This is a genomic window from Ruegeria sp. YTSA064 (genome assembly GCF_059610325.1).
In genome coordinates, this window is sequence record NZ_JBXWNK010000005.1 from 1 (window position 1) to 225618 (window position 225618).

A 225618-nucleotide genomic window follows, 5' to 3' on the forward strand; every position below is an offset into this window, starting at 1 on the left:
ATCGCCTGCCTGCTGGCCAATACGCTGACCGCCGCGTGCCGGGCGAATGGCCTGCCAGAACCCGAAGGCCTGACAGCATAATACCCGACACAAAGACCTATTTGGGTATGATCTGATTAGCCGGAGAGCCTGCGCGCTCTCCGGTTTTTTGTTCTCCAGGAATTATTAATAGGTATGGGGATTTGTTAACTTGACCCAGCGTTAACCCGTGATAAGCCTTCTAATCCAAGTGGTTGTGAGGTTAGACTACCTTCCGTTTGATGTTTTTGGTGCAGGCTAAGAAGGTGTGTTGCTTGGTATGAAGTCCAAACTAAGTCCGATCATCTCGTTTTGCAGTCTTCAACGTGTAGTGGCCGGCCTAGTTTTTGTTCCATTGCTTGCCTATTCGTTCGCACCCTTTCGAGACATGACACTGTCATATTCACAGCGGTTGTTGTTCTGGACTGGTGTAATGCTACTGGCGCTGGTTGCAACATGGGCTGCGGGGCAACTTGTGCGCACAAAACTGAGTTTATCGGGATCGTTGTTCCGGGATTTTGCTTTTGCTGCGTTGATCCTGTTGTTGTTTGCCCCCTCTTTGTGGTTTCTGACGTGGATTCTGTTCTCATTGAATGGACGGATGGCTCCAGACTTGTTGAAGGTCGTCCCTTATGGGCTTCTGTTTGCAACGGGGCTATTACTTGTTCGTCAATGGGGCGATCCAGATGAAGCAGTGGAAGCACCTCGACCACGGCTCTACCATCGATTGCCAACTGGTTTCGAGGGGGAGATCTACCGACTGACCGTGCGTGATCACAGCGTCGATGTCGTGACTTCAGAAGGGACATTTACCATCCGCTCGCGATTTACCGATGCGATAGCTGAGATGGAGCCGGTTCCTGGGCATTGCACACATCGATCACATTGGGTGGTAGATTCCACAATTGTTGGGGTCAAGAAAGAGGCGGGGAAAACGTACCTGCGTTTAAGGAACGGCGACCACGTACCTGTCAGCCGAAAATACAAGCAGCATCTTGTGGATGACGGGCTGTTATAAGGATCATCGCGGCATTGGAATTTTCTGGGGCTGATTCCCCGTCAAGATTGCCCGGGCATCGGAGGCCATGATCCTTGTCAGTGTTTGGTCTGTGCTGCGCAACCCGCCGGTATAGGTCCCATAGGCGGGCAGGATTAGTCGGGCATGATCCAAAAGGAACGCAGGCCGAGAGATCGAGCGCCCCCGAATATTCAAACTTGCCTTGGGATGATAGTGGCCGGAAATCTCAGCCATTGCATCTGGTTGGGTTATATGGCGAAAAGTGAGGCCGCTGCAAATCCATTCGGATAGATGCGTACCACCAATTTCAACCGGACCGGGGTCATGATTGCCTTCGATCCAGATCCAGTTCCGACCTGCTTGCAACGTTGCAATCCGAAGCCTGTCCTCAGTTGTCAATGCAGTTAACGCGTCCAAGTCGTCAAAGCTGTCTCCCAGACAAATTACTGACGTGGCCTTTGTATGTGACAAGTCACATTCCAGCCGTGTCAAAGTCTCGCGTGTATCATAAGGGGGGAGCGAAGAACCGCCCCTTCGAGCGATGCGTTCCGACTTGCCCAGATGCAGATCAGATACGCAAAGCAGGCGTTGATCGGGCCACCAAAGCGCCCCGGAACCTAGTGCGCGCAGTTGGTGACCCGCAAAGGAAAACTCGACATTGTTCATGGTCCGTTCTTTGCCTGTTTCGACGGACGGCGCAAGAGGATTCACGGTGATTGTATGCCTGCAGCTTGCAGCAAGCGGGCACTCTCTTCGGCCAGAAGACGTTCTTCTGCCTCACCTTTGACTGGCACTTTTCCCATTTCCAGAAAGAGCGGCGCAGCCAATGGAGAAACGCGATCCAGCCGCAGAAGATCGATGCGGCCATTGATCCGCCCGACCATCGCTTCGATCCGACCGAAATCAACCAATCCGCGCATGGCTTCTTCGCGGGTGATCTGCATCAAAAGATGGTCGGGGTCGTATTTCAGCAGAGTGTCATACAAGATATCTGACGAAAACGTCGCCTGCCGCCCGCTTTTTCGCTGCCCTCCGGTATTGCGCTCGATTAGACCTGCGATTGTGGCCGAGGCGCGAAACGTCCGTTTCATCACGGCGTTGCCTGCCAACCACGTTTCCAGCCCTTCGCGCAGCGCATCAATTTGAAACAATGGGCGTGGATCGGTTACCGCATCCAGGCCCCAGATCAAGGTGGCATAGTCGGTAGCGACAAAGCCCAGTGGGGCAAGGCCGGTCTCTTCCATACGTTTGGTTAGTAACAAGCCCAGGGTCTGCTGCGCATTTCGGCCTGCAAAGCCATAGACACAGATATGTTCACGTCCATTGTCGGGGAAGCTTTCGATCAATAGTCGATCGCGCTGCGGTAGGCGCGAGACGTCGCGTTGCAACGCCAGCCAATCGGCGGTGTGGGCGGGCAAGTGTGCCCAGTCGCTTTGCGCGAACATACGCAGGATGCGGTCGCTAAGCTGCGTAGATGTGGCGAATTTTGTGCCAGAGAAGGTTGCGATTTTGGGTTTCTTGTCGGCACGGCGGCTGACCTCAACCACCATTTCACGCAGCCCTTCATAACGGACGATCTGACCGCCGATCAGAAATGTGTCACCGGGGGTGAGCGAGGCAGCAAACCCTTCTTCCACCTCGCCAAGTGGCTTGCCACCGCGATTTCGTTTCAACCGTACCTTCAGCGTGTCAGTGTCCTGAATTGTGCCCAGATTCATCCGGATACGCTGCGCTGCTCGTGGATCACGCAATTGCCAGCGCCCATCTGATCGCTGCTGCAACCGCTGCCAGCGGTCATAGGCGCGCAGGGCGTACCCGCCGGTGGCGCAGAAATCCAGGCAGGCATGAAATTCGGATCGGTGGAGGTCGGCATAGGGCCCCGCCGAAGTCAGCGCGGTGTAGAGCACATCGGCCTCGAACGGTCCCGCTGCAGCGGCGATCAGGATATGCTGGCAGAGCACATCCCGAGGGCCCGCACCACGAGGATCACCATCGAGGTCATGTTCCTGCACCGCCTGCAGAGCAGCCACACATTCGACCACTTCAAACCGGTTGGCAGGGACCAGCAACGCCTTCGATGGGGCATTATAACGATGGTTTGCCCGTCCGATCCGCTGCACCAGCCGTTTGACGTTCTTTGGCGCGCCAATTTGGATCACCAGATCCACATCCCCCCAATCGATTCCCAGATCGAGGCTGCCCGTGCAGACGATGGCCCGCAGATCACCGCATACCATTGCGGCCTCAACCCTTTCGCGTTGCTGCCGGTCCAGACTGCCGTGATGGATACCGATTGGCAGACTTTCATCATTTGCCAGCCAGAGATTATGAAAGAATATTTCGGCCTGAGCGCGCGTGTTGTGGAAGATCAGTGTTGTTCTATGCTGCCGAACCTGCTCCAGCACCGCCGGAATGGCATAGGCGGCGCCTCCACCAGACCAGGGGGGCATTTCTTTGGTTTCAAGCATCGCGATATCGGGATCTGGGCCGGGATCGGCCTGAATTATTCTGCAAGGATCAGGATGCCGGGCCAGAAACTGCGCAATGCCTTCTGGGTCTTCCACAGTCGCAGACAGGCCGACACGGCGCAAATCGGGGCAGAGCGCTTGCAACTGTGCCAGTGCAAGCATCAATTGATCGCCCCGTTTGCTTTCCGCCAAAGCGTGAATCTCATCAACGATGATGCGCTGGACTCCCGCAAACATACGCGGCGCGTCTTCGTAGGAGGTGAGTAACGCCAAGCTTTCTGGTGTGGTCAGTAGGATATGTGGAGGATCAACACGCTGGCGTTTCTTTTGCGTGGCCGACGTATCGCCAGTGCGGTCTTCGATCCGTATAGGCAAGCCGATCTCTTCCACCGGGGCACGCAGATTGCGGCGGATATCAGCGGCCAGCGCCTTGAGTGGTGAGACATAGATCGTATGCAGCCCATCATGCGCGCCGTCGGCCAGTTCGGACAGGGACGGCAAGAAACCGGCCATCGTCTTGCCCCCGCCTGTCGGGGCAATCAAAAGCGTCGCCGGCTCCTGTGCCTGGTCGAACATGTCTTGTTGATGCGGGTGGATCGACCAGCCTTTGGCTGCAAACCAATCGCTAATCCGGGCGGGAATCTGCGTCATGGCCGCAGATTAACCGCCCGGGTTCAGAAGGACAGGGGGTTAGTGAACGATCTTTTCTTCCTTGACGAACATGTTCGCCCAGGCACGGTCGATCAAATCGGGGCTCATCTGATAGGGGATGCCTTCGAATTCGCAGATCGAGATCATCTGATCGATCAGGAAGATCGGTTGATAATTCGCGTAGATGTTCTGGATCGTCGGGTATTTGACCTTCAGCAAATGTACCAGAGCGGCTTCGTCCAGAGGCATCCCGCGTTTGCGGGCGACCATCGCAAAGATCTTGAGGAAGTTCTCTTGGTTCGGACCATCAATCTTGATCTTGAAGAAGATCCGGCGCAGAGCGGCTTGGTCAAAGATTTCATTCGGATGGAAGTTGGTTGAAAAGATGACCAGAGTATCGAAGGGTACTTCGAACTTCTCACCAGATTGCAGGCCGAGGATATCCTTGCTTTCTTCCAGCGGAACGATCCAGCGGTTGATCAGGGCCTGAGGGGGTTCGGCCTGACGCCCAAGGTCGTCCACGATGAAAATGCCTCCGGTCGATTTCAATTGCAGCGGTGCCTGATAGGTCCGGGCAGTGGGGTTGTAAACGAGGTCCAACATGCTCAGCGACAGTTCACCGCCGGTAACCACGGTCGGGCGCTCGCATTGCACATAACGCGTATCGAACCGTTTCCGGCGGCGCAAACTGTTGGGATCGTCCTCTTCCTGTTCAATCGCGGTGTGAACAATCGGATCGTATACGGTGATCACCTGCCCCGAATATTCGATGGCGCGCGGGACATAGACATTGTCACCCAGCGCGTCCCGAATTCCGTTCGAGATTGAGGACTTACCATTGCCCGGAGGGCCATACATCAGGATCGAGCGACCGGCGCTGACAGCAGGGCCCAAGTGATCCAGCAGGCTGTCGGGTAGAACCAGATGACCCATAGCACCAGTCAATTGATCACGGGTGACCTGAATGTTGCGGATCGACTGACGCTTGACCTGTTCGCGATAGACGTCCAGTGGCACCGGCATCGCGCCAAAATACTCCGATTGGCTAAGCGCGTCTAAGGCACGGGCCTTTCCTGCATCGGTTAACTGATACCCCATCTCGTTGCCCGAGTTGGCGTTCAGTGTGCCTGTCGCCTCCATCAGTTTCTGTTCCCGTGCGATATCGATCAGTTCCTGCGTCACCGAGCCGGGCAGGCATACCGCCGCGGCAACCTCGCTTACCGTATCCACGTTCTTGCGAAAGATCGTTTTCAGCAGAATGTCACGCATCATCACCAGCGGAAGCTGCATTTCAGCCAACCCCTTAGGGGCAGGGGGGGCCATAACGGAGGACGTCTGCATGTTCATAAGCGGGACTCGTCTGTCAATTATCACACCAAAGGCCCCATGCAGGGCCGTTTAGGGAAAATTTGACGCGTCTTTGTGGCAGGACCAAGGCGCGGGCAAGGCGCGGTCATGATTGTTCACGAACCGTGGATTATGCCCAAAATCAGGTAAGCCACGAGGCTACCTGCAAGCGTCAGACCCATTGGAAACTGTTTACCGCGATCCCAACTGTCCCAATGCGGAGCGATCTGGCGCAGTCGGGTGTGTTTCGCTAACCGGTGGGAGCAAAAAGCCCCAAGCAGCGTGGCAGACAGAATTATGAAAACCCACATGAAATCACTGGCCCAGATAAAAGCAGCGGCGGCAGCGCAGAATTTGGCGTCGCCAGCTCCCATAATTCCAGCCGCATTCAATATGATGCCGACGATCAGTACAACGACTATGTGAAGCAGCTGCCAGGCGTATAGAGGCAGCTTAACAGTGACCGGACCAAACGTGCCGGGTAGCCATTCGCCCGACCACGGTGGCAAAACGAAAAGGCCGACAACGAGATAAACCACCAACAGTGCCATGACCGCATGGTTCTTGATCCGCATCTCACGCATATCGGTGAAGGCAACGTAGAAACAGATCGGCAGGACAAATGGTAAGAACCACGCCGCCGCTGCCGCTGGTATGTGCATGGATTAGGCGTCCTCGAGTGCCCGAAGCGAGCGAACGGCTTCGTCATAATGCTGGGGATGCGTGGCGATTGCCTCGCGATACAGGTTCTTGGCAAGGTTTACATCGCCTTGTTTAACTGCCGAAATAGCCATCGTATTCAGCAACATCGCCCGTTCGGTCTGTGACATCGGGACAACCGGAACGCTGTAATTGCCTTGTGCACTGCGCGCCAGAACCAGATTGTTCTTCGCGGTAAATAGCGCGTTGTCCTGTTGAATGGCTTCGGTGAACAGACGTTCAGCTTCGGCATATTGCCCGCGTGCCATTTTGGAGTAGCCCCAGTTATTCATGACACCCGCCGGTCGCGTAGTCAGGCCAACGGCGGTTTCATAATAATGGTCCGAGCGTTTCCAGTCTTTTCTGGAGTCTGCCACCAGCGCCTCAAGCCGATAGCGCTTGAAAGTCTCATAAGTGGGTGGGATTTTGTCGAGTGTTGCCTTTGCACCGTCCCAATTTCCGCTACGCACTTGCGCATCTGCATATTCAACCCGGTCGGCGTTGTTTGCACCTTTCATCCCGAGCACACGTTTCCATGCCGCTGATGCCTCGGTGTTGCGCTTGGCGCGGGTCAGGGTAATCGCAAGACCACGCTGAAGATCGATCCGGTCCGGGTTCTTGGCGGCCGCACCCTGAAAATAAGTGACGGCTTCATTTGGATCAGCTGCATTCAGCATCACGTCATTCAGGTTGGTCTCGTCAATAACGTTCACTTCCTGAAATGTACGTTCGACTTTTTCCTCTTCAGTTTCTTTTGCGCAAGCGGAAAAAACCAGCCCGCACGCAAGCATCGTCGGAATCAAAAAGGGATGGCGCATTTTTGCGTCCTTTACTGCTCTGCCTCTATTGCCGGGTTTTTGCGCAGAACGAATTGCCCGTCGCCGCGCTGCTCCAGCTCAAATTCTTGTTCTTGTGGGGTATTATTAGCAGGATTTTCCATTTTTGCGAGTGCTAACCGCAAATTGTCACGGATTGCGTCACTTTCGCCATTGTCTAACGCAAAAGCACGGCGGAAAACCTGTGCTGCTTCGGCGTATTCGCCCGTCTCCATCAGGAATACGCCAAGATTATTCCAGGCGACCGGCCAATCGGGATCATCCTCCACTGCTCGGCGTAGCAGGGGTTCGGCTTGTCCGATCCGGCGTAAGCCCAAATTGGCGGTGCCGAGCGAAGTCAGGATCTCGGGTGTCATTCCCTCGGTCAGCGCCGCCCGGGTGAAGGATTCCATCGCAAGCTCGTATTCGCCTGCCGCCATTAGGCGATTGCCGATAGCGATTTCATCCACAGCCGGGCCATCGGGGTCAATTCCAGGCGCAAATGGATCATCCGGAGAACGCGTTTCAGTGCAAGAGGCCACCATGGCAATAACCATGGCGGCCCTAAAGAGATGACGCAGGTGCAAACCGAAAGGCTTGAGAACCTTATCACGCAGAAGGTGAGCGTTATTGGCTTCCAAACTCCATGATACCTTTTGCCGAAGGGCCAACAAGAATGACCAGAAGGGGGGGGACGGTCAACATCATTGTGGCGAGTGTCATTTTGGTTGGCAACTTGTTCGCGGCTTCTTCGGCGCGCATAACGCGCTTGTCGCGCATTTCGTCGGCGTAAACCCGCAGAGCTTCCGCGATCGATGTACCAAAGGTGGCTGACTGGATCATAACAGTCACAAATGCGCTAACGTCCTGAACTCCGCAACGCCTGGCAAAATCGCGCAGGACCGTATCCTTTTCTTTACCAGCCTTCATTTCATAGGCGACGACTTCAAATTCAAGCGCAATGTCGGGATAGGAGGCTTTCATTTCCGCTGCGACCCGAACGATGGCTTGATCAAGCGATTGGCCGGCTTCGACGCAAACAAGCATCAGGTCAAGCGTGTCCGGGAAACCGTTGACGATGGCCTCCTTCCGTTCCTCTACGCGTCGTGTGATCCAGTACTTGGGTATGAAGTATCCGACCAGTCCAGGCCCCAAAACGCGAATTAGGAGTTGAGTAGAGTCAAACTCCTGATCTCCTGCAAAAACCGTGACCAGTGAGATACCGATCAGAATTCCGACAATCCCCAACGCAAACTGCGAAAAATGATAGAATCGGACGGCATCTTTTGACTGATAGCCCGCTTGGCGCAGCTTGAGCTGAACGGCCGAATATTCTTCCTCGTCCTTGGGTTCGAGGAAATTGGCAAATTTTTCAAGCTGCTCGTTGCGGCTGGCGTTTCTCAGGCGTTCTTTCTTTTCTTTCTTACTTTTCTTAGGCGCCGCGTTTGAACGTTGTAGCTTCTTAAGTGGATCCTCAGGCTGATTCAGCATCAAAGGGACGGTGATCAGGATCATAAACAAACCCAGAATACCAACGACAATCAGCGGGCCAAATTCGCCTAAATGAGTTTTCAGCAGCTCATTGATCTGGCTCAGAATTTCCATGGCGGCACCTCTAAACCTTAATATCAGTCAGGATTTTCATGACGATCAGGTTCAATGTCAGCATGATGCCAACAAAGAAACAGGCTGGAATGAAAAGCGGATGATCCATCACTGAATCGTAATAGTGCGGATCCTTGACCAGAATGAACATGAGGCATGCAAGAGGGAAGCCGGACAGGAACTTTCCTGACCATTTTGCCTCAGCGGTAATCGCATTCACCCGACGGAACAAGCGGAACCGGGCCCGGATCACTTTCGCAAGGCCGGCGAGAATGTCAGCGAGGTTACCCCCGGACTGCTGCTGAATGGAAACCGCCACGGCAAGGAAGCGCAAATCCTGCATATCCAGCCGTTCTGCCATGTCCTTAAGCGCTTCACCCACTTCCCGGCCATAAGCAGATTCATCCGAGATGATGCCAAATTCCGTCGCAAGTGGGTCCTCAACTTCGCTGGCAACGATCTGGATCGATGAAACAAACGGGTTGCCGACCCGAAGCGATCGCACCATCAGTTCAACCGCATCCGGTAATTGTTCTTCGATCAAAGCCATGCGTTTCTTGGCCTTATTGCTGACCCAAGTGTAGACAGCACCAATACCGATGGCACCCGAAAGCGCGATCCGCAATGTCATTTCGGTCGCCGTGGCCACGCTGAGGGCCATGAAGACCAAACCAGAAACCAGCGCCATGATCATAATCAGCTGTCTGGGCGAGAAGGCGATTGCGGCTTTTTGGGCTTTGTCTGCAAGAAGCGAATAGAGCGGGATGCTCTGCGACTTCATATGCTGCTGCATTTCCTTGCGCAGTTGTTCCAGCACCTGTTCGCGACCGACACCCTTGTCGATCATATCCAGCCTGCGATTGACACGGCTGTTCAGGCTGATCGATTTTCCAAAGGCGACAAGATAGATACCTTCGACCAGGGCAAAAACCCCGACGAAAATCACGACATAGATGAGCGCCTCGACAGGCAGTTGCATATCTTGGTTCTCCTACATCGTGGTCGGGTCGTAGATCGAAGCGGGTAGATCGAAACCCCACAGGCGGAACCGCTCTGAAAAGTTGCTCCGAACGCCTGTCGCAGTGAAATGGCCGATGATTTTGTTATCAGGGGTCAAGCCAACACGTTGAAATTTAAAGAGTTCCTGCAAAGAAATCACGTCACCTTCCATCCCGGTAATCTCAGTTATGGAAGTCATGCGACGTGAACCGTCCTGTAGACGGCTGGCTTGAACAATCAGGTTCACAGCCGATGAGATCTGGCTGCGGACGGCTTTGATCGGCATTTCGATTCCAGCCATCGCGATCATGTTCTCAAGACGTGAGATACCGTCGCGGGCAGAGTTGGCGTGGATCGTTGTCATTGATCCGTCGTGGCCTGTGTTCATGGCCTGCAACATGTCGATCACCTCGGCACCACGCGTCTCGCCCACGATGATGCGGTCGGGGCGCATACGTAGGGCGTTTTTCAGACAGTCCCGCGGGCTGACCTCACCCTTGCCTTCCACGTTGGGCGGGCGGCTTTCCATCCGGCCCACATGGGTCTGTTGTAGCTGAAGTTCCGCCGTATCCTCGATGGTTAGGATGCGTTCGGCGTCGTCGATAAAGCTGGAAAGCGCATTTAGCGTTGTCGTCTTACCGGAACCCGTACCACCCGAAACGATGATATTCAGGCGCGTTGAAACCGCGGCCTGCAAATAGGCGGCCATTTCTTCCGTGAAGGCGCCAAAATTGACAAGATCGTCAATGCCCAGCTTGTCCTTCTTGAACTTACGAATCGAAACCAGCGAGCCATCAACCGCAATCGGCGGCACCATTGCGTTGAAACGCGAGCCGTCTGCCAAACGGGCGTCAACGTAAGGGTTGGATTCATCGACACGACGGCCAACAGCAGACACGATCTTGTCGATGATCCGCATCAGGTGCTTTTCATCCTTGAAAGTGATGTCGCTGATTTCCAGTTTGCCTGCTCGCTCGACGAAAATCTGCTGAGGGCCGTTTACCAAAATATCGTTGACCGTATCGTCCTGCAGCAAGGTTTCCAGCGGCCCCAGGCCGGTGACTTCATCATAAAGTTCCTTGTTGAGCTGAGTGCGGTCCTCGCGGTTCAAGACAATATTGCGCGATTCCAGAACTTCGCTTGAAATTGCACTGATCTCAGCCCGTAACTCGGCCTCTGCTGCTTTCTCAAGCGCCGCAAGGTTTAGGTTTTCAAGCAGTTCACGGTGCAGTTCCAGCTTGATCTCACCCAAACGCTCTTTGCGCTTGCGCTCTTTGTCGTTGACGGTGACCTCCGCCGCCTTTTTTTGCACCGGCTTGCGTACGACATTGGTCGAGGCCGCCGCCGCGGCTGGCGTTGCGGCCTCAGCTTTTTCAGGCGCCGGGGTTTGAACCGGCTGCGCCGAAGGCTGTTTCTTATATCTTGAAAACACGGCAGCTCCCCTTTGAATTATGCGGCTTCAGCGTCGCTGCTGCCTAGGCTATGAAGCGATTGAGCAAGTTTGGCGATCTCGCGACGTAGCGGATTCTTGGCCGCCGAGTTTGCCAATGGCAGGCCGTGATCACCGCTTTGCATGACTGCCTTGCCACCATCAGGTAGAAGCAAGTCGATCGAAATGCCCAGGCTTTCGCCCATACGTTTGACCCGGCCTTTTCCGTTGAGGTCGGTGAATTTCGGTGCCCTGTTCATGGCAAACCGCAACTTGTTAAAAGGCAGTTCTTCGGCCTGCAAAGCCCGTTTCAAGCGCAACGCGTTCTGAGCCGATCGCATATCGAGTTCGATCAAAGCAAAATAGACATGCGCCGCCTGCAGCACCGTTTCGGACCAGTGAACCAGTGTTTTGGGCATGTCGATCACGACGTAGTCGAAGTGGCTGCGTGCTGTATCGATCACCCGCTGGATATCCTCAGGGTTGATAATATCCAGTGGAACCATATCGGACGGAGCGGTTAGGACCTGCAGCTTGTCTTCGAATGTTTGCAGGGCTTGCCCGAAGGATTCCTCGTCCATGGAATCAGTGTCCGAGAGCATTTCGAATACGACCTCGTGACGCGGAAGGTCCAAAAACGTAGAAACGCTGCCATATTGAAGATCCAGATCAATCAGGCACACTTTGGGTGTTTCTTTGGCTGAAACTGTAGCCAGTTCCCACGCAAGGTTTACGGCCATCGTCGTGGAGCCGACCCCGCCTGCGAGCCCCTGGACCACGAACAGCGCGCCCTCTTTCGACGCACCATTGGCCAGCGGCACTGCTGCGGCTTGTGGTGCTGTGACCGGGTCGGGCTTGTTCATCCGGTCAATTGCTTCCTGAAGTTCGTTTTCGGGAAGCGGGTAGGGGACAAACTCATCAGCGCCCTTACGCAATAGTTGATGCAGGGAAGCCGGAGTCACATCTTCTGCGATCAAAACAACCTTTATGCCCTTTTCCTTGGCACGCGTGATGATTTCACCCATCATGGTCAAGTTGTCTTCGTCATCACCATCCAGCGCCAGGGCAACAAACTGAAGCGATTCAGCTTCGGGCTGGCTAAAGAACGCGAGCGCCTCGGCAAACCCCAGATCCCCCCAGCGTTCTCCTAGCGCGGCTTCCATATCTTCGATCAACAGATCGAAATTCTGGACATCACGGCTAATCGTGCAGGCCAGAATGGCGTCGTTTTCATCTTGCGGCGTCGCGCTCGTCATAAACACAATCCTCGTCGAGAGGGCTGAGCAAACCTGATGAACGCGTGAAAGGTCAGTTCTAGCTTGCTGTCGCCCGATGCGGTCAATTTTGGCCGCAGGTCACCCTATTGTTCACAATGTTGCTTGGAAGTGGGGCGAGAATTGGGCGCAAAAGAACCAATTGTAGGGAAATGGGCGACAATGCCGCCCATTTCTTAGGTATTATTATTCACCGGATTCGCCTTCACCGATTTGGATGAAGCTGACCGGGGCCGCGCTTGAGATATACTCGCGGTAGATAACTTCAGCGTATTTCCCATCCAGGATATTCTTGTGACTATCAACAAATCCTGAAACCTCGGTAACCGTCCTACGGTTACGACGATCCCGATCCGGAGTCGCCACAAGAGGGCGGGATTTCCCAAACGAAACAACCGCTTCCAGTCTTGATCGCGAGATCCCTTGCCGCGTCAGGAATGCCACCGCCGCATTGGCACGGCGTTGCCCCAGACGGTTGTTATAAGCAGTTGAACCTACAGCGTCGGTGTGACCGTAAACACGGAACCGCGCTTCGGGGAACTGTTTGATCCATGCGGCTTGCTGCAGCAGAATCTTCTGCGCTGATGCATCCAGCTGTGCGCTATCAAACGCAAAGTTGATCTGCGTCGGAACCTCTGCGGCGAATCTCTGAGCCAGGATCTGGCCATACGTCAACTCGCCATTCATGACCTGAATGTTATTCAGCGTCGCGTTTCCGAAAGTGCCCTGATCGATTTCATACCCAGCTTCGCGAGTACAGCCAGCGACAGCAACCGAAAGGCCCAGTGTCAAGATCCACTTTTCCATTGGTCCTATCCTCCTATCAATCCAGAACATAGCCATAGGAGGCGCCAAAGTCCTGCTTGGCCACTTCCGATGCAGCACCGCTTCCGGCTCGTTCAGTCCGGGCGACTTTGCCATTCACGAACAGATCGAACTCGCTGGGTGGTTTGACCCGGTCAGTTGGCAGGGCAAGCGCCTCACCACGAGTAGGTGAAACCAGATGTGCGGTAACAATAATGATCAGCTCGCTTTGTTCGCGCTGATATTGAGCGCTGCGGAAAAGAGCGCCCAGAACCGGCACATCACCCAACCACGGAACCTGACTGTTCAGATCTGTGAAGTCATCCTGGATCAAACCAGCAATCGCAAAGCTTTCACCATCATTCAACTCGATCGTCGTGCGTGTGGTACGCGAGATGAAGCTCGGGACGTTGTCGCCGTTGATCGTGAAATCGGAACTCTGATCGATTGACGATACGGATGCGCCCATTTCCAGATTGATGCGGTCGCCGTCCACGACACGAGGAACGAACAAGAGCTGAACGCCGAAGGCCCGATACTCGATCGCAACCACGCCGTCACCTTGCGGAACAGGGATCGGCACTTCGCCACCGGCCAAAAATTCAGCCTCTTGTCCGGATAGTGCCGAAAGGTTCGGTTCGGCCAAACTGCGGACTAAGCCTTTGGTTTCAAGTGCTTCCAACAGAAGGCGAACCTGCGTTGAACCTGCGCCGAACCCAAACAAGATAGCACCCGTATTGGTTTGCACGAACGGGATGTTATTCGCCAACGCGTTGTTAAGTGATGCTTGGTTGTTCAAGCTGTTGAAGCCGCCGGTCGCGTCTCCACCGCCAAAGCCCAGAGATGCCGACAGGTTCTTCGCTACCGAACGGTTCATTTCGGCGAATCGCACTTTCAGCATGACTTGCTGTACGCCACCAACATTCATCAAGTTCGATACACGCTCAGGCGCGTAGCGCTCGGCGAGTTCAAGAGCACGTGCCAGTCTTGCACTGCTTGATACCGTACCGGATAGGACAATACCGTCATTTGCAGTCCGTACTTCGATCGGCTCATTTGGCAGAATCTGACGCAGCCGCTCTTTGAACTCAGAGACATCAGGCGAAACGCGCACACGCACGTTAGTGATCAGATTTCCACCGCCATCGAACATCGTCAGCGTGGTTATGCCGGGTGCGCGACCCAATACATATATTGTCCGGTCGGACAGAGTAGAAATGTCTGCAATGCCTGCGTTGGCAATGCTGATATCGGCAAAGGGTTGTTCACTCTCCACCACAATTGCGCGGTTAACAGGAACATCCAGCGATTCAGCTGTCCCCTTTTTCACCACGCGAAGATTTTGGGCCCACGCGGCATCGCCGATTGGGCTCACAACAAGCGACAACCCCAGCAGGGTTGCGCTGATCCAGGAACGTATTGTCATGTGACCTGCCTCTCCGATCACCACTCGATTTTTTATGGGTCTAATGCCCTATGATCTGAACCCTGCGCCAATTCCGGATTTATTGCAATAATCAATGGTTTCCGGAATTTTCCTTATGTGGGTTTCTCGCAACAACACCATGAAAAAGACCGCGCAAAATGCGCGGTCTGTGGGTCGTTAACGGTTTGAATTTTCGTTAGTTTGTACAGGGAATTGGTGTCTCGACAGTTTCGCCGCCACGACGGGTTCGGATTGTACAAACCTTCTTTTCAACCACTACCGGTGCGGGTGCTCGTTCTTGAATTCCCAATAATGATTGCTGGTCTACTTCAACCACTTCGGCGACTTCATCATCCTGCGCGCCCACTAGCGCCAGAGACATACGGCCGGTGTTTTGTGCCTGTGCCAAAGCCGCAATTTGTTGTGAGGTCGCCGCTACGGTTACAGTGCGGGCAATCGTGGTCCCTGTGACATCTGAACCCGCAATCTGGTCAACTGCGACCAGTTCAATATTTGTCAGAACCAGTCGGGTAATCTCGCCGCGTCCAGCATCAGTAGTACCGCGCAGCGATCCGGTCCAATAGACGTCCACTGTGTCACCAGGGCGCAAGAAGCCCGAAACGCCGGAAGCAACATCGACGCTGATTGCAAAGGCACGCATGCCCTTGGGCAACTGCGACCTCAAGCCCGCTGTTTCGCCCGGATTGGTAACTTTGACCTCCATGATGGCTTCGTCTTTTTCCATCGACCGAAGCACATATCGTTCGTTATTCTTGATATCGGGGAACAATACCGCAGCATCGATGAATGCACCCTCGGGGATTGCGGTTTCAGGCCACTGGACAACGCGAATATCTTCTTGGTTCAGTCGCTCACCATATTTGAGAGACCGGTTTGAAACCAGAACTCCGACTGTTGGCACAACGCCTGCTTTTGCATTTGCCAGTGCCTCTTCACGCAGCTTTCGTTCCTGCGCAAGTTTGGCCTGGTTTTCGGTAATATATTCGCGTGCCATATAGACAGCACCACCGGCCAAGGCGATCCCGATGATAAGAACAAGTCCAAAAACAGCTCGCATTTGTCCCTCGTCATGTTTCGTTCAAGTAGGTTTTACGGCTCTGATCGCCGCAATGGTTCAACGGCTACCCTAGAGGGCAATTGTGTCCAAAAATGGGACAATCGAAATTAATTCTTTGCTCAAGAAAGACGACTGATTTCGCATTAGCAAATTTTCAAGGTCGTCATGCGAGCGTTAGTCAAAACTAATGTTCTGGACTTCCGTGTTCGCGAGAGCTTGGCCAGTCTTCTCGTCGAGACCGCTGACGCCTTCGTTCAAGAGCGTGTACATCAGACCACCAAAGCCCACAACTGCAGCAGTCAATACAACCCAGTCTACCGTCACTGCGCCGTTTTCGTCGTTCGCAAATTTCTTGATTGTGCTGAACATCATACTATTCCGGGCAAAGTACCTTTGAAAAAGGGGCCAGGTCTTCGAAAAGACTTGGCCCCCACATTACACACCAGAGTGTGATGCTAATTAGTTGGTGTTTGGCGTAGTAACGGTAATACCGGACAGCGCGCTGTCGATGTTGCCCGCCAGTGTGCTGGCACCGCTACTAACCTGATTGTAAGCGATGGCTGCCAGAGCAACAACAGCTGCGGTCAGAACGACCCAGTCTACAGTTACGGCGCCGTCTTCGTCTTTGCGGAAGTTCTTGATGAACTTGATCATGTTACGTCCCTCCTAAAGGATCAAATAAGCAATTAACCTCGGCGTCTTCCAGAGCATTCTCTCTCGGTCCGCTCCCGATCGTCTCGGCATGGGTCTATGTTTGACCTTTGCGCGTGGCAGGAATTGGGCCAAACCAATATTTTTTGGCTAAATGCTTAAGATTTTATTCGTATTTCTTGTAACATATTGATTATGAAGGGAAATAAATTCACCGTTTTTCACGCATAGAGGATTGGGCGATGCAAAATAGCGGCAAATGAGGCGAAATTGCCCCATTTCGCTTTGTTTTACTGGCGTTGCAGGCCGTTATAGGGTTCAAAATGCTTCAAAAGATAAGAAATCGAGGCAGGCAAATGTATTTCCGGGACGCAATCTTTTGCGCAGGTGCAGTCGCATTCCTATTGACGGGTGCAATTTCGGTATCCGCGACTGAGATCGAGCCGCGCGGGGTTTATAAGCGTATCAAAGCTCCCAAACCAGGCACGCGTCCGCGTGTGACCATTCAAATTACCCCAGAACAACACGCGGCGTCGCCTTCGGCACCCAGCACTGGGGCAAAGCTGGATGTGCCCGAAGTTACGACCCCTGCACCCGTTCCGCCGTCGAATCCCCCGAAGATCGCAGGAACGACCGAGCCGGTAGGGACCTATGAGGCTTTCTGGAGCCGGATCTCACCCGAACTGCAACAGGCAAGCGCAGGAAGGCTCGCAGAAGCTGTTCAGGCATTGACTGCGACCGACGTAGCGGCCCCGCGCCTTCAAACGCTTCAGGATATCGCAGACGCGCGCGGCGTGGACATCCTGCGCTCGACTGTGGGCACAAATGTCTCGCCTGCGCTTGTGCTGGCAGTAATCTCGGTGGAATCGGCCGGGAAAACACAAGCCGTTAGTTCCGCCGGCGCTCAGGGGTTGATGCAACTCATGCCAGCCACAGCCGAACGCTTCGGTGTCGAAGACAGCCTCAAACCGGAACAGAACATAGAAGGTGGGGTCAAATACCTTCATTGGCTGATGGAGGAATTCGACAACGACCCAATCCTCGTTCTCGCGGGTTATAATGCAGGCGAGGGGGCCGTGCATAAACACAGCGGTGTGCCACCTTATGCTGAAACCAGAGATTACGTGCCCAAGGTCCTTGCCGCGTTTCAGGTCGCAAGCGCGCTGTGCACGTCAGCACCGCAGTTCGTATCGGACCCCTGCGTCTTTCAGGCAGCCAATTAAAAAAAAGCCCGCGTCATTGCGGGCCTTTTGCTTTTTGGAGGAGCGATGTCAGTCGACAATCGTTGCCTGGGTCGCCGCTCTCATATCCGCATCGCTGACACCATCGGCAAGTTCAACGATCTTCAAGCCACCTTCGACCACATCGAGGACGCCCAGATTGGTGATGATCCGATCCACAACGCCCTGTCCGGTTAGTGGCAAAGTACATTCCTTCAGCACTTTCGAATCACCATGCTTGTTGGTGTGGTCCATCACAACGATAACGCGGCCTACACCGGCCACCAGATCCATCGCTCCGCCCATGCCTTTGACCAGCTTGCCGGGAATCATCCAGTTGGCCAGATCGCCTTTCTCGTCGACTTCCATCGCACCCAGGATCGCAGCGGCAATCTTACCGCCTCGGATCATCGCGAACGAAGTCGCGCTATCGAAGTATGAGGTGCGGGACAGTTCGGTGATCGTCTGCTTGCCTGCGTTTATCAGGTCGGCGTCTTCCTCGCCCTCAAACGGGAAGGGGCCCATACCCAGCATACCGTTTTCGGACTGCAGGGTGATGTCCTTGTCGCCCACATAGTTCGCCACCAGCGTCGGAATACCGATGCCGAGGTTCACATACATGCCGTCTTCCAGCTCTTCTGCCGCGCGTGCGGCCATCTGATTGCGGTCCCAGGGCATTATGCGTCCTCCTTCTTGCGGGTGGTGCGCTGTTCGATGCGCTTTTCGTGGCTGCCTTGGATGATACGGTGCACATAGATGCCGGGCAGGTGGATGCTGTCAGGGTCTAGCGAGCCGCGCGGAACGATTTCTTCAACCTCAGCCACACAAATCTTACCGCATGTTGCGGCGGGCACGTTGAAGTTGCGGGCGGTCTTGCGGAACACCAGATTTCCGGTGTCATCTGCTTTCCACGCCTTTACGATCGCGAGGTCGGCGAAGATGCCTTCCTCCATGATATAGGTCTCACCGTTGAAGTCTTTGTGCTCTTTGCCATCCGCGATCACCGTTCCCACGCCTGTTTTGGTGTAGAACCCGGGGATGCCAGCACCACCGGCGCGCATGCGTTCGGCCAGTGTGCCTTGTGGATTGAATTCCAGCTCCAGCTCTCCACTCAGATACTGGCGCATGAACTCCGCGTTTTCACCGACATATGAGCTGATCATTTTCTTGACCTGCTTGGTTTGCAGCAGGATGCCGATGCCGAAATCATCAACGCCTGCGTTGTTCGAAGCAAAGGTCAGGTCCTTCGCGCCCGACGCTTTGATCGCCTCAAGCAGCATCTCTGGGATACCGCACAGACCAAAGCCGCCCGCCGCGATCAACATGCCATCCGAGATCACCCCATCGAGCGCCTCTTCGGCATTGGCATAGATTTTCTTCATGGAAAACTCCCCCAATGACATGGTGCTGGGCCGAGTTGTGCCGCCACGTCACCGGGAAGTCAACGAATCCAAGGGGCAGGTGGTATTTCTACCTAACCTGCCTTTTTGGTGGTTTTCTTGGCAACTGCTTTCTTCTTGGGCGCCGCCTTCTTCTTAGTACCCTTCTTGGCCGCACGCTCGTTGACCAGTTCAATGGCCATTTCCTGCGTTACATCTTCGGGCTTGATATCTTTGGGGATGGTCGCGTTGACCTTTTCCCATTTCACGTAAGGCCCGTAACGCCCGTCCAGAATCTGCATCATGCCACCATCCGGATGTTCGCCTACTTCTTTCAGCGGTTTCGCAGCCTGTCCTCGCCGTCCCGGATTGGCCCGTTTTTCGGCCAGCATTTCAACCGCCCGGTTCATGCCGATTTCAAACACGTCATTTGGATCTTTGACATTGACGTAGACGGGTTTGGCCTCCTCCGGAAGCTGGTGCATGATATATGGGCCAAACCGTCCAAAGTTCGAGTTGATCATGCCACCCTCGGGATGTTCGCCGATCTGGCGCGGCAAAGACAACAAAGTCAGCGCCTTTTCCAGATCCATGTCATCTTTGTTCCAGCCACGGGGCAGGGATGCACGCGGAGGTTTCTTGTTTTCGGGCGTGGGCTCTCCGCGCTGTACATAAGGGCCAAAGCGACCGGATTTCAGCCAGATTTCATCGCCCACATCTTCGCCCAGCAAACGTTCGTCACCTTCAGCACCTTCGCCAGCGATCGGACGGGTATAGGTACATTCCGGGTAGTTGCCGCAGCCCACGAATCCACCGGTACGCGACGTTTTGAGGTGCAACTGCCCCACGCCGCATTTCGGACAAACACGCGGATCGGATCCGTCTTCTCGCGGGGGATACAGCTGGGGTGCCAACGCCTCATCCAGCTTGTCCAGCACTTCTGATATGCGCAGTTCCGAAGTCTCACCAATTGCAGCCGAGAAATCTCGCCAGAACTTACCGAGCAGATCCTTGTAGTCACGGTCCCCAGCGCTGACGTCATCGAGCTCTTCTTCGAGGTTGGCCGTAAACTCATAGCCCACATACTGGCGGAAGAAGTTCAGCAGAAAGATCGTGACGATCCGCCCCTTTTCTTCGGGGATCAGGCGGTTCTTGTCTTTGCGTACATATTCCCGATCCTGAATCGTGGTGACGATCGAAGCATAAGTCGATGGTCGTCCGATCCCCAGTTCTTCCATCCGCTTGACAAGCGTCGCCTCGGTATAGCGTGGCGGCGGTTGAGTGTGGTGTTGCAGCGCGAGCACGGCTTCGTTGTCGGACAGAATCGCGGCTTTGTCCGAGTCGCTGGTGGCCTTGGTGAACTGATCCCGCAATGATGTCTTGGCAAAGCGCGCCGGATCACCTTGCATGATCTGAGGCAGGCGCTTGTCATCGTCATCAACAACGTCATCGCGGCCTTCTTCATAGACGCGCATGAAACCGTCAAACAAGACGACTTGGCCGGTGGCGCGCAAGCCGACTTGGCCGTCATCACTGCCGATTTCGACTGTCGTGCGCTCCAGTCGTGCCGCAGCCATCTGACAGGCAATGGTGCGCTTCCAGATCAGGTCGTACAGTTTACGCTGATCTTCATCCGTCACTTTCAGCGCTTTGGCATCACGCGACATATCCGTCGGGCGGATACATTCGTGCGCTTCCTGTGCGTTCTTGGCCTTGTTCTTATACATGCGCGGGCTGTCCGGCACATATTCGGGGCCATATCGATCCGAGATGGCATCACGCGTGGCGGCGACAGCTTCGGGCGCCATGTCGATACCGTCAGTCCGCATATAGGTAATGTAGCCCGCCTCATACAGCCGTTGCGCCACCTGCATCGCGTGGCGCGCGCCCAATCCGAATTTACGACTGGCTTCCTGCTGCAGGGTCGAGGTCATGAACGGGGCACTTGGGTTACGTGCGGCAGGCTTGGCCTCGACTGAGGTGACACTCAGCGCCCGGCTGGTAATCGCCTGTACAGCCAGCTCGGCCTGCGTGGCATTAGTCAGATCGTGTTTGTCGAGCTTTTTGCCGGCCAGAGTAACAAGACGGGCTTCATAGGTCTGGCCGCGTGGTGTTTCGAACAAGGCCCTTACGGACCAGTATTCAACAGGCTTGAACGCCTCGATCTCCATCTCGCGTTCCACGATCAGGCGCAGGCAGACCGATTGTACGCGTCCGGCAGACTTTGCCCCGGGCAATTTGCGCCACAGTACCGGCGATAGGTTGAAGCCCACCAGATAGTCCAGCGCGCGGCGGGCCAGATAGGCCTCGACCAGAGGCATATCGACCTCGCGCGGGTTCTGCATCGCTTCGGTCACGGCGTCCTTGGTGATCGCGTTGAACGTCACTCGGCTGACCGGCGTGTCCTTCTTGATCGAACGCCGCTTGGTGAGCGCTTCTTGCAAGTGCCAACTGATCGCTTCGCCCTCGCGGTCAGGGTCAGTTGCGAGGATCAAAGCGTTGTCTTCTTTGAGAGCGTCGGCAATCGCTTTGACGTGTTTGCGGCTGTCGTTGCCCACCTCCCATTTCATAGAGAATTCATGCTCGGGATCGACCGAACCATCCTTCGGCGGCAGGTCACGGACGTGGCCATATGAGGCCAAAACAGTGTAGTCGGGGCCAAGATACTTGTTGATCGTTTTTGCTTTGGCCGGAGATTCTACAACAACTACGGGCATTTAAGGGGAATCCTCGCTCGACGGATTTTGCGCTTTGTATGACCGTGCAAAATGTGTGGGGCAAGATCGAATTGTCAATGCGTTCGTTTTCCGCGCCCAATGCCCCTGATTTTCAAGCCGATTCTGGCAGTTTGCACCGTGTCATAGGTAGCTGGTCCTAAATCTCAGCTTATCGGATATTGGGCGCTAAGGGCCAAAAGCCCGCCCGGTTGCCGCTGAATCTTACCATCAAGTTCCAGATCGACCAGCACTGGGCCAATTTCGCCAGCGGATGCGTCGACATCCCGGATCAACTGGTCCTCGGCAATTGGAGATGGACCAAGGCAACTGAGAATCACGTCGTGTAGTGCGCGTGGGGCATTTTCGGATTGTGCCGTCTCCAGTCGGATAGGCGGGATTTGTTGGGGCAGTATCTGATGCTGCGGCGTCGGCAATGCGTCAATCACATCTTCAGCGGTGCGTACCAATGTCGCGCCGTCCCGGATCAGCAGGTTGCATCCCGCCGCCCTTGCGTCGAACGGGTGACCAGGGACGGCCAGAACTTCTCGTCCCTGGTCTAGCGCGTCTCGTGCGGTGATCAGGCTGCCCGATTTGGCGGCAGCTTCGACCACGACAACAGCCTGTGCCAGACCTGAAATAATGCGATTGCGGCGCGGGAAATGCCGGGCCTGTGGCGTAGTGCCCATCGGTTGCTCGGACAGGCGCAGGCCGGTTTTTGCGATGTCGCGCGCCAGATCAGAATTCTCGGCTGGATAAATCACATCGACCCCACCAGCCATCACCGCCACAGTTCCTGTCTCCAAAGTGGCAATATGGGCCGAAGTATCAATACCGCGGGCCAGTCCCGAGACGACGATGTAGTCTTCTTTACCCAACTCAGAGGCCAACGCCCGTGCCATGCGGGCACCCAGTGAAGAACAGTTCCGTGCCCCGACCATAGCGATCGCCTGTCGATTCAGAATAGTCGGATCACCAATCGCCCATAACATTGGAGGTGCGTCAGAAATGTCGATCAGCGCATCGGGATAGTCAGCGGCCCCAAGGCACAAAAGCCGCGCTTTGGCTGCTTTTGCGGCCTTGAGCTCCGCCTCGATCACGCCGGGGGGGCAGATTTCGTACCCTTCAATTCCGGCTGCGCGCGCCATTTCCGGCAGCGCGGCCAGCGCATTCTGCGCCGAGCCATGTTCGCGCAACAGGCGCCGAAACGTCGCCGGTCCAACTTTGCGCGAACGCAACAGACGGAGCCACGAAAACCGGTCCTCTTCCGTGGTGGGTGGGAGTGGGGGGTGATTGGAAGAAAGCTGCTCTTCGGTCATCCGATGCTCCGCCTGATTGCAAAACTGGTTTACGGTGCAGCGGGTTAACAGCCTGTAAATCTTGGATAATTAGAACTGAATTATTCGGATTTTGAATTTAGATGTCACGCTATACATATGAAAATAAAGCAAAAATTTGCATGAATTTTTTTGCGCAAGTTACCGTTGATCGGCAACTTCTTCAATCGATGAGGCGCAGCGTTAACCCTGCGCCTCATTCCTCGCACTGAATTCCGACTCAAGCAGCAGAGCCGCCAACCGTAAGTCCGTCCATCAGTACGGTTGGTTGCCCCACTCCCACCGGCACCCATTGCCCGTCCTTGCCGCAGGTGCCCATGCCCGGATCAAGCGCCATATCGTTCCCCAGGCCCCGAATACGCTTTAGCGCCGAGGGGCCGTCACCAATGAGTGTCGCGCCTTTGACCGGAGCACCAATCTTACCATTCTCGACGCGATAGGCCTCGGTGCAGGAAAAGACGAACTTGCCATTGGTGATATCAACCTGACCACCGCCAAAACCGACGGCCCAGATGCCGTCCTTGATGTCTGATACCAGCGAGGCTGGGTCTGAATCACCGCCCAACATGATCGTATTGGTCATACGAGGCATGGGTTTGTGGGCATAGCTCTGTCGCCGCCCGTTGCCGGTGGGTGAAACCCCCATCAGACGTGCGTTTTGGCGGTCCTGCATATATCCAGTCAGTATACCGTCTTCGATCAGGACCGTGCGCGAACTGGGGGTACCTTCGTCATCCACCGAAATCGAGCCGCGACGGTCCGCTATCGTGCCGTCATCAACGACGGTCACGCCTTTTGAGGCGATCTGCTGTCCCATCAGCCCGGCGAAGGCCGAGCTGCCCTTGCGGTTGAAATCGCCTTCCAGACCGTGCCCAATGGCCTCGTGCAACAGAATTCCGGGCCAGCCAGGTCCCAATGCAACCTCCATCACGCCGGCAGGGGCAGGGATGGCATCCAGATTAACCAGAGCGATCCGCAGCGCTTCGCGTGCTTTGTCCTGCCAGTCGGTGGGGTCAATCAAACCGTCCAGCCCCACGCGACCGCCCCCCCCGGCTGAGCCGCTTTCGCGCCGTCCGTTCTGTTCTACGATGACCGAGACGTTCAGGCGGGTCATCGGGCGCACATCGCGCACCTGGACGCCGTCGGGGCGCAGAATCTCGATCTCCTGCACTGCGGCGGCAATCGTGGCGCTGACTTGCACGACCCGAGGGTCCAGATCGCGGGCAAAGGCGTCAATCTCGCGCAGGGTCTCGATCTTGACCGGAAAACTGGCGGATTCGATCGGGTCCTCATCGGTATAAAGCCGTGTGTTGGTGGCCTGTGGCGGTCCGGCCAGCGTCCCTCCACCATCACCGACGGCCAGCCGTGCGGTTTCAGCGGCTCGTTTAAGTGAGGGAATCGAAACATCCGTCGAGTGTGCGTATCCCGCAACTTCGCACTGCACTGCACGCAGGCCGAATCCCTCGGATGCATCGTAGGAAGCCGTCCGCAGACGACCGTCATCGAACACCAGTGACTCAGACTTTCGCCGCTCGACAAACAGCTCTCCGTCCTCCGCGCCATTGGTTGCGGCCTGCAGCACAGCAAGCGCCTCGTCCTTCGGAAGAACGCTTTCAAAGGGGCGAAATGGGGCCTGAGACATAGGTTGCGACCTTTCGGGTTTGATCCAGATCAAAAATAGCGTCTGTTTGACGCAAGCATTTTGCTTTATCTACCCGACGGAATATGGTTTTTAACGCGGCCAAAGACAACGGGAGAGGTGCGACCGATTCACACCTTTTCGCCAGAGACGCAAAGATCAAACGATCAGGACAGAAAATGAAGAATGCTTTGATGCTTTCCGGGCTTGCAACAGCCCTCTCCAGCCTTCCCGCCATGGCTCAGGAGCTTGAGATTATTGGCAAGCCGGTGGCAGGCGGCGTTGGTTTCCAGCCTGCGACCACCAGTCTTGCCGAAGGAATTCAGAGTCTCGACAATATGATTCTGGTGATCATCACGGTCATCTGCCTGTTTGTCGCCGGTCTGCTGCTCTACTGCATCGTGCGATACAATCGGCGTGCGAATCCTGAGCCTGCGCGGTTTTCCCACTATACCCCGGTTGAGATTGCGTGGACCCTTGGGCCAATCCTAATTCTGGTTTTCATTGGCGCATTCTCGCTGCCGGTTCTGTTCAAGCAACAAGAGATCCCAGAGGGCGACATCACCATCAAGGTCGTGGGTAACCAGTGGTACTGGACTTACGAATATGTCGATCACGATTTCGCATTCGACAGCTACTTGCTGGGCCACCCGGCCACTTTGGATGAGGGCGCGCGCCCTGCGGATGCAGATGTAACGCCATTTGTGCTGGATGACGCGATGCGCGCCAAGCTGGCCGATGCGGGCTACAGCCAGGATGAATGGCTGCTCGCGACGGACACGGCGGTAGTTGTTCCAGTTGGTAAGATCATTGTCATGCAGGTTACTGCGTCTGACGTGATCCATTCGTGGACCATCCCGTCATTCGGCGTAAAGCAGGACGGCGTACCAGGTCGTTTGGCCGAACTGTGGTTCCAGGCTGATAAGGAAGGCGTCTATTTCGGCCAGTGCTCGGAACTGTGCGGCAAAGACCATGCCTATATGCCGATCACCGTCAAAGTGGTCAGCGAAGAGGCATATGAGCAGTGGCTGCAGGGCGCTCTGGAAGAGTATGCAGGTCAGCCTGTTTCCTATCAGGTGGCCTCGAACTAAGCCGACTGAGGCCTGGGTAAACATGTGCGGGCTGCGCGGGATTCGCGCAGCTTTTGCCCCGAAAAGGACCAAAGATGAGCGACGCAAGCTTCAATGCCAGCACCGTTTCCGCGCAGACCTGCGCGGACGAGGCCAGCTTTGGCGATTATTTTGCGCTGCTGAAGCCACGCGTGATGTCGCTGGTGGTGTTTACGGCTTTGGTTGGATTGCTTGCGGCCCCGGTTCCGGTACATCCGTTTGTAGGATTCTGCGCCATCCTGTTCATCGCGATCGGCGGTGGTGCGTCTGGCGCGCTGAACATGTGGTGGGACGCGGATATCGACCGCGTGATGAAGCGCACCAAAGGCCGCCCGATCCCGTCCGGCAAGGTCGAGGAAGGCGAGGCATTAGCATTGGGACTGGCTCTGTCTGGCCTGTCCGTCATCATGCTGGGTCTGGCAACCAACTGGTTCGCCGGCGCGTTTCTGGCCTTTACCATCTTCTTCTATGTCGTCGTCTACACGATCTGGCTAAAGCGTTCGACACCGCAGAATATCGTGATCGGTGGTGCCGCAGGGGCGTTCCCGCCGGTGATCGGATGGGTCGCGGCCACAGGTTCGATGACGCTTGAGCCGTGGTTGATGTTCGCCCTGACCTTTATGTGGACGCCGCCGCATTTCTGGGCCTTGGCGCTGTTTATGCGCTCGGACTATGACGACGCAGGTGTGCCGATGCTGACCGTTACGCACGGCCGCCGCGCCACACGCTGGCACATTCTGGTCTATACCGCGCTGCTTGCGGTGCTGGCGGTGGGCACCGCGTTCTCGGATATCGGAGGCCCGATCTATCTGGTGGTCGCACTGGTTCTGAACGGCTTGTTCCTGCGGGGCGCCTGGCAGATTTCCCGCCGAAACGAAGACGATTCCGAAGCCGACAATTTCAAGGTCGAGCGCAGCTTCTTCAAGCTGTCGTTGCTGTATCTCTTCCTGCATTTTAGCGCGATTCTGGCTGAGGCGCTGCTGAAACCTTATGGGCTGGGAGGCTGGTCATGAGCCTGCGCAAAAGCCATGAGCTGCATCAGCGTCGGTTCAGCCGCAATCTGGGCGTGGGCCTAACACTGGCCGCGTTCATCGTGATCATCTTTGGACTGACGATCGTGAAGGTCTCGGGCACTGATTTCAACATGGCACCACAAGAGGTGCAGAACTGATGGCGTTGACCGGTCCTCAGAAAACCGTTGCACAAACGGTTGGTGTGGTTGTCCTGATGGGCAGCCTCGCTTGGGCAGCTGTGCCGTTTTATGACTGGTTTTGCCGGGTCACCGGCTTTGGTGGGACCACCGGCGTGGCCGAAGTGGCACCAGACGAGATTCTGGACCGCACCGTCACCGTGCGTTTTGACGCGTCAAAAGCCAAAGACATGGCCTGGGAATTCAAGCCGGTCGAGCGCGAGTTGGAAGTCCGCATTGGTGAAACCGGGCTGGCCTTCTACGAAGCCTATAACCCAACTGATCGCCCGATTGCGGGACAGGCGTCATACAATGTCGCCCCGTATTCTGCCGGTGGGTATTTCCAGAAGATTGCCTGTTTCTGCTTTGAAGAGCAGGTTCTGCAACCCGGAGAGCGGGTTGAGATGCCGGTGACTTTCTTCGTCGATCCAGAGATGGTCGAAGATTTAGAAGCCAAGTATGTGCATACGATCACTCTGTCGTATACATTCTACGAAATTGACCTGCCCGAGGGCTTTGCCGCCCTTGACGTGCAGGCTGAGACAAACAAGAACTAACGCCTGTAGGTGAGGGACGCTGATGGCACACGCAAAAGACCATGATTATCACATTCTGAACCCGTCGATCTGGCCATTGATCGGCGCGGTATCTGGCTTTGTGATGCTATTCGGGGCTGTTCTGTGGATGCACGGGATTACCCCGTGGATCTTCTGGATGGGACTGATCGGTGTTCTTTACACCATGTTCGCATGGTGGTCCGAAGTGGTGGTCGAAAGCCGTCAGGGCGACCATACGCCAGTTGTGCGTATCGGTCTGCGCTATGGCTTCATCCTGTTCGTGATGTCCGAAGTGATGTTCTTCTTTGCCTGGTTCTGGTCGTTCTTCAAGCATCGCATGTACCCGATGTACGACTATGCTGGCACCGAGTACATCCAGCCCGACATTCACGCGGTTGACCCGTTCCACCTACCGCTGATCAACACTCTGGTGCTGCTGCTGTCGGGTTGTGCGATCACTTGGGCACACCATGCTCTGGTGCATGACAATGACCGCAAGGCACTGATCAATGGTCTGGCCATTGGCATCGTTCTGGGTATCGCGTTTACTGCATTGCAGGGCTTTGAGTACTACGAGCTGCTGGCCCACGAAGGCTGGAAGTTTGGCGATGACCAGTTCTACTCGAACTTCTTCATGGCAACTGGTTTCCACGGTTTCCACGTCATCATCGGAACCATCTTCCTGTCGGTCTGCTTGATCCGCGCCCTGAAAGGCGATTTTACGCCTGAGAAACACGTCGGGTTCGAAGCGGCAGCCTGGTACTGGCACTTCGTTGACGTCGTCTGGCTGTTCCTGTTCTTCGCCGTTTACATCTGGGGTCAAGCTCCGCTGATGTGACGCCGGTCAGGTGATCCAATTGCAAAAGCCGCCCCAAGGGGCGGCTTTTTCTCTATAAGGTGCGCAAGATTGCGCCCCATACAATTGCGTGGTTGCAATTAGACCAACACGCGCCGTAACAAGACGCCGATTTCTGCAACAAGGTTTGGCCCCGCCATGCGCCGCATTCTGTTTCTGCTGATTTTCGGCCTCGCGGGTTTGGGCGTGCTGACATCGCTCGGCGTGTGGCAAATGCAGCGCCTGGCTTGGAAACAGGGCATTTTGGCCGAGATCGAAGCGCGCATTGCGGCTGATGCGGTTGATCTCCCCGAGACCGTCATGGAAGCAGATGACAAGTATCTTCCTGTCACACTCTTCGGAGATATGAAGCCAGAGGAAATCCACGTTCTGGTCTCTGTCAAGCAGGTTGGGGCTGGGTACCGGATCATTCAGCCCTTCAGCACCGCTGGTCGCATAATTCTTGTGGATCGGGGCTTTGTACCGACGACCGCCAAGCAGGCCGATCGTGTGACTGGCCCGATGGAGGTCTCAGGCAATCTGCACTGGCCTGATGAAATCGACAGCTATACGCCCGTGCCAGATATCGATGGCAACATCTGGTTTGCGCGTGACGTGCCCACTCTGGCAGCGGCGCTAGCTACAGAGCCTGTGCTGTTGATCGCCCGGTCCAAAACGGACCCTGACATAACACCTCTTCCGGTGGACACGGCGGGTATCCCGAACGACCACCTTCAATATGCAATCACATGGTTTGGTTTGGCTCTGGTTTGGGCCGCAATGACCGGATACTTCCTTTGGCGCAACCGCGCCCCTTCTGAGAGAGAAGAGCAATGAGATATATCTCGACCCGTGGCCAAGCGCCGGAACTAAGCTTTGAAGAAGCGATGCTGACCGGGCTGGCACGTGATGGTGGCCTGTACCTTCCCGCCGAGATCCCTGTGATGTCGCAGGACGAAATTGCTGCGTTGGCTGGCTTGCCCTACGAAGAAATCGCATTCCGCGTCATGTGGCCCTATGTCAACGAGTCATTCGCCGAGGATGAGTTCAAGGCTATCATCGCCCGCGCTTACGATGGTTTTGGACACGACGGCCGCGCGCCGTTGAAGCAGCTGAACGAGAACCATTTTCTGCTGGAGCTGTTTCACGGACCCACGCTGGCCTTCAAAGATTTCGCCATGCAGCTAATTGGCCAGCTGTTTCAGGAAGCGCTGAAACGGCGCGGTGATCGCGTAACTATCGTCGGTGCGACAAGCGGCGATACTGGTTCAGCTGCCATTGAGGCGTTTCGAGGGCTGGACGCGGTGGACGTGTTCATCCTGTTCCCGCATGGCCGTGTTTCGGAAGTGCAGCGCCGTCAGATGACAACGCCCGCCGACAGTAACGTGCACGCTTTGGCCGTGGATGGCGACTTCGATGACTGTCAGGCTGCGCTGAAAGACATGTTCAACGATTTCGAATTCCGCGACGGCGTGAAGCTGGCCGGTGTGAACTCGATCAACTTTGCGCGCGTCCTGGCACAGATCGTGTATTATTTCTCGGCCGCCGTCAGCCTTGGCGCGCCGCATCGCAAGGTCAGCTTTACCGTCCCCACAGGTAATTTCGGCGATATCTTCGCAGGCTATCTGGCCAAGCGTATGGGTCTGCCCATCGATCGTCTGGTGGTGGCAACCAACCAGAACGACATTTTGCATCGCTGTCTTTCGGGCGAGGGGTATTTCAAGGGTGACACGGTCCCTTCGATCAGCCCGTCGATGGATATTCAGGTCAGTTCCAACTTTGAGCGCGCACTGTACTTTGCCTATGGTGAGGATGGTGGTGCCGTTGCGCAATTGATGGATGAACTGAAGAACGGTGGCTTCAACGTCAGCCAAGGCGCGATGGAAGCGCTACGGGAAAGCTTCGACTCGGGTCGTGTATCTGAGGATGAGACACTGGCCACAATCAAACACACTCTGACCCGCAGCGCCGAACTGGTTTGTCCGCACACTGCCGTTGGTATCAAGGTCGCTGAAGAACATCGCTCTGCCGACGTTCCGATGATTACTCTGGCGACCGCACACCCCGCGAAATTCCCGGCAACGGTTGAGAAGGCAAGCGGCGAACATCCGCCTCTTCCATCCCGCATGTCTGATCTGTATGAACGTCCGGAACGGGTGACACGGATTGCCAACGATCTGGGTGCCCTTGAGGATCATATCAGAAGGCATATCGCTGAGTGACTGTCAGACAAGACCAACTGAAGAACGGCTTTCGTATCGTCAGTGAACATATGCCGGGGCTGCAATCTGCAGCCATTGGCATCTGGGTATCCGCCGGTGGGCGGCATGAGCGGATCGAACAGAATGGCATCGCGCATTTCCTTGAGCATATGGCATTCAAGGGAACCGAGCGGCGATCCGCGCTGCAAATCGCCGAGGCGATCGAAGATGTGGGCGGATATATAAACGCCTACACATCGCGAGAAGTTACGGCCTATTACGCGCGCGTTTTGAAGGACGATGTGACACTGGCGATGGACGTGATCGGCGACATCGTTCTGAACCCAGTGTTTGATCCGCGCGAGATCGAGGTCGAGCGTGGTGTAATCCTGCAGGAAATCGGTCAGGCTTATGACACGCCCGATGATGTTATCTTCGATTGGCTGCAAGAGCAGAGCTATCACGATCAGCCGCTGGGCCGCACCATTCTTGGCCCGACCGAGCGGGTAAGTGCATTCTCGCGTGAAGACCTGTCGGGTTTCGTGGCTGAGCATTACGGGCCGGAACAGATGATCCTGTCGGCCGCTGGCGCTGTGGATCATGACGCCCTGATGAAGATGGCGGAAGAAATGTTCGGCCATCTGCAGCCGCGCAAAGGTCTGACCCCTGAAATTGCCCGCTTTACCGGTGGTGAGGCACGGCAGGAAAAAGATCTGGAACAGGCCCATTTCGCGCTGGCCCTGGAGAGCCCAGGCTATCGCGATGATGCGATCTATACCGCACAGATTTATTCGACGGCTTTGGGCGGCGGCATGTCTTCGCGCCTGTTTCAGGAAGTGCGCGAAACGCGTGGTCTCTGCTACACGATATTTGCACAGACGGGCGCCTATGCCGACACCGGTACGACCACGATCTATGCGGGCACCTCCGCCGATCAAGTTGCCGAACTGGCCACGATCACCATCGACGAGATGAAGCGCGCCGCCGGCGACATGAATGACGAAGAAGTGGCCCGTGCCCGCGCACAGATGAAGGCCGGAATGCTGATGGGGCTGGAAAGCCCCTCGAACCGGGCCGAACGTCTGGCGCGTCTGGTGCAGATTTGGGGGCGGGTGCCCTCGCTCGAGGATACGGTCGCCAAGATCGACGCCGTCAGTACCGAGGATGTACGCGCCTTTGCTGAACAGATGGCCATGCAGGCCCCGGCGGCGCTGGCGCTGTACGGGCCGGTTTCAGGTGCGCCATCGCTGGCTGAGCTGCAGGAGAGGCGTGCGGCGTGATGCTACTGGGCAGACGCAAGCTTAAACTTGAAACCGAGCGGCTGAGCCTGCGCCCGCCTGTCCATTCCGATTTCAATGATTGGGCGGCGCTGCGGCGCGCGTCAAAAGAATACCTGACCCCGTGGGAACCGGTTTGGGCGAAGGATCACCTGAGTCGCAAATCTTTTACCAACCGGGTTTACTGGGCTCAGCGCTCGGTTGCCGGCGGCACGGCGATTCCGCTATTTCTGTTTCGCCGTACGGATAATGTCCTGCTGGGGGCCATCACGCTGGATAATATCCGCCGTGGTCCAGCGCAGGCCGGAACACTGGGATACTGGACGGGGCAATCCTTTGCGCGTCAGGGCTTCATGCGCGAAGCGATTGGAGCGGTGGTTCATCACGCCTTTACCCGCCTTGATCTGAGTCGGATCGAGGCTGCCTGTTTGCCGGAAAACAAGGCCTCGCGCGGGTTGCTGGAAAGTTCGGGCTTCAAATATGAAGGCGTGGCGCAGTCCTATCTGCAGATCAACGGGCGGTGGCGGACCCATGTTCTGTATGCGTCTTTGCGGTCTGATCGGCGCGGGAAGACCGACGTAGGTTAGGGCGCGTTGCCCCGTGCGGCGGGACGCGACTCCCCCCGGAGTATTTTGGGCCAGATGAACAAGTGGCATGACTTGCGGGCGTTCTGCGCTACACTCGGGGTATGTGGCGGGTTGTTGCAGTATTGATGATGATCTCGGGCGGGGCTGTGGCGCAGGAGCGGCGGCCTAGTCACTGTATCGCCATTGCGGATGCAGCGCCGGGGATTGAATATCTTCACAAAGCGGCCTGGCAGGATCCTGTGCCAGAGTTTTCGGTTCGGATCAGCTATGTCGCGCATGCATCGTTTTTGATCCAGACACAGGGTGGATTGAACGCGGTGACCGATTTCACCGGCTTTATCGGCGGCGCAGCGCTGATTCCAGACGTAGTCACGATGAACCATGCGCACAGCACCCACTGGACCGCCCATCCCGATCCGGCCATCCCGTACGTCCTGCCTGGCTGGGGTGAGTTCGGGCAGGGCATTGAACATCATCTCGATCTGGGAGAGCTGCTTGTGCGTAATGTGTCGACCGATATTCGATCGGCTTATGGTGGCGTTGAAGAGCGCGGGAACTCGATCTTTGTGTTCGAATTAGAGGGGTTGTGCATCGGTCATCTGGGACATCTGCATCATATTCCCTCGGACAAACAATTCGCGGCATTGGGTCGGCTTGATGTGGTCATGGCCGCAGTGGATGGTGGGACGACCATGCCTCTGCCCGAAATGATCCAAGTTCTGAAGCGGCTGAAAAGCTCGATCATTATTCCAATGCACTGGTTCTCGGACTTCTCACTTGAACGATTTCTAGTCGATATACGCGAGGATTTTCCGGTTGAGCGAGATGGAGTTTCGGAACTCATCGTCTCATTGCGGACTTTGCCAGACCGACCGACGGTCGTCGTGTTGGAACCCCAGTATCTGATTGAGCAGGAATAGGGCTTGCCGCTGCCGTTGGCCTTTGGCAGGGAGTGGGTATGACTCTGTACCCCGCCGATGACCGCTTTGCCGAAGCAGTACGCGCCCAACTGGGCGATGATGTACTGAGGCCCGTTTCCGAACGCTATCTTGAAGAGCCACGTCAGCGGTTTGTGGGGCAGGGCGGGTTGCTGGCCTTGCCTAAGACCGTAGAAGAGGTATCGGCCCTGGTCCGGTTGGCTGCTGACGCGTGCGTGCCCGTTGTTCCATATGGCGGCGGCACCGGTCTGGTGGGTGGGCAGGTTGCGCCGGATGGCCCTACGCCGTTGATCATCTCGCTAGAGCGGATGTCAGCAATCCGTGCGATCTACCCGACCGAAAACATTCTCGTTGCTGAAGCGGGTGCCATTCTGGCTGATGTACAGGCGGCAGCCGAGGATGCCGAACGGTTGTTTCCTCTGTCGCTGGCGGCTCAGGGGTCTTGTCGGATCGGGGGCAATCTGGCCACCAATGCCGGCGGCGTGAATGTGCTGCGCTATGGTAATGCACGCGATCTATGTTTGGGGCTTGAGGTGGTATTGCCAAGCGGTGATATCTGGCATGGGCTTAGTCGTTTGCGCAAAGACAACACCGGTTATGATCTGCGCAACCTGATGATCGGGTCCGAAGGGACGCTGGGGATCATCACGGCGGCGGCACTGAAGCTGTTCCCGCAACCCAAAGGGGTCGGAACGGCGATGTTAGAGGTTGCCTCGCCTGAGGCAGCAATTGATCTGTTATCATTGGCGCGGGATCAGGTGGGCGAGGCGATCAGCACGTTTGAGCTAATCCACAGGCAAGGGCTGCAGTTTCTGACCGAGGTTCTGCCAGATATTCGGCAACCCTTTGCGAAGCCACCGGAATGGAGCGTCCTGATCGAGTTGGGCCTGTCCGCTGGGCAAGATCCTTCGGACATGCTCGAGGCAATCTATGTGGCGGCCGAAGAACGCGGTCTGGTGGGGGATGCCGTCATTGCTCAGAGCGAGGCTCAAAGAGCCGAGTTGTGGGCAGTGCGCGAGCAGATTCCCGAGGCCAACCGCTTGGTTGGGTCTGTCTCAAGTCATGATATCTCGGTTCCGATCTCCCGAATCCCCGAATTTATTCAGCGCGGCGCGCGTGTGGTTGCCAAACAGGGACCGTTCCGGGTGAATTGCTTTGGCCATTTGGGTGATGGGAACCTGCACTACAACGTGTTTCCACCTGCCGGTCACGACAAGGCCGAGTTTGATGCACAACGCAGTGCCGTCAAACGTGCCGTGCATGATCTGGTACATGAATTTGAAGGATCGGTAAGTGCGGAACATGGTGTTGGTAGGCTCAAGACTGACGATCTTGAAGACTATGGCGATCCGGTAAGATTGCAGGCCATGCGTGCCATCAAGATGGCGCTTGATCCAAAGGGGATCATGAACCCCGGTGCGGTTCTTAAAAACTAAGCGCGACCCGGTCGACTACCGGGCCGCGCCACAAGTTCATGACGCAGGCAGAATAACTTTGTCGATCACATGGATCACGCCGTTCTCGGCCTCAATATCGGCTTGCACCACGTTGGCATCATTCACCATGACGCCATTGTCCAGATCGATAGTAATATCCCCGCCTTGTACGGTTGCGGCGGTCATGTCATCGGACAAATCACCCGACATCACTTTGCCAGGCACAACATGATAGGTAAGGATCGCGACAAGTTGGTCTTTGTTTTCCGGCTTTAGCAGATTTTCTACCGTGCCTTCGGGCAGCGCTGCAAACGCCTCATCCGTGGGCGCGAACACAGTGAACGGCCCGTCACCCTTTAACGTTTCAACCAGTTCGGCGGCCTGTACCGCAGCGACGAGCGTTGCGAAGCTGCCCGCACCCACTGCAGTATCGACGATATCTTTAGAGTGCCCATCTGCCAGGACAGAAGTCGTCAACAGAAGACTTGCAACTCCAGCAACAGCGAATTTGCGAAACATGACGTGATTTCCCTTGTTGAAAATGCCTCAGGTGGCATCATTCGGGGTACGCAGTATGTTCACAAAGAGATCAGAGATATTGAGCGCCGCAGTTTCTTGAAATTCGCCTTACCCGGGCTAAGCTTGCGGGTTGCACGAATTCCAGTCACGAGTCCGTGAATTGTGTGATGGTCAGAGCCCTTCGAACTCGCACAGAACGTGCACATCCATACCCAGATCTTCCAGTGCTTTGCGACCGCCTAGTTCGGGCAAGTCGATGATGAATGCGCAAGAGATAATCTCGCCCCCCAGTCGTTCGATCAACTTGATGCCAGCGGCAGCGGTGCCGCCTGTAGCGAGCAGGTCGTCAACGACCAGAATTTTTTCACCCGGCTGGATGGCATCATCATGAATCTCAACGATGGCTTCGCCATATTCCAGCTTATAGTCTTGGCTGATCGTAGTGCCGGGCAGCTTGCCTTTCTTGCGAATTGGCACAAATCCAACGCTCAACTGATGTGCTATGGCACCGCCCAGAATGAAGCCGCGTGCCTCAAGACCCACGACCTTATCGATCCGCTCGCCCGCATAGGGGTGCAGCATCTGGTCGATTGCCATACGAAACCCGCGTGGATCAGCAAATAGGGTGGTAACATCCCGGAACATGATCCCCTCATGCGGGAAATCGACAATGGTCCGAATGTAATCCTTGACCGTTTTGTTTCTGGACATGGGCCACCCCTTTGGCATCAAACACGCGGGGGTGTTTGACCCATCAGGGTCGGTCATGCAAGAAAACTTTGGCGCCTGCGGCTACTTGCGGCGGCGGCCGATGGCGTTTGGCAGGTCATGGTAACAAAACTAAGCATTCGGGAGCCACGAGTTGCGCGGTTTACGTCAGCCACGCGCGCAATCCGCCGGTTCATCCGGGCGTTCATGAAGGAAAATGCCAAAGACTGACCTCAGGCAGGGCGGCGCAATACAACTGTAGCGACGCCCATTCCGATCAGAGTCAGCCCTCCGAACCGGGTCATGGCAGTGATGACGTTTGTACGTCCGATCATGCGGCGCAGCCGATCCGCCAGTAGCGCATAGGCGAGTGCGTTTAGCCCGGCGAGACCGACGAAGGTGGCGATCAGTATTGCAAATTGCGGCCCCAGCGGATCAGTAGGGCGCAGGAACTGCGGTACAAACGCAATGAAGAAAGCGATTGATTTCGGGTTCAACGCGGTGACGGCGGCGGCATGGCCAAAGACGCTGCGGGCGGTGACATTTCGTTCAGTCTCAATAGCCTGTAAACCACCAGAAGGCGCGCTGCGAAGAAGTTTGATGCCCAGCCAAATCAGATAAACAGCACCCACCCATTTCAGCACAGTGAACAGGGTAGCCGAGGCCAACACCAGCGCGCCCAGCCCCAACAGCGATGCAGTCATCGCCACCAGATCGCCCAAAGCCACACCAGTTGCCGAGGCAACCGCAACGCTGCGCCCTTTCGACAGCGCATAGCTGAGAACCAGCAGAACCGTCGGCCCGGGGATCAGCAGCAGAGCGGTCGATGCGGCCACAAAGGCGAGCCAGAGTTCAAGTGACATTGGAAATCCTGTCGATGCGTCGCTCACACCAAGCCTCGCCGCGACAGCGAGGTCAAGCCTTTGTGTGTTCTGTTAGGCGGCGCATCACCGTCTCTAATGGTCCGTGCTTGAATTTACTGAACCAAAGCACGGCAAATAGTGACGACAAGACACAGAAGTACAGTGCGTACATCGCGATTTGCGGCGCGCTCAGCGATCCGTTTAGCAGTCCGAGTTCTTCCAGCAGCCCCATTCCAATCAGGATATGGGCCAGATAAAGCGTCAGGCTTTGTCGTCCTGGCGCGGTCAGAAACGTCGCGATCCCACTCTGCTCGATCATTGGCCAGAGCTTCAATAACAACCCGATCACCATACAGGCGGTCCCAGTCCCTGCCATTATGTAGAACGGTCCGGGCGGGATCGACTCGGTCCCCAGGTAAGCCACCAATTTCGGGTCCGATGTTAACATTTGCGGAAACAGAGCCAGCACCGCAGCGCCAAAGCCCCACATGATCAACCGATGCTGAATGCAAAGGGGCTGAAGGTCAGACCGTCCGATCGCCATCCCGATCAATAGGAATGCTGCCCATGGCAAGATCGGGTGCCAGCCGTTGAAAAGTGCGTTGCGAATAAATCCGGGCAAGCTCCAGATATCGGTATACACCAGCGTTTCCCAATCCCAGCCCTGATCATAGTTGAAGATCAGGTTGGCGAATACTGCGAGGATCAGGATTCCCAACGCTCTCAGCCACAGCCCGCGTTTCGAAGCCGTCAGAAACGCGGCGCCGACTACAAAGTAAAGCGCATAGAAATGCAGGATATCGGCGTCGAATATGGTCATATTTATGAGACCGATCACAAACAGAAACGCAGCTCTGCGTAGCAATAATCCTGCTGAGATACGTGACAATCCGATACCAATTCCGGCGAGAACTACGAATAAAGCAGCTGCGCGCCCTTCCAGCGCATCAATCAAAACAGAGGCCCAATCAGTGCCCGGAGCGACTTCGGCTGCGATACGGAAGTTAACCAACACCATACCGCAAAAGGCTAAAAAGCGGGCAGCATCCAGCGCGTCCAATCGTTTCATAACGCCTCTCTATGCTCGGGCTGGGTTGGCTAAGTGTATGCCTTTTCATCGATAATTGGCTTCAACATGGCGTGGCATCAGGGCATTTCAACTGCTTCTATCTCAAACGCCAGGGGATCTTGCATTGCGGCAACAGATTTAAGATTGAATGAAGCTTGGCTCATGCATCTTGAAACGCGCTTAAGACTTCCCACACTCGCAGTGCGACCAAAGGAGGGGGCAATGGTTCAAACACAACATGCAGATACTAAGGCTGGTTCCAGCCACTTTGGCGTTGAGCGCGTAAAAAACATTCTGGTTGGGCTGCTGCTGACCGGTGCTATCATCTATGCAGGCATCGTCGGTTACATGTTTCTTAACCAGCAATCGCTGCTTTACAAACCGGATGGTGAATTGCCCGACCCATCCAGCGTTGGATTGGCAGATGTTGAGATGCAATCGGTCCCGATGACCGATGGCACAGTGCTGACAGTCTGGGCCGCGCCGGCTGCGGTTCCCGATGCACCGACAGTCCTGTTTTTCCACGGCCAAAGCGGCAATCTGGGTGATCGCGCTGATCGTTTGCGCGAAATTCTCAACTCTGGCTACGGCTTGCTGGCCCCCAGCTATCGTGGCTTTCCGGGCAGCGAGGGTGAACCTTCGGAATTGGCCTTGATCTCTGATGGCGTGCAACTGTTCGACCGGCTGACCGGAAAGGGTGAAGCCGTTGTTTTGCACGGACAAAGCCTCGGCACCGGCATCGCGGCCGCCGTTGCTGCTGAGCGTCCTGAGGCGGAATTGCTTGTGCTTGAAGCCCCATTCACTGCTACCGTCGATGTCGCTGCAGAACGCTATCCGTTTCTTCCTGTCTCTGTCCTGATGAAGGATCAGTTTGCCACCCGCGACCTGATCGAACAGATCAGGGTGCCGACGTTGATCTTTCACGGCACCGAGGATGAAACCATCCCGCTGCACCACGGACAGGCTCTGGCCGAGATGTCTGATATCGCGCAGCTTTACGTGATCCCGGACGGAAGCCACAACGATCTGTGGTCATATGGCCTTTGGGACGAGGTGCAAAAGAACCTGTCTCAGAACTGAGATCATAAGACCCGCCCAGCCACCGCATCCAGCTTGGCCAACAAGGCCGGGTCACGCTTTTCTGGCGCAGTCAGGATGGCATATTCCAGCGCCCGGTCGCAGCCATGCGGGCAGGGTGCGCGCTCTGCTCCCAGCACAGCGGGCAGACCTTTGACCAATGCTCGGCCTTTTTCCGCATTACCGGTCAGCGTAGCGATGATTGCGGTTACGTCGACCTCGCCGTGGTCCGGGTGCCAGCTGTCATAATCGGTGACCATGGCGATCGAGGCATAACAAAGCTCGGCCTCGCGGGCGAGTTTCGCTTCCGGCATGTTGGTCATGCCGATCACATCACAGCCCCAGTGCTCGCGGTACATCTTGGATTCCGCCAACGAGGAAAACTGCGGCCCTTCCATCGCCAGATAGGTCCCGCCCCGGTGGACAGTGATGCCTGCCGTCTTGCCGGCGGTCTCGCAAGCGTCCGACAGGCGCGGGCAGGTTGGATGGGCAACGCTCACATGAGCGACGCAGCCAGTTCCGAAAAAGCTCTTTTCGCGGGCAAATGTCCGGTCGATGAACTGATCCACGATCACGAAATCACCCGGCGCCATATGTTCGCGGAATGACCCGCAGGCAGAAACCGAAATCACATCCGTTACGCCCAGCCGCTTCAACGCGTCGATATTGGCGCGATAGGGCACTTCGGTCGGTGAATGCACATGACCACGACCGTGACGCGGTAGAAAGGCCATCTCAATACCGTCCAGTGACCCGGTTAGAATCTGATCCGACGGATTGCCCCATGGTGTCTCCACAGTGACCCATTCGGCATTTTCCAGACCATCGATCTCATAGATACCCGATCCTCCGATGACGGCGATTTTTGTTTGGGTCACGTTTGCTCTCCGTTGAAAATATCTTCTTGGTGAGTTCTGCGGGCCACGGTCACTTTTGACAAGTGGGTTCAACGGTTTGTGTGCATCTGCGTCAAGCTATGCGTGGGATGCATATCAGGGTCCCACCTGGCGCAGTATCTCAAGATCGGTTTGACCGCTAGAAGGCCCCTTTCGCGCGAACAAAACCGACCAACAGGACCGATCCATGCCCCGAGCCATGCTGGCAAGCTTTGCCAATCGTATCGCCAAACCCGATTTGCGTTGGGTCCCGGACGAAGGGCTAACCTTTTCCCGCCTGCGGATCGAGCTTTTGTCTGGCCTAACCGTCGCTTTGGCTCTGGTCCCCGAAGCTGTGGCCTTTGCCTTCGTTGCCGGGGTGCACCCTCTGGTCGGATTGTACGCGGCATTTCTGGTTGGTCTGATCACCGCGCTGATCGGTGGCCGTCCGGGCATGATTTCGGGCGCAACCGGGGCACTAGCGGTTGTCATGGTCGCTCTGGTCGCGGAACACGGGGTCGAATACCTGTTCGCGACCGTTGTCCTGATGGGGATCATGCAGATCATCGCGGGGGCCATGCATTGGGGCCGGTTTATCCGCCTAGTGCCGCATCCGGTGATGCTGGGCTTTGTGAACGGACTGGCGATTGTGATCTTTCTGGCGCAGCTGGGCCAGTTCAAAGTACCTGGCACCATGGAAAACACCGGCCACGGAATGAGTGGTGGTGAGTGGTTGTCAGGCCTGCAGCTTTATACAATGCTTGGCTTGGTCGGACTGACCATGGCGGTGATCTGGGTCATGCCCCGCATCACCCGCATCATCCCTGCACCGTTGGCCGGGATCGTAGTCGTCGCCGCTCTGGTCATCGGCATTGGGCTGGACGTCCCGCGTGTCGGCGATCTGGCATCGATCGAAGGCGGTTTGCCTAAATTCCATATCCCGATGGTTCCACTGAACTGGGAAACCTTTGAAATCATCCTGCCCTATGCGCTGATCCTTGCGGCGATCGGCCTGATCGAATCCCTGCTGACCCTGAACCTTGTGGGTGAGATCACCGGCAAACGCGGCGGCGCCTCGCAGGAGTGTATCGCGCAAGGCACAGCGAACGTGGTCACCGGCTTTTTTGGCGGTATGGGTGGCTGTGCCATGATCGGCCAGTCGATGATTAACGTGAAATCCGGCGGACGCACCCGGATCGCTGGCATCGCCGCGGCGTTGTTCCTGTTGTTGTTCATCCTCGTCGGCTCACCGCTGATCGAACAAATACCGCTGGCTGCTCTGGTGGGCGTGATGTTCATGGTGGTGATAGGCACCTTCGCTTGGAACTCGCTGAAGATCATGCGCAAGGTGCCTTTGATGGACGCGTTCGTGATCGTACTGGTGACAGTTGTGACCGTAATGGAGGACCTTGCGGTGGCTGTTGTGGTCGGGGTGATCGTCTCGGCATTGGCATACGCTTGGAACAACGCGAAACGCATTCACGCGGTCAGGCGCGACTCGGAAACGGAAGAAGGTGCCAAGGTTTACGAAATACAGGGACCACTATTCTTTGGCTCGTCCGAAGGATTCGTGGAACTGTTCGAGGTACAAAACGACCCCGAGACCGTCATTATCGACTTTGCAGCCAGCCGCGTGGTGGATCAATCCGCGCTGCAGGCCATCGAGAATATTGCTTCAAAATATGAGGCGGCGGGCAAGCGGGTTATGCTGCGGCACCTCAGCCGCGATTGTCACACGCTACTGAACAAGGCCGGCCACCTGATGGTCGATAGCGATGATGACCCGGATTACGAGCTGGCTGTCGATTATTCGGTCCGGACCGGAATTCTAGGTGGGCACTGAATACTGGAAAAGGCGGCCTGATTGGCCGCATTATTTCTGCAAAGCGATCTTCTCCAATACGTTGATATCACCCGAGAGCAGCGCTTCTTCGACCTGTGCGATGGTTTCTGCTGGCCAATCCCACCAGCGCAATGCTTGCAACCGCTCGATGACATGGCGATCAAAACGGAACCGTCGAACTTCCGCAGGATTACCGGTAACAATCGCATAGGGTGGAACCTCACCGCGCACGACCGAACCTGCGCCGATGATTGCGCCATTTCCGATCCGTGCACCGGGCAGGATCAGCGCCCCGAAACCGATCCAGACATCGTGCCCAATAACCGTTTCACGTGTGTCAGGTTGGTAGCCTGTCATGCGATCTGGATTGAAGATTGGAAACGGAAAGCAGGTCAACCCATCGACCGCGTGGTTTGCTGAAGCGGTGATAAACCTTACCCCATGAGCGATCTGGCAGAACTTGCCGAGCACCAGTTTTTCTTCCGAAAAGGTAAAAAGATACGGTGCAAGCCGCTGCGCCCAGTCCTGCGGAGCATCGAAGTCAGAGGCATAGGTGTATTCTCCGGCCTCGAACCGGGGATGGTCGATGGCCTGAGATAAGAATACCGTTCCCTTGTGGCTAGAGCCGTCGGGTAGAGAGATCGGATATCTGCGAAGAGGATCGGGCAGCGGCATTAGTCATCCGGTCGTGAAAGGCTGAACAGTTCTGTCACTACAGAATAGTCCCGATATCCCAGCCGCGCGAGGGGATTGAACGAGGTCACGTCAAACTTGCCATCGCGAATATGGTCGTCCTGCAGATGAATGCCGGTGACCTCTCCGAATACCACTCGATTTGCCTCACCCGGTAGGGTCACGATCCGCGTCAGTTTGCATTCCAGCGCTCCGGGCGCGCCTGCGACCCGCGAGCAGGCGATCGTTTCGCATTCAATCGGGGTCAGCCCGGCATGGGCGAATTCGTCAATGTGCTTTGCCAGGCCTTCCGAGCTGGCATTCATCGCGTCACGATGCGCATGGGCCACGACGTTCACGCAGAACACGCCGGTTGCCTCGATATTGGCGATGCTGTCCTTGCCGCCGTCCTGATCGTGCTTTGTGCCCGTTGTGGCAAACATCACCTGAGGCGGCGTGTAGGCGACGCCGTTAAAGAAGGAATAGGGCGCCAGATTGTTGATCCCTTCCGCATCGCGCGTTGAAATCCAACCGATTGGGCGCGGCGTGATGATGGCGTTGAAGGGATTGTGCGGCAGGCCGTGGCCGTCTTCGGGGCGATAGAACATAAGATCTCCAAGCGTTTGCCCAAGGCGTATCGAAGTGCTAGGGCGAATTCCAGCAAGGAAAAGAGGGCGCGCGTGCAGCAATTCAGGATCAGGCCGGAAGAGCCAGAGGACTGGTGGGAAGTCGAGGCACTATATGACCTGTGCTTTGCACCAGGGCGCGAGGCGCTGTCGTCCTATCGGCTGCGCGATGACGTGCCTCCGGTTGCCGGGCTATCGCAGGTTGCGCGCGATGGGCAGGGTATTCTGGCGGGTGCGATCCGGTTTTGGCCCGTACACATAGAAGATCACGACGCATTGCTGCTAGGTCCGGTGGCCGTGCATCCAACCCATCAGGGAGAGGGGCTGGGCGGCTATCTGATCCACCAGGGCGTTGAAGCCGGGCGCGCCAAAGGCTGGGATCGTGTCATGTTGGTGGGTGATGCGCCCTATTATGCGCGATTTGGTTTCAATCGGCTCACCGGTGTTGAGATGCCCCCACCCACCAACCCGGATCGCGTGCTTGGGTTAGAGCTAATCCCCGGAGTTTGGTCTGGAATCCAAGGAGTTGTCACCCGCTGGACGCGCTGACCCATTGAAAACCCGCCGCAAAGTGCCGATGTTTTCAGAACAGGAGGGCACAGATGCAGGACGTTGTTCTTGTCGAAAAACTCGATCCCGAGGCCGAACTTGACCGGCTGGCGCAACTTTATGGCTCGGCAGGTGGTGCGGGGGTAAACCTGTTGAACAAATTGGGCGGGTCTGCAGAATCCCTGCTGGATCAGCTGCCAAAACCGGTGCGGGAAGGCCTGACCGAAGCCACCGAACAGGCGCTTTGGCTGGCCATGCATGCCGCCGAAGGCACGCGCCGGGCGGTCCCGGATCAGAAACCTTGGGTCAATACGGCGCTGACTACCGCCATGGGCGCAGCCGGAGGCCTGGGCGGCGTGTCAACAGCTTTGGTTGAACTGCCCGCGACCACAGCAATGATGCTACGTGCCATCCAGGGCGCGGCAGCACGCGAAGGGTTCGATCCGAAGGCTGAAAACGTGAAATTCGACTCGATCCGGGTGCTGTCAGCCGCAGGACCGCTGGCCGAGGATGATGGGGCTGATCTGGGCTTTTTCTCGATGCGTTTGACCCTGACGGGGCCAACCATGCAGCGCCTGATTGCGCTGGTTGCTCCGCGATTGTCGGTCGTGCTGGGCCAGAAGCTCGCGGCGCAGTCCGTACCGCTGCTTGGTGCGCTTGCCGGGGGTGGCACGAACTTTATTTATACCCGCTACTATCAGCAGATCGCGCAGGTGCATTTCGGGCTCCGTCGATTGGCAATTGACGCCGACATTCCTCATGACGAGTTGGTGCGCCGATTGTCGGGACGGATGGCCCTTAGGCAAGGAACTTTCCCGTAATGCTTGGCAGATTCCACCAGATATGATAAATATCACTTTATAAACCGCAACATAAGCGGAGCGAGCAGTAGGTATGAACCGTGTTTGACGGGCGCAGCGGCGTGGCTGGCAGGCTTTCGGCAGAGGGGCTTTCTCTGTCCGGTGCGCTGCCTGTATTTACCCAATCTGCTGCACTTTGTTATCGCATCAAATGTGGTGCGCCTGAAATTTTGTTGATCACGACCCGTAGGGCGCAACGCTGGATCATTCCAAAAGGGTGGCTCATCAACGGGCTATCTGCGCCAGAAACTGCCGCGCGGGAGGCTTGGGAAGAGGCGGGCGTGCTTGGAAAATGTGGAACTGAAAGCCTGGGCCGATTTGCATACGTAAAGAAGCGATCTAACAATGCCTCTGCGTTGTGTCTGGTCGATGTTTTTCCGCTGTTTGTGCAGCAAATGGAGACTCGTTTCCCCGAAGCCGGGAAACGCAGAAGGAAGTGGCATTCGCCTGAAAAAGCATCGGCGAAGGTGTCATCCCCTGAGCTTGCTGCACTTTTGGACGGATTCGGTGGCCATACGCACTAGTGGGTCAAGATCAAGACTTGATATTGCCTTGTTGGTCGGTATCTATTCGCCAACCGTAAACTGGAAACACCATGATTCAATACGCATTGAAATGTAGCCAAGGCCACAGCTTTGATAGCTGGTTCCAATCAGCCGCTGCGTTTGACAAGTTGGCAAACACCGGGTTGGTCACCTGCGCCGTTTGTGGTTGCGATCAGGTGGAAAAGGCGATCATGACACCGCGGGTTCGGCCTGCACGAGATACCGTTGCCAATACAACTCCGGCGCCGACGCCAGCGCCAGCAGATGAGATCAATATGGCAAAACCTTCGCCCGAGATCCAAGAAGTGTTGAGCGAACTGCGTCGCAAGGTCGAAGAAAACTCTGACTATGTCGGCAAGGATTTCGCCAGCGAGGCGCGCAAAATACATTTAGGTGATGCGCCTGAGCGCGCCATCTATGGTGAGGCACAGCCCGAAGAGGCGCAGTCACTGATCGAAGATGGCGTGCCCGTCGCGCCACTGCCGTTTGTCCCCAGCCGTAAGACCAACTGACAAATGCATATCGTTATTACTGGCGCGAACCGGGGGATCGGAAAAACCCTTGCGGATCAATACCGTGCCGCAGGCCAAGAAGTGATAGGGACGTCACGAGACGGCAGTGCCGACATCGTTTTAGATGTCACAGATCCGGCCCATCACGCGGCGATGGCCGAGCAATTACAAGGTCGCCCGATCGATCTTCTGATCTGCAATGCGGGTGTGTATCTGGACAAAGGACACGACCTTAACGGTTATCCCGCCGAGATGTGGGCGCAGAGCTTCGCCACCAATGTGACCGGCGTGTTCCTGACTATTCAATCACTATTGCCGAACCTGCGTGCGGGGCGGGGCCGAATTGCGATTGTCTCTTCTCAGATGGCATCACATACGCGTGCACCCGGTGGCAGCTATATCTATCGCGCTTCAAAAGCAGCGGTTCTGAACCTTGGTCGCAACCTTGCGTCGGATCTACAGGCAGATGGAATCGCGGTCGGAATCTATCATCCGGGTTGGGTGCAGACCGATATGGGCGGAACCAGCGCAGAGATCAGCGTAGATCAAGCGGCGGTTGGCCTGATCGAGCGCTTTGCGGCGCTTTCGCTCGACACCACCGGTTGTTTTGAAACCTGGGACGGTCGCGCACACCCTTACTGAGTGTTCAAGGCCGCTTTGGGGAGTTCGTAGACTTCTCCGGGCTCGATGAAAATCACCATAATGTCGCCGCGTGTTTCATATGTCAGATTCGATGTCGAACTGCTGGAATCAGGCACGCCCTTGGTAAAATAGATCCGCCGCACCTCGCCGGTGTTCAACTGTACCGCCAGCGTCGCGGTTCCATCTTCACGCTTGCGCAATTCGGCAGGACAGCTGGCCAGTGTGTCACCCGCCAAAGCCGCGCAAGGTACCGTGCCCAGTGAATTCTCACCGTCCGTTCCCGACAGGGTGGCCACTTGGGCATTGGCAGCGGTTGAGATCAGAGTCAGGGCAAGGGCAAAGCGGAACATGGAAATCCTCTTGGAATAAGATGTTGATGGAACGCTTACATCACGTGCGATCAAAGTAAAGCTCTGCTGCGCAGACTTTGCCCACTTGCCCTTACGCCCCCCCTCGCATAAGACGCACGGGATCAGAAATTCAAGGCGCGGAGACTTTGGCCTCATGCCCGTACTCGTGATGAAATTCGGCGGCACGTCGGTCGCCAATCTGGACCGGATCCGCCGTGCTGCAAAACGGGTCGGTGTCGAGGTCGCCAAGGGCTATGACGTGATCGTAATCGTTTCGGCCATGTCGGGTAAAACCAACGAACTGGTAGGTTGGGTCGATGAAATCTCGCCCCTCTATGATGCGCGAGAATACGATGCCGTTGTCTCTTCGGGTGAAAATGTGACCGCAGGCCTGATGGCGTTGACGCTGCAAGAAATGGAAATCCCGGCGCGCAGTTGGCAGGGCTGGCAGGTGCCTCTGATCACGAACGGCGCCCATTCGGCTGCCCGGATCGAAGAGATCCCGCCGGAGAACATTACTCAGAAGTTTGACGAAGGCATGCGTGTTGCGGTGGTGGCAGGCTTTCAGGGCATCAGCCCCGAAGGACGGATCACCACATTGGGCCGCGGTGGGTCTGATACTACCGCCGTGGCATTCGCTGCAGCGTTCGACGCCGAGCGCTGTGATATCTACACAGATGTGGACGGCGTCTACACCACCGACCCGCGCATCTGCGAGAAAGCGCGCAAGCTGGATCGGATCTCGTTTGAGGAAATGCTCGAACTGGCCTCTCTGGGGGCCAAGGTGCTACAAACCCGCTCGGTCGAGCTGGCGATGCGCTACAAGGTGAAACTGCGCGTTCTCTCAAGCTTTGAGGAACAATCCGACGAGGCTGGTACGCTGGTCGTCGACGAGGAGGAAATCATGGAATCCAATGTAGTCTCGGGCGTGGCCTATTCACGGGATGAGGCAAAGATGACCGTTGTCTCGGTTGCCGACCGTCCCGGAATCGCCTCGATCATCTTCACCGCACTCAGCGATGAAGGCATCAACGTTGACATGATCGTCCAGAACATCTCGGACGAAGGGCGCACGGATATGACATTCTCGTGCCCAACCAATCAGGTTGCGCGTGCCGAAAAGGCACTGCTGGCGATCAAGGAACAGGGTGAGCTGAACTATGCCGAACTGGTTGCTGACGAAGATGTCTGCAAGGTGTCGGTTGTGGGGATCGGCATGCGCTCGCAATCTGGTGTTGCGGCCAAGATGTTCAAGATTCTCTCGGATGAGGGGATCAACATCAAGGTCATTACAACCTCCGAGATAAAAATTTCCGTCCTGATCGACAGGAAATACATGGAACTTGCGGTTCAGGCACTGCATGATGCCTTTGAACTGGACAAGGCGGCCTGAGTTTTCAGCCACGTGTCCCGTCTGAAACCGTAACGTGGGTGGGCCATGGCGGAAGGCACGGAAACTGAATCTCGCAAGCTGCTGGGGCGGCTGCGCGAAGAAATGGCCAGCGAGGCCGCTGGTCAGGAACGTCTTGACCGGATCACGCATCTGATCGCAGACAGTACCGAACGCGAAGTGTGCTCGATCTATCTGTTTCGCGATGAAGACACGCTGGAGCTTTGCGCCACAGAAGGTTTATCACCCGAAGCCGTGCACCAGACCCGGATGCGTATGGGTGAAGGGCTGGTTGGGCGCGTCGCCAAGTACGGCAAGGTGGTCAACACCGCCGATGCGCCGTCAGCCAAGGGGTTCCGGTACATGCCGGAAACCGGCGAGGAACGGTATTCGTCTTTTCTGGGTGTTCCAGTGCAACGCCTGGGCCAAAAGCTGGGCGTGTTGGTGGTGCAGTCACGGGACGCGCGTGAGTTTTCAGCGGATGAGGTCTATGCGCTGGAAGTGGTCGCGATGGTTCTGGCTGAAATGGCCGAACTGGGCGCGTTCGTGGGCGAAGGCGCAGCCTTGTCACCGCTTCATCAGCAGTCGGTGCAATTGAACGGGGGACCTGCGCAGGAAGGGTCTGCCGAAGGTCATGTTTGGCTGCACGAGCCACGCGTCGTCGTCACCAACCCAATCGCTGAAGATCCGCATCGTGAGCGCGAGCGGCTGACCGAGGCAGTTGAAGAGCTACGCGTTGGTGTCGACAAGATGCTTGAGATTTCTCAGGGCGGCGACAAGGAGCAGTTGCAGGTTCTGGAAGCTTACCGGATGTTCGCCAACTCCAAAGGCTGGATGCGCCGGATGGAGGAAGACATCGCCCTTGGCCTCAGCGCCGAGGCGGCGGTCGAGAAAGAGCAATCCCAGGCCCGCGCCCGCATGGGGCAGGTCACCGATCCGTACTTGCGTGAACGGCTGGCAGATCTGGACGACCTCAGCAACCGGTTACTACGGATTTTGACCGGCCAGGGCAATGGCAACGGGGCTGATCTGCCGCCCGATCCGATCCTGATCGCCCGTAACATCGGCCCTGGAGACTTGCTGGAATATGGCCGATCGCTCAAAGGCATCGTGTTGGAAGAAGGCTCGGTTGGCAGCCATGCAACCATCGTAGCGCGCGCACTGGCGATCCCGCTGGTGGTGCATGTGGGCCGTATCACAACCGAAGCACTGAATGGTGATCACATTCTGGTTGATGGGGATAGCGGCGTTGTGCATCTGCGACCCGAAGACACCGTGGTCAGTGCCTTCCGCGACAAGATCGCTATGGAGGCTAAGGCGCAGGAACGCTACGCGTCGATCCGCGAAACACCGACGGTGACGCAGGATGGTGCGCGTATCAACATGGTGATGAACGCGGGTTTGATGGCCGATTTGCCATCACTGAATAACTCGGGTGCCGAAGGCGTGGGTCTGTTCCGCACCGAGCTGCAATTCCTGATCCGCAATCAGATGCCCAAGCGATCCGAGCTTGTAACGCAATACAAACGGGTCCTGGATGCGGCGGGCGAAAAGCGAGTGGTGTTCCGAACATTGGATATCGGGTCGGACAAGGTTCTGCCCTACATGAAGCATGTGGAAGAACCGAATCCGGCGCTGGGCTGGCGCGCAATTCGCGTCGGACTGGACAAACGCGGCGTGATGCGGATGCAGCTGCAGGCGCTGATCCGTGCCGCCGATGGACGACCCCTGACGGTCATGTTCCCGTTTGTCGCGCAGGCAGATGAATTCAGGGAAGCGCGCTGGGAGGTCAAGAAAACCATCGAACGTGAACGTCGGCTGGGTCACGTCTTGCCCGAAACACTCGAGGTTGGGGCGATGCTGGAAACGCCCTCGCTCGCCTTTGCGCCACAGAAGTTCTTTGACGAGGTGGGCTTTATCTCGATCGGTGGCAACGACTTGAAACAATTCTTCTTCGCCGCCGACCGCGAGAATGAGCTGGTGCGTCGTCGTTATGATACGTTGAACGTCAGCTTTCTGAGTTTTATCGAACGTATTGTGGAACGATGCGCGATTTCCGAAACTCCGCTTAGCTTCTGTGGTGAAGATGCCGGTCGCCCGGTCGAGGCGCTGTGCCTCGCTGCGATGGGTATTCGGACGCTGTCGATGCGCCCCGCTTCAATCGGGCCGGTCAAAAGCCTGATGCTGCGATCGAACCTTCAGGAAGTGCGCAAGATTATCGCCGATGCCCGCCATCGCGGCGAACAATCCGTGCGACCTGCGGTGATGGATTGGCTGCGGACACAATCCTGACCGGCCTTCTGCGATGTTGATTGTAAATCCGAGCTTGATTTTTGCGTTCGGGTTTCTTATTCAGCCGATGAATGTTAGCGATAACATGAATTATGACGCACATGCGTTAAGTCCCGGACTGAATCCTTGCCTAATCTGGCGGGGAAGTCGAAAGGAGCCTTGCAATGGTCTCACGCGTAATTCCGGTTGATCCGTTCGACCTTGTTTTGTTCGGCGCGACGGGCGATCTGGCGCAACGCAAGATCCTGCCGGGCCTGTATCACCGGTTCGAGGTCGGCCAGATGCCGGAGGATGCGCGCATCATCGGAACCGCCAGATCCGATATGGACAGTGATGGGTTCCGCGAACAGCTGCGTACTTCGATGCAAGAGTTTGCGCCAGGATTCAAAAAAGACACGCTTGATCGCTTTCTCTCTCGCGTCGATTATGTTCCGGTTGATGCACTGGGTGATGCGGGTTGGCCCGATTTGGCTAAGGCACTGCGTCCGGATGTGGTGCGCGCATTTTATTTGTCCGTGGGCCCAAGTCTCTTCTCAGGTATCGCACAACGTCTGAACGATAACGGGTTGGCCACGCTAGACAGTCGTATCGTAGTCGAGAAACCTTTTGGTCACGATCTGGCATCAGCCAAAGCATTGAATGAGGGCCTGCGCGCCTGTTTCGAAGAGCATCAGATTTACCGGATCGACCACTATCTGGGCAAAGAAACCGTGCAGAACCTGATGGCACTGCGCTTTGCCAACTCGCTATTCGAACCGCTCTGGAATGCCACCCATGTGGACCATGTTCAGATCACCGTGGCCGAGACAGTGGGCGTCGAGGGTCGCGGCGCTTATTACGATCAGTCCGGCGCAATCCGGGACATGATTCAGAACCACCTTGTTCAATTGCTGTGCCTGACGGCGATGGAACCGCCTTCAAAATTCTCACCCAACGCTGTGCGCGATGAGAAGGTCAAAGTGATCGAAGCGCTGGAACCGGTGGAACCCAAGGATATCGCTCGTGGCCAGTACCGCACCGAAAAAGGGGGCGATGGCTATCTGGATCACGTCGGCAACCCCGCCAGCCGTACCGAGAGTTTTATTGCGCTCAAGGCCCATATTGGCAATTGGCGTTGGGCCGGAGTGCCATTCTATCTGCGCACGGGTAAACGACTGCGAGCGCGCGAATCCGAGATAGCGGTGTTCTTCCGCGACCCACCGCACACGATCTTCCCGAATGTTGGACCTTTGCACGGCAACGTGCTGGTAATCCGCCTGCAACCGGACGAGGGCATAACTCTGCGCACCACGATCAAAGAACCGGGGCAGGGTGGGTTCCGCCTGTCCGATGTGGCGCTGGACATGAGCTTTGCCGACGCGCTGGGCGATGATGGACAATCGCCCGACGCGTACGAACGCCTGATCATGGATGTGATCCGCGGCGACCAGACCCTGTTCATGCGTGGTGACGAGGCCGAGGCCGCCTGGGCTTGGGTTGATCCCATCATTCACGGCTGGGAAGAGCGTGGCGACAAGCCCGCGAAATACGATCAGGGCAGCTCGGGGCCAGAGGAAGCATTGATGCTGATGCATCGCGATGGGCGCCGCTGGCGTCAGATCGGAGGATAATCATGGTCAACACAGTTATATCCGACGTCACCAAACGCATCATCGACCGCAGCGCTGACCTGCGCGGCCCGCACCTAGAACGGATGGAGCAAGCCAAATCCAAAGGCCCAGCCCGCGCGCATCTGTCCTGCAGCGGTCAGGCTCATGCCTATGCTGGTGCCGGAGAGGATCAGAACTCCATGGCAACCGGCACCGCAGGAAACCTCGGCATCGTCACCGCCTATAACGACATGCTTTCTGCTCACCAGCCGTTCGAACGCTACCCCGGCCTGATCCGTGATGCGATCCGCGCAGCAGGCGGCACCGCGCAGGTCGCGGGCGGGGTTCCGGCAATGTGTGATGGCGTGACACAAGGTGAGGCGGGGATGGAACTGTCCCTGTTCTCGCGTGACGTGATCGCGCTGGCGACGGGCGTGGCTCTCGGCCACAACACCTATGATGCAGCTGTGTTCCTTGGCGTCTGTGACAAGATTGTCCCCGGTCTGGTGATCGGTGCGCAGGCGTTCGGCCATTTGCCAGCCGTCTTCCTACCCGCCGGTCCCATGACCAGCGGCCTGCCGAATGACGAAAAGGCCAAGATCCGCCAGAAATTCGCTGCAGGAGAAGTGGGCCGCGAGGAACTTATGAAGGCCGAAATGGCCGCCTATCACGGCCCTGGAACCTGTACGTTTTACGGAACCGCGAACACCAACCAGATGCTGATGGAGTTCATGGGCCTGCACCTGCCGGGCTCCAGCTTTATCAACCCCAACACACCCCTGCGCGATGCGCTGACCGAAGAAGGCGCGCGCCGCGCCCTTTCCCTCAGCGCGTTGGGCAATCACTACACGCCGGTTTGCCAGATCCTTGATGAGCGCGCTTTCGTCAATGGCATCGTTGGCCTGATGGCCACCGGCGGTTCCACCAACCTACTGATCCACCTGATCGCCATGGCGCGTGCCGGTGGTATCGTGCTGGACTGGGAGGATTTTTCTGACATCTCCGCCGTCGTGCCTCTGGTCGCGCGGGTCTATCCCAACGGTTTGGCTGATGTGAACCATTTCCACGCCGCTGGCGGGTTGGGCTTTGCCATCGGCACTCTGTTGGAAGACGGCCTTCTACACCCCGACACGCTCACCGTCGCCGGTCAGGGCCTGCACAACTACACTAAGGAACCGAAACTGAAAGACGGCGAATTGGTCTGGGAAGACGGCGCAGGCCACAGTCTGAACGAAAAGATCGTCCGCCCCGCCAAAGACCCGTTCCAGGCCACCGGTGGCCTCTCTCGCCTGACCGGCAACCTGGGCACAGGCGTCATGAAGGTCTCGGCCGTGGCGCCTGAACACCAAGTGGTCGAAGCGCCCGTTCGTGTGTTCAACGATCAGAACGCCGTGAAAGAGGCCTTCAAAGCCGGTGAGTTCACCGATGATGTCATCGTCGTCGTCCGCTTCCAAGGCCCCAAGGCCAATGGCATGCCCGAGCTCCACTCTCTGACACCCATCTTGTCAATCCTGCAGGGCAGGGGGCAGAAAGTGGCTCTGGTCACTGATGGCCGGATGTCCGGTGCCTCTGGCAAGGTTCCCGCTGCCATCCATGTTTGCCCCGAGGCGCTGGACGGCGGAGCCATCGCCTATCTGCAGGACGGTGATCTTTTGCGCGTCGATGCGATCAAGGGCGAGTTGGAAATCCTGACCCCCGGCGTTCTCGACCGTGTACCTGCTACTGCAGACCTCACTGCAAACCTACACGGCGTTGGCCGCGACCTCTTCGGCGCATTCCGCCAGAATGTCGGCTCAGCCGACACCGGCGCCAGCATTTTCGGAGTTTGACCCAATGTCGAAAACCCAACGCACCCGCGAGATTTGTGCACTGGCCCCGATTGTCCCAGTACTGGTCGTCGACGACGCGTCCCATGCCCGCCCTCTGGCCGAAGCTCTCGTCGCCGGTGGCCTCCCGGCGCTTGAAGTCACCCTGCGCACTCCCGCGGCGCTGGATGCCATCCGGGCGATGGCCGACGTCCCCGGCGGCGTAGTAGGTGCGGGTACACTGGTCACGCCCGAAGATGTACGCGCTGCCAAAGAGGCTGGTGCGCAGTTCGGTGTCTCGCCCGGCGCGACTGATGCCCTGATCGCGGCCTGCGAAGCCGAAGGTCTGCCCCTTCTCCCCGGCGCGGCCACCGCAAGCGAAGCTATGGCCCTGCTGGAAAAGGGTTATGACATGCTGAAATTCTTCCCCGCTGAGGCCTCAGGCGGAGCCCCCGCCCTGAAAGCCATCGGCGCGCCCTTGCCGCAGATCACCTTCTGCCCAACCGGTGGCGTATCGCCGTCAAATGCCCTCGATTACCTGTCTCTGTCGAATGTTGCCTGCGCAGGTGGCAGCTGGGTCGCGCCCAAACAAATGGTGCAAACTTGCGACTGGGCTGGAATCGAAACACTTGCGCGCGAGGCCGCCAGTCTGGTGGATTGACGTCGCAGGGCGAAACGCTAGGGTAACCCTCAATTCAGACAGGTTGCCCTCATGACAAACCAAATCCCCCTCGCGCATGGGCGCGAGTATTTGGCCATCCCTGGCCCCTCGGTCATGCCTGACGCGGTGCTACAGGCGATGCACCGTCCGTCGCCCAATATCTATGACGGCGAATTGATTGAGATGATGCCCGCGCTGACGCATGACCTTAAATGCGTTGCCGGAACCCAGCACAACGTCGCCATCTACATCGCCAACGGCCACGGCACGTGGGAGGCCGCGCTCTCAAACGTGATCGCCCCCGGCGAAACCGTGCTGGCCCCGGCCTCGGGCCGCTTCACCCACGGTTGGGCCGAGATGGCCGAGGGGATCGGCGCCAAGGTCGAATTGATTGATTTCGGCATGTCCTCACCCTGGGATCTCGAGCGCATCGCCGAAGCATTGCGCGCCGACTCCAGCCACAAAATCAAGGCCGTGCTTGCCGTTCACGTCGATACCTCCACATCGATCCGCAACGATATCCCGGCGCTGCGCGCCTTGCTCGACGACCTCGACCACCCCGCATTACTGATGGCTGACTGCATCGCATCCATGGGCTGCGACCGGTTCGAGATGGATGCCTGGGGTGTCGACGTCACGGTGACCGCCTGCCAGAAGGGGCTGATGACCCCGGCAGGTACCTGCTTTGTCTTCTTCAACGATAAAGCGCAAGCCAAACGCGCCACAATGCCCCGCGTTTCGCAATATTGGGACTGGCAGCCGCGCGCCAATCCCGAACTTTTCTATCAGTATTTCAATGGCACTGCGCCAACCCACCACCTCTATGGCCTTCGCGCCGCGCTCGACCTGATCCACGGCGAAGGCCTCGAACAGGTCTGGGCTCGCCACGAACACCTGGCAAAGGCCATCTGGGCCGCCTGTGACATCTGGGCGCAAGGCGGCGCGCTGCATTTCAACGTTACCGACCCGGCCGTTCGTAGCCACGCGGTCACCGCGCTGCGCTTGACCGAAGGGCGCGGAACCCCGCTGCGCAATTATACCGAAACCCAGCTTGGCCTGACCCTCGGCATTGGTCTGGGGATGGAGGACTGGGACGGCTGTTTCCGCCTTGGTCACATGGGCCATGTGAATGCTCAGATGGTCATGGCCATGCTGGGTGGCGTCGAAACGGCGATGGCCGCGCTCGACATTCCCCGCGGCAAAGGCGCGCTTGAAGCCGCCGCCGCCGCATTGGCAACCTAATACCCGATCCGAGTCTTCATCTGGCCAAAAATGTCCTCGGGGGGAATCGCGCGTCAGCGCGATGGGGGGCAGAGAGCCCCTCTACACGGCTCGGGTACTTGCTAAGGCCTTGGGCAAAGCAGCCTCGAAAGCGACAATCTCTGCCTCTCCCCCACAACTCACGCGAATACACCTGTTCTGAGGCGCAGCGAACGGCATGCGCACAAACACTCCCTGTTCGACCAGCGAGTCCAGAACGGCTTTGGCAAACACCCCATCGTGCCCGCAGTCAATCGCCACGAAATTTGTGGCTGAGGGCAAAGGTTCCAACCCATTGGACCGTGCAATCCGTGCGATCCGATCCCGAGCTTCGGCGATCTGATCCTGAACCTGCGCCAGCCAATCGCTGTCCTCAAGCGCGGCCAAAGCCCCGGCTTGGGCAGCCCGGTTCATACCGAAATGGTTGCGCACTTTGTTGAAGGCGGAAATCAACCCGGGCGCACCGATGGCATAGCCAACCCGAGCCCCGGCCATCCCATAGACCTTGGAAAACGTCCGCATTCGGATGACCCGCGGATCATCAGCCGCGACAGGCGCGGCGGTGCCCTCCGGGGCGCATTCTACATACGCCTCGTCCAGAACCAGCACGCAGCCTTCTGGTAACGCTTCCATCGCGGCCACGATATCCGCGCCGGAATGCCAAGTGCCCATCGGGTTGTCAGGGTTGGCCAGATAGACCAGCTTTGCGTTCACCTCTGCTGCTTTGGCAAACAACGCCTCCGGGTCCTCGTGATCGTCGCGATAGGGAATCTTGTGCAAATCCCCTCCGAACCCCGCCACATGGTAGTTAAAGGTGGGATACGCCCCGTCCGACGTCACAACCGCATCTCCATGCCCGACCAACAGCCGAACCAGATAGCCCAGCAAGCCATCAATGCCTTCGCCGACAACGATATTTTCGGGCGCTACCCCATGATACGCGGCCAGCGCGTGGCGCAATTCGTAATTCTCAGGATCGCCATACATCCATATCTCACCCGCCGCCCGCTGCATCGCCTCTATGGCGCGCGGCGAGGGGCCAAACACGCTCTCATTTGCACCGATCCGGGCGATAAAGGGCGCGCCACGCTGACGCTCCTGCGTTTCGGGGCCGACAAATGGCACGGTTGCGGGCAGGGATTGGGCAAGCGGGGTGTAACGAGGAACGGTCATGGCGGCAGATAAGCGCAACCTCTGCAGCGGGGCAAGCCTTGCACGCAGATGCAATCACAGTCAGTGTGCTCGCAACCGCAGTTCGGAGGCGTTATGCGTTATATACTGGCACTTGTCCTTATCGGTCTTGCCTATCTCGTGTTCTGGCCGGTCCCGGTTGACCCGGTGGCCTACGAGCCACCCGAACCGCCCGGATTCACGGGCGATTTCATCGAAAACAACTATCTCGATACAGCACAGCTGATCTCGCTACCGGCGGGGGAGATTGGCTCAGAAGACATCGCAGTGATGCTAGACGGCGCAGTTTATACCACCGGCCAATCCGGCACCCTCTATCGCATCGACGGTGACCAGCCGGCCGAGATCGATCAACTTGGCGGCCGCCCCCTCGGTCTGCGGGCGGGGCCAGATGGCGCGCTCTATATCGCCGACAGCTTTCGAGGGCTGATGCGCTGGGCCGGGCCCGGAACGCTGGCAACACTGGTCTCCGAGATCGATGGCGCGCCTATCATCTATGCCAACAACCTGGACGTGGCACAGGACGGCACGGTCTATTTCTCGAACTCCTCAGACCGGTTCGATCCTGAAACCATGGGCGGCACCAAACCCACCTCGGTCATGACGATCTGGGAGCAATCGCCAACCGGCTATGTGGCACGTTATTCGCCTGACGGCACCGCCGAAAAGATCGCAGAAGGGTTCGTCTACACCAACGGCATTGCCCTTTCACCGGACGAAGATTTCCTGCTGATTGCCGAAACGGGTCGGGCAAGGGTGCACAAGCTGTGGCTGGTCGGCCCCAAAGCCGGAAAACAAGAGGTTCTTTTGGATAACCTGCCAGGCTATCCGGATAACATCAAAGCGCAAGGTGACGGCACCTATTGGATGGCATTCGCCAGCCCGCGCGTGCCTGCAGAAAAGCTGATGCCCTATCCCTTCCTACGCAAGATAATATGGCGGTTGGGACCCAAGGTGCGCCCCGCGCCGATCCACCGCGGTATGCTGGTACAGTTTGATGGTGACGGAACCATCCTGCGTACGCTGCAAGACCCCCAAGGGCGGCTGGGCATCACCACTGCGGGCCAGGCGGCTGGCGACCAGTTCTATGTAATGACTCTGGACTCTCCCTGGTTTGGTCGGATGCCGATCGCCGATTTGCCCTGACGTCGTTGTAGCGCTGCTTGCCTCTTACTGGCATGCTTGACGCAACAAAGAACGCACCGGAGGTCCCATGTCCCGCGTATCCGTCGAATACAAAGATCACATCGCCCATGTCACGTTGACTCGCGGCGACAAGATGAACGCTTTGGACGATGCGATGATCAAGGCTATCCTCTCGGCGGGGCAAGAGGTCGCCGCCGCCGATATCCGGGCGGTGGTGCTGTCGGGAGAGGGCAAAAGCTTCTGCGCCGGGCTCGATATGGCCAGCTTTGCCAGCATGGCCCAAACAGACCCGACCGAATGGCTGATGACCCGCAGCCACGAAGATGCCAATGAGTTGCAGGAGATTGCCCTGATCTGGCGGCGTGTCCCGGCCCCGGTAATCTGCGCCATTCAGGGCGTGGCCTATGGCGGTGGCCTGCAGATCGCATTGGGTGCGGATATCCGCATCGCGCACCCCGAGGCCAAGCTGTCGGTGATGGAGATGAAATGGGGCCTCATTCCCGACATGGGCGGGATGGTGTTGCTGCCTGAGCTTGTTCGTTCGGACGTTCTGCGCCTTCTGACCTATACCGCCCGTCCGATCGGTGCGCCGCAGGCCGCAGATTGGGGGCTGGTGACGAAACTCTCGGATGACCCGCTGACCGAGGCACTTGCGCTGGCCGAGGATATCACGGGCAAAAGCCCCTCGGCCATCCGTGCCGCCAAGCGTCTGATCGATGTGGCCGAAACCCGAGACCGCGCACATGTGTTGATGGCCGAATCCTCAGAGCAGGTCGACCTGATTGGAAAGCCAGATCAGATGGAGGTTGTCATGGCGCAGATGCAGGGCCGCAAGCCCGAGTTCAAGTAGTCACCGCATAAAACTGCGTCGCGCATCGCGGGCCATATTGTATCGCATCTCCAGATCGGCGATGCGGGACATCGCCGACTTGCGCTCTTCGGGATCCGTCAGAGCATCATAATCCTTGCGTGCCGCGTCGAGTTTTTTCTTGATGTTGAACTCTTCCGGCAGAACCCCGGCCTGCGCCATGATGCGGTGACCAGCGGCAATGGCAGGATCACCCTGCGCCTCACTTGAACGGTCAGGCAGCGGCGCACCTTCGCCTTCAAGCCCCTGCAACTGGCCCTCGGCCTGTGCCTTCTTGATCTGGCGTTCCACCAGTTTTCCAAGCGATCCGAACATGTCTGTATTCTACTGCCTGTGACGGTCGGGCGAAAGGGATTACCGCACTCTGTTTGTCACGACATACGCAATTCCGCCGGCCAAAAGCCCCCAGACCGCCGCACCCAATCCAAAGACCGTGATACCAGAGGCGGTGATGACCAAGGTCAGAATTGCCGCCTCGCGCTCGGCAGGGATATCCAACGCTGCATGCATGGCGTTGGCCATGACCCCGATCAGAGCAACCCCTGCCAGCGTACCCATCAGCAATGGGTCGGCATGGGCAGCAAAGCTTGTGATTGCCACCGCAAAGATGCCAAACAAGCAGTAAAACACACCACCCATTACAGCAGACCAGTACCGCTGCGCCGGGTCAGGATGGCTGTCCTCATTGGAACACATCGCGGCGGTGATTGCTGCCAGACAGGTCGCCGGCGCTCCAAACGGGGCCGAGAGCATGCTTGCGCCACCGACGGATGAAAACAACCGGCCGGGAACTGGATCGAAGCCAAAGCTGCGCATCACAGCGACACCGGGAATGTTCTGTGTCGCCATCGTGACGATAAACAGCGGTACGCCGATTCCGATGGCAGATGCGACCGAGAACGTGGGCATGGTCCAGACCGGAGCAGCGATCAGACGATCTGGCATCAATTGAGCATCTCCGGCGTTCAGCGATACAATGATAGCCGCCGCGACCACAGCTGCCGGAACCGCGATCAACCGATTGAAACGGCCCGCAATAAACCATGTTAGGATCACCGGCAACGCCTGCCATGGGATCTCGACCGTCGCTTTGAATGGTACAAGGCAAAGCGGCAAGAGCACGCCTGCCAGCATCGCTTGCGCCAGAGTAATTGGGATTGCTGCAGCCAACCGACCAAGCGGTTTCCACAGCCCTGCCAGAACGGTCAGGGCTCCGGCGCAAAGGAATGCGCCGATTGCGCCTGAAAACCCTTCGGTCGGTGTAGCAGACACAGCCATCAGCGCGACACCTGGCGTGGACCAGGCAACGCTGATTGGTAACTTGTAAAACAGGCTCAACACAATGGCGGCGAGCCCCATAGCGATGGCTGCACTCATCAGGCCCGAGGCGGCTTCTTGCGAAGAGGCTCCCATCGCGTTCAGCCCCTGCAACACAATTGGGAATGAGCTGAAGAACCCGACGATGGCCACGACCAGCCCGGTCGAAACGGTCTGCATTGGGGGAAATGCGCGTGTCATCCTGTCCTCGGCTATAACCACCCGCACTTGCTAACAATCACAAGCTGCTGCGAACAAGGTGAAATACGTCATTGCACAGTAAAAACCCGCCGGGAGAACGGCGGGCTTTTGAACTTTGAGTGCTTATGAAAAGTAGAGGATCAGGCGATCTCGGCCAAACGTGCAAGCGCCTCGTTCAGCTTGGCTTCTTCTTCCTCACGAGCTGCAAGATTCGCTTTGGCTTCAGCAACAACCTCTTCCGGGGCCGAAGCCACGAATTTGGGGTTGTTCAGTCGCCCGCGCAGACCACCAAGCTCTTTTGCGAGCTTGCCCATGGCTTTCTCCAGCCGTTCCTTTTCCGCGCCGATATCGATGATGTCCGCCAGCGGCAGGCCAAAGCTCGCACCTGGGGCGGCAATCGAGATGGTCCCCTTGGGCAATTCATCGGCCTTGGTCAGGCTGTCGATCCGCGCAAGACGCTTGATCAGCGCTTCATTGCGGTCCCATGCAGCCTGCCCGTGGGCGTCGATCTCGGTCACCAGCATAGGGACATAAAGGCCGGCAGGAACACGCATCTGCGCGCGGGCTGAGCGGGTGTTTTCGATCACCGAGATCACCCAGTTCATCTCACGATCCGCATCGGCATCCACCAAGTCAGCGGCGGAATAGCTCGGCCAGTCGGCGTGAACGACCATCTTGGCGCGGCTGCCTGTCAGGCCCCACAGCTCTTCGGTGATGAAGGGCATGATCGGATGGAGCAGGACCATGCACTGATCCAGAACCCAACGCATGGTGGCGCGGGTTTCGGCCTGCGCTTCTGCATCGTCGCCTTGCAGCAGCGGCTTGGACAACTCCACATACCAGTCGCAGACCTTGCCCCAGACAAAGGCATAAAGCGCGTTCGCCGCGTCGTTGAAGCGATAGCTTTCCAGCGCCGCGTCGACCTCTTCCCGTACGCGTGCGGTTTCGCCAATGATCCAGCGGTTTACGGCGGCTTTGGGTTTCAGGTCGGCCACGTCCAGTTGCGGGACGCTGTCGGTGAAGACCTCGTTCATCTCGGCAAAGCGGACGGCATTCCAAAGCTTGGTGCCGAAGTTGCGATAGCCGGTGATGCGCTCTTTGGAGAGTTTCAGCACTCCGCCGATGGCCGCCATCGAGGCATTGGTAAAGCGCAGCGCGTCGGCGCCAAATTCGTCCACGATCTCCAGCGGGTCGATGACGTTGCCGGTGGTCTTGGACATCTTCTTGCCCTTCTCGTCGCGGACAAGCTGGTGCAGGTAAACGGTATGGAACGGGATCTGATCGACCACGGCCAGCTGCATCATCATCATCCGGGCGACCCAGAAGAACAGGATGTCGAAGCCGGTGATCAGAACGTCCGTAGGGAAGTAACGCTCCAGCTCTTCGGTCTGCTCGGGCCAGCCCAGCGTGCCGATGGGCCAGAGGCCGGAGGAGAACCAGGTGTCGAGGACATCGGGATCGCGCCAGACCGGATACACCAGCTTGGTCGGGTCCTGTTCGACTGCGTACTGAGCAAGGCTTTCAGCGAATTGATGGATGGCCGCATGCTTGTCGGCGACCTCAATAACGGTCGCATGGCTCAGCGGGCTGGGGATATCGGCATTGTCGTCCAGGAATTTATCGACAACAGCATCAAAGTTGGGCGCACATTCCATGACGTTGCCACGGTGGAGCATGCCGCCTTCGTTTAGCAGGCGGCCGAGTTCGACTAGGTCAAGATCGCCGTCGTTTTCGTCGTCCTTGAAGTTCTCAGCCGATAGATCAAGGCCATACCAAACCGGAATCTGGTGCCCCCACCAGAGCTGGCGAGAGATGCACCACGGTTCGATATTTTCCAACCAATGGTAATACGTCTTTTCACCGGACTCGGGGATGATCTTGACGGTGCCGTCCTTGACCGCATCCAGTGCAGGGCCAACGACCTTTTCAGCATCGACGAACCACTGATCGGTCAGCATCGGCTCGATCACGACTTTTGAGCGGTCGCCGAATGGCTGCATGATTGGTTTGGATTCGACCAGCGGAACGGTTTTGTCCGCGCCTTCGTGGTCCGGCTTTAGCGCGGTCGATCCCAGACGCGGGTCATCAGCACGGGTCATGACAGCCAGACCTTCGCTGGTGATCTCGTCGATCACTTTGGCGCGCGCCTCGAACCGGTCCAATCCGCGCAAGTGGTCGGGAACAAGGTTGATCGCGTCGATCTCACCTTCGGTAAAGGATTGACCGCGCGCGTATTGCCCGGCTTTGTAAGCCTCGTTCGCGTAGGGTACACCATCGGCCCGCATGTGCCCGCTTGTATCCATCAGGCGATACAGCGGAATGCCGCCACGTTTGGCGACCTGATAGTCGTTGAAATCATGCGCACCGGTGATCTTCACCGCGCCCGAGCCGAAATCGGGATCGGGGTAATCATCGTTAATAATCGGGATATGACGGCGGTGCTCTTTCGGACCAACCGGGATTTCGCAAAGCTTGCCGACGATGGGGGCGTACCGTTCGTCCGAGGGATGAACCGCAACCGCGCCATCACCCAGCATGGTTTCGGGGCGCGTCGTGGCGATCGAGATGTAATCGCGCTCTTCCTCAAGCACTACGTTCCCGTCTTCGTCCTTCTCGACGTAAGTGTATGTCTCGCCCCCGGCCAGCGGGTATTTGAAGTGCCACATGTGGCCGGCGACTTCGATATTCTCGACTTCCAAGTCCGAAATGGCAGTTTCGAAATGCGGATCCCAGTTGACCAGCCGCTTACCGCGATAGATCAGGCCTTTTTCGTACATCTCGACGAAGACCTTGATGACCGCGTCGTGAAAATTCGCAGAATTTTCGTGTCCGGTACGCGGATCGCGCGGCGCGCCAGCCATGGTGAAAGCATTGCGCGACCAATCACAGGACGACCCCAGTCGTTTCAACTGTTCGATGATCGTGCCGCCGTATTCGCCTTTCCATTCCCAGACCTTGTCCAGAAATGCCTCACGCCCTAGTTCGCGCCGACCAGGTTGCTGAGTGGCCGCCAGCATCTTTTCGACCTGCATCTGCGTGGCGATACCAGCGTGGTCCTGACCGGGCTGCCACAGAGTGTCGAAGCCGCGCATCCGGTGCCAACGGGTCAGAATATCCTGCAACGTGTTGTTGAACGCATGGCCCACATGCAAGGCCCCCGTCACGTTGGGCGGCGGGATCATGATGGTAAAGCTCTCGTCGCGCGATTTGTTCGCGCCTGCCTTGAAGGCTCCGGCCTGTTCCCAGGCCTGATAGATGCGGGCCTCGGCCTCGGCCGCGTTGAATGTCTTTTCCATCGCCATGGGATGCGTCCTGCGTCAACAAATTCGGGTCAGCGCCTGCAATAGCGAATGGACGCGGGAAGGGGAAGGCCCTGCGCGGCAGTCGGGCCCGTCTCAGCCCGGATTCGATGGGGCCTGATCGTAAAGCTGCAGTTTCTCGCCGGCCCCCTGGGCCATCGCTTTGGCCTGATCGGCGCGAATGCGCGCGTGAAGGTCCAGAGCGTCTTGTGCAAACAATTCCTTCGGCGCCGGGATGTGAATGAAATTCCCCACCCGGTCTTCGCCGCGCGCCAGAATGGCGTAGTCACGGTCGGCGACCTTTTGCTGCGCGTTGGGGTTGAGATAGCGGATGGCCAGACCGATCCGACGATCATCCGACGCGTTTGGACCTGATCCGTGGATCGTCAGCCCGTGATGCAGTGACATCTGACCGGGCTGTAGCTCGATATGCGTCTTGTCCTCATCTGCAACGTCCACTGCAACTTCCTGCCCACGCGACAGCAGGTTGTTGTCGGAAAACGTATCATTATGCGGCAGGATCGGATTCTTGTGGCTGGCTTTCACAAAATCCATGCAACCGCTTTCGACTGTTGCGGGGGACAGGGCGATCCATGCGGTCAACTGGTCCGAGGTTTCACCCATCCCCCAATAGGTCAGGTCCTGATGCATGCCCACCACCTGCGTTGTACGCGGTTCCTTGATGAACAGTTCAGCCGACCACAGCAGCAGATCGGGACCCAGCACGCCTTCGACTACGTCCAGAACGCGCGGGTCCAGAGAAATGCGCGTGGCCAGAGGCATCACCACATGCGCGTTGATGCGTTTGTACATGTTCAATGGCAGTGGCAGGTCCGCCTCGCGCCAATTGGCTTCGACATCTTCCAACTCGGCACGGAACCCAGCGGCTTCTGCGGCAGAGAACACGGGGATCGGAAAGATAAACCCCTCATCCCAATAGGCCTTGACAGCTTGGCTCTTCAATCGGCCATTCGTCAGCTTGATTTCTGTGGTCACGGGAACCTCCGCAAGACTGAATATGGGTTCAGCCTAGGCGTGCCCAAGTTGGGCGCGCAACGCGGTTTCCAGACATGAATGTCGCTTTCAGACCGCGCGCAGGGAAATTTTCAGCCTCTGGACAAGGAGCAGCTTCACGCTAGGGTCGCGCATTCAGGCAGCCAAAGGATCATCCCATGGAAAAATTCGGCAAAAGCCAGCCCGTCAAACGAACCGAAGATCAGCGGTTTCTGACCGGGCAGGGGCGGTACATGGATGATGCGGTGCCCGAGAATGCCCTGTTTGCTGCTTTCTTTCGAAGCTCTATGGCGCATGCCACGATAACTGCGCTGGACCTTGAAGAGGCGCGTGCGGCTGATGGGGTGCGTCTGGTCATGGCACTCGAGGATCTGACCGATGCCGGGATCGATACAGTGATGAATGCCACCACAGTTGCCAACCGCGACGGCACTCAAGGCGCAGCGTCCGAACGGAACATGTTGGCCAAGGATCGCGTGCGTTTCGTCGGGGAACCCGTTGCGGTCGTCATTGCCGACTCATTGTTGCAGGCGCGCGATGCAGTCGAATTGATCTGGATGGAAACCGAAGACCTGCCGGTCAAGACGGATGTCGCTGCGGGTGGGGAGCCTTTGCATCCACAAGCCCCCGACAACCGCGCCTTTGACTGGGGCTTGGGTGATGAGAAGGCGACCAATGCGGCCTTTCAGTCTGCGGCGCGCACCGTCGCGCTGAACGTGCATGACAACCGGGTCATCGTGAGCTCGATCGAACCGCGTGGCTGTCAGGCCGATTGGTCGGGTAGCCGTTTGCATTTCTCCTATGGCGGGCAGGGCGTCTGGGGGATGAAAGCGCAACTGGCACATAAGCTGAAACTGGATCCCGAGGCGATCCGCGTTACTACGCCCGATGTCGGCGGCGGATTCGGTATGAAGGCGATGCCCTATCCCGAATACTTCACCGTTGCTGTTGCTGCTATGAAATTGGGCCAGCCCGTGCACTGGATGTCGGACCGGTCCGAAGCGATGCTGTCCGATCACCACGGCCGTGACCTGACCTCGCTGGCGGAACTCGCATTTGATGCGGATCACAAGATCACCGCCTACCGGGTCCACAGCAAGATCAACCTTGGTGCCTATAACAGCCACTTCGCACAGGCCATCCAAACCCAATTGTTTAGCCGCGTTCTGATGGGCGTCTACGATGTGCAAACCACCTATTTGCGGGTCGAGGGATTCTTCACCAACACCACGCAGGTCGATGCCTATCGCGGGGCCGGTCGGCCTGAGGCGATCTATGTATTGGAGCGTGTCATGGACCGCGCTGCACGCGAGCTTGGCGTCGACCCGTGGGAACTGCGGCGCAAGAATTTCATCCGACCCGAAGCTTTCCCCTACAAGACCGCAACCGGTGAAACCTATGATGTGGGTGAGTTCGACATGGTCCTCAGCCGCGCCGCCGAGCAGACCACCGGCTTTGAGGCCCGCAAGGCGGCGGATGCCGAAAACGGTCTGATCCGGGGGCAGGGGCTTTGTTACTATATCGAAAGTATTTTGGGGGATCCTTCCGAGGGGGCAAAGGTCGAGTTTTGCGAGGATGGAACGGTGAACCTCTATGTCGGCACGCAGTCCAACGGGCAGGGGCATGAAACAGTCTATGCCCAGTTCCTGTCAGATCAGACGGGCATTCCGGCGCACCTGATCAATGTTGTGCAAGGCGACACGGACAGGCTGGCGCAAGGTGGCGGGACTGGCGGGTCACGCTCGGTCACGACCCAAAGCAACGCGACACTGGTGACGGTTGATACGATGATTGCCGCATTCACACCCTATCTTGCGGATAAGATGGGGGTAGAGGAAAGCGATGTGACCTTCGACCATGAAACCTTCCGCGCGCCGGGGTCCAACCTGACCCCCACGCTGACCGAGGCGGCTGAGATGGCGCGCGCAGACGGGCGCACCGATCTGTTGCAACACAAGGCGCGCGCCAAGTTAGAGGCGCGCAGCTATCCCAACGGCGCACATGTTGCTGAAGTTGTTATTGATTCTTTCACTGGTGAAACATGGGTCGATCGCTACACGGTCGTGGATGATTTCGGTAACCTTATCAATCCGATGCTCGCCGAAGGGCAAGTGCATGGAGGAGTTGTGCAGGGCATCGGTCAGGCGCTGAATGAACATGTTGTGCATGATGCCGAGGGGCAACTGCTCACGGCATCGTTCATGGACTACGCCTTGCCCCGTGCGGCGGGGATACCCATGATAGAGTTTACCTCGGTGCCAATTCCATCAACCGCCAACCCGATGGGGATGAAAGGCTGTGGCGAGGCCGGCACCGTGGGCGCATTGGCCGCTGTGGCAAACGCGGTTCAGGATGCGCTCTGGGATCACGGGGTGCGGCAGGCGGATATGCCTTTCACACCTCATAGAGTTTGGGAATTGTTGACGCATGGTTCTGTCGCGGCTGAGTAGAAAGGTACTGGGATGGCTCGGGCGGCCTCTGCGGTCCGAGCACTCGGCCGAAACACGCCATCGCGAACCGATCAGCCATGTCATCATCCTTGATGGCACCATGTCGACACTTGAACCGGGTTATGAGACTCACGCCGGCCAGACCCTGCGTCTGTGCTGCGAGATGGGCAGCAAGGTTTCGGTCTTCTACGAAGCCGGTGTGCAGTGGGAAAGCTGGAAGTCCACTATGGACGTGATGATGGGCCGGGGCATCAACCGCCAGATCAGACGCGCCTATGGCTACCTCGCATCTCGCTATAAGCCCGGCGACAAGATCTTTTTCATCGGCTATTCACGCGGCGCCTACGGGGTGCGCAGCCTTGCGGGTGTGATTGACGCGATCGGGCTGCTCAAGGCCGAACACGCTACTGTTCGCAATATCAAACAGGCCTATCGCCATTATGAATGCACCGCCAACGGCAAGGCTGCGGCGGAGTTTCGGCAGGCCTTCTGCCATGAGGGTGTTGCCATCGAGATGGTCGGCGTCTGGGACACGGTCAAAGCGCTGGGCCTGCGCCTGCCGCTGCTGTGGCGCTGGGCCGAGGAACGCCACGCCTTCCACAACCACCAGCTTGGCCCCGCCACCCGCCATGGTTATCACGCCATGGGTTTGGACGAGACCCGCGAGGTGTTCGAGCCGGTATTGTGGAAATGTACCCCCGATTTCAAAGGCCATATCGAGCAGGTCTGGTTCCGAGGCACCCATGGCGATGTCGGAGGTCAGCTGAACGGTTTCGAAGAAGCCCGCCCCCTCAGCAACATCTCCCTGATTTGGATGCTGGACAAAGCCGAGCTGCACGGGTTGCCCCTGCCCGAAGGCTGGCGCGACCGTTTCCCCACCGACCCCCATGCCCGCTCGGTAGGCACATGGCGCGGCTGGGGCAAGATTTTCCTGCTGCGCAAACATCGCAAAGTGGGAAAGGACCGGTCAGAGAAGCTGCATGTTTCGGTCGCGCCGGATGAGCTGCCCCGCTGGGTGCCGATGCCGGATTTGCCATCGCATCCAGCGCAGTGAAAGGTTGATCATGTGCCGGCGGTTGCAAGATCACCGACACCTCAATGTCAGGTTCGAGCCCAAAGTGACCGATGACAGTCGTCAATTTTGGAACTTGCGCCAAGGCATCAGTCAGATTTATCCGTTTTGTTTTTATCAATGCGGCGTTAGATCACACTTAGCATAAACACAACGTAGATCATGGGGAATGCAGCCAGATACCAAAGCAACGACTGTCGACCATAGTTGAAATGAACCAGCAGTAACACTGTAGAAACAAACAACAGTTTCACGCCCAGTCCTTTTCGGAACTGAGGAAGCTCGTTTCTCGTAGGAACTCTGATCAACTCAATCAATCGTGTCATGGCTTTATTGCACGTCTGTTGGTTGCGAATGTCAAGAAACCAACACAACGCCACGCTGCCTCTGAAAATGATTGGCATTTCAGCCCAAGTTACAAGCCAGACTCTCATGTTTGAATGGCAGTTTTGTCCGCACAGCTGACACTCCGGTCGAAAACACCCTCGCAGCTTTCAGCGAGGGTGTTTTCTTTGTAAGAGCTCGCTACGCCTTGTGTCGTTCCCGACTATGCAGCGCTTCCGGTAAGAGGCGTGGCGAAACGCCTGCGCCCTTTTCACGTTCTATAGTAAAGATTTAGGTTCTTGTGTTCGCTATTATCGCCGACGGTCGCGACGCGAGCTCATTGGCTGGAACGCCACGCCCACATGCGCCTCGCAATAAGGCTTGCCCGCCTCAACCGGAAGGCCGCAGAACCAGAAATCCTCGGTCGCGGGGTCGCCGACGGGCCATTTGCAGGTTTTCTCGGTCAGTTCCATCAAGGTCAGCTTCTTGGCTTTCTTCTCAATCTCGTTGACCTTGGCCAGCGCCTCGGGGCTGATTTCGTTGGCCGAAGGCTGCGGTGGCAAGGGCTGACCCGCCGGGATAATCTGGCGGCGGGCAGGGATAGCCGGTTTCGCTTCCGGAGCAGGCGCCGGTCGGGCCGGTTCTGTTTTGGGCGCCGGTTTTGGCTTGGCCTCCGCCTTGGGCGCGGGTGCCGGTTTTTCCTTGGGCTCGGCCTTTGCCGGGCTGGCGCCGGTTGCACGGTTCGACAGGCCCAGACGGTGAACCTTACCGATCACCGCGTTGCGGGTCACGCCGCCCAGTTCCTTGGCGATCTGGCTGGCCGACTGGCCCTCGCCCCACATTTTCTTCAGCAGCTCTACACGCTCGTCAGTCCAGGACATCATTTGCCTTTCAAAAGCGGAAAGCGGCCCCGGATTCGGGCCGCCTTGGGAAATCGTCTCAGCCCCCTATTTTAATCACTGCGGCCCGAGTTACAAGCGGTCTTCGAATCAGGTAAGGGGCAGACATGCAGAATCTCTTGGATCATGACGCGCGCCGCTTTGGCGCAGTGAACTGGATGGGCCTCTATACGCTGGCGCAGCGCGAAACCCTACGCTTTCTGGCGGTGTGGACTCAGACCTTGCTGGCCCCTCTGGTGACGGCGGGATTGTTCCTGCTGATCTTCACCATTGCCATCGGTCCCAGCCGTCCGGATGTGATGGGTGTTCCGTTCCTGACGTTTCTGGCCCCTGGCATCATGATGATGACGGTGATCCAGAATGCCTTTGCCAACACCTCGTCTTCGATGGTGATCGCCAAGGTGCAGGGCAATATCGTGGACACGCTGATGCCACCGCTGTCGCCGCTGGAAATCCTGCTGGGTTATCTGGCTGGCGGCATCGTTCGCGGTGTCCTGATCGCCCTTGTCGTTGCAACTGCGCTGGCGCTTGTTTTGGGTATCGTGCCGAAAAACCCGTTGATCGCACTGACCTTCGTGGTTCTGGGCGGGGCCTTCATGGGCGCGCTGGGCCTTTTTGCCGGCATATTTGCCAATAAGTTCGATCAGATGGCTGCGATTACTAACTTTATCGTCACGCCACTGGCCTTCCTGTCGGGCACTTTCTATTCGGTCGAGGCCCTGCCGCCGGTGCTGAACCGGCTCAGCCATGTGAACCCGGTCTTCTACCTGATCGACGGGTTGCGATATGGCATGATTGGTGTCTCTGACAGTTCGCCTTGGCTGGGGATGTTGATTTGCACGAGCGCGACCGTGCTGGTTGGCGCACTGACCTGGCAGATGTTGCGTACAGGCTATCGGCTCAAGGCCTGACGCTGTCGCGCCTCACGCCAGACCAGGATTAGGCCACCAGTGAGGATGATGGCCGATCCGATCATGCTGACGCTGTCCGGGACAACCTGAAACACGGCGAAATCATAGAGCGCGGCGAATATCAGCGTGGCATAGCTGATCGGCGCCACAAAGGACGCATCCGCCCGCGCCATTCCGTTGACGAAACAGGCCTGAGCGCAGGCCATCAACACGCCGATCGCCGCCAATGCCGCCCATTGCTGCGGGGTCGGCATCTGGAACACAAAGCTGACCGCAACCGTCGCAATTGTCAGCCCCATCGCGTTGTTGATCAGCAAGATCTGAATTGGAATTTCGCGGCCAGAGAGTTTCTTGATGAAAATCAGCTCCATCCCAATCACTGCTGCCGCGGTTAGGGCTAGCAAGGCGGCGGGTTGAAAACTCGCGGGTGTTGGGCGCAACAGTACCAGTGCTCCGATCAGCGCTACAATGGCTGCCATCCAGCGCCACGGACCGACGCCTTCTTTAAGCAGCGGGATCGCCAGCACCATTGCAAAGACCGGGTTCAGGAAGGATATTGCCGTCGCATCCGCAATCGGGATGAACGCAACCGAGGCGAACATCAACGTAATCCCAAGCCAGCCAAAACTTGTCCGCCCGACATGGAGGCCCCAATGGACACGCCCGAGGCGCGGGCGCAGGATTCCGACGGTCGTGACGATTACCAGAAAGGCAAACAGAAACCGCCCGTGGCTGATCTGCATTGGATTCAGCGCAGGCCCAAGAACATCTGTGCCCAGCGCCTTGGCTAGTAATGTGGTGCCTGCCAGAATGGCGCTGGCCACAAGAATCAACAGGGCCGCAAGGGCAGGGTTCTGGCTTATCGGAGTCATGGCCCACCCGTGCGTTAGCGCAGGACAAATGGCAAGCAGCAAATCCCGGTCTCAGAATGATTTTTGCCTTATTCGCAAAAACGGGGTTTTCAGACTAAACGTACACCGCTATACGACCCGCCATGATCAAAGCCGCACATATCCTGCGCCTCCGACGCCTGCGCTTTACCGCGTAACCGGCCCGTTTGATCTATTTGCGCTGTCTAAATCCGCGCAATCCCAACCAAATCAGTTGACGACCATGGCCCCAGTGTATCACTCACAGGGCTCAAGCTATTCGAAAAGGATGATCCGATGATCCCGTCCGTTCTGCCGACTTATAACCGTGCGCCCCTGACATTTGTGAAGGGCGAAGGCGCCTGGCTGACCGAGGCGGATGGCCGACGTTTTCTGGACCTTGGCGCGGGTATCGCGGTGAACGCGCTGGGCCATGCCCATCCAGCGCTGGTGGCCGCGCTGACCGAGCAGGCGCATGCGCTGTGGCATGTCTCGAACCTCTACAACATCCCGCAGCAGCAGGCGTTGGCAGACAAGCTTGTCGAACATACCTTTGCCGACACGGTATTCTTCACCAATTCGGGCACGGAATCCTGCGAACTGGCCGTGAAAATGGCGCGCAAGTATTTCTTTGACAAAGGTCAGCCCGAGAAGGTCGAGATCATCACTTTCGATGGCTCCTTCCATGGCCGTTCCTCGGCAGGTATCGCTGCCGCAGGGTCCGAGAAGATGACCAAAGGCTTTGGCCCGCTACTGCCCGGCTTCGTGCACCTGACATTCGGAGATCTCGATGGCGTCACCAATGCGATCAACGAGAATACTGCCGCGATCATGATCGAGCCGGTTCAGGGTGAAGGCGGCATTCGCCCAGTCCCCGACGCCGAGCTTAAGGCCCTGCGCCAGATTTGCGATGACAACGGCCTCTTGCTAATCCTCGACGAAGTTCAGTGTGGCGTGGGCCGCACCGGCAAGCTTTTCGCCCATGAATGGGCCGGTATCACACCGGATATCATGATGGTCGCCAAGGGTATCGGCGGTGGCTTCCCTCTGGGTGCTGTTCTCGCTACTGAAGAGGCTGCCAGCGGTATGACCGCAGGCACCCACGGCTCGACCTATGGCGGTAACCCGCTCGGCTGCGCCGTGGGCTGCGCGGTGATCGATCAGGTCGCGACACCCGCTTTCCTCGAAGGTGTCAACCGCAAGGCAGGCCTTCTGCGTCAGAAACTTGAAGGCCTGATCGCGGATCACCCCGAGGTGTTCGAAGAGGTGCGTGGATCAGGACTGATGCTTGGCCTCAAATGCAAGTCGACCAATATCGACGTGGTCAACGCAGGTTATGACAACGAAGTCATCACCGTTCCTGCTGCCGACAATGTGATCCGCCTGCTGCCTCCGCTAACCCTGACTGAGGATGATATCGCCCAGGCCATGATCCGCCTCGACAAGGCTGCGGCGCAAGTTGAAAACGCAATGGCTTCGGCCTGAATGTGCCTGATTGAAAAGTGAAATAAAATGAACCACTTCCTTGATATCCACAAAACCGACGCAACCGCCTTGCGGGGTATGATCAATCAGGCCGGTGCCATGAAACAGGCCCGCCTTGGCCGTCCCAAAGCCGCGCCGGATGATGAGCAGCCGCTGAAGGATCGCATGGTGGCTCTGATCTTCGAAAAGCCCTCAACCCGCACCCGCGTATCCTTTGATGTGGGCGTGCGCCAGATGGGCGGGCAGACCATGGTGCTGTCGGGCAAGGACATGCAACTGGGCCACGGGGAGACCATTGCCGATACCGCCCGCGTACTGTCACGCTATGTTGACATGATCATGATCCGGACCTTCGATGAAACCATCCTGACCGAGATGGCGGAATATTCGGACGTTCCGGTGATCAACGGCCTGACCGACCGCACCCATCCCTGCCAGATCATGGCTGACGTACTGACGTTCGAGGAACATCGCGGTCCGATCAAAGGCAAAAAGGTCGTCTGGACCGGTGATGGCAACAATGTCTGCGCCTCTTTCCTGCATGCTGCCGGTCAATTCGGGTTCGATTTCACCTTCACCGGCCCGGCCCAGCTAGACCCGGAAGAAGAGTTCATGGGGCTCGCCCGCCAGCAGGGCTCGAAGGTCGTGATCGAACGGGACCCGCAAAAAGCGGTTGAGGGCGCCGATCTGGTGGTCGCCGATACCTGGGTGTCGATGCACGACAGCCAGTCCGCCAAGGAGCGCCGCCACAACATGCTACGCCCTTATCAGGTCAACGCCGAGCTGATGGCGCATGCCAAACCCGACGCGCTGTTTATGCACTGTCTGCCCGCCCACCGCGAGGAAGAGGCCACGTCCGAGGTCATGGACGGCCCAAACTCAGTGATCTTCGATGAGGCCGAGAACCGTCTGCATGCGCAAAAGGCGGTCATGCGCTGGTGCCTGGGCGTCTGAGATTCACAGAAAGTACCGAGAGAGCCACATGGCTCTCTCAAATCTCGGAGCTTCTCATGCCGCACATCACCCTAGAATTCTCTGCTGGTCTTGAGCAGTCTCATGATTTTCAAGCCATCTGCGAACAGCTTCATACAGTTCTCGCCGGGCATGAAGAGTTTGACCCGCCAACGCTCAAAATCCGCGCCACCCCGGTTCCGTTTTCTCATATTGGGACCGAACCGCAGACCTTCATCCATGCCACGATTTTGCTGATGCAGGGCCGGGATGAGGCGACGCGAGCCGAGTTGAATGCCATCATCATGAATGTTCTGGCCGAGGCTGCGCCCACGGTCGGCAGCATCACCGTGCAGGATGTCGAATTGAACCGCGCCACATATGCCAAGCGCCTATCAGTCTGACGCATCCCCGGAACGCGCATGCGGCGTCTAGCCGCGCTGTTTCACATCCCAAACCCGCAATCTGACAAGCGTTGTGAGGCACGCCAGAACCACCAGAACGCACAATGCGAACTTGGTCATGATCTCCATCGTGCCCTCAATCAGCAGTGCGTGAATGACGCTACCCAGAATGGTCACTATGGCCAACCCTGCATGGCCCAGGCGCCAGACCCGAAGCCGCAAGCTTAGGCGTTGCCGAAAAATCCCCATTGCCGCGGCCGCAAAACCCGCCCACATGGCGGTAACTCCCCATGTCGAAAAAGGTGTTGCAGACACAAAAAGCAATGCGTCCACGACGTCAGGCGGGCTTGTGATCCACAAGCCGATCACATGGATCACAATGCTTACGACAAGGGCCAAGCCACACCGCCTGTGCCAATGGCGACTGTTAACCGGAGAAAGCCCGGGCAACCAACGCCCGGCCAACAAGGGTTGCAGCAGAAGAAGGCACATCCCGATGATGCCCGCAAAACCGGCGAGGATGTAAATCGGCTCACGCCACGCCAGATACGGGCTGAAAGCCGCTGCTATGACCGGTATAAGAAGTGTGGCAACCAATGCCGCCCAGACAGCAGCTTGCCTTAACATCCGTCAGACAGGCTGCAAGACAAAATGTGCGGCAAGGGTCTTGTCCTTCGCGCTCGACATCACTGGGCGCAGGAATACCGTCTCAAATTCACCGCTGTCATAGGCCAAATGCCCGTGTGGTTGACCAAAGGCGGGCACAATCTGAGGCATTTCCAACCGGAACTCTCCGTTCGCATCGGTGAGAGTCGCCCCATGGCTGCGCTGATCGCGTTCATGCCCTTCGGTTGTATGGGCCCAGATCTGGATGCGTTGACCGGGCAGGGGGGCTCCGTCACCCGCACGCCGCACGGTGCCGGTCATCCAAAACCCGCCACCGCCGATGCGCTCCACGATCGGCGCGCCGGGTCGATAGTTGTTCGACCCGCCCCGCATCGACGGTGTCGGCGCAAGACCAGAGGCGTGCGCAGGTGTGATGACGCCGGTCAAACCGGCTACAATTGTGCCAACCCCTGTCGCAATAAACTTGCGGCGATTGATTTCGAGTCGGGTCATTGCATCCACTCCTGTCGGCTGAACCTCATCTTGGACCGGCTTCCCTGATCCGGCGACACCCGATTTCTAAGGATAGCACGATTGTTCATGATTCCGAGAGTCGGCGAAGGTGAGTATCAGGTGCTCCGTTCCACGCCTTGGTGAGTATCCGCAAGTCGTTCCAAGGACTTCACGATCATTGTGCGAAAATGCACTTTTCTTGCGATATTTTCCCAATACATTCAGCATTGGCAAACATGAACGCGTCTTATGGAACCGAAAAAACGGAGATCTGGAATGAGTTGGAACCCCACCCATAATCCCGAATGCGCCTCCGAAAAAGATGCTCTCGAAACCTTGATCATCCCACGTGCGCGAGATCTGGGCGGGTTCGAGGTGCGTCGCGCGCTGCCCTCGGTCAAGCGTCAGCTCGTTGGCCCATTCATCTTCTTTGATCAGATGGGCCCTGCCGAATTCATTACCGACAGTGGCATTGATGTGCGGCCGCATCCTCATATCGGGCTGGGCACCGTAACCTATCTGTATCAGGGAGAGTTCGAACATCGTGACAGCCTCGGTACCCACCAGATGATTCACCCCGGTGAGGTCAACTGGATGGTCGCGGGCCGTGGTGTAACTCATTCCGAACGCACGAGGGCAGAAACGCGCGGCAAACGTCACAACCTGTTCGGCATCCAGACCTGGCTCGCGCTGCCAGAAGCCTATGAGGACATGGCCCCTGACTTCGAGCATCACAAGCAGGGCGCGCTGCCCCATATCGAAGACAAGGGTGTCAGCGCCCGCCTGATCCTTGGCGCCGCCTATAGTGAAACCAGCCCGGTGACCATGTTGTCCGAGACCTTCTATGTCGACGTGCAACTGGACCCCGGCGCATCTTTCCCGTTGCCTGACGATCACGAGGATCGGGGTGTTTATGTCACGCAAGGCTCGGTCGAGGTAGCCGGTGATACCTTTGACGAAGGGCGTATGATGGTGTTTCGGCCCGGTGACAAGCTCTCGGTCAGGGCGGGGCCTTTGGGTGCGCGATTGATGCTGCTGGGCGGAGCAACCCTGAGCGAGGATCGCTACATCTGGTGGAATTTCGTCTCGTCCTCAAAGGAAAAGATCGAAACCGCTACGCGCGAATGGAACACCGCCGACTGGGCCAACGGTGCGTTCCATCTTCCGCCCGGAGACGATCAGGAATTTATAACCATCCCAGACGAGCTTGAACGTACCCGGCCACGGTTGGCGCGTGTATGACTTGACGTCACTCTGGCGCCACTGAACCATCCCGGTGATCATTGGGCCACAGCGGAGGAGTTCAATGAGAATCGTCATCGCGGGCGCAGGCAGCATAGGCTGTTATTGCGGTGCATTGTTGGCAGATGCGGGCCACGTGGTCACGCTGCTGGGCCGCGCCCGCGTGCTGCAGCCGATCCGCGAGCAGGGACTGACCGTTACCGATTTCGCAGATCTGGACTGCCATGTGCCGATCGCGAAATTGACGCTCAGCGAAGATCCCGCCTGCTTAGAGGGCGCTGAATTGGTCATCGTCACGGTTAAATCCGGCGCAACAGCCGAGATGGCAGCGTTGATTGCGGCGCACGCGCCGGCGAATGCCCCGATTGTGTCCTGGCAAAACGGTCTGGAAAACACCCGCGCACTACGCGCGGTCCTTGACGGCCGCGACGTGCGGGCCGGAATGGTGCCCTTCAATGTGGTGCCAACCAATGCCGCGTTCTATCATCGCGCCACCTCCGGCGATATCATCATCGAACAAGGTCAGGGCGATCTCGCGCTGCATCTCAGTACCCCGGATTTGCCCGTCACCGAAAGCGACCGGATCGAGGCGGTGCAATGGGGCAAACTGGTGATCAATCTCAACAATGCACTGAACGCGTTATCAGGTCTGACCCTGCAAAACCAGCTGCTTGATCGAAGCTGGCGTTGCTTGATGGCCGATCAAATGGCCGAGGCTTTGCGCGTTTTGAAAGCCGCGGGAATCGAAGTCGCCTCAACGACGCCACTGCCAGCATGGACGACCCCGCATCTACTGCGGTTGCCAACACCAATCTTTTCGCGGATTGCAGCAAAGATGCTTACCATCGACCCTAACGCGCGTACCTCGATGGCCTACGATCTGATGGAGGGTCGCCCGACCGAAATCGACAGTCTGCAAGGCGAAATCATCAAGCTCGGGCAAATTCACGCGATCCCAACTCCGATCAACAGCCACATCTGCGGCCTTATTCATCAAGCACCGCGCGGGCCACTTGCGGTCGATCAGGTAATACCCCCGATCAACCAAATGCGGTCAGCAGCCAGAAGATAACTGCCGACAGGGCTGCAGCTGCGGGAACTGTGATTACCCACGCTGCTACGATCGTCATAAAATGGGATCGCCGTACCAACTTGCGCCGCCGACGCTCTTCCCGTGCAAGACGCAGTTCAGCGGGTCGTTGAAGGTTCGAATATTTCCAGCGCCGTTCTGCATGCCATTCTCGATAGAACCCCACGCCAAACACGGCCCCAACTGCGATATGGGTTGAGCTGACGGGTAAGCCCAGCCAACTGGCTACGATAACTGTAATCGCTGCTGAAAGCGCAACACAGAACGCGCGCATGGGGTTCAATTTGGTGATCTGGCTGCCTACCATGCGGATCAGCTTGGGCCCAAACAGGAACAAACCGAAAGAGATGCCAAAGGCTCCGATTACCATGACCCATGTCGGGATTGACACTTTTGATGCAAAATCTCCGAATTCGGCAGCATGGACGATCGCGGCCAGCGGACCCACCGCATTGGCCACATCGTTTGCGCCATGGGCGAAGCTCAAAAACCCTGCGGAAATCACCAGTGGCAAACCAAACAGCGTTTTCAACGACCGGGTTCTGTTCTCAAGGCCTTCGGATTTCCGTCGCACCCAAGGCACGGTCGCGGCCCAGATCAATCCGCCCGAAGCCAGCCCGATCAGCAGGGCGAACTCAATATCGATTTTGACGATGCGTTTCAGGCCCTTGACCGAAAGGTAGGTGGCAAAAGCCCCGGCCATCACGGCGACCAGAATGGGAACCCAGCGACGTGCGGCTGCGATTTTATCGTCCTGGTATTGAATCTTGTGTTTGATCAGCGCCAGAAATCCCGCAGCGATCACGCCACCCAACACGGGTGAGATAACCCAGCTCGCGGCAATTGCGCTCATCGTGCCCCAGCTTACGGCACCAAGCCCGGCAGCAGCGACGCCGGCGCCCATAACGCCCCCTACGACCGAATGCGTGGTTGAAACAGGCGCGCCCACCCAGGTGGCTAAGTTTACCCACAACGCGGAAGATATCAGTGCAGCCATCATCGCCCAAATGAAGACATCACTATTTTGCACCGACATTGGATCGATGATCCCTTTGGAGATCGTCGAAACCACGTCTCCACCCGCGAGCAGTGCGCCAGCACTTTCGGCAATTGCGGCGATCAGAATCGCGCCCCCCATTGTCAGTGCATTTGCACCAACCGCCGGTCCCATGTTGTTGGCGACGTCGTTGGCCCCGATGTTGATCGCCATATAGGCCCCGAAGGCTGCAGCGGCGACAACGATTAATCCGCCATCGGCGCGACCAAACATAACTGCGGCGGCCAAACCTGCCAAAGCGATAAAGACGAGTGCGATACCGGGTGCCAGCAGCGGGCGCGCCACATGGGCATTGGCATACTCAAGACGAGAAATGCGGTGGAGGTCGCTGTCGAGCGCGTGCCAGCGGGCTTTGGGTGGTAGATCAGACATCGATTTTCACAGGCCGTTCGATTTGACGCCCGCCGCTACCCTGTTCCGTCGAAAGCGGCAACCTTTGTCATGAGAAATATACGTAATTGTTACATTTGCAGCAGCAGATCGCGCAATTCAGGCTCCTGCACCCGTCCAGCCGCCACTTTGGGCGAAACCCAGCAGCGTTTGCGCTGATTGGCCTCAGGATAATCGTCGGCCAGATTCGTCACCTGAACACGATACACGCTGGTGACCACATGCTGCGCCGTGCCGTCGTTCAATGTCTTGTCATAAGAGTATTGGCCGATCGGTTCCTTTGGAACATCCGTCGCCTGAACGCCAGCTTCCTCCCATGCTTCCTGCAACGCAGTCTCGGGGCCGTTAAGGCCATCAATGGGCCAGCCTTTTGGAATAATCCAACGTCCGGTTCCGCGGCTGGTGATCAGTAATACATCATCGCCGGACTCTGTGCCCCGCGTGCAAAGCGCCGCCACCTGCACCCGGTTTGGGCGCTGGAATAACGGTCGCGCGACCTCTTCCCAGATGTTGCGTATCCATTTCGTCATGTTCAGCCTGCTCGGACGTCTTTGTTTTTATTCGAAAGAGTTAAATAATCATGTATTGCAGGCTTAACAATAGATTGGCGGAAGAATGGGCAAAAATGGCCTAATTTCAGCCAATAATGCGGATATCTGTAGCATTTTTGCTGAATTGTGGTGCTATCACCGCCAAAAACATTGGTTAGATTGCGTCCGGTTCAGTTTTTACGACGTTTCGCACGCAGAGTTGGGTCAGCTTGAGTTGGATCTTCAGGCCAGGGATGTTTGGGATATTGCGCCCGCATATCCTTGCGCACGTCCGCATAAGACCCAGCCCAGAACCCTGGTAGATCGCGGGTGATCTGTATCGGTCTCTGCGCCGGTGACAGCAGTGTGATCTTTAAGGGCTCACCACCGATTAACGGGTGTTGGGTCACGCCGAACACCTCTTGCAATCGCACCGAAATCTCGGGCGCCGCACCGCTATAGTCGATTGGCAGCTTGCGTCCAAGCGGAGTCACAAACGACCCCGGCGCGCGGCGGTCCAGCTCTTGCGTCTGGGCCCAATCCAGCCGGGCACGCAAAGCTGGTAGCAGGTCAAAACGCTTCCAGTCTTCGGCGCTGCGTACGCCCGAGAGCGTAGGCAGCAGCCAGTCCTCCAGCGCGTCCATAAGACCCCCTTCCGAACAATCGGGTAGGTCAACACCTTCAGCTCGAACCAACTCGACCCGCGCTGCCAACCTTGCCGAGGCCCCCTGCAGCCGTATTCCGAGATCACGCACCCCGACCAGCATTGCCTGGGCCACAGCGTCTTCGGGTACGTCTTTCCAGATGCGGTCATCCAGGGTGATCGCCCCGAAGCGTTCCTGCCGTCGGGCCACGACACGGCGTTCGCGCTTGGACCATTCGCAACTATCGACCCATTCAATCTGATCGTCGAATAGATCGCGGATTTCACCCTCGGAAATCTGTGCGGCCATGCGTACGCGGGCCTCGCGCGGGTTGCCGTCTGTGTCGGTGACGACCAGATAAGGAGCTGTTGCCAAGGTGTCGTCAGCCTCCAGCACCACGCCCTTACCGCCCGAGAGGACATAGCGGGGGGTATCACCCCTGCGCCGTTGCGCGATGCGGTCCGGATAGGCCAGGGCTGCCGTCGCCGCAGGGCTCAGATCGCCAGAGCCCTGCGCTTGCGCACGTAACCGTTTTCCCTCTGTTTTGATCCGATCCAGCGCGCCCTCGTTGACTTGCCAGACGCGATTGTGCCGAAACTTGCGGATATCCCGCAACGCCTCAAGCCGCAACGACAGATCAACCGGCGCTCCACGCAGCGGATCTCGATCTGCCATCAGCGCCGCCAAGGGGGCGGCCTCGCGGCCCGCACGCACCAACATATGCGCGAGACGTGGATGCAGCGGCAACGCAGCCAACGCGCGCCCGTGTTCCGTAATCCGGCCCTTGCTGTCCAAGGCGTCGAGCATGGTTAGCAAGGATCGTGCCTCGGTCAATGCGCCCTCAGGTGGCGAAGTCAGGAACGCAAGATCACCCGGCTCCGCGCCCCAGAGCGCGAGCTCCAGCGCCATTCCGGTCAAGTCGGCGGCTTCGATCTCAGCAGGTGGGTATGCGAGCAGTGCGCCTTCTTCGCCCTTGGACCACAGCCGGTAGCACACGCCTTCGGCTACACGGCCTGCACGGCCCGCACGTTGAGTGGCCTCGGCTCGTGTTACCCGCTCGGTCACCAGCCGCGACATGCCAGAACCTGGATCGAACCGTGCGCGCCGCGCTTGGCCCATATCCACCACCACGCGGATATCGGGTATGGTCAACGAGGTCTCAGCAATCGATGTCGCCAGCACGACTTTGCGGCCTGTCGTCACTGGCGCAATTGCTGCGCGTTGGGCTGCAAATGGCAGGGCACCAAAAAGAGGGTGTACCGTGCAGTCGTTGGGCAGGCGGCGTGTCAAAGCAACCTCGGCGCGCCTGATTTCCCCTTCGCCGGGCAGGAAAACCAGCATTCCACCTGTAGTTTCCCGCTCGGCCTGCACAACCAGATCAACAAGCGCATCCAAGCGTCGAGCCTGCGCACCCAGAGGTCGGTCAAGCCAACGGGATTCAACCGGATAGCTGCGCCCCTCGGAAGTGATGAGCGGCGCATCCATCAGCCGCCCCACCGGTTCGGCATCCAGTGTCGCAGACATTGCAAGCAGGATAAGATCGTCCCGAAGCGCTCCTGCCACCTCAAGGCATAAGGCCAGCCCCAGATCGGCGTTCAGCGAGCGCTCGTGGAATTCATCAAAAATTACTGCCCCCACGCCTGCTAAATCCGGTTCGAATTGCAGCATGCGGGTCAAAATGCCCTCGGTCACCACTTCGATCTGTGTGGAATTTGAAACCTTCGTATCACCGCGTACGCGGTAGCCGACGGTCTTACCCACAGGTTCACCCAAAGTCTCAGCCATGCGCTCTGCAGCGGCCCGCGCGGCCAGTCGACGTGGCTCAAGCATCACGATTCGACCATCGCCAAGGCCTGCATGCAGCATCTCAAGCGGCACGCGGGTCGTTTTACCCGCACCCGGAGGCGCCTGCAGTACCGCGCACCCATGCGTTCGCAAGGCGTTCAGAAGATCGGGAATGGCGTCATCAATGGGCAACCGGGTCATATCGCCTTATCGCCAAAGCCTCGGCCAAGGTCCAGCATCGCCGATCCGGACCCGAGTTGGGGCTGGACAAACCGGGTCATCCCCTCTCATCTATGGCAAATTCCAGCCGGGGACTGACCGATGAACATTGCCGAGCTTGGCGACAGAATCTTGAACGGAGAGCGCAGGGCACTGGCCAGAGCGATCACGCTGGTCGAAAGCGGGCGTGATGACCACCGAGCGCAGGCCACGGACTTGCTCGATCAGTTGGCTGGTGTCGGGCGGCAGGCGCTGCGAATTGGCCTGTCTGGCACGCCAGGTGTCGGCAAATCGACCTTTATCGAAAGCTTCGGAATGATGCTGACGGGGCAGGGGCTACGTGTTGCGGTTCTGGCAGTTGATCCCAGTTCGGCCCGTTCGGGCGGCTCGATTCTAGGCGACAAGACCCGCATGGAGCGGCTGAGCCGCGAGAAAAACGCCTTTATCCGCCCATCACCCAGTCAGAGCCATCTTGGTGGTGTGGCGCGCCGCACGCGCGAAGCGATCGCACTCTGCGAGGCGGCGGGATTTGACGTCGTGTTGATTGAAACTGTGGGTGTGGGCCAATCGGAAACCGTGGTGGCTGAGATGTCTGACCTTTTCCTGCTGCTGCTGGCCCCGGCGGGCGGTGATGAGTTGCAGGGCGTCAAGCGCGGCATCATGGAAATGGCCGACATGATTCTGATCAACAAGGCTGATGGCGACCTGAAAGCGACTGCCACCCGCACCTGCGCTGATTACGCGGGCGCGCTGCGTTTGCTGCGCAAACGCCCGCAAGACCCCGAAGGGTTCCCCAAGGCCATGACCGTTTCAGCGGTTGAAGAGCATGGGTTGGAACAGGCCTGGGACGAGATGCAGACCCTGACCACTTGGCGACGCGACGCCGGGCATTGGGCGTCGAACCGCGCTACACAGGCGCAATACTGGTTCAAACAAGAGGTGCGCCACGCCTTGCTGGCGCGACTCGAAACGCCACAGATGCGCGACCGGATGAGCGATCTGGGCACGCAGGTCAGTGCAGGCCGTCTCAGCCCGTCGGCGGCGGCCGATCAAATCCTCGCCGGACTGTCCGACACGTAACACTCTGGCGGTATGATGCGTGCGCGGCTGGTGGGCTGACCGCTAATCGTGTATTATCGTTGCATATATTGCTGTGTTTGAGTGTGAGTTGCTGCGTTTGAACCGGGTTGAGAAAGGGCTTGATCAGCTCGGATCGTGCCCGGATGCTCCGAGGAACGGGACACGTCAGAATGCCCAATATCAATGGCACCAACGGCGACGACGATATCGATGTCACAAATGACAACGGTACGTTGAATGGCGCGCCGCAGGGGTCCCCGATTGATAATATCCGGGGCCGTGGCGGCGATGATGATATCACCATCACCGATAGTACCATTGCCAACAATGTCCTGGGCAACGCAGGTATCGACACGATCACAGTCACCAACAGCACGGTTGGCGGGCGCATCGCCAGCGGGTCCGATGCGGACACGGTTGGTGTCAGCGGGTCAACCGTGGGCAATATCCGGCTCGGCGGCGGCAATGACACGCTGAATTTCATCAGCACCACGGTGACAGGCGACATTCGAGGCGGCAGCGGAACCGATACGCTGAACCTGCCTGAGGGCACTGTTATCACGGACGATACCTTCGGGGTGATTACGGTTGAAGATGGGGTCGGATACTCAATCTCAAGCGGCACATTCACCCTGCCATCCGGAATAACTGTCACCTATTCGGCGTTCGAGAACGGATCAGGCATGCCCTGTTTCACGCGCGATACATTGATAACGACGCAGCACGGCCAGACTACGATCCAGTCGCTGCGCACCGGTGACCTGATCCCCACGCTGGGGCAGGGCCTGCACCCGATCCGCTGGATCGGACGGCGCGAATTTGACCGCCCCCAGCTTGAGGCCAACCCCAGACTCTGGCCTGTGCGCATTCTTGCAGGTGCATTGGGAGAGGGGCTGCCTCATCGTGATCTGCTGGTCTCGCGCCAGCACCGGATGCTGGTGCACTCAAAGATCGCCCAACGTATGTTCGGCACGAACGAGGTTTTGATTCCGGCCATCAAGCTCACTGCGATGCCGGATATCTACGTTGATCAAAGCGTCGAAAGCGTTGAGTATTTTCACCTGCTGTTTGACCGCCATCAAGTGATTTTTGCTGAAAACACCCCGACCGAAAGCCTTTATACCGGCCGCGAAGCGTTAAAATCTCTTAGTGTTGCGGCGAGACGTGAAATATTCGAAATCTTCCCTGAGTTGGCCGAACTAGATTACCGCATCGATCCGGCCCGCCTGATCCCGCGTGGGCGATTGCAGACACAGTTGATCTCGCGCCATCTGAAGAACAACAAACCTCTATTGCAGCGGTCGGAAGCTGGCGCCACAATGGAAAACGACTTCGGTATAAAGATTTCGCCGCACCCGTCTTGACCCTTCGCGTGATTCCCACTACACGCATCCAACCAGTTTTCGGGCGCGACTTCGGGTTGCGCCCCTTGTGATTTGGCCGAGGGTCTTGTACCCGGCCTCCAGAAACAAAGGAAGAAACCATGTCGCGCCGTTGCGAACTGACCGGAAAAGGCCCGATGACTGGCAACAATGTCAGCCACGCCAAAAACAGAACTCGTCGTCGTTTTCTGCCCAACCTGAACGACGTTACCCTGCAGTCGGAAACCCTGGGCCGCGGCGTAAAGCTGCGCATCTCGGCGGCAGCCCTGCGCTCGGTAGACCACCGCGGTGGTCTGGATGCATTTCTGGCGAAAGCCAAGGATGACGAACTGTCGGCGAACGCCTTGAAAGTGAAGAAAGAAATCGCCAAAGCGCAAGCTTCGGCGTAAGTCTTGCCGACACAAAAGTATTCAGCCCTGCATCCTTGGATGCGGGGCTTTTTTGTCGGTGATGATTGCAATGATCCTGTCCATTGTTTTTAAAAAGCTAACAAAGCGAGCCTTTCCGTGACTTTGTTCACAGAAGTCTTGATGAAATCAATATATGTATATGCATATTGTTGATTTTGGGGGGTCATCATGCTGTTTCGAGTAACAAATTTATTGTCTTTCGTGCCAGCTTCACTTGCGGCGGCAGTGGTTCGATGCACGCGGATGCAACGCCGGGTGAATCGACTACATACGAGTATGAACGCCGACCCGGCAAAACCACCCAAATCCTGAACCGGGCCATTCTGTCTCAGCCTGGCCTTCTCGCTTGTAGCGGATAGAAACTCAGGCGTATATCTCGGGCTAGGATGAAAGACTTTTTCCGCCAGATACTGCCTTATGCGCTGTCCCTGCTCGTACTTGTCACGGGGCAGGGCCTTGCTGCATCGCGCGGCATTGATCGTGCGGTGGGGCAGATGGTTCTGTGCACCGGAACCGGGCCTGTGGTTGTGTATATGGATGACGAGGGTCAACCGACACGTGCGCCGCATTACTGTCCGGACTATGCGCTTAGCCTGCTGGGCGCTGTGCACGATGCGCGCGCTGCCCTGCCTTTGGCTCCGTCCAGGGCGTTGCCCGCTCCACCACTACGCTCGGCGGATTTGATTTCGGCCCCCTTGCCACGGCATCCTGCCCGCGCTCCTCCGATCTCTGTCTGAATTAGACATCTAACAAAATCAGAAATTTACGTAAGGAGAGTCGCAATGACCCTCAAATCCACTTTGCTCGCAACTTTGGCTGCGCTTTCATTCACCTCAGGCGCCATGGCTGCCGATGCTATCGTTGTTGACGATGCCTACGCGCGGTCCTCAGGTAAATCCGCCAAGGCCGGTGCCGCCTTCATGGTAATCGAAAACCACAGCGATACCGATGACCGCCTGATCGGCGTCAAATCAGATGTGGCAGGGCGTGTAGAGCTTCACACCCACAAGGTTGATGAAAACGGCGTTGCCCAGATGATCCATGTCGAGGAAGGATTTTCCATACCGGCAGGTGAAGCCCACCTGCTGAAACGTGGCGGTGACCATGTCATGTTCATGGGACTCAATGCGCCATTTGAACAGGGATCTTCTGTGCCGGTGACGCTGATTTTTGAACAGGCCGGAGAGGTTGTTGTAGAAATCCCGGTAGATTTGGAGCGGTAGGATCAGGGCGGGCACGGCTCACGCGACCACTCGCATTCGAACTAATCCGCCGTTTCATCAGCCATCATCAAGGCATTAGGCCGGACAATGCCCGGCCTATATTGCTAGCGGTTGACAGTTTTCATTCCCAACCGATCACCTGCATTTTTGAACCGTGCGGCCAGAAAGAACATCACGATGGCTGAGGTCAACGCAAAGAAAGCAATTGCCCAACCCAAAGCCACCATTCCGCTGCCGGGCCAGAATATAAGCACCAGCCCGATGATGAGGGCAAAGATACCTGAATTTCGCACCGTTGCACGCTCGGGATCCTGTGGGTGCATCTGAGGCAGGGCCATGAAGGAGCCTATGGCCACGAATAACGCCATCGCCCCCATCAGCGTAAATGCCAGCCACGCCACTCCCTGTGGCCAGATCAATAGTATCAATCCGATCAGAGCAGCACCGATGCCAAAGCCTCCAACCAGCCCACGTCGCCCAAACCCAAGCCAAGTGAGCGCACCATCCAGAATAAGCAGCGCCCCCACCAGCCGCAGCAATACTGAGATACTGCTGGTGGGCCAGAACAGCGCCGCAATCCCGATCAGACCGGCCAGAATTCCGCGCAGCAAGAAGGTCCACCACAGGTTGGCAAGATTCTCGCTTAAGGTGTCACGCGCGTTGATGCTGCTATCGTCAAGGATTTCTCCGTCTTTGGGTGGTAGATCTGTCATGAACTCACTCAGCATTATTGTTTTCAGCACCATAGACGCGAAAGCGCTGCTCTGTCTGCCCCTATCGCGTGCGGCCCCGTACCAACATTTCATTGACCCAACGCGGGATCACCTCGGTAGCAGGCCCGAGGTGTGTCTCATCAAAGACGGACGCCCCAGAGGAAGGTTCAAGGTTCAATTCTATCGTTCGCGCACCTCCGGCCCGTGCCTCTTGCGCAAAACCTGCCGCCGGATAAACCTGACCTGAAGTGCCGATTGAGGCGAACAGTGCGGCTTCAGCCAGGTGATCGTAAATTTCATCCATAAAATAGGGCATCTCACCAAACCACACCACATCGGGTCGGGCCGTCGGTTGAAAGCAGGCTGGGCAAGGCTCGTGTACCTCCATCTCGGGTGGCGAGGTCCAGCGGTGCCCGCAAACTCCACATAGGGCACCGGCCAGCGTGCCATGCATATGGAGCACCCGTGCAGCCCCGCCTGCCTCATGCAGGCTGTCAACATTCTGCGTGACGATGACCACTCCGCCGGGCCATCGCTTCTGCAGCCGGGCAAGCGCCCGATGTGCGGCATTGGGCTGTGCCTTGGCGGCCTGCACCCGGCGGGCATTGTAAAACCCATGCACCAGTGCCGGATTGCGGACGAATCCTTCGGGCGTTGCGACATCCTCGATCCGGTGCTGCGCCCACAGGCCGCCTTCGTCGCGGAACGTGCCCAGCCCGCTTTCGGCGGAAATTCCGGCTCCAGTCAGAATGACGATCTTTTCCATGGCCGCCTCACGCGCTACACCCATTCCCATGACACACCGTATCCTTTTCGTCTGCCTGGGCAATATCTGCCGCTCTCCGGCAGCCGAGGGCGTTTTTCGCGCCCGCGCGCGCCATCACCAAACCGACAGCGCCGGAACATCGGGTTGGCATATCGGTGATCCGCCCTATGGCCCAATGCAAAAAGCCGCCCGCGCCCGCGATATTAACCTCAGCGACCTGCGCGCCCGCCAGTTCGTGGCCGAGGATTTCCACCGCTTCGATCTGATCATCGGTATGGATGCGGACAATATCGCCAATATCGAAGACCTGCGCCCCGATGGCAGCGATACTCCTGTCCGCCTGCTAACCGATTTCGCGCCACATTCCGGTGCCGATCACGTGCCCGATCCGTATTATACCCGCGATTTCGATGGAGCGCTGGACCTGATCGAAATTGCTGTTGAGGGCTTGCAGGCGTACCTGAGCGCTGAGCTATAGAAGCTGGAGTACGCCCTGCATTCAGGGCACTGAACGCACCGATGCCTGCGCAGAGCTCATCTAGATCGATGCTGTACTGCGCACCAATGTCCGAACCGAGGTGAGCAACAAATATGGAGGGGCATGTACCCCTCCTTTTGAATCTTGGTTCTATTCGTCCGGGTGAAAGTGTACGTCCATTAGACCTTCCCCTTGAATCAACAGAATTGTTGGTTCGTCGGATATCAATCCCGGAGCAAAGAGGGGCCACACACCGGTATAGAATAGGACCACTATGTTTGAGTGATGCGGCGTTGTGGTGCGAGACCGCCAGTGTAAGGTTGAGCGCTCGCGCCTTCTAACTCTCTTCCAGCACCTTCTTGGCCACACGGAAGCACTCCAACGCCTGCGGCACGCCGCAATAAATTCCAATCACGTGAACGATTGCGCGGATTTCTTCTTTGGTGACGCCATTATTGATGGCCCCGCGGCAGTGGGTCTCCCATTCAGTCATTTTGCCTAGTGCGCCAATCATCGAGAGGTTCATCATCGACCGGGTCTTTGCGTCGATCACGTCATCCCCCCAGCCAAAGCCCCAACACCACGCGGTCATGGCCTCCTGAAACGGGCGAGTGAAATCATCTGCTGTAGCCAAGTTCTTTTCGACATATTCAGCCCCCAGCGTAGTTTTGCGCTGTTCGAGCCCTTTCAGAAACAGATCTTCGTCAAATACGCTCATGGTCTAGTCCTTCAGTTTGATGGCGACGTTTTTGGTTTGTACATAGTTCCACAAGGCTTCGCGCATCTTGGGGGGCGCCATTCGCGAACGCATTCAGGTCAGCATCATCATGCGCTATCGCAGCGGATTTCCGGCCAAGTTTCAGCACACTGGAGACGACGTTCTTGGCGGTGATGGTCGCAATGGCAATGCCCGTGGGGACGGGCCCTGTGAAGACGATCTGGTTCACATGCGTGTGGGTCGACAAGGCACTACCGGACTCGTGGCCCAGCCCGTAAAGGATGTTCACCGCGCGCTCAGGCAGGCCTGCGGTCTCTGCAGCGGAGGCAAACCACGAGTTGCTGAACGGTGTCAGCTCTGGCGTTTTGATCACGCCGGCGTTGCTCGAGGCAAGTGCTGCTGACAGCGAACGCGTCGTCATTTCGATCGGATTGCTCCAAGAGATTATCTGCGCCGAAACACCGTGGGGTTCGTAGGTCGTGAAATTGTAATGGTCTTTCCCCAACGGGATCGAGTGGCCCTCGAAGGATTCAGCCTGATCGCCATAGTATTCGAAATACGGCGCGGCTTCCTCGACCTCGATCCGGGCTTCCCACAGGGGGTCGCACTGTTCCAGCGTCAGAATCCTGGCGATCTCGTCAATATGGGTCAGCATATAGTGGCCCATGGCCTGCACTATGTGACCATGTTCGACTGGGCGCAGATCGGACAAGGTACCTGATAGATGCGCGCGTTTTGCAGCCATATCGGCGCTGACAACGTTGCCCGCATCCGTAAGCGCACACTCGGCCAGCTTTTTGTCGATGCTAGGGTTCAACGCGTCGATCCGGCTGGCTATGCCGTTGACCAACGCGCCATCAATGTAGCTTAGCCAATAGGCCTTCATTACAGATCGATCAATATGTTGGTGCATTGTGCGTCAATGTTCTTGACCATCTACAGCTTCACGCATCCAGCGCTGCAATGCAGCGATGGAATGCTCTGAACTGACCCCGCAGTTGGGGTCCAGCACAAGGGGACCGGGGCGATAACCACGAGATTTCAGCCCTCGCTGCACGCTTTCCACGAGGTGGATGTCCTCTTTTACTGTTGTCTCGCGATCTTGAGCGGCAAGACCCCGGATTACCTCACTTTCAGCACCTTCCGGCGTAAACCAGCCGCGCCAGACGGTACAGTTTTCATGGCCGTGGGCACGCCAGTGGTAGGTGTTTAGAACATTGCCCGGATAGCATTGGAATGAGAACATGGGCCACAGGAACCAGCTCTGATAATCCCCGGCATGGGGCACCGACATGTCCACGGGATAGGTCATCTTTTTCATTGGCTGACATTCGGTTGTATGGCGCAGAACATATCCGCCGTCCGCATCCGGTTGGATGTCATAGGTTTCCGGCTTGATTACACCCTCGGCGAAAGTCGCGTGGTTAATGGGACAGTGGTAGCACTCTGAGTAATTCTCGACCGAGACCTTCCAGTTGCAGTTCTCAGGCACCTCGACCCATTCCAGAGGGGCAAGCCTGACGACATTGGGAACGAATTCGGCGATCTCTTCACGGACACCGGGGAACCAATCGTCCATCGGCGCCGCATCGTCATCGAGGTTGACGAAAAGAAAGCCATGGAAATCTTCGGTCCGGACTTCGGTCAGGCAGATCTCAGAGCGGTCAAAGCCCGGAACGGATTTGATGTTCGGACCCGCGCGCAAATGTCCAGTCAGTTCGTAGGTCCAGGCGTGATAGGGGCAGACCACCACACGAGTGTTACCAGTCCCGGTGACCATTTCGTGGGCGCGGTGTTGGCAGACGTTATAGAAGGTGCGGATCACTTCGTCCCGGCCACGGATCGAGAATAGGCTTTGGCCCGCAATTTCAAAAGTGAAATAGTCACCGACATTGGGAAGCTGGCTGACATGGCCCGCGAATTGCCATGTCCGGGCAAGCAGGCCGGACATTTCTTGCGCATAAATATCGGGATCGGTGTAATAACGCGCGGCCAAAGACCTGATGGGTTCGGTCATGTCTTCTCCTCGTGATACAGTCCCAGCTGGTGGCGACGGTTGTGGAATTTCTCGACCCGTTCGACGATCTCGTCGCTGGCAACGGCGATGACGAATGACAAAAGCGTCTCAAGCAGCGCGATGATGCTGACCGAGGACGGGAAGAATTGCGGTGTATCGACCGATACCACGAAGTCATGATCGGCCAGACGCAGGATCGGGCTGGCGGGACTGTCGGACAGAGCGACGATGACCATGCCCTGTTCGCGCGCTATCTCGACGGCTTTGACCACCTCGGACCGGTAGGTTTTGCAGGTGATCGCGATCAGCACGTCACTTTCATCTGCCCACGCCAGATCATCGACAGGGGTCGAGCCCGGACGCGGGATGGCGTGAAACTCCTTCATACCGGTCGAGGCCAGATAGGTGAAATTGCGCGCGATCGAGTTGTTGACGCCCACGCCAAGGGTAAACACATTGCGCGAGGCCCAGATCGCCTCGGCCGCCGTCTTCAGGTCGTCGGTCAAGATACCCGCAAAGGTCTCTTCGACGTTGCGCAGCACGTCCTGCACTATGTCGGCATATAGCCCGCCCAGATCGTCCGATTTGCGAATGTCCTGAAGCCAGCGCGCGCGGTCCGGGAAGTCGGCGGCGCCGCGTCGGATGGCATCGCGGAAGGGCGCGCGGAAATCTTCGTAGCCTTCGAACCCGACCTGACGGGCCATGCGCACGACGGTGTTGGGTTTGACATTCGCAGCCTCTGCGATTTCGCGCACCGTCGACACCCCCACATCACGGGGGTTTTCCAAGACATAAGTTGCCGCCTTGCGTGCCTCGGGCGTCAGCTCGGAAAGCTCATCGGCCAGACGCTCGAGAATCGTATTTGATACATTTGTCCCATTCATGATTGACGATGGTATTTTTGTTTGCTTAGCGTGTCGAGAGGAAAACGACTCGAAAAGGATGTTGTCGTGGCAAGTGAGTTTCCATCCCACGCACGCGTGGTCATCGTCGGCGGAGGCATCATGGGCGTCGGGCTGGCCTATCATCTTGGGCATGAAGGCTGGGGTGCGGAAACGGTGTTGCTTGAAAAGGCCGAGCTGACCTCGGGCAGCACATGGCACGCCGCCGGACAGATCACACATTCGACCTCGTCCTTTGGGTTGGGGAAGTGCGTGGACTATAATATCGGCCTCTATTCCGGTGGATTGGAAGCGGAAACAGGCCAGCCGGTGACATGGCACGGCTGCGGGTCGTTTCGCCTAGCCTATACGGAAGACGAAATGGACTGGTTGCGCCATACGCTATCGGTGGGTCGCTCGCTGGGTTTCAACATCGAACTGGTTGGGCCGGAAAAGGTGGCCGAGTTGCACCCGTTCTATAACCTCAGTGGTGTTCTGGGCGCACTTCACACGCCGGATGACGGTCACGTGGACTCGACGAATGTCACGATGGCGATGGCCGCTGGGGCCCGTCAAAAGGGCGTGCGGATCATCCGCCAATGCCGCGCTTCCAACATCACGCAAGCTGACAATGGCGAATGGGTGGTTGAGACTGGGAAGGGCACAATCACCTGCGAGCATGTCGTCAATGCCGGCGGCACATATGCGCGGCAGATGGGCGAATGGTCGGGGCTGCAATTGCCCATGACCTCGATGACGCACCATTACTTCGTGACCGACGAGGTGCCCGAATTCCAGGGTCTCGACGTAGAACTGCCCGTCATTCGCGACGACAAGAAAGTTTCGGGCTATATCCGGATGGAGCAAAAGAAGGGCCTGATCGGGATTTACGAGAAAGAAAACCCGAACTCGGTCTGGCACGATGAATGTCCATGGCATTACGAGAATTGGCTGTTTGACGCGGATTATGACCGTGTCATGCCGTATTTGGAAGAAAGCCTGAACCGGATGCCGATCTTTGCCGATCTGGGCATTCAACGCGTCGTGCACGGCGCGATCAGCCATCCACCAGACGGCAACCCGCTGATCGGCCCGGCACCCGCTGTGCGCAATTACTGGTGCTGCTGCGGCACTCAGATCGGCATTGGATGGGGGCCCGGCCTGACCCGCGAGCTGGCGCGCTGGATGGTGCATGGGGCGGCTGACATCTCGATGCGCGAATTCGACCCGCGCCGGTTTGGCAGTTATGCCACGAAGAACTGGCAGGTAGTGAAGGCCGAAGAGGATTACTGTCTGCGCCACGAAATCCCCTTCCCACATTTCAACCGTCTGGTCGGACGCCCGATCAAGCCGTCCCCCTTGCATGATCTGCTGAAAAGCAAAGGTGCCGTGCATGAAGAGGTCTATGGCTTTGAACGCCCACGCTTTTTCGCCAAGGGGATCGAACAGTGCGACCACTATTCCTTCAACCGTTCCCCCGTCGACGATATGGTAGCGGCCGAGGTGAAAGCGGTGCGCACCGGCGTCGGCATCATGGATGTTACCGCCTTCGCAAAGGTGCTGGTCGAAGGGCCGGATGCATACGCATTGCTGGACCGGCTGACCGCCAACCGAATGCCGCAGAAGATCGGCTCGATCACCCTGACCCACATGCTGAACCGCGCTGGCCGGATCGAGCTGGAAACGACGATTGTGCGGATGGCTGAAGACCGCTTCTATCTGGTCTGCGCCGCTTTCTTCGAACAACGCCTGCTGGACCACTTGAACCATCGACGCGCGGAGGAAGATGTGACGATAACGGCCCTGTCGTCCGAGTGGAGTGTCCTGTCCCTGAACGGTCCCAAGTCGCGGGACGTGTTGGCCGCCTGCACTGACGCCGACTTGTCCAACGCCGGGTTCCGCTGGCTGTCTGCACGGGAAATCACGGTTGCAGGTCACAATGTCTGGGCATTCCGTATGTCCTACGCGGGCGAGCTCGGTTGGGAATTCCACATGCCCAATGACGCCAGCCTTGATGTCTACACTACGCTGTGGGCTGCGGGTGAGATACACTGCATTGCCGATTACGGCAGCTTCGCGATGAATGCGATGCGTATGGAGAAGGGCTTCAAGGGGGCTGGCGAATTAACCAACGAGGTCACACTGGCCGAGGCTGATGTTTTGCGTTTTGCTCGGACGGACAAGGAGTATCTGGGCCGCGACAAAACTCTAAATACTGACCTGCCGTGGGTCTGCGCCTATCTGGAAATCGAGCCCGACGGAAAAGCGGACGGCCACGGCGGTGAGGCGGTGGTTTTGAACGGGCAGGTGGTCGGATCCACAGCGTCCGTGGCCTTTGGCCCAACAGTCGGGAAGATTTTGGCCTTTGCCTATGTCAAACCTCACGCCGCCACTCCCGGCACGGCGCTTGAAGTGGTGATCCACGGCATCCGCCGTGCAGCCCGTGTGCTGGGCGATCCCGCCTACGACCCCAAATCCAAAAAGCCCAGAACCGACGCAAGGGAGATCGCGTGACACAAGCACAGGTCTGGACGCACGCAGCAGCCGAGCTTGCCCGCTGCTTTCGTACCTACCCCTCTCTTGCGGAGTTCAGTTCATTTCCGACTGATCTTGTGCCACAAAAGGTCACGACGCGGGCCTTGCCCCCGCTTGATTTGCTGGCAACTGACCAAGCCTTGCGGTCTGGGACAGTCTCGACTTTGCGTGACGCTGTGCTTGCGCTTGCCTGCGACGCGCACTGGCTCGAGCATTATCGAGATAGCGGGATAGGCGATGATTTCATGGATCGGTTTGGCTGCTTCTGTCTGGTCGGCGATCAGGGCGGCTTTGCATCAGACCAACTCCGTGTCTGGCTGGTTTATATGCCGCCACATCTGCACTATCCGTGGCATCATCACCCAGCGGAAGAGCTTTATTTAGTGCTTGCCGGGCAGGCAGAGTTCCTACGTGCCGGACAAGCTAAGCGCTGGCTGAGCTCTGGCGACACTGCGTTCCACTCCTCTAACCAGCCTCACGCGATGACGACGGGCGCAGACTCGGTTCTATGTCTGGTATTCTGGCGCAATCAGTTCGAGTCCGGGCCGCAACTGACTGATGGAAATGACATATCATGAAAATCTCTCGCATTTCGTTATGGTCTGTCGATCTTACCAGCCATGAGACCTACTACATGGCCGAGGGCAAGACCTGCGACACGGTCAAAAGCCATGTCCTGAGTCTGGAGGCCGATAACGGAAAGAAAGGCTGGGGCGAGGTCTGCCCCATCCCGCATTACCTGCCCGCCTTCGCCAATGGTGTCCCCGGTGCGATCGAGGAAATGGCACCCGAAATCCTTGGCGTCGAACCGTTCGGCATTGATGCCCCAATGCGTAAACTGGATTCGTTCCTGCAAGGACATCTCTATGCGAAATCTATCGTCGACATGGCGTTGTGGGATCTGTTCGGCAAAGCGAGTGGGCAGCCCCTTTACGCGCTGCTTGGTGGCCGCACTCAAGCTGACATGCCGCTCTATCACTCGATCACCTGCGTCATGCCCGACGACATGGCGCGGATCGCGCGTCAGGCTTATGCGACGGGTATCCGACAGTTTCAAGTCAAGCTTGGGGCCGACGCCGACTGGCAAGCAGATGCCGAACGGTTGGCCAAGGTACGCGAGGCCGTGGGCGACGGCCCACTGGTCTATGGCGACTGGAACTGCGGGGCGACAAAACTTCAGGCCACGCGGACGGGACGCGCTGTGGCACATCTGGATGTTATGCTGGAGCAGCCCTGCAAAACGCTGGAAGATTGTGCAGCTGTCAGACAGGCAACTGGCCTGCCTATGAAAATCGACGAAAATGCCTATGATCTGGCGTCGCTCATGCACGCGCATGAACTGGGCGTGCTGGACGCAGTCGCCTTGAAACTGTCGAAATTCGGCGGGCTGTCCGCGATGCGCCGCGCGCGTGATCTGACTGTTCATCTGGGGGCCGAGATCTGCGCGGAATGCACTTGGGGATCAGACATAGTCACCGCCGCATCGCTGCATTTCGCCGCCTCGACACCGCGAGATGCCCTACTGAACACCTGCGATCTGTCGTCCTATGTAGGGCCACGCATTGCGCCGGATTGTCCGTCCCGCAAGGATGGGCGTATTGCACCACCAGAAGGCCCCGGGCTTGGGGTGAGGCCCGATCTGGACATCCTTGGTACCCCAATTCTTGAACTGGACTGACCTATGCAGAAACTGACCTCTCAAGCCGATTGGATCGCCCGGGCCCGCACCGTGTTGCCTGCCGGAGGCTTCGGCAATTTCGATCCCGGCATAGTCATCGCGCGCGGTGAAGGCAGCCGTGTCTGGGACGAGGATGGGAACGAATATGTCGACTATCTGATCGGCTCTGGCCCGATGCTTCTGGGGCATGGCCATCCTGAAATCATAGAGGCCGTTCTTGAGCAGCTCCCCAAGGGCATGACCTTCTTTGCTAACAATGCCAAGGGCATCGAACTGGCCGAGGCGATTGTTGAGGCGGTGCCGTGCTGCGAACAGGTCCGGTTTGTGGCCTCAGGTGGCGAGGCCGACATGTACGCCATCCGTCTTGCCCGCGCCTATACCGGCCGCGACAAGGTCCTGAAGTTCGAAGGCGGATACCACGGGATGAGCGCCGAAGCACAGATGAGCCTTGCGCCCGAAGTCCGCATCAACTTCCCCCAAGCTATTCCCGACAGCGCGGGCATCCCGCAAGGGGTCGCTGATCAGATGTTGATCGCCCCGTTTAACGATCTGACCGCGGTCGAGGCGCTGCTGGACGAAAACAAGGACGTTGCCGCGATTATCGTAGAGCCCCTGCAGCGGATAATTCCCGCCTTGCCCGGCTATTTGCAAGGGCTGCGCGACCTGTGCGACAAATACAGTGTCCTCTTGATCTTTGACGAAATCGTTACGGGCTTCCGGCTGGCCTATGGCGGCGCGCAGGAACGCTATGGAGTAACTCCAGACATCTGCACCTTGGGCAAGATCATCGGCGGCGGTTTTCCTCTGGCCGCCATTGGGGCCAATACCGAGATCATGCAGCATTTCGACAAATCTACTGTCGGCGCGAACAAATGGCTAATGCAGCTTGGCACACTGTCAGGCAATCCGATCGCTGCCGCAGCCGGCCTTAAGACGATGGACATCCTACGCCGCGAGGGCAGCTATGAGCGCTTGCGCGCTATCGGAAAAAAGCTGCAAGACATGCAAAGTGAGGAGTTGAGCAAGGCTGATATTCCGCATCAAATCTGTGGTGATGAGACCTTGTTTGACATCTTTTTTACAGCCAGTGTTTGCAGAGACTATCGGACCGCCAAGCATGACGACCCAAAGCGTAACGAAGCCTATAATGCGACGCTGCGACACCACGGCATCTTCAAGTCGGCCGGCAAACTCTATCCTTCACTGGCGATCTCCGAGATGGACCTTGAACTGACAAAAAATGCAGTTCAGGCAGCGGTGCGATCCATTCATGCTTGACTAACTTATCACCTTCAGCTGCCCGTCCAGCCACGGCAACTGCGCCAAAGCAGGGTCAACGATCTGGCTCTGCATCAGTCGCTTAATCATATCCGCCACTTCCTGCGGTACCTGATCCGACCAGTCGGAGCGAGTAATCAGTGAGATTCTGCGCGCGAACTTGCCAAACGGGGCAGGTTGCGCTTCCAGCCCGTCATGAAACCGTGCGGCGCGCATATAGCCCAGCGGTGTGGTGATCGCCCAGCCCAAGCCTCGTGCCACCATCGCCATTAATGCCAGATGCGAACCGATTTCGAACCGTTCTTCGAACTCCATTTGCTGCCTGGCCAGATGACCTTCGATCTGACGGCTGATCAACTGTTCACGGGCGTAGCGCAGGAAGGGCAGGTCTTGCATCGGCTGCTCGGCGCCCTTGGGAGCGACCAAAATGAACGGGTCTTGGACCAGAGGGTATTCGATGACACCTTCCAATACTTCACCAGAATGGGCCGAGACAGCCATGTGTAACCGCTGCGCCTCCAGTGCTTCGAACAAATCGAGGCTCGACAGCGTGATCAGCTTGAATTTCGACCGGGTCAGACTGTCGGCTAGCAGAGTGGCCAACCTGGGCGTCAGATCATTGTCGAAATCGTCGATCAATCCGATGGACAGAGTGGTCAGATGCCCCAGATCCATGACCGCCAGCTCGCTCTGGGCCACTTGCAGCTCACCCAGCACCGCTTGAGTGCGCGCCAGAAAACTGCGCCCGGCCTGCGTCAGCCGCATCGGTCGCCGCCCGTGATCCACCAGATCAGTGCCTAAAGCCTTTTCCAGATTGCGCAATTGCTGAGACACCGACGGCTGGCTGAGCCCCGTGATCTCGGCCGCCTGCGCCACCGATCCCGTCCGCGCCAGCGCCTCGAACACCTCAAGGCCCCGCAGGGTCAGCCCCTTCATCACCATCGCACATACCTTTCGCTGCGCCTTTCTGGGGCGCAGCGGGCATCAGGTCAAGGATTTGCCGTCGGTCAGCTGCAGATCGCCTGCGCCATCAGGCCAAAGTTCTGATACCGATCCCACAGCGCATCATCGCGCGCGGTCTGCGACATCTTCAACTCCTGCGCCTGATGGGGGTCTTCGAACCACTTTGCCACGGTCTTCTGATCGCCCCGCGTCAACGCCTGATCCGCTACGCGCTGAATGCAAGTGCATCGCGCCCGCGTCGCCGCCTCGCGGTCCGACGCCAAACACGCCCGTTTGATTTGCGCCGCGTCCACTGTGTGGGCCACCGCCGTCACCGATGCCGCACAAAATGCGATTAAGAGGAACTGTTTCATACTCGAGCCTCGTTTTTTGCCTGCCCGGACGGGTCTTATGCCCCTCTCGGTCTGCGGCGGAGTATGAATCAAAGTGGATTCGGGATCAATTGGGTGGCGCGAAAAAGTGATTGCACGAGTCGGAAACACCCCACCCCGTAGGCCGGGCTTCAGCCCGGCACCGGTCATGACAAAAACGGAAGCCACCGCTCCAAGGCTTCAATCAATGCTTCAATCTTCTCTGGATGCTTGGCGATGTAAGCATCCACAACAACGGTCGAACCCTTGGTCGCGCCAACAACGATTGCGGTGCCAACAGCTAAATTAACCTTTCCAGCACACCACTTGAGGAGACTGGTTAGTCCTGCTTTGAACTTGGCTAAGATTGCCTCAATCCAATCGTGAGCGGGATTTTCCTGCTCTAACGCGGTTGAGAGTTCTTCTTCGGCTTCCCAAATCAATGTGGCTGCGCCGTACAAACGCTCGTCTTGAATGCTCTCAGGAGGGTTGTTACCTCCGATGCCGTGGCGTGCGGTGGTTCGGACACTCAGGCTATCGCTTAAGTCCGTTAGGGCTTTCTCGACCTCCCAGCGGGTACGAATTCGTTCGATTTCTTCGGCAATTTCTTCTGAACTTGATTTCCAGATGTCATCATCAATCAACGCAACTCTACGTTGGAGTTCCCAGTCGATAGGTTTGCCATCGAGAAAACCTTGATACCATTCTTGCCAAAAACCAAACAAGTTGGACTTTCCATAGATGCTGGTTTGGATCGCATCCCAAAATTGAAGTAGGTTTTTGTTTTTTGAGTCAAGCAATGGAGTCGCGAAGCATTCCACCTTGCCCTTTGTCCTCATTGCCTCAATGTCTGCTACGGCAGAATTTATGGCCGCGTGGCAAATTGCTTCTGCAATCTTCGCTGCTTCAGACGCTCGAGATGCATTAGCGGCGTATTCTGCCGCATCCGATGCTGCGCGAGCGACTTCATCGGGTTGCTGCGTCCTGGCAGCCTGCGCAGCGGCTGCTGCCGACCTAGCTGCATACACCGGCGCTTGGTGCTTAAACTCCTCAACAACTTCGATTGTGCCACTTAACGATGCACGAATGAGATCGACCTGTACCTCAACGTCTGTGGCTTCTGATTGATCAAATAGTTTAACAACTTGAATTAGTACTTGCCGGAATTCGTGAGTTAAGTTCACTGCGGGATTTTGAGATAGCGTTCCAAAGGAAGTGTTAGGTAACAGTCTTAAGGCAATACGAGCTGCAATGATTGCCCTCTCTTGTTTAGTCATCTTTGCCCAGAGAGCTTTTTCTGCGTTTTGTAAATCGTTCATTTGAAAGACTCGATTGCAAGTATTCACTGTTTTAGTTCATCGATTGATGCACCTTGACCAACCCACGATTCCTCTACATATCCCCAACCCATGACAGACCTCGCTCATATCCGCAATTTCTCCATCGTCGCGCATATCGACCATGGCAAATCCACCCTTGCTGACCGGCTCATCCAAGAGACCGGAACGGTCAAGGATCGCGACATGAAGGAACAACTGCTCGACAGCATGGATATCGAGCGGGAACGTGGCATCACCATCAAGGCCAACACGGTTCGCATCGACTATACCGCCGACAATGGCGAAGCATACGTGCTGAACCTGATCGACACCCCCGGCCACGTGGACTTTGCCTATGAGGTCAGCCGGTCCATGCGCGCGGTCGAAGGTTCTCTGCTCGTCGTGGACTCGACCCAAGGGGTTGAGGCGCAGACGCTGGCGAATGTCTACCAAGCCATCGACGCCGATCATGAGATCGTGCCGGTGCTGAACAAGATCGACCTGCCCGCATCCGATTGTGACCGCGTCGCCGAACAGATCGAGGATGTGATCGGCATCGACGCGACCGACGCCATTCAGGTCAGCGCCAAGACAGGGCAGGGCATCCATGAGACGCTTGAGGCCATCGTGCAGCAACTGCCCGCACCGCAGGGCAATCTGGATGCGCCGCTCAAGGCGATGCTGGTGGATTCGTGGTACGACGCCTATCTCGGCGTCATCGTTCTGGTCCGCATCATGGACGGCACGCTGAAAAAGGGGATGCGGGTCAAGTTCATGTCGAACAACACCCTGCATCATGTCGACCGCGTCGGCGTTTTCCGGCCTGAGATGGAGATGGTCGACAGCCTCGGCCCCGGTGAGATCGGTTTCCTCACCGCATCCATCAAACAGGTCCGCGACACTCGCGTTGGTGACACCATCACCAATGACCGCAACGGTACTGAAGAGGCACTGACAGGCTTCAAACCCGCGCAACCGGTGGTGTTTTGTGGCCTCTTCCCCGTCGACAGTTCCGAATTCGAAGACCTGCGCGACGCGATCGACAAACTGGCCCTGAACGACGCCAGCTTCAGCTTTGAAATGGAAACCTCGGCCGCACTTGGCTTTGGCTTCCGCTGCGGCTTCCTTGGCCTTCTGCACCTCGAGGTTATCCGCGACCGGATCGAACGCGAATATGATATCGAGCTCATCACCACCGCGCCGTCGGTGATCTATCACGTCTACATGAAAGACGGCGAGATGATCGAGCTGCACAACCCCGCCGACATGCCCGACCCCTCCAAGGTCGATCACATCGAGGAACCGCGCATCAAGGCGACCATCCTTGTGCCGGATGAATTCCTCGGCGATGTGCTGAAACTCTGCCAGGACCGACGCGGCATCCAGATGGACCTGACTTATGCGGGCTCCCGCGCCATGGTCGTCTATGACCTGCCGCTGAACGAGGTCGTCTTTGACTTCTACGACCGCCTGAAATCGGTGACCAAGGGCTATGCCTCGTTTGATTATCAGATGACCGGCTATACCGAGGACGCGCTGGTCAAGATGTCTGTGCTGGTGAATGATGAGCCCGTTGATGCGCTGTCGACCATGGTTCACCGCGACCGGGCCGAGATGCGGGGCCGGGCGATGTGCGAAAAGCTCAAGGACCTGATCCCGCGCCACATGTTCAAAATCCCGATCCAGGCCGCCATCGGAGGCAAGGTCATCGCCCGCGAGACCCTCTCGGCGCTGCGCAAGGACGTGACCGCCAAATGCTACGGAGGCGACGCCACGCGGAAACGCAAACTGCTGGACAAGCAGAAGGCGGGGAAGAAAAAGATGCGTCAGTTCGGGAAGGTGGATATCCCGCAGGAGGCGTTTATTTCAGCGCTGAAGATGGATAGTTAAGTCTTGATTTTGAATTTAAACTCTTGGGTGAGGCAATACGGATCTCACCTAGTTGAGGCCTTTGAATATTTTTTGAATGATCCTGAAAGCTTTTGTGCTGATCTACCTAGATCCAGATCCGGAAACGCAACGCTAGGATTGTTGATGCGGGGTAACGACGACGGATTTAGAACTAACATTGAAGCGGTACAATTTGCCGAACTAGTAAGGGAAAGAAACGGTCTAGATTCGTTTCCTTATCCACTGGCCTTTTTCGCACTAGACCGAATGGCAGAGTATCTGGGATCGCCAAAAGCGTTCGTAGGTGCCTATGGAACATATGGGCTAATTAGCGAACTAATCGAACCTCCAAAGAGAGAAGGGTGGTTGTCTGGTGCGCTGCTAGGGCACTTGCATTTTTGTAATTCGCTGTCCGACGGAATTTTGGAAATTTGTGTAAAGACGCCGGAGGGTGACTATTGTACGGGAACAGGCTTTGTCGTCAAATTCAAAGACGGGAACAACCGAATTGTCACCTGCAAACACAACTTGTTCTCGGATCGCGGAGAGCAATACAAAATCGAGTATGTCAAATCGGGAAATACTGAACTTGAAGTTCATGGCGGATTCTTCTTCGATCGACTAGACGCCGCGGTGTTGCACTTGAGTAACGACTACTCAGGGGAGACCCTCTGCTTTTCTAAGGCCAGTTTGCTTGAGCAAGTAATTTCAGCGGGTTACCCGAAAGTCCATCTGCGCGAAACTAGCCCATTGCTGTTTCATAAAGGTGAGGTAAATGGGTGGACTGGTGACACAACAATTGGGACGAAAGAGATTGTAAACTCTTGTCATGTGGCACCCGGAAATAGTGGTGGGCCGTTGTTAAATGAGTGTGGCTGCGTGGTTGGAATCGTTTCAAGAAGGACTGAAACGTCATCAGTCGAAGGATTGGCAAATTACTCGTTGGCAGTTCCTTCCGAAGTTCTTTTTCAGGAACTCGAACAAGACCATATCACTGAATTTTAATTTATGTCGTCTGGGATTCGGATCTTGCGAAAATTAACCGTTTTGCACTGTTCCCTGCGTGTCGGCCCTGCTGGGCTCCGCTGACCCGCCCCCGTCAAACCGAATGTTTGCCTCCGACAAAATAGACGGCTCGTTTGCGCCTCCCTTCGGGTCGGTCGCGGCCCTCAGTTCTTTTGGTCATCCGTTTGCAACAAGTCGTAGGGCGGGCTTCAGCCCGCCATCCCCCTCCAATCCTTGCGTGTTGGTTTTGGGTCAGGTGAGTGGCGGGCCGAAGCCCGCCCTACGGGGATGGAATGGTGGGTTGGAAACCCACCCTACGTAGGATGGGTTTTTAACCCATCATCCCACTGTGACCCACCTCACAGCCCCAACCGTCCCCTCCTGCTACACTTGACCCAACGGAATCCTCGGCAGGAGGCCCCTATGTCCACATCCATGATCCCCATCATCGCCCTCGGGTCGGCGGGTCTCTATTCCGTGGCCATGATCTCGATGAAGTTCTGGTGGAAACTCCCCGGTGTGGGTCTTGGCCTGCTGATCGTCGCAACCCTGCTGGCCGGGGCGACGCTGGAGCTTGCCGCGCTGCGCGAGGAACGGCTGGGTATCATCTATACCGGCATTCTGGGGGCCGAGGTCGTTCTGATCGCCATCGCCTCATTCTTCCTGTTTGGCGAGAACTTCTCGTATCGTGAGGCGTTCGGTATCGGTCTGGTCATCCTCGGCACCGCGCTGGCCTGGGCCTGACGCAAACATTACCGGTTTATGAAGTTTCCCTTAGGTAAGTTGTAACCGGCGCACCTCCGCCCAATCTGTATCCCACAGCAACGATGTTCGTTTTTGAACTCTAAAGGGTCGCATTCAGGAGGAAAGCCATGACCAGATACATGACTGCCGGAGCAGCCGCTCTGGCCACCAGCCTCACCCTCGGAACCGCCGCACTGGCAGAGAACACGCCGGATCTGCGTGGCACGTGGGTGGGGAATTACACAACCGTACAGCCCAGCCATTACTACAAGGGTGATCAGCCCCGCTTTAATCAGGCTGAATGGATGCTCGACGTCCAGATGCAGGAAGACAATGTCTTCTGGGGCCCCAGCAAGTGGCGCCGCGAGGGTGATACCGAATGGAACGAATACGAGGCCACCGGGACCATCAGCCTCGATGGGACTGGCTCGATCGGCATCGTCGAAACTTCCCCGCTGGTGATTGGCGCCAATGCGTTGATCGATGCGCGGTACGAGGACGGCAAGATCTTTGCCGATTTCCGTAGCCTGCGGAATGGAACGACCTATAGCACCGTTCTGGAACGTCAGGTGAACTGAAGCGTTTCCGGCCCGATCGGATGTTAAAGGGGGTTAATGCCGCTGAGATTTGTGACTGCGGCAGGAGTAATAGGTACCCCGGTCAGGTCGGAGCGCTTCTCATCAACAAACGTCTCCACAGGGAGGCGACGGGCCGGGCGGCAATCTCGCCGCCTGCGACAGGGTCCAGACCCCCGCGTTTGAGAATGCGGCGTTCTTCGGCTCGGGTCATCTGGATCTCGCGGACCTTCAGCGCGGCGTCGCACGCGGTGAGATAACTGCCGTCCGGCCATGAGAGTACCGCTTGATAGGAAGTGAAACTATCCACTGCAGGGTTTTGGGTAGCTTTCCAACTCCTCTGGATCGCATTGTGGACGGGGCCCATTGCCAGCCCGTCGGATTCTCAAGGCTGTTACCATGTACGGGTTGGTTGAGTTCTGATCCCGCAACATATGGATTGCCTAATCGCCAGATCTTAGGACGGGCGATAGCCATCATTGGGACCGTAGGGCTGTTCGATGAAGTGGTTGTCTTCAACAAGGTCCGGATACCATTGGTTGGTTTTACCTCCGAGGAAGCCGCAGAAACGGTCAAATCTCAGGTTCAGAGGCCGTTCCGTGTGGCTGGCGCCTGAGGCCACTTCCTGTTTGGGTGCATTATGGATCTTGCCAATCCAGAATGTGCTGTAGCCATTGGCCCGCAACACTTCGGCAATAGTTGTCACTTTGGGCGGGAAACGCCCGCTGGCACCTGGAAATCTATCTGCAGTGTCGGTGATGGCCGCCATGCCATTCAGGTAATGGTTTCGTCCGGTTAGAAGGCTGGATCGTGTGGGAGAATACAGCGCGATTGCGCGCCTCTTCGTATAGGTCAGCCCTTGTTCCGCAAGCTCATCCACCGTGGGCAATTTGATCTTGCTGCCAAAAGGGGACTAGTCACCCAGACTGGTATCATCGAGTAGCACAAGGAGGACATTCGAGGCACTTTCTGCGGCAGCTATTGCGCGAACGGAGCCCAGTCAGATTCAGAATCTCTGACATCCAGTTCGATCTTGCCATTGAATCAGGGTAATCCAAGGGCCTCTTCATTTCTGGCACGCCCTGCGCAAAATGCGTGCTTTTGTCAAAGGAATGTTTCAGTAACACCTGTCGCGCTTGCATTTCGAAATCAGGTCTCGTCCATACTACTTCTACGCACCATGGGCGATTTCACAGCAATCACAACTCATTGATGGTGCTTTCGTAGAGGTCTTAAGACCGGATACCCTTGTCAAATGATTCAGCGTGCCCATCGGGAATTTCAATCACAAGATCGGCCGACTGCGGGATCGAGTTAACTGATACTTGCAGGGCTGCATTCATGTAGCCTGGTGGTGAAAAGGGTTAAGTCTCAAATTGACTTTGTTCTTTGGCAACAATTTTGTGAATGCTGCATTTCAGTCTCTTTTCCGCCCATTTTTTCACTGATACATATGCAACATAAAAAGTTGGGCGAGTAAATGTACGGGCGGGTATATGGGAACCGGGTTTAACGGTCAGGTAGCGATATCTTGGTCGCAGACAGAGATTGACGGGCTTGAGGCGGCGCCTCTTGCCCATATGGTTGTCGGTGCAGCTTGGTCTTGGCGGGGCCGCAAGATCGAATTGTCGGCAGATGCTGATGTTTATGTTCAGAACGATGCATACTCAAATGTTGTATCAGCGCTGGCGGCACGAGCGGATGTTGCTTTTGACCCGCTTGCTGTAGCTCAGGGCTCGCTTGTCGAGCTGACAAATGGAGCGCAGAAATTCACTGCCGAGCTTGTGCAAATTGTCGGTGGTTCTTCTCTGATGTTGATTTTCAAGGACGGATGCCCCGAAGCGGATCAAGAGTTTTGGGTCAGTGAGGCGGCTGAGAATGTGGAGCCCGCCGATATTGGATTTATCGATGACAGTAAGGTGATTGCCTTCCCCGGTTCTGCGGCTGGGGTGATCGCAATTCCCGCAGATATGCCAAAAATCGTGGGTGTTGCCGCTGAATAGCAGGCCGCACCGCTGAAAATTGTATGAATAATACGGAAAACGGCCCGACTGTTCGGTTCGGCATGTTGACTCTGGTAAAACTGCAGATATAAGCGCGGCTTCATTGGTGTTGGTGGCCCCCGCAAGGGGATGCCTGTCATGGGGGAAACCTCAAGAGGACAACGCCCTTCATAGTGGCCAATGTGGCCTCGACCAAACGAAGGAGATCAGCCGTGACCAAACGCACGTCTGCCAAGTACAAAATCGACCGCCGGATGGGCGAAAACATCTGGGGTCGTCCGAAATCCCCGGTCAACCGTCGTGAATACGGCCCCGGCCAGCACGGTCAGCGCCGCAAGGGCAAACTGTCGGACTTCGGTCTGCAGCTGCGTGCCAAGCAGAAGCTGAAAGGCTATTATGGCGACCTGACCGAGAAGCAGTTCCGCCGCATCTACGCCGAAGCTGTTCGTGTAAACGGTGACACCGGTGAAAACCTGATCGGTCTGCTGGAACGTCGTCTGGACGCTGTTGTCTACCGTGCCAAGTTTGTTGCAACCGTGTTTGCCGCGCGTCAATTCGTGAACCACGGCCACGTCAAAGTGAACGGCAAGCGGGTCAACATCCCCAGCTACCGTGTCAAGGAAGGTGACGTGATCGAAGTGCGCGACAAGTCCAAGCAATTGGCCGTTGTTCTGGAAGCGGCTGCTCTGGCAGAGCGTGATGTCCCAGACTACATCGATGCGGATCACTCGAAAATGACTGCAACGTTTGTGCGCGCACCTGGCCTGAGCGATGTGCCTTACCCGGTTATGATGGAACCGAACCTGGTCGTCGAATTCTACGCGAAGAACTAATCTTCGCCGATCTGCTGAGTTTAAGGGCCGCGCTTTAAGCGCGGTCTTTTTTGATTTTGGGGGCTCTGCCCCCGTCGCTTTGCGACTCCCCCGAGATATTTTGAGCCAGATGAAGAGGCGGATCCGAGGAGGCACCCATCGGTGAGCGTTGCGATAGCGCAAGGGCTGAGCCGAGGATATCCGGGCATTTCATTCTGCTGAACCGGCGATGACCTGCTTCGAGGCGGTCTGAAGGAATTGCCGCTTTTCTCAATGCGATGAGAAGGGTAAGAGGGGCCACGTTATTGGAGCCCCTCATGAACCAGATCACCCCACAACCCGGCATTATGGACATCGCACTGTATCAGGGCGGGCAGTCACATGTTGAGGGCGTGGCTGAAGTCATCAAGCTGAGTTCCAATGAAAACCCTTTCGGACCAAGCCCCAAGGCAATCGAGGCCGTGCGCGATAGCGCAGCTTCGTTGCATCGTTATCCCAGCACCGATCACGCCAGCCTGCGCAACGCGATTGCTGAAAAGCATGGGTTGAACCCGGACCGTATTATATGCGGCGTCGGCAGTGACGAGGTGCTGCAATTCGTAGCGCAGGCCTATGCTGGGCCGGGCGATGAGGTGATTTATACCGAGCATGGGTTTTCCATGTACCCAATCATCGCGCGCATGGCTGGGGCGACCCCGGTCATGGTTTCCGAGCGGGATCGCCGAGTGGACGTGGATAACATCCTTGCTTCGGTCACAGGCCGGACACGGATTGTCTTTGTAACCAATCCAGGGAACCCGACTTCAACAATGGTTTCTGACGCAGAGTTGGTACGATTGGCGCAGGGGTTGCCCAACGATTGCCTAATGGTGCTGGATGGCGCCTATGCAGAATTTGTCGACGGTTTTGATGGCGGGGCAGGGTTGGTTGACCGGTTTAGCAACGTCATCATGACCCGAACATTCTCCAAGGTGTACGGTCTTGGGGGCATGCGCGTTGGCTGGGGCTATGCAGCGAAAGAGATAATCGACGTGCTGAACCGCGTCCGGCAGCCCTTCAATCTGTCTTTGACCGCTCTGGCAGCCGCAGAAGCCGCTGTAGGCGACGAAGAATATCTGCGGTTTTGCCAGTCAGAGAATGCGCGCCTTCGCATTTGGTTGTCCGAGGAACTGGCCAAGGTTGGAGTGGCTTCAGATGCCTCCTGCACCAATTTCGTACTCGCCCGCTTTGCTGATCGGAACGAGGCTGAGGCTTGTGACGATTTCCTAAAAACTCAGGGTTTGATCGTTCGGCGGGTTGCGGGCTACAACCTGCCAAACGCTCTGCGGATTACCGTAGGTGACGAAAACGCCTGCCGCCACGTGGTTGCAGCCATTACCGCGTTCAAAGGGGGCACTGCATGACCCAGATATACGACCGTGTGGCGCTGATTGGGCTGGGCCTAATCGCTTCCTCCATGTTCTGGGCGATCAAACGCGCCGGGCTTGCAGGCGAAGTGACGGGTTATGCCCGATCCGAGGCGACTCGTGAGACTGCGCGTCGTATCGGACTTTGCGACCGGGTATGCGATACCGCGCAAGAGGCAGTCGAAGATGCTGACCTGGTGGTCCTTTGTGTTCCTGTTGGGGCGATGGGAGCCGTGGCAGAAGATATCGCACCAGTTCTGAAGCCGGGTGCAACAGTTTCGGATGTCGGGTCGGTCAAGCGTCATGTGATCAAGGCTGTCTCGCCGCACATCCCCGATGGGGTCCATTTCATTCCTGCCCACCCTCTAGCCGGAACCGAACATTCCGGCCCCGAAGCTGGTTTCGCCGAGCTGTTTGACAACCGCTGGTGTCTGCTGGTGCCGGTAGAAGGTTCAGATATAGACGCAATCGCACAATTGCGCACCTTCTGGGAAGGCATGGGTTCGAATGTCGATGAGATGGACGCTGATCACCATGATTTGGTTCTTGCCGTTACCTCGCATGCTCCGCACCTGATCGCCTACACGATGGTGGGTGTCGCAGATGATCTTCGGCGGGTTACAGACACCGAAGTTATCAAATACTCGGCCGCCGGCTTCCGCGACTTTACGCGAATCGCAGCTTCGGATCCGACCATGTGGCGCGATGTGTTCTTGACCAACAAGGACGCGACGCTGGAGATTCTAGGACGCTTCACAGAAGAACTCTTTGCACTTCAACGGGCTATCCGCACAGGTGACGGAGAGCAATTGTTCGACTACTTTACGCGCACTCGGGCAATCCGCCGAGGCATTATCGATGCTGGGCAGGATACGGATGCACCAGATTTTGGGCGGGGAAAGACATCGACATGAGAGGCTTGAGCAGCAGCTTTTTGATAGGTTTCATCGTATTGACGGCAACGACTTCACATTCCGCTGCGCCTGAAGCCTCTCTTGTGCCGCTGACACGCCCAGGGACCTCCGAGGTGGTAACAACAGTTGTCACTTCCAACGTCCGCCCCATCCTAAGGCCTGCTTCACCTCAGGTAACAGCCGCGGCGGCCCGACCCGTTGATCTCCCATTATTTGGGCCAGAGAAATCGATCCGGCCATTCGTTCGACCAGAACAATTGGAACAGCAAGTTCTCTTCAAGAAACGCAAGCTGCGCAAAACCTCGGTGTGCGGTGACATCTACATACAGGGCAAGGCGGTCGGGCGCGTTAACGGCAAGATCAAAGCCTGTGGGATCAAGGACGCGGTTCAGATCACATCGGTTTCGGGGGTCAAATTAAGCCGCCCTTCAACGATGGATTGCGGAACAGCGCAGGCACTGAACAAATGGGTCGACAAAGCCGTTATACCCACGTTCAAACGACGTGGTCCGGTGGTCGAACTGCAGGTCGCCGCGCACTACGCTTGTCGAACGCGGAACAACCGCAAAGGGGCGCGAATTTCCGAACACGGCAAGGGACGCGCCATCGACATATCGGGTTTCAAGATGGCGGATGGTGAGGTGGTGACAGTCCTGGATGGCTGGCGCAAAAATCCGTCCAAGAAGCAACTAACCAAAGTCTGGCGCGGCGCTTGTGGGCCGTTTGGCACGGTACTGGGGCCAAACTCGGATCGCTATCATCGGGATCATTTCCACCTTGATACCGCGCGGTATCGAAGCGGTACTTATTGCCGTTAACGGAGAACCAGCCGGGGTGCAGGGCCCAGTGGCAAAGGCCCCAAGGCGACGAACCCGTCGCGGAAATTCAGTTGTAAATCCAGCGCATTTGGATTGCCGCCCAAACCGGCCATGAACCCCAAAGCGCGGGTCACCGGATCAACTGCCTGATCAGGAAGTGCGCCTGCAGCATTCGCCATCGCGATCATATCGCGCCAATTTTCCGCCTTCATCGCGATTTCACCGGTTGGGATGCCTTGTTCGTCTACATTCAATTCTCCGGTGGCGAACAGACGCAACTCTCCCCATTTCACCTCTGCCAAGCGCAGATCGATCTCGACGGGTTGAGGGCGACGCTGCTCAAGCGCCGAGCGATCCCAAGGTTTGTCGAAAGTGACAAACATATCCAGTTCAAGTGTTTCGAACGATTGCGGTAGGGTCGAGGATGAACGCATCAGACGCCTCAGATCATCACCGGGTGTAAATCCGTCGACATTTGCCGTAATCCCATAGCTTTCGGGTGCTCCGGATTGTTCCATCACAAGACCCAGCGTTTGACCACCAGCCTGCGGATCACCTTCGGTGGTCAGCAACCAGCGTTCAGAAGTCAGCGCCATTTTCTCGAGTACCAGTGCGACGCCAGGTTGGAGGTGCAGTTCGGCTTGTAGCTCCTCAGCCTGAACGGTTGTGGTCTGGTCGAAATAGGACAGGCGCTGTGGCGTGCTGGCAAAGCGCAGCATCTGACGGCCAGGCCAGATTGCTGGGCTTTGGAACTCGATCCAATCCGCGCTCCATGCCGTTCCGTTAACTGGATCGGCCAAAGCGGGGTTGTCTAGGCGCGTGATGTGCTGAAACGGATAGCCGGCTGTTGTCACGTCTGAGAAGTCAGCCTGCCAGCCCAATTCCTGCTGCCTGTCAAACCAACCAGTCAGTGCGTTGCGCAGCCCGTAACCGGCCACAAACCAGTAGGCGCTCCACGCAAGGGCGATAAATACAAAAACGCGTATCAGGCGACGCATGATGAATGGCCCTTTTTCCTGCCTCGGATTTGATGTTTATAGGGCCAAACAGGCAAGGACCAGTGCAATGACGATGTGGGTATTCGGATATGGATCGCTGCTGTGGAATCCGGGTTTCCCGGTAGCCCGCAGTGAACGTGCCACCTTGCATGGCTATGCCCGGTCTTTCTGTATGCGTTCGATCCACCATCGTGGCACCGAGGAAGATCCAGGCCTGGTGCTGGCGCTAGACGAGCAGCCCGACGCGCTCTGCACTGGATTGGCTCTGGCCGTCGAAGCAGGACATGAAGATCGCACCTTGGCGGAGCTGCGCGAGCGCGAGCTGATCTCGTCAGCATATCTTGAACGAATGCTTGATGTGCATCTGGACTGCGGGAAGATCGTGAATGCAGTGACTTACGTAATCGACGCGCATCATGTTCAGTATTGCGGTGGCCTGCCATTGGAAGAGCAAGCCCAGATCATCGCCCATGCGGTTGGCGGGCGTGGACCGAATACCGAGTATCTCTATAATACCGCGTCGCATCTGACAGATATTGGACTGCACGACCCGGACCTTGAGTGGTTGTCGCAACGGGTGCGGACAATCAGTGCATAAACTCTTGGCGTCGCGGGACGAACTTCGTTAGGTTCAGCCCAGAGCAGACAATACCAGGAGCCACGCGCATGGCGCAGGCACATCAGGGCGTGAGACCGCATTTCTCACAACCGATCCGTCAAATCTTGATGATGCTGATTGCAATCGGGCTGTCGGGGCTAGGCGTGTTCATGGCGCTGCCCTATGTGCTGCCCGTCGTTCAAGCCAATCTGTATCTTAACGGATTCATCCTGCTGGTATTTGTCATCGGTGTTGCCGCCTGTTTTCTGCAAGTTACGCAGTTGATTGGCTCGGTTCGCTGGATCGAAGCTTTCATCGGCGGGGTCGAGCGGGACGATGCGCGCCCGCCGCAATTGTTGGCTCCGCTGGCATCGCTTCTACGTGAACGGGGTGCGCGGTCTCAGATCAGTTCCAGCTCAACCCGGTCAATCCTCGATTCCGTCGCCGAACGGGTGGAGGAGGAGCGTGAGATCACGCGTTATATCACCAACGTGCTGATCTACCTTGGTCTTTTGGGTACCTTCTTTGGACTGGCTACAACGGTTCCGGCCATCGTCGACACAATCCGCAGCTTGAACCCTCAAGAAGGCGAGGAGGGCTTGGCCGTCTTCAATCGTCTGATGACGGGACTGGAATCACAGCTGCAGGGAATGGGTGTTGCCTTTGGCTCGTCTCTGCTGGGCCTGGCTGGATCACTGATCGTCGGCTTGCTGGAATTATTTGCAGGTCATGGCCAGAACCGCTTTTACCGTGAGTTGGAGGAATGGCTGTCATCAATTACCCGCGTCGGATTTGCGGCGGGTGATGAAGGGGGCGCCGAACTGGCCGTACTGACACCGGTTCTTGATGCGATGTCCGAGCAGATGGATGCCCTGCAGGATATGTTCTCGGCGCAAGAAGTTGACCGGATCAATGTCTCAACCAAACTGGGTCAATTGGTTGATGTGATCGGGGAAATGAACCAACGGCAAGCCCAGACCGAAGGCGTTACGGCGGCATTGGAACGTGTGGCGCTGGGGCAAGATGCACTGCTGGATCATATGCGAGAACACGGCGCGGGTGAGGGGATCGATGCCGAAAGCCGGATGCGCCTACGATCGATGGATGTACAGCTACTGCGTATTCTCGAAGAGATTTCCGCCGGTCGTCAGGACAGCATGAACGAGCTGCGCAAGGATTTCGAGCTACTGGTCAAAGCACTCACTCTTCCACGCGGCGCGGTGCGTAGCTCTCCGGAAGGAGAGTAACGGATGGCGCTGTCTCGCCGCACAGGTCAACGGTTCTCGGGCTCGGTCTGGCCCGGTTTCGTGGACGCAATGACCGGCTTGCTGATGGTTTTGACCTTTGTGTTGACCATCTTCATGGTTGTCCAGTTTGTGCTGCGCGAGACCATTTCAGGCCAAGAGGATGAACTGACCGCGCTGTCCGACGAAATCGCAGCACTGGCTGGGGCGCTGGGGTTGGAAGAGCGGGAAAACAGCCGTCTTCAAGCTCGATTGGGGACGCTGAACACGACCCTGAATCGGGTCGAAGATGATTTGGCGCAAGCACAAGGACGCATCACCGACTTCGAGGCGCAGGTCGCCGCGTTGCTTGCTGATCAGGAGCGGGCACAGGGAGATATTACGGCGCTGGAAACTCAGCGTGATGAACTGCTGACCGAACAAGAGGCCCTCAATCTGGCGCTTGCCCAAAGTCGGCAGGAAATCGACGCGCAAGCCGAAGTCGCGCGTCTGGCCGCTGCACGGCGCGAAGCGCTTGAGGCCTTGATTGCCGACCTTGAAACCAACAAAGATGCTCAAGCCCTTCAAATCACTGAGCTTGAGCAACAACTGACCGAAGAAGTAGCCGCGCGTCTGGCCGAGGCGGCTGCGGCGGAAACCTTGCGCAATCGTTTGCAGGATGCAGATGCCGAGCTGACCGCGATGACACTCGCATTGGAAGCACAACGCAAGGAAGCCGAAGAAACACTGACCTTGCTGGCCGCAGCGCGGGCCGCGCAGGCAGAGTTGGAGCAGAAATTTGGCGAAATCAATGCCGAAGAGTTAAGAGCTCAGCTTCAGGCTGCGCTAGAGGCACAAACGCAAGCTCAGGCGCAGGTCGACGAACAAAAGTCACTCGCAGACGAGCGTGCTGCGCTCTTGGCTTTGGCACAAGATACACTTGCGTCAGAGAAAGAGATATCGGCAGAGGCGCAGCGGCAGACCGCCCTGTTAAATCAGCAGATGTCGGCGTTGCGCAGCCAGCTTGGATCATTGCAGGCGCTTTTGGATGATTATGAAGATCGAAATGCGGCAGCCGAAATTCAGGTTCAAACGCTGGGACAGGATTTGAATGCGGCCCTCGCGCGTGCGGCCTCGGAAGAGCGCCGCCGAAGGTTGCTGGAAGAGGCCGAGCGTATTCGTCTTGAGGCCGAAGCAGAGGAACTCGCCGGTCAAAACCAGGAGCTGACAGCACAGGCGGAAGATCTGCAACGTTACCGCTCGGAATTCTTCGGGCGTTTGCGGGATGTGCTGGGCGATCAGGAAGGTGTTCGGATCGAGGGTGACAGATTCGTATTCTCGTCCGAGGTTCTTTTTGCCACAGGCTCGGCAGAGTTGTCTGTCGAAGGCCGCCAAGAGGTCGCCAAGGTCGCCAATATTCTGCGTAGTGTCGCCGCAGAAATCCCTGGTGGATTGAACTGGGTCATCCGGGTCGATGGGCATACCGACAATGTACCGCTTGTGAGTACTGGACGGTATCGCGACAATTGGGAACTCAGCCAGGGCCGCGCTTTGTCTGTGGTGCGCTATATGGTTGATGCGCTGGGTATTCCTCCGGATCGGCTTGCAGCAAACGGGTTCGGGGAATTCCAGCCCGTTAACCCAGCGGACACCCCCGAGGCCCGTGCGCAGAATCGTCGGATCGAGTTGAAACTGACCGAGCGGTAAGCAGCAAACGGGTATCAGACCAACCCGTGAATTTGGGCAAAGGGATCGTGGCTCTTGTCCTTGTGACACGAATACTCGCACCACTTGGCAACTTCCTCGGCTCTGTCTTCTCCGTGCAACAAGGCGATAGCGCCCAGCGTCATGTCCATACCGGCAGAAACTCCGGATGATGTCAGGAAGGGGCCATCTTCGACCCATCGCGCCTGAGGCACCCAGTCGACATTTGGCCCCTGCGTGCGGACCCACGAATACGCAGCCTTATTCGTGGTGGCGCGCCGAGTGTCCAAAACACCAGCTTTGGCAAGAAGGGCGCTGCCGGTGCAAACACTCAGGGTGAACTCCACCTTCTCGGCGCTGATCGAGATCCAATCCAGCAGGCGGTGATTCCCGACTTCGCGGCGCGTTCCGGCACCACCGGGGACGAAGAGGATATCATAATGGGTATCGTCGCTGATAGAGTGTTCCGCGATCGCTTTCAGCTTTTGGTTGCTTTGAATTGGCCCTGGGGTTTCAGCGACAAGTTCCAATTGGAAATCGTCCTCCAGAAGACCGAACATCTCCATCGGACCAAAGACATCCAGCAATTCAAACCCGGGAAATATCAACGCACCGATTCTACGCAATTCTGCACCTGTTCTCAGCCGACTTATGCAAATGAAAAACGCCTGCCAAATGAAGTTGGCAGGCGTTCAAGCAGGTTTCAAGATTAAGGTCAGTCTGCTGTCAGCAGCGGGGGCTTGTCACCGGGTATACGTGGCTGATCGGGCCCCAGGATTTCAAGGCTCAATTCGCCTTTTTTGACCGAAACACGGACCACGCCACCTTTGGCCAATTTACCGAACAGCAGCTCCTCGGCCAGAGGCTTCTTAATGTGCTCCTGAATGACACGTCCCAGCGGACGTGCACCCATCTTGTCATCATAGCCCTTGTCGGCCAGCCATTCGGCGGCACGGGGGGTCAGATCGATGGTCACGCCACGATCCAGCAATTGAGCTTCAAGCTGCAGGACGAACTTTTCGACGACCTGCAAGATGACCTCTTTCGGCAGCGGCGCAAATGAGATCACGGCGTCTAGGCGGTTGCGGAATTCCGGCGTGAACATGCGTTCGATCGCTGCAGTGTCCTCGCCTTCGCGACGGTCGCGGGCAAAGCCGATGGCGGCCTTGGCTTGTTCCTGAGCCCCTGCATTCGAGGTCATAATCAGCACGACGTTGCGGAAGTTCACCGTTCGACCGTTGTGATCGGTCAACTCGCCATGATCCATCACCTGCAGCAGGATATTGAACACATCCGGGTGTGCCTTTTCGATTTCATCAAGCAACAGCACACAATGCGGATGCTGGTCGACGCCATCGGTCAACAGACCGCCCTGATCAAACCCGACATAACCCGGAGGGGCACCAATCAGGCGGCTGACCGCGTGCTTCTCCATATATTCCGACATGTCAAAGCGCAGCAGTTCCACACCCAGCGTATCCGCCAGTTGTTTCGCCACCTCGGTTTTACCCACACCGGTAGGACCAGCAAACAGGTAGTTTCCGATGGGTTTCTCTGGTTCCCGCAGACCGGCACGGGCCAGTTTGATGGCGCTGGACAGCGCTTCGATGGCTTCATCCTGACCAAACACCACGCGTTTCAGCGAGGTTTCGAGATCTTTCAGAACCTCGGCGTCATCCTTGGTAACGTTCTTGGGCGGGATACGCGCAATCTTTGCAACCACCGCCTCGATCTCTTTGACGCCAATGGTTTTGCGCCGTTTGCTTTCGGCCAGCAGATGCTGTGCCGCCCCGGCCTCATCGATTACGTCGATAGCCTTGTCGGGCAGTTTGCGGTCATTGATGTAGCGCGCCGACAGTTCGACAGCCGTCTTGATCGCATCCGCCGTGTATTTGATCGAGTGATGCTCTTCAAAATACGGTTTCAGACCACGCAGAATCTTCACGCTGTCTTCGACCGAAGGCTCGTTTACGTCAATCTTCTGGAATCGGCGGCTAAGCGCACGGTCTTTTTCGAAATGCTGACGGAACTCCTTGTAAGTGGTCGAGCCCATGGTGCGCAGTTTGCCACCCTGCAGCGCCGGCTTCAGCAGGTTCGATGCATCCATGGCCCCACCCGAAGTCGCTCCGGCACCGATTACGGTGTGAATTTCGTCGATGAAGAGAACCGCATCTGGGTGTTCTTCCAACTCGGTCACAACCGCTTTCAGCCGCTCTTCGAAGTCACCGCGATAGCGGGTCCCTGCGAGCAAGGCCCCCATGTCGAGCGAATAGATAGTGGTTTCCGCAAGAACGTCGGGAGCTTCTCCAGCCACTATCTTATGTGCCAAGCCTTCCGCGATGGCTGTTTTGCCAACACCGGGGTCCCCTACCAACAGGGGATTGTTTTTGCGGCGGCGACACAGCACCTGGATGCAGCGTTCAACCTCGTCCGAGCGTCCGATCAGCGGATCAACATCTCCCGCGCGCGATTTTGCGTTCAAATCGATGCAATACTTGCCAAGCGCGCTTTCCTTTTGATCGGCCTCGCCAGAGGTGGTCTGCGCTTCTTCTTCGGCTTCATCCGCACCAGTCACCGGCCGGTTTTCACCATAGGCCGGGTCCTTTGCGACACCGTGGGCGATAAAGTTCACCGCGTCATAGCGGGTCATGTCTTGCTCTTGCAGGAAATAGGCCGCGTTGCTTTCGCGTTCGGCGAAGATAGCGACCAGAACATTCGCCCCGGTCACTTCGGTGCGGCCAGAGCTTTGAACATGGATCGCTGCACGCTGGATGACACGTTGGAACGCAGCCGTTGGCACGGCCTCGGACCCGTCTATGTCGGTGACGAGGTTAGACAGGTCTTCGTCGATGAATTCGACCAAGGTGCTGCGCAACTCATCAAGATCAACGCTGCATGCTTTCATAACGCGTATCGCGTCGGGTTCTTCCAGCAGCGCCAGCAGCAAATGCTCTAGCGTTGCAAATTCATGTCGCCGTTCATTCGCCGCCGCAAGGGCCGCGTGGATGGCTTGTTCAAGTGTGCTCGAGAATGAAGGCACGCGGGTGCTCCTCTGTATTGGGCCGGAAGGGGGCCTTAGGCCGGATCCCCATCCCAACCATGTCCTCATACTATTAGAGTTTGGTTGATCGTGGCCCGGCTTCAAGGGTTTTCTTTCACTTGACAGTCACATTTGTTGTGACCGTGGCCGTGATAGGGGCTTGAAAGGCACTAAAAGCGGTCTTTTCGGGCACGTATTTCGGCAAAAACCGACGCTGGGTCAGAATTTTTCATACCCAGATGGGCCTGAATCACCGGATCCGCAGCGCGCAGAAACGGATTTGTCGCCTTTTCCTGCCCCAAAACTGAGGGCACTGTGGGTTCTCCGGCAGCGCGGGCGCGGTTGATATCGGCCACGCGATCCAGCAGGGCAGCGTTGTCAGGATCGATTGTCAGGGCGAATTTGGCGTTTGACTGCGTATATTCGTGGCCCGAGCACACGATTGTTTCATCTGGCAGGGCCGCGAGCTTGCTGAGAGAGGCCCACATTTGTGCGGGCGTGCCCTCGAACAACCGACCGCATCCCAAAGCCATCAGGCTGTCCGCCGTAAAGACGGCGCCGGATTCCGGCATGTAGAATGCAATGTGCCCGACGGTATGACCCGGGACATCCAGAACTTCGACCGGTTCGCTGCCTATATAGAATGTGTCACCTTCAACAACTGCCTGGTCGAGTTTTGGTAGCCGGTGTTCATCCGCCTTTGCGCCGATCACGCGCGCAGGTTGTTTTTCCAGTATACCACTCAACCCATCCACATGGTCCCAATGGTGGTGAGTCAGCAACACGTGGCTTAATTGCCAGCCTCGCGCCTCAAGTTCCGCCAGTATCGGAGCGGATTCTGGCGCGTCAACCAATGCGGTCTCGCCACTAGCGGGATCGTGGGTGAGAAAGGCATAATTATCGCTCAGGCAGGGGACGGTTACGATCTCAAGAGGCATGGCCTTTTGCCCTTTCATTGCTAGACTGCGCCCAGCTAAGCCGATTGACCGGGTGTCCGCAATGCATCTTGATGTGCAGGATCTGAGGAATTTTTACTATCGCAGCACCCTAGGTCGCGCGGCCCAAGCGGCGATCCGTGGGCGACTGGTGGATCTTTGGCCCGAAGCCAAAGGGCAAACTGTAGTAGGTTTTGGTTTTGCTGTACCTTTGTTGCGGCCCTACCTCAAAGATGCACGTCGTGTGATCGGCTTGATGCCGGGGCCGCAGGGCGTAATGCCATGGCCAGCGGGAATGCCCAATGTCTCGGTTCTGACCGAAGAGACGATGTGGCCAATCGAAACTGGTCACGTTGATAAACTGGTGGTGATGCATGGTTTGGAAAACTCTAACCGGCCCAGCCAGTTGCTGGAAGAATGCTGGCGCGTGTTGGGACCCGGTGGGCGGGCACTATTTGTCGTACCGAACCGGGCCGGACTTTGGTCACGTTCAGACCGGACGCCGTTTGGCTTTGGGCAGCCCTATTCGACTACGCAGCTTGAGAACCAACTGCGCGCGCATCATTTTGTACCCGAAAGCCATTGCTCGGCGCTATATCTTCCGCCCTCGTTTCGTCGGTTTTGGCTGAAATCAGGTAGCCTGATCGAAAAAACTGGACAGCGGATTCCAACCGTCATGGCCGGAGGGGTGCTGATGGTTGAGGCGACCAAACTTATCCGGCCACCCAGTGGAAACGTCACCAAAGACGCCGCGAAACGTCCGATCAAAGCGCTGGATGGTTTGTTGAAACCTGCGTGACAATCCGGGGCACTTCGAATGGAAAAAATGCGGGAAAAAGGTCACAGGAATCGCAAAAACCTGCATATTCGTAACATTTTTCAACTGCCGCAATCGGTCCAAAGGGTCGCACTTAGCTTAAGTGTATGAAAAATATAGATTTGTGGATAAATCTGTTACCGCTATAGCGTATTGCTTGGTTGGAACACCTCTGCTACATCCCCGGTGATTTTGATCCCCGCCCTAAATGGACGGGGTTTCCTCACGCCCCAAGGTAGCGGCCGCTACTCGAAATCGGGGCCTCAAATATCGGAAGGGTGGACGTGTCCGAACCAGCTTCGATTTCCACAGGCATCGCAGAGCGCTATGCCACCGCGATCTTCGAGATCGCGAAAGAGAATAATGACCTCGCAGGTCTGGAAACCGGAATCAACGATCTGGCAGCAGCATTGGGCGACAGCGCCGAATTGCGCGACCTGATTGCATCGCCTCTGGTTTCGCGCGCCGAACAGGAAAGCGCAATCACCGCAGTTGCCGACAAGATGGGCCTGCATGCCATCCTGCGCAATACGCTGGGTCTGATGGCGCAGAAACGCCGCCTGTTTGTTGTACCGCAGCTGGTACAGGTTCTGCGCGACATGCTGGCGGATGAGCGCGGCGAAGTGACTGCCGATGTCTCATCGGCCAAGGCACTGACCAAGACTCAAATGGATAAACTGTCCAAGACGCTGTCCGAGCGTGTTGGCAAGACCGTGACAATCAATGCGACCGTTGATGAAAGCCTCATCGGCGGTCTTGTCGTTAAAGTGGGCTCGAAAATGATCGATAGCTCGATCCGTTCGAAGCTGAACTCCCTACAGAATGCAATGAAAGAGGTCGGATAAATGGGAATCCAAGCTGCAGAGATTTCTGCAATCCTGAAGGACCAGATCAAGAATTTTGGTCAGGAAGCCGAAGTGGCCGAAATCGGCCGCGTGCTGAGCGTCGGTGACGGGATTGCCCGTGTATACGGCCTGGACAACGTGCAAGCGGGTGAGATGGTCGAATTCCCCGGTGGCATCATGGGCATGGCGCTGAACCTAGAAAGCGACAACGTCGGTGTCGTTATCTTCGGTTCTGACCGTGACATCAAAGAAGGTGACACTGTTAAGCGCACCAACTCGATCGTGGACGTTCCGATCGGTGACGAACTGCTGGGCCGCGTTGTGGACGGTCTGGGCAACCCGCTGGACGGCAAAGGCCCGATCAATGCCTCCAAACGTGGCGTTGCAGACGTTAAAGCCCCCGGCATCATCCCGCGTAAATCGGTGCACGAGCCGATGGCAACCGGCCTGAAATCGGTTGACGCGATGATCCCGATTGGTCGTGGCCAGCGTGAGTTGATCATTGGTGACCGTCAGACCGGCAAAACTGCCGTTGCCCTGGACACCATACTGAACCAGAAAGTCTATAACGACGCAGCAGGCGACGACGAGTCGAAGAAACTGTACTGCGTCTACGTTGCGGTTGGTCAGAAGCGTTCAACCGTTGCGCAGCTGGTGAAGAAACTGGAAGAGTCCGGCGCGATTGAATACTCGATCGTTGTGGCCGCGACCGCGTCCGATCCGGCACCGATGCAGTTCCTGGCGCCTTACGCCGCGACTGCGATGGCTGAATACTTCCGTGACAACGGCCGCCACGCGCTGATCATATATGATGACCTGTCGAAACAGGCTGTATCATATCGTCAGATGTCGCTGCTGCTGCGTCGTCCGCCCGGACGTGAAGCCTATCCTGGCGACGTTTTCTACCTCCACTCGCGTCTGCTGGAGCGTTCGGCGAAGCTGAACGAAGACTTTGGTGCAGGCTCGCTGACGGCTCTGCCGGTTATCGAAACTCAGGGTGGTGACGTTTCGGCGTTTATTCCGACCAACGTGATCTCGATCACCGACGGTCAGATCTTCCTGGAAACAGAACTGTTCTACCAAGGTATCCGTCCTGCTGTGAACACCGGTCTGTCGGTTTCGCGTGTGGGCTCCTCGGCTCAGACCGATGCGATGAAATCGGTTGCTGGTCCGGTTAAGCTGGAACTGGCTCAGTACCGCGAAATGGCTGCGTTTGCGCAGTTCGGTTCGGACCTCGACGCCGCAACTCAGCAGCTGCTGAACCGTGGTGCGCGTCTGACCGAGCTGATGAAACAGCCTCAGTACTCGCCGCTGACCAACGCCGAAATCGTCTGCGTCATCTTCGCAGGCACCAACGGCTACCTCGACAAGATCGACGTATCTGACGTTGGCCGCTATGAGGCTGGCCTGCTGGCACACCTGCGCGGTAAGCACGCTGACCTGCTGAAGTGGATCACCGACGAAGATCCGAAGATCAAAGGTGACGCAGCAGACAAACTCAAGGCAGCGATCGACGAATACGCCGCGACCTTCGCTTGATAGGGGGTTCCGATGCCTAGTCTGAAGGACCTTAAAAACAGGATCGAGTCGGTCAAATCGACCCGCAAGATCACCAAGGCCATGCAGATGGTCGCGGCAGCAAAACTGCGCCGCGCCCAGGAATCTGCCGAAGCCTCGCGCCCTTATGCCGAACGGTTCAATGCCGTGATGGCGGGGCTGGCGGCGTCGGTCGGGGGCAGCGACAGCGCTCCCAAGTTGCTTCGTGGTACGGGCAGCGATGATGTCCATCTGCTGGTTGTGATGACAGCTGAACGCGGCCTGTGTGGCGGCTTCAACGCGAACATCGCCAAGCTTGCCCGCGCCAAAGCGGACGAGCTGCGCGGCAAAGGCAAGACGGTCAAGGTTTTGACCGTCGGCAAGAAAGGCCGCGATGCGCTCAAGCGTGATTTTGGCGATCTTTTCGTTGGGCATATCGACCTGAGTGAGGTCAAGCGCATTGGCTACAACAACGCGCAAGACATCGCCAAGGACGTCCTGTCACGTTTCGACGGGGGTGAGTTCGACGTTGCCACGATCTTCTACTCGAAGTTCGTCAACGTTGTGACCCAGATCCCGACAGCACAGCAGGTCATCCCCGCCTCGTTCGAGGAAACCGAGGGTGACGACAGCGGTGCCGTGTTCGATTACGAGCCCAGCGAAGAGGCCATCCTGGCCGACCTGCTTCCCAAGGGGGTCGCGACCGCGATCTTCTCGGCTCTGCTCGAAAACGGAGCGTCTGAACAGGGTGCACGGATGTCCGCGATGGACAACGCGACACGCAACGCGGGTGAAATGATCGACAAACTGACGATCCAGTTCAACCGCTCGCGTCAGGCCGTGATCACCAACGAGCTGATTGAAATTATTTCCGGCGCCGAAGCGCTGTAGAGACATACCGGAGACGAAACATGGCGAATGCAAAAGGCAAAGTCACACAGATCATCGGGGCCGTCGTCGACGTGCACTTCGAAGATCAGCTGCCTGAAATTCTGAACGCGCTGGAAACTACCAACAACGGCAAGCGCCTGGTGTTGGAAGTTGCTCAGCACCTGGGTGAAAACACTGTCCGCACCATCGCGATGGACGCGACCGAAGGTCTGGTCCGCGGCGAAGCCGTGACCGACACCGGCGCACCGATCTCGGTACCGGTTGGCAACGCCACCCTGGGCCGCATCCTGAACGTGGTTGGTGAACCGATCGACGAAAAAGGCCCGGTTGAAGCATCTGAGGCCCGCGCGATCCACCAGCCCGCACCGACATTCGACGAACAGTCGACCGAGTCGGAAGTTCTGGTTACAGGCATCAAGGTTGTTGACCTGCTGGCCCCCTACGCCAAAGGCGGTAAAATTGGCCTCTTCGGTGGTGCCGGCGTTGGTAAAACCGTTCTGATCATGGAACTGATCAACAACATCGCAAAAGTGCACTCGGGCTTCTCGGTGTTCGCGGGTGTTGGTGAACGGACCCGTGAAGGGAACGACCTGTATCACGAAATGATCGAATCGAACGTTATTAAGCCGGACAACCTGTCAGAATCGCAGGTTGCGCTGGTTTACGGTCAGATGAACGAACCTCCCGGAGCGCGTGCACGTGTTGCTCTGACCGGTCTGACTCTGGCCGAGCAGTTCCGCGACCAGTCCGGTACCGACGTTCTGTTCTTCGTCGACAACATCTTCCGCTTTACGCAGGCGGGTTCCGAGGTTTCGGCTCTGCTGGGTCGTATTCCTTCGGCGGTGGGCTACCAGCCGACGCTGGCCACCGACATGGGCGCCCTGCAGGAACGCATCACCTCGACCAAGTCGGGCTCGATCACGTCCGTGCAGGCGATCTACGTGCCTGCGGACGACCTTACCGACCCTGCGCCGGCAACCTCGTTTGCGCACTTGGACGCGACCACTGTTCTTAACCGTGCGATCTCGGAAAAGGGTATCTACCCTGCGGTTGACCCGCTCGACTCGACCTCGCGTCTGCTCGATCCGGCCATCGTTGGTGAAGAGCATTACAAAGTTGCGACCGACGTTCAGCAGATCCTCCAGCGCTACAAGTCACTGCAGGACATCATCGCCATCCTCGGCATGGACGAACTGTCGGAAGAGGACAAACTGACCGTGGCCCGTGCCCGTAAGATCGAACGCTTCCTGTCACAGCCGTTCGACGTGGCCGAAGTCTTCACCGGTTCGCCCGGCGTACAGGTTCCTCTGGATGTGACCATCGCGTCGTTCAAAGCGGTTGTCGCTGGCGAATACGATCACCTGCCCGAAGCGGCCTTCCTGATGGTTGGCGGCATCGAAGAAGTGATCGCCAAAGCGGAGAAGATGGCCGCAGAAGCCGCCTAAGGAGTATCCCTGATGGCAAACACGATGCAATTCGACCTCGTCAGCCCCGAGCGGAGCCTCGCTTCGCTTGAGGCGACGGCGGTCCAGATTCCCGGCGCGGACGGGGACATGACGGCAATGCCCGATCATGCCCCTACAATTACCACGCTGCGCCCGGGCATCCTGAAGGTCGAGGCACCTGCAGGAGCCAGCGAATACCTGGTCACCGGCGGGTTTGCCCAGATCAACGGCGATGGCCTTTCTGTTCTGGCAGAAAAAGCCATTCCGGTCGCGGAAGTGACCCGGTCGCATATGGATGACCTGATCGCGGAAGCCCGAGCCTCGCATGAGGCCGCGAAAGCGGGTGACGATCAATCCATAGTCGACGATGCAGCTAAGTTGCTGGCTGATATGGAAGCCCTTGGAACGCATATGAGCTTATAAAGGTTCATCTCAACCCATTCGAAACGGCCCTGCTTTGCGGGGCCGTTTTTTTGTCGTGATTTCGTCAAAGGTGCAGGGTAAGGTGCCGGAATTGAAAGAAAAGACGACACGATGAAGAAATTTCTGACCCATCCCATCGGTATTGATCAGGGCGAATCCGTTTTGTTTTCCGATTTCGCCGACGGTGGAGATATGTGGACCGGGCAAGGCGCGCGCGAACGCCGAACCGCCATTCGGTTCAAAGAGGCGTTTCGATCAGTGCCATTTGTGCAGATCGGTGTGGCGCTTTGGGATGTGGATACGTCATCTGCGCTGCGAGCTGAGGTGCAGGCAGAAGATATTACCCCCGAGGGATTTAATGCTGTGTTTCGGACTTGGTCTGATACGCGCATTGCCAGAATTCGGGTATCCTGGACAGCGATCGGCGAGGTAGCGCATGAGGATGATTGGAATATCTCCTGAGTCCGTATTGCACGTAAGAGGAGATTGCACCTTTTTGACAGCCGTACCATAACGGAAAAAGCGCCTGCGACGCGCGATGGATACGGAGGACTTTGCCGGTGTTTGCACGCGAGCACATTGAATACAAAGCTTTGAATCTGCCTGATCGTATGGACATGCCGGATGACGAGATGTTGAGTGAGGCGCTGGCATTTTATGACAAGATGAAGCGTCGCCATACCGTACGGGATTATTCGGACCGCCCTGTGTCACGCGCAGTCATTGAAGAGTGTATTCGGGCCGCAGGAACCGCCCCATCAGGGGCTAATCATCAGCCTTGGCACTTCGTCGCAATTTCAAATCCCGAGATGAAGCGCCGAATTCGTGAGGAAGCGGAAGAAGAGGAACGCAAGTTCTATGATGGCGGTGCCGGGGATGAATGGCTGAAAGCGCTGGAACCGATTGGGACAAATGACCAGAAGCCGCACCTTGAAGATGCGCCGTGGTTAATTGTGATATTCGCTCAGAGATGGGGCCATTTCGACGATGGGGTACGGTTCAAGAATTACTATGTGCCTGAGAGTACAGGTATTGCGACTGGCTTCCTGCTAACGGCATTACATCACGCTGGGTTGGTCTCCCTGACCCATACACCCAACCCTATGAAATTCCTTAATAAACTATTGGATCGCCCTGATCACGAAAAACCGATCATGATCGTTGCGGTTGGTCATCCTAGTGAAGATGCGAAGGTACCGAAAGTGGCAAAGATGAAAAAGCCGTTGGATGAAATCATGACGGTCGCCGAGTAGCAGGCCGTCAAGATATCAAATGGCAGAAGCTGTGGTCAGCAGCTTTGCTGATTAGTCCATGTGATAGAGCGACTCGTAAATCGGGGTCAGCGTCTTATCCTCAAATAGGGATGAAACGCTGGTGCCGTTCCAGATATTCAGGATCGCCTGCGTGAAGATCGGAGCCGTAGGTACGATGCGGATATTTGCGGCCTTTTCGATCTCGGCTGTTGGTTGGATTGTGTCCGAAAGCACCAAAGACTTCATGACCGAATTGGTTACACGTTCAACTGCAGGTCCGCTCATGACGCCATGTGTGATATAGGAATGCACCTCTTTGGCGCCATTATCTATGAGAACCTGGGCAGCTTTACATAGTGTACCAGCTGTATCGCAGATGTCGTCCACGATCAGGCAGATCTTGTCTTTGACGTCGCCGATTACTGTCATCTCAGCAATTTCACCGGCTTTTTCGCGGCGCTTGTCAACGATCGACAACGGAGCGTTGATACGTTTGGCCAATTCGCGGGCGCGCGCTACTCCGCCAACATCTGGCGAGACCACCATCAGATCGTCCATCTGATCTTTGAATTGCTTCTTCACATCCAGGGCAAAGATTGGTGAGGCATAGAGATTGTCCACCGGCATGTCGAAAAAGCCCTGAATCTGGGCGGCGTGCAGATCCATCGTAAGGATACGCTCGATCCCTGCGCCAGTCAGCATGTTAGCCACCAGCTTGGCACTTATTGGTGTGCGCGCTTTAGTGCGGCGGTCCTGTCGGGCATAGCCGAAATAGGGGATCACAGCAGTGATGCGGGCCGCGGACGAACGGCGCAGGGCATCGGCAATGATCAGCAACTCCATCAGGTTGTCATTGGCCGGATTCGAGGTCGGCTGGATGATGAACATATCCTCGCCGCGCACGTTCTCGAATACCTCAACGAAAATCTCGCCGTCGTTGAACCGTTCGACCCGCGCATCGACCAGTCCCTGGTCAACGCCGCGATGTAGGCTCATGCGGCGGGCAATGGTTTCGGCAAGCGGAAGATTGGCGTTCCCAGCGATAAGCTTGGGTTCGTGAAGTGTCGGCATCGGCTGATTTTCCCCGGGCAGCAGTGGCAATGTGACAGATTCGTGATGTTGACACCGCTTAGCATGGGTCTACCGTCCCGCAAAGATAACGCAGCGGAGAAAGTGAACATGGCCCAGATTGACTACTTTTTTGCGACACTCTCGCCCTATTCCTACCTAGCGGGGATGCGACTTGAAGAGATTGCAGCCAAGCATGGTGCGACGATCAATTATAAACCGCTGGATATCATTGCTCTGTTCGGCCGAACCGGGGGAGTGCCTCCAAAAGATCGGCATATCTCACGTATCGAATACCGCGCGCAGGAACTGGTACGCCAAGCGCGTAATCTGGATATGCCGCTGAACCTGCAACCCGCGCACTGGCCTACGAATATGGCGCCGTCCTCATATGCCGTGATTGCGGCCATTCAGGATGGATCAGGGGATGTCGGAAAGCTGTGCCATTCTTTCCTGCGAGCGTGCTGGGCAGAAGAAAAGGACATCGCCGACGATGGCGTTATCCGCGATTGCCTGGAACAGGCCGGGTTTAATCCAAGTATTGCCGATAGCGGTCTTCTGGTAGGTGCGGAAACCTATGCCGCCAATCTTGAAGAGGCCGTGGATCGTGGTGTATTCGGCGCGCCGTTTTATATCACACCGGACGGTCAAAGGTTCTGGGGTCAAGACCGTCTTGACGACCTGGACCGTCATCTCGCTGAGATGAAATAGCCGGGCAGACGCGCCCGACTAAAGAAGGCTTAGAAACTGGTCGATCTGTTCGGTTCCGATGGACCAGTCGCAAACCAGGCGGCAGGCCAGCATCTCGCTTTCGTCTTCACCCGCCAGCGTGTCGCCCCACAGATGATAGACAGCGCCTGCCTCGTGCAGGCGCTTGTGCTGGCCGCGGGGGAAGCTGGCGAATACCATGTTGGCTTGGGGTTCATGCAGGAACTCTGCGCCGACCGCTCGCAACCCGTCCGCCAGACGCGCGCAGTTGGCATTGGCCTTGTGGGCAGATTTCAACCACAGATCATCCTTTAGGTAGGCGGCCATTTGGGCCGAAAGGTAACGGTGCTTGGAAAACAGGTGCGCACCGCGCTTACGTCGCAACTCGAATTCCCATGCTTTGCTTTCGTCGAAGAAGATTACGGCCTCGACTCCCATCAGCCCGTTTTTGGTGCCGCCAAAACTGACCGCATCAACACCGGCTTTCCATGTCATCTCAGCGGGTGAGCAATTTAGGGCAACCAGAGCGTTGGTGAAACGAGCGCCATCCAAATGCACTGGCAATCCAAAAGATTTGGCAACACCACATAGGGCTTGTAGTTCGGCCAGCGAGTAAACCGAGCCGCGCTCGGTCACCTGAGTGATCGAGACAGGCCCGCGTTGAGGACCATGAACGCCGCGGGTTTCTTCCCCCTCAATGGACTTGGTCAACGCTTCGGGTGTCATTTTGTCGCCACCCGGCACCAGTGTTAGCTTTGCGCCGGTGTAGAATTCGGGCGCGTTGCACTCATCCTCATGAATATGAGCGACGGGTGAGCAGAATACGGTTTCCCACGGCTTGCTCAGCGTCGCCAACGCCAGTGAATTCGCCGCCGTTCCCGTAGCGACCAGATAGACCGCGGCACCCGGAGCTTCGAAAATACCTCGGATCTGGTCTCGCACTTCATTCATCAGAGTGTCCGCGCCGTAAGCCATCTGATAGTCCTGATTGGCCTCGGCCAACGCGGTCAGAACTTCGGGATGAACAGGCCCGGAATTGTCAGAGGCAAAATGCATCAGCTCGGCTCCTCGATGATGTAGTCTTCCCATTCTTCCATGGGTGTTTCGAATTCAGATACGGTTCGCCCCTGCACGGAAACTCCGGCGGTATGAACGCTGTCTGGCGTACCTGATACCAAAGGGTGCCAGTCGTAAAGCGGTTTGCCTTCCCACAGCAGTCGGTAGGCGCAGGTCTGGGGCAACCAATAGGCATGACTGTCGATGTTGTCGGGTGTCATGACGATGCATTCAGGCACAAACTGGTGCCGGATGTCGTACTGTGTGCATCGGCAGGATTCGTCATCCAAAAGACGGCAGGCAACACATGTCAGGGCGACCTCGCCAGTATCTTCGTCTTCCAGTTTGTTCAGGCAGCATTTGCCGCAGCCATCGCACAGGGCCTCCCACTCACGCTGGTTCATCTTGCGCAGCGGCTTGCGTTCCCAGAACCGGTGCACGAGGCCAGCTCGATCGATTGGGTCCTTGGTCATGTATTGGCCAATATCTCTCTCGCGCGCGCGCAGTCGGCATCCATCTGCGAGATCAACCCGTCAAGGCCGTCGAATGTCATTTCGGGCCGCAGATAGTCGACCAGACCAACGGACAGTGTGGCACCGTAGAGATCGCCTGAGAAATCGAACAGGAATGTTTCGATGTTGGGAACCTCACCTTGAAACATGGGCCGGGTCCCGACCGATGCCGCCCCGTGATAGCTGCCCTGATGCGGGCCATCCAGGACGTCGACCAGAACTGCATAAACACCGAATCTCGGAGGGTGCAGCCCTTCGATCGACATATTGGCTGTCGGATATCCCAAGTCTCGTCCGCGTTGCTCGCCTCCAATGACCACACCCTCAATCCGGTGCCAGTGTCCCAGCATTGTTGCCGCATCGCGTGGACGCCCTTCGGTCAAAGCTGTACGGATTGCGGTCGATGAAACCACATTCTCGGTTCGCTCCAACAGGGGCGCGATGGTTACACCGAACCCCATCACTTCGCCGAAGCGAACCAGGTCCTGAGGGTTGCCGCTGCGTCCTTTGCCGAAACAAAAGTCAGCGCCTACGACAACATGAGACAGCCCCAGACCATCACATATGACGTTTCTGGCGAAAGCTTCAGGGGTCATTCCCGCCAGCGCCGAATTGAAGGGAAGTTCATAAAGCTTCTGCACGCCGAGCTTTTCCAGCCGGTGCGCGCGTGCATTGCCGCGCATCAGACGAAAGGGCGGAGCCTCTGGGGCAAAATACTCTCGTGGATGCGGCTCGAAGGTCATGACCCCCAAGGGTGCATTCAATTCAGCATTGCGCGCAAGTTCAATGACGGATTGATGCCCTAAATGGACGCCGTCAAAGTTTCCAATGGCGACGCTGGCACCACGATCTTCTGGCTCGACAAACTGGAAGTCACGAATGATCTGCATGAGGATTGCCTAGCGGGACTGCCCGTAAGGTTCAAGCCGCAGATCGGCTAAGCTGCGTGATCAGTCGAACTTGCGGCTTGGTGCCAGCACCATGGCCTCACCCACCAGCACTTTCTTACCGTCGACTGCGCAGTGACAATCCAGCTTAACCCGACGTTTGGAGAAATCGATATCGATCACCTTGACCTCGGCATAAACCATGTCACCCGGACGCACCGGGGCCAGGAACTTGAGCGACTGTCCCATGTACACGGTTCCATGTCCGGGCAGCTGCTCCCCGATCACGGCAGAGATCAGGCCAGCGGTCAGCATGCCATGCGCAATGCGTCCTTCGAAAATCGTATCGCGGGCATAGTCATCATCCAGATGAACCGGATTGCGATCGGTCGAAACCTGAGCAAACATCTCAATGTCTTCATCGGTCACCACTTTACGCAAGTGTCGTGACATTCCCATTTCGATGTCTTCGATACAAATCGTTCCGCGTGGAAGGTTGTCCAACATGCTGCCCTCATCCGAGATCGAAAGAGCAACAAAAGACTATCTTTTGGCGCTCGTCGGCAACTTTATTACTTCGCAGTCGCAGAAAATCAAGTCTTTTTTGCTATCTCAAACGGCCAATCGAGAAGGTTGGGTTAATCTGTTCTTTTTCGTTATGGACCCGCAATGCATCCTCATCCGGGTGATGTGCGGTTTTGGTTTCAGCAGCGGCCAGTCCCCCGGTGATGAACAAGGTGTCAATGCCTTCACCCATGCCCCCCGCGATGTCTGTCTGGGGCCCGTCACCAATCGCCAGTATCTCGGAATCCGAGGCGTCGACTCCGATTGCTTGTAGCCTTCTTCGTGCCAGATCATAGATCGGCGGGTGCGGCTTGCCGAAATACAGGCTTTCACCTCCCATCTCACTGTAAAGCCGGGCTAAAGCTCCTGCGCACCACTCGCGTGTTTCGCCTCGGTCCACGACGATATCAGGGTTGGCGCAAAGCAGTTTCAATCCTTTCTGCTTGGCATACAGAAAGTCGGGCCGGTTTACATCCGGGTCTGCCATCGGGTCGAACGGGCCGCAGCACACAATGCCTTCAGCTTCGTCCAGCGCCACGCGCTCGATATGGATAGGATGATCCAGCAGTTTCAGAGGTTCAAAAAATCCCGCGTCACGTTGCCATTCGCCCATGAAGTAGACTTTTTCACCAACCGTCCCGCGATACATCGCAGAACGTGCCGAATCGCCACTGGTCGCGATGGTGTCATAGGCGTCCGCAGGTACGTTGAATTGCGTTAGCTGCACTGCAACACCGGCTCGGGGCTTGGGAGAGTTGGTCACCAGAACCACAGTGCCGCCTTTTTGCCGATAAGCTTGCAGGGCAGCCACGGCCTCGGGGTAGGCGGTGATTCCGTTGTGAACGCACCCCCACAAATCAACGAACAGCGCTTTGTACCTGTCGGAGATTTCCGCAAGTGAAGAAACGATTTGGGTCATGGCGCGCCTCGTGGAACAGGGAATGCAAGATACCAAGCCTATGGCAGAGCCCGGCCAGATTTGCCAGAGGTCCCGCTTTGGGCGTGCTGAAGGGAACAGGATTCCCTTGTTCATCTGGCCACAAATATCCCGGAGCGCGAGGCAGAGCCTCGCAAAAAGAAAGGCGCCCGGTTCGAGCGCCTTTGATGATCTAAACTCAGACTTTGAGGTTTGGAATGATCTGCTTTTTCCGGCTCATGATGCCCGGCAGGACAACCGCGTCGCCATCCACAGTTGCGCCAAAGCTTTTCTCGGCGACACCTTTGACCAGATCGTTTGGAACCAGCAGGGTCGCCTGTTCGTTCAGAATGTCGACCACGAACAGCAACACCTGATCAACGCCGTCTTCTTTGGCCACATCGGTCATCGCGCTTAAGATGCTGTCCTTGCGATCCAGCACGACGCCGGGTGCTGTTGTTTCCAGAACCGAGACCCGGAACTTGGTGCCGTCGACTTCGTATTCCTTGCTGTCCATGCGGATCAGTTCGGCGTCCGAGAAAGACGAGACATCCGATTTCGCTGCAAACATGTCGGCGGCGTAGGCCGAGACATCCAGACCAAGCTCAGCCGCCAATTTCTCGGCCACGGCACGATCATGGGCGGTGGTGGTGGGTGAGCGGAACTCCAGCGTGTCCGACAAGATGCAGGTCAGCGCTGCACCTTTGATGGCGTCAGGCATCTTGGCGGCATCGTCACCCATCAGGTCGACCATGAGGGTTGCCGTGCAGGCCAGTGGGCGCACGGTGATATCGATCGGGCCTTTGGTTTCAAGTCCGCCAACCAGCTTGTGGTGGTCGATAATCGCGCGGATGTCGGCGCTGTTGATGCTGGCGGGCAGCTCGGCCGGGTTGTTGGTGTCGACGATGATAACGGGTGCATCTTCAGCCACGTCTTCGATGATCTGCGGCTTGGGCAGGTCCCAGCGTTCCAGCATGAACGCCGCTTCCGTGTTGGGCTCACCCAGCAATGCAGGCTGGGCCTGCTCACCCTTCACTTCGTTCAGATACCAGGACCACAGGATCGGAGAGCCGGTGGAATCGGTGTCGGGAGATTTATGGCCAATAACTAGCGTTGTCATGTCGCGTGTCCTGAGGAATGTGGATTTGCGCGCCTTATAGGGTGGTCAATCCCGGATGTCACCCGGAAGGAAAGGTGCTGCGACCCTTGGTCTGATTTCCTAGAATTCAGCGCGCTCCAAAGTGTATCCCGCATGTTGCAACTGGTTTAGCAAGCCGTAGTCATTGCTTAGATGTCCGGCCCCAACAGCGATGACTGCGGTCTGATCCTTCAGGCTCAAAATTATTTCCATCCAATTTGCGTTGCGCTGTACCAGAAGCTGATCCTCAAAACTCTGCCATTCGGCGTTAAACTCCTCGGGTGTCAGTCCTGATGCTTCAAGCCCCTGTATCTTTGCCAATTCCATGATTGCAGCGTGCTGTTCCTCGATATACGCATTCGCCATGGTGATCATTTGATCGTCACCCGCCGCGAGTGCGCCTGACATCCGGGTCAGCGAGGCAACCTGATCTTCCAACGAATGACTGTCGAACATGACAATCAGGTCCTCGATACGTTCGAGCGAATACTGAGGAATTTGATGTTCATCGGCCAATTCGGTCAAGCGCGTATCCATGCCCCGATCGAAATCTGGGGTGTTCATCAGGCAGGGCGGAATGCCAAGCATCATGCTCAGGAACCAGGGGCGCATCTTCGCAGCCATCCAACTGGGAATCCCGCGATCAGCCAGCGTTTCCGACAACGCGGCCCAATCTTCTTCTGACATCAGATCAATCAAGGTAGGCCCCGAGGTGATCAATACCGGGCTTAGGTCCTCGGCCAGATCTTTCTCGAAAGCCTCCATTTCTGTCTTTGTAACTTCAAAGTAGAACGCGTCGACCTGGCTCAGGATTGGCGCCAATCTATCAACCACTGGACCCATTCGCGCATCGTTGGTGTGCAGAGTGCCGATCAAATGGAGCACAGTGTTGTCCTTCGTGGCGATCCAGTGATTGCCTTCCGGAAATGGAATAGCGCGAAGCGTCTCGTCCAGCTCGGCCTGAGCGTCTGTCGACAGATCAAGCCTCAGATCTCGCCCCTCACAGGCTGCTTGCGCGGTGATTGGAAATAATAGGCAAAGACAGATGCTGAGCAGACGCATTGGATTCCTTCCGCAGCTTGCGACGATGCCCAATTCATACCCCTGCCTTCTTACGGCCTGCAACGTGGTTTGTTATCAAGCAGCGGCTGGCAATCTGCGCGAAACCGCATAGCATGGCCTTATGAAGCTCGAGCAAGATCTCTATCCCCCAATCAAAGCGTTGTTGGAACGACAGGGGTATACCGTGAAAGGAGAGGTCGGCGCTGCCGATATCATGGCCGTACGCGATGGCGAAGACTTGGTGATTGTCGAACTCAAACTGCGCTTTAGCCTTGCGCTGTTTCATCAGGCCATCACGCGCCTGAAAGTGACCGATCAAGTCTACATCGGGGTCTGTAAGCCCAAGGGGCGAATGGCGCGGCGGGCTTTGAAGGACAATCTGGCGATGTGTCGCCGTTTGGGCCTCGGCCTGATCACCGTGCGCCCGGATGGTACGGTCGAGGTTCATTGCGATCCTGGCCCGTATGCGCCACGTAAAGACAAGGTGAAAGCCAAGCGGTTGCTGCGCGAGTTTGAAAGGCTGCAGGGCGATCCGAATGCAGGCGGAGCCACGCGGCACGGGATTGTAACGGCCTATCGGCAAGATGCGCTTAAATGCGCGGCACATCTGGCTGAACATGGCGCGGTCAAAGGGGCAACGGTGGCAAAGGCGACAGGGGTCCAAACGGCCACGCGCCTGATGTATGACAACCACTACGGCTGGTTCGAGAAGGTGGAGAAAGGCGTATATGCCCTATCTGCCTCGGGGGTCGAAGGATTGAAACATTGGGCATATAGCTGGGAAGAAGCGGAATAGCCGACTTGCGGCGTGCTGAAGGTGATCGGTCAATCCGTGCGCTAATCTCGGCGATCATCGCTTGGCCAATGTCCGAGAGCACCGCGTTGCGTTCAGGAAATGACGCATCGCTTTCAGTCAGATTGATGGCTGCCATATATGTTCGTGGTTCAGGTGTCTGCAAAAAGGCGATGATCGCGCGGCTGCCGTAACTTCCTGCTCCGGTTTTGTCCCCAATTATCCAACTTTTTGGCAGATGAGCGCGGATAAGCCCGTCGGCCACCTGATCATCAATCATCCATTGCCCAAGCTGCGCGGCTGAGGCGGGTGAAAGCACCTCGTCGAATAACAGCCGTTCTATTGTCTCCAGTATTGCCCGTGGTGTCGTTGTATCACGCGGGTCGCCAGGGGTGGCTTCGTTCAGGGCAGTCTCCCAACGATCCAGGCGTGTAGTGCCGTCGCCCGTTGCCCGGAGGAACTCGGTCAGCCCGGCTGGCCCGCCCAGTTGTTTTAACAAGAGGTTGGCCGCTGCGTTGTCGCTGATTGTCATGGTTGCCTGACATAACGCACCAATTGTCATTCCCGTCTCAACGTGTTCGCTTGTAACAGGTGAGTATTCCACAAGGTCTGATGTCTGAATTGCCACATTTTCTGACAGGTCTACTGCACCAGAATCCACACCTGCCAAAATCGCGCCGCACAAGAGTGGCTTGAATGTACTGGACATCGGGAACAGCTCATCGGCCCGATGCGAGACTTCCCAAGCAGCGTCAGTTTCATACAGAAGGACGCCAATTCGCGCGTCCAAGCGGTGCTCCCATAATCGGGTGTTTTGGATAAGGGTTTGGGCCTGCGCCGTAGCGGCGAAACAGATGATCAGAGCAAGTGAAAGCACATTCGCGGCGGCAAGGAACTGGCATCTAGACATCAAAGTTTCCGCCTCAATCTAGGGTGCGACCAGAATAGTCTGCCGGGGTTTTGAGTAAACCAATTACTCTGGATTCTTTAAGCTGCAAAAAATATTCATGCAGCTTGTTGACTCACTTTGGGTTACTCCCTAGCTATGCGTCGTTATCACTCATGAGACCCGAGTGCTAACGCCTCGTCAGTCGGCGAGGGGAGGATAAACAAACTTTGAGCCCAAGGAGCTGCAAAGATGGCATTGAAACCGCTTCACGACCGTGTGCTGGTTCGTCGCGTAGAAAGCGAAGAGAAAACCGCTGGTGGTCTGATTATTCCCGATAGCGCAAAAGAAAAGCCCAGCGAAGGCGAAGTCGTCGCAACCGGCGAAGGCGCGCGCAAGGACAGCGGCGAACTGATCGCGATGGCTGTAAAAGCTGGTGACAAGATCCTGTTCGGCAAATGGTCGGGCACCGAGGTTCAGGTCAACGGCGAAGAGCTGCTGATGATGAAAGAAAGCGACATCATGGGGATCATCGAGTAAGCCCAAGCGCTTTCTCTGATCTTCATCTCAATACATTTTCTCAAGGAGAGACAACATGTCTGCAAAGGACGTCAAATTTGACACCGATGCCCGTAACCGCATGCTGGCCGGTGTGAATGTTCTGGCCGATGCTGTTAAAGTGACCCTGGGCCCCAAAGGCCGTAACGTGGTTCTGGACAAATCCTTCGGCGCACCGCGCATCACCAAAGACGGTGTTTCGGTTGCCAAGGAAATCGAACTGGAAGACAAGTTCGAAAACATGGGCGCGCAGATGGTGAAAGAAGTCGCCAGCCGCACCAATGACGAAGCCGGCGACGGCACCACCACTGCAACCGTTCTGGCACAAGCCATCGTTCGCGAAGGTCTGAAGCAGGTTGCTGCTGGCCTGAACCCGATGGACCTGAAGCGCGGCATCGACCTGGCAACTGCCAAGGTTGTTGAAGGCATCAAAGACGCCTCGCGTGAAGTTAAAGACAGCGCAGAAGTTGCTCAGGTTGGCACCATCTCGGCCAACGGCGAAGCCGAAATTGGCCAGCAGATCGCAGACGCAATGCAGAAGGTTGGCAACGAAGGCGTTATCACCGTCGAAGAAAACAAAGGTCTGGAAACCGAGACCGATGTTGTCGAAGGTATGCAGTTCGACCGTGGCTACCTGTCGCCTTACTTCGTCACCAACGCAGACAAGATGATCGCAGATCTGGACGACTGCATGATCCTGCTGCACGAAAAGAAACTGTCCTCGCTGCAGCCGATGGTTCCGCTGCTGGAACAAGTGATCCAGTCGCAGAAGCCTCTGCTGATCATTGCTGAAGATGTTGAAGGCGAAGCGCTGGCAACTCTGGTTGTCAACAAACTTCGCGGCGGCTTGAAAATTGCTGCTGTCAAAGCACCGGGCTTCGGCGATCGCCGTAAAGCCATGCTGCAGGACATCGCGATCCTGACCGGCGGTCAGGTTATCAGCGAAGATCTGGGCATGAAGCTCGAGTCCGTCACCATGGACATGCTGGGCACCGCCAAGAAGATCGAAATCACCAAAGACGAAACCACCATCGTCGACGGTGCTGGCGAGAAAGCCGAGATCGAAGCACGTGTTGCACAGATCCGCACTCAGATCGAAGAAACCTCGTCGGACTACGACCGGGAGAAGCTGCAAGAGCGCGTTGCCAAACTGGCAGGCGGTGTTGCCGTTATCCGCGTCGGCGGCATGACCGAAGTTGAAGTGAAAGAGCGTAAGGACCGTGTGGACGATGCTCTGAACGCAACGCGCGCTGCCGTACAGGAAGGCGTTGTTGTTGGCGGTGGTGTATCGCTGGTTCAGGCGGGCAAGGTGCTGGAATCTCTGGAAGGTGCAAACGCCGATCAGGACGCAGGCATCAACATCGTTCGCAAGGCAATCGAAGCGCCGTTGCGCCAGATCGCCGAGAACGCAGGTGTTGACGGTGCGGTTGTTGCGGGTAAGGTTCGCGAAAGCGACGACGCAGCATTCGGCTTCAACGCTCAGACCGAAGAATATGGCGACATGTTCTCGTTCGGCGTTATCGATCCGGCCAAAGTTGTCCGTACCGCTCTGGAAGATGCGGCATCGGTTGCTGGCCTGCTGGTCACTACCGAAGCAATGGTTGCTGACAAGCCCGCCAAAGAAGGCGCGGCACCTGCCGGCGGCATGCCCGACATGGGCGGCATGGGCGGCATGATGTAAGCTGCTTGGGCCATAGTGCTTATCGACGGGGTCGCCTTTGGGCGGCCCCGTTTTAGTTTGCGCTGATAAACACGGCGAGCCGCGTGCTGTGTTCGCGCAGAAAAGTGAGTGTGCAAACCGCGTTGAAACCTCTATGCCGTTGATATGCGCCTGTTTCTTTTGACCTCACTGACCATGTGCGCCTTCGCGGCAAACTCGATCCTAAATCGGCTCGCGATTGATAGCGGTGCCAGTGATCCGGCGGGATTTGCGGTCGTCCGAGTATTGTCTGGTGCTTTGGTTTTGGCTGCACTGGTGGCTATGCGAGGCGGCACAATCCCAGTGTTTAGCCGCCGGCGCATAGCTGGGGCAGGGTCGCTATTACTCTACATGATCGGATTCTCGGTCGCCTATCTGACGCTCGATGCAGGGCTTGGCGCATTGATCCTGTTTGGAGTGGTGCAGATCACGATGTTCGCCATCGGGGCTTTGACTGGCTCGGTACCCATGATGCGGCAGCTACTGGGTGCCGGGGTTGCGCTGGGCGGTCTGGTATTTGTCCTTTGGCCTGCCGGGCCGGTGCAGGTCGATCCGTTGGGTGCGAGTATGATGACGGCTGCCGGGATTGGATGGGCTATCTATTCCATCTCTGGGCGATCAGAACCAGACGCGTTGTCGGGAACTGCTGCAAACTTCATTGTGGCTTTGCCATTTACGGCACTCGCCTTGTTCCTAATGGGCAGTGACTGGCATATGACGACGCTAGGCTATGTATTGGCGGCGTTATCCGGAGGCGTCACGTCCGGTCTGGGCTATGCACTGTGGTATCGCGTTGTGCCGCAGCTTTCGCCTGCTGTCGCCGCGATCGTACAACTCAGCGTTCCGGTCATCGCCATTGCCGCCGGTATCATTCTGCTATCAGAGTTTGCGAACCTACGGCTGTTGCTAGGAGCAAGTTTTGTGCTGGGCGGAATTGCGCTGGCAGTGACGCGGCGGCGCGGCGACTAGGGGTTTTCTCAACTTTGGTTAAGTCTTATTTGGCGGGTATGAAGTTTGTAGCAGCGATCTTTCTTACTATTGCTCCCTTGGCGGTACAGGCGAAATGCGTCGTGCTGCTCCACGGGCTTGCGCGTACCGAGGCTTCGTTTACCGTCATGGAGCAGCTTTTCCATGCCCATGACTATACGGTAATCAGGCCGGGTTACCCATCGACAGATTTGCCGATACCCGAGCTCGCCAACCAGACATTGCCCGATGCTTTCGAGGCCTGTGGTGACGACACGGTGAACGTCGTGGCCCATTCGATGGGAGGCATTCTGTTACGGTATTGGTTGCAGGATAATGAACCCGAGAAACTTGGGCGCGTCGTTATGCTTGGCCCCCCGAACCAAGGCAGCCAACTGGTAGATGAGCTTGGCGCTTGGGAGGTGTTCGGTTTTCTGAATGGACCCGCCGGTCTGGCATTGGGAACAGGCCCCGAGGGCATTCCGCGCCGCTTGCCGCCTGTCGACTTCGATCTGGGGGTGATTGCGGGAGAGAATTCTTTAAATCCGCTTTTTTCGTCTCTTATTGACGGGCCCGATGACGGCAAGGTCTCAATTGAGACTACCAAGGTTGAGGGTATGTCAGATCATATTGTCCTGCCGGTTACCCATACGTTCATGATGAATAACCCACGCGTCATGGCGCAGACCCTGCATTTTATCGAATTCGGACAGTTTGATCCCCAGATCACATGGCTTGATGGGGTGATGGATATCATCGATCAGATCTGTCTGGGCGAAGATTGCTCGGAACCCGAATCGGAGCGCACTCAATGAGCTCATTGGAACTGACATTGACCGGCGCAGATGTTCTGATGCCGGAGAATGGGCTTACGAGCGGTGAATTGTCCATCGCAGACGGTCTTGTACAGTCGGGCAGGGCAGGGAGGCAGATTGATTTGTCGGGCTATTTTGTTCTGCCCGGGATCATAGATCTGCATGGCGACGGGTTCGAACGCCATATCGCACCGCGTCGTGGCGCGATGAAGCAGATGGCAGAGGGCATTTTGTCGGTTGAGGCGGAATTGGCGGCAAACGGAATTACGACCGCTGTTCTGGCGCAGTTTCACAGTTGGGAAGGTGGCGTGCGCGGACCAGAATTTGCCGGGCAAGTCTTCGAGGCCATCGCGGCGGTCCGTGATGATGTGGTGACAGATCTGATCCCACAGCTACGCTTTGAAACCCATATGCTGGACGACTATGAGGGGCTGCCAGAGCTCATTGAAAGCTGGCAGGTCCCCTACGTGGTCCTAAACGATCATCTGCCTCATGATCGGTTGGCGGAAGGGCGCAAACCACCGCGTCTGACGGGGCAGGCGTTGAAGGCGGGGCGTAATCCGGAAACCCATTTTGATATGCTGCTATCAATGCACGCACGCAGTACCGAGGTGCCAGCTGCGTTGGATGGGCTTTGCGTTAAACTCACAGAACGAGGCATACGACTGGGCAGCCATGATGACTCCACTTCTCAGGATCGTACGGTCTGGCGCGATCGCGGTGTCATGATCTCGGAATTCCCCGAAACGCTTGAAGCCGCCGAAGCCGCCAGAGCGGGTGGGGATCACATCATTCTCGGTTCGCCAAACGTCGTTCGTGGCGGTTCGCATAAAGGGAATGCCAGTGCTTTGGACCTGATCACAATGGGTCTGTGTGATGCGCTGGCATCGGATTACCACTACCCCAGCCCACGCCGTGCTGCGTTGATGCTGGTTAAATCCGGTTTGCTGGATCTCACAAATGCTTGGGCTTTGGTTTCTTCGGGTCCCGCAGAAGTTCTGGGCCTCAAGGATCGTGGAGTACTGCAGCCCGGAAAACGCGCTGATCTTGTAATATTGGATGCAGCAACCCAACGTGTTGCGGCCACTTTGTCAGGTGGGCGCGTCAGCTACATGTCCGGCGATGTCGCTACGCGGTTTCTAAGCTGATCCCAGCTTCATCGGGCTAAAAATATCCCCGCCAGAGGCATCGAGCGACAGCGCGATTACTTCTAACGCACGATACGATTGAAATGCCCCATCTTGCGGCCCACCTTGACGTCGGTCTTGCCGTAGAGATGCAGCGCGATATCCCGCTCACGCGCAAGCTCGGGCACGCGGTCCATGTCGTGACCTATTAAGTTCTCCATCACAACGTCCGAGTGCCTTTGCCCGTCGCCCAGTGGCCAACCTGTCACTGCTCGAATATGTTGCTCGAACTGATCTACGGCACAACCATTCTGCGTCCAATGACCCGAGTTGTGAACCCGAGGCGCGATTTCGTTCACGATTAAGCCTTCAGGCGTCACGAACAGTTCAACTCCCATCACGCCAACATAATCCAGCGCGTTCAGGATATTGGCTGCGAGTAAAACAGCGTCTGTTCGTTGCGCCGGAGACAGGCGTGCTGGGATTGTGGTCGTATGCAGGATACCGTCACGATGCACGTTCTCTCCGGGATCGAAACAGGCGACCTGACCGTCGAGGCCACGCGCTGCGATAACCGACACTTCATGGCTGAATTCCACGAACCCTTCCAGAATGGACGGCGCACCTGCCATATCACCCAAAGCTGCCTCGGCGTCGTCGGGTGTACGCAGGCGGGCTTGCCCTTTGCCGTCATATCCAAAGCGGCGGGTTTTCAGGATCGCAGGGGTGCCGATTTCATCAATTGCAGCCTGCAGACTGTTCAGATCGGTAATGTCTGCAAAGGGCGCAGTTTTAAGGCCCAGACCTCGCAGAAAGGTCTTCTCAGTCAGCCGGTCCTGACTGACCCGCAGCGCCTCACGGCCGGGGCGGATTGGGCGATGTGCTTCAAGCAGATCCAGCGCCTGAGTGGGGATGTTTTCGAATTCATAGGTGATGACGTCTACCGATTCCGCAAAGGCCTTGAGAGCGTTCTCATCATCATACGCAGCGGTTGTGACACGATCCGCCACCTGTCCGGCGGGCGGGTTCGTACCTGGTTCAAAGATATGAGCCTTGAAGCCCAGTCGTGCTGCGGCGACCGACAGCATACGGCCCAGCTGGCCACCGCCCAGTATTCCGATCGTTGCACCGGTCGGGAGCATATCTGCCATCGTTACGTCTCCAATCGTTTGCCAATCGCTGTAAGAGCGCTGCGCAAAGCATCATGCGCGCCCTCGGACTGCAAGGTATCTGTCATCTGAAGGCTTAGCGTGCCTTCGGTCGCAAGTGCGTCGCGCTCTGTAGCCAATTGACCCGCTTGCCCTTTCTGCGTGGCTTCAAGGAAACCTGACATCAGTTGAGTGGTGTAGAACTCGGCACCGTGTTCGTCGCCGGTTTGCTCGGCCAGCCATCCTGCACCGGTTGCCATCAGATCCAGTAGGCCTGGCACCATGGCGCAGATTGCGAAATGGGCGTTCAATGCCGTCTCGTCAGCGACTTTTACCACGGGGTTTTCTGGCTCAAATAACTCGGCCAGCAAGCGATCATTGCCGTAGGCGGCGAGTGGGCATCCTCCGGTCTGCAAAAATCCCAACGGGATGGTCTGCACGAAATTTGATGCTGGAGCGCATAGTGTTGCAAGCTGGGTCTGAGGCACCGCAGCCATCACAGATACGATCTGCTGATCAGAGCGAAAGGTCAGCGGGCTTAGAACGTCTTCTGCAATATGTGGGCGCAGGCAGAGGAACACGATGTCTGAGCCATCAAGTACCTCCTGCGGAGTGCCGACGCCGACTCCAAGCTCTGCCTTCAAGGCCTCGGAAACCTGCGCGTTGCGCTCGGTGACACAAATTTCATGACCTTTTGAAGCCATTAATCGTGCAATCGGCGCCGCGATGTGGCCGGTGCCGATGATGCCGATGCGGCTCATCCCTGCGGTTCCTCGGGAATCGAGGCCGAGAGCGCCTCGCGCCAAGCCTCCAACCGATCCGCCAGTGCCGCATCCTGTAGCGCTAGTATTCCCGCAGCCATCAGCCCCGCATTGGCCCCACCGGCCGAGCCGATCGCCATGGTCGCCACCGGAAAGCCTTTGGGCATCTGCACGATCGAATAGAGCGAATCCACGCCCGACAGTGCGCGTGTCTGCACAGGCACACCAATCACCGGTACGCGGGTTTTTGACGCCATCATGCCGGGCAAATGCGCTGCGCCGCCCGCACCTGCGATAATCACGTTTAAGCCGCGCGAAACAGCGGATTTTCCATAGTCCCAAAGACGGTCTGGCGTGCGATGAGCCGAGACGATGCGTGCCTCATATGCGATACCCAATTCATCCAGAATGTCGGCGGCCTCTTTCATCGTGGGCCAGTCGGACTGGCTGCCCATGATGATCCCTACTTTCACATCGCTCATAGCTACTGTGCCCCTGCCTTCGGAAAGAGCGCGCACTATAGCCAAATCCACTTATGTGGCAATGCGGTACACGCGCTTCAGGCGATGATATCTGGGGTTAAACGGTCTTCGATCAGACGAATAATGTCTTTCAGGCGCAGTTTCTGCTTTTTCAGTCGTTTGATCGTCAGCTGGTCCGAGGTTCCCTTGGCCTGCAGAGCTTCAATTGCCTCGTCCAGATCGCGGTGCTGGCGGCGAAAAACCTCCAACTCAACACGCAGGACTTCATCGGTTTTCATCGAAAGATCGGTGGGCGCGTTCATTGGCGACTCAGTAGCTCATGTGGTGCTTTACACACAAGATAGTGTGTCAGGCTTTATCCGGCCAGACCTTGTGGACATCCCTGTATCTTCCCATATTCTATAATACGCGGTTGCCAGAACGGGGCCGCACAAAACGTCGCTTTGACAAAGAAGGACGAAAATACGTGTCGAAACTTACCTTAGGCTCATACCCGCATCTTTTGGGGTTCGAGCAGTTGGAACGCCTTCTGGAACGGTCTGCAAAGGCCGGAAATGAAGGGTACCCGCCCTATAATATCGAACAGACCTCGGATTTTTCCTATCGCATCACACTGGCAGTGGCCGGTTTCGCGGAAGAGGACCTGTCGATTACCATCGAAGATCGCCAACTGGTGATCCGGGGCCGTCAACGCGACGACAGTGAAGGGCGCATTTTCCTGCATCGCGGCATCGCGGCCCGTCAATTCCAGCGAATGTTTGTGCTGGCAGATGGTGTCGAAGTGGGCGAGGCGATCATGGAGAACGGTCTGCTGCATGTGGATCTGACCCGCGCCGTGCCAGAAACCGTGGTTCAGACAATCAACATCAAGAAGGGGTAAGAGCAATGAACACACCGATTGAGATAAACACCGAAGGCAACCGGATTGTCTATGTGAAGGCGGTCGATGTGGCCGATTTGCCGCGCGACGTGCGCGAGCAGGCAGGCGACTTGGATCAGCTTTATGCGGTTCACGATTCCGATGGTCAGCAACTGGCTTTGGTGGCCGACCGCAAACTGGCCTTTGTGCTTGCACGGGAGCATGATCTTTCGCCCGTGGCCGTTCACTGAACCGGCTCCGCACTCTGCTGAAATGACGTGACATTTGCCTCGACTACGGTGATCTTGCCGCAGTCGGCAAAGCAGGAGTGTGCATCATGAGCTGGTATGATTTTGACTGGGTGGACGCATTTAGTGATCGGGCCTTTGGCGGTAACGGCTGCTCAGTCGTGCATGGCGGGGCCAGCCTGACGGATGAGGTTTGCATGTCTTACGTGCGCGAAACCTCATTGGTTGAATGCACCTTCACAGGGCCATCAGATGTTGCCGACGTCCGAGTCCGATATTTTCTTGCCAGCCGGGAAATCCCGTTTGCTGGGCATCCGACAATCGCAACCGTTGCGGCAATGCGTTCGCGTGACCTGTTCGAAGGCGACGCGCTGACGCTGGAAACCGGGGCAGGGATCGTATCGATCGATCTTAATGGCGATGAAATTGAGATGACGCAGGTCGCTCCGCAATTTGGTGATCAGGTGCCGGCCGAATTGGTTGCTGCTGCTATCGGGTTGCCTGAGGCTGCAATTGTCTCTCCACCTCAATTCGTTTCGACCGGGCTGCCGTTCTGCATCACGGTTTTGCGCGATCACGCAGCGCTGCGTGCGGCTAAGCTTGACGTGGATTCGCTTGGAAGAATTGCTGAAAGGGCTGGATTCTCGGGGTCCGACATGGCCGAGCCGTTTCTGGTCACGCTCGATGGCGCAACGGCGGAAGGTGATACATTTTCGCGCCTTTTGATGGCGCCGCCAAGTCCTTCTGAAGACCCGTTTACGGGTTCGGCGACTGGCGCGATGGCGGCCTATCTGTGGAAATATGATTTGATGAAGAAGGACTGTTTTATCGCTGAGCAGGGGCACGATATGGGGCGGCCCGGCCAGGCGCGCGTTACGAAGGTTGGGCCCTCCCAAGCCATGACTGGAATCAAAGTTGCCGGGCGCGGCCATGTGCTGATGCGTGGGCAGGTGGACCTGCCTGACGGGGTGTCATAGCGCATTGGGTCTGTCGCAGCTTACTGCTTCATCCAATCTGCCTGAATGATTGGTCGCGAAGCCGGATCAATCGAATGCCTTTCGCAGATCCTTTCCAGATATGACCCTCTCTGCGGCAGGCCTGCATTTTGACTTGCGAGCCATTTCTTTTGATGGCCGTAGATATGAACTGAATAGGTCCGCTCACCCTCAAACTTTGTCAGCGCGATGTTCGGGGCGTGCAGTTTCCAAAGCTCTTGCCGTTCAAGTGGATAAAACGCATCTGGCGGTTTTGCTTGGCGATCCTCACCCGTCTTGTTCATGAAATGAGTCAGCGCCTTGGGGTCGGAACATCCCCAGGGCAGCGTCTCGATCCCCCATGTTTCTCCACGCATGGAACGATCGCGGTTCTTTCGGTGCAAGCGTGGTCCACGCCATGGTTGAGTTGGGTTTTCGGCCGCCACAAATTCCAACATCTGCGTCAGTGCCTGTGACTCACTCGGCAGCCGGAGAACCTCGTTGGGAAGTGATCCAGAGGAAGTGGATCCAAAGACATAAGGGCCTTCGAACTCAAATGGCCTGACGCAGTACGCGTCCATATCAACCCAGATAGAACTGGTTTTCCGCATCAGATGCAGCCGGAAGATGTCTGAGAAAACTGCGATCCGATGTCTGTCGTTATTCTCAAGATCGAACGGAGCAGGCCAGAGTATGTCAGATGCAGGGCGAATTACGGCACCGTCTGGTACACCATCGATCTGTTCGGCGGTGTATAGAACGAACTCGTGACCGTTATCGAGATAGGATTGGATGCAAAGCGCCTCGATCCAGGATAAATTCGAACCGTACCAGAAGCCGGCGATAGTTGGCAGAGGCTGCGCCATTCAGTGACCTGACCACACCCGATCATTCGATTGCTCAATCTATATTCGGTTTTCACCAGATCAGGCAACGTGGGGTGTTTCAGACGAATGTGGCAGCCTCCGAATGACGGAGGCTGCCGTGACTTTTACGAGGTGCTCAACCGGCAGCGATCAATCCCATGCTTTCCAGTTTCAGCAGAACCTGATGGGCGCAGTTATCGACTTCGACATTCTCGGTCTCGACGCTAAGCTCAGGGTTTTCAGGTACATCGTAAGGGTCAGAAATTCCTGTAAATTCCTTGATTTTCCCCTCCCGTGCGAGTTTATAAAGGCCTTTACGATCGCGGCGCTCGCATTCCTCAATGCTGGTGGCCACATGTACCTCGCAGAACGCACCGAATTGTTCGATCTCTTCGCGCACGGCGCGCCGGGTGGTGGCATAAGGTGCAATCGGCGCACAGATGGCGATACCGCCGTTTTTGGTGATCTCGCTGGCCACATAACCGATGCGGCGGATGTTCAGGTCGCGGTGCTCTTTTGAGAAGCCCAGCTCAGAGGACAGGTTCTTTCGCACGATATCCCCGTCAAGCAGGGTGACAGGACGGTCCCCGGTCTCCATCAGTTTGACCATCAAAGCATTGGCAATTGTGGATTTGCCTGAGCCCGAGAAGCCCGTGAAGAACACTGTGAAACCCTGTTGAGACCGCGGCGGGAAACGATTGCGCAATTCCTGTACAACTTCGGGAAACGAAAACCATTCCGGAATCTCCAGCCCTTCGCGCAAACGTCGGCGCAGTTCCGTGCCCGAGATGTTCAGGATCGTGACGTTGTCCTTGTCCAGAATCTCGTCATTCGGCTCGTATTGGGCGCGTTCCTGCACGTAAACCATATGTTTGAAGTCGACCATCTCGACGCCGATCTCGTCCTGATATTTTCGGAACAGGTCCTGCGCGTCGTAGGGGCCATAGAAATCTTCACCAGCCGAGTTTTTGCCCGGACCGGCGTGGTCGCGACCAACGATGAAATGGGTGCAACCGTGATTTGCGCGGATCAACCCGTGCCAGACTGCCTCGCGCGGGCCAGCCATGCGCATCGCAAGGTTCAGTAGCGACATCGAGGTTGTTGAGGCCGGATATTTGTCCAGCACGGCTTCGTAGCAACGCACGCGGGTGAAATGATCCACGTCACCCGGTTTGGTCATGCCAACCACGGGATGGATCAGCAAGTTGGCCTGTGCCTCTTTCGCCGCGCGGAAGGTCAATTCCTGATGCGCACGGTGCAAAGGGTTGCGTGTTTGGAACGCGACGATCCGACGCCAGCCAACTTTGCGGAAGTACGCCCGCAATTCGTTTGGCGTGTCGCGACGGGCTTTGAAGTCATAGTGAACTGGCTGCTGGATGCCAGTGATAGGGCCACCCAAATAAACCTTGCCTGCCACGTTGTGCAGGTAGTTCACCGCCGGATGGGCATCATCATCCGCACCAAAGACCTTCTCGGCCTCGCGTGCCTTGTCCGGCGTCCAGCGGTCGGTCACTGTCATGGTGCCCAGAATGACGCCTTCCTGATCACGCAGGGCAATGTCCTGACCCAGTTCGATGGTCGCCGCAAATTCCTCATCAACGTCCAGCGTGATCGGCATTGGCCACAGCGTCCCATTGGCCAGGCGCATGTTTTCGACCACGTTGTCGTAGTCGGCTTCGCTCAGGAAACCTTTGAGCGGGTTGAACCCGCCATTCATAAGCAGTTCCAAGTCGCAGATCTGTCGGGGGCTTAGGTCCCAACTGGTTAGGTCGGCTGCTTCGACCTTCAGTTTTTGTGCGGATTCGTAAGAAACGTATAATTCAGGGATCGGGGCCAGATTGCTTAGCATCGTCATAGGAAATCTCTTATCGCAGTGTAGTTTTCTGTTGTTACAGAGGTGTTAGTGAGGCATTTGCCCCGACCTCGGTGCGATGTCCATAGACCGGTAGAAACAAAGGAGGATATGCGCGGTTTTTTCCCGAAATGGAACGATTTTCTGTTTTTTTGTTTCAGGTTATTGAAAAAATCCCGCTGCTCAAAGACATTAGGCGCATTCTCAGGCAATCTGTTCCAGGGGCGTGGTTTGCGATTCAAGGTAGGCTGCGTGTCTGACGGGCAGGGCGGGGACAGGTTCAGAGACACCCCGCAGGCTGAATTCCCGCAGATCGCGCGGATCACATTGCAACCCCGCCGCGTCCAGAACCTTGTCCGATACAAGAAGTTCGACCCCCAGCGCTTTGGTTTCGGCCTCTAGTCGGCTGGCAACATTTACCGCGTCTCCTATGATGGTGCGCGGCGCGTGTTTCGCGGCACCAATTTCGCCCAATACAAGATCACCAAGATGCAGGCCCATGCCAATACGTACGGGCTGGCTGCCTTCTGCTTCAAGCTGTTGATTGAAACGCTCCAATGCCCGCCCGATCCCAGCCGCCGCCCTTAGACCGGCACTTGCTGAACTTGCGGCATTGGCTGTTTCGAACATCGCCAACAGACCGTCGCCCATATATTTATCAACCACTCCGCCCTGCGCGGTGATCGCGGGAACGATTGCGTCGAAGAAACGATTCAACAGAAACACGATGTCATACGGCAATTGCCCGGTCGTGCGGGCGGTGAATCCGCGCATGTCCAGAAACAAAACTGCCAATTGCCGCTCTTGCCCCTGACTGGCATGCGCACGATCGCGCGCACCGTCCGGGCGAAAAACGCGAAACACGGTGAGCGGGTCGGTCGGCCGCATCTGACAGGCAAGGCGGGTACCTTTGGGCGCGCTGACGGCTTTCAGACTGCGGGCTTCGACTTCGGTAGGCGGGTGCAACTGATCGGCGCCTTCTTCAACCACAACACGACAGGTCGTGCAGCGCCCCTTGCCACCGCATAGCGCAGTATGGGGAATGCCGTTTGCGCGCGACATCTCCAAAAGGGTCATGCCTTTTTCTGACACGACTTCGGGACCGTTGACATAGCGTACCCTCACCGAATGCCGCCGCCGCCAAAGCTTGCGCCCGAGATAGACCATTCCGGTCAGCGCCAGCGCGGCCCAGAATACCCACTGCGCATAATCTTTGACTGCAAACAGGGCCTGAAACTCGTCTTGCGAGGGCCAGTTATAGTGTTCGATATACTGTTCTCGCAGATCGGGGTCAGCAAAATCGGCCCAGATACGCCGCCCCTCGGTAAGAAGACCGGCGAAGGCAAAGCCCGGTACAAAGACGGCGATGCCGATCAGATATGGAACCAGCGCGCGCCACCATGTGGTCAGCCGCAGCCACATATGCAGCCCGATACACCCGTGAATCCACACCAGCAGCAGCAATAGGCTTTGGAACCAGATCGCGGTGCTGGGCCACATCAGGATGATGATGTACCCCATTTCATCATTCACCCCGAAAATCTCATGCGCATAGCGGGTCTGGACCAGATGAGAGACTAGCTGCAGCGGGATCAACAGGCCAAGAATAACCTGAAGCGCGACGCTGAAAGGCATCCTGAGCGTACGGCGCTGCGCAAGCGAGACCAGCGCGAGACCCATGTGCATCAGCAATGCGCCATATATCACGATGCTGCCGATCTCATGGCGGTTGACAGCTTTGCGCCCGCCCTGCATCCCGTGCAGCAGGTCGGTGTGAAACAGACCGAGGCCGATATTGATGAAGTGAAAGAACGCAAAGACAAACAGCACGAGGCCGCTTGCGATTCTGAGCCGGCTCATCCATCCGCCGCGCCAAAGTGCGTTATCCAAAAGCTTACCTGTTCGTCGCGTTGCTTGAAACGATCCTGATACGGCGGTGTGCGCCGGTCAAGGTTACCTTTCGGGACGCCAATCGTTAGGCGTGCTAGCCGGCTGTATCAAATTGACCCCAGTACTGAACAACACGAGATGGCTAAGTTCGGTCCGCGAACGCGAACTGTACAACAGCCCGTCCGCGCCAACTGCGCGTGCTTCATCCGAAAATCGCCAAGTTGGGGAAGGGGTGCCGTTGTCCCGCAGGTCTTGCCAGACAATCGAGACATCGGCGCGCCCCCGCAAGTCCATCAAATGCGCTGCGGAAACCTGAAACTGTTGAATTACACGCGGTGGATCGCATGGCGAGACATAACGCCGTATGGCGATCCCAGCTCCTTCTGCGCTTAGTGAAGCATACAGGGCGAATTGGCCGGAATGATGAAACCGGCCTTCGGGTGCGCGGGCAGGTGCCAATGGGATGCCCAATTGGCTGCGGAACAGAATTCTCCAGACCGGGCCGGAGAACTCTGTGATCATTCTAGTCGTTCTCCGCCAGGAACCGCTCGGCGTCCAGCGCAGCCATGCAACCCATGCCAGCGCTCGTTACAGCCTGACGATACACATGATCGGTCAAGTCCCCGGCTGCGAAGACGCCCGGAACCGAGGTCTCGGTCGTGCCCGGTTTGGTAATGACGTAGCCCCCCATGTGGGTTTCCAAGGTGTCTTTAACCAGTTCATTCGCCGGGGCGTGACCGATAGCGACAAACACGCCTTTGCACGGGATTTCGGTGATCTCTCCGGTTTTGACGTTCTTGACCTTGACGCCTTCGACGCCCAGCGGAGCATCGGTGCCAACGACCTCGTCCAATTCATGGAACCACAGCGGCTCGATCTTTTCGTTCTTGAGCAGCCGGTCCTGCAGAATCTTCTCGGCGCGCAGCTCATCGCGGCGGTGGATCAGCGTGACTTTGCTGGCAAAATTGGTCAGGAACAGCGACTCTTCCACCGCGGTGTTCCCACCTCCGATTACCACAATTTCCTGCCCACGATAGAAGAAACCGTCACAGGTGGCACAGGCCGAGACGCCAAAGCCTTTGAATTTTTCCTCGGATGGCAGGCCGAGCCATTTGGCCCTCGCGCCTGTGGCCAGGATTACTGCATCGGCAGTATAAACTGTGCCGCTGTCACCCTTGGCCGTGAAGGGGCGCTGGCTGAGGTCCAGATCGTTGATGATGTCACCGATGACCTCGCATCCCATGGCCTTGGCGTGATCCTGCATCCGCACCATCAGATCCGGCCCTTGCACCTCGGTGTCACCGGGCCAGTTCTCGACTTCGGTAGTAGTGGTCAGTTGCCCTCCAGGCTCGATCCCCTGCACCAGAATCGGCTCCAGCATGGCGCGGCTTGCATAGACGCCAGCAGTGTATCCGGCCGGTCCCGATCCGATGATCAAAACCTTTGTGTGTCGTGTTTCAGCCATGGTATCCCCACTCGATCTGCCTTTTAGGGCAATTTTCCAATCCGGATCGATATAGCGACCACAACGCAGAGCTTAAAGCCCTTTCATATTGCAAGCTCGTGATGCGACTGATGACAGGATGATCGGGCGAACATACATTTGAGATAACGAAAATTGCTCAGTCGTGAAATATTATTGCGCCCACCGGGGCTGCTGATATAACAACCGGAAAAATTTAGGAGCATTCGATGGTCGCGACCCGATTGGATGAAATCGACCGCAAGATTCTTGCGGAGCTGCAGGCCGACGGCCGAATGACCAATGTTGAACTTGCCAAACGCGTTGGAATATCGGCTCCACCCTGTCTGCGACGGGTGCGGACATTGGAGGATTCGGGCTATATCCATGGTTACCATGCGGATGTGAACGCCCGCGAACTTGGATTCGAGGTGCAGGTTTTTGCGATGGTCGGGTTGGAAAGCCAGGCTGAATCCGAACTCAGTGCCTTTGAAGACCGTTGCCGCGAATGGCCTTTAGTCCGTGAATGCCACATGCTGAACGGCGAAGTGGATTTCATCCTGAAATGCGTTGCACCGGATCTCAGCAGTTTTCAGCAATTTCTTACGGGCGAGTTGCTAACGACGCCAAACGTTGCCAGCGTGAAAACCTCGCTCGTTATCCGAGGCGCAAAAGACGAGCCAGGCGTACCATTTGACGTACTGGAAGACCGGATGAACCAGACGGCCTGACCCTGATGCCAGATTGATCCACCGCGCATGGTGACAGCACCGCTGCCACAGCCAGGGATAGTGCCCAAATTACTAATATCTGCATGATGCCTCTACACTTGCAGTAATCGTTAACCATTTCACGCTGTTAAGGCGTCAATTTCACCATCTCCGGCCCTTGGCAAGAGCAATGGGCCAAAATCGTTCAGTGATTCGATATGTGAGAATAGATTCAGATAGATCGATCGCAAAGAGTGGCTGATCATCCGTACGGCGTTAACGCCGGGATGGTAGGTTTCGAATTGCAGACCATCAACCCGGATGACCGAATGTCGCGCGACGCAGATATGGAACAACTCGACCGGAGTCGGCGGTAGTGTTTCAATTACGCTCGTACCGTCTTGGAACTCATTCACGGGTGTCAGCATAGGTTGGCCGGCATGCAAATGGCGCATATGCGCTGGTGTCGCGAGCAGGCGTGCTGCGGGACCAGCGATAACGCCCGACATTGGTTTCTGCATTCCAAAGGTGTCGGCCATAATTCGGGTCAGCGGACGGGTCCGTCCACGCGAATCTTCGCGCCCCGGGATTAGTGTTACAGACCCCTTCCAAAGCACCGTTTCGGATGATCCGTCCTGAGTAAGAACATCATCACCGGGCATCAGGTCTTCAATGGCCATTGGACCATGCGTTGTCTCGACCAACGAGCCACGTGTAAAGGCGCAAAACGCATCTTCGAACATCGGTAAGGCCGGTGCGATATGCCTTGTCTGTGAAACATCCCCATTTTCCAGCAGGCAAGAAACTTCGTACCTTCGAAGTTGGGCCTTAGGTTTTGTTGACGGCCCAGGCACATCGCGCAACAGCGCTGACGTCTCGACCGCGTTTCTGGCAGCTTGTGCCAGAGAATTTGGAATAGCCATATATTCCGTCTCCTCTAAATACCGTCCGGGCATTTTGAACCCCCGTGCAACTGCGCCAAACGGCAATGTTCTTTGTCTTTAATCAAAGGGATAAACACCGGTCGATGCTGCACGTGCGCAGCGCCGCGAAAAGTAAACACCAATGTTCATGGTCAATTTCATGACCCCCCAGACAAACTCGTAAACTGCAGGCTTCAATTGCCCGCACGCACACGCTCCGAAACATGGTCGCAATCTCGATCGCGACCCCACATACCGAACCGGAGCATTACCCGGTATGTGGCTTGCCCGTTGAGACCGGCAGCTGGTCCCATGGGGTTGCTTGTCAGCGTCTGGCCGCCAGGCGGCGCGCGACTCTGACAGAGTGACTAGAAACCCGCTTCCAGGGCATTTCTGGTTCCTGATCCTTAATGGCCGTAAGCACGGCATTCAGAAAGCGCGATTTCATTCTCATATTCATCATCCTGCTTCGTTGGGGCGAAACGCCCGGTTCCTGTATGTCGACCAAATGTGATGCGGCTTTGCGGCACCGATAAGGCTGATCCGGGATGAATTCAGGACAATAAGAAGGTTTTAGTTACCTCTTGGCTACGTACGCCAACGCTCAGTTGCCCCAATTTCGGGTAACCGTCTGAGCATTGGTGAAAATTTGAGACGATTCTGTGACAGATAAACACAATAAATGTGGCAGAATCTGGGCGAAGTTGCCTTAATTCGGGCTAGATCTACAGCCTGATCGCTGAAATCAACCTGCCGTAATCGACCTCATTGGCGTGGGTTGAACGCCGATAGGAATAAAATCTATCAGGGTCAGAATACGTGCAGTGCTTAATCCATTCAGCTTGTCCAACACCGGCCTGACGCAAACGGTGCAGGCCAAACGCGGGTAAGTCAAAGTGCAGGCGGTCGCCTTCGCCATTTGCGAAGAAACGCGTGTTTTCCGATGAGTCAGCGACAAAGCTGTCCAGAAATTCCGGGCCAACTTCGTATGCACGTTGTGAAATGGTTGGACCAATAACCGCTGCAGTGTTTGCCCGTGTGGCCCCCAATCCCTCCATCGCATCAAGAGTTGCCTCTAGAACGCCGTCTAACGCTCCGCGCCAACCCGCGTGCGCCGCACCGATCACTTTCGCGTCAGAATCAGCCAATAGAACTGGCTGGCAATCCGCCGTCAATATCGTCAGGGCGAGGCCTGGCGTCGCCGTAACAACTGCGTCTGCTTTGGGCTTCTCGCCATTAATTGGTCCGTCCACGGTGATTACGGTCGGAGAATGCACCTGATGCACGCCGATCAAGCCCTCTGGGGTGACTTCCATGGCCTGGGCAACGCGCCAACGATTCAAGGCTACGGCCTCGGCCAGATCAGTCGATCCGGTTCCGCAATTGAGACCGGCATAAATACCGGACGAGGCGCCGCCACGACGACTGAAGAACCCGTGTCGTACAGGGGACAGAATATCAGATGTGAGGATTTCCAATGTCATGGTTCCAGTCCCGGTGGCGGTGCAGCGTGTTGCGGATATAGGCCCAGTACTTTGAATAGGTTTCCCATTTCATCCGGGTGCGTCAACCGTCGATGTGCGGATATCAGCGCCTCAAGCTGTGACCCGCTGAGCCGGGCAGCAAGAGATTGAGCACGCGCGGTGATCCCTAGTCGTTCAAGAAACACCCCTTGCGGTGTCAACCTTGAATGGACACAGCCCGCAGCGCGCGCCGCAATCGCCAATGCCTCAAAGTCGACATGCGCTGTCAGGTCAGCCTGGCCGGGTTGGTTCAATGGGTCGACTGTTTTATGTGTCTGCAAGGCTTGCAAAGTGTCTCCAAGAGATCGCCAGTCGCCATAATCGATGATGAGCCCAGCCCCGCCATTCCGTGAAATCTGCCCCGCGACGCTGCTCAGAATGGAGGATGCAGCAGCGCATAACTCGACCAGATCGCCATCCTGTGTATCCTGTAATCGTTCGTTCAGTGCAGCCTGAGGGGTCTGCGCGCCAAGTCCGAATGCAAGTGAAGTGCCGTCACCCCCGACCAATCGCTCGCGCCAACCTTCGCCGTCACGCAGGAACTGACGTACGGGAAGAGCATCGAAGAATTCGTTTGCCACCAGATACAGCGGAAGATCAGGTAGATCAGAAATGGCCTCGACCCATTGGGGTTTATAGCTCTGCAGGGTTTTGGACTGGATGCTGCGCAAGACCGGAGAGGCCTCGAACAGCATAACCTCGATCGCGTTATGAAATCCGGGAACACCTTTTGTCGCGCGCAAGATGTCTGCCATTAGCGTGCCACGACCGGGGCCAAGCTCTGCCAGTGCGACGCGTTCGGGTTTGCCCTGATCAAGCCAGCATTGCGCTAGACACAAACCGATCAACTCGCCGAACATTTGGCTGATTTCCGGAGCAGTGATGAAATCACCTTGGGCGCCCAGCGGGTCGCGGGTCGCGTAATAGCCATGCTCGGGATGCATCAGGCATTCGGTCATGTAGTCGGCGACGGTCATGGGGCCATCATTTTGAATGCGGAGGAGCAGAAGATCCTTCAGATTCATGATCTACGCCGCGCCCGCAGCGCAAACCAAAGGCCAAGTGCAATCATCGGCAATGATAAAAGCTGCCCCATGGTCAAGCCGTACCCACCCACATGCCATGCAAGCCCCAGCGGGTTGCCGGGTGTGATAAATTGGGCGTCCGGCTGGCGAAAGAACTCGACCAGGAACCGCGAAGCGCCGTAGCCTGCAAGAAACACGCCCATAATCAGACCGGGTTTCTGAAACGCGCCACGCCGATAGGCCAACCAGATCAGGAGTGCACCAAGAAGCAGCCCCTCAAGTGCTGCTTCATACAGCTGCGAAGGATGGCGGGCGCACATTCCGGCCACAACGCCGGGACAATCCTGTGCCGCGCTGCCGGGAAAGATCACCGCCCATGGCAGCTCACTGGGCCGCCCCCAAAGTTCGGCATTGCTGAAATTCGCGAGCCGCCCCAGCAGTAACCCGGGTGGCACCGTGTGGGCGACCAGATCGGCTAGCGAGAGAAGCGGAATCTTGTTGCGCTTACCGTACAGATAGCTGGCGATGATCACGCCCAGCAGGCCGCCATGAAACGCCATGCCGCCTTGCCAGACCATCAGGATTTCCAGCGGGTGCGATAGGTAGTAGGCGGGCTGATAGAAAAGGACGAAACCCAAACGGCCCCCGAGGATGACACCCAGAATGATCCAGGTGACCAAATCCTCAAGCTGGTCGGGACGCATCGGGGGTGTCTCGTCTGTCCAAAGCCCAGGTCGCCGCAGCGCCATCAGCGCCACGCGCCAAGCAATCAGAATGCCAACGATATAGGCCAGCGCATACCAGCGCAGCGCAAACTCCATCCCGAACACAGAGATCGAGAAAACGTCGGGTGACAGATCGGGAAAATTCAGTACAGCCTGCATGTGCGTCTCATTGCCCGGGGTTTACGGGGCAAGTCAACCTTGAGCCCGGGCCATTCTTTACCCATATAGAGAGCAATCGTGAAATCGGAGAAAGCCCATGCAAACCCGTAACAAGATTCTGGACGATATGTCTCAACTCATGACCAACGCCATGGGCGTGGCGCAAGGGGCGCGGGAAGAAGCTGAAAATGCGATGAAGTCGATGATGGATCGCTGGCTGGCTGATCGCGACTTTGTCACCCGGGAAGAGTTTGATGCCGTGCGGGCCATGGCGCAAAAAGCGCGCGAAGAAAATGCCGCGCTTGAACAGCGTATTGCCGCACTTGAAGCGAAGCTGGACAAGTAAGTCCGACTGAATCGCAAATTTCAGGCAAAGATGATCAGCCGCGCAATCCAGACTTGGATTGTGCGGTGTTGTGTATGATGCCGCCTTGCAGAAAATAATCAAGACAAAGCTGCGTGAGACGCCAATATTTTGATCGGCGTTGCCAACTGTCCACAACTTATTGCTGTTATCCCCAATAATTAGGGTTGCCAGAACCCGGCGTGCGTCGCACCATATTTAGTACAGACAGACTGGGGAAGCCCGGCTTGTAGAGCAGGCAACTAGCGCTGGGGCGCTGCCAGCCCCAAATTGCTAGAGATTAGTGAGGTGGCATTATGGCCCTTTCCGAGCAGTATCTCGAAGAAGACCTTCATCCGATCGACATTGTTGAACATCTTGCAGAACATCACGACTGGGATTTTGACCGGATCGGGGATGATCAGATTGCCATGGCTGTTGAAGGACAGTGGCGCACATACTCGATCACACTGGCCTGGTCGAATTACGACGAAACGCTGCGCATGGTGTGTTCGTTCGAGATGGAGCCTCCAGCCGAGCGTGAAACCGAGCTTTATGAACTGCTGAACAAGATGAATGATCAGTGTTGGGCCGGGGCGTTTACCTACTGGGCCAATCAAAAATTGATGGTCTATCGCTATGGCTTGGTACTGGCCGGTGGTCAGACCGCCAGCCCGGAACAAATCGATACCATGATCACCGCAGCGGTACTGAGCGCCGAGCGCTACTACCCCGCGATCCAACTGGTGACCTGGGGCAACCGTGATCCCGAAGAGGCAATGCAAGTCGCCATTGCAGAGGCTTACGGCCGCGCGTAAAGCTTTGCCCCAAACCATAGGGGAGGGGCAATCATGAATATCTCACGCGTTGCCGAACAGGGGTTGGTGCTTCTGGGATGCGGCAAGATGGGTTCAGCGATGCTTGCGGGTTGGTTGGAACATGGCCTGCCCGCAGCATCGGTTTGGGTGATCGATCCTTATCCCTCTGACTGGCTGAAGGCGCAGGGCGTCAACATAAACACGCCCCTTCCCGAATCCCCCGCGGTAGTTTTGGTGGCCGTTAAGCCGCAAATGATGGGTGAGGCTTTGCCTGCCATTCAGGCGCTGGGCGGTGGCGATAGTCTGTTCATTTCGGTCGCTGCCGGCACATCTTTGGCCACTTTCGAAAACGTTCTGGGTGCGGACACACCCATCATCCGAGCAATGCCAAACACACCTGCAGCGGTTCGGCAGGGGATTACGGCGCTGATTGGTAATTCGGAAGCCTCGGATGCCGATATTGTATTGGCCGAGGGATTGCTTTCGGCGATTGGCGAAACGGTGCGCCTTGATGATGAGACGCAGATGGATGCCGTCACTGGCGTTAGTGGCTCAGGTCCGGCCTATGTTTTCCACTTAATTGAAACGCTGGCACAAGCAGGTGAAGCACATGGCTTGCCGCCTGAGCTGGCGATGAAGTTGGCCAAATCAACCGTAGCCGGGGCAGGGGCGTTGGCGATGGCCGCAGATGAGCATCCCTCGCAATTGCGGGTCAATGTAACCTCGCCCAATGGCACCACGCAGGCAGCGCTTGAGGTGCTTATGCACGAAGAGGAAGGGTTCCCAGACCTGCTGCATCGTGCCGTCAAAGCCGCAACCAACCGATCCAAGGAGCTGTCTCGTGAGTGAGATCACATTTGACGAATTTCTCAAAGTCGACATTCGTGTTGGCGAGGTCGTCCGTGCTGAACCATATCCAGAGGCTCGCAAGCCCGCGATCAAGATGTGGATCGACTTTGGTGATGAGATAGGTGAGCGCAAGACGTCTGCCCAGATCACCGCCCATTACGACCCGTTGACTCTGGTGGGCAAGCAAGTGATGGCTGTTGTGAACTTCCCGCCGCGTCAGATCGGCAAGTTCATGTCCGAGGTTCTGGTGCTGGGTCTTCCGGACGAAAACGGAGAGATCGTCCTGATCGGGCCGGACGGAGAGGTTCCTACCGGGGGGCGGATGCACTAATGAAATTGCTGATTGCCCGCCCAATGACTGAGGCTGTCGAAGCCCGCGCCCGAGCAGAGTTCGACGTCGAAATTCGTGAGGCGACCTCGCCTCTAACACAAGACGAGATGGTGCGCGCGCTGACCGAATTTGATGTCGTTATCCCCACGCTCGGAGATCAGTTTTCGGCACAGGTGTTTGCCCAAACGTCTGAGCCACGCTGTAAACTGCTGGCAAATTTCGGCGTTGGCTACAATCATATTGATGTGGACGCTGCGCGGACAGCAGGCCTTTCGGTAACCAACACGCCCGGCGCTGTTACAGATGCCACGGCAGACATTGCCATGACTCTGCTGTTGGCTACCGCGCGCCGTGCGGGTGAGGGGGAGCGTCTGGTTAGATCAGGCGGCTGGGAAGGATGGCACCCGACGCAAATGCTGGGCCATCATGTAAGCGGTAAGAAGGTGGGTATCGTGGGTATGGGGCGGATTGGGCAGGCGATTGCTCAACGCTGTCATTTTGGATTTGGCATGAGCGTCGCGTATCAATCGCGTAGCCCAAAGCAGGTGGATTTCCCAACTGAGTACTTTCCCAATCTCGACGCATTGGCGGCGTCTGTAGATTTTCTTGTATTAGCCGTTCCCGGCGGGACTGAAACGCGCCATCTGGTTAACGCCGAAGTGCTGGAGGCGATGAAACCCGATGGATTTCTGGTCAACATCGCACGCGGTGAAGTCATAGATGAGACAGCGTTAATTGCTGCTTTGCGAGAAGGGCAGATCGCTGGTGCCGGATTGGACGTTTACGAATTCGAACCCGAAGTTCCACTTACTTTGCGTGAGATGCAGAATGTGACGCTGTTGCCGCATCTGGGTACGGCAACGGAAGAGGTGCGCACCGATATGGGCCATATGGCGCTGGACAATGTGGCGGCATTTGTTGCCGGGCGAGCCTTGCCCAACCCGGTCTAGTCGCCGACAACCTCGCGCCAGTGTTTGCGGCAGAGCGAAACATAGGTCTCGTTCCCGCCGATCTGGACTTGGGCCCCTTCGGTGATGGCGTTCCCGTTCTCATCCTGACGAATCACCATGGTCGCCTTGCGGCCGCATTCGCAGATGGTTCGCACTTCGCGCATCTCGTCAGCTAATGCCAGAAGTGTGGCAGATCCCGGAAAGAGCTTGCCCTGAAAATCCACCCGCAATCCGTATGTCAGCACCGGAACCTTCAGGTCGTCTACAGCACGCGCAAGCTGCCAGACCTGTTCTTCCGACAGAAACTGGGCCTCATCAATGAACACGCAGGCAATCTGCCCCTGTTTCAGACGGTTTTCGATCATGGCAAACACATCGTCGGCGGGGTGAAATTTATCCGCCTGTTCGGAAATTCCGATTCGCGAGGCGATCTGCCCCTCACCCGCGCGCCCATCGATGGCAGCGGTCATAAGATAGGTATCCATACCGCGTTCACGGTAGTTGTGCGAGGCCTGCAGTAACACGGTCGATTTGCCCGCGTTCATGGTCGAATAGTTGAAATAGAGCTTTGCCATGCCGTGGGTCTAATTCGCCTGATCGGTCTGGGCAAGCGGTCTCATGTACGGCGAAAGCGACGCCGCCATTACAGCAGCAGAGGCCGAGCAGTTGCTCTTGGGGATGGATAACCTCGCGCCCGCAACAGCGGCGTCTTCGGCCTATAGTTGGCCTATTTACTTTGCAAAGCGGTAATATTGCCCTGCAATCACTCTTTACCGGCACGAACGGCCGCCACTCACTCACAAAATCCCTGCATATCTGAGGGATAGTCAATTTATGGCATTTCAATTATGACTCGAATATGGGAAATTTCCCCACCCTTTCCCCCGGCACGGACAGGCGGGGGACAGGAACGCAGGTAACAAGGGTAGCAACATGGCAGATATCGGGGCCTATCTGAAAAAGCATACCGAGGCATTGGTAAAGGATGTCGGGATCGAAGCCGCGTGCGAGATCACTGGTAAATCCAAAGCCACCCTGGGAAGATATTATTCAGACAATGCCGAACACGTTGACCGCTTCATGCCTGTGGATGCTGTTGCGCAGTTGGAAAACGCCGCAGCTTACCCGCATGTCACCTCGGCACTGGCCGATTTGCAGGGTATCACCCTGTCTTATAACGGTCGGAATTCAGAAGGCCCTCGTACCGGTGGCGTGAATTCTGACGTCATTGCATTAAGCCAACGCTTTGCGATGCTGATGACCGAATATCAGACCGCAATCGAAGATGGCATCATCACCGTCAACGAGGCAAAGCGCTTGCTGAAAGAGACCAGCATGCTGCAGCAGGTGCTCATCGAGATGAAGCTGCACCTTGAAGAAGAAAGCGTCAGCTGACACATCCGCACTTGTTGGTGCCAAGTCTCTGCATGGATTTGCACTGATTTCTTGTTGAAGAAGGCGGCACGCAGGCCGCCTTTCTTCGTATTGGAGAAGGACAGCCCCTTCAATCAGCCTTCGTCGTTGTTGGCATTCTTTCCACGCCCGGGGCTGGCACCTTCTGAGCCATTCCCACCACCGTTGTTGCCTTTGGCCCCGCCCTTTCCGGGCTTATCACCGCCATGGCCACCTTTGCCACCGCCCTTACCGGGTTTGTCGCCACCCTTGCCGGGCTTGTCACCGCCATCACCGGGGTTGCTGCCTCCATCGCCAGGGTTGTCTCCTCCATCTCCGGGTTCGCCCCCGCCGTTTCCAGGCGTATCTCCTTCGCCAGCTCCCGTGCCTCCGCCTGCATTTGGTCCTGTGTCTTCATCTTTTTCAGCTACGGCAGACCTTAAATTCGGATCACTGCTGCGATCCTCTCCAGTCGATGCGCCGGTGATAGACGCCGTTGGAAGATCGACAAGCAAATTGGTTAGCCCTGGGCATAGCGCTGACGTGTTCTGCAAGATATCCGGCAGGTCCGAGCGTTTTTGCAGATGTTTGATAAAACCGGGCGTGACATGTGAGCAGTCGCAAAGCGATCCATAGTCACCGCTATTCGCGGCGCTGCGCGCTGTGTTGACTGTACAGACCTGAGCCTCGGCAACAGCCGCGCTGCTGGACATGACTCCGATGAATGGCGCAGCAACCAGCGCGACCATCTCAGTTTTCATCGATTTTCCCATACCTTAGGGCTCCCATCAATACTCCACTCGGATGCCCGGGGCACCCGTGTATGAAGTGTTGATCGAAGATGAAGGATCGGTGGGGCTTATCTGAAGAAATTTTCAAGCAACAATTTCGGGCTGAAACGATGCAGGCCGAAAGGAACGGGTAGGCAAAGAAATGAATATATGCCGTTTATTGGTGCCGCTTCACAATCACCGATCCTACGGAATACCCAGCGCCAAATGAGCAGATTAGCCCCACATCGCCGTCACTCAGATCATCGGAGTGTTTTGAAAAAGCAATGATCGATCCTGCCGAGGATGTGTTGGCATAGTCTTGCAGAATATTAGGTTGCTCTTCCGCCTCAGGTTCACGGCCCAGAACCTTTTTGCCGATGAAATCATTCATAGTCTTGTTGGCCTGATGCAGCCAAAGACGCTTGAGGTTATCGCTGCTGATACCCTCGGCCTCCATATGGTCGCTGATATGTTTGCTGACCATAGGCAGCACTTCCTTGAACACTTTACGCCCGTTCTGCATAAACTGCATGTCGCGGCGATCCTGAACCCCATCTGGACGAGAGCGGCGAAGGAAGCCGTTATTGTTCCGGATGTTGTTGGAAAATGATGTAGCGCAGCGGGTCGAGATGATCTCGAAATGCGGGCCATTTGCATTGTCACGGCGTTCGACCAATGTTGCTGTGGCCACATCACCAAAGATGAAGTGGCAATCCCGGTCGCGCCACTCCAGATGGCCCGAGCAAATCTCGGGGTTCACCACCAGCGCCGCACGTACCGATCCCGAACGCACCATATCAGCCGCTGCCTGTATGCCGAAGGTGGCCGAGGAACAGGCCACGTTCATGTCAAACCCGAACCCTTCGATCCCAAGTGCCTGTTGAATCTCGATTGCAATCGCCGGGTAGGCGCGTTCGTGGTTCGAGGCGGCGCAGATCACCAGATCGACATGCTCGGCATCGCGCCCTGCCTGAGCTAGGGCCTTGCGGCACGCATCCACGGCCATCTCGGTCATGATCCCAGGTTCGTCGTCGCTGCGCTGGCGCAGCGCGGGATGCATGATCTCGGGGTTCAGAACGCCGGTCTTATCCATCACATACCGGTTTTCAATCCCCGATGCTTTGACGATGAATTCTTCCGAGGAATGCTGCATCGGTTCCATCTCTCCCGCTGCAATCGCATCCGCATTTTCGGCGTTCATCCGGTCAGCATAGGCATTGAATGCTTTCACCAGTTCGGCGTTGGTGATGATGTTCTCGGGCGTATAGACGCCGGTACCGGTGATGGCAGGAGTGTACATGGCTGATCCTGAGTTCATGATCTGCACAAAATGCAGTCCCCACTGGTTTTGATCAAGATGTGTTGACCCAAGGGAATGCACACGCGGCCGCTTCAGAACTTGAATAGTTCATTATTCGAAGTATATTTCGCCGCGATTCGGATGGAAGAGACCCATGTCTGACGAAATCAGCACCCGACTAGGCCGCCTCAGCCCTGAGATTCAGGCGATGATGGGGGTCTATGCGCTTTATTGGAAACTGGAAGAGAGCTTTGATTGCATCGAAACGGACCTGAGCCATCAGGAATGTCATATGCTGATCAAGCTGGATGCGCCCAAACGTATGGGGGTGTTGGCGGCAGATATGCTGACCGTTCCGTCTACGATCACTGCGACTGCGGACGCGTTAGAACAGGCAGGCTATCTGACCCGTCAGCGTGACCCGGAAGATCGCCGCGCCTGGCTTTTGGTCCTGACCGAACAAGGCGAAGAGGCCCGCAATATGCTGGTGGCCGTGGCCGGAGAACTGTTTCGCAGCGCCTCTGGCCTGAACGCCGAAGAAACCGCTGAATTTGCCCGACTGGCGCGCAAAATCCGCGATAATATTCTGAAAACCGGAATTCCCGAGGGATTGAAGAAATGAAACTCCTGACCTCTGTTTGCCTCGCACTGTCCTTGTTGACTGCCCCAGCTATGGCGCAAGAGCCTGCAAAGCCTGTGAAACTGATGCAGGTCAGCGAAACTTCACCCGGCTTTTCGCGCCAGTTCTTTGGTCGGATCGCCGCGCGTCAGACCGTTGATCTGGCATTTCAGGTCGCGGGGCAGATCGTCGAGATGCCTGTGACCGAAGGTTTTGTTATCCCCAAAGGTGAACTGATTGCCCGTCTCGATCAGGAACCGTTTGAGCTGCAGTTTGACCGCACGCGCCTGCAGAAAGATCAGGCGGACCGCACCCTTGCCCGTCTGTCTCGACTGCGTGGAACGGCAGCCAGCCAAGTGGCTGTTGACGATGCCGAAACAGCGGCGCAATTGGCTGCGATTGCCGTACGGGACGCCGAGTACGCGTTAGAGCACGCAACTCTGACGGCTCCCTTTGACGCGCTGGTCTCAAGCCGCGCTGTTGAAGCGTTTACGACTGTTTCAGCGGGCACCCCCATCGTGCGACTCCACGATATGTCTGAACTGCGGATTGAGGTTGATGTGCCTGAAATCCTGTTTCAGCGCTCCGGGCAGCAGGATGATATCACGATTACCGCCAAGTTCCCGGTCAGCGACGAGATTTTTCCGCTGGAGATACGAGAATTCGATGCCGAATCCTCAAGCGTGGGCCAGACGTTCCGCATCCAGTTTGGTTTGACCCCGCCAGAGGGGTTGCAAATTCTACCCGGCTCCTCCGTCACGGTTACGGTGCAGGTGCAGGATGAGCGTACCGGGATCATCATCCCACCAACGGCTATAGTAGCTGATGCCAGCGGCGCGCTGGGCGTTATGGTTTTCTCGCCGGTTGGCGCCGACGAAGGCACGGTCCGCCGGGTTCCAGTTACGATCGAACCAACGCAGAGCGGCGATGTCCGCGTGCTCACCGGCCTGACCGATGGCGAAGAAATCGTCGTCGCGGGTGGGGGTGCATTGACCGAAGGTCAAACCGTCCGCCGCTTTGTCGGCTTCTCGAACTGAGGGCGGTTTCATGAGCATCGCACGCGCTTCGATCGACCGGCCGCTTTATACGTGGCTGTTCATCCTGATTGCCTTGTTCGGCGGCATCTGGGGCTTCACGTCGCTGGGTCGCCTTGAAGACCCGGCTTTCACAATCAAACAGGCGGTGATCGCCACGCAATATCCCGGTGCGACTGCTGAACAGGTGGCGCTAGAGGTCTCGGAACCGCTGGAATCCGCGATACAGCAGATGGGCGAGGTGGACGTCATCACTTCGGTCAATCGGCCCGGCCAATCGCTGATCGAGGTCGAGATAAAGTCAACCTATGACGGCAGCGAATTGCCGGACATCTGGACCCGCCTACGCGCAAAAGTGCGTGATGCCGCGCGCGGACTGCCTTCGGGGGTGGGTGCGCCCTACGTGAATGACGGGTTCGGGGATGTATTTGGACTGTTCTATGCGGTCACAGCGGATGGGTTTTCGGACGCCGAGAAACACGAGCTTGCGACATTTCTACGCCGCGAATTGCTGACTGTGAGCGGAGTCGCTGATGTCGAGGTGCAGGGCTTGCCGGACGAAGCGATTTTCATCGAACCCGACCTCTCGATCTCGGTCAATCAGAACGTGCCCTTACAGGCGATCAATGAGGCAATTGCAAACGCGGATTCGGTCAACGCCTCGGGCTCATTGCGGTCGGAAGGTGACCGGACGACGATCCTGACTGCCGAAGGCTCGGACAGCGTGTCGGCCATCGCCGGGCTGTCGGTCGGTTCGCAGGGGCAAGTGATCAACCTGTTTGACATGTCCGATGTCTATCGCGGGCGGCAGAACGATCCCGACATCATGATCCGCTTCAACGGGACCGAGGCGTTCACGCTGGGCATAGCCGGACTGGCCACCGAAAACATCGTCGAGGTCGGCCAGCGCGCGGATGCCAAACTGGCGGAACTGGATTCGGAAATTCCCTTTGGTGTCAAAATCCTGCCCATCTATCAGCAGCATGTTGTGGTCGATGAGGCCTCGAACGCCTTCCTGCTGAACCTCGCCATGTCGGTCAGCATCGTGGTTGCGGTTCTGGGCATTTTCATGGGCTGGCGCGCCGCCATTGTTGTGGGTTCGACCCTGCTGCTGACCGTTGTCGGAACGCTACTGTTCATGTCGATGTTCTCGATCGAGATGGAGCGCATATCGCTGGGTGCTTTGATCATCGCGATGGGAATGTTGGTCGATAATGCCATCGTTGTGGCCGAAGGGATGCAGATCTCGATGTTGCGGGGCAAAAGCTCTCGTGATGCGGCAGAAGATGTGGCCTCGAAAACGCAAATCCCGCTGCTGGGCGCGACGGTGATCGGGATTATGGCCTTCGCGGGGATCGGGCTCAGCCCCGATGCGACCGGGGAGTTCCTGTTCTCGCTATTCGCCGTGATCGGCATCTCACTTTTGCTTAGCTGGGTTCTGGCAATCACAGTGACACCTTTGCTCGGCCACTATTTCTTCAAGCAGGGCAAAGAAGGTGAGATTGATGCCTATGGCGGATTTCTGTTCCGCGTCTACGGAGCAGTCCTGAACTGGGCGCTGCGGTTCCGTTGGCTGGTAGTGGCAGGATTGATAGCGATCACGGTCGCTTGCTTCGCAGGGTTCGGCCTAATGAAACAGCAGTTCTTCCCCAACTCAAACACGCCGCTGTTCTTCGTGCACTACAAACTGCCGCAAGGCACGCCGATTGCCCGTACGGCGGAAGACATGGCTGTGTTTGAAGATTGGTTGGCCGAACGTGATGATGTCGTCTCAGTCGCCACGTTCGTGGGGCAGGGGGCCACGCGGTTCATGTTGACCTATGCGGCTGAGAAGCCAAACCCAAGCTATGGCCACATGATCATCCGTACCGAAACGCTGGACGATATTCCGGCCCTGCAGGCTGATCTCGAAGCATTCGGCTCAGCCCAGTTTCCTGAGGGTGAGTTCCGAACCAAGCGTCTGATCTTTGGCCCGGGCGGAGGTGATCCGATCCAGGCGCGGTTCTCGGGCAGTGATCCGGTTGTTCTGCGCCAATTGGCCGAAGAAGCCGTGCAAAAAATGTCAGCGGCCTCCCCGAATGCGCTGCATGTGCATCACGATTGGCGCGAGCAGGAACTGGCTGTGCAGCCAATCTATGCGACAGAACGGGCGCAAACGGCAGGTGTGTCGCGAGAAGATATTGCCGCCACGCTGCAGTTTTCGACCGATGGGATTACCGGCGGTGTTCTGCGCGAACGTGACCGCCAGATCCCGATTATCCTGCGTCGCCCGGCAGATGGAGACTATTCGATTGTCGATCAGGTGGTTTATTCCGATCAATCGGAACGGTTCGTGCCGATTGAACAGATGGTGGACGGGTTCGACTACAAAGCGCTCAATACCTTGGTTCATCGCCGTGACCGAGTGCTGACCATCACGGTTGGCGCAGATATTCCTGCAGACATGACCGCCGCGCAGGTCCATTCCGAAGTGCGCAGCGCCATTGAAGAGATGGAACTGCCCATTGGCTACAGCATGGAATGGGGCGGAGAGTTTGAAGACTCGGGCGATGCGCAGGCCAGCCTTGGGCGGCAATTGCCGCTGAGCTTGCTGATTATGGTGCTAATCTCGGTGCTGCTGTTCAACGCAATCAGGCAACCGGTAATCATCTGGCTTTTGGTCCCGATGTCCGTCAATGGTGTAGTTATCGGTCTGCTTGGAACGGGTCTGCCATTCACCTTCACAGCGCTTTTGGGGCTGCTCAGCTTGTCAGGAATGTTGATCAAGAACGGCATCGTTCTGGTCGAAGAAATCGATCTGGTCCGCGCCACCGGTAAAGCCCTGCGTCCCGCGATTGTCGAGGCCTCGGTCTCGCGTCTGCGCCCGGTGATGTTGGCGGCGATCACGACGATTCTGGGGATGGCTCCACTGCTGACGGATGCGTTCTTTGTGTCGATGGCGGTCACGATCATGGGCGGTCTGGCCTTTGCCACCATCCTGACCATGGTTGCTGCGCCGGTCTTCTACATGTTGTTCTTCAACCGTGAAGAAAGGCGACGCCTGGCTGCCGGCTGATCAGCTGCCGGCATCCTTTTCGGGATCATAATGGTAATAGAAGCAGGATAGCTTGTTGCCATCAGGATCGCGCAGATAGGCCACATAGAATCCGGGCTCGTAATGAGGCCGGACGCCCGGTTTGCCTTCATCCGTACCGCCGTTTTCCAAACCGGTGGCATGGAAACGCCGGACCTGATCAGCACTTCTGGCGGGAAAGGCGATCATCGTGCCATTGCCGGTACCGGTGAGGGCTCCATCAAACGGTCTGCAGATCCAAAAGCCAGTGCCGCTGTCGGGATCGGTGCCCCATCCAGCCCAACCGTCGATCCATCCGGGCAGGCGCGGCTGACCAAGAACCGCGAAGATCGCATCATAAAAGCGGATGGCCCGCGGCAGGTCGTTGCTTCCGTATGTGGTGTAGAGGTCGATGAGCACTCCTTCCCCACCCATCATGTGGGCGACGGGCATGGAGGGGAAGAAAAAAACCCCGGCCAAGGCCGGGGTCAATTCATACATTTGGATGCAAAGGTCTATCCCTGCAGCGATTTCACCTCAACATCGCCTTCGGCCTGCGCCTTAATCGCCAGCGCAGCGGCGTAGCTGGCGGCGGCTGTGGTGTAGTATGGGATCTTGTCATACAACGCGATCGAACGGATTGAGCGGCTGTCTTCTACCGCCTGTGCGCCCTCGGTCGAGTTCATGACCAACTGCACGCCACCGTCCTTCATCAGGTCGGTCACATCCGGGCGGCCTTCGTACACTTTGTTGACCACGCCGCACGGTACGCCTTCGCCGTCCAGCCAGCTTTGTGTGCCGCGGGTCGCAACAAGCTCGAAGCCCTGCTCAACCAGAACACGCGCTGCTTCGAGCATATCCGGACCTTTATCGGCATCCTTGATCGAGATAAACGCACGACCTGTGCTGGGCAGCACCATTCCGGCCCCCATTTGTGCTTTCAGGAAAGCGCGCGGGAAGTCGCGGTCCCAGCCCATGACCTCTCCGGTCGAACGCATCTCAGGGCCCAGAATGGTATCTACGCCGGGGAAGCGGGCGAAGGGCAACACCGCCTCTTTCACCGAGAACCACGGCATGTCCGGGTCGGCCAGGGTCATCTGATCGGCGATCTTGGTGTCGTCGACGGTCTTGTAAGCCGGGCGCTGCGGGAAGCTTGACAGCTTCTCGCCGGCCATCACGCGGGCGGCGATGGACGCAATCGCGCTGTCGGTTGCCTTGGCGACAAACGGAACCGTACGCGAGGCGCGCGGGTTTACCTCAATCAGATAAATCTCGCCGTCCTTGATCGCGAACTGCACATTCATCAGGCCCACAACGTTCAGCGCCTTGGCCAGCTTGAACGCCTGATCCTTGATCTGTTCAATGATCTCTTTTGAAAGCGAATAGGGCGGCAGCGAACAGGCCGAGTCGCCCGAATGGACGCCTGCCTCTTCGATATGCTGCATAATGCCCGCGACGTGAACATCGGTGCCGTCACACAGCGCATCCACGTCCAGCTCGACCGCCCCGGCCAGATAGCTGTCCAGCAGAACCGGGCTGTCGCCCGAGACCACGACGGCCTCGTTGATATAGCGCCGCAGCTGATCCATATCGCGCACGATTTCCATCGCGCGACCACCAAGGACATATGAGGGACGGATAACCAGAGGGAAGCCGATCTCTTCGGCAATTTCGAGCGCTTGCTCATCAGTCGAAGCAATGCCGTTCTTGGGCTGTTTCAGACCCAGATCGTTGACCAGCGCCTGGAAACGCTCGCGGTCTTCGGCCAGATCGATGGCGTCTGGAGTGGTGCCCAAGATCGGAATGCCTTCGGCTTCCAAAGCGTTCGCCAGTTTCAGCGGAGTCTGACCGCCGAACTGAACGATCACACCGTGCAGCGTGCCGTTTTCCTGTTCTTTCGTCAGGATTTCCATGACGTGCTCGAAGGTCAGTGGTTCGAAATACAGCCGGTCCGAGGTGTCGTAGTCGGTCGAGACTGTCTCGGGGTTACAGTTGACCATGATGGTCTCGTACCCGGCTTCGGTCAGCGCGAAACAGGCGTGGCAGCAGCAATAGTCGAACTCGATCCCCTGGCCGATCCGGTTCGGGCCACCGCCGAGGATAACGACCTTCTTGCGGTCACTCGGACGGGCCTCACATTCAACCTCACCCATCATCGGGGCCTCGTAGGTCGAGTACATATAGGGTGTCTGCGCCTCGAACTCAGCGGCGCAGGTGTCGATGCGTTTGAAGACTGCATTCACACCCAGATTGCGGCGGGCGCGGCGAACATTGTCTTCGTCGCGGCCGGTCAAACTGCCGAGGCGCGCATCCGTGAAGCCCAGCATTTTCAGCCTGCGGATACCGTCCTCGGTCACCGGCAGGCCGTCTTCACGAACCTGACGCTCGGCTTCGATGATCTCACGGATGCGGGCGAGGAACCACGGGTCGAACTTGGTGACGCCGAAAATCTCATCATCAGTCAGGCCGTGGCGCATGGCTTGGGCAATGGTGCGCAGACGATCTGGGGTCTGCTGGCTGATAGCCTTGATTACGGTAGCTTTGTCGTCGGTTTCTTCCCAAACACCTACATTCAGGCCGGGGATTTCAATCTCATCAAAGCCGGTCAGACCGGATTCCATCGAAGCCAGGGCCTTCTGCATTGATTCGTGGATCGTGCGGCCGATCGACATGGCCTCACCCACCGATTTCATCGCGGTGGTCAGGTAGGGCTCAGATCCCGGGAATTTCTCAAACGCGAATTTCGGGATTTTGGTAACGACATAGTCGATAGTCGGCTCGAACGAGGCCGGTGTGACTTTGGTGATGTCGTTGTCCAATTCGTCCAGCGTATAGCCCACGGCCAGTTTCGCGGCGATCTTTGCAATCGGGAAACCCGTCGCTTTCGATGCCAGCGCGGACGACCGGGAAACGCGGGGGTTCATCTCGATCACGACCATGCGGCCGTCATCCGGGTTAATCGCCCATTGCACGTTCGAGCCGCCCGTTTCGACGCCGATTTCACGCAGCACGGCAATCGAGTGATTGCGCATGATCTGGTATTCTTTGTCGGTAAGCGTCAGGGCAGGGGCCACTGTGATCGAGTCACCTGTGTGCACGCCCATCGGATCGACGTTTTCGATGGAACAGACGATAATGGCGTTGTCGGCGGTGTCGCGCACCACCTCCATCTCATATTCTTTCCAGCCCAGCAGGCTTTCGTCGATCAGGATCTGACCCACGGGCGAGGCATCCATGCCCGAGCGGCAAATATGGATGTAGTCCTCGCGGTTATACGCCACACCACCGCCGGTGCCGCCCAACGTGAAAGCGGGGCGAATGATGGCGGGCAGGCCCACGGTTTCAAGCGTGTCCAGCGCCAGCGCCACGCCCGCGTCGAGGTCCTTCTTGCCGTCCTCATCCTTGGGCGCGGTCACGATTTCGGCCTTGGGGTTTTCGATACCCAGCCGGTCCATTGCTTCGCGGAACAGAGCACGGTCTTCGGCCATTTCAATGGCGTCGCGTTTGGCGCCAATCATCTCGACACCGAACTCGTCCAGCACGCCCATCTCTTCCAGTGCCAACGAAGTGTTCAGGCCGGTCTGTCCACCCATTGTGGGCAGCAGGGCATCGGGGCGTTCTTTTTCGATGATCTTGGCGACAACCTCGGGCGTGATCGGTTCGATATAGGTCGCATCGGCCAGACCGGGGTCGGTCATGATCGTGGCCGGGTTCGAGTTCACCAGGATAACGCGGTAGCCTTCTTCGCGCAGAGCCTTGCAAGCCTGTGCACCGGAATAATCAAACTCGCACGCCTGACCGATAACAATGGGCCCCGCCCCGATGATCATGATCGACTGGATGTCGGTTCTTCTCGGCATGGCCTTGTTCCTTCGATTGTCCGCGAGTCAGGGCACCGCCCCAGCGCCCAAATTGTCCTGCGTTATAGGGACCGCGCGAAAAGGTGCAAGAGGTATCGGAAATGGGTTTGAAATTGCCGCTTTCCCCTCTTTCCCTCGGCGCGCTATTCTCTATACCGCGCAGCACGGCAAATGAGGATGCAATTGCGTATTCGTTTCGATCAAGGACCAGCCGGGCGTGGAACTCGGTTCGACAGTCCAATCCGGATCATCCGCGCGGACAACGCGGAGGAGGTGCCCCAGGCTCTGGCGGCGCTTGATCAGGTGCGCGCGGATGGGGCTTGGCTGGCAGGATACGCAAGTTACGAACTTGGCTATGTCCTGGAGCCAAGGCTCACGGATCGATTGCCAGCAGGTCGTCGCCTGCCGTTGTTGTGTTTCGGGGTGTTTGATGAACCGGATCGCGTTGGCCTGTTACAAAATATTGGGGGTATCACCGAGTTTGAACCTCGTTGGGACGAAGCGCGCTACACCCAAGCCTTTCGATTGGTGCATGACGCCATCGGTGCTGGGGACATCTATCAAGCTAATCTCACTTTCCCGATAGACCTTGAAGTGACCGGAGACAGCGCCGCGCTTTACGCTACGCTGGCGGCGGGCCAGCCTGTTGGTCATGGCGCAATGGTCCAGCAGGATGGCTTGCCCGACTTGCTGAGCCGATCTCCTGAACTGTTCTTCCGCACCGATGCCGAAGGTCGGATCGAAACGCGCCCGATGAAGGGCACCCAACCGCGCAGCGAAGACCCGGTCGAAGACGAACGCCGCCGCGTTTTCTTGTCGTCAGACGGAAAGAACCGGGCTGAGAATCTGATGATCGTTGATCTGTTACGCAACGATATCAGCCGGGTGGCTTTGGCCGGGTCGGTAAAAGTGCCCGAGCTGTTCAAGGTCGAGACCTATGCAACCGTGCACCAGATGGTCTCGCTGGTGCAGGCGCAATTGCATGTTGGCGTCGGGTTGTCGGATATTCTGACGGCCCTCTTCCCGTGCGGCTCGATCACCGGGGCACCTAAGATCAGGGCGATGGAAATCCTGTCTGATCTTGAGCCGTGGCCCCGCGATGCCTATTGCGGCACCATTGGCTGGGCAGCACCGGATGGGCGATCTGAATTCAACGTGGCCATCCGCACTCTTATGGTTGAAGACGACAAAGCGACCCTGAACGTCGGCGGTGGGCTGGTCTGGGACAGCACTGCCCCTTCAGAATATGAGGAGGCGCTATGGAAAGCCCGCTTCGCCCACCAACTGAGCCTGATTTCCGTCTGATCGAAACTCTGGCGTTCCGGCCGGGGCAAGGGTTTGTTCGTCTCGACCGCCATCTGTCCCGCATGGCCCGCACAGCTGAGAAGTTGGGGATAGCGTTTGACCGTGCCTCTGCCCATCAAACTTTGGAGAATGCATCGCGGGAAACCTCGATGCGCTGCCGCCTGACGCTGGACGCACGTGGTAATTTTGAGCTGACAATCGGGGAACTTGCAGCCAACCCATCGGTCTGGCGTGTGGGTCTGGCGGATCGGAGGTTGTCATCGTCGGATATCTGGTTGCGCCACAAAACGACCCGTCGGGCCGTATATGACAAGGCGCGGGCAGAGCTGCTGCAGGGTGTTGACGAACTGCTATTTCTCAACGAACGGGAGGAGCTTTGCGAAGGTACAATCACGAACCTGTTCCTGACCATGCCCGATGGAAGACAACTGACGCCTTCTCTGTATTGCGGTTTGCTTCCGGGTATTCTGCGAGAGGAATTGTTGGATAATAAACAAGTTAGCGAAGCTGTTCTGACCTTGACCGATCTTCAAAACGCACAATCTATCTACTTTGGAAATTCCCTGCGGGGGCTGATCCGGGCGGAGCTTGTAGCACTTTGAGCAGAAACACCGAGTGGGTGGAAACCCCAGCAACCAACCAACGCCTCAGGATCGAGTTCATACTATTCTATGTCGCCGTCCCGGTCCTGATCGCGACTTTGTTCCCGCCTAGCTGGATGTTTCCTTCTCTCTTTGCGTTTACCGGCCTCGGCATTTTGCTGCTGCAGGATACGCCCGGATTCTCTTGGGCCGAGCTTCGATATGGTTGGCGAAATTGGTCGTGGACGGAAGTCGTTGCATTTGCCCTGTTCATGGCTGCCTTCTGTTCCGCCCTAGTATTGTGGGCACGACCAGATGCAGCCTTTGCTCTGCTGCTGTATCGCCCGGAGATGCTGATATTCATTTGGATCGGCTATCCGTTGTTGTCCGCTCTGCCGCAAGAGCTGCTGTTCCGCTCTCTCTTTTTCCGGCGCTATCATTCGATCTTGCCCCAAGAGCGCGCGGCCTATCTGCTGAACGCCGGGCTGTTTTCGCTTGCGCACCTGATGTATTGGAGCTGGGTCGTCGCGATCATGACCTTCGCCGGGGGCCTTCTGTTCACCTGGGCCTATCGCAAGCGAGGGTCATTCTTCTACGCTGTTCTTCTACATGCAATTGCCGGCAATATTATCTTTGCGGCTGGGCTTGGTGTCTATTTCTACTCGGGCAACGTGCAAAGGCCGTTTTGACGGCGCGACCCGCCTTGACTTTCCTAGCCCAAAGGGGTGTATCGGCGCGACGAATTCTGCGCCCGAAGGGATATGATCCATGCACGCCTATCGCAGCCACACCTGCGCCGCTCTGACCGCCGCCAATGTCGGTGAAACCGTCCGCCTGTCCGGTTGGGTGCATCGTGTCCGAGATCACGGCGGCGTGCTGTTTATCGACCTGCGCGACCATTTCGGTGTGACTCAGGTTCTGTGCGATGGCGACAGTGCGGCATTTGCTGAGCTTGAGAAGGTGCGGTCCGAATGGTGTATCCGCATCGACGGTACTGTCAAAGCCCGCGACGCTGATCTCGTTAACCCGAAATTGCCAACAGGCGAAATCGAGGTTTACGTGCGCGAGCTGGAAGTTCTGGGCGCTGCCGATGAACTGCCGTTGATGGTGTTCGGCGATCAGGAATACCCAGAGGAAACGCGTCTGCGCTATCGTTACCTCGACTTGCGGCGCGAGGCGATGCAGCAGAACATGACCCTGCGCTCGGACGTTGTTGCATCCATGCGCCGCCGCATGTGGGATCAGGGCTTTCGTGAATATCAGACGCCGATCATTACAGCCTCGTCGCCAGAAGGCGCACGCGACTTCTTGGTGCCGTCGCGTTTGCATCCGGGCAAGTTCTACGCTCTGCCACAGGCACCGCAGCAGTTCAAACAGCTGATCATGGTGTCGGGTTTCGACAAATATTTCCAGATCGCACCCTGCTTCCGCGACGAAGACCCGCGTGCTGACCGTTCGCCGACCGATTTTTACCAGCTTGACCTCGAGATGTCGTTTGTCGAGCAGCAGGATGTGTTCGACACCATCCAGCCCGTTCTGACCGGTGTGTTCGAAGAGTTCGGCGGCGGTCGCAAGGTCGATCAGGAGTGGCCGCAAATCTCCTACAAGGACTCGGCCCTGTGGTACGGCACCGACAAGCCCGACCTACGCAATCCTATTAAAATGCAAGTGGTCTCTGACCACTTCCGCGGGTCTGGCTTCGCGATATTCGCGAAGCTGTTGGAGCAGGAAGGCACTGAAATCCGCGCCATTCCTGCACCAAGTGGTGGTAGCCGCAAGTTCTGTGACCGTATGAATGCCTTTGCCCAGAAAGAAGGTCTGCCCGGTATGGGTTACATTTTCTGGCGGGATCAGGGCGAAGGTATGGAAGCCGCAGGTCCGCTGGCCAAGAACATCGGCCCCGAACGCACCGAGGCAATCCGTCAGCAATTGGGTCTGGGCGTCGGTGATGCGGCGTTCTTCTTGGGCGGTAAACCGAAGGCCTTTGAAAAGGTCGCTGGCAAAGCGCGGGATGTGATTGGCGAAGAGCTTGGTCTGACTGAAAAAGACCGTTTTGCCTTTGCCTGGATCGTGGACTTCCCGATCTACGAGCAGGATGAAGAAACCGGCGCCATTGATTTTGAACACAACCCGTTCTCGATGCCGCAGGGCGGAATGGAAGCTTTGCAGGGCAACCCTCTGGACGTACGTGGGTATCAGTATGATCTGGCCTGCAACGGCTACGAGTTGGTGTCGGGTGCGATCCGGAACCACAAGCCCGAGATCATGTTGAAGGCCTTTGAACTGGCAGGGTACGGCGAAGACGAAGTCAAATCTCGCTTTGGCGCTTTGTTCAACGCATTCCACTACGGCGCGCCGCCGCACGGTGGCTGCGCGGCTGGTATCGACCGGATCGTGATGCTGTTGGCGGATGAGGCCAACATTCGTGAGGTCATGATGTTCCCGATGAACCAGCGCGCCGAAGATCTGATGATGGATGCTCCCTCTGATCCGACATCGGATCAGCTGATGGAGTTGGGTCTAAGGATCATTCCACAGGACTAAAGCCAACCGCTCGCCGTGTGCGGGAGGTTTTGTCTTGCTGGTGGCAAAGACCGAAACACGCAGCGATGATTGCGAGATTGGTTGCGTATTGTAGAAGTGCCTGCCACGGTTCAGTCAAACGGGCTTCCATGGTTTCGTCGCTTGCGGCGGATGGTTTTAGCGGTGATTCGTGTCCGGCGATAGAACCACACACTCAGGATCGAGGCCGTTAAGAAGTAGGCAGTCAGCACGTCAGATTGCCTCCTGGCGTTCCAGGCGGTCTTGCACAAGGCCTGCGACTCTTGCCGTCTCTGCTGTCGTCGGGGCACCTTTGGATTGCGACCGGGCAAGCTCATGCACCGCCTCTGCAAGCGTTGTGTCATTCGCATCTCGCGCAACGCTTTGCAGAAACTGCGTGGCATAGTTTAGCGTGCGTTGGTCCGTCGGCCCGGTGAGCACATCGGCGATATGGGCCATGTCGTCCTGATACGCCAACGGGTCCGGGTGAATGATATCGTCTTTGACCGTGCCGAGGTCACTGGGGCGCCGGTCTTCCGGCAAGAGCGCAAGAATTGTTTTCTGGAAATAAGCAACCGATTTGAGGGGTTTGGCCAGAAAGCCATCCGCTCCTGCACGCAGGGCAAGTGATTGGGCGTTGTCATCGCCGGACAACCCCAGAATGACGCCGATTCGGGGAACTGCATGGGTCAACTCGGCAATCAGATCTGCGCCCGAACCATCGGGAAGACCCATATCAACAATCAGGACCGAAGGTCGGTAGATCTGCAAATGCCGCCGCGCCGATTGCAGGCAATCCGCCCGCCGAATACGCGCTCCGCTGTGCAAGCACATCAAGCGTATCGCGTCGCAAGCATAGCGGCTGTCTTCGACCACTAGGATGGTTTGGCCCAATAGTGGCCGAATCTTGGTTGGCAACGCCGGAGAAGCGAAAGGTTCCGAATCGTCCATGGCAGAACTCCTGATTAGCAGATATCTCACGCTAGGAACTTCTGGCTAATACAGGGTTAACGCGCGTTTTAGCGCACTTGCCCTTTAGCCGGACAACCCCCATAACCGCCGCAGCGCAGAATGAAGGAGAGTCCAATGATCGGTCGCCTGAACCACGTTGCCATCGCTGTTCCCGACCTCGAGGCTGCCTCGGCCCAGTATCGCAATGCGCTGGGTGCGAAGGTCGGCGCACCTCAAGATGAACCAGATCATGGGGTCACAGTGGTGTTCATCGAATTGCCCAACACCAAGATTGAACTCTTGTATCCATTGGGTGAGAACAGCCCTATCAATGGGTTTTTGGAAAAGAACCCTTCAGGTGGTATCCATCATGTCTGCTACGAGGTCGAAGACATTATCGCGGCCCGCGATCATCTGAAAGAGACAGGGGCGCGGGTTTTAGGCTCGGGTGAGCCCAAAATCGGTGCCCACGGCAAACCAGTTCTTTTCCTGCATCCAAAAGACTTCAACGGCTGCCTGGTCGAGCTGGAACAGGTTTAACGCCTATGACCATCACCGCAGCTTTTGTTCTATTCGCAGTCATCTGGTTTATGACCCTGCTTGTGGTCCTGCCGGTTCGCATCAAAACACAGGGTGATCTGGGCGATATTGTTCCGGGAACCCATGCCGGTGCGCCAGAAGTTCATCACATGAAGAAGAAGCTGTGGATCACGACCGGGATATCAGTGGTTCTGTGGGCGATCATTGCAGGCATCATCATATCAGGACTGATCAGCGTAAGGGATTTTGATTGGCTGAACCAACTGGAACCACGCGGCTAAATTAGCGTCGGTCATCCGATAAGCCGTGGTAGATATGGGTGAAGGTCGCCGCGCCAAGTATCGGGATCAGCAGATTGACCAGCGGAACCGAGAGCGGAACTGCCATAAGGACGCCTGCGACCCAAATCGTTGTTGCATGTTTTGCCCGCAGTTTCCGTGCACCTTCGCGCCCCAGTCGACGCATGGCGGCCAATGTGAAATACTCTCGCCCCAATAGAAACCCGTTCATGCCCCAGAAAATGAACAACGCAAATGGGGTGAAGAATGCATAGAGTATCAGCGCCAGCAGGTTGGCGACGATCAAAACCCCCAAAAAGCTGAGCGTATCCCGCAGGGCGTCGCCGAATGGGATGCGAGTGGCAGGAGGTAGAGTGGGATAGTGCTTGTCCTCAACCGCCTGCGCGACCTCATCCAGAAACATCGAGGTAATGGCCGAGGCGACGGGGACCATCAGGAATACCGATAACACCATCATCAACAAGAACGAGGAGACACTGAGCAGATCGTTCAGCCATGTCACCTCACCCAATACCGGCAGGGTGGTCTGATCGCCGACCAGTGCGTTTATCAGCCACAAAAAGCCGGCATAGGCAGCCACCAACAGCGCGAAGGTCAGGCCAACACCCAACAGAAGAACCTTGCGGAATCTTGGGTCGCCGATCTGGCCCAGAGCCTGCAGAAATGACTGAACGATGATCATTCTGAGACCCATTGCGTCAGTGTAGTTACATCCGGGCGTGGTCGCTCGGGTGGGGCAGTCCCTTCGGTGGCGATGTGGATGAAGCCCGCTATTTTCTCATTTTTGGACAACCCCAGTCCTTGCTCGCAAAAGCTGCGGTTATGGGACTGCCAGCCTGAAAGCCAGTTCGCGCCCCAACCCGCAGCCAATGCCGCGTTTAACAATGCCAGACAAACGGCACCTGCCGAATAGGTCTGTTCGATTGCCGGGATCTTTTCGGAAGGTTTCTGCACTTCGATGACGGCTACGGCCAGATGGCCCATGTCGAACTGGCTGCGTGCCTTGGCGATATCTTCGGCGCTTTTGCCCATGGCCAGACCGCAGGTTTCGGTCAGCGCCGCAAGACGTTGCATGGCCCCATGTTCGATAACGACAAAGCGCCAGGGCTCAAGCTTTCCGTGGTCGGGACTGCGCGCGGCAGCGATGAGCAAAGGCATCAACTCTTCCCGCGTCGGGGCTGGTGCCACAAGCGTCTTAGCTGGGCGCGATCGGCGCACCTGCAGAAAATCCAACGCAGCTTGGTTTTTCAGGGACATATGTTAACTTCCTTCACATGGGCAGTGCTTATGTCGGAGGCATGCCATCTTCTTTCAAGGGCAAGTTGCCCCCTAAAAGGTGACTAATTCAATCGGAAAAGCGGCCTGAAATCAGATAAAGAGACGGAAGGGAACCGCTATTTCATGAAATCGTCGCTCTCACGAATCTGATAGACGCCTTCGGGCAAATCCAAAGCAGCCGCCAGATCGCGTACCTGCTCAGGTGACAGGGTGATTTTTTGGATCTGATCAGTTCGGGGGTCCAACTGCTCAAGCGTGACGCACTCGGCAAAGTTGTTGATGACGACGTCCTCTTGCAAAGGTTTGGCACCTTCGTCCACCAGAGTAATGACCGTCGAGTCGAATTCGTGTTCAATTGAAAACATACCGGTACAGTGCCTAGGCAGAGATCGCAATGCAACCCGTTGCAGCGGCATTCGGCAGTAGCCCAGGCAAGTTGGGCGCGTTATGCTTGTCTGCCGACAGGTTGACTGAAAGGAATAGGAATGCGCGGTTTTGCCTTGTCGCTGGTTTTGCTGTTGGCGGCTTGCGGCTCTTCGTCCGTAATCGCGATTCCGGCAGCGGAATGGCAACCCTCATCACCGGCTCTTCGCGAGAAGGCACGGGAATTCGAGCAGGTCAGCCGCGCGGTTGCAGCGTCGGCTGAAAAGGAATGCCGCCGCCAGGCACGTTCTGCCAATTGTGATTTTGCCATTCTGGTTGATCTGTCATCAAGAGCGCCAGCAAATGCATTCCAGACGCTGGACGAGGACGGGCGACCGTTGATCATATTCACGCGGCCGATGATTGATTCAACAGAGAATGCCGAAGAGATGGCTTTTGTCATGGGGCATGAAGCAGCCCATCACATTCTGGGTCACATCGCCCGACAAACGAAAAATGCCAAGGAGAGCGCGCGCATTTTTGGCGAACTCGCCCGCAAGCAAGGTGCAGATGATGCGGGAATTGAGCGTGCACAGGCTCTGGGTGCCGAGGTCGGGGTGCAGAACTATACGCGCGTGTTCGAGCTTGAGGCGGATCGTTTGGGGACAAAAATCACCCATGCGGCAGGATATGATCCAATGGTTGGAATGGTCTTTTTCCAGCGAATTCCAGATCCGAGTGACCGTTTCCTGGCGACACACCCGCCAAATGCTGAACGGGTCGAGGCGGTTCTGCAAACGGCCCGCCAGTTGGGATTGCGATAATGATTCATTTAGACCGATTGGGCGTGGTGCTCAGCGATCGCGGGTCGAAATATGCAGTTACCGGTGCAAAGGTTACCAGCCGTTCCGACGTTGATGCAGCGCTAGCAGAGCTTAAATCAGACAAGGCTTATGCAAAGGCAACGCACAACACTTGGGCCGCGATGTTGCCAACCGGAGCGCTTAAGGCCGACGATGGAGAATCCGGTGCCGCGATGGTCATTTTGCGGATGATGGAGCGCGCGGATCTTTCGGATCACGTCATAATCGTGACGCGTTGGTATGGCGGCAAGAAACTGGGTGGAGACAGGTTCCGCCGGGTACAAGATGCCACCCGAGTGTATCTGGACCAGTTAGAAGCCGGGAATTGACCTGAGTCAAAGGCATCGTTTGATGCATGGGCTACCTTTTCTTCAGCGAGCAAAGAAAGGGAAACGCATGTCTGACCGCGCAACGCTGCGACATCACGCAGGTCTGATGGATGAGATGGCTACAACGCTCGGGGTTGATCTGCAGGAGGCCGCGATTGACGGTGCCTTGCGATTTGATGAAATCTCGGACGCAGTACTGCGCTGTGCCCAATGCCCAAATCCGGGGCATTGCGCGGCCCTTTTGGACCAGGGCACCGACTTGGGCAGTGCACCGGAATACTGCCGTAACCAGGAATTGTTGAACAGGCTAGCGCCATAAAGGAGGAGCATGTTCATGCCGCAACTTGGGCGGATTATGCCGCATTTCCATCTAGTTCAGAGAATGGCGCGGGCAATTGGCGCAGATGTTGTGGCGGCACATCGGAATGGGCGTCTGGAGCAGCAAGACTGGGCTCAGATGATCCACGCATGCCGTGGTTGCGAATGGGCGCACGCCTGTACTGACTGGTTGCATAAGAACGAAAATGTAGAGAAGGCACCAGTCGCCTGCCCAAATCGGGCAATGTTTGCGGCCATTAAGGTAGGAAGCAATGGTTGAGCACGATCCTCGAACCCGACTGGGTGAGATCGAAAAACACTTTTGGCTGACACGATCGGTGGCGCGTTGCATGGGGATATCCCTGACCGAAGGAATGGCCGAGGGAAGGATCACGCCTCAAGAATACGCCCTGATGGTGACCCGTTGCCGTAGTGCTGGATGTAGCGAGCAATGCCAGTTTTGGCTCGCTGATCAGCAGGAAAAAGCATCCGCTGCACCGCAGTTTTGCGCCAATGCCAGTGCTCTGAACGATCTGGCCTGACCGTCAGAGCTTATTGTGCGTCCCGTCGCATAACGGCGGATTGGCGCAGTGCTTACAGCCACAAAAGAACACCTTCTTGCTGGCCTCAGCCGTGTATTTTACTGGTTCGAACGACGTGTCTTTGTGCGAACCGTCGCAAAATGGTTGCCGCTTGGACTTGCCACAGGCACACCAGAAATAGGTTTTTCCTTCGGTCACTTCGACCGGATAGGGCGATTTCTGGGCGATGATCGGGGCGTCTGACATGTGGCTACTCCGTCTTTAGCTAACGTCGAAGTCAGAGTTTAGGGTTCTTTGTCAAAAAAGGTAGTCTGCGAATGAAAACCCGCCTTCCAGCATGGATTCGCCTTAATTCACGAAAGCGTTATCGATTCGGTTGCCATATGAAATTCTTGGTCCTATTCTGATACCGGCCCCGAAAAACTGGGCAATATCAGAAAAGTAATAGAGGATTGATGGACATGAAACTGAAATTTGCTGCTATCTGCGCCACGGCCGTTGTACTGACTGCGTGCTCGCAGCAAGAGGAACCGACCCCGGTCTATATCCAACCCGACTATGACAAGTATGGCACGCCCAGCTGTTCGGCAGGCTACGAACTGGCCACGACCGAGGCGGGTCAGACCGTGTGTAATCCGGTCACGCAATAAGCGTTTCGCAGGCGGTCCAAATATTCGGACCGCCTGCACATTCAAGCCGCTGCCGCCGCCGAAAGGCGGTTTTTTCTTGCCTTTCTGCCGCAGGTCGCGAACGTCAGTTCAGGTGGAATTGATCGGAAAGGCCTATGCGAAAATTATTTGATCACCTGAAAGATCGCACTCGCTGGAGTTGGCAGGGCCTATCAGCTACTTGGCGCGAAGAATATTCGTTTCGGGCTTGGGGCTGGGCAAATCTTGTTTCAGGCGCTTTGGCATTCCTACTTCCGCTCGATTCCGCTGAAAAAGCGTTGATCCTTGCGCTCGGGATACTGGTATTGGTGGCTGAACTGTTCAATACAGCCATCGAACGAGCAGTCGATCATACCTCGACCGACCACCATGTGCTGGCGGGGCAGGCCAAGGACGCGGCAAGTGCAGCAGTGGCACTTACTGCTGTTGCCGCTGGTGTTGCTTGGGTCGTGATTCTGTTTGGGCTGTTGTAGTCCGGGTCCCGGTCACACCGACGAACACAAACGTCCCCAAAGATCGTATTCTCCGGCCTCGTCAACCTCGACAGTGACGATATCGCCCGGATTCAGGTTTTCGAAGCCCTCATCGATAAACAGATTTCCGTCGATCTCGGGCGCGTCGGACTTGGTGCGGCAGGTCGCGGCTTCATCATCGATGTCATCTACAATGACCTCGATCGTTTGCCCGACTTTAGCCATCAGCTTAGCCTCAGAAATGGCTTGCGCCTTCTCCATAAAGCGTTCCCACCGATCTTGTTTCACGTCAGCTGGAACATGATCTGGCAGGTCGTTTGAACGTGCGCCATCTACATTTTCGTATTGGAAGCAACCGACACGATCCAATTGCGCTTCGTCCATCCAGTCGAGCAATGTTTGGAATTCGTCTTCGGTTTCTCCAGGATATCCGACAATGAATGTCGAGCGAAGGGTGATATCGGGGCAGGTCTCGCGCCATGCCGTGATCTCTTCCAGAGTTTTTGCCCCTGCGGCCGGCCGGGCCATGCGCTTCAACACGTCCGGGTGCGCGTGCTGGAACGGGATGTCTAGATAGGGCAGCACGCTACAGCCCGCATCCGCCATAAGCGGAATCAGATCGCGCACATGGGGGTAGGGGTAAACATAGTGCAACCGCACCCAAGCATCGAATTGGCCCAGCTCACGCGCCAGATCAGTGATATGGCTGCGCACCTCGCGATCTTTCCACGGATTCAGATCATATTTGCGGTCCAAGCCATAGGCCGAGGTATCCTGCGAGATCACCAGCAATTCGCGCACGCCATTATCGACCAGCTTCTCGGCCTCGCGGAGCACAGCATGCGCTGGGCGGCTGGCCAGCTTTCCGCGCATGTCCGGGATGATGCAAAACTTGCACTTATGATTACAACCCTCGGAAATCTTGAGGTAACTGTAGTGGCGCGGCGTCAGCTTCACGCCCGAAGCCGGAAGCAGATCGACATAGGGGTTCGGATCCGGGGGAACCGCGGCATGAACCGCATCCAGTACCTGTTCGTATTGATGCGGTCCGGTCACCGCCAGAATACGTGGGTGATGCTCGCGGATATAATCGGGTTCGGCGCCCAGACAGCCGGTTACGATGACTTTGCCATTTTCGACCAGCGCCTCGCCGATGGCATCCAGAGACTCGGCCTTAGCGCTATCCAAGAAACCGCAGGTGTTCACAATTACGGCATCGGCTCCGGCATAGTCCGGCGAGATACCGTAGCCTTCGGCACGCAAACGGGTCAGAATACGTTCGCTATCAACCAGCGCTTTAGGACAGCCCAGCGACACCATTCCAAGTGTTGGCTGACCGCGGCGGGGTGTCTCGGCGATGCGGGCCCCTGGGGCCAGATCGGGGCGGAGGTTCGGTGGGTTCGTGCTCATGGCCGGGCATATAGAGGGGAATGCTTCCCCTTGCAAATCCTGCCCACACAGGGCTGACTTGTACCAGAGCAGATAAGCCGGAAAGGCAAACTCATGAAGTGGCTCATTCGTATTCTCTTTCTTGTGGTTGCGGCCTTCGGGCTGGTGATTGGTGCCTTGCTGCTGATGCCAGGAGACAAACTTGCCACGATCCTGGCTGAGCAGGTCAAGGCACAAACTGGTCGCGAATTAAAACTGTCTGGGGATGTCAAACTATCCTTCTGGCCCGTTTTGGGCATGGAAACCGGTCGCGTTACCTTTGGCAACGCGCCCTGGGCCGGGTCGGAGCCGATGCTGAGCGCTCAAAGTCTGGCTGTAGGGGTCGATGCCTCGGCGCTGCTCTCGGGTGATATCCGGATCAAGAGGGTGCTTGCCGATCATCCAACACTGCGTTTGGAACGTTCGGAGGATCGCGGGAATTGGGAGTTGCACCAACCCGGAAATTCATCTGACACCGGTGCGTCGGCGCAAGCGGTTGAGAGTCGGCCGGTGACTCTGGAACAGTTGGAACTGCAGAACGCGCGGTTGATCTACATTGAGAATGGCGCGGTCAGCATGGAGTTCGCCGATGTTGATCTTTCTGCCCGTTGGCCCGACGTGACTGCCCCGATGGAAATGCAGGCCAGCATGCCCGTGCCCGGAGGCAACGTTAAGGTTAACCTGAACATTCCTGACCTGCCTGCGTTCTCGAGCGGGGTGGTGACCCCGTTGGAACTAAGTCTGACTGCACCCGGTGGAGGGATTCAGTTTTCCGGCCGGGTGAATCTGGCCGGAGAAATGGACGGCAAGACTACTGTCACCGCAAAAAATACACACAAGATGTTGGCTGCATTTGGTCAGGGAGGTGTCACCGTTCCCGAAGGCTTGGGCCGGGTTGCGAATGTATCCGGGCAGATGACCTATACCCGAGACGGGCGGATTTCACTGCGGAAAATGGTTGCTGTCCTCGACAATAATCGGCTTGAGGGTGAAGCGGATATTCAGATCTCTGATCCGCCAAAAATCACGGCGCGCCTGAAAGCGGGCGATCTCGATTTGTCCAATGTAAGTGGGGATGACGTATCAAGCAGCGGGTCCGAGGCTGACGGGTGGTCCAAAGCCACAATAGATGCGTCATCGCTGGCACTCGCAAACGGGACGATCCGACTGCAAGCGAACTCGATTTCGTTGCCAGGCATGCGCTTTGGCAAAAGTGATCTGACGCTCAACCTTGATCGTTCGAGAGCGGTGTTGAAAATGCATCCCGCGTCGCTTTTTTCAGGGCATCTGAATGGCCAAGTGGTTGCCAATAATCGCAATGGTCTGTCGGTCGGTGGAAATCTGACGGCCGATAATATCGATATCAATGAAGCCCTTGTAACGCTTGGGGATATCAAGCGCCTGTCGGGAACCGGGTCAGGACATCTAGAGTTTCTGGGTGTGGGGCAGAATGAAGATCAGATCATGCGTTCGCTGAGCGGCAAAGGGAATATTGAAGTCGGGAAAGGGGTCATTTCCGGGGTGGATCTGGACCGCCTTATGGGGCGCGGAGGGGGTTCAGGCGGCACAACGGTTTTCAATAGCCTCACTGCCAGCTTCACGATGAAAGATGGTGATCTGAACAACGACGACTTATTGATGAAACTGGACAATTTTCGAGCGGACGGCACGGGCCGAATTGGTCTTGGTGCCCGCGATATCGACTATCTGTTTACGCCGGTGGCTTTACGCGCCAATGCAGGCGAGGGGATATCGGTACCCGTTCGAATCGTGGGGCCATGGAGTGGCCCGTCGATCAAGCCGGACCTCACCAAAGTGATTGAGGCTGCCGCAGAGGGCAAAGTCAAAGCGTTGGAAGATGACGCCAAGCAAAAGGTATTGGAAAAGGTCGGGAAGGAACTTGATACCACAGTAACGGACACCGGTCAGATCGAGGATGCCCTTAAAGACAAGCTGGAGGACGAGGCCAAGAAAAGCCTTCTCAAACTGCTGGGTGGGGATTGAGTGCACCGATCAAGGGCGCTGAAACCAGCGCCCTTGTTATGTGGGCTAGATGGTCTGATCGTACTCGCCAACGCTGGGTTCGGTGCGAATAACAGCGTCAATATCGGCGAAAATCGCCCGCAATTCGTCTTCGCTTTCGCTGCTTTCGCAAACCACCACGAGGTTCGGAGTATTCGACGAGGCGCGCACCAGCCCCCAGCTGCCATTGTCCAGAATGACGCGCGCGCCATTGACGGTCACTACCTCTTTGACCGCTCGGCCCGCGAAGCTTTCGCCAGCATCGGCCATTGCGACCAACTTATCGACGAGGCGCTGCAAGATATCATATTTCTCGGTATCCGCTGCGTAAGGTGACATGGTGGGTGTTGACCACGTCTTGGGCAGCGCCTTGCGCAGGTCAGACATGCTCTGATCTGGGTTGCGGTCCATCAGCTTGCAGATTTCCACCGCCACGCGCATCCCGCAGTCATATCCGCGCCCGACTGGCTCAGCCAAGAAATAGTGGCCCGATTTTTCAAACCCGGCCAGCGCACCGATTTCTTTGACCCGACGCTTCATATGACTGTGGCCGGTTTTCCAATAGTCGGCTTTGACACCATGAGCCCGCAATTCGGGATCGCTGGCGAAAAGACCGGTAGATTTCACATCGGCCACAAAGGTCGAATTCGGATAAATCTTGGCCAGATCGCGGGCCATAATGACGCCGACCTTGTCGGCAAATATCTCTTCGCCTTCGTCATCTACAACGCCACAACGATCCCCATCGCCATCAAAACCAAGCGCCAGATCGGCGCCGCTGGCTTTGACTGTATCGGACATGTCATGCAGCATTTCCATCGCTTCGGGGTTCGGGTTGTAGTTGGGGAATGTGTAATCCAGATCGTTGTGGCTTGGCACAACCTGAACACCGATCCGTTCGAAAATTTCGGGCGCAAAGGCAGCGGCAGTTCCATTGCCGGTGGCGCAGACCACCTTCAGCGGGCGGGACATTTTGAAGTCACCGACCAGATCGTCGATATAGGCCTCTTTCACACCGTCCACGAATTCATATGACCCGCCCGGGTGCGCGACGCCTTTGCCGTTCAGAACGATATCGCGAAGTTCGGACATCTCGTCAGGCCCGTGTGTCAAAGGGCGATCGAAACCCATTTTGACGCCGGTCCAGCCATTGGGGTTGTGGCTGGCTGTGACCATCGCAACTGCGGGCACATCCAGATGAAACTGTGCAAAATAAGCCATCGGGCTGAGCGCCGGGCCAATATCCTTTACCTGAATGCCTGCCTGCATAAGCCCAACGATCAGCGCGTTTTTGATCGACAGGGAATAATCGCGATAATCATTGCCCACCGCAATTACCGGTGCGATTCCGCGTTTCTGCATCTGGGTACCCAGACCCAGTCCCAGAGCCGTCATACCCGGCAGGTTGATCTCGTCAGGGTATTTCCACCGCGCATCATATTCGCGAAAGCCCGTGGGCTTGATCATCGGGTCGCGCAGAAAACTCCAGGTGTTTGGGGTCACCTCACTGAAGGGTTTGGTCATTACAAATCTCAATCGTTAAATCTGAATTGGGTTTTCTTTGGCCAGCGCATCAAATCGCATCAATGTGTCAACCAGATGGCCCATCTGATCCAGATGGATCATGTTCGGCCCATCTGAGGGTGCGGTGTCGGGATCCTGATGGGTTTCTACGAAAACGGCTCCGACGCCCAGAGAGACAGCGGCACGCGCCATCACTGGCGCAAACTCACGCTGTCCTCCTGAGGAACCGCCTTGGCCGCCGGGCTGTTGCACCGAATGGGTTGCGTCCATGACGACCGGATATCCGGTTTGCGCCATCTGCGGCAGCGACCGCATGTCCGCGACCAGCGTATTGTAGCCAAACGAAGTTCCGCGCTCGGTCAGCAGGATGTTCTGATTGCCAGTGCTTTCGATCTTAGTAACGATATTGGGCATTTCCCACGGGGCGAGAAACTGTCCCTTCTTTACGTTGACCGCTTTTCCAGTATTGCCTGCCGCCAGCAGCATGTCCGTCTGACGACACAGAAACGCAGGGATTTGCAGGATATCGACAGCCTCGGCTGTAATCGCGCATTGGGCTTCGGTATGAACATCGGTCAAAACCGGAATGCCCATGGTTTTGCGAATGTCGTCCAGCACCTTCAGCCCAGCATCAATGCCCATACCACGCTTGCCGGAAAGCGAGGTCCGGTTTGCTTTGTCATACGAGGCCTTGAACACATATTGCGCACCTGCGGCGTCGCAGGCCTCTTTCATGGTGCCGGCGATCATCTGGGCGTGTTCGGCGGACTCAAGCTGGCAAGGGCCAGCGATGATGGTCAGCGGAAGGTCGTTGCCAACCATGAGGTCGGCGATTTTTACATGTTTCATGAGTCTTACGAGGATACCTGTTCACGAAGGACCGACGCGGTAAGCGAGATCATCAGGTAGATACCAGCAAATAACAGGAAAGCCAAAATCGTATTTTCGAACTTGCGCGGATAGCTGGGTTCCTGGCTGGCAACAGGGTTCACCGAGACGGTCAGATACCGCACTTTCCGGTTGGCCTCGGTCCGTGTGGCTTCCATTTGCTGCATTGCCGTTTGCAGCATCATATCTCGGGCCGCTAGATCGGCCTGTGCCATCTGAATACGTACGCTCAGACGCGCCAGCGAATTTTCGCCTGCTGAAGCATCCAGCATCTCAGCATTCAATTCTGACAGCACGGCCTCCAGCCGTTTAATATCTGCACGCGTGCCGTCCACTTTAGCTTTGTTGGGCCGTGCATTGTCAAGAAGGGCGGCCAGCTGCAATTCTTTATCCTGCAGCTCAATTTCAAACTGATCGATTCTGGCACGCAAGCTGGCGATCACGCTTTGCGGATCCAGTATGGCACCCTGCAACTGCAATTCGATCAGGTCTTCCTGTGCCTGCCTGCGCGCTTCTTGCGCGGCTTCAAAGCCCGCCAATGCATCACGCATTTGATCTTCGCGTTTCAGCTCGGTCAGGCCATTAATCCTCTCCTCAGCGTAAGAGATCAGACGATTGGATAGATCGACCGAGATTTCAGGGCTGGGCGCGGCGACCTCCATGCGAATGACACCATCACTAGGGTCGTACCCGATCGTGATCATTCGCTTAAAAAGCTTGTAAGTTTCTTCAAGCGTCGCATCAGAGGGCAAACGTTGGATCAGATCAATATTGTCTTGCTGAAAGAACTCAGCAAACCCGACATCCCGTTCAAGGCGTTCCAGCGCGTCCTTGGATTCCAAAAACTCCTGAGTGGATACTGAATCCTGTGCTGTTGCAAACTGTGTCCCCGCGAGGAAGCCACCGAAAGAGGCCCCTCCACCGTCGGCTTGCAAAATCGAAAACACGGAATCGCTGGCGTACATCGGCGTTGCGACCCGATAGAAATAGTATCCCACAATGAATGTAGGCAGGATCACAAAGGCCGTTAGCCGCGCAAATAATGCAACGAGTTTGCGGCGCCGTCTGCGGGCGATGTCTTTCTGGATTTGCCCGATCTCATATTCGCGGCGTTGGGCCGGGCTGAGCTCTGGACCTGGCAGGTTCTTTTGAGTTTCTTTGGCGGTCTGAGGTAAGTGAATTTTGATGTTATCTGGCGTCGCTTTGTCGTCGGTTGAATTGCGTTGATCGTAAGCTGCAAGATCTAGCAGATTGGAACGCTGAAACGGATCAATCCCTTTCTTACGCAACAGTCGCACTGCGTCATAATCAGAGGTTGCTGCCAACCCATTCTTGTGGGCAAGCCGTCTGGCGACTCTCAATTGCCGCCCGGTTAACCCTTCGCGCTTGATTGCGTCCAATTCGGTCCCCGGCTGCTGCGCGTCTGTGCCGGAACCAGAGGCCTGAGTCGCCTTGCGAATACGATCGATCGCCTCCGAGCGTGCCTCAGCAGTGCCAGCTCCGCGCGCTGCGCGGTCAGGGTTGTATTTTCTAGCCTTGGGCTTGGTAGTCATAGAGCTGCTTCGCCTCTTCCAAGGTTTCAAACATATAAAGCTGACCATCCACCAAAACAGCAGCTTGGCGCGCGAATTTCTCGAGGGTAGATGGATTGTGTGACACGATTACCAAGGTTGTTGTCCGAAGCTTCTCTTTCAGGATATCGCCGGCTTTCTTGTTGAATTCCACATCTGTGGTCGAGGGCATCCCTTCGTCAATCAAATACATGTCGAAATCCAGAGCCAACATCAGCGCAAAGGTAAATCTGGCGCGCATACCGGACGAGTAGGTGCCAAGCGGCTGGTCAAAATACTCACCCAGATTGCACAGCCATTTACAATAGGCTTCGACATAATCAGGGTCCATGCCGTAGATCTTGGCGATCGAGCGCGCGTTTTCGAGCGCTGACAGGCGTTTGGCGACACCCCCGGTGAAGCCCATGGGGAAAGACACACGGCAATCCCGTCGAATTACACCTTCGTCCGGTTTTTCCAACCCTGCCATCATATTGATCAATGTGGTTTTGCCTGTTCCGTTCGGGGCCAGGACCCCAAGTGAGGTGCCCAGTTCGACACGGAACGACACCTGATCCAGAATCACTTTGCGGCGGGTTCCGGTCCAGAATGACTTGCTGACATTTTCGAATTCCAGCATTTGCGGCCTGTCATCGTACTGTTTTGTTATGGCTCGAAGGTGTGTGTGCTACGGGTCCATGTTGGCCACATTATGTCGAAACATGAAACAAATGATCAATGCGGATCCCGCGATATGACATTGAAGTGTTGCCAAGTTAGGTGCTGTTGGCTCCGACCGTATTCATTCCTATCTTAATTGAGTGTTCATTGCGGGAACGTTTCAATCCGATGAAGTCGCTCATTAAGGATATCGGAGAGTGCCGACTTTGCGCGGACAGGTTTGCGCAGACGGCTACCGCGCACAAGCCGCGCCCGGTTGTCTGGTTCCAATCCGGCGCACGAATTCTGATCGCCGGTCAGGCACCGGGGGCTCGGGTGCACCTGTCGGGAAAGCCCTTTACCGATCCCTCGGGTGATCGCCTAAGGGATTGGTTGGGGCTGGACGAACAAGGCTTTTATGACCGCTCGCGTGTATCAATTGTGCCGATGGCATTTTGCTTTCCTGGATATAATGCGCGTAAGGCCGACCTACCACCACCGCCGATATGTGGGCGCACATGGCATGAAAAAGTGATGAATGCGCTGGGAGAGGTGCCGCTGACAATCCTCGTTGGCGGTCACGCGCACAAATACCATCTGGGTGTGAAAACGCCGGTCACCGAGACCGTCAGCCGTTGGAGAGACCATGCGCCGCGGGTCTTTGCCTTGCCACACCCGTCTTGGCGCAATACGGCTTGGCTGAATAAAAACCCCTGGTTTGAGGCCGAGCTTTTGCCGGTTCTTCGGCAACGGGTGCAAGAGGTTCTGAATGACTGAAACTACAGCTTTAGATGCTGCACATGCCGCTATGCTTGCAGCGCCAGAAGACGATTCAGCACGGCTGCGTTTCTTTGAAAGGTTAGCCGACAGCGAGCTGTTCCTGATGCTGTCGGAAGAGGCCAGGGACGAGAATATTTCGCCTGAGCTCTTCGATGTGGCTGATGGCCGTTTCGTGCTGGCCTTTGATCTTGAGGAACGTTTGGCAGAGTTTGCGGGGCATCCGGTTCCCTATGTTGCTCTGTCCGGGCGTGTCTTATCCGGAATGCTGTCAGGGCAAGGAATTGGTTTGGGCCTGAACCTTGAGACCGCGCCGTCATCGATGTTGATCCCGACCGAGGCATTGGGCTGGTTGGAAAGCACGCTGCAGCACGGCCCGCAAGAAGTGCAGCAGAGGCTTACTGAATTTCACCCGCCCGCCGGTCTGCCAGATAAATTGCTGACTGCACTTGATACTAAGCTGGCGACTGCAGCAGGCCTCGCCACTGCGGCTTTTCTAGTGGGAACGAAGACGGATGATGGCGGTCGGGGCCATCTTTTGGGTTTTGTCTCGGCAGTTGAAAACGCGCAGCCTGCTCTGGCGCGCGCCGTTTCTGAGGCGCTGACATTTTCGGGGATTGAGGCGGGTGCATTGGATGTCGGGTTCTTTGAAGCAGAGGAACCGGCAGCCGCCGCGCTGGCAAAGGTCGGACTTAGGTTCGATTTACCCCAGCCACAGGCTCCGAAAGTTGAAAGGGCCGCCCCGGGCAGTAACCCCGAGCGGCCCCCGATCCTGAAATAACAAAGCGCGTTAGTCTGCCGCTTCCAGCTTGTCCTGTGTACGCGTCTCAAAGTCACTTGCATCGTGACGTTCGTGCAATTGAGTGTGAGGTTCGCCAAATGGGCGATTGACCATTCGACCACGCTGAACGGCTGGGCGCGCATCGATTGCTTTGGCCCATCGCATTACGTTTTTGTAGCTTTCGACATCAAGGAATTCCGCCGCATCGTATAGACGGCCCAGAACCAGTTGTCCGTACCAAGGCCAGATAGCCATATCGGCGATCGTATATTCTTCGCCAGCGATATAGGTCTTTTCAGCAAGTTCCCGATCCAATACGTCCAACTGGCGTTTGGCTTCCATCGCGAAACGGTCAATCGGGTATTGCCACTTCTCAGGAGCGTAGGCGTAGAAGTGGCCAAAGCCGCCACCCAGATACGGTGCACTGCCCATCTGCCAGAATAACCAGTTCATAACCTCAGTTCGTTCCGCACCACTCGCGGGTAGAAACTCACCGAACTTCTCTGCCAGATGCATAAGAATAGAGGCACTTTCGAACACGCGCACAGGTATTTCATCCGAATGATCCCAAAGCGCGGGAATTTTCGAGTTGGGGTTGGCCCCGACAAAGCCCGAACTAAACTGGTCGCCTTCGCCAATATTGACCAGCCAGGCATTGTACTCTGCCCCACTGTGGCCCAGAGCCAGCAGCTCTTCGAGCATCACAGTGACTTTAATACCGTTGGGTGTTGCCAGAGAATAAAGCTGCAGCGGGTGCTTTCCGACCGGAAGGTCCTTGTCATGTGTGGCACCGGCAATTGGCCGGTTGATATTGGCAAATTGTCCGCCGCTTTCACTGTCCCACGTCCAGACCTTAGGTGGGGTATAGGTGGATTGTTCGCTCATATCATGCCTTTCTTGCGCTGCTGGCCAATGGACCGCTAAATCAACAGCTAATATTGCAGAACTCAGAGTCCAACCCCAAACATCGCGGGTATTTTGTAACAATCCCCCGGATACACCTCACAATTCCCAATTCGTTTTCACAGCGGCGCGAGTGGGACTTCGCGCGAGGCCAAAAACACCTATTGTCTGAGTAGACCCGTAGCGTGGGTGCCCAGAAACCAATAGGACATGAGGACAATTCACATGAAACGCTTTGCACTGACCCTTGCAGCGACGATGGCTTTCGCCATGCCTGCATTCGCAGGAGATCAATATGTCGACGGTACCGGATTTGCGGTGTCAGGGTATGACGTCGTTGCCTATCGCGACTTGGATCAAGTTGCCGTGGGTCAATCGCAGCCCGAGGCAGTTCGCGGCCGGTCTGACATCACTGCCGATTATAACGGTGCGACCTGGGCATTTTCGACTGAAGAAAACCGCGATAAGTTCCTCGAAAATCCGGCCTATTATGCACCGCAATATGATGGACACTGCGCCTATGGCGTGTCGCGTGGCGGCAAGGTTCCGGCCAACCCGAACCTGTGGCGGATCGTCGATGACAAACTGTATCTGAACATCACCGATGTAGTTGTCGGCTTTTGGGAAGAGGACGTTCCCGGCAACATCAATTTGGCAGAAGGCAACTGGCCGGGTATCGAACCCGACGCGGCGTCTACCAGTGTGATCCCGAAATTTACTTCGGAAGGTCCAGTGTCCAACTGATATTGGTGAAAAAAGTAAGCCCGGCCTTAACAGCCGGGCTTTTTTTACTGGCAGGTTCTCTCACCCTGCCAACTCAAACAAATCCCGCATTTGCTGGTCTGCTTCAAACCGAATCCTAACGCTTCGGGCACCGGGAAACTTCCGTTCGCGTATAGGGTCGGGAATGACAATTTCACCCGAACCCGCACCTTTGGATTTAAATGTCAAAATCTCGGTTTCAGTTTTCCTGCAACTTGCCAGAACCGATGTTGGCAAGGCGACTCGGTTTTCACCCTTGCAGACAGAAGACGCGACGAAGTAAGTCAGGTCACGTCCGAAACAGCCGATTGCATCTGGCACATGGTCAGATGACTGGTCTTGGTCGTCGCTTGTCGCGGCGTAGTCAATCGCAGACATATCTGAAAGCACGTATTCGGGATTCAGCAAATCACGGCAAGCTTTGATCTCATCGGCGTCCAGTTCGATAACACGTTTCTTTAGGCGTGGACGACGTGGTGTCGACGAACTCGTCACCCCTTTTCGGGTCAGACCCTCGCTACGCAGAAAATCGTAAGCCGACTTGGCTTTGGAAAAAACCGAATGGTCACCATCCGTATGATCAGGGTGATCATGAAAGGCGATATTGCGCCAGGCGTCTCTGATGTCGTTTGCGTTGGCGTGGGTAGGCAGGCCAAGAACCTGAAACGCTTCTGCCCGAGCCTTAACTTTGCTCACTGGCTCCATACTGATAACACTCATTAAAACTACACTGCGCTCAGAGTGCCATCGATCACATTTTTGTCAAATTTTCTTAGATATTAGCGTTAATCCCAGCAACAGTTTCTGGAATCAATTCTGGATTGTCGCCCGCGCTTTAATCGGCGTGCCGCACATCGGTAGTGGTGGGTGTGCCCAGCGACAGATTTGCCACCGGATAGGCCACAAGTTCAAGCGACGTTCTGCAATTCGGTCTGAGGTGTAATACCCAATGCGAAACACACATCGCGGGTCAGTTCAGGGCGATTGAGCGTGTAGAAATGCAACTTGTCCACACCACCTTCGATCAGGTCCGAGCAGAGTTCGGTGCAAAGCGCAGTGGCAAGAAGGTCTTCGCGATCGTCGCGGATCGCCTTCTCAAATGCATTTTCGATCCACTCGGGTACTCGGGTTCCACAGCGTTTTGCGAAGTTGCGTGCCCCTTTCCAGTTTTCGATTGGAAGAATTCCGGGCACGATTGGTTTATCAATGCCTGCTTTTTCGCAAGCATCCCGGAACCGGAAAAAAGTCTCGGCTTCGAAAAAGAACTGGGTTAGCGCTTCGTCCGCACCCGCGTCCAGTTTTGCCTTTAGCCAATCCACATCGGTTCGGGCGTTCTGTGCCTCAGGGTGGATGTCAGGATAGGCACCGACGCGAATACTGAACATTTCTGTTTCTGCCAGCGCGGATATCAATTCGACCGAATTGGCAAATCCTTCCGGATGTGGCTGGAACCGGTCCTGTCCCTTGGGAGGATCGCCGCGAAGCGCGACGATATCCTGAACGCCTGCGCGTGCGAACGTATCGGCAATCTCAAGGGTTTCTTGACGCGAGGCATCTACACAGGTCAGATGCGCGGCAACGGGCAGGCCTGAAGATTTGTGCAGGGTTGCAACCGCATCGCGTGTCAGTTCGCGCGTCGTGCCCCCAGCGCCATAGGTGACGGACACAAAGCGAGGGTTCAGCGGAGCCAGCGTCTGAACCGTATCCCACAGGCGAAACGAGGCCTCCAGCGTCTGGGGCGGGAAAAATTCGAATGAGATCTCAGGCTTGGTCATAATGGCCTCGTAACTGTCATTTACGCTCTTGTGCCACCTGAGGCGTTGTGAGACAAACTCATATTATTCAACAACAACATGAGTCACGCAGCATATGCATATTGAGTTCCGACATCTGCGGACGATCAAAGCCATCCACGAATGTGGCGGTTTGGCACGTGCTGCTGATCAATTAAACATTACCCAGTCAGCATTGAGCCATCAGATCAAGGGCTTGGAAGATCAAGCCGGGGTTGAATTGTTCCTGCGCCGTTCTAAGCCAATGAAACTGTCTGCAGCCGGTCTGCGACTGTTGCGGCTGGCAGAGCAAATACTGCCGCAGGTCGAGGCAATGCAGGATGAGTTTTCATCGCTGCGCGACGGTCGCACCGGGCGTATGCATATTGCGATCGAATGTCACGCTTGTTTCGAATGGCTGTTCCCTGTGCTCGAAGCCTTCCGAAAATCCTGGTCTGATGTCGATGTAGACATTCGCCCAGGTCTCGCATTCGACGCGCTACCTGCGTTGCAGAAGGAAGAGGTAGATCTTGTGGTCTCCTCCGACCCTGAAGATTTGCCGGGTGTCGAGTTTATTGAACTCTTTGACTATCAAGCCGTGTTTGTCGCGGCGTCCTCGCACCCGCTGGCTGATAAACCATTCATAGATGCCGAGGACTTTCGCGGCCAGACACTGATCACCTATCCGGTCGAACGGACACGTCTGGACGTATTCAGCCAGTTACTAATCCCGGCTCGTGTTGAACCAGCCACAATCCGTCAGGTTGAACTGACAGCTGTGATCCTTTTGTTGGTTGCGTCGAACCGAGGTATTTCTGTTCTGCCTGATTGGGTCGTGCGTGAGGTAAAGTACAATTCGGACTATGTAACCCGCCCACTGACCAAAGACGGGATCACCCGCAGGCTCTATGCTGCAGTTCGCAGTGAGGACCTTGAAAAACCCTTTGTGCAAGAGCTGGTAAAGCTGGCCCGGACTGAGGCGCGAAAGCTGCAGACGCAATAGCGCCAGACGCAGATCAGCCATGCGCATCATTCCTCTTGGCAAGGGCGCGTTGCCCCAGTATACGCGCGGCTTGACCGGACAGGAGCCTATTTAAAATGGTTGGCAGTGCAAATCTCAACATCATGATCAAAGCCGCGCGGAAAGCAGGGCGTTCTCTGGTCAAGGATTTTCGTGAAGTCGAGAACCTGCAGGTGTCGATGAAGGGCGCGGGCGACTTTGTGTCCAAAGCCGACATTGCGGCCGAAGCAATTTTGAAAGAGGAACTGCTGGGTGCCCGCCCGACCTATGGCTGGCTGGCCGAAGAGGGCGGTTCGATTGATGGCGAAGACCCGACCCGCCGCTGGATTGTTGACCCGCTGGACGGGACCACCAACTTCCTGCACGGCCTGCCGCATTGGGCAGTCTCGATCGCTCTCGAACACAAGGGCAAGATCGTCTCCGGTGTGATCTATGACCCAGCCAAGGACGAGATGTTCTTTGCTGAAAAAGGCGAGGGTGCGTGGATGAACGACATGCGCATTCGTGTCTCGGGACGGCACCGTATGATCGAGTCTATCTTCTCAACCGGTTTGCCGTTCGGTGGCCGTTCGGACCTCCCCGCGACCCTTCAGGATCTCGCCCGTTTGATGCCAGCCTGTGCTGGTGTGCGCCGCTGGGGTGCTGCTGCTCTGGACATGGCTTATGTCGCCGCAGGTCGTTATGAGGGCTTCTGGGAACGCCGGCTCAACGCTTGGGACGTTGCAGCGGGCATCATCATCGTGAAAGAAGCAGGCGGGTTCGTTCAGGCGCTGAACCCCGAAGGCAGCGTGCTTGAAGATGGCGAAGTAATTTGTGCGAATGAGCCGATCTTTGACAACTTTGCCAAAGTGATCCGGGGCTGAACGGCTTCTTCCAGCTTCATAGATGAACGCGCGCCCGATTGGAGCGCGCGTTTTTGTCTAGAAATCCACTTCGATCGCGATCCCTTGCTCAACAGCAAGCTCGACCACGGCGCTTGCGACGGCCAAGTCCTGCAACCCGACGCCCGTTCCATCGAATAGCGTGACCTCTTGATCGGATTGCCGTCCGGGATGTGTGCCATTGATGACTTCACCTATCTGCCGGATATCGGTTTCGGTTTTCGATCCACTGGCGACTGCGTGCTGACATTCGCCCAGTGTGATGGACTGAGCGACCTCATCCGTAAAGACAGTGGCGCGGTTGATCAGGTCGACCCCGACTTCTTGTTTGCCGACCGTATCGGTGCCCATGCAGGCGACATGTGTGCCGTCTGATACATGATCCGACATCAGAGTAGGCGCAAATGACGATGTAATCGTGATGATCACATCCGCCTCGACCATGCCGGGCAATTCCACAGCTTCAAAGGGCAGGCCAGCCTCAGACGCGACTTCTTCGATGTTGGGCAGCATATCGGGGTGCAGATTCCAGCCGATGACCTTCTCAAACTCTCTTTGCTCCAACGCGGCACGCAATTGGAACTTGGCCTGATGACCCGCACCGACCATGCCGATCACCTTGGCGTCTTTACGTGCCAGATGGTTGATGGATACGGAAGAGGCAGCCGCCGTGCGCAGGGCTGTCAGCAAATTGCCTCCGACAATCGCCTTCACCCGGCCCGTATCAGGGTCAAACAGGAATACGGTGGATTGATGATTGATCAGCCCGTGCGTTTCCAGATTGTTGGGCCAATATCCACCGGCCTTGAGGCCAAGCGTCATGCCCGCCCGATCAAATCCGCCTTTGAAGCCATAAAGCGCATCTGCATGGCCAATGGCTTCGCGCACGACTGGAAAATTATAGGCGTCTCCTGCCGCCATTGCGGCAAATACCTGTTCGATCGCCTCGTAGCTTTCGTTGCGGCCCAGCAGAGCGCCGATTTCCTTTTCAGGAACGATGATCATCTATTTTGCCTTTCGTGAGTACTGATGATCTACGGTTAGACAGGCGACCTGAGCCGCCTGCCTTTCCTGTTATGATCAATAGGCCTTGCCGCGTGCCGAGACTGGCCAAAGCGCTTCGACTTTTCCGTTCCGCACACCAACGTACCAGTCATGAACATTGCAGGTCGGGTCGCAATGCCCCGGTACAAGCCGTAATCTGTCGTTTACCTTCAACGCGCCGTTTGGATCACCGATGACCCCGTGCTCGTCAGAACATTTGAGGTATTCCACATCGTCTCGTCCAAATATGAAGGGCAGGCCGCTATCGACTGATTGCGCCTTAAGACCTGCATCACAGATTGCCTTGTCCGCTTTGGCATGGCTCATCACGCTGGTCAGAATGAACAGCGCGTTTTCCCATTCGCCTTGGTCAATCCGGTTGCCATCCTTATCGAGAATTCGGCCATAATCGGCATCCATGAAGGCGTAGGACCCACATTGCAGTTCATTATACACGCCTGAGTTGGCCTCAAAGTAATACGATCCTGTCCCACCGCCCGAGACCAGCTCGCAGTCGATACCAGCGCTCTTTAGGCCGTCATATGCGTCTTCGACCATAGCGATGGCGGCATCCAATTTCTCTTTTCTGGCCTCATAGGTATCAAGGTGCTGCATCGCGCCCTGATAGGCCTGAATGCCAGTGAATTTCAGGTTTGGCGCAGCTTCGGCAGCCTTGGCGATGGTAACGACATCCTCGGTCGTTGTTACCCCACAACGACCGGCACCGCAGTCGATTTCAACGAATACTTCCAGATCGGTCCCGTGGCGTTGCGCCGCTTCGGACAGGTCGGAGATATTCTCGATGTCATCGACGCACACAATCGTACGCGCACCCAACTGAGGCAAGCGTGCCAAACGATCGATCTTGGCCGGATCGCGCACTTGGTTGGACACCAAAATGTCTTTGATACCACCACGTGCGAACACTTCGGCTTCGGACACTTTCTGGCAGCAAACGCCAACGGCACCGCCCAGCTTTTCCTGCAGCTTCGCCACATCTACCGATTTGTGCATTTTGCCATGCACCCGATGGCGCATCCCATGGGCCTTGGCGTAATCGCCCATCTTTTTGATGTTCCGCTCAAGCGCGTCCAGATCGAGGATCAGGCAGGGCGTCTGAATTTCACTTTCATCCATACCGATTGCGGCAGGGATGTCGTAGCCAACTTCAAGCTGATCAATGTTCATCGGTTTATTCATCCTGTTTCTCCTTACCCGTTGAGCCAGGGCAATTTGTCCAAATCCACGTTGCCACCTGTGATGATCACTCCGACCCGCTTGCCTCGGAATGTGTCGGGGTTCTTGATAATGGTCGCAAGCGGGACAGCTGAAGATGGCTCCATCACTACCCGCAGGTATTTCCAGGTGAGCTTCATCGCGTCGATGATTTCTTGTTCGGAGGCGGTGAAGATGTCGGTCACGTAGTTTGAAACGAAGTGCCAGGTGTTTTCCTTGAGCGGCACCAACAGACCATCGGCCACCGTTTTTGGGGCATCATCCGCGATAATGTGACCTGCTTTGAATGAACGGTACGCATCGTCCGCCTGCTCGGGTTCAGCCGCGTAGATTGCGGTTTCCGGCGCCAGGTTTGACACAGTCAGGCAAGTGCCCGAGACCATGCCTCCGCCCCCGATCGGTGCGATTACCGCATCCACACCATCCGTTTGCTCCAGCAACTCGGCCGAACAGGTCGCCTGACCAGTGATGACGCGCGGGTCATTATAAGGGTGTACGAATTCGCCCCCGGTTCTGGCCTGAATCTCGGCGAACGTTGCTTCGCGGGAAGAGGTTGAAGGCTCGCATTCGGTGATCGTACCACCATAGCGACGTACTGCGTCTTTCTTGGCTTGCGGGGCTGTTCGCGGCATGACCACATTACAAGGAATACCTCGGCGACCCGCAGCATATGAAAGAGACAGTGCGTGGTTTCCGCTGGAATGGGTGCAAACGCCCTTGGTTGCCATCTCATCGCTTAAACCAAAGACAGCGTTGCTGGCTCCGCGCACTTTGAAAGCGCCGGCCTCTTGAAAGTTCTCACACTTGAAGAACAGCTGTGCGCCAGTCAGGTCATTTAGGTAATCAGAAGTCATAACCGGTGTGCGCCGAATATGTGGCCTGATCCTTTCATGCGCTGCCCGCATATCTTCAATAGTCAGGTCAGCAACTGGGATTTGATCCAACATTATGGTCCTCCTCAGGCTGCAGCTTTGGCGTGGCCGGATGTTCCAGCGCGATAAAATTCTTGTGCCGCCGCGACGCCGCTGCCCAGCTCAATTGGATAGTTCAGATCGGCCATCGCCATTTCTATCGTGGCCAAACCTGACAGAACCATCACATCCGTCAGACTGCCCAGATGGCCGATGCGGAAGGCTTTGCCATTCAACTCTCCCAACCCGATGCCGAACGAAACGCCGTAGGAGTTAAAGGCATGGTCGGTCAGTTCGTTACTGTCGAACCCTTCGGGCACATAGATTGCGCTGACAGTATCAGAATATAGGTCCGGAGTCTGCGCGACGAGTTTCAGCCCCCATGCGTTGGCCGCGCGTCGAACCCCTTCGGCCAGACGCGTGTGGCGGGCATAGACATTGTCCAGTCCTTCCTCGAACAACATCTTCAGGCTTTCGCGCATACCGTAGATCAGTTGCAACGGAGGCGTGTAAGGAAATCCACCCGAGGCATTGGCCGCCATCATGTCACGAAAATCAAAGAATGTCCGGGGCAGCTTCGCAGTTTCCATTGCTGCCAGCGCCTTGGGGCTAACACACAGGATTGCCATGCCGGTCGCCAGCATGAACCCTTTTTGCGATCCCGAGACAGCGATATCGACGCCCCACTGATCGAATTCAAATGGCATCGAGGCCAGCGAGCTGACGCAATCCACAAACATCATCGCTGGATGATTTGCCGCGTTCATAGCGTGCCGTACGGCCCTGATGTCAGAACGCACTCCGGTTGCGGTTTCATTGTGGGTTACCAAAACGGCCTTGATGTCGTGCGCTTTGTCAGCTGACAGGATCGCTTCAAAGCGGTCTGCAGGTGCACCAGTGCCCCACGTGCATTCGACGATCTGAACGTCCAGCCCATGCCGTTCGCACAGGTCAATCCAGCGGTGACTGAAAACGCCGTAACGCGCGACCAAAACCTTGTCTCCTGGGCTGAGCGTATTAGTGATCGCTGCCTCCCAACCCCCGGTGCCGCTGGCGGGGAAGGTGATGATCTGACCCTCGGTCGTGCCGAAGACTTTCTTTGTATCCTCCAGCACCGGGGCGAAAGTCTCAACGAAATCCGGGGCGCGGTGATCTTGTGTCTGCACCTGCATGGCAAGGCGCAAGCGATCAGGTATGTTGGTTGGGCCTGGGATAAAGACCGGGTTTTGGTTCGACATGACTCAATCCTCTGCTTTGGAAATAAGTGTCGCTGGAACGGGCTTAGGTTGCAATTTTCTTGAAAAACATTTTCATTTTATTCATTAAATAGATAAGGCGCTGAAATAGATGGGAATTTAGTTTCTCAATTTTATTCCCATGGAATTGCGATCTGAAAAACTTGAATCAGTACGGACACTAATATCGGAAGGTGAGCTAGAAAATGGAGTCTCAGAAAAGGCCTCGTGGTCGGCCGAAATCGATGTTCAAGGAAAGCTCAGCCGGAACCATGCAGTCGCTGGACCGAGCGCTGGGCGTACTTACAACCGTCGCCGGGCTGGAACGTGTCGCGCTAAGTGACCTGGCGCGCGAGGTCGATGTACCAACTGCCACCACGCACCGTATTCTGGTGACATTGCAGAAGCACGGGTTCGTCAGTTTCGACGAAGAGCGGCAAGAGTGGATGGTCGGTATCGAAGCCTACCGGACTGGTGCATCTTTCCTTCGACGCAATAACGTTCTCGAGATTGGTAGGCCGATCCTTCGTCGTCTGATGCTGGACAGTGGTGAGACCGCTAATCTGGCGGTGCCTGATGGGCCAGAAGTTGTCTTTGTCGGGCAGGTTGAAACCCAAAATCCGATCCGGGCCTTCTTTCCGCCAGGTGCGCGAACTCCAATGTATGCTTCGGGTACGGGAAAGGCGATTCTGGCTGCTCTGAGCGAGGAAAGTTTAAACAAGGTGTTGGCTCGGACTGACTTGATTGCCTTTACTGAGAACACCAATCTCCCCCAAGCGGGTCTGCACGACGATCTGGCGGAGACCCGTAGGCGCGGCTGGTCTTACGATCATGAAGAGCGCTACGAGGGCATGTCCTGCATTGGCGCGGCGATCTTCAATGATCGCGCCGAACCCTGCGCAGGCATCTCAGTGTCCGGCCCAACTGTGCGGTTCAGCCTCGATCGCGCGCCTGAGCTGGGTATGCTGGTACGTAACGCGGCACAGGAGATTACCCATCTGAGTGGAGGTAGATCGCCCAGCCAGTGATCCGCGATTACTTGCGCGGCACTTTGGGAATACGTGATTGCGACAGCTTATACTTGTGTCCCGGGTGTGGAGGATGGCCATGGGTGCGGCCCCAGAATCCAGGGCCTCCGCGCTTGAGCCAAAGAGGGACACACAGGATCACGCCAACAAAGAACCCTCCGGTATGGGCCCAATAGGCAACGCCACCCTCATCAGGATTGCTGGACAGGCTTCCAATGAACTGAAGGCCCAGCCAGACCCCAAGCATGACAAATGCCGGGATGGTGAATATCCGAATATAGACAATCAGGATCAAAAGGATATCGACGCGCGCCTTTGGGAAAAGCAGAAGATAACCGCCCATGACCCCTGCAATTGCGCCGGAAGCGCCGATTGTCGGCACCAAAGAGCCAGGTGCCGAGACAACGTGGATAAGCCCCGCGCCGATCCCCGCCAGCAGATAGAATACAAGAAACAGAACGTGCCCCATTTCATCTTCGAGATTATCGCCGAAGATCCATAGAAACAGCATGTTCCCGGCCAAATGCATCCAGCCCCCGTGCAGGAACATTGAGGTCACAAGCGTCTCGAGCCCATAGCCGTCGGTGATCCGTGCAGGAATGACGGCGTAGTCGAAGTAGAGCCGATTCATGGCCCGCGCATCGTCCATGATCCCTACATAGCCGAGGAAGATCAGGATATTTGCCGCCAGAAGGGCATAGACGACATACGGAGTACGCCCCGAAGGGTTATGATCGCGGATTGGAAACATGGCGCGACGCTGGGCTTTTCACCGCCCAGCGTCAAGGCCCGGTTATGCCGCACCTCCGAGCAGGGCGGCATTACCTCCGGCAGCGGTCGTGTCGACGCAGACATGGCGTTCGCCAAGAACACGCGCACGGTCAGGATGACCCGGTATCATTGGGATAATCGGACCATTGCGCCGGGCCAGATGCTGCTCGATCTGGCGGGCGGTATCGTCGTCGCCCCACCACAGAACGCCCGAGAAACCGGTCAGGTTTTCAAGCCGGTGTAGATCCAGCGCTCCGGTCATCCGGACTGCCGTTCCGCCCAAGCCTATAACAGCCTGCGCCTGTGCTTCGGCTGCATCGGGTCCAGGGCCCATACACAAGAGTGGATCACGCGCATATTCGGTCAATCGGTTTGATTCGCCAGTTGGGCCGGGCAGCGATTGCGTGCGAGGTGGGGCAGGTTGTCCTTCGGGTGCGTTCATCTCTGCCGCACTGTCCCAGTGTCCCGAAGAATTCTGCCGATCCGTGGCGCAGAACCGCGCCACATAATTCGGTCCGCCCGCTTTGGGCCCAGTGCCCGAAAGACCCTCACCACCGAACGGTTGTGAGCCAACGATTGCGCCGATCTGGTTGCGGTTGACATAGATATTGCCGGCGTGGATCGCTTCGGTCACATGCTGCACGCGATCGTCGATCCGTGTGTGTAAGCCGAAAGTCAGGCCATATCCTGTGGCGTTGATTTCTGCGATAACCTTGTCGATCTCTTGCGCCTTGAAACGGGCGACATGCAGCACCGGCCCGAATATTTCACGTTCCAAGACTGAGATGCCGGGGATTTCGATCAGAGTTGGTGCGATGAACGTACCTTCGGGTGGGGTAGAGAGTTCTTTCAGAACCCGCCCCTCTGCGCGCGCTTTGGCGACGTGGTCTGCGGTACCCTGACGAGCCTGCTCGTCAATGACTGGGCCACAATCGGTTGAGATCAGCCAAGGGTCGCCAACTTGCAGAGCGTCCATTGCCCCTTGCAGCATTGTCAGAACATCCTCGGCGATATCCTCCTGCAGATAGAGACAGCGTAGGGCGGAACACCGTTGTCCCGCAGACTGGAAAGCGCTTTCGATGATCGATTGCACGGCTTGCTCCGGCAAGGCGGTGCTGTCCACGATCATGGCGTTCAGGCCGCCGGTCTCAGCGATCAGAGGTGTGCCGGGACGCATATGCTGGGCCATGGCAGACCGGATTTTCAATGCGGTTGCGGTCGAACCGGTAAAGGCCACACCCGAGACACGTTCATCTGAGGTCAGCGCTGCGCCCACTTTTGGTCCTCCGGGCAACAATTGCAGAACATCGCGCGGGACGCCTGCTTCGTGCATCAACTGAACAGCGCGATGTGCTATGAGGGGCGTTTGCGGGGCAGGGGCGGCGAGCACGGCGTTGCCAGTGGCCAGCGCGGCCGAAATTTGCCCCGTGAAGATCGCCAGAGGGAAATTCCAAGGGCTGATACAGGTGAAAATCCCGGCAGGCTTGGCCGCCGGAATATTGGCGGCGTAATAACGTAGGAAGTCGACAGCCTCGCGTAGCTCGGCAACCGCATCGGGTACAGATTTCCCGGCTTCGCGAGCGAGCAGGGCGAATAGCTCGCCGTAGTGCGCCTCGTAGAGGTCGGCGGCTTTGTTCAGGACTTCAGCGCGGGTGGCTGCCGTGGCCTGCCATGGGCAGGCACTGGCAAGCGCCAGCTCGACATCGGTCGGACTGGCAACAGCAACTGAGCCCGGGCGGTCCTGCGGCCGGGCCGGGTTGATAACAGGCAAATCTGACTCGGGCTGAGCATCGTCCGAAAGCAATGGCCGGGCGTACCAGTGATGGGCGCGGTAAGCATCGCGCGCAATGTCGACCCGGTCCAGTGTTGGCGTATGATGCAAATCGAACCCTTTCGAGTTCGGACGCTCGGGTGCAAACAATTCTGGTCCGGTCGGCAGTGGTTTTGCGGGTGTCTGAATGGCTTGGAAAGGGTCTGCCGCAACAATTTCCGGTGCGACATCTTCATCAACAATCTGGTTGACGAAGGACGAATTCGCCCCGTTCTCCAGCAGACGCCGCACCAGATAGGCCAACAGGTCACGGTGCGCGCCGACAGGCGCGTAGATACGGCAGCGGGCGCTCTGCTTGTCGCGCACGATCTGATGCAGGGTCTCTCCCATTCCGTGCAGGCGCTGGAACTCGAACGGTTGGTCGTCAGCCATATGCAGGATTGCACTGACCGTATGGGCGTTATGGGTGGCAAATTGCGGATAGATGCGGTCGGTCATATCCAGCAGCTTGCGGGCATTGGCGATATAGGACACATCGGTCGCGGCCTTCTGGGTGAAGACGGGAAACCCATCGACGCCTTCGACCTGAGCGCGCTTGATTTCGGTGTCCCAATACGCGCCCTTCACCAACCGCACCATCAGCTTGCGGTCATGACGTTCGGCCATCTCGTAGAGCGTATCCAACACGAGACCGGCGCGGGGGCCGTAGGCTTGTACGACAATGCCGAACCCGTCCCAGCCTGCCAGTGCAGGCTCGGCCATGACTTCTTCGATGACCTGCAGCGACAGAGAGAGGCGATCGGCCTCCTCTGCGTCGACGTTCAGCCCCATGCCCGCGGCCTTTGCAAGCAGCGCCAGAGCCCGAAGGCGGGGCACCAACTCCTCCATGACTCGCTGTTCCTGCGCCAGTTCATAGCGGGGATGCAGCGCGGACAGCTTGACCGAGATACCGGGGTTTTCGCGAATGTCTTTGTGGGTGCAGGCTTCGGCAATGGCGGCGATGGCACGGGAATAGGACAGGTGATAGCGGGCAGCGTCGGCTTCGGTCCGTGCGGCTTCGCCCAGCATGTCGTAGGAATAGGTGTATCCTTTGTCTTCCATCCCCTTGGCACGTTTCATGGCTGACTGAATGGTCTCGCCCAGAACAAATTGGCGCCCCATTTCTTTCATCGCACGACCCACAGCAGTTCGGATCACAGGCTCGCCCAAACGTTTGATTGCCCCGCGCAAAGCGCCCACTGGCGAAGTCTTGTCCTCATCCAAAACGCGCCCGGTCAGCATCAGCGCCCATGTTGAGGCGTTCACCAGCGACGAGGATGATTGTCCCAAGTGCTTGCCCCAGTCCGATGGCGCGATCTTGTCTTCGATCAATGCGTCGATAGTGTCCGCATCGGGGACACGCAACAGTGCCTCGGCAAGACACATTAGCGCGACGCCTTCATCGGTGGACAGGCCGTATTCGGCTAGAAATACCTCCATCATACCGGGCGACGTGCTGGAGCGAATGTCGCGCACGAGCTGCGCCGCCGCCTTACAGATGTCGGCGCGGTCAGTTTGTGACAGGTCGGCTTGAGCGATCAAAGCGTCCAGCACGGTGGATTGCTCGGCGTAGGTTTGGGTGTCGATCTTGGTGCGCAGGCTATGTGACATGTGTACTCCGGGGCTTTTGCCTAATATAACTGGCCTTGAGCAGGAGAATGGACTGAATTTTTTCTTCTGATAGTCGAATGGACCGAATTTACGGGGGCAGATGATGCGAAACGACTTGTCCGGTCTTGATCAGTTCGATCAGGCCATCCTCACGGCGCTGGCCGAGGATGGTCGCATTTCGGTAACAGATCTTGCGCGCAAGATCGGCCTATCGAAGTCCCCGACGCAAGCACGACTCAAGCGGCTTGAGGCGGACGGGATCATCACAGGATACCGGGTCATGCTTGATCCGATCCGTTTGGGCCTTGATCATGTAGCCTTTGTCGAAGTGCGTCTGACGGATACACGCGAAAAGGCGCTGGCTGAGTTTAACGCGGCTGTGCGTAAGGTTGCCGAGATTGAACAGGCCCACATGATCGCGTCAAACTTCGATTACCTGCTCAAAATACGTACCCGTTCGATGTCGGAATACCGCACTGTTCTGGCCGAAAAAATCTCATCCCTACCGCATGTTGCGAATACCTCTACTTTCGTGGCGATGGAGGCGGTGAAAGAAACGGGGTTACTCGCCCCACTAGAAAACGGTTGACCTATGGGTTCTGGGGATCAGGTTAGAGGGGATGAAACTCGCATTTGCCGTTTTCCTTGCCGTCTCTGCTGTGCAGGCCACCGCTGACTGCCCGGTCGCACCCGACCATATCTCTGGGATCGACTCTCTGATAGCGCAGGCTCAAGATGCGTCAACCGAGCAAGAAGCGCGAGGCATCTCTGGCCAGATGTGGCAGCTCTGGACCGATGCTCCGGATGCGAGGTCGCAAACCTTATTGGATCGTGGAATGTCCATGCGCGAAGCCTGGGATTTGGCCGGAGCGTTGGCAGAATTCGATGCTCTCGTTGCTTACTGTCCCGAATATGCCGAAGGGTACAACCAGCGCGCCTTTGTCAATTACTTGCAGCAAGACTTTGGGGCGGCTCTGATTGATCTGGACCGGGCCATAGCGCTCTCGCCGAACCATGTTGCCGCGCTCAGCGGGCGGGCATTGTCGCTGCTGGGGCTGAAGCGCATGGATGAGGCGCGCGCGGCGCTGAACCATGCACTGGAATTGAACCCCTGGCTATCCGAACGTGCCCTGCTTGCCCCGGGTGGGCTACTTGACCCGCCGGGCGAGGATATCTGAACAAAGCTGAAAACGCCCCCGAACCCGAGTTCGAGGGCGCTTTCGCTCATTGGATCGGTTTAGCCAACAAGCCCGTTATCGGTACGTTTGATCGCGATCACCGATGAGCGTGGCGTGCCGCCATCGGGCCAATTGCTGCCCGGGTGCTGGATGCCCACGAACATGGTACGCAGGTCGGTAGACCAGGCCAGGCCGGTGACCTCGCAGCCATTCGGACCAGTCATAAAGCGCACGATCTCGCCGGTGGCAGGATCACCAACCAACATCTGGTTATTGCCATTGCCAGCGAAATCTTCTTCGTTGTTGTCTTTGCCATCCGTCTGAATCCAGACCAGTCCTGTCGAGTCGATCGCCATACCGTCTGGCGAGTTGAATAAGTTGCCCTCATTCACGTTCGCTGAACCAGCGCGGTCGTCCGAATGTACGGTCGGGTTTCCGGCCATGACATACAGGTCCCAGTCAAAGCCTGTGGCCGCGTGATCCTCATTCGCTGGGCGCCAGCGCACGATTTGACCGTATTTGTTGGCATCGCGCGGGTTTGGACCGTTGGCCGAGGTATCATCGCCACCGGCATTTGGTTTCACGCCGCGGTTCTTGTTGTTGGTCAGACAGCAATAGGCCTCAACTGCAACAGGGCTTGAGGCCACCCATTCCGGGCGGTCCATGGTGGTGCCGCCCACTGCCGAAGCGGCCATACGGGTAAAGATCAAGATCTCGGCCGCATCCATACCTGTAGAATCGGGCGTCAAAGGCAGCCACTCACCGCTCATGTCGTCGTTAAATTTGGCGACAAAAAGTGTTCCGTTATTCAGCAGATTTTCGGTGTCGACACCGGGAGCGTAGGCAGCGTTCGAGATGAATTTGTAAAGGTACTCGCCGCGCTCATCGTCGCCCATATAGACCACGACACGACCGTCGGCCGCCAGCGCCACCTCGGCGTTTTCGTGCTTGAAGCGGCCCAGACCGGTGTGCTTGACCGGTGTGCTGTCGGGCTTGGTCGGGTCGATTTCAACGATCCAGCCTGCGCGATGTGGTTCGTTAGGGTTTTTCGAGGTGTCAAAGCGTGGATCAAACGACTCGTAGCCATTCCAGCTTTCGGCCTTGATGCCATAGCGCTTCATGCCATCTGCGACCTTCTGGTCGTAGCTGGCATTTTCATCAGAGGAGCCGAAGTAACCGTTGAAATTCTCTTCGCAGGTCAAGTAGGTGCCCCAAGGCGTCTTGCCCGAACCACAGTTATTCATCGTACCCAGCGCCGCGGAGCCGGTGGGATCAGATTCGGTCTTCAGCAACTCGTGCCCCGCAGCAGGGCCGGCGATCCTCATCGGCGTATTGTGGTGGATCCGGCGGTTGAAAGGACTGTCCTTGACGGCCACCCAGCCCTCAGGGCCTTCCTTGATCTCCATCACGGTTACGCCCTGAATGTTTTGGAGTTTCAGAACGTCATTTGCGCTGGCAGGCACTCCCTCCTGCGCAGCAGGCAGGTTTATCTTGCGGTTCGGATATTCGTGGTTGATCGCGATCAACTCGTGACCCTGGAATGAGAAGGTTTCCATCCCATCGGTGTTCTCACCAAAGATCTTGTCAGAGTTCTCAACCGAACCGCCATCGGTCAGATCATAACCGTCCGCTTCCGAAAACAGCGGATCACCCCAGCGCATCAGCATCTTCCACTCATAGCCTTCGGGCACGTGGACGGTGCCATCGGTCTGCGCAGGAATCGGGGTGAAGGCAAAGCGCGAAGCTCCAACAGCCTGTGCTGCGGTTGAGGTCAATAGACCTGCACCCATGGCTGCAGCACCCGATCCGAATGCTACAACACCCGCCAAAAATCCGCGGCGAGAGATGGCACTTTCGACGACGCGATCAAAATCGTTTTCCTCGGGGCGAGGGAAGTGCAGCTCATCCCAATCATCGGCGGACATGTTTGTAGGATCGAAGTCTTTCATGGATAGCTCCTGGCTGTCGGAATGCAATTTCGTTCAGCGGGTGTAAGGCGCTCACATGACAGAAATATAATAGTTTTATCAAATAATTTTTACACGTCGTTGGTGGGCAAACCAGTACTGATTTGCCCACGGGTTTGAACAAATTACAACCGCTACATAGGTGAGGACGGCTATGCAGCTCTCACCTTGCTGCGGCAATAGCAGGATGCGTGAACCGGAACCGTCGCGCGCGCCGCCGCCTGATCCAGCAGGAGTTTGATATGCCGCGCTTCAGTCTCTTCGCCGCGCTGCACCAGACATTCGTGCAAGCCATGAAGACTCCAGATATTGCGCGGATGTTGGCAGGCGCGCGCCAGCGTATCGTCAAGGCCCAGATCGGCGCGGTAGACCGCTTCAGCCTCGTCAAATTGACCAGCCTCCATCAACAACGCGCCCAACGCGTGGCGCGTCGGCTGCATCCACCCCCAGGGTTCGTCATAGACCAAGGCGTCATCCAGTTCGACCGACCGACGTAGATGGGTTAGTCCGCCTTCCTGGTCTCCGGATTTGAAAGCGATCTCACCATCCATCATGGCTTCGCCAATCATCAATACATCCTCGGCTGTATTGTTGAAGACCAGACGGCTTTCCGGCACCGCTTTGCGCGCCTCAACAGCCACTTCACGTGCTTGTTTAGCGGCGTCCAGCTGTCCCAGGTTTGCAAGTGCGACCGCGCGTGCTTGTTGAATCGCGGCCGTTGTGTAGCTGTATAGTTCAGCATCTTCGGGCAATGGTTCATCCAGAATTTCCTGCCACGTGCCAAATCGGACCATGACATGCACCTTCTTGCCATAAAAAGATTCAAACAGGTCTGGGAAGAACCGGATCACATTGTCAGGCAGCATCCGCATCAGCTCTTCCGATGCAGCGAGTGCCTTTTCAGGCTGCCCAAGGAACATGGCGCCGTAGGCTTCGAAATGCACATTGTGGACACGATAGACGGTATAAAAGTTCTCACCTCCTGCCATCGCTTCGTATTTCTGGTCAACTGCAGCGGCTCGATGATTGCGCCAGACGACATTCTGATAGTCACCGCAAAGAACATCGATATGCGTGGCCATATGCACCAGGTGTCCGCTATCTGGGACCAAATCGACCAGCCGATCCCCGTGTCGCAGGGCATTTTCGGGTGTAGGCGACATCTCCATCAGATGGATATACATATGCAGCAGTCCTGGGTGGTCCCAAGCGCCAGGAAGCGCGTCAAACGCTGTTTCCAATACGGTCTGTGCCTCTTTGGTCGAAGCCCCTTCGGCAGGTATCCCTTTCTTCAAATCCCAAAGCTGCCATGGGGTGCGGTTCATCAAAGCTTCGGCAAATACGGATGAGACCTCAAGATCGCCTGGATTGTTTGAATAGACCTCACGCATTGAATCCGCGAACGCGTCATTCCAAGGTGTGTAATCCTCGATCTCGGGGTCAGAAGGAAAACGATGTGATATCGCTTCGATCAAAGCGGCCTCGACCTGCGTAGATGTTTTGCGCAAAGCCATAGCCGCCTCGATTGATCGATGGGCTTTCTCGAGCGTTGCGGTTTTTTCATCGGGCTCAAAAAACTCCCACGGCTTGTTGTAATTGGGGCCAATGGCATAGGCGACGCCCCAATGTGCCATGCCACATTTCGGGTCATATGTGAGTGCTTGTTCGAAGCAGGCGGCTGCGGCCTCATGATTATATCCGAACAACCAGACCAAACCCTGGTCGAATAGTTCCTGAGCTTTATCGGATGAAGTTGTTATGGCACGACTATACGTGCCGAGGTCAAATTCGGTCATCAATCAATCCCCCGTGTGATATCCGCCGAGGAAGAGCGAGCAGCGCCTGTCGGCGGATGTCTGAAGGATAGCACATTTTGAGCGGGCATTGGGGGCGCTAAGAATAGCGTCTGAAAAAGCGTGTATGGGAGTGATTTCGCTTCTTGGCGATTGTGAGTGCATGGAATACTCAGCGTCCGTGCTGAGAGGGCGTTGTGTAGTGGTAATACGATAGTAAGATCAGGACCGTTCTCAGCAGAAAGCGATCAGCGTGTCTCGGCTCAAACTCGATCATCTACAAACATTTCTTGCTGTCGTGCGCTTCGGCAGTGTCAGCAAAGCAGCCGATGTGCTCAACCTTACGCAACCTGCCGTGACAACGCGCATCAAGTCCCTTGAAGACGTCTTGGGAACGTCGTTGTTTGAACGTGAAAGCGCCGGAATGCGCCTGACTAAGCGTGGGGATATGCTGATCCATTATGCCGAGCAATTTCAACACCTTTCCGATCTGGTCGAAGAGCACGTTGTAGACACGAGCGCGGTTGACAGGTTGATCCGCCTTGGCGTGTCCGAAACCATTGCACAAAGCTGGTTGCCCGAATTCGTCGGTGCGTTGCGCGCAAAATACCCCTCTCTCAAGATTGAGATCAGCGTCGACATTTCATTGAACCTACGGGACCAGTTGCTGGGGCGTGAAATCGATCTGGGTATCCTGCTTGGGCCGGTCTCGGATTACACGGTTGACAACGTGGTATTGCCGGATGTGCCACTGGCATGGTTCCAGGCGTCGGGTGGACCTGTTGGTCAAAATGTCGATCTGGCCGGCATTCCCATCGCGACCTACGCCAAGAACACTCGGCCGTACCGGGTATTGAGAGCCGCTCTGTACGAACGGTTCGGTTCCGGAATCTCCCTTTTCCCGTCCTCCTCATTGTCATCTTGCTTTCGGATGGTTGAGGCTGGGCTATGCGTAGGCGCCCTCCCGATCTCGCTGGCAAAAAAACTGGTGCAAGAGGGAAAACTGGTCGAATTCAACCCGGGATGGGTTCCCGAACCCCTTCAATTTTCTGCGTCTTATCTGGGTGATCCACGCAACCATCTGCTTGAGGCTGCAGCGGGTATCGCCAAGGAAATAGCGCTTCAACAAGCATAAAAACTTTTTATGTAGAAGGCAAAAATAATACAATTTGATTTTATGCCTCGGTCACACGAACGTATTCCAAATGAGGGAGGCGTCGTGATGAACGATCTGTTTGAGCCACTAAAATCTGCGACAACAGAGTCTGTGCGCGCGCAGATCAGGTCACAGGCCTATCGCGGGCACACTGCCGGTTTGGGCGGAAATACCCTGCAGGCCAACCTGGCGATATTGCCCGAACCTTACGCGTTGGATTTCATGCGCTACTGCCAGCGAAATCCAAAACCCTGTCCGATTGTTGGTGTTTCCGACACAGGTAATCCCAACATGGATACCTTGGGCGGTGATATCGATATCCGCACCGATACTCCGGCCTACTACATTTATCGCGATGGCATCCACACCGACACGGTTCATGATCTCAGAAACCTGTGGCGTGATGATTTTGTGGCTTTCGCATTGGGGTGCTCGTTTACCTTCGAACATGCATTGCAACAGGCCAAAGTACCGCTCTGGCACATCGAAAACGACCGCACTGTGCCAATGTTCGCGACCAGCATCCAGACGGTTAAATCTGGTCCGTTCGAGGGGCCTATGGTCGTCAGTATGCGGGCGATCCCTAATGCAAGGGTCGACGAGGTTGTCGAAATCTCGCGCAAGTTTCCTTTGGCGCACGGCGGTCCGGTGCATTGGGGTGATCCGGCGATCATTGGGATTGCCGATGTAAGTAGCCCGGATTGGGGCGATCCGGCTCCGGTCCCCGACGGAACTACGCCAATGTTCTGGGCTTGTGGCGTCACACCTCAGGCTGCGATCAAGAATGCCAAACCTTCAATCGCGATCACACACAAGCCGGGTCACATGCTGATCACCGACATCGCTGATGACGCCGAAACACCAATCTACCAATCAAGATGATGCAACAGGAGAGAAACCAGATGAAGAAACTCGCAACAACACTCGGCGCGCTCGCTGTTTCAGCAACCGCTGCAATCGCCGACAGTCCCGTGGTTCTGAATGCAGTTGGAACTTGGTCCAGCCTCACGAATTACCAGAAACACGAAGAGCCTTTCTTTAACCAGAGGCTCAACGAGGCATCAGGTGGAGAAATAGTCGGAAAGATCCAATCGCAATCCGGTTTGGGGCTAAAAGGCTTCGAGATCATGCGCATGGTCAAGAACGGCGTCTTTGACTTTGCATTCGGGTTGCCTGGCTACGTCGCTGCTGAAAATGCGATCTTCGAAGGTGCAGATTTGTCTACCCTGACACAGGATATCGACACTCAACGAAAGGTGGCCGATGCCTATTTCGACACGCTGTCCGCGGCGTTCGATGAAATCTACAATGCCAAGCTGTTGATGCTGTACCCGTTCCCAAGCCAAACCTTGTGGTGCAACGCCGAAGTGAACGGGATTGCCGATCTGGAAGGCAAGAAAATCCGTGTCTATTCGACGACCTTGGGTGATTTTGTCGAGGGCGTCGGGGGCACATCCGTGACAGTCGCCTTTTCCGAGGTTATCCCGGCACTGGAGAAAGGTGTCGTCGACTGTGCGATTACGGGGACGATGTCAGCCTATACAGCCAAGTGGAACCAGGTCGCCACCCACGCTTATACCTTGCGTGTCGGTTGGGGTCTCGCATTCGGAGCCATGAACCTGGACAAATGGAACAGCCTGTCGCCCGAGCAACAGGCACTCTTGGAAACCGAACTCGCAGTGCTGACGGACTCCATGTGGGCCGAGACTGCAACCGAAGATGACATTGCGATTTCATGCATCACTGGCGGCAAATGCGAGATCGGAGAAGCCGGATCCATGACGCTCGTCGAACCCTCGGCAGACGATCTGTCCGCACGGGACAAGATCGCGACCGATGTCGTGCTGGCCCGTTGGGCGGAACGCTGCGGCGCCGATTGTACCGCAAATTGGAATGAAACCGTTGGCCCGATCCTTGGCCTGAAAGCCGAAGCCAAGTAATCCGGCCAATTCAGTGGGGCGGCCGGACTCCCGCCGCCTCACCACAAAACATCAGGTTATCAAAATGTTAGACAAGCTCTTAGGCGGCGCGCAGAGGCTCAGCCTCTGGATGACGTGGCTGGGCGGTACACTGATCGTGTTTTCGGCCTTCCTCATCACTCTCGAAGTCTTTCTGCGCAAAGTTTTCAACATCTCTCTGGGCGGGGCGGACGAAATCTCGGGCTATGCCTTCGGTGTGGCAACCGCTTTGGCGCTGTCTTTTGTGCTGTTTGAACGCGCGCATATCCGGGTTGACGCTCTGCTTGGAGCAATTCCCAAAGCGCTGCACCCGTTTATCAACCTGTTTGGCCTCGTGCTTTTGACGGGGTTTGCGTTGGTCATCGTTGTGATGGTGTGTGGAATGATGGCGGATACGCTGGCTAACGGTTCCCGATCAATTACGCCGATGCGCGTTCCGCTGGCCATTCCCCAGATACCGTGGCTCTTGGGTTGGATGTTCTTTGTAGGCTCGGGCGTTCTGATCGCTCTGACCGCGATCCGACAGTATTTCCGAGGCGATCTGGCCGCAGTGCAGGACCTGATCGGCGTGAAATCCCTGGACGAACAAATAGAAGACGAGACGGTATAGACCAATGCTGATCAAGACACTCCTGATCCTTCTTGCTCTCATCGGTCTGGCCGTTCCTATTGCCGCCTCGTTGGGTTGGCTGGGCCTGATCCTGCAATGGACCGATAGCCCGATGCCGCTGCACCGCGCAATATCGGATATGGCATGGCAGACCAGCACGGACTTTCTGCTGGTGGCAATCCCGATGTTCGTAATGATGGGAGAAATCCTATTGCGTGCTGGTATCACCGAACGGATGTACGACGGTATCGTGAAATGGCTTGGTTGGTTGCCAGGTGGGTTGATGCATTCCAACATCGGATCCTCGGCCCTGTTTGCGGCAACGTCTGGGTCATCCGTAGCCACGGCAGCAACCATCGGAACGGTGGCTGTGCCGCAGATCAAAAAGCGGGGTTACAACGAACGGCTGTTTCTTGGTACGGTGGCTGCCGGGGGAACGCTCGGCATTCTCATCCCGCCTTCGATCAACCTGATCCTGTATGGTTTGTTGACCAATACGTCCGTGCCGGAACTGTATCTGGCGGGCTTCCTGCCCGGATTTCTGCTGGCACTGCTGTTCATGGCGACCGTCGTTGTGGCATGCATGATCAGGCCGGAATGGGGCGGGGACCAATTACGCCACAGCTGGGCAGAGCGGCTTGCTGCACTTCCCGCACTGATTCCGCCACTTGGCATCTTCATGGTAGTCGTCGGCTCCATTTATGCGGGACTGGCAACTCCGACCGAAGCCGCAGCTTTGGGGGTTGTTGCCTCGATGGCGCTTGCGGCGTTCAACGGCAAGATGTCGATGGAAACCATGCGTCACGCAATTGAAGGCACGATGCGTACGACGGCCATGATCATGCTGATCATCATAGCTGCGGTGTTCCTGAACTTTGTCCTTTCAATCATCGGCCTGACCCAAGCTCTGACCGATTTCGTCACAGGGCTGGGCTGGAGCCCCATGCAAACCATGTTGATGATCGTCGCGGTGCTGATCTTGATCGGCTGCTTCATGGAGACGCTTTCCATGCTGTTGACCATGGCACCGCTGGTTACACCGATCGTTGTGGCGCTTGGCTTTGATCCGGTTTGGTTTGGCATCTTGTTGATGGTACTTCTGGAAACCGCTCTGATCACGCCGCCCATTGGGATCAATCTGTATGTGGTGCAGGGGATCAGAAAAGCAGGGCCCATGATGGATGTTATCCGCGGCGCATTGCCATTTGTTGTCACCATGTTCGTCATGCTCGGGCTTCTTTTGGTCTTTCCTAAGCTCGCAACCTGGTTGCCTTCTCTGGTGTACTAAACCGCCAAGACACCTTTCCACTTTCATGAAATTCAATGCCGGTTTGTCCGGCAAACAGAGGAGTTATGTCCATGTGGCAGTTTTGGGTTGATCGAGGTGGCACGTTCACCGACATCGTTGCACGCAAGCCGGATGGGAGTTTGCAGACACATAAGTTGCTGTCCGAGAATCCTGAGCGCTATGCTGACGCCGCCGTACAAGGGGTCCGTGAATTACTGGGTTTGGAAAGTGATCAGGACATCCCAAAAGGGTCAATTCGTGCGGTAAAGATGGGAACCACGGTCGCGACCAACGCGCTGCTTGAACGGAAAGGCGACCGAACCATACTGTTCATAACGAAGGGGCTGCGCGATCTTTTGCGGATCGGATATCAGAACCGTCCTCGCCTGTTCGACCTGAACATCCAACTGCCCGAGCTTTTGTACGAAGACGTAGTCGAAGTCGAAGAACGCATCGCGGCGGATGGCGAGGTCGTAACGCAGCTGGATATCGACAAAACGAAAACCGCTTTGGAAAAGGCCTATTCGGAAGGATATCGTTCCGTCGCTGTCGCGCTTATGCACAGCTTTCAGCATCCCAATCATGAAAAACTGATTGGCGAGCTGGCGCGTGCCGTTGGGTTTCCACAAATCTCGCTTAGCCACGTGGTGAGCCCGCTGATCAAACTGGTCGGCCGCGGAGATACCGCAGTGGTTGATGCCTATTTGTCACCCATTCTTCGCCGATATGTAGAGCAGGTAGCGAAAGCTCTGGGCGCGGATGAAGGCGGGTGTAATCAATTGATGTTCATGCAGTCTAACGGCGGCTTGACTGACGCTGATCTCTTCCAGGGCCGTGATGCAATCTTGTCCGGGCCGGCGGGCGGTGTTGTCGGGATGGTACGCACCGCTGCAGATCATGGCTTTGACAAACTGATTGGTTTCGACATGGGTGGTACGTCTACGGACGTGTGTCACTATGCCGGTGAATATGAACGATCCTTTGAAACCGAGGTTGCTGGCGTCCGGATGCGTGCGCCGATGATGTCGATCCATACGGTCGCTGCAGGTGGCGGATCAATCCTGTCCTTTCGCGATGGCAGGATGCAGGTCGGGCCGGAAAGTGCTGGCGCCAACCCCGGACCTGCTGCCTATAGGTGCGGCGGCCCGCTGACCGTCACCGACTGCAATGTCTTGCTTGGTAAACTGCAGCCCGAGCATTTCCCTTCGGTTTTCGGCCATGAAGGCAACGAACCGTTGGACAAAGAAATTGTGCGCAGAAAATTTGAATCTCTGGCGGCCGAAATGGGCACGGATAAATCAATTGAGGAACTTGCACAGGGCTTTTTGCGGATCGCTGTTGAGAACATGGCTAACGCGATCAAGAAAATCAGTGTGCAACGCGGTTACGACGTTACCAAATACACTATGAATTGCTTTGGCGGCGCCGGGGGACAGCACGCCTGTCTGGTCGCCGACGCGCTGGGGATGGAACGGATTTTTATTCACCCTTATGCAGGCGTTTTGTCAGCTTTTGGTATGGGTTTGGCGGACATCACAGCGATCCGGGAACACCAGTTCCAGTCCTCTATTCTGGATACAGAGGCACAGAATATCTGTGATACTCTGGCACAGTCCGCTACGGCTGAGGTTGCAGCGCAGGGTGTGGCAGAGGTTGATATTTCGATCTCAGCAACTGCCCATATCCGCCCCGCGGACGCTCAGCAAAGCCTGTCGGTGCCGTTGTCCGACCCGGGTACGATGCGCGACGCATTTGTCGTGGCGCATAAGCAGCGCTTTGGATTCGCGCCGGATACCAGCGATCTGATCATCGAGATGCTGGTGACAGAGGCAATCGGAAAGACGGGTGAGCAGGTCACCTTGCCCGACAAAATCGCGGCCGGGGCCACTCAGACCCCGGTGACGCTTTATAGCAGTGGGCAACACCAACAGGTTCCCCTTATCGATCGGACGCAGCTTGGTGTTGGCCATTCGGTGAAAGGCCCTGCGATCTTGACCGAACCCACCGGAACAAATGTCGTTGAAGACGGCTGGACCGCCACCTGTCTGAGCGGTGGCAACCTGATCTTGACGCGTGAAACTCCGCTGCAGCGGGTTGAGGCGGTCGGCACAAATGTCGATCCGGTCATGCTGGAAGTATTTAACAACCTGTTCATGTCTATCGCCGAACAGATGGGGGCAACGCTCGCGAATACGGCGTATTCTGTGAATATCAAAGAGCGATACGACTTTTCCTGTGCGATATTTGACCAAAACGGTGATCTGGTCGCCAACGCGCCGCATGTACCTGTGCACTTGGGCTCGATGTCGGAAAGCGTTCGAACGATCCTGCGCCAAAACAGGGGCAAGATCCGTCCAGGTGACGTGTTCATGATGAACAACCCCTATAATGGCGGCACTCACCTTCCCGACGTTACTGTCATCACCCCAGTTTTTGACGAAGCAGGTGAGAAAATTGTGTTCACCGTCGCCTCGCGCGGTCATCACGCTGATATCGGAGGCAAAACCCCTGGGTCGGCTCCGCCCGACAGTCGCCACATAGAAGAGGAAGGCGTGTTGATCGACAACTTCTTGTTGGTCGATCGGGGTGAATTGCGTGACGACGCGGCGCGCGAACTGTTGGCGTCGGGGCGTTACCCGTGTCGCAATGTCGATCAGAACATGGCGGATCTTGCGGCGCAGATTGCCGCGAACGAGACCGGAGCGGTCGAGCTGCGCAAGATATCGGCACAGTTTGGTCTGCCAACAGTCCACGCCTATATGGGGCACGTTCAGGACAACGCTGAGGAGAGTGTGCGACGGGTTCTCGACGTCCTGCGAGATTGCAGCTTTTCCTACCCATTGGACGGAGGGGCAAAAATCGAAGTTGCAATTTCGGTAGACAAGGCATCCCGAACCGCCACCATCGATTTTTCGGGCACTTCCGGCCAATCACCGCTCAACTACAATGCGCCACTGGCGATTTGCCGTGCCGTTGTCTTGTACGTGTTCCGAACGTTGGTCGGCAGCGACATTCCGATGAACGAAGGCTGTATGAAACCTCTGAATCTGATTGTTCCGACGGGAACGATGATCAATCCCAACGCGCCCGCGGCTGTCATTTCCGGCAATACTGAAGTCTCGCAAGCCATTGCGGACACCCTTTATGGTGCACTTGGGGTTGTTGCAGGCAGCCAAGGCACGATGAACAACTTTGTCTACGGCAATGCAACCTTTCAAAATTACGAAACCATCTGCGGAGGGACCGGAGCTGGCAAGGGCTTTGACGGTACCAGTGCAGTACACAGCCACATGACAAACACCCGTATGACGGACCCGGAGGTACTGGAAAGCCGGTTCCCGGTGCGGTTGGAGGAGTTTTCGATCCGCTCTGGTTCGGGCGGGACCGGTGAGTTCCAAGGTGGCGATGGTATCCGCAGGCGGTTGCGGTTCTTAGAAGAAACAACCGTGACCGTCCTTTCGTCCCACCGGGATATCCATCCACACGGTGCCTCTGGCGGCGCCCCGGGCGCGACGGGACAGAACGCTATTGTCCGCGGCAACGGGTTGGTTCAAGAGCTTAGCGGTAACGACCAGTCAGTACTGCTTCCGGGAGATGTTTTCGTAATGGAGACACCAGGCGGAGGTGGGTTCGGCCAACCAGACAAAATGGTATGATTTGGAGATACATGATGAAATAGGGATTGTTGTGGCAAAAGGGTGCTCTTGACTTGCTTGGGATGTGGCGAAAACGCTTTTTTTGACAGGAAAAACAGCTGAGACCAGCTTCGTCCAGTGACGCTGGTCCGCTGCCAATCGGCTATTGCTAGTGTTATGAACGACCGCTTTGGGGATTCGGTTTTGAAGCGTCGAATTGGTGTTTGAAAGGCCGCTCTGGGCCACCCCGTGTCAGTTATTTGCGGGGCAGGGGGCTTTGCTGCACCGGCACCGAGGTCAGCATCGAACCCATTCTGCAAAATGCTGCGTTTCGAAGGACTGGTGGAAGATAGACTATACCTGACACCAACGGCGGCAATTAAATGCCCGTGCTTCAATCGATAAGCTGTAGGACGCTCATGCCCGCGTCTATTGCTGCCTGAACACCTTGCGGTGAATCCTCGATAACCAAAACGTCGTTTTGAGGTACCGCCAAACGTTTTGCCGCTAGTTTGAATAACTCTGGCGAAGGTTTTGGCCGAACGCCGACAGAGATACTGATCAAATGGTCGAAAAGATCCCTCGTCCCTACGGCTGCAAGTGACTGCTCAGCGACACTTCGTTCCGCATTCGTTGCGACCGCCAATGAAATCCAGCCTTCTTTCAGTGCCAACATTGCCGTAAACGGCAGCCCCCATGTGCAGACCAATACCGAAGTCCATTCTGTCCTCAGTCAAGATTTCCTCCCGCCTTTGGAATGCTTCTCTTGTGGCCGACAATGCTGCTTCACACACGTCCTCTGGTAACCTTCTACGTCCGTCAAACGGGAATATCGCAAGCAAGCCGTCGCCAACAAATTTTAGAACTTCTCCCCCGTGGTCGTGAACCGCGCCGGCAACACAGTCAAAATAACGGTTAACTGCCGCGACGTATTTTTTCGGAGACAGACTTTGAGTAAGGGCAGTCGAGCCCTGCATGTCACTGTATAGAAGCGCACAGTCGATCTCTCGAACATCGCCACGCGATATTTGTCCACTTAAGACAGAGCGACCTGAAATCCTGCCCAAATATGCTTCCATCAATTCAGCCGCCAAGTACAGTTCAGAGAAAATACGCGCGGTCCCAAACAAAGGTGTGGAAAGACGCCTAAGACCATTAACCTCACGGTCGGAAAAACCCGACCGTTTCTTTGTGGCAAAGAATACCGAGACACCAAGTAGCCACTCTGACCCGCTGTCGAAACTTATTATGCGTGTTCCGAACGGAGCAGAAAAAACGAGGTAGTCAGTGATGCCCGATGCGGCAAGCTTTTGGTATATTGGGTAGTTTTCCCAGACCTACGGATTAGTGAGATCAGCGCGAATTGACGGCATCATTTCAAATTCGCCATCCATGCTGTCGACCAAGTCCCAAATCTCGGTATTCATGAACTTCTTAGCGAGTTTTTCTGTTACTTTGGTGTTTTCACCAAATGGAGCTTTGTCAAAAAGATCATCCGTAACCGAACTCCATGGCATAACAGTCCAATCCAATCGATCGCTTGAAGCATCCCAAGTCGCATCAAGCAGCCCAATAACGGGGTGCATTATCAAACGACCAAGTGAAACACGCGCGACCGGAACTCCACCATCGACCAACCGATGGCTTAAATGCTGGACTAAACCACCGATATCCCCATCGAAAAAGGCCAGCTTCTGCAACCAGTCTGAAATGCTGTCAAATACATCTCACGTAGTACTCTCCTCAACCATATTGTGTTACAGCTAGTTGTTCATGTCATTCGGTTTATTGGTGGGGGTTTTGCGAAGGATCAGCTTGGCATATGGATGCTGCAATGCACCTAAGGTAGGAGCGAGCCAAAAGCGGTTGCGCTTTCCCAATAGGACCACTTTGCCAAAATATCTGGCTGACAGTGCTCTTTCTTCTAGCTAGCTTCCAACAAGCGGGGGGAGAAACATGGAAAAGAGGCTTGCTGCAGTGCTGGCGGCTGATGTCGCCGGATACTCGGCGTTGATGGATCAGGACAGGGACGGAACGCTCAAAGCACTGAAGATTTTCCGTGAAGATCATCTGATACCCGCTTTGGCAGTTCATGAAGGACAACTGATCAAAAGCATGGGTGACGGCTGGATTGTCGAGTTTCGCTCCGCATCAGCCGCGACAGAATTCGCGATTGCTGTTCAGCTCGCTGACCGACCAAAGGAGATCCAAATCCGCATCGGTATACATACCGGCGAAGTCGTTTCGGAAGGCGAGGACATATTCGGTGACGGTATCAACATAGCTGCCCGCCTGGAGGCATTAGCAGAACCGGGGCAGATACTGCTTTCAGACACAGCACATAACAGCTTAGACAGGAATGCCGCCGCGTCGTTCTCTGGTGGCCAGCAGACTGAGTTGAAAAACATTACTCGCCCCGTTGGTGTCTGGCAGTGGCCTGTCGGTTCGGCGACGACAAGTGCATCTGTCAAATCTGAGAAACCCGGTATTGCTGTGCTGCCGTTTGACAATATGTCGGGCGACCCGGAGCAAGAGTTTTTCGCCGACGGAATTACCGAGGACATCATAACAGAGTTGTCTCGATTTCGTTGGTTGATGGTCGTGGCGCGAAACTCATCTTTCACGTTTAAAGGAAAGAGTACCGACATTCGCGAAGTCGGGCAGGCGCTCGGCGTGAGATATGTGCTTGAGGGGTCGGTAAGGCGAGCAGGCCAGCGCCTTCGCATTACAGGACAGTTAATTGATGCAGAGAATGGCAGTCATCTTTGGGCTGATCGTTTCGATGGAACGCTGGACGATGTTTTTGACCTGCAAGATCAAGTCACACAGGAAGTTGTCACGGCGATCGAACCGTCCGTTCGCCATGCCGAGACGGTCCGCGCTCGGGCGAAACCGACGGAAAATTTGGATGCCTATGAACTTTATCTTCAGGCTCAATCACACTTTCATCTGCTGACGGACGAAGACAACCGTGAGGCCATTCGCCTTACGCGTCTGGCGTTGGAGCGCGATCCCGATTACCCGTCGGCAGCTGGATTGCTTGCGTGGTTGCATATCCAAAGGATGGTGCAGGGGCTGAAACCAATTGACGAAGGGCCAAAGGCCGCCGTCGCCGCAGCGGAACGTGTATTGTTAAGTGATCGCGCGGATGGAATTGCGTTGGCTTACGCCGCACACTCGATCTCGATGCTTGCACAAGACCTGCCGCGCGCGCGCGCAGTTTTCAAACAAGCACTCTCTGAAAATCCAAACGCTGCGATCGTTCATATGCTCGCTGGCATCAATCTGAATTTTCTCGACAGACCCGAAGAAGCCCTAGAACACGCTACACACTCGATCAATCTCAGTCCAAAAGATCCGATGCGGCACGCAGCCTATGTCGGGCAAGCCTCCTCATTTTTCCAACTTGGCCGCTATGCCGAAGCCGTACAAGCCAACCGAAATGCGTTGGCCATCAGGGCGAAATTCGTGATTACGCATCTCATGCTCATCGCATCCTTGGCTCAAAACGGAGACCTCGAGTCAGCAAGGGCTGCGGTAGCTGAACTGAAGGAACTTCGTCCGGATCTTGACATCAAAGAGCAAACGAGACTGCCCATATTCAGCGTTCCCGAATGCTCGGAGCAATGGCGGGAAGGATGGTTAAATGCAGGCCTTCCAATCTGAGATAGCAAAACCAAAAAAGTGATCCAATCCGGAGGCTTCGTTGGATGTGTCGCAAACTTTTGAGACAGTCAGAGTTAGCGACTTACCTGACACACCTATCCTGCGATCTCTGCAAATTGCAGAAAACCAGATGTCGTAGTGTTGGGGAATTGCTGCTTTCGGATCATGTTGGCGACTTCGATGCCGTCCAGTGTGGCCGAGGCGGTTCTGAACGATTTGAACCCGCACATGTGCCGGATGCGACGCTTGATAAACTGATGATCCTGCTCGATCAGGTTGTTTAAATACTTGGACCTGACTGTATGAATTTTGGCGGTGCAACCAAACCGATTAAGGATTTTGTTCACCTCTCGAATGCCCACTGCGTTGGCTCCGCTTTTGTCGATGACGATCTTGCTCGGGATTCCATTTGACGACAGAGCTTTGGCAAAGAACCTGGCTGCCGCTGGACGGTTCCAGCGCTCAGACAGCATGAAATCATGGGTATTTCCTGCCTTGTCGACGGCCCGATAGAGGTAGATCCATTTGCCGCGAACAGGAATATAGGTCTCCTCCATACGCCAGGAGCTCAACGTTGGGCGTTTCTTTGATTGCGCACGAGCTGCGACGATCGGCGAGTATTTCACAACCCACCTATTCAATGTGGCATGGTCAACTCGCACACCGCGTACAAAACAGTATCCTTGGGAAGTGACAGCACTTCAATGAGATCATGCTCAATTAACCTGTTCGAAATCTATTCGGCGGAAACAATCGTCAGATCACACAGGCTCGTCAACTAGACCCCAGAGTTTGCGACACATCCGACATGCGTTGACCGAGATGCACGAGCGGTAGGAGATTGCAACTCAAGAGTGGCCGCGCCTACTGACGCAGACGGCTGACTTTGCGGGAATCGGCAGTAAATGTTACTGTCGCCTTGTTGGCAAGATCGCCGCTAGGTTTCTCCGGCCATCGCGTTTCGTTATTATTTTTGCAATAAGTTTTTTAGCCGTTCGGCCGGGCGATCCGGGGCCTCTGGGCCAGCGTTTCAGGATGCTTTTGAACGGAGGCAGACATGCCGGAAACAGTATTTGAACGCGCGCCAGACGGCGCAATCATTGGACTTCAGCATCATGGCGACCCACTTGAGGGGCGTACAAAAGGAACCAGTGCGCTGGATGTGGCCCAGGCCTATGTCGCCGAAGTGGCGGGCTTCTACCGGATAACGCCTGATTTTCTTGATCGGCTCGGTGAGAGTGTTTCGGGCAAGTATGATCGCGAGGAGGGCAGCAAGCTGCGGCTGGAAGAATCCAAGGCGGTACAGTCCTTTCTGATCTTCACATTTCGCCAGACCCTTCACGGAATTCCGGTCTGGGAACGCGGCCTGACGCTGCGAATGGCTGGTCCAGACAATGTGGTCACCGGTTCGTCCTCAAGCGTCGCTTCCGATATCGAACTCGGCAATCCTCCCACACCGCCGGCCAGC

Annotated in this window: 222 protein-coding genes and 2 pseudogenes (1 of these 224 only partly in view); 116 read left to right on the forward strand and 108 right to left on the reverse strand. The window is 56.6% G+C overall.

The features are described from left to right. Positions 1–451 precede the first annotated feature (451 nt). On the forward strand, positions 452–1036 hold the full coding sequence (locus tag AC2FI7_RS08535; protein WP_238528792.1) for a LytTR family DNA-binding domain-containing protein: 585 nt from the start codon (positions 452–454) through the stop codon (positions 1034–1036). A 3-nt stretch (positions 1037–1039) separates the two neighbouring features. Here the strand turns inward: AC2FI7_RS08535 and pdeM are convergent, their stop codons facing one another. The 15 genes from pdeM to AC2FI7_RS08610 form a co-directional block, all read right to left on the reverse strand. After that, positions 1040–1702 (reverse strand): ligase-associated DNA damage response endonuclease PdeM, encoded by a 663-nt coding sequence (gene pdeM, locus AC2FI7_RS08540; protein ID WP_029621960.1) that lies wholly within the window; start codon positions 1700–1702, stop codon positions 1040–1042. A 41-nt stretch (positions 1703–1743) separates the two neighbouring features. After that, positions 1744–4155: a ligase-associated DNA damage response DEXH box helicase gene (locus AC2FI7_RS08545; protein ID WP_010441648.1), complete on the reverse strand. Its 2412-nt coding sequence runs from the start codon at positions 4153–4155 to the stop codon at positions 1744–1746. Between the two features lie 39 nt (positions 4156–4194). Further along, positions 4195–5502 carry a DUF8689 domain-containing protein gene (locus AC2FI7_RS08550; protein ID WP_010441649.1) on the reverse strand — a complete coding sequence of 436 codons (1308 nt, stop codon included), beginning with the start codon at positions 5500–5502 and terminating at the stop codon, positions 4195–4197. A gap of 116 nt (positions 5503–5618) precedes the next feature. Beyond that, positions 5619–6164 (reverse strand): prepilin peptidase, encoded by a 546-nt coding sequence (locus AC2FI7_RS08555; RefSeq protein ID WP_010441650.1) that lies wholly within the window; start codon positions 6162–6164, stop codon positions 5619–5621. Positions 6165–6167: 3 nt separating this feature from the next. Next, positions 6168–7019: a tetratricopeptide repeat protein gene (locus tag AC2FI7_RS08560; RefSeq protein WP_170779328.1), complete on the reverse strand. Its 852-nt coding sequence runs from the start codon at positions 7017–7019 to the stop codon at positions 6168–6170. An 11-nt stretch (positions 7020–7030) separates the two neighbouring features. Then, positions 7031–7573: a tetratricopeptide repeat protein gene (locus tag AC2FI7_RS08565; protein WP_170541624.1), complete on the reverse strand. Its 543-nt coding sequence runs from the start codon at positions 7571–7573 to the stop codon at positions 7031–7033. Positions 7574–7643: 70 nt separating this feature from the next. Next, positions 7644–8621: a type II secretion system F family protein gene (locus AC2FI7_RS08570; RefSeq protein WP_480610513.1), complete on the reverse strand. Its 978-nt coding sequence runs from the start codon at positions 8619–8621 to the stop codon at positions 7644–7646. 10 nt (positions 8622–8631) lie between these two features. Continuing rightward, complete coding sequence (locus tag AC2FI7_RS08575; RefSeq protein ID WP_480875869.1) at positions 8632–9600, reverse strand: type II secretion system F family protein; 969 nt, start codon at positions 9598–9600, stop codon at positions 8632–8634. A 12-nt stretch (positions 9601–9612) separates the two neighbouring features. After that, positions 9613–11052 carry a TadA family conjugal transfer-associated ATPase gene (locus AC2FI7_RS08580; protein ID WP_010441655.1) on the reverse strand — a complete coding sequence of 480 codons (1440 nt, stop codon included), beginning with the start codon at positions 11050–11052 and terminating at the stop codon, positions 9613–9615. A gap of 17 nt (positions 11053–11069) precedes the next feature. Beyond that, a complete protein-coding gene (locus AC2FI7_RS08585; RefSeq protein WP_010441656.1) occupies positions 11070–12305 on the reverse strand; it encodes a CpaE/TadZ family protein in 1236 nt (411 codons plus the stop codon). Between the two features lie 204 nt (positions 12306–12509). Beyond that, entirely contained in the window at positions 12510–13130 is a 621-nt protein-coding gene (locus AC2FI7_RS08590; RefSeq protein WP_010441657.1) for an OmpA family protein, read from the reverse strand. Between the two features lie 16 nt (positions 13131–13146). Beyond that, a complete protein-coding gene (locus tag AC2FI7_RS08595; protein ID WP_319545165.1) occupies positions 13147–14553 on the reverse strand; it encodes a type II and III secretion system protein family protein in 1407 nt (468 codons plus the stop codon). A gap of 196 nt (positions 14554–14749) precedes the next feature. Continuing rightward, positions 14750–15631 (reverse strand): Flp pilus assembly protein CpaB, encoded by an 882-nt coding sequence (gene cpaB, locus AC2FI7_RS08600; RefSeq protein ID WP_010441659.1) that lies wholly within the window; start codon positions 15629–15631, stop codon positions 14750–14752. Positions 15632–15805: 174 nt separating this feature from the next. Next, complete coding sequence (locus tag AC2FI7_RS08605; RefSeq protein WP_010441660.1) at positions 15806–16000, reverse strand: hypothetical protein; 195 nt, start codon at positions 15998–16000, stop codon at positions 15806–15808. Between the two features lie 90 nt (positions 16001–16090). Continuing rightward, positions 16091–16285, reverse strand: coding sequence for a hypothetical protein (locus AC2FI7_RS08610; protein ID WP_010441661.1), 195 nt, complete (start codon positions 16283–16285; stop codon positions 16091–16093). A 353-nt stretch (positions 16286–16638) separates the two neighbouring features. Between AC2FI7_RS08610 and AC2FI7_RS08615 the strand changes: the two genes are divergently transcribed. Continuing rightward, entirely contained in the window at positions 16639–17505 is an 867-nt protein-coding gene (locus AC2FI7_RS08615; protein WP_496815773.1) for a lytic transglycosylase domain-containing protein, read from the forward strand. 48 nt (positions 17506–17553) lie between these two features. Here AC2FI7_RS08615 and AC2FI7_RS08620 read toward each other — a convergent pair whose 3' ends face one another. From AC2FI7_RS08620 to tldD, 5 genes are all read right to left on the reverse strand, one after another. Continuing rightward, positions 17554–18180 carry a 3-oxoacid CoA-transferase subunit B gene (locus AC2FI7_RS08620; protein WP_010441664.1) on the reverse strand — a complete coding sequence of 209 codons (627 nt, stop codon included), beginning with the start codon at positions 18178–18180 and terminating at the stop codon, positions 17554–17556. Further along, positions 18180–18884: a CoA transferase subunit A gene (locus AC2FI7_RS08625; RefSeq protein ID WP_010441665.1), complete on the reverse strand. Its 705-nt coding sequence runs from the start codon at positions 18882–18884 to the stop codon at positions 18180–18182. The genes AC2FI7_RS08620 and AC2FI7_RS08625 overlap by 1 nt, the downstream gene beginning before the upstream one ends. Before the next feature lie 92 nt (positions 18885–18976). Further along, positions 18977–21598: a type I DNA topoisomerase gene (gene topA / locus AC2FI7_RS08630; RefSeq protein ID WP_010441666.1), complete on the reverse strand. Its 2622-nt coding sequence runs from the start codon at positions 21596–21598 to the stop codon at positions 18977–18979. Between the two features lie 164 nt (positions 21599–21762). Then, positions 21763–22914, reverse strand: coding sequence for a DNA-processing protein DprA (gene dprA / locus AC2FI7_RS08635; protein WP_010441667.1), 1152 nt, complete (start codon positions 22912–22914; stop codon positions 21763–21765). Positions 22915–23152: 238 nt separating this feature from the next. Next, a complete protein-coding gene (gene tldD / locus AC2FI7_RS08640) occupies positions 23153–24574 on the reverse strand; it encodes a metalloprotease TldD (protein ID WP_010441668.1) in 1422 nt (473 codons plus the stop codon). A gap of 176 nt (positions 24575–24750) precedes the next feature. Here tldD and coxB point away from each other — a divergent pair, with 176 nt between their 5' ends. From coxB to AC2FI7_RS08695, 11 genes are all read left to right on the forward strand, one after another. Continuing rightward, a complete protein-coding gene (gene coxB / locus AC2FI7_RS08645; RefSeq protein ID WP_029621961.1) occupies positions 24751–25662 on the forward strand; it encodes a cytochrome c oxidase subunit II in 912 nt (303 codons plus the stop codon). A gap of 74 nt (positions 25663–25736) precedes the next feature. Continuing rightward, positions 25737–26693: a heme o synthase gene (cyoE, locus tag AC2FI7_RS08650; protein WP_010441670.1), complete on the forward strand. Its 957-nt coding sequence runs from the start codon at positions 25737–25739 to the stop codon at positions 26691–26693. Beyond that, the gene (locus AC2FI7_RS08655) at positions 26690–26851 is read left to right on the forward strand and encodes a cytochrome c oxidase system small membrane protein (protein WP_010441671.1); all 162 of its coding nucleotides are present in this window, start codon (positions 26690–26692) and stop codon (positions 26849–26851) included. The genes cyoE and AC2FI7_RS08655 overlap by 4 nt, the downstream gene beginning before the upstream one ends. Beyond that, the gene (locus AC2FI7_RS08660; RefSeq protein WP_010441672.1) at positions 26851–27426 is read left to right on the forward strand and encodes a cytochrome c oxidase assembly protein; all 576 of its coding nucleotides are present in this window, start codon (positions 26851–26853) and stop codon (positions 27424–27426) included. The genes AC2FI7_RS08655 and AC2FI7_RS08660 overlap by 1 nt, the downstream gene beginning before the upstream one ends. Before the next feature lie 22 nt (positions 27427–27448). Beyond that, the gene (locus AC2FI7_RS08665) at positions 27449–28264 is read left to right on the forward strand and encodes a cytochrome c oxidase subunit 3 (RefSeq protein WP_010441673.1); all 816 of its coding nucleotides are present in this window, start codon (positions 27449–27451) and stop codon (positions 28262–28264) included. A gap of 156 nt (positions 28265–28420) precedes the next feature. Then, a complete protein-coding gene (locus AC2FI7_RS08670) occupies positions 28421–29098 on the forward strand; it encodes an SURF1 family protein (protein ID WP_010441674.1) in 678 nt (225 codons plus the stop codon). After that, a complete protein-coding gene (thrC, locus tag AC2FI7_RS08675) occupies positions 29095–30483 on the forward strand; it encodes a threonine synthase (RefSeq protein ID WP_010441675.1) in 1389 nt (462 codons plus the stop codon). Before AC2FI7_RS08670 ends, thrC begins: the two co-directional genes overlap by 4 nt. Then, a complete protein-coding gene (locus AC2FI7_RS08680; RefSeq protein WP_010441676.1) occupies positions 30480–31742 on the forward strand; it encodes a M16 family metallopeptidase in 1263 nt (420 codons plus the stop codon). The genes thrC and AC2FI7_RS08680 overlap by 4 nt, the downstream gene beginning before the upstream one ends. Next, a complete protein-coding gene (locus AC2FI7_RS08685) occupies positions 31742–32326 on the forward strand; it encodes a GNAT family N-acetyltransferase (protein ID WP_010441677.1) in 585 nt (194 codons plus the stop codon). Before AC2FI7_RS08680 ends, AC2FI7_RS08685 begins: the two co-directional genes overlap by 1 nt. Positions 32327–32427: 101 nt before the next feature. Continuing rightward, on the forward strand, positions 32428–33246 hold the full coding sequence (locus AC2FI7_RS08690) for an MBL fold metallo-hydrolase (RefSeq protein ID WP_010441678.1): 819 nt from the start codon (positions 32428–32430) through the stop codon (positions 33244–33246). A 38-nt stretch (positions 33247–33284) separates the two neighbouring features. After that, on the forward strand, positions 33285–34700 hold the full coding sequence (locus tag AC2FI7_RS08695; RefSeq protein WP_480457883.1) for an FAD-binding oxidoreductase: 1416 nt from the start codon (positions 33285–33287) through the stop codon (positions 34698–34700). Positions 34701–34736: 36 nt separating this feature from the next. On the opposite strand, the gene AC2FI7_RS08700 is transcribed toward AC2FI7_RS08695, so the two are convergent. From AC2FI7_RS08700 to AC2FI7_RS08715, 4 genes are all read right to left on the reverse strand, one after another. Beyond that, complete coding sequence (locus AC2FI7_RS08700; RefSeq protein ID WP_010441680.1) at positions 34737–35219, reverse strand: fasciclin domain-containing protein; 483 nt, start codon at positions 35217–35219, stop codon at positions 34737–34739. A gap of 171 nt (positions 35220–35390) precedes the next feature. Continuing rightward, positions 35391–35930: an adenine phosphoribosyltransferase gene (locus AC2FI7_RS08705; RefSeq protein ID WP_010441681.1), complete on the reverse strand. Its 540-nt coding sequence runs from the start codon at positions 35928–35930 to the stop codon at positions 35391–35393. 230 nt (positions 35931–36160) lie between these two features. Further along, positions 36161–36790, reverse strand: coding sequence for a LysE family translocator (locus tag AC2FI7_RS08710; protein WP_010441682.1), 630 nt, complete (start codon positions 36788–36790; stop codon positions 36161–36163). Between the two features lie 52 nt (positions 36791–36842). Continuing rightward, positions 36843–37859: a DUF418 domain-containing protein gene (locus AC2FI7_RS08715; RefSeq protein ID WP_496815774.1), complete on the reverse strand. Its 1017-nt coding sequence runs from the start codon at positions 37857–37859 to the stop codon at positions 36843–36845. A 222-nt stretch (positions 37860–38081) separates the two neighbouring features. Here AC2FI7_RS08715 and AC2FI7_RS08720 point away from each other — a divergent pair, with 222 nt between their 5' ends. Next, on the forward strand, positions 38082–38939 hold the full coding sequence (locus tag AC2FI7_RS08720; protein ID WP_010441683.1) for an alpha/beta hydrolase: 858 nt from the start codon (positions 38082–38084) through the stop codon (positions 38937–38939). A gap of 2 nt (positions 38940–38941) precedes the next feature. On the opposite strand, the gene AC2FI7_RS08725 is transcribed toward AC2FI7_RS08720, so the two are convergent. After that, positions 38942–39814, reverse strand: coding sequence for an S-methyl-5'-thioadenosine phosphorylase (locus AC2FI7_RS08725; protein ID WP_010441684.1), 873 nt, complete (start codon positions 39812–39814; stop codon positions 38942–38944). Between the two features lie 205 nt (positions 39815–40019). Here AC2FI7_RS08725 and AC2FI7_RS08730 point away from each other — a divergent pair, with 205 nt between their 5' ends. Next, the gene (locus AC2FI7_RS08730) at positions 40020–41654 is read left to right on the forward strand and encodes a SulP family inorganic anion transporter (RefSeq protein WP_496815775.1); all 1635 of its coding nucleotides are present in this window, start codon (positions 40020–40022) and stop codon (positions 41652–41654) included. Positions 41655–41684: 30 nt separating this feature from the next. Here the strand turns inward: AC2FI7_RS08730 and AC2FI7_RS08735 are convergent, their stop codons facing one another. Then, positions 41685–42329: a CatB-related O-acetyltransferase gene (locus AC2FI7_RS08735; protein WP_010441686.1), complete on the reverse strand. Its 645-nt coding sequence runs from the start codon at positions 42327–42329 to the stop codon at positions 41685–41687. Beyond that, the gene (locus AC2FI7_RS08740; RefSeq protein WP_010441687.1) at positions 42329–42934 is read right to left on the reverse strand and encodes a flavin reductase family protein; all 606 of its coding nucleotides are present in this window, start codon (positions 42932–42934) and stop codon (positions 42329–42331) included. Before AC2FI7_RS08740 ends, AC2FI7_RS08735 begins: the two co-directional genes overlap by 1 nt. Before the next feature lie 72 nt (positions 42935–43006). On the opposite strand from AC2FI7_RS08740, the gene AC2FI7_RS08745 reads away from it, so the two are divergent. The 5 genes from AC2FI7_RS08745 to AC2FI7_RS08765 all read left to right on the forward strand — a co-directional run bounded on the left by AC2FI7_RS08745 (position 43007) and on the right by AC2FI7_RS08765 (position 46060). Next, positions 43007–43501 (forward strand): GNAT family N-acetyltransferase, encoded by a 495-nt coding sequence (locus AC2FI7_RS08745; RefSeq protein ID WP_010441688.1) that lies wholly within the window; start codon positions 43007–43009, stop codon positions 43499–43501. 53 nt (positions 43502–43554) lie between these two features. Further along, positions 43555–44322 carry an EcsC family protein gene (locus AC2FI7_RS08750; RefSeq protein WP_010441689.1) on the forward strand — a complete coding sequence of 256 codons (768 nt, stop codon included), beginning with the start codon at positions 43555–43557 and terminating at the stop codon, positions 44320–44322. An 80-nt stretch (positions 44323–44402) separates the two neighbouring features. Further along, entirely contained in the window at positions 44403–44885 is a 483-nt protein-coding gene (locus AC2FI7_RS08755) for an NUDIX hydrolase (protein ID WP_010441690.1), read from the forward strand. A gap of 71 nt (positions 44886–44956) precedes the next feature. After that, positions 44957–45418, forward strand: a complete 462-nt coding sequence (locus tag AC2FI7_RS08760; RefSeq protein WP_010441691.1) for a DUF1178 family protein — start codon at positions 44957–44959, stop codon at positions 45416–45418. Between the two features lie 3 nt (positions 45419–45421). Further along, complete coding sequence (locus AC2FI7_RS08765) at positions 45422–46060, forward strand: SDR family NAD(P)-dependent oxidoreductase (RefSeq protein WP_010441692.1); 639 nt, start codon at positions 45422–45424, stop codon at positions 46058–46060. Here AC2FI7_RS08765 and AC2FI7_RS08770 read toward each other — a convergent pair. Next, complete coding sequence (locus AC2FI7_RS08770; RefSeq protein ID WP_010441693.1) at positions 46054–46410, reverse strand: hypothetical protein; 357 nt, start codon at positions 46408–46410, stop codon at positions 46054–46056. The two genes, AC2FI7_RS08765 and AC2FI7_RS08770, sit on opposite strands and share 7 nt — an antisense overlap. A 154-nt stretch (positions 46411–46564) precedes the next feature. On the opposite strand from AC2FI7_RS08770, the gene AC2FI7_RS08775 reads away from it, so the two are divergent. From AC2FI7_RS08775 to AC2FI7_RS08800, 6 genes are all read left to right on the forward strand, one after another. Continuing rightward, positions 46565–47803 carry an aspartate kinase gene (locus AC2FI7_RS08775; protein WP_010441694.1) on the forward strand — a complete coding sequence of 413 codons (1239 nt, stop codon included), beginning with the start codon at positions 46565–46567 and terminating at the stop codon, positions 47801–47803. A 45-nt stretch (positions 47804–47848) separates the two neighbouring features. Beyond that, a complete protein-coding gene (gene ptsP, locus AC2FI7_RS08780) occupies positions 47849–50092 on the forward strand; it encodes a phosphoenolpyruvate--protein phosphotransferase (protein WP_010441695.1) in 2244 nt (747 codons plus the stop codon). A gap of 164 nt (positions 50093–50256) precedes the next feature. Continuing rightward, the gene (gene zwf, locus AC2FI7_RS08785; protein WP_010441696.1) at positions 50257–51702 is read left to right on the forward strand and encodes a glucose-6-phosphate dehydrogenase; all 1446 of its coding nucleotides are present in this window, start codon (positions 50257–50259) and stop codon (positions 51700–51702) included. Positions 51703–51704: 2 nt separating this feature from the next. Further along, positions 51705–53510 (forward strand): phosphogluconate dehydratase, encoded by a 1806-nt coding sequence (edd, locus tag AC2FI7_RS08790; RefSeq protein WP_496815776.1) that lies wholly within the window; start codon positions 51705–51707, stop codon positions 53508–53510. Positions 53511–53514: 4 nt separating this feature from the next. Then, positions 53515–54147, forward strand: coding sequence for a bifunctional 4-hydroxy-2-oxoglutarate aldolase/2-dehydro-3-deoxy-phosphogluconate aldolase (locus AC2FI7_RS08795; RefSeq protein ID WP_010441698.1), 633 nt, complete (start codon positions 53515–53517; stop codon positions 54145–54147). 51 nt (positions 54148–54198) lie between these two features. Next, positions 54199–55389: a pyridoxal-phosphate-dependent aminotransferase family protein gene (locus AC2FI7_RS08800; protein WP_010441699.1), complete on the forward strand. Its 1191-nt coding sequence runs from the start codon at positions 54199–54201 to the stop codon at positions 55387–55389. An 81-nt stretch (positions 55390–55470) separates the two neighbouring features. Here the strand turns inward: AC2FI7_RS08800 and AC2FI7_RS08805 are convergent, their stop codons facing one another. Next, entirely contained in the window at positions 55471–56580 is a 1110-nt protein-coding gene (locus tag AC2FI7_RS08805) for a pyridoxal phosphate-dependent aminotransferase (RefSeq protein WP_010441700.1), read from the reverse strand. Positions 56581–56673: 93 nt separating this feature from the next. Between AC2FI7_RS08805 and AC2FI7_RS08810 the strand changes: the two genes are divergently transcribed. Further along, the gene (locus AC2FI7_RS08810) at positions 56674–57744 is read left to right on the forward strand and encodes an SMP-30/gluconolactonase/LRE family protein (protein WP_010441701.1); all 1071 of its coding nucleotides are present in this window, start codon (positions 56674–56676) and stop codon (positions 57742–57744) included. 67 nt (positions 57745–57811) lie between these two features. Beyond that, a complete protein-coding gene (locus AC2FI7_RS08815) occupies positions 57812–58594 on the forward strand; it encodes a crotonase/enoyl-CoA hydratase family protein (RefSeq protein WP_010441702.1) in 783 nt (260 codons plus the stop codon). Here AC2FI7_RS08815 and AC2FI7_RS08820 read toward each other — a convergent pair whose 3' ends face one another. The 4 genes from AC2FI7_RS08820 to AC2FI7_RS08835 all read right to left on the reverse strand — a co-directional run bounded on the left by AC2FI7_RS08820 (position 58595) and on the right by AC2FI7_RS08835 (position 64425). After that, positions 58595–58927 carry a DnaJ family domain-containing protein gene (locus AC2FI7_RS08820; protein WP_010441703.1) on the reverse strand — a complete coding sequence of 111 codons (333 nt, stop codon included), beginning with the start codon at positions 58925–58927 and terminating at the stop codon, positions 58595–58597. Between the two features lie 39 nt (positions 58928–58966). Continuing rightward, on the reverse strand, positions 58967–60130 hold the full coding sequence (locus AC2FI7_RS08825; RefSeq protein WP_496815778.1) for a benzoate/H(+) symporter BenE family transporter: 1164 nt from the start codon (positions 60128–60130) through the stop codon (positions 58967–58969). Between the two features lie 140 nt (positions 60131–60270). Then, on the reverse strand, positions 60271–63432 hold the full coding sequence (locus tag AC2FI7_RS08830) for a valine--tRNA ligase (RefSeq protein ID WP_496815779.1): 3162 nt from the start codon (positions 63430–63432) through the stop codon (positions 60271–60273). Positions 63433–63525: 93 nt separating this feature from the next. Then, entirely contained in the window at positions 63526–64425 is a 900-nt protein-coding gene (locus tag AC2FI7_RS08835) for a phytanoyl-CoA dioxygenase family protein (RefSeq protein WP_010441706.1), read from the reverse strand. 176 nt (positions 64426–64601) lie between these two features. Here AC2FI7_RS08835 and AC2FI7_RS08840 point away from each other — a divergent pair, with 176 nt between their 5' ends. Further along, a complete protein-coding gene (locus tag AC2FI7_RS08840; protein WP_010441707.1) occupies positions 64602–66893 on the forward strand; it encodes a xanthine dehydrogenase family protein molybdopterin-binding subunit in 2292 nt (763 codons plus the stop codon). Continuing rightward, on the forward strand, positions 66871–67947 hold the full coding sequence (locus AC2FI7_RS08845; RefSeq protein WP_010441708.1) for a T6SS phospholipase effector Tle1-like catalytic domain-containing protein: 1077 nt from the start codon (positions 66871–66873) through the stop codon (positions 67945–67947). The genes AC2FI7_RS08840 and AC2FI7_RS08845 overlap by 23 nt, the downstream gene beginning before the upstream one ends. Positions 67948–68093: 146 nt before the next feature. Here AC2FI7_RS08845 and AC2FI7_RS08850 read toward each other — a convergent pair whose 3' ends face one another. Together AC2FI7_RS08850 and AC2FI7_RS08855 are read right to left on the reverse strand one after the other, a co-directional pair. Beyond that, positions 68094–68291: a hypothetical protein gene (locus AC2FI7_RS08850; RefSeq protein WP_496833350.1), complete on the reverse strand. Its 198-nt coding sequence runs from the start codon at positions 68289–68291 to the stop codon at positions 68094–68096. Between the two features lie 309 nt (positions 68292–68600). Continuing rightward, positions 68601–69170 (reverse strand): GcrA family cell cycle regulator, encoded by a 570-nt coding sequence (locus AC2FI7_RS08855; protein ID WP_010441710.1) that lies wholly within the window; start codon positions 69168–69170, stop codon positions 68601–68603. Between the two features lie 125 nt (positions 69171–69295). On the opposite strand from AC2FI7_RS08855, the gene AC2FI7_RS08860 reads away from it, so the two are divergent. Beyond that, entirely contained in the window at positions 69296–70099 is an 804-nt protein-coding gene (locus tag AC2FI7_RS08860; RefSeq protein WP_010441711.1) for an ABC transporter permease, read from the forward strand. On the opposite strand, the gene AC2FI7_RS08865 is transcribed toward AC2FI7_RS08860, so the two are convergent. After that, the gene (locus tag AC2FI7_RS08865) at positions 70081–70971 is read right to left on the reverse strand and encodes a DMT family transporter (protein WP_037321491.1); all 891 of its coding nucleotides are present in this window, start codon (positions 70969–70971) and stop codon (positions 70081–70083) included. The two genes, AC2FI7_RS08860 and AC2FI7_RS08865, sit on opposite strands and share 19 nt — an antisense overlap. Positions 70972–71265: 294 nt before the next feature. Here AC2FI7_RS08865 and AC2FI7_RS08870 point away from each other — a divergent pair, with 294 nt between their 5' ends. Genes AC2FI7_RS08870 through AC2FI7_RS08880 form a run of 3 tightly spaced genes read left to right on the forward strand, consistent with a single transcriptional unit; the run spans position 71266 to position 73808 of the window. Continuing rightward, positions 71266–72453, forward strand: coding sequence for an aspartate aminotransferase family protein (locus tag AC2FI7_RS08870; RefSeq protein ID WP_496815780.1), 1188 nt, complete (start codon positions 71266–71268; stop codon positions 72451–72453). 27 nt (positions 72454–72480) lie between these two features. Then, positions 72481–73407 carry an ornithine carbamoyltransferase gene (argF, locus tag AC2FI7_RS08875; RefSeq protein WP_496815781.1) on the forward strand — a complete coding sequence of 309 codons (927 nt, stop codon included), beginning with the start codon at positions 72481–72483 and terminating at the stop codon, positions 73405–73407. A 56-nt stretch (positions 73408–73463) separates the two neighbouring features. Further along, positions 73464–73808: a 5-carboxymethyl-2-hydroxymuconate Delta-isomerase gene (locus tag AC2FI7_RS08880; RefSeq protein ID WP_496815782.1), complete on the forward strand. Its 345-nt coding sequence runs from the start codon at positions 73464–73466 to the stop codon at positions 73806–73808. Positions 73809–73835: 27 nt separating this feature from the next. Here AC2FI7_RS08880 and AC2FI7_RS08885 read toward each other — a convergent pair whose 3' ends face one another. Both AC2FI7_RS08885 and AC2FI7_RS08890 read right to left on the reverse strand, forming a co-directional pair. Next, a complete protein-coding gene (locus tag AC2FI7_RS08885) occupies positions 73836–74435 on the reverse strand; it encodes a ferric reductase-like transmembrane domain-containing protein (protein WP_496815783.1) in 600 nt (199 codons plus the stop codon). Positions 74436–74438: 3 nt separating this feature from the next. Then, complete coding sequence (locus tag AC2FI7_RS08890) at positions 74439–74927, reverse strand: peptidase associated/transthyretin-like domain-containing protein (protein ID WP_010441717.1); 489 nt, start codon at positions 74925–74927, stop codon at positions 74439–74441. 276 nt (positions 74928–75203) lie between these two features. On the opposite strand from AC2FI7_RS08890, the gene AC2FI7_RS08895 reads away from it, so the two are divergent. Together AC2FI7_RS08895 and AC2FI7_RS08900 are read left to right on the forward strand one after the other, a co-directional pair. Next, complete coding sequence (locus tag AC2FI7_RS08895) at positions 75204–76169, forward strand: pirin family protein (protein WP_496833352.1); 966 nt, start codon at positions 75204–75206, stop codon at positions 76167–76169. A 64-nt stretch (positions 76170–76233) separates the two neighbouring features. Next, entirely contained in the window at positions 76234–77241 is a 1008-nt protein-coding gene (locus AC2FI7_RS08900; protein ID WP_010441719.1) for a 2-dehydropantoate 2-reductase, read from the forward strand. Here AC2FI7_RS08900 and AC2FI7_RS08905 read toward each other — a convergent pair. From AC2FI7_RS08905 to hrpB, 3 genes are all read right to left on the reverse strand, one after another. Continuing rightward, positions 77210–78688: an inorganic phosphate transporter gene (locus AC2FI7_RS08905; RefSeq protein WP_010441720.1), complete on the reverse strand. Its 1479-nt coding sequence runs from the start codon at positions 78686–78688 to the stop codon at positions 77210–77212. The genes AC2FI7_RS08900 and AC2FI7_RS08905 overlap by 32 nt on opposite strands. An 89-nt stretch (positions 78689–78777) precedes the next feature. Further along, complete coding sequence (locus AC2FI7_RS08910) at positions 78778–79236, reverse strand: NUDIX hydrolase (protein ID WP_010441721.1); 459 nt, start codon at positions 79234–79236, stop codon at positions 78778–78780. A gap of 191 nt (positions 79237–79427) precedes the next feature. Continuing rightward, entirely contained in the window at positions 79428–81866 is a 2439-nt protein-coding gene (gene hrpB / locus AC2FI7_RS08915; RefSeq protein WP_010441722.1) for an ATP-dependent helicase HrpB, read from the reverse strand. Positions 81867–81986: 120 nt separating this feature from the next. Between hrpB and meaB the strand changes: the two genes are divergently transcribed. The 5 genes from meaB to AC2FI7_RS08940 all read left to right on the forward strand — a co-directional run bounded on the left by meaB (position 81987) and on the right by AC2FI7_RS08940 (position 85979). Continuing rightward, positions 81987–82964: a methylmalonyl Co-A mutase-associated GTPase MeaB gene (meaB, locus tag AC2FI7_RS08920; RefSeq protein ID WP_010441723.1), complete on the forward strand. Its 978-nt coding sequence runs from the start codon at positions 81987–81989 to the stop codon at positions 82962–82964. Between the two features lie 170 nt (positions 82965–83134). Continuing rightward, positions 83135–84328 (forward strand): Hint domain-containing protein, encoded by a 1194-nt coding sequence (locus tag AC2FI7_RS08925; protein WP_010441724.1) that lies wholly within the window; start codon positions 83135–83137, stop codon positions 84326–84328. 119 nt (positions 84329–84447) lie between these two features. Continuing rightward, positions 84448–84735 (forward strand): 50S ribosomal protein L28, encoded by a 288-nt coding sequence (gene rpmB / locus AC2FI7_RS08930; protein WP_008756960.1) that lies wholly within the window; start codon positions 84448–84450, stop codon positions 84733–84735. 407 nt (positions 84736–85142) lie between these two features. After that, positions 85143–85493 carry a hypothetical protein gene (locus AC2FI7_RS08935; protein ID WP_010441725.1) on the forward strand — a complete coding sequence of 117 codons (351 nt, stop codon included), beginning with the start codon at positions 85143–85145 and terminating at the stop codon, positions 85491–85493. A 45-nt stretch (positions 85494–85538) separates the two neighbouring features. After that, the gene (locus AC2FI7_RS08940) at positions 85539–85979 is read left to right on the forward strand and encodes a copper chaperone PCu(A)C (RefSeq protein WP_010441726.1); all 441 of its coding nucleotides are present in this window, start codon (positions 85539–85541) and stop codon (positions 85977–85979) included. A gap of 104 nt (positions 85980–86083) precedes the next feature. On the opposite strand, the gene AC2FI7_RS08945 is transcribed toward AC2FI7_RS08940, so the two are convergent. Both AC2FI7_RS08945 and AC2FI7_RS08950 read right to left on the reverse strand, forming a co-directional pair. Further along, the gene (locus AC2FI7_RS08945; protein WP_050806461.1) at positions 86084–86692 is read right to left on the reverse strand and encodes an HdeD family acid-resistance protein; all 609 of its coding nucleotides are present in this window, start codon (positions 86690–86692) and stop codon (positions 86084–86086) included. Between the two features lie 61 nt (positions 86693–86753). Continuing rightward, complete coding sequence (locus AC2FI7_RS08950) at positions 86754–87458, reverse strand: NAD-dependent deacylase (protein ID WP_480606215.1); 705 nt, start codon at positions 87456–87458, stop codon at positions 86754–86756. 28 nt (positions 87459–87486) lie between these two features. Between AC2FI7_RS08950 and AC2FI7_RS08955 the strand changes: the two genes are divergently transcribed. Continuing rightward, positions 87487–87936, forward strand: a complete 450-nt coding sequence (locus AC2FI7_RS08955) for a low molecular weight protein-tyrosine-phosphatase (protein ID WP_029621970.1) — start codon at positions 87487–87489, stop codon at positions 87934–87936. 337 nt (positions 87937–88273) lie between these two features. Here the strand turns inward: AC2FI7_RS08955 and AC2FI7_RS08960 are convergent, their stop codons facing one another. Genes AC2FI7_RS08960 through AC2FI7_RS08975 form a run of 4 tightly spaced genes read right to left on the reverse strand, consistent with a single transcriptional unit; the run spans position 88274 to position 91555 of the window. Then, a complete protein-coding gene (locus AC2FI7_RS08960; protein ID WP_010441730.1) occupies positions 88274–88654 on the reverse strand; it encodes a carboxymuconolactone decarboxylase family protein in 381 nt (126 codons plus the stop codon). Next, positions 88641–89567, reverse strand: coding sequence for an aldehyde dehydrogenase family protein (locus AC2FI7_RS08965; protein ID WP_010441731.1), 927 nt, complete (start codon positions 89565–89567; stop codon positions 88641–88643). The genes AC2FI7_RS08960 and AC2FI7_RS08965 overlap by 14 nt, the downstream gene beginning before the upstream one ends. A gap of 6 nt (positions 89568–89573) precedes the next feature. Then, positions 89574–90671, reverse strand: a complete 1098-nt coding sequence (locus tag AC2FI7_RS08970) for an aromatic ring-hydroxylating oxygenase subunit alpha (RefSeq protein ID WP_010441732.1) — start codon at positions 90669–90671, stop codon at positions 89574–89576. Then, positions 90668–91555: a MurR/RpiR family transcriptional regulator gene (locus tag AC2FI7_RS08975; RefSeq protein WP_496833354.1), complete on the reverse strand. Its 888-nt coding sequence runs from the start codon at positions 91553–91555 to the stop codon at positions 90668–90670. Before AC2FI7_RS08975 ends, AC2FI7_RS08970 begins: the two co-directional genes overlap by 4 nt. A 66-nt stretch (positions 91556–91621) precedes the next feature. Here AC2FI7_RS08975 and AC2FI7_RS08980 point away from each other — a divergent pair, with 66 nt between their 5' ends. The 4 genes from AC2FI7_RS08980 to AC2FI7_RS08995 are packed head-to-tail and all read left to right on the forward strand — an operon-like array spanning position 91622 to position 97043. After that, the gene (locus AC2FI7_RS08980; RefSeq protein WP_029621973.1) at positions 91622–94066 is read left to right on the forward strand and encodes an FAD-dependent oxidoreductase; all 2445 of its coding nucleotides are present in this window, start codon (positions 91622–91624) and stop codon (positions 94064–94066) included. Further along, complete coding sequence (locus tag AC2FI7_RS08985) at positions 94063–94665, forward strand: dimethylsulfonioproprionate lyase family protein (protein ID WP_010441735.1); 603 nt, start codon at positions 94063–94065, stop codon at positions 94663–94665. The genes AC2FI7_RS08980 and AC2FI7_RS08985 overlap by 4 nt, the downstream gene beginning before the upstream one ends. Next, the gene (locus tag AC2FI7_RS08990) at positions 94662–95765 is read left to right on the forward strand and encodes a mandelate racemase/muconate lactonizing enzyme family protein (RefSeq protein ID WP_496815789.1); all 1104 of its coding nucleotides are present in this window, start codon (positions 94662–94664) and stop codon (positions 95763–95765) included. The genes AC2FI7_RS08985 and AC2FI7_RS08990 overlap by 4 nt, the downstream gene beginning before the upstream one ends. A gap of 3 nt (positions 95766–95768) precedes the next feature. Continuing rightward, positions 95769–97043, forward strand: coding sequence for an aspartate aminotransferase family protein (locus tag AC2FI7_RS08995; protein ID WP_496815791.1), 1275 nt, complete (start codon positions 95769–95771; stop codon positions 97041–97043). On the opposite strand, the gene AC2FI7_RS09000 is transcribed toward AC2FI7_RS08995, so the two are convergent. The 3 genes from AC2FI7_RS09000 to AC2FI7_RS09010 all read right to left on the reverse strand — a co-directional run bounded on the left by AC2FI7_RS09000 (position 97044) and on the right by AC2FI7_RS09010 (position 99675). Next, on the reverse strand, positions 97044–97985 hold the full coding sequence (locus tag AC2FI7_RS09000) for a LysR family transcriptional regulator (RefSeq protein ID WP_010441738.1): 942 nt from the start codon (positions 97983–97985) through the stop codon (positions 97044–97046). 65 nt (positions 97986–98050) lie between these two features. After that, the gene (locus AC2FI7_RS09005; RefSeq protein ID WP_010441739.1) at positions 98051–98359 is read right to left on the reverse strand and encodes a hypothetical protein; all 309 of its coding nucleotides are present in this window, start codon (positions 98357–98359) and stop codon (positions 98051–98053) included. 164 nt (positions 98360–98523) lie between these two features. After that, positions 98524–99675 (reverse strand): hypothetical protein, encoded by a 1152-nt coding sequence (locus AC2FI7_RS09010; RefSeq protein WP_010441740.1) that lies wholly within the window; start codon positions 99673–99675, stop codon positions 98524–98526. Positions 99676–99765: 90 nt separating this feature from the next. Between AC2FI7_RS09010 and lepA the strand changes: the two genes are divergently transcribed. From lepA to AC2FI7_RS09030, 4 genes are all read left to right on the forward strand, one after another. Beyond that, on the forward strand, positions 99766–101565 hold the full coding sequence (gene lepA, locus AC2FI7_RS09015; protein WP_010441741.1) for a translation elongation factor 4: 1800 nt from the start codon (positions 99766–99768) through the stop codon (positions 101563–101565). A 144-nt stretch (positions 101566–101709) separates the two neighbouring features. Next, entirely contained in the window at positions 101710–102570 is an 861-nt protein-coding gene (locus tag AC2FI7_RS09020; protein WP_496815795.1) for a S1 family peptidase, read from the forward strand. 423 nt (positions 102571–102993) lie between these two features. Further along, positions 102994–103314 carry a hypothetical protein gene (locus AC2FI7_RS09025; RefSeq protein WP_496815797.1) on the forward strand — a complete coding sequence of 107 codons (321 nt, stop codon included), beginning with the start codon at positions 102994–102996 and terminating at the stop codon, positions 103312–103314. 128 nt (positions 103315–103442) lie between these two features. Continuing rightward, entirely contained in the window at positions 103443–103892 is a 450-nt protein-coding gene (locus AC2FI7_RS09030; protein WP_496815799.1) for a hypothetical protein, read from the forward strand. A gap of 82 nt (positions 103893–103974) precedes the next feature. Here AC2FI7_RS09030 and AC2FI7_RS09035 read toward each other — a convergent pair whose 3' ends face one another. Together AC2FI7_RS09035 and AC2FI7_RS09040 are read right to left on the reverse strand one after the other, a co-directional pair. After that, the gene (locus AC2FI7_RS09035; RefSeq protein ID WP_496833357.1) at positions 103975–104199 is read right to left on the reverse strand and encodes a hypothetical protein; all 225 of its coding nucleotides are present in this window, start codon (positions 104197–104199) and stop codon (positions 103975–103977) included. Positions 104200–104346: 147 nt separating this feature from the next. Then, positions 104347–104784, reverse strand: a complete 438-nt coding sequence (locus AC2FI7_RS09040; protein WP_496815906.1) for a sulfatase-like hydrolase/transferase — start codon at positions 104782–104784, stop codon at positions 104347–104349. Positions 104785–105385: 601 nt separating this feature from the next. Here AC2FI7_RS09040 and AC2FI7_RS09045 point away from each other — a divergent pair. The 5 genes from AC2FI7_RS09045 (at position 105386) to AC2FI7_RS09065 (ending at position 109842) form a co-directional block, all read left to right on the forward strand. Then, positions 105386–105892: a hypothetical protein gene (locus tag AC2FI7_RS09045; RefSeq protein WP_010441747.1), complete on the forward strand. Its 507-nt coding sequence runs from the start codon at positions 105386–105388 to the stop codon at positions 105890–105892. A gap of 212 nt (positions 105893–106104) precedes the next feature. Next, positions 106105–106725 (forward strand): 30S ribosomal protein S4, encoded by a 621-nt coding sequence (gene rpsD, locus AC2FI7_RS09050; protein WP_010441748.1) that lies wholly within the window; start codon positions 106105–106107, stop codon positions 106723–106725. Positions 106726–107021: 296 nt separating this feature from the next. Next, entirely contained in the window at positions 107022–108107 is a 1086-nt protein-coding gene (hisC, locus tag AC2FI7_RS09055) for a histidinol-phosphate transaminase (protein WP_010441749.1), read from the forward strand. Then, positions 108104–109024, forward strand: a complete 921-nt coding sequence (locus tag AC2FI7_RS09060; protein ID WP_010441750.1) for a prephenate/arogenate dehydrogenase family protein — start codon at positions 108104–108106, stop codon at positions 109022–109024. The genes hisC and AC2FI7_RS09060 overlap by 4 nt, the downstream gene beginning before the upstream one ends. After that, positions 109021–109842 carry an extensin-like domain-containing protein gene (locus AC2FI7_RS09065; RefSeq protein WP_010441751.1) on the forward strand — a complete coding sequence of 274 codons (822 nt, stop codon included), beginning with the start codon at positions 109021–109023 and terminating at the stop codon, positions 109840–109842. Before AC2FI7_RS09060 ends, AC2FI7_RS09065 begins: the two co-directional genes overlap by 4 nt. Here the strand turns inward: AC2FI7_RS09065 and AC2FI7_RS09070 are convergent. Beyond that, complete coding sequence (locus AC2FI7_RS09070; protein WP_496815805.1) at positions 109839–110840, reverse strand: DUF2125 domain-containing protein; 1002 nt, start codon at positions 110838–110840, stop codon at positions 109839–109841. The genes AC2FI7_RS09065 and AC2FI7_RS09070 overlap by 4 nt on opposite strands. A 67-nt stretch (positions 110841–110907) precedes the next feature. Between AC2FI7_RS09070 and AC2FI7_RS09075 the strand changes: the two genes are divergently transcribed. The 3 genes from AC2FI7_RS09075 to AC2FI7_RS09085 all read left to right on the forward strand — a co-directional run bounded on the left by AC2FI7_RS09075 (position 110908) and on the right by AC2FI7_RS09085 (position 114368). Beyond that, positions 110908–111438 carry a gamma-glutamylcyclotransferase gene (locus AC2FI7_RS09075; RefSeq protein WP_029621976.1) on the forward strand — a complete coding sequence of 177 codons (531 nt, stop codon included), beginning with the start codon at positions 110908–110910 and terminating at the stop codon, positions 111436–111438. A gap of 68 nt (positions 111439–111506) precedes the next feature. Next, on the forward strand, positions 111507–112685 hold the full coding sequence (locus AC2FI7_RS09080; protein ID WP_010441754.1) for a hypothetical protein: 1179 nt from the start codon (positions 111507–111509) through the stop codon (positions 112683–112685). A 3-nt stretch (positions 112686–112688) separates the two neighbouring features. After that, entirely contained in the window at positions 112689–114368 is a 1680-nt protein-coding gene (locus AC2FI7_RS09085; protein ID WP_010441755.1) for a peptidoglycan -binding protein, read from the forward strand. A 14-nt stretch (positions 114369–114382) separates the two neighbouring features. Here AC2FI7_RS09085 and AC2FI7_RS09090 read toward each other — a convergent pair whose 3' ends face one another. From AC2FI7_RS09090 to gloB, 3 genes are all read right to left on the reverse strand, one after another. Beyond that, positions 114383–114991: a DJ-1/PfpI family protein gene (locus tag AC2FI7_RS09090; protein ID WP_496815808.1), complete on the reverse strand. Its 609-nt coding sequence runs from the start codon at positions 114989–114991 to the stop codon at positions 114383–114385. A gap of 89 nt (positions 114992–115080) precedes the next feature. Then, positions 115081–117405, reverse strand: a complete 2325-nt coding sequence (gene clpA, locus AC2FI7_RS09095; RefSeq protein WP_010441757.1) for an ATP-dependent Clp protease ATP-binding subunit ClpA — start codon at positions 117403–117405, stop codon at positions 115081–115083. Between the two features lie 170 nt (positions 117406–117575). Next, positions 117576–118343 carry a hydroxyacylglutathione hydrolase gene (gene gloB / locus AC2FI7_RS09100; RefSeq protein WP_029621977.1) on the reverse strand — a complete coding sequence of 256 codons (768 nt, stop codon included), beginning with the start codon at positions 118341–118343 and terminating at the stop codon, positions 117576–117578. A gap of 61 nt (positions 118344–118404) precedes the next feature. On the opposite strand from gloB, the gene AC2FI7_RS09105 reads away from it, so the two are divergent. From AC2FI7_RS09105 to AC2FI7_RS09140, 8 genes are all read left to right on the forward strand, one after another. Beyond that, the gene (locus AC2FI7_RS09105; RefSeq protein WP_010441759.1) at positions 118405–119139 is read left to right on the forward strand and encodes a class I SAM-dependent methyltransferase; all 735 of its coding nucleotides are present in this window, start codon (positions 118405–118407) and stop codon (positions 119137–119139) included. A 302-nt stretch (positions 119140–119441) separates the two neighbouring features. Continuing rightward, on the forward strand, positions 119442–120002 hold the full coding sequence (locus AC2FI7_RS09110; protein WP_010441760.1) for a F0F1 ATP synthase subunit delta: 561 nt from the start codon (positions 119442–119444) through the stop codon (positions 120000–120002). Continuing rightward, positions 120003–121541, forward strand: a complete 1539-nt coding sequence (gene atpA, locus AC2FI7_RS09115; RefSeq protein WP_010441761.1) for a F0F1 ATP synthase subunit alpha — start codon at positions 120003–120005, stop codon at positions 121539–121541. A 12-nt stretch (positions 121542–121553) separates the two neighbouring features. Next, entirely contained in the window at positions 121554–122429 is an 876-nt protein-coding gene (locus tag AC2FI7_RS09120; protein WP_010441762.1) for a F0F1 ATP synthase subunit gamma, read from the forward strand. A 20-nt stretch (positions 122430–122449) separates the two neighbouring features. Continuing rightward, positions 122450–123874, forward strand: coding sequence for a F0F1 ATP synthase subunit beta (gene atpD / locus AC2FI7_RS09125; RefSeq protein ID WP_010441763.1), 1425 nt, complete (start codon positions 122450–122452; stop codon positions 123872–123874). A gap of 12 nt (positions 123875–123886) precedes the next feature. Continuing rightward, on the forward strand, positions 123887–124297 hold the full coding sequence (locus AC2FI7_RS09130) for a F0F1 ATP synthase subunit epsilon (RefSeq protein ID WP_010441764.1): 411 nt from the start codon (positions 123887–123889) through the stop codon (positions 124295–124297). Between the two features lie 111 nt (positions 124298–124408). Further along, positions 124409–124759: an H-type lectin domain-containing protein gene (locus tag AC2FI7_RS09135; protein WP_010441765.1), complete on the forward strand. Its 351-nt coding sequence runs from the start codon at positions 124409–124411 to the stop codon at positions 124757–124759. Between the two features lie 98 nt (positions 124760–124857). After that, positions 124858–125550, forward strand: coding sequence for a nitroreductase family protein (locus tag AC2FI7_RS09140; RefSeq protein WP_010441766.1), 693 nt, complete (start codon positions 124858–124860; stop codon positions 125548–125550). Between the two features lie 51 nt (positions 125551–125601). On the opposite strand, the gene AC2FI7_RS09145 is transcribed toward AC2FI7_RS09140, so the two are convergent. Then, positions 125602–126621, reverse strand: coding sequence for a ribose-phosphate pyrophosphokinase (locus AC2FI7_RS09145; protein ID WP_010441767.1), 1020 nt, complete (start codon positions 126619–126621; stop codon positions 125602–125604). 108 nt (positions 126622–126729) lie between these two features. Here AC2FI7_RS09145 and AC2FI7_RS09150 point away from each other — a divergent pair, with 108 nt between their 5' ends. Continuing rightward, complete coding sequence (locus AC2FI7_RS09150; protein ID WP_010441768.1) at positions 126730–127329, forward strand: 2-hydroxychromene-2-carboxylate isomerase; 600 nt, start codon at positions 126730–126732, stop codon at positions 127327–127329. Positions 127330–127347: 18 nt separating this feature from the next. Here the strand turns inward: AC2FI7_RS09150 and AC2FI7_RS09155 are convergent, their stop codons facing one another. The 7 genes from AC2FI7_RS09155 to AC2FI7_RS09185 all read right to left on the reverse strand — a co-directional run bounded on the left by AC2FI7_RS09155 (position 127348) and on the right by AC2FI7_RS09185 (position 133461). Beyond that, a complete protein-coding gene (locus AC2FI7_RS09155; RefSeq protein WP_010441769.1) occupies positions 127348–128382 on the reverse strand; it encodes a threonine aldolase family protein in 1035 nt (344 codons plus the stop codon). Continuing rightward, the gene (locus tag AC2FI7_RS09160; RefSeq protein ID WP_010441770.1) at positions 128382–128855 is read right to left on the reverse strand and encodes a YcgN family cysteine cluster protein; all 474 of its coding nucleotides are present in this window, start codon (positions 128853–128855) and stop codon (positions 128382–128384) included. The genes AC2FI7_RS09155 and AC2FI7_RS09160 overlap by 1 nt, the downstream gene beginning before the upstream one ends. Beyond that, complete coding sequence (locus AC2FI7_RS09165) at positions 128852–129784, reverse strand: bifunctional riboflavin kinase/FAD synthetase (protein WP_010441771.1); 933 nt, start codon at positions 129782–129784, stop codon at positions 128852–128854. The genes AC2FI7_RS09160 and AC2FI7_RS09165 overlap by 4 nt, the downstream gene beginning before the upstream one ends. Positions 129785–129844: 60 nt before the next feature. After that, entirely contained in the window at positions 129845–130288 is a 444-nt protein-coding gene (locus tag AC2FI7_RS09170) for a MaoC family dehydratase (RefSeq protein ID WP_010441772.1), read from the reverse strand. A gap of 100 nt (positions 130289–130388) precedes the next feature. Further along, the gene (locus AC2FI7_RS09175) at positions 130389–131264 is read right to left on the reverse strand and encodes a TIGR01459 family HAD-type hydrolase (RefSeq protein ID WP_010441773.1); all 876 of its coding nucleotides are present in this window, start codon (positions 131262–131264) and stop codon (positions 130389–130391) included. A gap of 196 nt (positions 131265–131460) precedes the next feature. After that, a complete protein-coding gene (locus tag AC2FI7_RS09180) occupies positions 131461–132381 on the reverse strand; it encodes a manganese-dependent inorganic pyrophosphatase (RefSeq protein WP_496815813.1) in 921 nt (306 codons plus the stop codon). 99 nt (positions 132382–132480) lie between these two features. Continuing rightward, positions 132481–133461 (reverse strand): TraB/GumN family protein, encoded by a 981-nt coding sequence (locus AC2FI7_RS09185; RefSeq protein ID WP_496815814.1) that lies wholly within the window; start codon positions 133459–133461, stop codon positions 132481–132483. A 121-nt stretch (positions 133462–133582) separates the two neighbouring features. Here AC2FI7_RS09185 and AC2FI7_RS09190 point away from each other — a divergent pair, with 121 nt between their 5' ends. After that, complete coding sequence (locus AC2FI7_RS09190) at positions 133583–134257, forward strand: DUF2161 domain-containing phosphodiesterase (RefSeq protein ID WP_496815816.1); 675 nt, start codon at positions 133583–133585, stop codon at positions 134255–134257. 52 nt (positions 134258–134309) lie between these two features. Here the strand turns inward: AC2FI7_RS09190 and bla are convergent. Beyond that, positions 134310–135164, reverse strand: a pseudogene (gene bla / locus AC2FI7_RS09195) (class A beta-lactamase); the annotation flags it as partial. Between the two features lie 228 nt (positions 135165–135392). On the opposite strand from bla, the gene groES reads away from it, so the two are divergent. The 5 genes from groES (at position 135393) to AC2FI7_RS09220 (ending at position 140326) form a co-directional block, all read left to right on the forward strand. Beyond that, a complete protein-coding gene (gene groES / locus AC2FI7_RS09200) occupies positions 135393–135680 on the forward strand; it encodes a co-chaperone GroES (RefSeq protein ID WP_010441779.1) in 288 nt (95 codons plus the stop codon). Between the two features lie 55 nt (positions 135681–135735). Beyond that, positions 135736–137379 (forward strand): chaperonin GroEL, encoded by a 1644-nt coding sequence (gene groL / locus AC2FI7_RS09205; RefSeq protein ID WP_010441780.1) that lies wholly within the window; start codon positions 135736–135738, stop codon positions 137377–137379. A 144-nt stretch (positions 137380–137523) separates the two neighbouring features. After that, the gene (locus tag AC2FI7_RS09210; RefSeq protein WP_010441781.1) at positions 137524–138366 is read left to right on the forward strand and encodes a DMT family transporter; all 843 of its coding nucleotides are present in this window, start codon (positions 137524–137526) and stop codon (positions 138364–138366) included. A 38-nt stretch (positions 138367–138404) separates the two neighbouring features. After that, positions 138405–139178 (forward strand): alpha/beta hydrolase, encoded by a 774-nt coding sequence (locus AC2FI7_RS09215; RefSeq protein ID WP_010441782.1) that lies wholly within the window; start codon positions 138405–138407, stop codon positions 139176–139178. Beyond that, positions 139175–140326: an alpha-D-ribose 1-methylphosphonate 5-triphosphate diphosphatase gene (locus AC2FI7_RS09220; RefSeq protein ID WP_010441783.1), complete on the forward strand. Its 1152-nt coding sequence runs from the start codon at positions 139175–139177 to the stop codon at positions 140324–140326. Before AC2FI7_RS09215 ends, AC2FI7_RS09220 begins: the two co-directional genes overlap by 4 nt. Positions 140327–140388: 62 nt before the next feature. Here AC2FI7_RS09220 and AC2FI7_RS09225 read toward each other — a convergent pair whose 3' ends face one another. The 4 genes from AC2FI7_RS09225 to AC2FI7_RS09240 form a co-directional block, all read right to left on the reverse strand. Then, a complete protein-coding gene (locus AC2FI7_RS09225; RefSeq protein WP_010441784.1) occupies positions 140389–141456 on the reverse strand; it encodes a 5-(carboxyamino)imidazole ribonucleotide synthase in 1068 nt (355 codons plus the stop codon). Positions 141457–141458: 2 nt separating this feature from the next. Then, positions 141459–142214, reverse strand: coding sequence for an NAD(P)-binding domain-containing protein (locus AC2FI7_RS09230; RefSeq protein WP_480455559.1), 756 nt, complete (start codon positions 142212–142214; stop codon positions 141459–141461). Further along, the gene (purE, locus tag AC2FI7_RS09235) at positions 142211–142696 is read right to left on the reverse strand and encodes a 5-(carboxyamino)imidazole ribonucleotide mutase (protein WP_010441786.1); all 486 of its coding nucleotides are present in this window, start codon (positions 142694–142696) and stop codon (positions 142211–142213) included. The genes AC2FI7_RS09230 and purE overlap by 4 nt, the downstream gene beginning before the upstream one ends. Before the next feature lie 77 nt (positions 142697–142773). Continuing rightward, a complete protein-coding gene (locus tag AC2FI7_RS09240) occupies positions 142774–142998 on the reverse strand; it encodes a YdcH family protein (RefSeq protein WP_010441787.1) in 225 nt (74 codons plus the stop codon). 164 nt (positions 142999–143162) lie between these two features. Between AC2FI7_RS09240 and AC2FI7_RS09245 the strand changes: the two genes are divergently transcribed. The 3 genes from AC2FI7_RS09245 (at position 143163) to AC2FI7_RS09255 (ending at position 144780) form a co-directional block, all read left to right on the forward strand. After that, entirely contained in the window at positions 143163–143576 is a 414-nt protein-coding gene (locus AC2FI7_RS09245) for an Hsp20 family protein (protein ID WP_010441788.1), read from the forward strand. Positions 143577–143581: 5 nt separating this feature from the next. Beyond that, complete coding sequence (locus tag AC2FI7_RS09250; protein WP_010441789.1) at positions 143582–143806, forward strand: DUF1150 family protein; 225 nt, start codon at positions 143582–143584, stop codon at positions 143804–143806. A gap of 86 nt (positions 143807–143892) precedes the next feature. Beyond that, on the forward strand, positions 143893–144780 hold the full coding sequence (locus AC2FI7_RS09255) for a PhzF family phenazine biosynthesis protein (protein ID WP_010441790.1): 888 nt from the start codon (positions 143893–143895) through the stop codon (positions 144778–144780). Between the two features lie 20 nt (positions 144781–144800). Here AC2FI7_RS09255 and AC2FI7_RS09260 read toward each other — a convergent pair whose 3' ends face one another. The 5 genes from AC2FI7_RS09260 to trxB all read right to left on the reverse strand — a co-directional run bounded on the left by AC2FI7_RS09260 (position 144801) and on the right by trxB (position 150850). Further along, positions 144801–145643, reverse strand: a complete 843-nt coding sequence (locus tag AC2FI7_RS09260; protein ID WP_010441791.1) for a glycosyltransferase family 32 protein — start codon at positions 145641–145643, stop codon at positions 144801–144803. A gap of 136 nt (positions 145644–145779) precedes the next feature. Further along, positions 145780–147498: a bifunctional sulfate adenylyltransferase/adenylylsulfate kinase gene (locus AC2FI7_RS09265; RefSeq protein ID WP_496815821.1), complete on the reverse strand. Its 1719-nt coding sequence runs from the start codon at positions 147496–147498 to the stop codon at positions 145780–145782. 201 nt (positions 147499–147699) lie between these two features. Next, positions 147700–149355 (reverse strand): adenylate/guanylate cyclase domain-containing protein, encoded by a 1656-nt coding sequence (locus AC2FI7_RS09270; protein WP_010441793.1) that lies wholly within the window; start codon positions 149353–149355, stop codon positions 147700–147702. Positions 149356–149448: 93 nt separating this feature from the next. Next, positions 149449–149907 carry an RES family NAD+ phosphorylase gene (locus tag AC2FI7_RS09275; protein ID WP_010441794.1) on the reverse strand — a complete coding sequence of 153 codons (459 nt, stop codon included), beginning with the start codon at positions 149905–149907 and terminating at the stop codon, positions 149449–149451. 1 nt (position 149908) lies between these two features. Then, positions 149909–150850 (reverse strand): thioredoxin-disulfide reductase, encoded by a 942-nt coding sequence (trxB, locus tag AC2FI7_RS09280; RefSeq protein ID WP_010441795.1) that lies wholly within the window; start codon positions 150848–150850, stop codon positions 149909–149911. A gap of 227 nt (positions 150851–151077) precedes the next feature. Between trxB and AC2FI7_RS09285 the strand changes: the two genes are divergently transcribed. Further along, a complete protein-coding gene (locus AC2FI7_RS09285; RefSeq protein WP_010441796.1) occupies positions 151078–151578 on the forward strand; it encodes an Lrp/AsnC family transcriptional regulator in 501 nt (166 codons plus the stop codon). A 119-nt stretch (positions 151579–151697) separates the two neighbouring features. Here AC2FI7_RS09285 and AC2FI7_RS09290 read toward each other — a convergent pair whose 3' ends face one another. The 4 genes from AC2FI7_RS09290 to lgt form a co-directional block, all read right to left on the reverse strand. Next, entirely contained in the window at positions 151698–152480 is a 783-nt protein-coding gene (locus AC2FI7_RS09290; protein ID WP_010441797.1) for a Hint domain-containing protein, read from the reverse strand. A 725-nt stretch (positions 152481–153205) separates the two neighbouring features. Next, positions 153206–153964, reverse strand: a complete 759-nt coding sequence (gene pgeF / locus AC2FI7_RS09295) for a peptidoglycan editing factor PgeF (RefSeq protein ID WP_010441798.1) — start codon at positions 153962–153964, stop codon at positions 153206–153208. Next, a complete protein-coding gene (locus tag AC2FI7_RS09300) occupies positions 153961–155028 on the reverse strand; it encodes a class I SAM-dependent methyltransferase (protein ID WP_010441799.1) in 1068 nt (355 codons plus the stop codon). Before AC2FI7_RS09300 ends, pgeF begins: the two co-directional genes overlap by 4 nt. Then, positions 155025–155912 carry a prolipoprotein diacylglyceryl transferase gene (gene lgt / locus AC2FI7_RS09305; RefSeq protein WP_010441800.1) on the reverse strand — a complete coding sequence of 296 codons (888 nt, stop codon included), beginning with the start codon at positions 155910–155912 and terminating at the stop codon, positions 155025–155027. Before lgt ends, AC2FI7_RS09300 begins: the two co-directional genes overlap by 4 nt. A 97-nt stretch (positions 155913–156009) precedes the next feature. Here lgt and AC2FI7_RS09310 point away from each other — a divergent pair, with 97 nt between their 5' ends. From AC2FI7_RS09310 to AC2FI7_RS09330, 5 genes are all read left to right on the forward strand, one after another. After that, positions 156010–156258, forward strand: a complete 249-nt coding sequence (locus AC2FI7_RS09310; protein WP_010441801.1) for an accessory factor UbiK family protein — start codon at positions 156010–156012, stop codon at positions 156256–156258. 314 nt (positions 156259–156572) lie between these two features. After that, on the forward strand, positions 156573–157073 hold the full coding sequence (locus AC2FI7_RS09315) for a type III secretion system chaperone family protein (RefSeq protein ID WP_010441802.1): 501 nt from the start codon (positions 156573–156575) through the stop codon (positions 157071–157073). A gap of 33 nt (positions 157074–157106) precedes the next feature. Continuing rightward, entirely contained in the window at positions 157107–157922 is an 816-nt protein-coding gene (gene proC / locus AC2FI7_RS09320; RefSeq protein WP_010441803.1) for a pyrroline-5-carboxylate reductase, read from the forward strand. Beyond that, positions 157915–158253, forward strand: a complete 339-nt coding sequence (locus tag AC2FI7_RS09325; protein WP_010441804.1) for a tRNA-binding protein — start codon at positions 157915–157917, stop codon at positions 158251–158253. Before proC ends, AC2FI7_RS09325 begins: the two co-directional genes overlap by 8 nt. Beyond that, the gene (locus AC2FI7_RS09330) at positions 158253–159203 is read left to right on the forward strand and encodes a 2-hydroxyacid dehydrogenase (protein WP_010441805.1); all 951 of its coding nucleotides are present in this window, start codon (positions 158253–158255) and stop codon (positions 159201–159203) included. The genes AC2FI7_RS09325 and AC2FI7_RS09330 overlap by 1 nt, the downstream gene beginning before the upstream one ends. Here the strand turns inward: AC2FI7_RS09330 and AC2FI7_RS09335 are convergent. Next, complete coding sequence (locus tag AC2FI7_RS09335; RefSeq protein WP_010441806.1) at positions 159200–159778, reverse strand: thymidine kinase; 579 nt, start codon at positions 159776–159778, stop codon at positions 159200–159202. The two genes, AC2FI7_RS09330 and AC2FI7_RS09335, sit on opposite strands and share 4 nt — an antisense overlap. 358 nt (positions 159779–160136) lie before the next feature. Here AC2FI7_RS09335 and AC2FI7_RS09340 point away from each other — a divergent pair, with 358 nt between their 5' ends. Further along, positions 160137–160598, forward strand: coding sequence for a hypothetical protein (locus tag AC2FI7_RS09340; protein WP_010441808.1), 462 nt, complete (start codon positions 160137–160139; stop codon positions 160596–160598). A gap of 113 nt (positions 160599–160711) precedes the next feature. On the opposite strand, the gene AC2FI7_RS09345 is transcribed toward AC2FI7_RS09340, so the two are convergent. Together AC2FI7_RS09345 and AC2FI7_RS09350 are read right to left on the reverse strand one after the other, a co-directional pair. Continuing rightward, the gene (locus tag AC2FI7_RS09345) at positions 160712–161356 is read right to left on the reverse strand and encodes a hypothetical protein (protein WP_029621981.1); all 645 of its coding nucleotides are present in this window, start codon (positions 161354–161356) and stop codon (positions 160712–160714) included. Between the two features lie 187 nt (positions 161357–161543). Next, positions 161544–162668: a beta-ketoacyl-ACP synthase III gene (locus AC2FI7_RS09350; protein ID WP_010441810.1), complete on the reverse strand. Its 1125-nt coding sequence runs from the start codon at positions 162666–162668 to the stop codon at positions 161544–161546. Positions 162669–162822: 154 nt separating this feature from the next. Here AC2FI7_RS09350 and AC2FI7_RS09355 point away from each other — a divergent pair, with 154 nt between their 5' ends. From AC2FI7_RS09355 to AC2FI7_RS09365, 3 genes are read left to right on the forward strand one after another with little or no spacing between them, the layout of a single operon-like run. Beyond that, entirely contained in the window at positions 162823–163290 is a 468-nt protein-coding gene (locus AC2FI7_RS09355) for a MarR family winged helix-turn-helix transcriptional regulator (protein ID WP_010441811.1), read from the forward strand. Then, complete coding sequence (locus AC2FI7_RS09360) at positions 163287–164324, forward strand: efflux RND transporter periplasmic adaptor subunit (protein WP_010441812.1); 1038 nt, start codon at positions 163287–163289, stop codon at positions 164322–164324. Before AC2FI7_RS09355 ends, AC2FI7_RS09360 begins: the two co-directional genes overlap by 4 nt. A gap of 10 nt (positions 164325–164334) precedes the next feature. Continuing rightward, a complete protein-coding gene (locus tag AC2FI7_RS09365) occupies positions 164335–167376 on the forward strand; it encodes an efflux RND transporter permease subunit (RefSeq protein ID WP_496815824.1) in 3042 nt (1013 codons plus the stop codon). On the opposite strand, the gene AC2FI7_RS09370 is transcribed toward AC2FI7_RS09365, so the two are convergent. Together AC2FI7_RS09370 and carB are read right to left on the reverse strand one after the other, a co-directional pair. Further along, complete coding sequence (locus AC2FI7_RS09370; RefSeq protein WP_496815826.1) at positions 167377–167874, reverse strand: VOC family protein; 498 nt, start codon at positions 167872–167874, stop codon at positions 167377–167379. A gap of 14 nt (positions 167875–167888) precedes the next feature. Next, the gene (gene carB / locus AC2FI7_RS09375) at positions 167889–171233 is read right to left on the reverse strand and encodes a carbamoyl-phosphate synthase large subunit (protein ID WP_496815827.1); all 3345 of its coding nucleotides are present in this window, start codon (positions 171231–171233) and stop codon (positions 167889–167891) included. A gap of 177 nt (positions 171234–171410) precedes the next feature. On the opposite strand from carB, the gene AC2FI7_RS09380 reads away from it, so the two are divergent. The 4 genes from AC2FI7_RS09380 (at position 171411) to aspS (ending at position 175663) form a co-directional block, all read left to right on the forward strand. Beyond that, the gene (locus AC2FI7_RS09380; protein ID WP_010441816.1) at positions 171411–172538 is read left to right on the forward strand and encodes an aminodeoxychorismate synthase component I; all 1128 of its coding nucleotides are present in this window, start codon (positions 171411–171413) and stop codon (positions 172536–172538) included. Continuing rightward, a complete protein-coding gene (locus AC2FI7_RS09385) occupies positions 172493–173140 on the forward strand; it encodes an aminotransferase class IV family protein (RefSeq protein ID WP_029621983.1) in 648 nt (215 codons plus the stop codon). The genes AC2FI7_RS09380 and AC2FI7_RS09385 overlap by 46 nt, the downstream gene beginning before the upstream one ends. A 17-nt stretch (positions 173141–173157) precedes the next feature. Further along, entirely contained in the window at positions 173158–173808 is a 651-nt protein-coding gene (locus tag AC2FI7_RS09390) for a CPBP family intramembrane glutamic endopeptidase (RefSeq protein WP_238528796.1), read from the forward strand. A gap of 79 nt (positions 173809–173887) precedes the next feature. After that, positions 173888–175663 (forward strand): aspartate--tRNA ligase, encoded by a 1776-nt coding sequence (gene aspS, locus AC2FI7_RS09395; RefSeq protein ID WP_010441819.1) that lies wholly within the window; start codon positions 173888–173890, stop codon positions 175661–175663. Between the two features lie 231 nt (positions 175664–175894). On the opposite strand, the gene AC2FI7_RS09400 is transcribed toward aspS, so the two are convergent. Next, positions 175895–176611, reverse strand: a complete 717-nt coding sequence (locus tag AC2FI7_RS09400) for a response regulator (RefSeq protein ID WP_010441820.1) — start codon at positions 176609–176611, stop codon at positions 175895–175897. A 135-nt stretch (positions 176612–176746) separates the two neighbouring features. Here AC2FI7_RS09400 and mce point away from each other — a divergent pair, with 135 nt between their 5' ends. Both mce and AC2FI7_RS09410 read left to right on the forward strand, forming a co-directional pair. After that, positions 176747–177151, forward strand: coding sequence for a methylmalonyl-CoA epimerase (mce, locus tag AC2FI7_RS09405; protein ID WP_010441821.1), 405 nt, complete (start codon positions 176747–176749; stop codon positions 177149–177151). A gap of 5 nt (positions 177152–177156) precedes the next feature. Beyond that, on the forward strand, positions 177157–177432 hold the full coding sequence (locus AC2FI7_RS09410) for a DUF1467 family protein (protein WP_010441822.1): 276 nt from the start codon (positions 177157–177159) through the stop codon (positions 177430–177432). A 1-nt stretch (position 177433) separates the two neighbouring features. Here the strand turns inward: AC2FI7_RS09410 and AC2FI7_RS09415 are convergent, their stop codons facing one another. From AC2FI7_RS09415 to AC2FI7_RS09425, 3 genes are all read right to left on the reverse strand, one after another. Continuing rightward, positions 177434–178132 (reverse strand): EI24 domain-containing protein, encoded by a 699-nt coding sequence (locus AC2FI7_RS09415; protein ID WP_010441823.1) that lies wholly within the window; start codon positions 178130–178132, stop codon positions 177434–177436. Next, entirely contained in the window at positions 178129–178707 is a 579-nt protein-coding gene (locus tag AC2FI7_RS09420) for a nitroreductase family protein (protein WP_010441824.1), read from the reverse strand. The genes AC2FI7_RS09415 and AC2FI7_RS09420 overlap by 4 nt, the downstream gene beginning before the upstream one ends. A 137-nt stretch (positions 178708–178844) precedes the next feature. Further along, complete coding sequence (locus AC2FI7_RS09425; protein WP_010441825.1) at positions 178845–179093, reverse strand: DUF8831 family protein; 249 nt, start codon at positions 179091–179093, stop codon at positions 178845–178847. A 120-nt stretch (positions 179094–179213) separates the two neighbouring features. Here AC2FI7_RS09425 and AC2FI7_RS09430 point away from each other — a divergent pair, with 120 nt between their 5' ends. The 5 genes from AC2FI7_RS09430 to AC2FI7_RS09450 all read left to right on the forward strand — a co-directional run bounded on the left by AC2FI7_RS09430 (position 179214) and on the right by AC2FI7_RS09450 (position 181143). Beyond that, positions 179214–179915, forward strand: coding sequence for a M48 family metallopeptidase (locus tag AC2FI7_RS09430; RefSeq protein WP_010441826.1), 702 nt, complete (start codon positions 179214–179216; stop codon positions 179913–179915). Continuing rightward, entirely contained in the window at positions 179915–180283 is a 369-nt protein-coding gene (locus AC2FI7_RS09435; RefSeq protein WP_010441827.1) for a YigZ family protein, read from the forward strand. The genes AC2FI7_RS09430 and AC2FI7_RS09435 overlap by 1 nt, the downstream gene beginning before the upstream one ends. Before the next feature lie 67 nt (positions 180284–180350). Then, on the forward strand, positions 180351–180602 hold the full coding sequence (locus AC2FI7_RS09440; RefSeq protein ID WP_010441828.1) for a DUF6455 family protein: 252 nt from the start codon (positions 180351–180353) through the stop codon (positions 180600–180602). 15 nt (positions 180603–180617) lie between these two features. Beyond that, a complete protein-coding gene (locus AC2FI7_RS09445) occupies positions 180618–180881 on the forward strand; it encodes a DUF6455 family protein (protein WP_037321510.1) in 264 nt (87 codons plus the stop codon). Then, positions 180874–181143: a DUF6455 family protein gene (locus tag AC2FI7_RS09450; RefSeq protein WP_010441830.1), complete on the forward strand. Its 270-nt coding sequence runs from the start codon at positions 180874–180876 to the stop codon at positions 181141–181143. The genes AC2FI7_RS09445 and AC2FI7_RS09450 overlap by 8 nt, the downstream gene beginning before the upstream one ends. 3 nt (positions 181144–181146) lie before the next feature. Here AC2FI7_RS09450 and AC2FI7_RS09455 read toward each other — a convergent pair whose 3' ends face one another. Further along, positions 181147–181389, reverse strand: coding sequence for a CDGSH iron-sulfur domain-containing protein (locus AC2FI7_RS09455; RefSeq protein WP_010441831.1), 243 nt, complete (start codon positions 181387–181389; stop codon positions 181147–181149). A 215-nt stretch (positions 181390–181604) separates the two neighbouring features. Here AC2FI7_RS09455 and AC2FI7_RS09460 point away from each other — a divergent pair, with 215 nt between their 5' ends. Both AC2FI7_RS09460 and AC2FI7_RS09465 read left to right on the forward strand, forming a co-directional pair. After that, entirely contained in the window at positions 181605–181793 is a 189-nt protein-coding gene (locus tag AC2FI7_RS09460) for a hypothetical protein (RefSeq protein ID WP_010441832.1), read from the forward strand. A gap of 134 nt (positions 181794–181927) precedes the next feature. Continuing rightward, positions 181928–182284, forward strand: a complete 357-nt coding sequence (locus AC2FI7_RS09465; RefSeq protein ID WP_010441833.1) for a diacylglycerol kinase — start codon at positions 181928–181930, stop codon at positions 182282–182284. A gap of 12 nt (positions 182285–182296) precedes the next feature. Here the strand turns inward: AC2FI7_RS09465 and rimO are convergent, their stop codons facing one another. After that, on the reverse strand, positions 182297–183694 hold the full coding sequence (gene rimO / locus AC2FI7_RS09470) for a 30S ribosomal protein S12 methylthiotransferase RimO (RefSeq protein ID WP_496815838.1): 1398 nt from the start codon (positions 183692–183694) through the stop codon (positions 182297–182299). 93 nt (positions 183695–183787) lie between these two features. Between rimO and AC2FI7_RS09475 the strand changes: the two genes are divergently transcribed. Beyond that, positions 183788–185716, forward strand: coding sequence for an AsmA family protein (locus AC2FI7_RS09475; RefSeq protein WP_010441835.1), 1929 nt, complete (start codon positions 183788–183790; stop codon positions 185714–185716). Between the two features lie 45 nt (positions 185717–185761). Here AC2FI7_RS09475 and AC2FI7_RS09480 read toward each other — a convergent pair whose 3' ends face one another. From AC2FI7_RS09480 to AC2FI7_RS09495, 4 genes are read right to left on the reverse strand one after another with little or no spacing between them, the layout of a single operon-like run. Then, positions 185762–187258: a phosphomannomutase/phosphoglucomutase gene (locus tag AC2FI7_RS09480; RefSeq protein ID WP_496815840.1), complete on the reverse strand. Its 1497-nt coding sequence runs from the start codon at positions 187256–187258 to the stop codon at positions 185762–185764. Positions 187259–187273: 15 nt separating this feature from the next. Beyond that, positions 187274–188107 (reverse strand): 3-deoxy-8-phosphooctulonate synthase, encoded by an 834-nt coding sequence (gene kdsA / locus AC2FI7_RS09485; RefSeq protein WP_480606337.1) that lies wholly within the window; start codon positions 188105–188107, stop codon positions 187274–187276. Between the two features lie 5 nt (positions 188108–188112). Further along, a complete protein-coding gene (locus AC2FI7_RS09490) occupies positions 188113–189699 on the reverse strand; it encodes a KpsE/RkpR family capsule polysaccharide export protein (protein ID WP_010441838.1) in 1587 nt (528 codons plus the stop codon). Then, positions 189677–190336, reverse strand: coding sequence for an ABC transporter ATP-binding protein (locus AC2FI7_RS09495; protein ID WP_010441839.1), 660 nt, complete (start codon positions 190334–190336; stop codon positions 189677–189679). The genes AC2FI7_RS09490 and AC2FI7_RS09495 overlap by 23 nt, the downstream gene beginning before the upstream one ends. A gap of 209 nt (positions 190337–190545) precedes the next feature. On the opposite strand from AC2FI7_RS09495, the gene AC2FI7_RS09500 reads away from it, so the two are divergent. Beyond that, positions 190546–191133: a uracil-DNA glycosylase family protein gene (locus AC2FI7_RS09500; protein ID WP_010441840.1), complete on the forward strand. Its 588-nt coding sequence runs from the start codon at positions 190546–190548 to the stop codon at positions 191131–191133. Further along, a complete protein-coding gene (locus AC2FI7_RS09505; protein WP_010441841.1) occupies positions 191126–191914 on the forward strand; it encodes an SseB family protein in 789 nt (262 codons plus the stop codon). Before AC2FI7_RS09500 ends, AC2FI7_RS09505 begins: the two co-directional genes overlap by 8 nt. A gap of 9 nt (positions 191915–191923) precedes the next feature. Here AC2FI7_RS09505 and yghU read toward each other — a convergent pair whose 3' ends face one another. Further along, positions 191924–192799, reverse strand: coding sequence for a glutathione-dependent disulfide-bond oxidoreductase (gene yghU, locus AC2FI7_RS09510; RefSeq protein ID WP_010441842.1), 876 nt, complete (start codon positions 192797–192799; stop codon positions 191924–191926). 243 nt (positions 192800–193042) lie between these two features. Here yghU and AC2FI7_RS09515 point away from each other — a divergent pair, with 243 nt between their 5' ends. Further along, positions 193043–193561 carry a YHS domain-containing (seleno)protein gene (locus AC2FI7_RS09515; RefSeq protein WP_010441843.1) on the forward strand — a complete coding sequence of 173 codons (519 nt, stop codon included), beginning with the start codon at positions 193043–193045 and terminating at the stop codon, positions 193559–193561. Positions 193562–193621: 60 nt separating this feature from the next. Here the strand turns inward: AC2FI7_RS09515 and AC2FI7_RS09520 are convergent, their stop codons facing one another. Both AC2FI7_RS09520 and metF read right to left on the reverse strand, forming a co-directional pair. After that, positions 193622–194299 carry a J domain-containing protein gene (locus tag AC2FI7_RS09520; protein WP_496833361.1) on the reverse strand — a complete coding sequence of 226 codons (678 nt, stop codon included), beginning with the start codon at positions 194297–194299 and terminating at the stop codon, positions 193622–193624. 188 nt (positions 194300–194487) lie between these two features. Next, positions 194488–195354 (reverse strand): methylenetetrahydrofolate reductase [NAD(P)H], encoded by an 867-nt coding sequence (gene metF / locus AC2FI7_RS09525; RefSeq protein ID WP_010441845.1) that lies wholly within the window; start codon positions 195352–195354, stop codon positions 194488–194490. A 94-nt stretch (positions 195355–195448) separates the two neighbouring features. On the opposite strand from metF, the gene AC2FI7_RS09530 reads away from it, so the two are divergent. Then, positions 195449–196354 (forward strand): LysR family transcriptional regulator, encoded by a 906-nt coding sequence (locus tag AC2FI7_RS09530; RefSeq protein WP_010441846.1) that lies wholly within the window; start codon positions 195449–195451, stop codon positions 196352–196354. A 95-nt stretch (positions 196355–196449) separates the two neighbouring features. Then, a complete protein-coding gene (locus AC2FI7_RS09535) occupies positions 196450–197235 on the forward strand; it encodes an inositol monophosphatase family protein (RefSeq protein ID WP_010441847.1) in 786 nt (261 codons plus the stop codon). A 57-nt stretch (positions 197236–197292) separates the two neighbouring features. Here AC2FI7_RS09535 and bhcD read toward each other — a convergent pair whose 3' ends face one another. The 4 genes from bhcD to bhcA form a co-directional block, all read right to left on the reverse strand. Further along, positions 197293–198258, reverse strand: a complete 966-nt coding sequence (gene bhcD, locus AC2FI7_RS09540; RefSeq protein ID WP_010441848.1) for an iminosuccinate reductase BhcD — start codon at positions 198256–198258, stop codon at positions 197293–197295. Positions 198259–198333: 75 nt separating this feature from the next. Next, the gene (gene bhcC / locus AC2FI7_RS09545) at positions 198334–199497 is read right to left on the reverse strand and encodes a 3-hydroxy-D-aspartate aldolase BhcC (protein ID WP_170779580.1); all 1164 of its coding nucleotides are present in this window, start codon (positions 199495–199497) and stop codon (positions 198334–198336) included. A gap of 11 nt (positions 199498–199508) precedes the next feature. Next, on the reverse strand, positions 199509–200480 hold the full coding sequence (bhcB, locus tag AC2FI7_RS09550) for a beta-hydroxyaspartate dehydratase BhcB (protein ID WP_170772499.1): 972 nt from the start codon (positions 200478–200480) through the stop codon (positions 199509–199511). Positions 200481–200491: 11 nt separating this feature from the next. Further along, positions 200492–201682 (reverse strand): L-aspartate--glyoxylate aminotransferase BhcA, encoded by a 1191-nt coding sequence (gene bhcA, locus AC2FI7_RS09555; RefSeq protein ID WP_170772497.1) that lies wholly within the window; start codon positions 201680–201682, stop codon positions 200492–200494. Positions 201683–201885: 203 nt separating this feature from the next. On the opposite strand from bhcA, the gene AC2FI7_RS09560 reads away from it, so the two are divergent. Further along, positions 201886–202707, forward strand: coding sequence for an IclR family transcriptional regulator (locus tag AC2FI7_RS09560; protein ID WP_010441852.1), 822 nt, complete (start codon positions 201886–201888; stop codon positions 202705–202707). Between the two features lie 7 nt (positions 202708–202714). On the opposite strand, the gene AC2FI7_RS09565 is transcribed toward AC2FI7_RS09560, so the two are convergent. Together AC2FI7_RS09565 and putA are read right to left on the reverse strand one after the other, a co-directional pair. Then, complete coding sequence (locus tag AC2FI7_RS09565; protein ID WP_496815849.1) at positions 202715–203458, reverse strand: rhomboid family intramembrane serine protease; 744 nt, start codon at positions 203456–203458, stop codon at positions 202715–202717. Positions 203459–203500: 42 nt separating this feature from the next. Beyond that, entirely contained in the window at positions 203501–206899 is a 3399-nt protein-coding gene (gene putA / locus AC2FI7_RS09570) for a bifunctional proline dehydrogenase/L-glutamate gamma-semialdehyde dehydrogenase PutA (RefSeq protein WP_496815851.1), read from the reverse strand. A gap of 103 nt (positions 206900–207002) precedes the next feature. Between putA and AC2FI7_RS09575 the strand changes: the two genes are divergently transcribed. Together AC2FI7_RS09575 and AC2FI7_RS09580 are read left to right on the forward strand one after the other, a co-directional pair. Continuing rightward, positions 207003–207488 carry an Lrp/AsnC family transcriptional regulator gene (locus AC2FI7_RS09575; RefSeq protein WP_010441855.1) on the forward strand — a complete coding sequence of 162 codons (486 nt, stop codon included), beginning with the start codon at positions 207003–207005 and terminating at the stop codon, positions 207486–207488. 31 nt (positions 207489–207519) lie between these two features. Continuing rightward, positions 207520–208077, forward strand: a complete 558-nt coding sequence (locus AC2FI7_RS09580; protein ID WP_010441856.1) for a tetratricopeptide repeat protein — start codon at positions 207520–207522, stop codon at positions 208075–208077. Positions 208078–208136: 59 nt separating this feature from the next. Here the strand turns inward: AC2FI7_RS09580 and AC2FI7_RS09585 are convergent, their stop codons facing one another. Both AC2FI7_RS09585 and AC2FI7_RS09590 read right to left on the reverse strand, forming a co-directional pair. Beyond that, positions 208137–210026, reverse strand: coding sequence for a PhoX family protein (locus AC2FI7_RS09585; RefSeq protein WP_010441857.1), 1890 nt, complete (start codon positions 210024–210026; stop codon positions 208137–208139). A 170-nt stretch (positions 210027–210196) separates the two neighbouring features. After that, complete coding sequence (locus AC2FI7_RS09590) at positions 210197–211840, reverse strand: tetratricopeptide repeat protein (RefSeq protein ID WP_010441858.1); 1644 nt, start codon at positions 211838–211840, stop codon at positions 210197–210199. Positions 211841–212090: 250 nt separating this feature from the next. On the opposite strand from AC2FI7_RS09590, the gene AC2FI7_RS09595 reads away from it, so the two are divergent. The 6 genes from AC2FI7_RS09595 (at position 212091) to AC2FI7_RS09620 (ending at position 220505) form a co-directional block, all read left to right on the forward strand. Beyond that, the gene (locus AC2FI7_RS09595; protein WP_010441859.1) at positions 212091–212972 is read left to right on the forward strand and encodes a LysR family transcriptional regulator; all 882 of its coding nucleotides are present in this window, start codon (positions 212091–212093) and stop codon (positions 212970–212972) included. A gap of 87 nt (positions 212973–213059) precedes the next feature. Continuing rightward, positions 213060–213875: a putative hydro-lyase gene (locus AC2FI7_RS09600; protein WP_010441860.1), complete on the forward strand. Its 816-nt coding sequence runs from the start codon at positions 213060–213062 to the stop codon at positions 213873–213875. Between the two features lie 20 nt (positions 213876–213895). Beyond that, entirely contained in the window at positions 213896–214933 is a 1038-nt protein-coding gene (locus AC2FI7_RS09605; RefSeq protein WP_496815854.1) for a TRAP transporter substrate-binding protein, read from the forward strand. Between the two features lie 64 nt (positions 214934–214997). Further along, a complete protein-coding gene (locus AC2FI7_RS09610; protein ID WP_496815856.1) occupies positions 214998–215561 on the forward strand; it encodes a TRAP transporter small permease subunit in 564 nt (187 codons plus the stop codon). A 4-nt stretch (positions 215562–215565) separates the two neighbouring features. Beyond that, positions 215566–216849 carry a TRAP transporter large permease gene (locus tag AC2FI7_RS09615; RefSeq protein ID WP_010441863.1) on the forward strand — a complete coding sequence of 428 codons (1284 nt, stop codon included), beginning with the start codon at positions 215566–215568 and terminating at the stop codon, positions 216847–216849. A 71-nt stretch (positions 216850–216920) separates the two neighbouring features. Next, complete coding sequence (locus AC2FI7_RS09620) at positions 216921–220505, forward strand: hydantoinase B/oxoprolinase family protein (protein WP_496815858.1); 3585 nt, start codon at positions 216921–216923, stop codon at positions 220503–220505. 373 nt (positions 220506–220878) lie between these two features. Here AC2FI7_RS09620 and AC2FI7_RS09625 read toward each other — a convergent pair whose 3' ends face one another. From AC2FI7_RS09625 to AC2FI7_RS09635, 3 genes are all read right to left on the reverse strand, one after another. Further along, entirely contained in the window at positions 220879–221160 is a 282-nt protein-coding gene (locus AC2FI7_RS09625; protein ID WP_010441865.1) for an HAD family hydrolase, read from the reverse strand. Further along, complete coding sequence (locus tag AC2FI7_RS09630) at positions 221093–221578, reverse strand: adenylate/guanylate cyclase domain-containing protein (protein ID WP_139056606.1); 486 nt, start codon at positions 221576–221578, stop codon at positions 221093–221095. The genes AC2FI7_RS09625 and AC2FI7_RS09630 overlap by 68 nt, the downstream gene beginning before the upstream one ends. A 243-nt stretch (positions 221579–221821) precedes the next feature. Next, positions 221822–222184 (reverse strand): hypothetical protein, encoded by a 363-nt coding sequence (locus tag AC2FI7_RS09635; RefSeq protein WP_010441866.1) that lies wholly within the window; start codon positions 222182–222184, stop codon positions 221822–221824. A 256-nt stretch (positions 222185–222440) separates the two neighbouring features. Here AC2FI7_RS09635 and AC2FI7_RS09640 point away from each other — a divergent pair, with 256 nt between their 5' ends. After that, the gene (locus tag AC2FI7_RS09640) at positions 222441–224150 is read left to right on the forward strand and encodes an adenylate/guanylate cyclase domain-containing protein (RefSeq protein ID WP_010441867.1); all 1710 of its coding nucleotides are present in this window, start codon (positions 222441–222443) and stop codon (positions 224148–224150) included. Between the two features lie 95 nt (positions 224151–224245). Here AC2FI7_RS09640 and AC2FI7_RS09645 read toward each other — a convergent pair. After that, a pseudogene (locus tag AC2FI7_RS09645) lies at positions 224246–224818 on the reverse strand (IS6 family transposase); the annotation flags it as partial. A gap of 389 nt (positions 224819–225207) precedes the next feature. On the opposite strand from AC2FI7_RS09645, the gene AC2FI7_RS09650 reads away from it, so the two are divergent. Next, on the forward strand, positions 225208–225618 hold the 5' end (the start) of the coding sequence (locus AC2FI7_RS09650) for a hypothetical protein (protein WP_496815860.1). 2679 nt of this gene lie beyond the right edge of the window; only the first 411 of its 3090 coding nucleotides appear in the window; its start codon is at positions 225208–225210; its stop codon lies beyond the right edge, outside the window.

Bases quoted from the DNA above. Each gene is read 5' to 3' on its own strand.
- AC2FI7_RS08535 (WP_238528792.1), top strand. From the start codon at position 452: ATGCTACTGGCGCTGGTTGCAACATGGGCTGCGGGGCAACTTGTGCGC.
- pdeM (WP_029621960.1), bottom strand. From the start codon at position 1,702: ATGAACAATGTCGAGTTTTCCTTTGCGGGTCACCAACTGCGCGCACTA.
- AC2FI7_RS08545 (WP_010441648.1), bottom strand. From the start codon at position 4,155: ATGACGCAGATTCCCGCCCGGATTAGCGATTGGTTTGCAGCCAAAGGC.
- AC2FI7_RS08550 (WP_010441649.1), bottom strand. From the start codon at position 5,502: ATGAACATGCAGACGTCCTCCGTTATGGCCCCCCCTGCCCCTAAGGGG.
- AC2FI7_RS08555 (WP_010441650.1), bottom strand. From the start codon at position 6,164: ATGCACATACCAGCGGCAGCGGCGGCGTGGTTCTTACCATTTGTCCTG.
- AC2FI7_RS08560 (WP_170779328.1), bottom strand. From the start codon at position 7,019: ATGCGCCATCCCTTTTTGATTCCGACGATGCTTGCGTGCGGGCTGGTT.
- AC2FI7_RS08565 (WP_170541624.1), bottom strand. From the start codon at position 7,573: ATGGTTATTGCCATGGTGGCCTCTTGCACTGAAACGCGTTCTCCGGAT.
- AC2FI7_RS08570 (WP_480610513.1), bottom strand. From the start codon at position 8,621: ATGGAAATTCTGAGCCAGATCAATGAGCTGCTGAAAACTCATTTAGGC.
- AC2FI7_RS08575 (WP_480875869.1), bottom strand. From the start codon at position 9,600: ATGCAACTGCCTGTCGAGGCGCTCATCTATGTCGTGATTTTCGTCGGG.
- AC2FI7_RS08585 (WP_010441656.1), bottom strand. From the start codon at position 12,305: ATGACGAGCGCGACGCCGCAAGATGAAAACGACGCCATTCTGGCCTGC.
- AC2FI7_RS08590 (WP_010441657.1), bottom strand. From the start codon at position 13,130: ATGGAAAAGTGGATCTTGACACTGGGCCTTTCGGTTGCTGTCGCTGGC.
- AC2FI7_RS08595 (WP_319545165.1), bottom strand. From the start codon at position 14,553: ATGACAATACGTTCCTGGATCAGCGCAACCCTGCTGGGGTTGTCGCTT.
- cpaB (WP_010441659.1), bottom strand. From the start codon at position 15,631: ATGCGAGCTGTTTTTGGACTTGTTCTTATCATCGGGATCGCCTTGGCC.
- AC2FI7_RS08605 (WP_010441660.1), bottom strand. From the start codon at position 16,000: ATGTTCAGCACAATCAAGAAATTTGCGAACGACGAAAACGGCGCAGTG.
- AC2FI7_RS08610 (WP_010441661.1), bottom strand. From the start codon at position 16,285: ATGATCAAGTTCATCAAGAACTTCCGCAAAGACGAAGACGGCGCCGTA.
- AC2FI7_RS08615 (WP_496815773.1), top strand. From the start codon at position 16,639: ATGTATTTCCGGGACGCAATCTTTTGCGCAGGTGCAGTCGCATTCCTA.
- AC2FI7_RS08620 (WP_010441664.1), bottom strand. From the start codon at position 18,180: ATGCCCTGGGACCGCAATCAGATGGCCGCACGCGCGGCAGAAGAGCTG.
- AC2FI7_RS08625 (WP_010441665.1), bottom strand. From the start codon at position 18,884: ATGAAGAAAATCTATGCCAATGCCGAAGAGGCGCTCGATGGGGTGATC.
- topA (WP_010441666.1), bottom strand. From the start codon at position 21,598: ATGCCCGTAGTTGTTGTAGAATCTCCGGCCAAAGCAAAAACGATCAAC.
- dprA (WP_010441667.1), bottom strand. From the start codon at position 22,914: ATGACCGAAGAGCAGCTTTCTTCCAATCACCCCCCACTCCCACCCACC.
- tldD (WP_010441668.1), bottom strand. From the start codon at position 24,574: ATGTCTCAGGCCCCATTTCGCCCCTTTGAAAGCGTTCTTCCGAAGGAC.
- coxB (WP_029621961.1), top strand. From the start codon at position 24,751: ATGAAGAATGCTTTGATGCTTTCCGGGCTTGCAACAGCCCTCTCCAGC.
- cyoE (WP_010441670.1), top strand. From the start codon at position 25,737: ATGAGCGACGCAAGCTTCAATGCCAGCACCGTTTCCGCGCAGACCTGC.
- AC2FI7_RS08655 (WP_010441671.1), top strand. From the start codon at position 26,690: ATGAGCCTGCGCAAAAGCCATGAGCTGCATCAGCGTCGGTTCAGCCGC.
- AC2FI7_RS08660 (WP_010441672.1), top strand. From the start codon at position 26,851: ATGGCGTTGACCGGTCCTCAGAAAACCGTTGCACAAACGGTTGGTGTG.
- AC2FI7_RS08665 (WP_010441673.1), top strand. From the start codon at position 27,449: ATGGCACACGCAAAAGACCATGATTATCACATTCTGAACCCGTCGATC.
- AC2FI7_RS08670 (WP_010441674.1), top strand. From the start codon at position 28,421: ATGCGCCGCATTCTGTTTCTGCTGATTTTCGGCCTCGCGGGTTTGGGC.
- thrC (WP_010441675.1), top strand. From the start codon at position 29,095: ATGAGATATATCTCGACCCGTGGCCAAGCGCCGGAACTAAGCTTTGAA.
- AC2FI7_RS08685 (WP_010441677.1), top strand. From the start codon at position 31,742: ATGCTACTGGGCAGACGCAAGCTTAAACTTGAAACCGAGCGGCTGAGC.
- AC2FI7_RS08690 (WP_010441678.1), top strand. From the start codon at position 32,428: ATGTGGCGGGTTGTTGCAGTATTGATGATGATCTCGGGCGGGGCTGTG.
- AC2FI7_RS08695 (WP_480457883.1), top strand. From the start codon at position 33,285: ATGACTCTGTACCCCGCCGATGACCGCTTTGCCGAAGCAGTACGCGCC.
- AC2FI7_RS08700 (WP_010441680.1), bottom strand. From the start codon at position 35,219: ATGTTTCGCAAATTCGCTGTTGCTGGAGTTGCAAGTCTTCTGTTGACG.
- AC2FI7_RS08705 (WP_010441681.1), bottom strand. From the start codon at position 35,930: ATGTCCAGAAACAAAACGGTCAAGGATTACATTCGGACCATTGTCGAT.
- AC2FI7_RS08710 (WP_010441682.1), bottom strand. From the start codon at position 36,790: ATGTCACTTGAACTCTGGCTCGCCTTTGTGGCCGCATCGACCGCTCTG.
- AC2FI7_RS08715 (WP_496815774.1), bottom strand. From the start codon at position 37,859: ATGAAACGATTGGACGCGCTGGATGCTGCCCGCTTTTTAGCCTTTTGC.
- AC2FI7_RS08720 (WP_010441683.1), top strand. From the start codon at position 38,082: ATGGTTCAAACACAACATGCAGATACTAAGGCTGGTTCCAGCCACTTT.
- AC2FI7_RS08730 (WP_496815775.1), top strand. From the start codon at position 40,020: ATGCCCCGAGCCATGCTGGCAAGCTTTGCCAATCGTATCGCCAAACCC.
- AC2FI7_RS08735 (WP_010441686.1), bottom strand. From the start codon at position 42,329: ATGCCGCTGCCCGATCCTCTTCGCAGATATCCGATCTCTCTACCCGAC.
- AC2FI7_RS08740 (WP_010441687.1), bottom strand. From the start codon at position 42,934: ATGTTCTATCGCCCCGAAGACGGCCACGGCCTGCCGCACAATCCCTTC.
- AC2FI7_RS08750 (WP_010441689.1), top strand. From the start codon at position 43,555: ATGCAGGACGTTGTTCTTGTCGAAAAACTCGATCCCGAGGCCGAACTT.
- AC2FI7_RS08760 (WP_010441691.1), top strand. From the start codon at position 44,957: ATGATTCAATACGCATTGAAATGTAGCCAAGGCCACAGCTTTGATAGC.
- AC2FI7_RS08765 (WP_010441692.1), top strand. From the start codon at position 45,422: ATGCATATCGTTATTACTGGCGCGAACCGGGGGATCGGAAAAACCCTT.
- AC2FI7_RS08770 (WP_010441693.1), bottom strand. From the start codon at position 46,410: ATGTTCCGCTTTGCCCTTGCCCTGACTCTGATCTCAACCGCTGCCAAT.
- AC2FI7_RS08775 (WP_010441694.1), top strand. From the start codon at position 46,565: ATGCCCGTACTCGTGATGAAATTCGGCGGCACGTCGGTCGCCAATCTG.
- ptsP (WP_010441695.1), top strand. From the start codon at position 47,849: ATGGCGGAAGGCACGGAAACTGAATCTCGCAAGCTGCTGGGGCGGCTG.
- zwf (WP_010441696.1), top strand. From the start codon at position 50,257: ATGGTCTCACGCGTAATTCCGGTTGATCCGTTCGACCTTGTTTTGTTC.
- edd (WP_496815776.1), top strand. From the start codon at position 51,705: ATGGTCAACACAGTTATATCCGACGTCACCAAACGCATCATCGACCGC.
- AC2FI7_RS08795 (WP_010441698.1), top strand. From the start codon at position 53,515: ATGTCGAAAACCCAACGCACCCGCGAGATTTGTGCACTGGCCCCGATT.
- AC2FI7_RS08800 (WP_010441699.1), top strand. From the start codon at position 54,199: ATGACAAACCAAATCCCCCTCGCGCATGGGCGCGAGTATTTGGCCATC.
- AC2FI7_RS08805 (WP_010441700.1), bottom strand. From the start codon at position 56,580: ATGACCGTTCCTCGTTACACCCCGCTTGCCCAATCCCTGCCCGCAACC.
- AC2FI7_RS08810 (WP_010441701.1), top strand. From the start codon at position 56,674: ATGCGTTATATACTGGCACTTGTCCTTATCGGTCTTGCCTATCTCGTG.
- AC2FI7_RS08815 (WP_010441702.1), top strand. From the start codon at position 57,812: ATGTCCCGCGTATCCGTCGAATACAAAGATCACATCGCCCATGTCACG.
- AC2FI7_RS08820 (WP_010441703.1), bottom strand. From the start codon at position 58,927: ATGTTCGGATCGCTTGGAAAACTGGTGGAACGCCAGATCAAGAAGGCA.
- AC2FI7_RS08825 (WP_496815778.1), bottom strand. From the start codon at position 60,130: ATGACACGCGCATTTCCCCCAATGCAGACCGTTTCGACCGGGCTGGTC.
- AC2FI7_RS08830 (WP_496815779.1), bottom strand. From the start codon at position 63,432: ATGGCGATGGAAAAGACATTCAACGCGGCCGAGGCCGAGGCCCGCATC.
- AC2FI7_RS08840 (WP_010441707.1), top strand. From the start codon at position 64,602: ATGGAAAAATTCGGCAAAAGCCAGCCCGTCAAACGAACCGAAGATCAG.
- AC2FI7_RS08845 (WP_010441708.1), top strand. From the start codon at position 66,871: ATGGTTCTGTCGCGGCTGAGTAGAAAGGTACTGGGATGGCTCGGGCGG.
- AC2FI7_RS08850 (WP_496833350.1), bottom strand. From the start codon at position 68,291: ATGACACGATTGATTGAGTTGATCAGAGTTCCTACGAGAAACGAGCTT.
- AC2FI7_RS08855 (WP_010441710.1), bottom strand. From the start codon at position 69,170: ATGTCCTGGACTGACGAGCGTGTAGAGCTGCTGAAGAAAATGTGGGGC.
- AC2FI7_RS08860 (WP_010441711.1), top strand. From the start codon at position 69,296: ATGCAGAATCTCTTGGATCATGACGCGCGCCGCTTTGGCGCAGTGAAC.
- AC2FI7_RS08865 (WP_037321491.1), bottom strand. From the start codon at position 70,971: ATGACTCCGATAAGCCAGAACCCTGCCCTTGCGGCCCTGTTGATTCTT.
- AC2FI7_RS08870 (WP_496815780.1), top strand. From the start codon at position 71,266: ATGATCCCGTCCGTTCTGCCGACTTATAACCGTGCGCCCCTGACATTT.
- argF (WP_496815781.1), top strand. From the start codon at position 72,481: ATGAACCACTTCCTTGATATCCACAAAACCGACGCAACCGCCTTGCGG.
- AC2FI7_RS08880 (WP_496815782.1), top strand. From the start codon at position 73,464: ATGCCGCACATCACCCTAGAATTCTCTGCTGGTCTTGAGCAGTCTCAT.
- AC2FI7_RS08885 (WP_496815783.1), bottom strand. From the start codon at position 74,435: ATGTTAAGGCAAGCTGCTGTCTGGGCGGCATTGGTTGCCACACTTCTT.
- AC2FI7_RS08890 (WP_010441717.1), bottom strand. From the start codon at position 74,927: ATGACCCGACTCGAAATCAATCGCCGCAAGTTTATTGCGACAGGGGTT.
- AC2FI7_RS08895 (WP_496833352.1), top strand. From the start codon at position 75,204: ATGAGTTGGAACCCCACCCATAATCCCGAATGCGCCTCCGAAAAAGAT.
- AC2FI7_RS08900 (WP_010441719.1), top strand. From the start codon at position 76,234: ATGAGAATCGTCATCGCGGGCGCAGGCAGCATAGGCTGTTATTGCGGT.
- AC2FI7_RS08905 (WP_010441720.1), bottom strand. From the start codon at position 78,688: ATGTCTGATCTACCACCCAAAGCCCGCTGGCACGCGCTCGACAGCGAC.
- AC2FI7_RS08910 (WP_010441721.1), bottom strand. From the start codon at position 79,236: ATGACGAAATGGATACGCAACATCTGGGAAGAGGTCGCGCGACCGTTA.
- hrpB (WP_010441722.1), bottom strand. From the start codon at position 81,866: ATGACCCGGTTGCCCATTGATGACGCCATTCCCGATCTTCTGAACGCC.
- meaB (WP_010441723.1), top strand. From the start codon at position 81,987: ATGAACATTGCCGAGCTTGGCGACAGAATCTTGAACGGAGAGCGCAGG.
- AC2FI7_RS08925 (WP_010441724.1), top strand. From the start codon at position 83,135: ATGCCCAATATCAATGGCACCAACGGCGACGACGATATCGATGTCACA.
- rpmB (WP_008756960.1), top strand. From the start codon at position 84,448: ATGTCGCGCCGTTGCGAACTGACCGGAAAAGGCCCGATGACTGGCAAC.
- AC2FI7_RS08935 (WP_010441725.1), top strand. From the start codon at position 85,143: ATGAAAGACTTTTTCCGCCAGATACTGCCTTATGCGCTGTCCCTGCTC.
- AC2FI7_RS08940 (WP_010441726.1), top strand. From the start codon at position 85,539: ATGACCCTCAAATCCACTTTGCTCGCAACTTTGGCTGCGCTTTCATTC.
- AC2FI7_RS08945 (WP_050806461.1), bottom strand. From the start codon at position 86,692: ATGACAGATCTACCACCCAAAGACGGAGAAATCCTTGACGATAGCAGC.
- AC2FI7_RS08950 (WP_480606215.1), bottom strand. From the start codon at position 87,458: ATGGAAAAGATCGTCATTCTGACTGGAGCCGGAATTTCCGCCGAAAGC.
- AC2FI7_RS08955 (WP_029621970.1), top strand. From the start codon at position 87,487: ATGACACACCGTATCCTTTTCGTCTGCCTGGGCAATATCTGCCGCTCT.
- AC2FI7_RS08960 (WP_010441730.1), bottom strand. From the start codon at position 88,654: ATGAGCGTATTTGACGAAGATCTGTTTCTGAAAGGGCTCGAACAGCGC.
- AC2FI7_RS08965 (WP_010441731.1), bottom strand. From the start codon at position 89,567: ATGCACCAACATATTGATCGATCTGTAATGAAGGCCTATTGGCTAAGC.
- AC2FI7_RS08970 (WP_010441732.1), bottom strand. From the start codon at position 90,671: ATGACCGAACCCATCAGGTCTTTGGCCGCGCGTTATTACACCGATCCC.
- AC2FI7_RS08975 (WP_496833354.1), bottom strand. From the start codon at position 91,555: ATGAATGGGACAAATGTATCAAATACGATTCTCGAGCGTCTGGCCGAT.
- AC2FI7_RS08990 (WP_496815789.1), top strand. From the start codon at position 94,662: ATGAAAATCTCTCGCATTTCGTTATGGTCTGTCGATCTTACCAGCCAT.
- AC2FI7_RS08995 (WP_496815791.1), top strand. From the start codon at position 95,769: ATGCAGAAACTGACCTCTCAAGCCGATTGGATCGCCCGGGCCCGCACC.
- AC2FI7_RS09000 (WP_010441738.1), bottom strand. From the start codon at position 97,985: ATGGTGATGAAGGGGCTGACCCTGCGGGGCCTTGAGGTGTTCGAGGCG.
- AC2FI7_RS09005 (WP_010441739.1), bottom strand. From the start codon at position 98,359: ATGAAACAGTTCCTCTTAATCGCATTTTGTGCGGCATCGGTGACGGCG.
- AC2FI7_RS09010 (WP_010441740.1), bottom strand. From the start codon at position 99,675: ATGAACGATTTACAAAACGCAGAAAAAGCTCTCTGGGCAAAGATGACT.
- lepA (WP_010441741.1), top strand. From the start codon at position 99,766: ATGACAGACCTCGCTCATATCCGCAATTTCTCCATCGTCGCGCATATC.
- AC2FI7_RS09020 (WP_496815795.1), top strand. From the start codon at position 101,710: ATGCGGGGTAACGACGACGGATTTAGAACTAACATTGAAGCGGTACAA.
- AC2FI7_RS09025 (WP_496815797.1), top strand. From the start codon at position 102,994: ATGTCCACATCCATGATCCCCATCATCGCCCTCGGGTCGGCGGGTCTC.
- AC2FI7_RS09030 (WP_496815799.1), top strand. From the start codon at position 103,443: ATGACCAGATACATGACTGCCGGAGCAGCCGCTCTGGCCACCAGCCTC.
- AC2FI7_RS09045 (WP_010441747.1), top strand. From the start codon at position 105,386: ATGGGAACCGGGTTTAACGGTCAGGTAGCGATATCTTGGTCGCAGACA.
- hisC (WP_010441749.1), top strand. From the start codon at position 107,022: ATGAACCAGATCACCCCACAACCCGGCATTATGGACATCGCACTGTAT.
- AC2FI7_RS09060 (WP_010441750.1), top strand. From the start codon at position 108,104: ATGACCCAGATATACGACCGTGTGGCGCTGATTGGGCTGGGCCTAATC.
- AC2FI7_RS09065 (WP_010441751.1), top strand. From the start codon at position 109,021: ATGAGAGGCTTGAGCAGCAGCTTTTTGATAGGTTTCATCGTATTGACG.
- AC2FI7_RS09070 (WP_496815805.1), bottom strand. From the start codon at position 110,840: ATGCGTCGCCTGATACGCGTTTTTGTATTTATCGCCCTTGCGTGGAGC.
- AC2FI7_RS09075 (WP_029621976.1), top strand. From the start codon at position 110,908: ATGACGATGTGGGTATTCGGATATGGATCGCTGCTGTGGAATCCGGGT.
- AC2FI7_RS09080 (WP_010441754.1), top strand. From the start codon at position 111,507: ATGGCGCAGGCACATCAGGGCGTGAGACCGCATTTCTCACAACCGATC.
- AC2FI7_RS09085 (WP_010441755.1), top strand. From the start codon at position 112,689: ATGGCGCTGTCTCGCCGCACAGGTCAACGGTTCTCGGGCTCGGTCTGG.
- gloB (WP_029621977.1), bottom strand. From the start codon at position 118,343: ATGCCTCTTGAGATCGTAACCGTCCCCTGCCTGAGCGATAATTATGCC.
- AC2FI7_RS09105 (WP_010441759.1), top strand. From the start codon at position 118,405: ATGCATCTTGATGTGCAGGATCTGAGGAATTTTTACTATCGCAGCACC.
- atpA (WP_010441761.1), top strand. From the start codon at position 120,003: ATGGGAATCCAAGCTGCAGAGATTTCTGCAATCCTGAAGGACCAGATC.
- AC2FI7_RS09120 (WP_010441762.1), top strand. From the start codon at position 121,554: ATGCCTAGTCTGAAGGACCTTAAAAACAGGATCGAGTCGGTCAAATCG.
- atpD (WP_010441763.1), top strand. From the start codon at position 122,450: ATGGCGAATGCAAAAGGCAAAGTCACACAGATCATCGGGGCCGTCGTC.
- AC2FI7_RS09130 (WP_010441764.1), top strand. From the start codon at position 123,887: ATGGCAAACACGATGCAATTCGACCTCGTCAGCCCCGAGCGGAGCCTC.
- AC2FI7_RS09135 (WP_010441765.1), top strand. From the start codon at position 124,409: ATGAAGAAATTTCTGACCCATCCCATCGGTATTGATCAGGGCGAATCC.
- AC2FI7_RS09145 (WP_010441767.1), bottom strand. From the start codon at position 126,621: ATGCCGACACTTCACGAACCCAAGCTTATCGCTGGGAACGCCAATCTT.
- AC2FI7_RS09150 (WP_010441768.1), top strand. From the start codon at position 126,730: ATGGCCCAGATTGACTACTTTTTTGCGACACTCTCGCCCTATTCCTAC.
- AC2FI7_RS09155 (WP_010441769.1), bottom strand. From the start codon at position 128,382: ATGCATTTTGCCTCTGACAATTCCGGGCCTGTTCATCCCGAAGTTCTG.
- AC2FI7_RS09160 (WP_010441770.1), bottom strand. From the start codon at position 128,855: ATGACCAAGGACCCAATCGATCGAGCTGGCCTCGTGCACCGGTTCTGG.
- AC2FI7_RS09165 (WP_010441771.1), bottom strand. From the start codon at position 129,784: ATGCAGATCATTCGTGACTTCCAGTTTGTCGAGCCAGAAGATCGTGGT.
- AC2FI7_RS09170 (WP_010441772.1), bottom strand. From the start codon at position 130,288: ATGTTGGACAACCTTCCACGCGGAACGATTTGTATCGAAGACATCGAA.
- AC2FI7_RS09175 (WP_010441773.1), bottom strand. From the start codon at position 131,264: ATGACCCAAATCGTTTCTTCACTTGCGGAAATCTCCGACAGGTACAAA.
- AC2FI7_RS09180 (WP_496815813.1), bottom strand. From the start codon at position 132,381: ATGACAACGCTAGTTATTGGCCATAAATCTCCCGACACCGATTCCACC.
- AC2FI7_RS09185 (WP_496815814.1), bottom strand. From the start codon at position 133,461: ATGCGTCTGCTCAGCATCTGTCTTTGCCTATTATTTCCAATCACCGCG.
- AC2FI7_RS09190 (WP_496815816.1), top strand. From the start codon at position 133,583: ATGAAGCTCGAGCAAGATCTCTATCCCCCAATCAAAGCGTTGTTGGAA.
- groES (WP_010441779.1), top strand. From the start codon at position 135,393: ATGGCATTGAAACCGCTTCACGACCGTGTGCTGGTTCGTCGCGTAGAA.
- groL (WP_010441780.1), top strand. From the start codon at position 135,736: ATGTCTGCAAAGGACGTCAAATTTGACACCGATGCCCGTAACCGCATG.
- AC2FI7_RS09210 (WP_010441781.1), top strand. From the start codon at position 137,524: ATGCGCCTGTTTCTTTTGACCTCACTGACCATGTGCGCCTTCGCGGCA.
- AC2FI7_RS09215 (WP_010441782.1), top strand. From the start codon at position 138,405: ATGAAGTTTGTAGCAGCGATCTTTCTTACTATTGCTCCCTTGGCGGTA.
- AC2FI7_RS09220 (WP_010441783.1), top strand. From the start codon at position 139,175: ATGAGCTCATTGGAACTGACATTGACCGGCGCAGATGTTCTGATGCCG.
- AC2FI7_RS09225 (WP_010441784.1), bottom strand. From the start codon at position 141,456: ATGGCAGATATGCTCCCGACCGGTGCAACGATCGGAATACTGGGCGGT.
- AC2FI7_RS09230 (WP_480455559.1), bottom strand. From the start codon at position 142,214: ATGAGCCGCATCGGCATCATCGGCACCGGCCACATCGCGGCGCCGATT.
- purE (WP_010441786.1), bottom strand. From the start codon at position 142,696: ATGAGCGATGTGAAAGTAGGGATCATCATGGGCAGCCAGTCCGACTGG.
- AC2FI7_RS09240 (WP_010441787.1), bottom strand. From the start codon at position 142,998: ATGAACGCGCCCACCGATCTTTCGATGAAAACCGATGAAGTCCTGCGT.
- AC2FI7_RS09250 (WP_010441789.1), top strand. From the start codon at position 143,582: ATGAACACACCGATTGAGATAAACACCGAAGGCAACCGGATTGTCTAT.
- AC2FI7_RS09255 (WP_010441790.1), top strand. From the start codon at position 143,893: ATGAGCTGGTATGATTTTGACTGGGTGGACGCATTTAGTGATCGGGCC.
- AC2FI7_RS09260 (WP_010441791.1), bottom strand. From the start codon at position 145,643: ATGGCGCAGCCTCTGCCAACTATCGCCGGCTTCTGGTACGGTTCGAAT.
- AC2FI7_RS09265 (WP_496815821.1), bottom strand. From the start codon at position 147,498: ATGACGATGCTAAGCAATCTGGCCCCGATCCCTGAATTATACGTTTCT.
- AC2FI7_RS09270 (WP_010441793.1), bottom strand. From the start codon at position 149,355: ATGAGCCGGCTCAGAATCGCAAGCGGCCTCGTGCTGTTTGTCTTTGCG.
- AC2FI7_RS09275 (WP_010441794.1), bottom strand. From the start codon at position 149,907: ATGATCACAGAGTTCTCCGGCCCGGTCTGGAGAATTCTGTTCCGCAGC.
- trxB (WP_010441795.1), bottom strand. From the start codon at position 150,850: ATGGCTGAAACACGACACACAAAGGTTTTGATCATCGGATCGGGACCG.
- AC2FI7_RS09285 (WP_010441796.1), top strand. From the start codon at position 151,078: ATGGTCGCGACCCGATTGGATGAAATCGACCGCAAGATTCTTGCGGAG.
- AC2FI7_RS09290 (WP_010441797.1), bottom strand. From the start codon at position 152,480: ATGGCTATTCCAAATTCTCTGGCACAAGCTGCCAGAAACGCGGTCGAG.
- pgeF (WP_010441798.1), bottom strand. From the start codon at position 153,964: ATGACATTGGAAATCCTCACATCTGATATTCTGTCCCCTGTACGACAC.
- AC2FI7_RS09300 (WP_010441799.1), bottom strand. From the start codon at position 155,028: ATGAATCTGAAGGATCTTCTGCTCCTCCGCATTCAAAATGATGGCCCC.
- lgt (WP_010441800.1), bottom strand. From the start codon at position 155,912: ATGCAGGCTGTACTGAATTTTCCCGATCTGTCACCCGACGTTTTCTCG.
- AC2FI7_RS09310 (WP_010441801.1), top strand. From the start codon at position 156,010: ATGCAAACCCGTAACAAGATTCTGGACGATATGTCTCAACTCATGACC.
- AC2FI7_RS09315 (WP_010441802.1), top strand. From the start codon at position 156,573: ATGGCCCTTTCCGAGCAGTATCTCGAAGAAGACCTTCATCCGATCGAC.
- proC (WP_010441803.1), top strand. From the start codon at position 157,107: ATGAATATCTCACGCGTTGCCGAACAGGGGTTGGTGCTTCTGGGATGC.
- AC2FI7_RS09330 (WP_010441805.1), top strand. From the start codon at position 158,253: ATGAAATTGCTGATTGCCCGCCCAATGACTGAGGCTGTCGAAGCCCGC.
- AC2FI7_RS09335 (WP_010441806.1), bottom strand. From the start codon at position 159,778: ATGGCAAAGCTCTATTTCAACTATTCGACCATGAACGCGGGCAAATCG.
- AC2FI7_RS09340 (WP_010441808.1), top strand. From the start codon at position 160,137: ATGGCAGATATCGGGGCCTATCTGAAAAAGCATACCGAGGCATTGGTA.
- AC2FI7_RS09345 (WP_029621981.1), bottom strand. From the start codon at position 161,356: ATGAAAACTGAGATGGTCGCGCTGGTTGCTGCGCCATTCATCGGAGTC.
- AC2FI7_RS09350 (WP_010441810.1), bottom strand. From the start codon at position 162,668: ATGTACACTCCTGCCATCACCGGTACCGGCGTCTATACGCCCGAGAAC.
- AC2FI7_RS09355 (WP_010441811.1), top strand. From the start codon at position 162,823: ATGTCTGACGAAATCAGCACCCGACTAGGCCGCCTCAGCCCTGAGATT.
- AC2FI7_RS09360 (WP_010441812.1), top strand. From the start codon at position 163,287: ATGAAACTCCTGACCTCTGTTTGCCTCGCACTGTCCTTGTTGACTGCC.
- AC2FI7_RS09365 (WP_496815824.1), top strand. From the start codon at position 164,335: ATGAGCATCGCACGCGCTTCGATCGACCGGCCGCTTTATACGTGGCTG.
- AC2FI7_RS09370 (WP_496815826.1), bottom strand. From the start codon at position 167,874: ATGTATGAATTGACCCCGGCCTTGGCCGGGGTTTTTTTCTTCCCCTCC.
- carB (WP_496815827.1), bottom strand. From the start codon at position 171,233: ATGCCGAGAAGAACCGACATCCAGTCGATCATGATCATCGGGGCGGGG.
- AC2FI7_RS09380 (WP_010441816.1), top strand. From the start codon at position 171,411: ATGCAATTGCGTATTCGTTTCGATCAAGGACCAGCCGGGCGTGGAACT.
- AC2FI7_RS09385 (WP_029621983.1), top strand. From the start codon at position 172,493: ATGGAAAGCCCGCTTCGCCCACCAACTGAGCCTGATTTCCGTCTGATC.
- aspS (WP_010441819.1), top strand. From the start codon at position 173,888: ATGCACGCCTATCGCAGCCACACCTGCGCCGCTCTGACCGCCGCCAAT.
- AC2FI7_RS09400 (WP_010441820.1), bottom strand. From the start codon at position 176,611: ATGGACGATTCGGAACCTTTCGCTTCTCCGGCGTTGCCAACCAAGATT.
- mce (WP_010441821.1), top strand. From the start codon at position 176,747: ATGATCGGTCGCCTGAACCACGTTGCCATCGCTGTTCCCGACCTCGAG.
- AC2FI7_RS09410 (WP_010441822.1), top strand. From the start codon at position 177,157: ATGACCATCACCGCAGCTTTTGTTCTATTCGCAGTCATCTGGTTTATG.
- AC2FI7_RS09415 (WP_010441823.1), bottom strand. From the start codon at position 178,132: ATGATCATCGTTCAGTCATTTCTGCAGGCTCTGGGCCAGATCGGCGAC.
- AC2FI7_RS09420 (WP_010441824.1), bottom strand. From the start codon at position 178,707: ATGTCCCTGAAAAACCAAGCTGCGTTGGATTTTCTGCAGGTGCGCCGA.
- AC2FI7_RS09425 (WP_010441825.1), bottom strand. From the start codon at position 179,093: ATGTTTTCAATTGAACACGAATTCGACTCGACGGTCATTACTCTGGTG.
- AC2FI7_RS09430 (WP_010441826.1), top strand. From the start codon at position 179,214: ATGCGCGGTTTTGCCTTGTCGCTGGTTTTGCTGTTGGCGGCTTGCGGC.
- AC2FI7_RS09435 (WP_010441827.1), top strand. From the start codon at position 179,915: ATGATTCATTTAGACCGATTGGGCGTGGTGCTCAGCGATCGCGGGTCG.
- AC2FI7_RS09440 (WP_010441828.1), top strand. From the start codon at position 180,351: ATGTCTGACCGCGCAACGCTGCGACATCACGCAGGTCTGATGGATGAG.
- AC2FI7_RS09445 (WP_037321510.1), top strand. From the start codon at position 180,618: ATGCCGCAACTTGGGCGGATTATGCCGCATTTCCATCTAGTTCAGAGA.
- AC2FI7_RS09450 (WP_010441830.1), top strand. From the start codon at position 180,874: ATGGTTGAGCACGATCCTCGAACCCGACTGGGTGAGATCGAAAAACAC.
- AC2FI7_RS09455 (WP_010441831.1), bottom strand. From the start codon at position 181,389: ATGTCAGACGCCCCGATCATCGCCCAGAAATCGCCCTATCCGGTCGAA.
- AC2FI7_RS09460 (WP_010441832.1), top strand. From the start codon at position 181,605: ATGAAACTGAAATTTGCTGCTATCTGCGCCACGGCCGTTGTACTGACT.
- AC2FI7_RS09465 (WP_010441833.1), top strand. From the start codon at position 181,928: ATGCGAAAATTATTTGATCACCTGAAAGATCGCACTCGCTGGAGTTGG.
- rimO (WP_496815838.1), bottom strand. From the start codon at position 183,694: ATGAGCACGAACCCACCGAACCTCCGCCCCGATCTGGCCCCAGGGGCC.
- AC2FI7_RS09475 (WP_010441835.1), top strand. From the start codon at position 183,788: ATGAAGTGGCTCATTCGTATTCTCTTTCTTGTGGTTGCGGCCTTCGGG.
- AC2FI7_RS09480 (WP_496815840.1), bottom strand. From the start codon at position 187,258: ATGACCAAACCCTTCAGTGAGGTGACCCCAAACACCTGGAGTTTTCTG.
- kdsA (WP_480606337.1), bottom strand. From the start codon at position 188,107: ATGAAACATGTAAAAATCGCCGACCTCATGGTTGGCAACGACCTTCCG.
- AC2FI7_RS09490 (WP_010441838.1), bottom strand. From the start codon at position 189,699: ATGACTACCAAGCCCAAGGCTAGAAAATACAACCCTGACCGCGCAGCG.
- AC2FI7_RS09495 (WP_010441839.1), bottom strand. From the start codon at position 190,336: ATGCTGGAATTCGAAAATGTCAGCAAGTCATTCTGGACCGGAACCCGC.
- AC2FI7_RS09500 (WP_010441840.1), top strand. From the start codon at position 190,546: ATGAAGTCGCTCATTAAGGATATCGGAGAGTGCCGACTTTGCGCGGAC.
- AC2FI7_RS09505 (WP_010441841.1), top strand. From the start codon at position 191,126: ATGACTGAAACTACAGCTTTAGATGCTGCACATGCCGCTATGCTTGCA.
- yghU (WP_010441842.1), bottom strand. From the start codon at position 192,799: ATGAGCGAACAATCCACCTATACCCCACCTAAGGTCTGGACGTGGGAC.
- AC2FI7_RS09515 (WP_010441843.1), top strand. From the start codon at position 193,043: ATGAAACGCTTTGCACTGACCCTTGCAGCGACGATGGCTTTCGCCATG.
- AC2FI7_RS09520 (WP_496833361.1), bottom strand. From the start codon at position 194,299: ATGAGTGTTATCAGTATGGAGCCAGTGAGCAAAGTTAAGGCTCGGGCA.
- metF (WP_010441845.1), bottom strand. From the start codon at position 195,354: ATGACCAAGCCTGAGATCTCATTCGAATTTTTCCCGCCCCAGACGCTG.
- AC2FI7_RS09530 (WP_010441846.1), top strand. From the start codon at position 195,449: ATGCATATTGAGTTCCGACATCTGCGGACGATCAAAGCCATCCACGAA.
- AC2FI7_RS09535 (WP_010441847.1), top strand. From the start codon at position 196,450: ATGGTTGGCAGTGCAAATCTCAACATCATGATCAAAGCCGCGCGGAAA.
- bhcD (WP_010441848.1), bottom strand. From the start codon at position 198,258: ATGATCATCGTTCCTGAAAAGGAAATCGGCGCTCTGCTGGGCCGCAAC.
- bhcC (WP_170779580.1), bottom strand. From the start codon at position 199,497: ATGAATAAACCGATGAACATTGATCAGCTTGAAGTTGGCTACGACATC.
- bhcB (WP_170772499.1), bottom strand. From the start codon at position 200,480: ATGTTGGATCAAATCCCAGTTGCTGACCTGACTATTGAAGATATGCGG.
- bhcA (WP_170772497.1), bottom strand. From the start codon at position 201,682: ATGTCGAACCAAAACCCGGTCTTTATCCCAGGCCCAACCAACATACCT.
- AC2FI7_RS09560 (WP_010441852.1), top strand. From the start codon at position 201,886: ATGGAGTCTCAGAAAAGGCCTCGTGGTCGGCCGAAATCGATGTTCAAG.
- AC2FI7_RS09565 (WP_496815849.1), bottom strand. From the start codon at position 203,458: ATGTTTCCAATCCGCGATCATAACCCTTCGGGGCGTACTCCGTATGTC.
- putA (WP_496815851.1), bottom strand. From the start codon at position 206,899: ATGTCACATAGCCTGCGCACCAAGATCGACACCCAAACCTACGCCGAG.
- AC2FI7_RS09575 (WP_010441855.1), top strand. From the start codon at position 207,003: ATGCGAAACGACTTGTCCGGTCTTGATCAGTTCGATCAGGCCATCCTC.
- AC2FI7_RS09580 (WP_010441856.1), top strand. From the start codon at position 207,520: ATGAAACTCGCATTTGCCGTTTTCCTTGCCGTCTCTGCTGTGCAGGCC.
- AC2FI7_RS09585 (WP_010441857.1), bottom strand. From the start codon at position 210,026: ATGAAAGACTTCGATCCTACAAACATGTCCGCCGATGATTGGGATGAG.
- AC2FI7_RS09590 (WP_010441858.1), bottom strand. From the start codon at position 211,840: ATGACCGAATTTGACCTCGGCACGTATAGTCGTGCCATAACAACTTCA.
- AC2FI7_RS09600 (WP_010441860.1), top strand. From the start codon at position 213,060: ATGAACGATCTGTTTGAGCCACTAAAATCTGCGACAACAGAGTCTGTG.
- AC2FI7_RS09605 (WP_496815854.1), top strand. From the start codon at position 213,896: ATGAAGAAACTCGCAACAACACTCGGCGCGCTCGCTGTTTCAGCAACC.
- AC2FI7_RS09610 (WP_496815856.1), top strand. From the start codon at position 214,998: ATGTTAGACAAGCTCTTAGGCGGCGCGCAGAGGCTCAGCCTCTGGATG.
- AC2FI7_RS09615 (WP_010441863.1), top strand. From the start codon at position 215,566: ATGCTGATCAAGACACTCCTGATCCTTCTTGCTCTCATCGGTCTGGCC.
- AC2FI7_RS09620 (WP_496815858.1), top strand. From the start codon at position 216,921: ATGTGGCAGTTTTGGGTTGATCGAGGTGGCACGTTCACCGACATCGTT.
- AC2FI7_RS09625 (WP_010441865.1), bottom strand. From the start codon at position 221,160: ATGTTGGCACTGAAAGAAGGCTGGATTTCATTGGCGGTCGCAACGAAT.
- AC2FI7_RS09640 (WP_010441867.1), top strand. From the start codon at position 222,441: ATGGAAAAGAGGCTTGCTGCAGTGCTGGCGGCTGATGTCGCCGGATAC.